This is a genomic window from Polyangiaceae bacterium, from assembly GCA_015075635.1.
In the GTDB taxonomy this organism is placed as follows: domain Bacteria; phylum Myxococcota_A; class Polyangia; order Polyangiales; family Polyangiaceae; genus JADJKB01.
Genome location: JABTUA010000002.1, coordinates 286161 through 514188, shown reverse-complemented (window position 1 = coordinate 514188; position 228028 = coordinate 286161). Strand labels below are relative to the sequence as shown.

At 69.8% G+C, this 228028-nt stretch carries 198 protein-coding genes and 5 pseudogenes (2 of these 203 only partly in view); 112 read left to right on the top strand and 91 right to left on the bottom strand.

The genetic code is table 11. The annotated features are described in order from the left end of the window. Nucleotides 1-458: the 3' portion of a hypothetical protein gene (locus HS104_18560; protein MBE7481967.1), read on the top strand. The gene continues 370 nt to the left of window position 1, outside the view; the window shows 458 of its 828 coding nt (coding positions 371-828); the start codon falls outside the window, past its left edge; its stop codon occupies nt 456-458. A gap of 4 nt (nt 459-462) precedes the next feature. Here the strand turns inward: HS104_18560 and HS104_18555 are convergent, their stop codons facing one another. Next, on the bottom strand, nt 463-1617 hold the full coding sequence (locus HS104_18555) for a hypothetical protein (protein MBE7481966.1): 1155 nt from the start codon (nt 1615-1617) through the stop codon (nt 463-465). Between the two features lie 184 nt (nt 1618-1801). On the opposite strand from HS104_18555, the gene HS104_18550 reads away from it, so the two are divergent. Continuing rightward, entirely contained in the window at nt 1802-2953 is a 1152-nt protein-coding gene (locus tag HS104_18550) for a hypothetical protein (GenBank protein ID MBE7481965.1), read from the top strand. 3 nt (nt 2954-2956) lie between these two features. Here HS104_18550 and HS104_18545 read toward each other — a convergent pair whose 3' ends face one another. Continuing rightward, complete coding sequence (locus HS104_18545; GenBank protein MBE7481964.1) at nt 2957-3655, bottom strand: hypothetical protein; 699 nt, start codon at nt 3653-3655, stop codon at nt 2957-2959. Nucleotides 3656-4236: 581 nt separating this feature from the next. On the opposite strand from HS104_18545, the gene HS104_18540 reads away from it, so the two are divergent. Both HS104_18540 and HS104_18535 read left to right on the top strand, forming a co-directional pair. Beyond that, nucleotides 4237-5490 (top strand): hypothetical protein, encoded by a 1254-nt coding sequence (locus HS104_18540; protein ID MBE7481963.1) that lies wholly within the window; start codon nt 4237-4239, stop codon nt 5488-5490. A 12-nt stretch (nt 5491-5502) separates the two neighbouring features. Next, entirely contained in the window at nt 5503-6963 is a 1461-nt protein-coding gene (locus HS104_18535) for a serine/threonine protein kinase (protein ID MBE7481962.1), read from the top strand. Between the two features lie 175 nt (nt 6964-7138). Here the strand turns inward: HS104_18535 and HS104_18530 are convergent, their stop codons facing one another. From HS104_18530 to HS104_18500, 7 genes are all read right to left on the bottom strand, one after another. Further along, nucleotides 7139-8521 (bottom strand): sigma 54-interacting transcriptional regulator, encoded by a 1383-nt coding sequence (locus HS104_18530; GenBank protein ID MBE7481961.1) that lies wholly within the window; start codon nt 8519-8521, stop codon nt 7139-7141. Nucleotides 8522-8738: 217 nt separating this feature from the next. Next, a complete protein-coding gene (locus HS104_18525) occupies nt 8739-9539 on the bottom strand; it encodes a hypothetical protein (protein ID MBE7481960.1) in 801 nt (266 codons plus the stop codon). A 5-nt stretch (nt 9540-9544) separates the two neighbouring features. After that, nucleotides 9545-10072 carry a hypothetical protein gene (locus HS104_18520; protein MBE7481959.1) on the bottom strand — a complete coding sequence of 176 codons (528 nt, stop codon included), beginning with the start codon at nt 10070-10072 and terminating at the stop codon, nt 9545-9547. A gap of 254 nt (nt 10073-10326) precedes the next feature. Continuing rightward, nucleotides 10327-11577: an ISAs1 family transposase gene (locus tag HS104_18515; protein MBE7481958.1), complete on the bottom strand. Its 1251-nt coding sequence runs from the start codon at nt 11575-11577 to the stop codon at nt 10327-10329. A gap of 151 nt (nt 11578-11728) precedes the next feature. Next, on the bottom strand, nt 11729-12880 hold the full coding sequence (locus tag HS104_18510; protein ID MBE7481957.1) for an HNH endonuclease: 1152 nt from the start codon (nt 12878-12880) through the stop codon (nt 11729-11731). Nucleotides 12881-13816: 936 nt separating this feature from the next. Further along, entirely contained in the window at nt 13817-16807 is a 2991-nt protein-coding gene (locus tag HS104_18505; GenBank protein ID MBE7481956.1) for a beta-propeller domain-containing protein, read from the bottom strand. A gap of 115 nt (nt 16808-16922) precedes the next feature. Continuing rightward, the gene (locus tag HS104_18500; GenBank protein MBE7481955.1) at nt 16923-17426 is read right to left on the bottom strand and encodes a TerB family tellurite resistance protein; all 504 of its coding nucleotides are present in this window, start codon (nt 17424-17426) and stop codon (nt 16923-16925) included. Nucleotides 17427-17481: 55 nt separating this feature from the next. Between HS104_18500 and HS104_18495 the strand changes: the two genes are divergently transcribed. Then, nucleotides 17482-19107 (top strand): hypothetical protein, encoded by a 1626-nt coding sequence (locus HS104_18495; protein ID MBE7481954.1) that lies wholly within the window; start codon nt 17482-17484, stop codon nt 19105-19107. Between the two features lie 112 nt (nt 19108-19219). Further along, the gene (locus HS104_18490; protein ID MBE7481953.1) at nt 19220-20653 is read left to right on the top strand and encodes a hypothetical protein; all 1434 of its coding nucleotides are present in this window, start codon (nt 19220-19222) and stop codon (nt 20651-20653) included. Here HS104_18490 and HS104_18485 read toward each other — a convergent pair whose 3' ends face one another. Further along, nucleotides 20654-21451 (bottom strand): hypothetical protein, encoded by a 798-nt coding sequence (locus HS104_18485; GenBank protein MBE7481952.1) that lies wholly within the window; start codon nt 21449-21451, stop codon nt 20654-20656. It abuts the gene before it with no gap. A 143-nt stretch (nt 21452-21594) separates the two neighbouring features. On the opposite strand from HS104_18485, the gene HS104_18480 reads away from it, so the two are divergent. Further along, nucleotides 21595-22212 (top strand): hypothetical protein, encoded by a 618-nt coding sequence (locus HS104_18480; GenBank protein MBE7481951.1) that lies wholly within the window; start codon nt 21595-21597, stop codon nt 22210-22212. Between the two features lie 7 nt (nt 22213-22219). On the opposite strand, the gene HS104_18475 is transcribed toward HS104_18480, so the two are convergent. After that, the gene (locus HS104_18475) at nt 22220-23608 is read right to left on the bottom strand and encodes a hypothetical protein (protein ID MBE7481950.1); all 1389 of its coding nucleotides are present in this window, start codon (nt 23606-23608) and stop codon (nt 22220-22222) included. Between the two features lie 92 nt (nt 23609-23700). Next, nucleotides 23701-24996 carry a hypothetical protein gene (locus HS104_18470; GenBank protein ID MBE7481949.1) on the bottom strand — a complete coding sequence of 432 codons (1296 nt, stop codon included), beginning with the start codon at nt 24994-24996 and terminating at the stop codon, nt 23701-23703. A gap of 66 nt (nt 24997-25062) precedes the next feature. Here HS104_18470 and HS104_18465 point away from each other — a divergent pair, with 66 nt between their 5' ends. After that, entirely contained in the window at nt 25063-25569 is a 507-nt protein-coding gene (locus HS104_18465; protein MBE7481948.1) for a hypothetical protein, read from the top strand. Here the strand turns inward: HS104_18465 and HS104_18460 are convergent. The 6 genes from HS104_18460 to HS104_18435 all read right to left on the bottom strand — a co-directional run bounded on the left by HS104_18460 (nt 25552) and on the right by HS104_18435 (nt 29875). Further along, nucleotides 25552-26100 carry a cation:proton antiporter gene (locus HS104_18460; protein ID MBE7481947.1) on the bottom strand — a complete coding sequence of 183 codons (549 nt, stop codon included), beginning with the start codon at nt 26098-26100 and terminating at the stop codon, nt 25552-25554. The two genes, HS104_18465 and HS104_18460, sit on opposite strands and share 18 nt — an antisense overlap. Before the next feature lie 123 nt (nt 26101-26223). Beyond that, nucleotides 26224-26655, bottom strand: coding sequence for a PIN domain-containing protein (locus HS104_18455; GenBank protein ID MBE7481946.1), 432 nt, complete (start codon nt 26653-26655; stop codon nt 26224-26226). After that, nucleotides 26652-26900 carry a type II toxin-antitoxin system VapB family antitoxin gene (locus HS104_18450; GenBank protein MBE7481945.1) on the bottom strand — a complete coding sequence of 83 codons (249 nt, stop codon included), beginning with the start codon at nt 26898-26900 and terminating at the stop codon, nt 26652-26654. The genes HS104_18455 and HS104_18450 overlap by 4 nt, the downstream gene beginning before the upstream one ends. Nucleotides 26901-26997: 97 nt before the next feature. Continuing rightward, the gene (locus HS104_18445; GenBank protein MBE7481944.1) at nt 26998-27762 is read right to left on the bottom strand and encodes a hypothetical protein; all 765 of its coding nucleotides are present in this window, start codon (nt 27760-27762) and stop codon (nt 26998-27000) included. 74 nt (nt 27763-27836) lie between these two features. Further along, nucleotides 27837-29357: an Hsp70 family protein gene (locus HS104_18440; GenBank protein ID MBE7481943.1), complete on the bottom strand. Its 1521-nt coding sequence runs from the start codon at nt 29355-29357 to the stop codon at nt 27837-27839. Between the two features lie 5 nt (nt 29358-29362). After that, nucleotides 29363-29875, bottom strand: a complete 513-nt coding sequence (locus tag HS104_18435) for a YbjN domain-containing protein (protein MBE7481942.1) — start codon at nt 29873-29875, stop codon at nt 29363-29365. Nucleotides 29876-29912: 37 nt separating this feature from the next. Between HS104_18435 and HS104_18430 the strand changes: the two genes are divergently transcribed. Continuing rightward, a complete protein-coding gene (locus HS104_18430; GenBank protein ID MBE7481941.1) occupies nt 29913-30656 on the top strand; it encodes an SDR family NAD(P)-dependent oxidoreductase in 744 nt (247 codons plus the stop codon). A 49-nt stretch (nt 30657-30705) separates the two neighbouring features. Beyond that, a complete protein-coding gene (locus tag HS104_18425; GenBank protein ID MBE7481940.1) occupies nt 30706-31869 on the top strand; it encodes an ATP-binding protein in 1164 nt (387 codons plus the stop codon). Between the two features lie 2 nt (nt 31870-31871). Here HS104_18425 and HS104_18420 read toward each other — a convergent pair whose 3' ends face one another. Both HS104_18420 and HS104_18415 read right to left on the bottom strand, forming a co-directional pair. Continuing rightward, the gene (locus tag HS104_18420) at nt 31872-34082 is read right to left on the bottom strand and encodes a molybdopterin-dependent oxidoreductase (protein MBE7481939.1); all 2211 of its coding nucleotides are present in this window, start codon (nt 34080-34082) and stop codon (nt 31872-31874) included. After that, a complete protein-coding gene (locus HS104_18415; GenBank protein MBE7481938.1) occupies nt 34079-34846 on the bottom strand; it encodes a GNAT family N-acetyltransferase in 768 nt (255 codons plus the stop codon). The genes HS104_18420 and HS104_18415 overlap by 4 nt, the downstream gene beginning before the upstream one ends. Before the next feature lie 82 nt (nt 34847-34928). Here HS104_18415 and HS104_18410 point away from each other — a divergent pair, with 82 nt between their 5' ends. The 7 genes from HS104_18410 to HS104_18380 all read left to right on the top strand — a co-directional run bounded on the left by HS104_18410 (nt 34929) and on the right by HS104_18380 (nt 41971). Next, nucleotides 34929-35591, top strand: a complete 663-nt coding sequence (locus HS104_18410) for a TetR/AcrR family transcriptional regulator (GenBank protein ID MBE7481937.1) — start codon at nt 34929-34931, stop codon at nt 35589-35591. Between the two features lie 28 nt (nt 35592-35619). Next, nucleotides 35620-36144, top strand: coding sequence for a hypothetical protein (locus HS104_18405; protein MBE7481936.1), 525 nt, complete (start codon nt 35620-35622; stop codon nt 36142-36144). Next, nucleotides 36141-36914, top strand: a complete 774-nt coding sequence (locus HS104_18400) for an SDR family NAD(P)-dependent oxidoreductase (protein MBE7481935.1) — start codon at nt 36141-36143, stop codon at nt 36912-36914. Before HS104_18405 ends, HS104_18400 begins: the two co-directional genes overlap by 4 nt. A 52-nt stretch (nt 36915-36966) precedes the next feature. Beyond that, nucleotides 36967-38847, top strand: a complete 1881-nt coding sequence (locus HS104_18395) for a hypothetical protein (GenBank protein ID MBE7481934.1) — start codon at nt 36967-36969, stop codon at nt 38845-38847. 184 nt (nt 38848-39031) lie between these two features. Continuing rightward, nucleotides 39032-39394, top strand: coding sequence for a hypothetical protein (locus HS104_18390; GenBank protein MBE7481933.1), 363 nt, complete (start codon nt 39032-39034; stop codon nt 39392-39394). A gap of 9 nt (nt 39395-39403) precedes the next feature. Further along, a complete protein-coding gene (locus HS104_18385) occupies nt 39404-41431 on the top strand; it encodes a DUF362 domain-containing protein (protein MBE7481932.1) in 2028 nt (675 codons plus the stop codon). Nucleotides 41432-41434: 3 nt separating this feature from the next. Further along, nucleotides 41435-41971 (top strand): hypothetical protein, encoded by a 537-nt coding sequence (locus HS104_18380; protein MBE7481931.1) that lies wholly within the window; start codon nt 41435-41437, stop codon nt 41969-41971. A gap of 3 nt (nt 41972-41974) precedes the next feature. On the opposite strand, the gene HS104_18375 is transcribed toward HS104_18380, so the two are convergent. Further along, the gene (locus HS104_18375) at nt 41975-43951 is read right to left on the bottom strand and encodes a serine/threonine protein kinase (protein ID MBE7481930.1); all 1977 of its coding nucleotides are present in this window, start codon (nt 43949-43951) and stop codon (nt 41975-41977) included. Nucleotides 43952-44075: 124 nt separating this feature from the next. On the opposite strand from HS104_18375, the gene HS104_18370 reads away from it, so the two are divergent. Next, a complete protein-coding gene (locus HS104_18370) occupies nt 44076-46169 on the top strand; it encodes an N-acetylmuramoyl-L-alanine amidase (GenBank protein MBE7481929.1) in 2094 nt (697 codons plus the stop codon). Between the two features lie 40 nt (nt 46170-46209). Beyond that, entirely contained in the window at nt 46210-47073 is an 864-nt protein-coding gene (locus tag HS104_18365) for a hypothetical protein (GenBank protein MBE7481928.1), read from the top strand. A 7-nt stretch (nt 47074-47080) separates the two neighbouring features. Here the strand turns inward: HS104_18365 and HS104_18360 are convergent, their stop codons facing one another. The 3 genes from HS104_18360 to HS104_18350 form a co-directional block, all read right to left on the bottom strand. Beyond that, the gene (locus HS104_18360) at nt 47081-48700 is read right to left on the bottom strand and encodes a serine/threonine protein kinase (GenBank protein MBE7481927.1); all 1620 of its coding nucleotides are present in this window, start codon (nt 48698-48700) and stop codon (nt 47081-47083) included. 74 nt (nt 48701-48774) lie between these two features. Further along, entirely contained in the window at nt 48775-50931 is a 2157-nt protein-coding gene (locus tag HS104_18355) for a hypothetical protein (GenBank protein ID MBE7481926.1), read from the bottom strand. Continuing rightward, nucleotides 50928-53105 carry a hypothetical protein gene (locus tag HS104_18350; protein ID MBE7481925.1) on the bottom strand — a complete coding sequence of 726 codons (2178 nt, stop codon included), beginning with the start codon at nt 53103-53105 and terminating at the stop codon, nt 50928-50930. The genes HS104_18355 and HS104_18350 overlap by 4 nt, the downstream gene beginning before the upstream one ends. Before the next feature lie 167 nt (nt 53106-53272). Here HS104_18350 and HS104_18345 point away from each other — a divergent pair, with 167 nt between their 5' ends. Next, nucleotides 53273-53989, top strand: a complete 717-nt coding sequence (locus tag HS104_18345) for an outer membrane beta-barrel protein (GenBank protein MBE7481924.1) — start codon at nt 53273-53275, stop codon at nt 53987-53989. 53 nt (nt 53990-54042) lie between these two features. Here the strand turns inward: HS104_18345 and HS104_18340 are convergent, their stop codons facing one another. The 4 genes and pseudogenes from HS104_18340 to HS104_18325 all read right to left on the bottom strand — a co-directional run bounded on the left by HS104_18340 (nt 54043) and on the right by HS104_18325 (nt 58869). Further along, nucleotides 54043-54582, bottom strand: coding sequence for a hypothetical protein (locus tag HS104_18340; GenBank protein ID MBE7481923.1), 540 nt, complete (start codon nt 54580-54582; stop codon nt 54043-54045). Between the two features lie 131 nt (nt 54583-54713). Further along, entirely contained in the window at nt 54714-56477 is a 1764-nt protein-coding gene (locus HS104_18335) for a serine/threonine protein kinase (protein ID MBE7481922.1), read from the bottom strand. A gap of 3 nt (nt 56478-56480) precedes the next feature. After that, nucleotides 56481-57770 carry a hypothetical protein gene (locus HS104_18330; GenBank protein ID MBE7481921.1) on the bottom strand — a complete coding sequence of 430 codons (1290 nt, stop codon included), beginning with the start codon at nt 57768-57770 and terminating at the stop codon, nt 56481-56483. A 739-nt stretch (nt 57771-58509) separates the two neighbouring features. Beyond that, nucleotides 58510-58869, bottom strand: a pseudogene (locus tag HS104_18325) (AAA family ATPase). Nucleotides 58870-58940: 71 nt separating this feature from the next. Here HS104_18325 and HS104_18320 point away from each other — a divergent pair. Further along, nucleotides 58941-59801: a hypothetical protein gene (locus tag HS104_18320; GenBank protein ID MBE7481920.1), complete on the top strand. Its 861-nt coding sequence runs from the start codon at nt 58941-58943 to the stop codon at nt 59799-59801. A 38-nt stretch (nt 59802-59839) separates the two neighbouring features. Further along, entirely contained in the window at nt 59840-62686 is a 2847-nt protein-coding gene (locus HS104_18315) for an insulinase family protein (protein ID MBE7481919.1), read from the top strand. On the opposite strand, the gene HS104_18310 is transcribed toward HS104_18315, so the two are convergent. Further along, nucleotides 62670-64031, bottom strand: a complete 1362-nt coding sequence (locus HS104_18310; protein ID MBE7481918.1) for a hypothetical protein — start codon at nt 64029-64031, stop codon at nt 62670-62672. The two genes, HS104_18315 and HS104_18310, sit on opposite strands and share 17 nt — an antisense overlap. A gap of 32 nt (nt 64032-64063) precedes the next feature. Here HS104_18310 and HS104_18305 point away from each other — a divergent pair, with 32 nt between their 5' ends. Beyond that, nucleotides 64064-65443: a ferritin-like domain-containing protein gene (locus HS104_18305; GenBank protein MBE7481917.1), complete on the top strand. Its 1380-nt coding sequence runs from the start codon at nt 64064-64066 to the stop codon at nt 65441-65443. Between the two features lie 4 nt (nt 65444-65447). Beyond that, nucleotides 65448-66260, top strand: a complete 813-nt coding sequence (gene pheA / locus HS104_18300; protein MBE7481916.1) for a prephenate dehydratase — start codon at nt 65448-65450, stop codon at nt 66258-66260. Here the strand turns inward: pheA and HS104_18295 are convergent. Then, the gene (locus HS104_18295) at nt 66245-67549 is read right to left on the bottom strand and encodes a 6-phosphofructokinase (protein MBE7481915.1); all 1305 of its coding nucleotides are present in this window, start codon (nt 67547-67549) and stop codon (nt 66245-66247) included. The genes pheA and HS104_18295 overlap by 16 nt on opposite strands. Nucleotides 67550-67735: 186 nt before the next feature. Between HS104_18295 and HS104_18290 the strand changes: the two genes are divergently transcribed. Next, the gene (locus HS104_18290) at nt 67736-68188 is read left to right on the top strand and encodes a CBS domain-containing protein (GenBank protein ID MBE7481914.1); all 453 of its coding nucleotides are present in this window, start codon (nt 67736-67738) and stop codon (nt 68186-68188) included. Nucleotides 68189-68414: 226 nt separating this feature from the next. Next, nucleotides 68415-68888, top strand: a complete 474-nt coding sequence (locus HS104_18285; protein ID MBE7481913.1) for a hypothetical protein — start codon at nt 68415-68417, stop codon at nt 68886-68888. A gap of 2 nt (nt 68889-68890) precedes the next feature. On the opposite strand, the gene HS104_18280 is transcribed toward HS104_18285, so the two are convergent. Next, nucleotides 68891-70537, bottom strand: coding sequence for a B12-binding domain-containing radical SAM protein (locus HS104_18280; protein ID MBE7481912.1), 1647 nt, complete (start codon nt 70535-70537; stop codon nt 68891-68893). Between the two features lie 120 nt (nt 70538-70657). Next, nucleotides 70658-70957, bottom strand: a complete 300-nt coding sequence (locus tag HS104_18275) for a MotA/TolQ/ExbB proton channel family protein (protein ID MBE7481911.1) — start codon at nt 70955-70957, stop codon at nt 70658-70660. Nucleotides 70958-71024: 67 nt separating this feature from the next. Between HS104_18275 and HS104_18270 the strand changes: the two genes are divergently transcribed. Then, complete coding sequence (locus HS104_18270) at nt 71025-72917, top strand: ABC-F family ATP-binding cassette domain-containing protein (protein ID MBE7481910.1); 1893 nt, start codon at nt 71025-71027, stop codon at nt 72915-72917. A 6-nt stretch (nt 72918-72923) separates the two neighbouring features. Here HS104_18270 and HS104_18265 read toward each other — a convergent pair whose 3' ends face one another. Both HS104_18265 and HS104_18260 read right to left on the bottom strand, forming a co-directional pair. Beyond that, entirely contained in the window at nt 72924-73688 is a 765-nt protein-coding gene (locus HS104_18265) for a hypothetical protein (GenBank protein ID MBE7481909.1), read from the bottom strand. A gap of 14 nt (nt 73689-73702) precedes the next feature. Next, nucleotides 73703-74179, bottom strand: a complete 477-nt coding sequence (locus HS104_18260) for a hypothetical protein (protein ID MBE7481908.1) — start codon at nt 74177-74179, stop codon at nt 73703-73705. Nucleotides 74180-74448: 269 nt separating this feature from the next. On the opposite strand from HS104_18260, the gene HS104_18255 reads away from it, so the two are divergent. Both HS104_18255 and HS104_18250 read left to right on the top strand, forming a co-directional pair. Beyond that, a complete protein-coding gene (locus tag HS104_18255) occupies nt 74449-74733 on the top strand; it encodes a hypothetical protein (GenBank protein ID MBE7481907.1) in 285 nt (94 codons plus the stop codon). Nucleotides 74734-74793: 60 nt separating this feature from the next. Continuing rightward, on the top strand, nt 74794-75843 hold the full coding sequence (locus HS104_18250) for a hypothetical protein (protein ID MBE7481906.1): 1050 nt from the start codon (nt 74794-74796) through the stop codon (nt 75841-75843). A gap of 2 nt (nt 75844-75845) precedes the next feature. Here the strand turns inward: HS104_18250 and HS104_18245 are convergent, their stop codons facing one another. Genes HS104_18245 through HS104_18235 form a run of 3 tightly spaced genes read right to left on the bottom strand, consistent with a single transcriptional unit; the run spans nt 75846 to nt 77465 of the window. Then, on the bottom strand, nt 75846-76715 hold the full coding sequence (locus tag HS104_18245; protein MBE7481905.1) for a hypothetical protein: 870 nt from the start codon (nt 76713-76715) through the stop codon (nt 75846-75848). A gap of 53 nt (nt 76716-76768) precedes the next feature. Continuing rightward, nucleotides 76769-77194, bottom strand: a complete 426-nt coding sequence (locus HS104_18240) for a PIN domain-containing protein (protein ID MBE7481904.1) — start codon at nt 77192-77194, stop codon at nt 76769-76771. Beyond that, nucleotides 77178-77465 (bottom strand): AbrB/MazE/SpoVT family DNA-binding domain-containing protein, encoded by a 288-nt coding sequence (locus tag HS104_18235; GenBank protein MBE7481903.1) that lies wholly within the window; start codon nt 77463-77465, stop codon nt 77178-77180. Before HS104_18235 ends, HS104_18240 begins: the two co-directional genes overlap by 17 nt. A gap of 107 nt (nt 77466-77572) precedes the next feature. Here HS104_18235 and HS104_18230 point away from each other — a divergent pair, with 107 nt between their 5' ends. Then, entirely contained in the window at nt 77573-78913 is a 1341-nt protein-coding gene (locus HS104_18230) for a radical SAM protein (GenBank protein MBE7481902.1), read from the top strand. 34 nt (nt 78914-78947) lie between these two features. Here the strand turns inward: HS104_18230 and HS104_18225 are convergent, their stop codons facing one another. After that, entirely contained in the window at nt 78948-79691 is a 744-nt protein-coding gene (locus HS104_18225; protein MBE7481901.1) for a hypothetical protein, read from the bottom strand. Nucleotides 79692-80312: 621 nt separating this feature from the next. On the opposite strand from HS104_18225, the gene HS104_18220 reads away from it, so the two are divergent. Next, complete coding sequence (locus HS104_18220; GenBank protein ID MBE7481900.1) at nt 80313-81473, top strand: adenylate/guanylate cyclase domain-containing protein; 1161 nt, start codon at nt 80313-80315, stop codon at nt 81471-81473. 210 nt (nt 81474-81683) lie between these two features. Here HS104_18220 and HS104_18215 read toward each other — a convergent pair whose 3' ends face one another. Next, on the bottom strand, nt 81684-82100 hold the full coding sequence (locus HS104_18215) for a DUF4189 domain-containing protein (protein ID MBE7481899.1): 417 nt from the start codon (nt 82098-82100) through the stop codon (nt 81684-81686). A gap of 456 nt (nt 82101-82556) precedes the next feature. On the opposite strand from HS104_18215, the gene HS104_18210 reads away from it, so the two are divergent. Further along, a complete protein-coding gene (locus HS104_18210; GenBank protein MBE7481898.1) occupies nt 82557-82799 on the top strand; it encodes a hypothetical protein in 243 nt (80 codons plus the stop codon). Between the two features lie 686 nt (nt 82800-83485). On the opposite strand, the pseudogene HS104_18205 reads toward HS104_18210, so the two are convergent. Then, a pseudogene (locus HS104_18205) lies at nt 83486-83887 on the bottom strand (GNAT family N-acetyltransferase). A gap of 269 nt (nt 83888-84156) precedes the next feature. Here HS104_18205 and HS104_18200 point away from each other — a divergent pair. From HS104_18200 to HS104_18190, 3 genes are all read left to right on the top strand, one after another. Then, nucleotides 84157-85764: a hypothetical protein gene (locus tag HS104_18200; GenBank protein ID MBE7481897.1), complete on the top strand. Its 1608-nt coding sequence runs from the start codon at nt 84157-84159 to the stop codon at nt 85762-85764. An 8-nt stretch (nt 85765-85772) separates the two neighbouring features. Continuing rightward, the gene (locus tag HS104_18195) at nt 85773-86705 is read left to right on the top strand and encodes a hypothetical protein (GenBank protein ID MBE7481896.1); all 933 of its coding nucleotides are present in this window, start codon (nt 85773-85775) and stop codon (nt 86703-86705) included. An 80-nt stretch (nt 86706-86785) separates the two neighbouring features. Continuing rightward, a complete protein-coding gene (locus HS104_18190) occupies nt 86786-87058 on the top strand; it encodes a hypothetical protein (protein MBE7481895.1) in 273 nt (90 codons plus the stop codon). Between the two features lie 12 nt (nt 87059-87070). On the opposite strand, the gene HS104_18185 is transcribed toward HS104_18190, so the two are convergent. The 11 genes from HS104_18185 to HS104_18135 all read right to left on the bottom strand — a co-directional run bounded on the left by HS104_18185 (nt 87071) and on the right by HS104_18135 (nt 100226). Continuing rightward, nucleotides 87071-87562, bottom strand: coding sequence for a GNAT family N-acetyltransferase (locus HS104_18185; protein ID MBE7481894.1), 492 nt, complete (start codon nt 87560-87562; stop codon nt 87071-87073). Between the two features lie 17 nt (nt 87563-87579). After that, nucleotides 87580-88482, bottom strand: coding sequence for a benzoyl-CoA reductase subunit D (locus HS104_18180; GenBank protein MBE7481893.1), 903 nt, complete (start codon nt 88480-88482; stop codon nt 87580-87582). Between the two features lie 12 nt (nt 88483-88494). Next, the gene (locus HS104_18175; GenBank protein MBE7481892.1) at nt 88495-89892 is read right to left on the bottom strand and encodes a benzoyl-CoA reductase subunit A; all 1398 of its coding nucleotides are present in this window, start codon (nt 89890-89892) and stop codon (nt 88495-88497) included. Next, nucleotides 89889-91208, bottom strand: coding sequence for a benzoyl-CoA reductase subunit B (gene bcrB, locus HS104_18170; protein MBE7481891.1), 1320 nt, complete (start codon nt 91206-91208; stop codon nt 89889-89891). Before bcrB ends, HS104_18175 begins: the two co-directional genes overlap by 4 nt. After that, nucleotides 91205-92410: a benzoyl-CoA reductase subunit C gene (gene bcrC, locus HS104_18165; protein MBE7481890.1), complete on the bottom strand. Its 1206-nt coding sequence runs from the start codon at nt 92408-92410 to the stop codon at nt 91205-91207. Before bcrC ends, bcrB begins: the two co-directional genes overlap by 4 nt. Beyond that, complete coding sequence (locus HS104_18160) at nt 92407-93063, bottom strand: TetR/AcrR family transcriptional regulator (GenBank protein MBE7481889.1); 657 nt, start codon at nt 93061-93063, stop codon at nt 92407-92409. Before HS104_18160 ends, bcrC begins: the two co-directional genes overlap by 4 nt. Next, entirely contained in the window at nt 93060-93842 is a 783-nt protein-coding gene (locus HS104_18155; GenBank protein ID MBE7481888.1) for an enoyl-CoA hydratase/isomerase family protein, read from the bottom strand. Before HS104_18155 ends, HS104_18160 begins: the two co-directional genes overlap by 4 nt. Continuing rightward, nucleotides 93839-94957 carry a 6-oxocyclohex-1-ene-1-carbonyl-CoA hydratase gene (oah, locus tag HS104_18150; protein ID MBE7481887.1) on the bottom strand — a complete coding sequence of 373 codons (1119 nt, stop codon included), beginning with the start codon at nt 94955-94957 and terminating at the stop codon, nt 93839-93841. Before oah ends, HS104_18155 begins: the two co-directional genes overlap by 4 nt. A gap of 88 nt (nt 94958-95045) precedes the next feature. Continuing rightward, a complete protein-coding gene (gene had / locus HS104_18145; protein MBE7481886.1) occupies nt 95046-96110 on the bottom strand; it encodes a 6-hydroxycyclohex-1-ene-1-carbonyl-CoA dehydrogenase in 1065 nt (354 codons plus the stop codon). 258 nt (nt 96111-96368) lie between these two features. After that, a complete protein-coding gene (locus tag HS104_18140) occupies nt 96369-97607 on the bottom strand; it encodes a hypothetical protein (protein ID MBE7481885.1) in 1239 nt (412 codons plus the stop codon). A gap of 105 nt (nt 97608-97712) precedes the next feature. Beyond that, complete coding sequence (locus tag HS104_18135) at nt 97713-100226, bottom strand: DUF3516 domain-containing protein (protein MBE7481884.1); 2514 nt, start codon at nt 100224-100226, stop codon at nt 97713-97715. Between the two features lie 17 nt (nt 100227-100243). On the opposite strand from HS104_18135, the gene manA reads away from it, so the two are divergent. Together manA and HS104_18125 are read left to right on the top strand one after the other, a co-directional pair. Then, the gene (manA, locus tag HS104_18130) at nt 100244-101395 is read left to right on the top strand and encodes a mannose-6-phosphate isomerase, class I (protein ID MBE7481883.1); all 1152 of its coding nucleotides are present in this window, start codon (nt 100244-100246) and stop codon (nt 101393-101395) included. Nucleotides 101396-101397: 2 nt separating this feature from the next. Next, nucleotides 101398-102375 carry a diguanylate cyclase gene (locus HS104_18125; GenBank protein ID MBE7481882.1) on the top strand — a complete coding sequence of 326 codons (978 nt, stop codon included), beginning with the start codon at nt 101398-101400 and terminating at the stop codon, nt 102373-102375. Between the two features lie 196 nt (nt 102376-102571). On the opposite strand, the gene HS104_18120 is transcribed toward HS104_18125, so the two are convergent. Both HS104_18120 and HS104_18115 read right to left on the bottom strand, forming a co-directional pair. Beyond that, nucleotides 102572-102910 (bottom strand): MYXO-CTERM sorting domain-containing protein, encoded by a 339-nt coding sequence (locus tag HS104_18120; protein ID MBE7481881.1) that lies wholly within the window; start codon nt 102908-102910, stop codon nt 102572-102574. Further along, nucleotides 102861-104540: pseudogene (locus HS104_18115) on the bottom strand (right-handed parallel beta-helix repeat-containing protein). The gene HS104_18120 and the pseudogene HS104_18115 overlap by 50 nt, the downstream one beginning before the upstream one ends. A gap of 70 nt (nt 104541-104610) precedes the next feature. Between HS104_18115 and HS104_18110 the strand changes: the two are divergent. The 5 genes from HS104_18110 to HS104_18090 all read left to right on the top strand — a co-directional run bounded on the left by HS104_18110 (nt 104611) and on the right by HS104_18090 (nt 110901). After that, nucleotides 104611-105213 (top strand): hypothetical protein, encoded by a 603-nt coding sequence (locus HS104_18110; GenBank protein ID MBE7481880.1) that lies wholly within the window; start codon nt 104611-104613, stop codon nt 105211-105213. 74 nt (nt 105214-105287) lie between these two features. Next, nucleotides 105288-106496, top strand: coding sequence for a hypothetical protein (locus HS104_18105; GenBank protein MBE7481879.1), 1209 nt, complete (start codon nt 105288-105290; stop codon nt 106494-106496). Nucleotides 106497-106518: 22 nt separating this feature from the next. Beyond that, on the top strand, nt 106519-107682 hold the full coding sequence (locus tag HS104_18100; GenBank protein MBE7481878.1) for an imelysin family protein: 1164 nt from the start codon (nt 106519-106521) through the stop codon (nt 107680-107682). Next, nucleotides 107675-109948 (top strand): TonB-dependent receptor, encoded by a 2274-nt coding sequence (locus HS104_18095; protein ID MBE7481877.1) that lies wholly within the window; start codon nt 107675-107677, stop codon nt 109946-109948. Before HS104_18100 ends, HS104_18095 begins: the two co-directional genes overlap by 8 nt. Further along, complete coding sequence (locus HS104_18090) at nt 109948-110901, top strand: sterol desaturase family protein (protein MBE7481876.1); 954 nt, start codon at nt 109948-109950, stop codon at nt 110899-110901. The genes HS104_18095 and HS104_18090 overlap by 1 nt, the downstream gene beginning before the upstream one ends. 16 nt (nt 110902-110917) lie before the next feature. On the opposite strand, the gene HS104_18085 is transcribed toward HS104_18090, so the two are convergent. Both HS104_18085 and HS104_18080 read right to left on the bottom strand, forming a co-directional pair. Beyond that, nucleotides 110918-111643: a hypothetical protein gene (locus HS104_18085; protein ID MBE7481875.1), complete on the bottom strand. Its 726-nt coding sequence runs from the start codon at nt 111641-111643 to the stop codon at nt 110918-110920. Between the two features lie 202 nt (nt 111644-111845). After that, entirely contained in the window at nt 111846-112484 is a 639-nt protein-coding gene (locus tag HS104_18080; protein ID MBE7481874.1) for a hypothetical protein, read from the bottom strand. 106 nt (nt 112485-112590) lie between these two features. Here HS104_18080 and HS104_18075 point away from each other — a divergent pair, with 106 nt between their 5' ends. The 3 genes from HS104_18075 (at nt 112591) to sctR (ending at nt 115287) form a co-directional block, all read left to right on the top strand. Continuing rightward, a complete protein-coding gene (locus tag HS104_18075) occupies nt 112591-114153 on the top strand; it encodes a hypothetical protein (GenBank protein ID MBE7481873.1) in 1563 nt (520 codons plus the stop codon). Between the two features lie 109 nt (nt 114154-114262). Continuing rightward, nucleotides 114263-114613 carry a flagellar biosynthetic protein FliO gene (locus HS104_18070; protein MBE7481872.1) on the top strand — a complete coding sequence of 117 codons (351 nt, stop codon included), beginning with the start codon at nt 114263-114265 and terminating at the stop codon, nt 114611-114613. Then, the gene (gene sctR / locus HS104_18065; protein MBE7481871.1) at nt 114610-115287 is read left to right on the top strand and encodes a type III secretion system export apparatus subunit SctR; all 678 of its coding nucleotides are present in this window, start codon (nt 114610-114612) and stop codon (nt 115285-115287) included. The genes HS104_18070 and sctR overlap by 4 nt, the downstream gene beginning before the upstream one ends. A 10-nt stretch (nt 115288-115297) precedes the next feature. On the opposite strand, the gene HS104_18060 is transcribed toward sctR, so the two are convergent. Beyond that, nucleotides 115298-115870, bottom strand: coding sequence for a Uma2 family endonuclease (locus HS104_18060; GenBank protein ID MBE7481870.1), 573 nt, complete (start codon nt 115868-115870; stop codon nt 115298-115300). A gap of 249 nt (nt 115871-116119) precedes the next feature. Between HS104_18060 and HS104_18055 the strand changes: the two genes are divergently transcribed. From HS104_18055 to HS104_18020, 8 genes are all read left to right on the top strand, one after another. Continuing rightward, nucleotides 116120-117313 (top strand): ATP-binding cassette domain-containing protein, encoded by a 1194-nt coding sequence (locus tag HS104_18055; GenBank protein MBE7481869.1) that lies wholly within the window; start codon nt 116120-116122, stop codon nt 117311-117313. 2 nt (nt 117314-117315) lie between these two features. Then, on the top strand, nt 117316-118050 hold the full coding sequence (locus tag HS104_18050; protein ID MBE7481868.1) for an ABC transporter permease: 735 nt from the start codon (nt 117316-117318) through the stop codon (nt 118048-118050). Nucleotide 118051: 1 nt separating this feature from the next. Further along, nucleotides 118052-119890, top strand: a complete 1839-nt coding sequence (locus HS104_18045) for a GldG family protein (GenBank protein ID MBE7481867.1) — start codon at nt 118052-118054, stop codon at nt 119888-119890. Between the two features lie 12 nt (nt 119891-119902). Continuing rightward, entirely contained in the window at nt 119903-121069 is a 1167-nt protein-coding gene (locus HS104_18040; protein ID MBE7481866.1) for a DUF4340 domain-containing protein, read from the top strand. Nucleotides 121070-121196: 127 nt separating this feature from the next. Beyond that, nucleotides 121197-121964 carry a hypothetical protein gene (locus HS104_18035; protein ID MBE7481865.1) on the top strand — a complete coding sequence of 256 codons (768 nt, stop codon included), beginning with the start codon at nt 121197-121199 and terminating at the stop codon, nt 121962-121964. Between the two features lie 166 nt (nt 121965-122130). Then, on the top strand, nt 122131-122532 hold the full coding sequence (locus HS104_18030; protein ID MBE7481864.1) for a cupin: 402 nt from the start codon (nt 122131-122133) through the stop codon (nt 122530-122532). 31 nt (nt 122533-122563) lie between these two features. After that, nucleotides 122564-123772, top strand: a complete 1209-nt coding sequence (locus HS104_18025) for an SGNH/GDSL hydrolase family protein (GenBank protein ID MBE7481863.1) — start codon at nt 122564-122566, stop codon at nt 123770-123772. After that, nucleotides 123772-125103 (top strand): serine hydrolase, encoded by a 1332-nt coding sequence (locus HS104_18020; protein ID MBE7481862.1) that lies wholly within the window; start codon nt 123772-123774, stop codon nt 125101-125103. Before HS104_18025 ends, HS104_18020 begins: the two co-directional genes overlap by 1 nt. On the opposite strand, the gene HS104_18015 is transcribed toward HS104_18020, so the two are convergent. Both HS104_18015 and HS104_18010 read right to left on the bottom strand, forming a co-directional pair. Then, nucleotides 125090-125284, bottom strand: coding sequence for a hypothetical protein (locus HS104_18015; GenBank protein MBE7481861.1), 195 nt, complete (start codon nt 125282-125284; stop codon nt 125090-125092). The two genes, HS104_18020 and HS104_18015, sit on opposite strands and share 14 nt — an antisense overlap. Further along, nucleotides 125260-125910, bottom strand: coding sequence for a GNAT family N-acetyltransferase (locus HS104_18010; GenBank protein ID MBE7481860.1), 651 nt, complete (start codon nt 125908-125910; stop codon nt 125260-125262). The genes HS104_18015 and HS104_18010 overlap by 25 nt, the downstream gene beginning before the upstream one ends. A gap of 97 nt (nt 125911-126007) precedes the next feature. Between HS104_18010 and HS104_18005 the strand changes: the two genes are divergently transcribed. From HS104_18005 to HS104_17955, 11 genes are all read left to right on the top strand, one after another. Beyond that, nucleotides 126008-127381: an alpha/beta hydrolase gene (locus HS104_18005; protein ID MBE7481859.1), complete on the top strand. Its 1374-nt coding sequence runs from the start codon at nt 126008-126010 to the stop codon at nt 127379-127381. Between the two features lie 28 nt (nt 127382-127409). Further along, nucleotides 127410-128192, top strand: coding sequence for a class II glutamine amidotransferase (locus HS104_18000; protein ID MBE7481858.1), 783 nt, complete (start codon nt 127410-127412; stop codon nt 128190-128192). A 29-nt stretch (nt 128193-128221) separates the two neighbouring features. Beyond that, entirely contained in the window at nt 128222-130702 is a 2481-nt protein-coding gene (locus HS104_17995) for a phenylalanine--tRNA ligase subunit beta (GenBank protein ID MBE7481857.1), read from the top strand. A gap of 42 nt (nt 130703-130744) precedes the next feature. Further along, nucleotides 130745-131641: a hypothetical protein gene (locus tag HS104_17990; protein ID MBE7481856.1), complete on the top strand. Its 897-nt coding sequence runs from the start codon at nt 130745-130747 to the stop codon at nt 131639-131641. After that, complete coding sequence (locus tag HS104_17985; GenBank protein MBE7481855.1) at nt 131638-132084, top strand: hypothetical protein; 447 nt, start codon at nt 131638-131640, stop codon at nt 132082-132084. The genes HS104_17990 and HS104_17985 overlap by 4 nt, the downstream gene beginning before the upstream one ends. Nucleotides 132085-132349: 265 nt before the next feature. Then, nucleotides 132350-132988, top strand: coding sequence for a hypothetical protein (locus tag HS104_17980; GenBank protein ID MBE7481854.1), 639 nt, complete (start codon nt 132350-132352; stop codon nt 132986-132988). A gap of 118 nt (nt 132989-133106) precedes the next feature. Continuing rightward, nucleotides 133107-134474, top strand: coding sequence for an ester cyclase (locus HS104_17975; GenBank protein MBE7481853.1), 1368 nt, complete (start codon nt 133107-133109; stop codon nt 134472-134474). Between the two features lies 1 nt (nt 134475). Continuing rightward, nucleotides 134476-135243, top strand: coding sequence for a hypothetical protein (locus HS104_17970; protein MBE7481852.1), 768 nt, complete (start codon nt 134476-134478; stop codon nt 135241-135243). An 81-nt stretch (nt 135244-135324) separates the two neighbouring features. Next, on the top strand, nt 135325-136347 hold the full coding sequence (locus HS104_17965; protein ID MBE7481851.1) for a radical SAM protein: 1023 nt from the start codon (nt 135325-135327) through the stop codon (nt 136345-136347). A gap of 4 nt (nt 136348-136351) precedes the next feature. Next, a complete protein-coding gene (locus HS104_17960) occupies nt 136352-137269 on the top strand; it encodes a hypothetical protein (GenBank protein ID MBE7481850.1) in 918 nt (305 codons plus the stop codon). Then, nucleotides 137266-138126, top strand: coding sequence for a hypothetical protein (locus tag HS104_17955; GenBank protein MBE7481849.1), 861 nt, complete (start codon nt 137266-137268; stop codon nt 138124-138126). The genes HS104_17960 and HS104_17955 overlap by 4 nt, the downstream gene beginning before the upstream one ends. A 32-nt stretch (nt 138127-138158) precedes the next feature. Here HS104_17955 and ahpF read toward each other — a convergent pair whose 3' ends face one another. Beyond that, nucleotides 138159-139709: an alkyl hydroperoxide reductase subunit F gene (gene ahpF / locus HS104_17950; protein MBE7481848.1), complete on the bottom strand. Its 1551-nt coding sequence runs from the start codon at nt 139707-139709 to the stop codon at nt 138159-138161. Between the two features lie 8 nt (nt 139710-139717). Continuing rightward, the gene (gene ahpC, locus HS104_17945) at nt 139718-140278 is read right to left on the bottom strand and encodes a peroxiredoxin (protein MBE7481847.1); all 561 of its coding nucleotides are present in this window, start codon (nt 140276-140278) and stop codon (nt 139718-139720) included. Nucleotides 140279-140574: 296 nt separating this feature from the next. Between ahpC and HS104_17940 the strand changes: the two genes are divergently transcribed. After that, nucleotides 140575-141327 (top strand): RNA polymerase sigma factor, encoded by a 753-nt coding sequence (locus HS104_17940; GenBank protein ID MBE7481846.1) that lies wholly within the window; start codon nt 140575-140577, stop codon nt 141325-141327. A 120-nt stretch (nt 141328-141447) separates the two neighbouring features. Further along, nucleotides 141448-142326, top strand: coding sequence for a hypothetical protein (locus tag HS104_17935; protein ID MBE7481845.1), 879 nt, complete (start codon nt 141448-141450; stop codon nt 142324-142326). A 69-nt stretch (nt 142327-142395) separates the two neighbouring features. Here HS104_17935 and HS104_17930 read toward each other — a convergent pair whose 3' ends face one another. From HS104_17930 to HS104_17915, 4 genes are all read right to left on the bottom strand, one after another. Then, the gene (locus tag HS104_17930) at nt 142396-143340 is read right to left on the bottom strand and encodes a serine/threonine protein kinase (GenBank protein MBE7481844.1); all 945 of its coding nucleotides are present in this window, start codon (nt 143338-143340) and stop codon (nt 142396-142398) included. Between the two features lie 376 nt (nt 143341-143716). After that, nucleotides 143717-145261 (bottom strand): hypothetical protein, encoded by a 1545-nt coding sequence (locus HS104_17925; protein ID MBE7481843.1) that lies wholly within the window; start codon nt 145259-145261, stop codon nt 143717-143719. A 104-nt stretch (nt 145262-145365) separates the two neighbouring features. Then, the gene (locus HS104_17920; GenBank protein MBE7481842.1) at nt 145366-145638 is read right to left on the bottom strand and encodes a DUF504 domain-containing protein; all 273 of its coding nucleotides are present in this window, start codon (nt 145636-145638) and stop codon (nt 145366-145368) included. Then, nucleotides 145635-147746: a low temperature requirement protein A gene (locus HS104_17915; GenBank protein MBE7481841.1), complete on the bottom strand. Its 2112-nt coding sequence runs from the start codon at nt 147744-147746 to the stop codon at nt 145635-145637. Before HS104_17915 ends, HS104_17920 begins: the two co-directional genes overlap by 4 nt. 99 nt (nt 147747-147845) lie before the next feature. On the opposite strand from HS104_17915, the gene HS104_17910 reads away from it, so the two are divergent. Genes HS104_17910 through HS104_17900 form a run of 3 tightly spaced genes read left to right on the top strand, consistent with a single transcriptional unit; the run spans nt 147846 to nt 150137 of the window. Next, entirely contained in the window at nt 147846-148802 is a 957-nt protein-coding gene (locus HS104_17910; GenBank protein MBE7481840.1) for a phosphatase PAP2 family protein, read from the top strand. Continuing rightward, entirely contained in the window at nt 148799-149638 is an 840-nt protein-coding gene (locus HS104_17905; GenBank protein ID MBE7481839.1) for a hypothetical protein, read from the top strand. Before HS104_17910 ends, HS104_17905 begins: the two co-directional genes overlap by 4 nt. Before the next feature lie 43 nt (nt 149639-149681). Continuing rightward, complete coding sequence (locus tag HS104_17900; GenBank protein MBE7481838.1) at nt 149682-150137, top strand: hypothetical protein; 456 nt, start codon at nt 149682-149684, stop codon at nt 150135-150137. Here HS104_17900 and HS104_17895 read toward each other — a convergent pair. The 5 genes from HS104_17895 to HS104_17875 all read right to left on the bottom strand — a co-directional run bounded on the left by HS104_17895 (nt 150134) and on the right by HS104_17875 (nt 159475). Beyond that, the gene (locus HS104_17895) at nt 150134-150502 is read right to left on the bottom strand and encodes a DUF423 domain-containing protein (GenBank protein MBE7481837.1); all 369 of its coding nucleotides are present in this window, start codon (nt 150500-150502) and stop codon (nt 150134-150136) included. The genes HS104_17900 and HS104_17895 overlap by 4 nt on opposite strands. Next, on the bottom strand, nt 150503-153295 hold the full coding sequence (locus HS104_17890; protein ID MBE7481836.1) for a sel1 repeat family protein: 2793 nt from the start codon (nt 153293-153295) through the stop codon (nt 150503-150505). 256 nt (nt 153296-153551) lie between these two features. Continuing rightward, nucleotides 153552-154655: an ISAs1 family transposase gene (locus HS104_17885; GenBank protein ID MBE7481835.1), complete on the bottom strand. Its 1104-nt coding sequence runs from the start codon at nt 154653-154655 to the stop codon at nt 153552-153554. Nucleotides 154656-155661: 1006 nt separating this feature from the next. Continuing rightward, nucleotides 155662-157527, bottom strand: a complete 1866-nt coding sequence (locus HS104_17880; GenBank protein MBE7481834.1) for a hypothetical protein — start codon at nt 157525-157527, stop codon at nt 155662-155664. Between the two features lie 79 nt (nt 157528-157606). Then, nucleotides 157607-159475 (bottom strand): sel1 repeat family protein, encoded by a 1869-nt coding sequence (locus tag HS104_17875; protein MBE7481833.1) that lies wholly within the window; start codon nt 159473-159475, stop codon nt 157607-157609. Nucleotides 159476-159562: 87 nt separating this feature from the next. Here HS104_17875 and HS104_17870 point away from each other — a divergent pair, with 87 nt between their 5' ends. Continuing rightward, nucleotides 159563-160096 carry a (2Fe-2S)-binding protein gene (locus HS104_17870; GenBank protein ID MBE7481832.1) on the top strand — a complete coding sequence of 178 codons (534 nt, stop codon included), beginning with the start codon at nt 159563-159565 and terminating at the stop codon, nt 160094-160096. A 3-nt stretch (nt 160097-160099) separates the two neighbouring features. Here the strand turns inward: HS104_17870 and HS104_17865 are convergent, their stop codons facing one another. Genes HS104_17865 through HS104_17855 form a run of 3 tightly spaced genes read right to left on the bottom strand, consistent with a single transcriptional unit; the run spans nt 160100 to nt 162097 of the window. Continuing rightward, a complete protein-coding gene (locus HS104_17865; protein ID MBE7481831.1) occupies nt 160100-160738 on the bottom strand; it encodes a hypothetical protein in 639 nt (212 codons plus the stop codon). Nucleotides 160739-160751: 13 nt separating this feature from the next. Then, on the bottom strand, nt 160752-161948 hold the full coding sequence (locus HS104_17860) for a hypothetical protein (protein MBE7481830.1): 1197 nt from the start codon (nt 161946-161948) through the stop codon (nt 160752-160754). 8 nt (nt 161949-161956) lie between these two features. Further along, complete coding sequence (locus HS104_17855; protein MBE7481829.1) at nt 161957-162097, bottom strand: hypothetical protein; 141 nt, start codon at nt 162095-162097, stop codon at nt 161957-161959. A gap of 103 nt (nt 162098-162200) precedes the next feature. Here HS104_17855 and HS104_17850 point away from each other — a divergent pair, with 103 nt between their 5' ends. After that, nucleotides 162201-163211: a Spy/CpxP family protein refolding chaperone gene (locus HS104_17850; protein MBE7481828.1), complete on the top strand. Its 1011-nt coding sequence runs from the start codon at nt 162201-162203 to the stop codon at nt 163209-163211. Nucleotides 163212-163215: 4 nt separating this feature from the next. On the opposite strand, the gene HS104_17845 is transcribed toward HS104_17850, so the two are convergent. Further along, nucleotides 163216-163464: a hypothetical protein gene (locus HS104_17845; GenBank protein MBE7481827.1), complete on the bottom strand. Its 249-nt coding sequence runs from the start codon at nt 163462-163464 to the stop codon at nt 163216-163218. 196 nt (nt 163465-163660) lie between these two features. Between HS104_17845 and HS104_17840 the strand changes: the two are divergent. Continuing rightward, nucleotides 163661-163852 (top strand): annotated as a pseudogene (locus HS104_17840) (Resuscitation-promoting factor RpfA). Between the two features lie 84 nt (nt 163853-163936). Here the strand turns inward: HS104_17840 and HS104_17835 are convergent. Next, a complete protein-coding gene (locus tag HS104_17835; GenBank protein MBE7481826.1) occupies nt 163937-164596 on the bottom strand; it encodes a DUF4291 domain-containing protein in 660 nt (219 codons plus the stop codon). 35 nt (nt 164597-164631) lie between these two features. Here HS104_17835 and HS104_17830 point away from each other — a divergent pair, with 35 nt between their 5' ends. The 4 genes from HS104_17830 to HS104_17815 all read left to right on the top strand — a co-directional run bounded on the left by HS104_17830 (nt 164632) and on the right by HS104_17815 (nt 168826). Further along, the gene (locus HS104_17830) at nt 164632-165411 is read left to right on the top strand and encodes an NUDIX domain-containing protein (GenBank protein MBE7481825.1); all 780 of its coding nucleotides are present in this window, start codon (nt 164632-164634) and stop codon (nt 165409-165411) included. Nucleotides 165412-165428: 17 nt separating this feature from the next. Further along, nucleotides 165429-166448: a band 7 protein gene (locus HS104_17825; protein MBE7481824.1), complete on the top strand. Its 1020-nt coding sequence runs from the start codon at nt 165429-165431 to the stop codon at nt 166446-166448. Between the two features lie 8 nt (nt 166449-166456). Continuing rightward, nucleotides 166457-167353 carry an NAD(+)/NADH kinase gene (locus tag HS104_17820; GenBank protein ID MBE7481823.1) on the top strand — a complete coding sequence of 299 codons (897 nt, stop codon included), beginning with the start codon at nt 166457-166459 and terminating at the stop codon, nt 167351-167353. A 120-nt stretch (nt 167354-167473) separates the two neighbouring features. Next, nucleotides 167474-168826 (top strand): DNRLRE domain-containing protein, encoded by a 1353-nt coding sequence (locus HS104_17815; GenBank protein MBE7481822.1) that lies wholly within the window; start codon nt 167474-167476, stop codon nt 168824-168826. Nucleotides 168827-168868: 42 nt separating this feature from the next. Here HS104_17815 and HS104_17810 read toward each other — a convergent pair whose 3' ends face one another. Further along, nucleotides 168869-170080 (bottom strand): serine/threonine protein kinase, encoded by a 1212-nt coding sequence (locus tag HS104_17810; GenBank protein MBE7481821.1) that lies wholly within the window; start codon nt 170078-170080, stop codon nt 168869-168871. 117 nt (nt 170081-170197) lie between these two features. Here HS104_17810 and HS104_17805 point away from each other — a divergent pair, with 117 nt between their 5' ends. After that, on the top strand, nt 170198-170968 hold the full coding sequence (locus tag HS104_17805; protein ID MBE7481820.1) for a class II aldolase/adducin family protein: 771 nt from the start codon (nt 170198-170200) through the stop codon (nt 170966-170968). A 223-nt stretch (nt 170969-171191) separates the two neighbouring features. On the opposite strand, the gene HS104_17800 is transcribed toward HS104_17805, so the two are convergent. Further along, nucleotides 171192-172550 (bottom strand): hypothetical protein, encoded by a 1359-nt coding sequence (locus HS104_17800; protein MBE7481819.1) that lies wholly within the window; start codon nt 172548-172550, stop codon nt 171192-171194. A 93-nt stretch (nt 172551-172643) separates the two neighbouring features. Here HS104_17800 and HS104_17795 point away from each other — a divergent pair, with 93 nt between their 5' ends. Further along, nucleotides 172644-172862 (top strand): hypothetical protein, encoded by a 219-nt coding sequence (locus tag HS104_17795; protein MBE7481818.1) that lies wholly within the window; start codon nt 172644-172646, stop codon nt 172860-172862. Nucleotides 172863-172962: 100 nt separating this feature from the next. After that, nucleotides 172963-174951 (top strand): amidohydrolase family protein, encoded by a 1989-nt coding sequence (locus tag HS104_17790; GenBank protein ID MBE7481817.1) that lies wholly within the window; start codon nt 172963-172965, stop codon nt 174949-174951. Nucleotides 174952-174960: 9 nt separating this feature from the next. Here the strand turns inward: HS104_17790 and HS104_17785 are convergent, their stop codons facing one another. Next, the gene (locus tag HS104_17785) at nt 174961-176040 is read right to left on the bottom strand and encodes a hypothetical protein (GenBank protein MBE7481816.1); all 1080 of its coding nucleotides are present in this window, start codon (nt 176038-176040) and stop codon (nt 174961-174963) included. Nucleotides 176041-176364: 324 nt separating this feature from the next. Here HS104_17785 and HS104_17780 point away from each other — a divergent pair, with 324 nt between their 5' ends. The 6 genes from HS104_17780 (at nt 176365) to HS104_17755 (ending at nt 183516) form a co-directional block, all read left to right on the top strand. Next, nucleotides 176365-177447: a peptidoglycan DD-metalloendopeptidase family protein gene (locus HS104_17780; protein ID MBE7481815.1), complete on the top strand. Its 1083-nt coding sequence runs from the start codon at nt 176365-176367 to the stop codon at nt 177445-177447. A gap of 172 nt (nt 177448-177619) precedes the next feature. Next, nucleotides 177620-178186: a hypothetical protein gene (locus HS104_17775; protein MBE7481814.1), complete on the top strand. Its 567-nt coding sequence runs from the start codon at nt 177620-177622 to the stop codon at nt 178184-178186. Nucleotides 178187-178764: 578 nt separating this feature from the next. After that, a complete protein-coding gene (locus HS104_17770) occupies nt 178765-181125 on the top strand; it encodes a molybdopterin-dependent oxidoreductase (protein MBE7481813.1) in 2361 nt (786 codons plus the stop codon). Nucleotides 181126-181129: 4 nt separating this feature from the next. Next, nucleotides 181130-182146, top strand: coding sequence for an FAD binding domain-containing protein (locus HS104_17765; GenBank protein ID MBE7481812.1), 1017 nt, complete (start codon nt 181130-181132; stop codon nt 182144-182146). Continuing rightward, nucleotides 182146-182889, top strand: a complete 744-nt coding sequence (locus HS104_17760; GenBank protein ID MBE7481811.1) for a DUF922 domain-containing Zn-dependent protease — start codon at nt 182146-182148, stop codon at nt 182887-182889. Before HS104_17765 ends, HS104_17760 begins: the two co-directional genes overlap by 1 nt. A gap of 51 nt (nt 182890-182940) precedes the next feature. Then, nucleotides 182941-183516: a hypothetical protein gene (locus HS104_17755; GenBank protein MBE7481810.1), complete on the top strand. Its 576-nt coding sequence runs from the start codon at nt 182941-182943 to the stop codon at nt 183514-183516. Nucleotides 183517-183563: 47 nt separating this feature from the next. Here the strand turns inward: HS104_17755 and HS104_17750 are convergent, their stop codons facing one another. Then, a complete protein-coding gene (locus HS104_17750) occupies nt 183564-184880 on the bottom strand; it encodes an ATP-binding protein (protein ID MBE7481809.1) in 1317 nt (438 codons plus the stop codon). A gap of 128 nt (nt 184881-185008) precedes the next feature. Between HS104_17750 and HS104_17745 the strand changes: the two genes are divergently transcribed. The 6 genes from HS104_17745 to HS104_17720 are packed head-to-tail and all read left to right on the top strand — an operon-like array spanning nt 185009 to nt 190471. Further along, a complete protein-coding gene (locus HS104_17745) occupies nt 185009-185125 on the top strand; it encodes a DUF922 domain-containing protein (GenBank protein MBE7481808.1) in 117 nt (38 codons plus the stop codon). Then, nucleotides 185122-186291 carry an EAL domain-containing protein gene (locus HS104_17740; GenBank protein MBE7481807.1) on the top strand — a complete coding sequence of 390 codons (1170 nt, stop codon included), beginning with the start codon at nt 185122-185124 and terminating at the stop codon, nt 186289-186291. Before HS104_17745 ends, HS104_17740 begins: the two co-directional genes overlap by 4 nt. Further along, a complete protein-coding gene (locus tag HS104_17735; GenBank protein MBE7481806.1) occupies nt 186288-188114 on the top strand; it encodes a hypothetical protein in 1827 nt (608 codons plus the stop codon). Before HS104_17740 ends, HS104_17735 begins: the two co-directional genes overlap by 4 nt. 58 nt (nt 188115-188172) lie before the next feature. Beyond that, nucleotides 188173-188580: a PilZ domain-containing protein gene (locus tag HS104_17730; GenBank protein MBE7481805.1), complete on the top strand. Its 408-nt coding sequence runs from the start codon at nt 188173-188175 to the stop codon at nt 188578-188580. A gap of 33 nt (nt 188581-188613) precedes the next feature. After that, the gene (locus HS104_17725; GenBank protein ID MBE7481804.1) at nt 188614-189192 is read left to right on the top strand and encodes a nucleotidyltransferase family protein; all 579 of its coding nucleotides are present in this window, start codon (nt 188614-188616) and stop codon (nt 189190-189192) included. Between the two features lie 37 nt (nt 189193-189229). After that, nucleotides 189230-190471 (top strand): aspartate kinase, encoded by a 1242-nt coding sequence (locus HS104_17720; protein MBE7481803.1) that lies wholly within the window; start codon nt 189230-189232, stop codon nt 190469-190471. A 25-nt stretch (nt 190472-190496) separates the two neighbouring features. Here the strand turns inward: HS104_17720 and HS104_17715 are convergent, their stop codons facing one another. Further along, nucleotides 190497-190775 (bottom strand): hypothetical protein, encoded by a 279-nt coding sequence (locus tag HS104_17715; GenBank protein ID MBE7481802.1) that lies wholly within the window; start codon nt 190773-190775, stop codon nt 190497-190499. Nucleotides 190776-190921: 146 nt separating this feature from the next. Here HS104_17715 and HS104_17710 point away from each other — a divergent pair, with 146 nt between their 5' ends. The 5 genes from HS104_17710 (at nt 190922) to HS104_17690 (ending at nt 196881) form a co-directional block, all read left to right on the top strand. Further along, a complete protein-coding gene (locus HS104_17710; GenBank protein ID MBE7481801.1) occupies nt 190922-192544 on the top strand; it encodes an FAD-dependent oxidoreductase in 1623 nt (540 codons plus the stop codon). Nucleotides 192545-192663: 119 nt separating this feature from the next. Next, a complete protein-coding gene (locus HS104_17705) occupies nt 192664-193995 on the top strand; it encodes a radical SAM protein (GenBank protein ID MBE7481800.1) in 1332 nt (443 codons plus the stop codon). Beyond that, complete coding sequence (locus tag HS104_17700) at nt 193988-194758, top strand: radical SAM protein (protein MBE7481799.1); 771 nt, start codon at nt 193988-193990, stop codon at nt 194756-194758. The genes HS104_17705 and HS104_17700 overlap by 8 nt, the downstream gene beginning before the upstream one ends. Nucleotides 194759-194930: 172 nt before the next feature. Further along, nucleotides 194931-196160 (top strand): hypothetical protein, encoded by a 1230-nt coding sequence (locus tag HS104_17695; GenBank protein ID MBE7481798.1) that lies wholly within the window; start codon nt 194931-194933, stop codon nt 196158-196160. Between the two features lie 52 nt (nt 196161-196212). Next, entirely contained in the window at nt 196213-196881 is a 669-nt protein-coding gene (locus tag HS104_17690; protein MBE7481797.1) for a hypothetical protein, read from the top strand. A 51-nt stretch (nt 196882-196932) separates the two neighbouring features. On the opposite strand, the gene HS104_17685 is transcribed toward HS104_17690, so the two are convergent. Next, on the bottom strand, nt 196933-197676 hold the full coding sequence (locus HS104_17685; GenBank protein MBE7481796.1) for a VOC family protein: 744 nt from the start codon (nt 197674-197676) through the stop codon (nt 196933-196935). Nucleotides 197677-197777: 101 nt separating this feature from the next. Between HS104_17685 and HS104_17680 the strand changes: the two genes are divergently transcribed. The 6 genes from HS104_17680 (at nt 197778) to HS104_17655 (ending at nt 205660) form a co-directional block, all read left to right on the top strand. Next, nucleotides 197778-198362: a TetR/AcrR family transcriptional regulator gene (locus HS104_17680; protein ID MBE7481795.1), complete on the top strand. Its 585-nt coding sequence runs from the start codon at nt 197778-197780 to the stop codon at nt 198360-198362. A gap of 72 nt (nt 198363-198434) precedes the next feature. Further along, the gene (locus HS104_17675) at nt 198435-199700 is read left to right on the top strand and encodes a serine/threonine protein kinase (GenBank protein MBE7481794.1); all 1266 of its coding nucleotides are present in this window, start codon (nt 198435-198437) and stop codon (nt 199698-199700) included. A gap of 11 nt (nt 199701-199711) precedes the next feature. Continuing rightward, nucleotides 199712-201928, top strand: a complete 2217-nt coding sequence (gene priA / locus HS104_17670; protein ID MBE7481793.1) for a primosomal protein N' — start codon at nt 199712-199714, stop codon at nt 201926-201928. An 11-nt stretch (nt 201929-201939) separates the two neighbouring features. After that, nucleotides 201940-202488 (top strand): outer membrane beta-barrel protein, encoded by a 549-nt coding sequence (locus HS104_17665; protein ID MBE7481792.1) that lies wholly within the window; start codon nt 201940-201942, stop codon nt 202486-202488. Between the two features lie 57 nt (nt 202489-202545). Next, nucleotides 202546-204819, top strand: a complete 2274-nt coding sequence (locus HS104_17660; protein ID MBE7481791.1) for a transglycosylase SLT domain-containing protein — start codon at nt 202546-202548, stop codon at nt 204817-204819. A 133-nt stretch (nt 204820-204952) separates the two neighbouring features. Beyond that, nucleotides 204953-205660, top strand: a complete 708-nt coding sequence (locus HS104_17655; GenBank protein ID MBE7481790.1) for a hypothetical protein — start codon at nt 204953-204955, stop codon at nt 205658-205660. A gap of 6 nt (nt 205661-205666) precedes the next feature. Here HS104_17655 and HS104_17650 read toward each other — a convergent pair whose 3' ends face one another. Together HS104_17650 and HS104_17645 are read right to left on the bottom strand one after the other, a co-directional pair. Next, entirely contained in the window at nt 205667-206839 is a 1173-nt protein-coding gene (locus tag HS104_17650; GenBank protein ID MBE7481789.1) for a hypothetical protein, read from the bottom strand. Next, on the bottom strand, nt 206829-207512 hold the full coding sequence (locus HS104_17645) for an HAD family phosphatase (GenBank protein ID MBE7481788.1): 684 nt from the start codon (nt 207510-207512) through the stop codon (nt 206829-206831). The genes HS104_17650 and HS104_17645 overlap by 11 nt, the downstream gene beginning before the upstream one ends. Nucleotides 207513-207663: 151 nt before the next feature. Between HS104_17645 and infA the strand changes: the two genes are divergently transcribed. Beyond that, nucleotides 207664-207885, top strand: coding sequence for a translation initiation factor IF-1 (gene infA, locus HS104_17640; protein ID MBE7481787.1), 222 nt, complete (start codon nt 207664-207666; stop codon nt 207883-207885). Between the two features lie 124 nt (nt 207886-208009). Continuing rightward, nucleotides 208010-208873, top strand: coding sequence for an SUMF1/EgtB/PvdO family nonheme iron enzyme (locus HS104_17635; GenBank protein MBE7481786.1), 864 nt, complete (start codon nt 208010-208012; stop codon nt 208871-208873). Nucleotides 208874-208879: 6 nt separating this feature from the next. Here HS104_17635 and HS104_17630 read toward each other — a convergent pair whose 3' ends face one another. Further along, the gene (locus HS104_17630) at nt 208880-209536 is read right to left on the bottom strand and encodes a hypothetical protein (protein MBE7481785.1); all 657 of its coding nucleotides are present in this window, start codon (nt 209534-209536) and stop codon (nt 208880-208882) included. A 102-nt stretch (nt 209537-209638) separates the two neighbouring features. Here HS104_17630 and HS104_17625 point away from each other — a divergent pair, with 102 nt between their 5' ends. Continuing rightward, nucleotides 209639-210037, top strand: a complete 399-nt coding sequence (locus HS104_17625; protein ID MBE7481784.1) for a hypothetical protein — start codon at nt 209639-209641, stop codon at nt 210035-210037. Nucleotides 210038-210044: 7 nt separating this feature from the next. On the opposite strand, the gene HS104_17620 is transcribed toward HS104_17625, so the two are convergent. The 4 genes and pseudogenes from HS104_17620 to HS104_17605 form a co-directional block, all read right to left on the bottom strand. Beyond that, nucleotides 210045-211088 carry a hypothetical protein gene (locus HS104_17620; protein ID MBE7481783.1) on the bottom strand — a complete coding sequence of 348 codons (1044 nt, stop codon included), beginning with the start codon at nt 211086-211088 and terminating at the stop codon, nt 210045-210047. A 249-nt stretch (nt 211089-211337) separates the two neighbouring features. Next, nucleotides 211338-212390 carry a FecR domain-containing protein gene (locus HS104_17615; GenBank protein MBE7481782.1) on the bottom strand — a complete coding sequence of 351 codons (1053 nt, stop codon included), beginning with the start codon at nt 212388-212390 and terminating at the stop codon, nt 211338-211340. 6 nt (nt 212391-212396) lie between these two features. Next, nucleotides 212397-213109 (bottom strand): annotated as a pseudogene (locus tag HS104_17610) (sigma-70 family RNA polymerase sigma factor). Nucleotides 213110-213185: 76 nt separating this feature from the next. After that, on the bottom strand, nt 213186-213503 hold the full coding sequence (locus HS104_17605) for a hypothetical protein (protein ID MBE7481781.1): 318 nt from the start codon (nt 213501-213503) through the stop codon (nt 213186-213188). A 141-nt stretch (nt 213504-213644) separates the two neighbouring features. On the opposite strand from HS104_17605, the gene HS104_17600 reads away from it, so the two are divergent. The 4 genes from HS104_17600 to HS104_17585 are packed head-to-tail and all read left to right on the top strand — an operon-like array spanning nt 213645 to nt 216938. Continuing rightward, complete coding sequence (locus HS104_17600; protein MBE7481780.1) at nt 213645-214493, top strand: purine-nucleoside phosphorylase; 849 nt, start codon at nt 213645-213647, stop codon at nt 214491-214493. Beyond that, nucleotides 214490-214882 carry a cytidine deaminase gene (locus HS104_17595; GenBank protein MBE7481779.1) on the top strand — a complete coding sequence of 131 codons (393 nt, stop codon included), beginning with the start codon at nt 214490-214492 and terminating at the stop codon, nt 214880-214882. Before HS104_17600 ends, HS104_17595 begins: the two co-directional genes overlap by 4 nt. Beyond that, nucleotides 214879-216213, top strand: a complete 1335-nt coding sequence (locus tag HS104_17590; GenBank protein MBE7481778.1) for an amidohydrolase family protein — start codon at nt 214879-214881, stop codon at nt 216211-216213. The genes HS104_17595 and HS104_17590 overlap by 4 nt, the downstream gene beginning before the upstream one ends. Beyond that, entirely contained in the window at nt 216210-216938 is a 729-nt protein-coding gene (locus HS104_17585; protein MBE7481777.1) for an arginyltransferase, read from the top strand. The genes HS104_17590 and HS104_17585 overlap by 4 nt, the downstream gene beginning before the upstream one ends. Here HS104_17585 and HS104_17580 read toward each other — a convergent pair whose 3' ends face one another. From HS104_17580 to HS104_17570, 3 genes are all read right to left on the bottom strand, one after another. Then, entirely contained in the window at nt 216939-218144 is a 1206-nt protein-coding gene (locus HS104_17580; GenBank protein ID MBE7481776.1) for an MFS transporter, read from the bottom strand. A 60-nt stretch (nt 218145-218204) separates the two neighbouring features. Beyond that, nucleotides 218205-220319 carry a response regulator gene (locus tag HS104_17575; GenBank protein ID MBE7481775.1) on the bottom strand — a complete coding sequence of 705 codons (2115 nt, stop codon included), beginning with the start codon at nt 220317-220319 and terminating at the stop codon, nt 218205-218207. A gap of 88 nt (nt 220320-220407) precedes the next feature. Further along, the gene (locus tag HS104_17570; GenBank protein MBE7481774.1) at nt 220408-221055 is read right to left on the bottom strand and encodes a bifunctional phosphoribosyl-AMP cyclohydrolase/phosphoribosyl-ATP diphosphatase HisIE; all 648 of its coding nucleotides are present in this window, start codon (nt 221053-221055) and stop codon (nt 220408-220410) included. A 182-nt stretch (nt 221056-221237) separates the two neighbouring features. Between HS104_17570 and HS104_17565 the strand changes: the two genes are divergently transcribed. From HS104_17565 to HS104_17555, 3 genes are all read left to right on the top strand, one after another. Further along, a complete protein-coding gene (locus tag HS104_17565) occupies nt 221238-223595 on the top strand; it encodes a hypothetical protein (GenBank protein ID MBE7481773.1) in 2358 nt (785 codons plus the stop codon). 24 nt (nt 223596-223619) lie between these two features. After that, entirely contained in the window at nt 223620-224546 is a 927-nt protein-coding gene (locus tag HS104_17560; GenBank protein MBE7481772.1) for a HEAT repeat domain-containing protein, read from the top strand. A gap of 166 nt (nt 224547-224712) precedes the next feature. Beyond that, a complete protein-coding gene (locus HS104_17555; protein MBE7481771.1) occupies nt 224713-227784 on the top strand; it encodes a PD40 domain-containing protein in 3072 nt (1023 codons plus the stop codon). A 242-nt stretch (nt 227785-228026) separates the two neighbouring features. On the opposite strand, the gene HS104_17550 is transcribed toward HS104_17555, so the two are convergent. Beyond that, a protein-coding gene (locus HS104_17550) for an acetyl-CoA C-acetyltransferase (GenBank protein ID MBE7481770.1) crosses the window boundary here: on the bottom strand, nt 228027-228028 show a 2-nt sliver of it. The gene runs 1231 nt beyond the window's last position; just 2 of its 1233 coding nucleotides fall inside the window; its start codon lies beyond the right edge, outside the window; the stop codon is cut by the window's right edge — 2 of its three bases fall inside, at nt 228027-228028.

Here is a 228028-nt window from a genome sequence, read left to right as displayed (position 1 = left end):
TCAAGTACGTGCAGATCGGCATGGCGGAGTACGACAACTTCTTCCGCGCCTCTGCCGAGATGTACGCCACGGCCTACCAGCTGATGGAGACCGGCCGCCACGTGCACCTGGCGAAGTCCAAGGTGAAGGGTGAGGACGCGCCGGAGGACGTGGAGAAGGGCGATCGCAAGATCAAGAAGAGCGAGGTGAACGCCGCGCTCTCGGAGCTCGAGTCGGCCGCGGGCGAGGGCACCGAGAAGCTGAAGACGCTGTGGCTGACGACCGCCGAGCTCGGCGCGAAGCTGGCGGGGAAAGCCGCCGAGACGGCGTCAGCCGGCGCCGCCCTGGTCGCCAGCGCGCCGGCGCAGATCCTGAACCCGAAGCTCGTGCTTCACCTCAAGCTCATCATCAAGGGGCTCGATCAGAGCGTGAGCATGGTGAAGGACACGGGGAAGATCTTGGGGGAGATCGTCGGGTAGGTCTTCAGGGCAGACAGCACACCGTGGATTCGCCCGTCGTCGCCACCGCCCCGCTGAGCGCCGAGGTCGAGGGCGGGCAGGTGCCGCTGGGCGCAGGGGTGTAGGTGCCGTATTGGGTGGTGGCGATGTTGGTCGAGGGGACCCCGCAACCGGAGACGGTGGAGTAGGCGATGGGGAGCCCGCTGCAGGCCGACGCGAAGGTCACGCTGCCCTTGCAGGTCGAGCTGGCAGTCCCGCAGCTGCACGCCGAGCAGGTGCGGCCGTCCGTGAAACCTTCGTAGACCAAGAGCTTCTTCGTGTAGCCGGTGGTGGGGCAGGCGACGTCGCCAGGGCTGTAGATGCACGTCTCGTAGGGCGCGAAGGTCTTCGGCATGCAGGTCTCGCCGGCGCCGCAGGCGCCCGCGGCGGGCGTGGCGCCGGAGCAGGTACGCGTGTTCTCCGCCCAGGTCGGCGTTGGAAGGGTGTGGTTCGGCTTCGCGGCACAGGTGCCTGGGCTGGTGGCGTTCGGCACGACCAGCGTCACCTGGCCGCTGGAGTTGAGCGTCGCCTTCACGCACTGGTTCGCCGCCGCGGTCCAGACCTTGGGTTCCGACGAGATCACGGTGAAACAGGAGACCGTGGTCTCCCCGACGTCGTAGATCGACGCCGTGCCATTGCAGCCCTGGATCCCGGTTGCGGGATCGCAGGTGCACTTGCAGCTCGGGGTCCCCGGGTCGAGCCCGGCGTGACCGTCCGCGACCTTCGTCGGGTAGGCGCCCGGGCATGCGGGCGGCGCGCCTTGCCCGCGCCGAAACGCCATCGGCCCGGTCCAGCCCGCGGGAGCATTCGGCAAACAGGCGTTGTTGGCGCTCTCGCAGGTTGCGGCACCCCCGGTGCCCCCCGTCGCGCCGCCGGCTCCGCCCGTGGCGCCGCCAGCTCCACCGGTTGCGCCGCCCGCTCCCGCCGAGCCCCCGGTCGCCGCGCCGCCGCTGCCGGCCGCGCCCCCACCGCCGGTGGCACCGGTTCCGGACGAGCCTCCGGTCGCCCCACCACCCGCGCCCGCCGCGCCGCTACCCGCCGCGCCGCCGGTTCCGCTGCCGAATTTCCGATCTTCGCCGCCACCACAGGCGGTGACCAGTCCCAGGACGAAGGTGGAGGCGAAGAAAGCTCGGCTGCTCATGCGCGGAGACTAGCGGCAATCTTGATCGTGGTCATCGCCCTGGTGTCCCGAGGTCACCCTCCGGCCCTTGCGCGATTGAGCGGGTTCGTTCCCAGCGGATCCCAGCGACGTCAGGAAATCGCAGCGGTTTCTGGCTGGCAGGGGTCTTGCGTTGGGGGAGGGTATGTGGCGCTGGCTTTCCCTGATGTTGCTCCTGGTCGGCTGTGCCTCCGGATCCGGCGAGGCCGACGACCCGACCGGCCACGAGCCCGTGACCGGCGCCGGTGGGCTTGGTGATGACGACACCTGGGGCAGCGGTCCAGCGGGGGCCGGGGGCGAAGCCGGCGAGCCGAGCTTCGGCGGCTCGGCCGGAGCGCCCGGCGCGGGCGGCGCCGCGGGCGCGCCTGCGAGTGGTGGCGCCGCCGGTGAGCCGGGCAACGGCGGCGCGGCTGGTGCGGGTGGCGAAGCGGGTGCCCCGCCGGTCGGCGGGGGCAGTAACGACACGAGCTGCCCGTCCGGCAGCGCGCCGACCCCGGTCACGCTGCGCTTCGACGTTGCCACGCTGAACTGTGGCTCGACCGGCATGTGCAGCCCGACGAGCGGCAAGTGCTTCTGCCCGCCGGATTTCGACGCGCTGAACTCGCTGTCGCAGCACCTGATGACGGTGGCGACGGACCAGCACAAGGCCAAGATCTGGGCCGCCGGGAACCAGCAGGCCGTGTACGTGAACGACCTGAACGTGAACGTCGCCGCCGGCGGAGCGGCGCGTGCCAACGCGGTGCTCGCGAAGGCCGCGAACGACTTCCCGTGCGGCGTGCCGAGCTGGTTCGTGGTGAACGAGATCTCGGCGGGCCTCTGGCCCGGCGACGCGAGCTACCGGCAGTTCGTCGTCGATTTCGCGAAGACCCTGGCTGCGAAGGGCAAGAAGGTGATCGTGGCGGCGCCGTTCGCGAACCCGGGGGCGAACGCGGCGTCCTGGACCGAGCTCCAGAAGCACGCCTTCGTCGGCGTGGAGAACTACCTGTCCGGCGCGGAGGTGAACCAGAGCGGCAATTCGGTGGCCTGGTGCCGGGCGAAGTACCAGGCCAGCATCGACGCCTACGCCAAGCTCGGGGTGCCGAAGGCCCGTCTGGTGCTGTTCGAGCACTTCGGCAACACCGGCGCCGGAGTGGCGTGGGGGCGCGGCGGCGTGTCCGTGGCAGGCTGGCACAACGCCATCAAGGCCCGCGCGCAGGCCATCGCGAACCTGGGTTTCCCTGGCTTCGTCAGCTACGGCTGGGGCAACAACGACATGGGCGCGACCAACGCGGAGCGCGTGGCCTTCATGAAGACGTACACGTCGGCGACCGTGCCGTGAGACTCAGCGCAGCGCGCGGCGCACCGTCCGGTCGTTGAAGTTGGTCCAGTAGACGTGGGTTGCGTCGATGGCGACGCCCCGCGGGCGCAGCTGGTTCGTCACCAGGTTCTCGGCGGTGGTGAGCGCCGCGTAGCCCCTGCGGATGGCGCCGCCGGGTGAATACGGGATCGTCCAGTAAGCGCTCGAGCCGTCGGTCGCGAAGCCCTCGGGATGGACCTCGGTGATGCTCACCAGGTTCTGCCCAGCCGTCGTGACCGAGCGAACGCCACCGGAGTCCGGGTTGTTCAGCCAGTGAGTCCAGTACACGCGATTCCCGAACAGTCCGATGTAGACCGGATCGGCCGTGACGGTGCCGGTCACGGAGTCCAGGGTGGTGACCGGGGAGTTGGATTGCTTCAGCGCGCGTGCCAGCGCGCCGTTCCGGGTCGCGGCGTACACGTAGGTGGCGTCCACCGCGATGGCGAAACAGTTGTTCATCGGCGAGCCGGTGGCGATGATCTGGGTGCTGCCCGAGCCGTCCTTCGGCCTACGGGCGACCCCGGAGCCCACGCGGCACCAGTAGATGTCGGTCGCGTCCACGGCGACGGTCTGCATCGGCCCTTGCCCGCTGACCACGGTCTGGAAGGTGCCGCCGCCGATCGGGACCCGACGCGCCATTCCCGCGCTGGTGTCGGCGACGTAGGCGTAGCCTGCGTCGAGCACCAATCCCTCGAGCTGCGTGCCTCCCGTGGCCAGCTGCTCCAGGCACGTGCCTGCTTTGTCGATGCGCCACAGCGTGGTGTCCGTCGTCCAGTACGGTGCGTGGCGTCCACGACCGGGTACTCGGGTTGGGGGTCGTCGGTGACGGCGAGCACCTGCTCGCTGCCGGCGGGCGCGGGCTTCGCGGACGACGGCGTGTGGCAATTCGTCGAGCCACCGCTGCCGCCGCCGGCGCCACCACTGCCAGCGCTGCCGCCGGTGGAGCCGCCTCCTCCGCTCGCGCCGCCGCTGCCGCTCGCGCCGCCGCTGCCGCTCGCGCCGCCGCTGCCGCCGGTGGAGCCGCCGGCCCCGGCGCTGCCTCCGATGATGCCCGCGGAGCCGCCCGCTCCCGCGCCCCCGCCCAACGAGCCGCCGCTGCCGCTCGAGCCGCCGCTCCCCTTGGCGCTGAACTCGTCGCCGCCGCACGAGACGAGAGCGAGCCCTACTGAGAGGACGGTTCCGGAAAGAAGGCGCATGGATTCATGGTCGCCGAGGCCGCCCCTCCCCACAAGTCAATCGAAGCGTCCTGAGCTAGGCTGATGTAGGTGCGCGCTCTCTTCATGACGGCCCTCATGGTCCTCTGCGGGACCGCCGCGGCGTGCTCGCTGCTCATGCCGAGCGACGACGAGCTGCGCGGCGAGGGCGGCGCTCCCAGCAGCGGGGGCAGTGGAGGAACGAGCGGAGTGAGCGGGGGCGGCGGCTTCCCCACTGGGGGAAATTCCGGACAAGGCGGGACGGTCGCGAGCTGCACGACCGGCGCCGACTTCAGCAGTCTGGCGCTCGCCGGCGGCAGATCACCGTCGATCGCCTACCGGTCGGCGAGCAACGACCTCGCGCTCACGCACTTGGAGGTCGGAGACGTCTTCACGCGCACGCTGGGGCTCGACGGCGCGACGAGCGCCGCGACCAAGCTCTCCACCTCGGCGAGCGCGACGGAGCTCTCCGCGAGCTTTGGCACGACGACGAACGCAGTGGGTACGACCTGGTTCGACAGCACGCTCATGTTCGGAGCGCACCCACCGACCGTCGCGAAGCCGGTCTTCGGCACGGACGCCTCGCTGCCCGGCGGCAAGAGCCCGAAGTACGCCGCCATCGCCGGCAGACCCAGCGGCGCCGGCTTCGGCATCGTGTGGAACGGCTACGGTGACAGCGCCAAGCGCCTGTACGCCGTGCTCGTGGACGCGAGCGGAGGGAGCCTCACGGGCGGGGACGGTTACACCCGCATCACCGACGGTGCCGAGTGCGGTGATCGCAACCACCAGGCGCTCGTCGCGACCTCGAGCGGCTTCGCCGTCGCCTGGTCCTGGGCGCCGGCGACCTGCGGATCGGCGCCGACCGGTGACCCGGACATCTATTTCACGACGCTCGACGATCAGCTCTCCGCGCCGGTGTCGACGCTGATCGTGGAGGCGGCGGCGGGGGTCTCCGACTTCCCCGCGCTGGCCTTCAGCGGCACGGACTTCGGCATTGCGTGGCTGGATTCCCGCGACGGCACCAGCGCCGTCTGGTTCGCGCGCGTCGCGGGCTCGGGTGTCGTCCCGGGCTCGCTCGTGCGCGTCTCGAGCGACGTGCCGACCGCGAACCGGCCACCGGCCGTCGCTGCTGGCGCCGGAGGCTACGCCGTCGCCTGGCAGTCCGGCAGCACGCTGCACTTCGAGGCGATCGGCGGCGCCGACGTGGTGCTCGCCGGCGACGCGCTGACTGGCGAGACCCCGAGCCTGGCCTGGGCCGGGGATCGCTGGGCGGTGGCGTGGACGCGCGCGGGAGGCGAGCTCAGGCTGTCGGTCTGTGCGCCGTGATACGCTGAGCTCGTGAGCGAGATCCGCCGAGAGCGTCGCGTGCTCGGGCGCTATCTCCTGGCCGACGCCATCGCCGCGGGGGGAATGGCGACCATCCACCTGGGCCGGCTGCTCGGGCCGGTGGGCTTCGCGCGCACCGTGGCGATCAAGCGACTGCACCCGCAGTTCGCCAAGGACCCCGAGTTCGTCGCCGCGTTTCTGGACGAGGCGCGGCTCGCGGCGCGCATCCATCACCCCAACGTGGCGCAGACTCTGGACGTCGTCGCCACGGACGGCGAGCTCTTCCTGGTGATGGAGTACGTCAGCGGCGAGTCGCTCTCCCAGCTGCTCAAGCGCTTGCGCAAGCGCGACTCGACGATGCCGTCGAGCATCGCCAGCGCCGTCGTGACCAACGCGCTCTACGGCCTGCACGCCGCGCACGAGGCCAAGAGCGAGGACGGCGAGCCGCTCCGCATCGTGCACCGCGACGTCTCACCGCACAACATCCTGGTGGGCGTGGACGGCGCCGCGCGCGTCGTCGACTTCGGCATCGCCAAGGCCGCCAAGCGCAGCAAGGAGACCGAGGTCGGGCGCATCAAGGGCAAGATCGCCTACATGTCGCCGGAGCAGGTCAAGAGCCAGCCGCTCGATCGGCGCTCGGACGTGTTCTCGGCGGGTATCGTGCTGTGGGAGACGCTCACCGGCCGGCGCTTGTTCGAGGACACCGATCCGTTCCTGGTCATGTCCCAGGTGCTCGAAGCGCCGCTCTCACCGCCCAGCCGTCTGGTGCCGGGGATCTCGCCCGAGCTCGACGCGGTCGTGATGCGCGCGCTCGCGCGTGACCGCGAAGCACGCTTCCAGACCGCGCGGGAGATGGCCATCGCCATCGAGCACGCGCTGCCGCCGGCGCTCGGGCGTCAGGTCGGCGATTGGGTCGAGGCCACGGTCGGCGACGAGCTCGAGCGCAGGGGTCAGGCGCTCGAGCGCCTGCAGCGGGAGGAAGGCTCGGAGTCAGGCTCGGTGGCGCCTGCCGAGAGCGAAGCCACCGCCGACTATCAGCACTCGGTGGTGGCGGAGCTCGCGCCGCCCGTGCGGGAGCCGCCGACGGAGGTCACCACGCCGATGCGCGTCGAGCCGGTGCCTGCGCCGAAGCGCGCGACGTTCAACGCCCTGGTCGGCATCGCGGCCGGAGTGGTGCTGTTCACGCTGCTGGTGGTGGCGGCGATCACCACGCGCGGCGGCGACGAAGCGCCCGCGGTGGCCGCTCCGTCGCCGACGGCGCCGAGCGCGCCGCCACCGGTCGAGCCGAACGCGAGCGCGGAGCCCACGGCGGTAGCTCCGCCCCCGAGCATCGAACCCACGCCGCCGAAGCCTGCCCCGAGCTCGAAGCCCGTCGTGCGCCCGTCGAAGCCCCCGAAGATCGACTGCAACCCACCCTACTGGGTCGATGCAGAGGGCATCAAGCACTACAAGAAGGACTGCAAGCTGCGCTGACTCGAGAGCTGTCGAGAATTCGACAGCTCTCTCACTTTTTCATCGGGGAGGCACGCGCCTCCCCGCCCCAACGAAGTGAATTCGTTGGGGCCCCACCCCACGCGACGCGCTTCGCGATACCCGGAGGGGTGGGCCGGCTTCGCCGGCGTTCGACCGGCCAATTCTCGACAGACCTTCAGCGCGGCTTCTTGTGCGTGAGCCCGTACTCGCCGAGCTTCGTGACCAGCGCCCGCCGCGAGATACCGAGCAGCTCGGCGGCGCGGGTCTGATTGCCGCCGGAGGCGGAGAGGGCGCGCTCGATCTGCGCTTTCTCGAACTCGGCCATGGCCTTCTTCAGGTCGAGCTCGCCCGACGGGTGTACGACCGAAGGCTGGGTGATCGAGGCCGGCGCGCCGCTCTCCACCGGGGTCGTCCCGAGCTCCAGCGCGAGGTGCTCGGCGTCGATGGGACCCTGTTCCGAGAGCAGCAGCGCGCGCTCCATCACGTTGCGCAGCTCGCGCACGTTGCCGGGCCAGGAGTGGCCCTCGAGCGCGGCGATCGCACGGGGAGTGAGCTCCTTGCCGGCCCGGCCCAGGTGCGCCGCGGACTCCGCCGCGAAGCGCCTGGCCAGCGGTAGGATCTCCTCGCGTCGCTCCCTGAGCGCCGGGATGTGCACCGGCATGCCGCTCAGCCGGAACAAGAGGTCCTTGCGAAACCCGCCGCGGGCGACGTGATCGCCGAGATCGCGGTTGGTCGCGGCCACGAAGCGCACGTCGATCTTCTTGGGGGTGACCGAGCCCAGGCGGGTGACCTCGCGGCTCTCGAGCACGCGCAGGAGCTTGGCCTGGGTCGGCAGCGGCAGCTCACCGATCTCGTCCAGGAACACGGTGCCCTTGTCCGCGCCCTCGAGCAGCCCGGGCTTCTGCTTGTCCGCGCCGGTGAAGGCGCCGCGCTCGTAGCCGAAGAGCTCGCTCTCCAGGAGGTTCTCCGGCAACGCAGCGCAGTTCAGGCGCACGAACGGCTGCTCTGCGCGCCGAGACAGGCGATGCACCGTCTCGGCGGCGAGCTCCTTGCCCACGCCCGTCTCGCCCAGGAGCAGCACGGTGATGTCGCCCGGGGCGACCAGGGCGAGCACGCGCGCGATGCGCCCCATGGCGCCGGACTCCGGCCAGGGCGAAGCGGGAGCGCGCGAAACGCTCGGCACGAGCTCGTCTCGAGACTGCTCGGTGGACTGCAAGAACAGCGTCGTCGCGCCGATCACCAAGAGGTCGCCGGGTGTCCAGTCCACGGTCGAGCTCGGCGCGAGCCGGGTGCGCCCGACGATGGTGCCGTTGGCGCTGCCGAGATCCTCGATCCGGATGACGTCGCCGACGTGCAGGCGCGCGTGCCGGCGCGACACGCTCGGGTGATCGACGCGCACCTCGCACTCCGGGGCGCGCCCGACGGTGTAGACGCCGCCCGCGGAGAGCTTCTTCGTCACGACGTGGGCGTCCCACAGCGCAACCACGCGCACGCCGCCCTCGGCGGCGCTCACCCACACGTCGGTCTTGGAGACTCCGTCGTCGGTTTGAAAGGCCATCGTGATTCTAGCCAGGCTCGACCTGCGAGCTATCACGCCGCGAGAGGCATGCCGTCGAAGCGTTCCTCCGAGGCTCCTCCGGAGGGCGACCTGCGAGAGAGCCGCGACTCATCCCAGGGGACGAGGAGGCATCCGCCGGTCTCGCCGGCAGTCTCCGTGAGTTTCCGCCACTCATGATGATCGTGATCCGTTCATGGCAAGATTGCCCAGGTCGCGTCTAGAACATCAACCCCCCGCCGACGACGGCGCCCGAGCGGCTCGGCGCCACGCCCACCCACGGCCGCCTCCGGGCGCTCTCCGGCTCGCCCTTGTCGCCGAAGAACAACCAGCCCGCGATGCCGCCGCTGATCAGCGCCACGCCCAAGCTCACGTCCGCCAGCAGGTACTGCCGGTGCAGGGTGTCGATCTCGTCCTCACTGCAGCTGCCCTTGCAGCGCTCGGTGCTGCGCCCTGCGAGCCCGAAGCCCACGAAGCCGGCGGCGCCGACCAGCGCGACGCCACCCAGCACGTAGGCCAGCGCCGGCGGGCCGCTCGTGCTCGGGGCCGCGGGCGCGTCCGGTGCCTGCTCCGGCGCCGAGAACGCGGCGATCACCGGCACCGCCACGTCCCCGCTCCGCAGGGTCACCGTCTTCTCGACGCGCTTGCCGTCGCTCGAGAAGACCAGCAGGTGGCGCCCCGGATCGAGCTCGATGGGCTCGGCGGCCACCTCGACGCGCACGCCGTCGATCTCGAGGCTGAAGCCCCCGAGCTCGTTGCCCTTCTCGTCTTCGAGCTTCACGCGCACGCTGGGGATGGCCGTACCGAGCTCGGCCAGCGCGTCCGTACAGTCCTTCCGCAGCATGGACGGGCAGCTCGGGTCGGCGCAGGCCCGAAACTCGCCGCGAGCCTGGAGCAGCTTGCCGGATTTGCGCGTGCGCTGCGCGCGCTCGAAGTCCTCGATGCACTGAGTCTGCCGATCGGCGTGCGCCGACAGCGGGTACGAGAGCGCGAAGACAGCGAGGGCCAGGCGCGTGAACATCGCCGTCAAGCGTGCGCCACGCGCTTCATGCAGTGGACGCAGCGCGTCGCCTCCGGGTGGATGAGGCCGCCGCAGCTCGGGCAAGGGATCTTCACCGGCTCGGGCTTGGGCGCCGGCGGTGGCTTCAGGCGAATCGGCTCCGCGGGCACCTCGGCCGCGGGCGCCGGCGCGACCGCGGGCGCGCCGGCCGGGGTCTCCGCCGGGACGGGCGCCAAAGCTCGGACCGCGAGCAGGCGGCGTTGCACCTCTGCCTCTTCGAGCCGCTCGTCGATGCGCACCACGAGCGGTACGACGCGCGCCATCGCGCCGTGGAAGGTTCCGGTGGACCAGACCACCACCGCGATCAGCAGCACGCCCAGCGAGATCAGCGAGAAGCCGAGGCGATCGTCCGAGCTGCGTTGATTGAGCGCTGCCACCAGGCCGATCAGCGAGCCAATCACGCCCAGGATGCCGATGCCGCGGGTGAACAGGCTGATGCCGGAGAGGTAGCGCGCCATGCGCAGGCTGTCTTGGCCAGTCGGGTCGAGCGACATCGCCCAATTAATACGCCGACTGGCCGGCGGAGGAAACGGGCGCGGATCGGCCTCCAGTCTCGATCGGTTCTCCGCGAGTCGAACTGGGTCGCCACCACCGGCTGGGAAGTGGTGACCCGGGACGGGGCGGTAGAGAGGAGCCTGGGCCGCACAGGAGCAAGCGCAATCGAGCCGCTACGGGGGCAGGAGCCCGAGGGCAATGATCGACGCGGAGTCTGTCAAAGAGCAGGTCGGCGCGAAGGCCTCGGCACGGGTCACGCGGGCGCCGGCGGGAGCCGGCGGTCACTCGAGTTTCGAGGGGTCTCTGCGGTGGCCTTGACTGTGCAGAGCCAGATGTCGCGCATCAGGTCGCGCCAGGGCCGCCTACGCTGTTCGTCGCTGCGCAAAGTCACCCCGCGCCAGAGCGCGAGCAGCGTGTATGCGATGCGCCGCAGCACCATCACGACGACCGTGGCTCGCGGGTTCTGTTCGATCCACGGATGATGGTCCTCGGCGAAGGCGCCATCGAGAAGCTGATGGGCAGTCTCGACGCCCCAGTGGCGGCGCACGACGAGCAGCCATTGGACCTCGCTGAGTCGAGAGCGCGGCAAGCTGGAAACGAAGTAGCGGTTGTCGCTCGCGACCCGGACGCCCTTGGAATCGAGCGTCTCGACCTCGACGCGGAGCACGGTCCTGAGATGCTCCCAACCTTCCGGCGCGGCAAGGGCTTCACCGAGGTAGATGCGCCGCACGACGGAGCGACCGTGGTGGAGATCCGTGCTGGAGGCGGCGGCCTGGTCAGGCTCCAGGCCACACAGCCAGCGCACGGCCTCGGTGTGGAGGGAGGGTTGGGTGCTCTTGACGGCGAACAGGTAGTGAAGGCCGAGGTCGCGCACCGCCCGAGCGTTCTCTCTGGAGCACGCGCCGGCGTCGTAGGTGACGAGGCGAAACAGGTCGCTGCGCGCGTAGGTCCGCATCAAGGCGCAGAGACAGCGCTGAAACATGCCCATCTCGTTGGTGCTGGCCGGGATCGGGACGACATCGATGACGGGTCGCTCGGTGGAGCTGGTCAGCGTGGCCGTGACGGTCCTGACCAGGCCGAGCAGGCGCGCCTCGGCCGGCGCCGTCTGACGCTGGGCGAAGAAGTCGTCGGCGGCAGGCACACGGGTCGCCTTGCCGTCGAGCGAGACGACGCCGAAGGGTGAGCCGTTGGGCTCGAGCGCCTTGCGGCGCTGGGCGGCGCGAGTCGCAGCGTGCAGGGCCGGGCGGACGTCGTCGGGCTCGAGCGCCGCGAGCGCGTCGCGCAACGTAGTGTCCGGAACACGACGTGCGATTCCGAGCTTCGCGCGCACCGCGGGCGTGAGCTCCGCGGTCAGCTGCTCGACCTCGCGCAGGCTCCTGCTCCCGGCCACCATCCCGAGCAGCGCGCTGGCGAGCAAACTGCCGAGATCCCAGCGACGCCCGCGTGGGTTGCGCGGGTCGCGGACCTCGTCGAGGCGCGCGTCGCCGAAGCGTTTGACGAGCATGCCGATGACTCTGCGTTGAGTGCGACCTGTTCGAGGCACAGATGAGCTCCTTTCCTTCGTCCGCATGCGTGCCCACGGCGCTGCCGCTGACAATGACCACCAAGGGCAATCCGTGCACACCCCATTCGACGTGGGGTGTGCCCGAACCGTCTCACGGTGTGAGAATGGCGAGCGTCGCGCGAAGCATCGGCTCGAGCAGCGGCTCCACCTCGCAGAGGCGCGCTTGCTCGACGGCTCGCCGCGCGTCCGCTCGCTTGAACCCCATCCGAACCAGCGCTCCGAGCACCTTTTCGGACACGCCGCCCTCGGGCGCGGGCGTCGGCGCTGGTGGCGCCGGTGGCGTGCTCTGTCTTCGCCTCGCTCGCGCCTCCGAGATCTCGTTCTGGATGTGGTCCTCACCGAAGACCTGGCGCGCTCGGTGGGCGTTGTGAGGTCTGCAAAGCAAGCAGCAGTTGTCCACCGTCGTGGGCCCGCCCTTCGCGAACGGGTCGATGTGCTCGATGGTCAAGAAGCGCGTCGCCGAACACCGCCGCCCTTCGGCGTCGGTGAAGGTGCACTGGTCGCCGTCCCGCTCCCTGACCGCTCGCTGGACTTCCACCGGAACGTGCCGCGAGCCCGGCTTCGTCTCGCGGCGCTTGCGGGGCTTGCCCGCGCCGGCGCGGCGCTTCGTCTCCCGCTCGATGAGCAGGTCCAGCGCGCGCTCGAGGATCGTCGCGAGGTCGCCGCTGGGCACCGTGTGGCTGAGCAGCGCCCGGGCCTGCTCGAGCTTGTCGCGGAACGCAGCGTGGGCGCTGAATTCCACGCGAACGCTCTCCGGCGAGAGCGGCTCGACGCGAGGGCGAGGCGCCTGGGCCGGCGGGGCCGGGGTACCTGCCCCGGACCATGTGGACAACTGCCCTTGTACCGGCTCGGGCGTGACCGGGGTGATGGTCGGCGGCACGGCCGGCCGCGGGAACCAGCGGGCGAGCAGCTCCTCGAGCTGTCGCTTGGACTTCCCTCGCGCCTCGGCGAGGAGCTGCTCGGCGTTGTCGTCCGTCAGGTGGCCGGAGAGCAGGAACAGCCCCGTCAGGTGGAGCTCGCCGCTGGCGAGGTCATCGAGCACCTGGGGGAACTGCTGGGCCAGGCGGGCCACACGCACACGCTTGGTCGCGCTGTCCTCGGAATAGCCGAGGCGCTCGGTGCAGTAGGCGAAGAGGGAGGAACACGCATCGAAATAGACAGTCCGGCCGAGCCGGAGGAACTCGCTTCCGGTCTGCCGCAGTCGCGGAATCGCTGTCGGTGGTGTGGCGTGGAACGGGAACAACACAGCCTGCGGCGGTCGAGCTCTGCCAGGTGGAAGATGACGTTGGCGCACGCCGACCGCTCCGAGCTCACGGCGGCCGAAAGTCGCTCGCGGAGCTCGTGGTCGGAGACCGAAGAGAGAGCGTTCATGCTTTCTGGCATATCACGCGATTTTTCGAGCTCGCTGCTGACACGCTGAGCGCGTTTCGGGCATCTGAACGCGTCGCGCGTCGTCGCGCGCACGAACGCGCACGAGCGCGTCACCACGCGCGAGCGAGAGGCCCTCACCCGCGTGGTCGTCGAACGCGAACGCGCGTCGCTCGAGAATGCGTCAAGAGAAATCGACGTCTCGATGCTCTTTCCTTCAGGTCACCGTACGCTGAAACGCTGCTCGCACGCCCGCAAACAAACGGGCGTGCACGGGATGCCCTTGGTGGTCTTTGTCAGCGGCAGCGCCGTGGGTCCGGAAGCTGCGCGTCGAGCTCGAGTCCGATGGCGCTCCCTCCAGGCAGCTGCACGCAGTGCCGCACTCGCGGTCATCGAGCTCTGCGTCGTGCGCTCGACCACTGCGCCGACGCCGCCAGCGCTTCACCAACGCCCGGCGCCACCCGAGAGCCACGCCCCGACCTCCAGCGCCGGCCCGTCCTGACCTCGAGTGCGAATTTGCGCCTGCTCGCGCGCCGTACCCGTGACCGTCCTCAACTCTTCGAGAACGCGTCGCTTCTCAACCTCTGTCCGGCCCGACTACTAGGCGTGCTCCGGGGTCTTGCGACCCTTTGGCGACAATACGGGGTGCTCGCGGGGCTCCGGGTCCAACTACCGAACGGGCTCGAACGCACCATAGTCTCGCCGACCTCGGTGCCGACCGACCGCCAAAGCCTACCCGGCGCGGTCCGGTTTCATCCAACGGAGTCCGCGGCCCGCGGATGAAGAACTACCGAGCGGGACTGGATCGGCCTCAGGGCGTGAGGTCCACCAGCTCCACGCCGTACGGCCCCTGGGGCAGGACCAGCGTGTCGCCGATCACCTGGGCCTCGTAGCCGTAGTAGTAGTACTGCTCTTCGAGGGTCGCGACCGTGGCGAAGCTCGGCGCCGCGGCGTTCTTCGCGTCCACGACCCGAACCCTGCGCGGGTAGCCGCTGATGGCGACCGCGCGCGTGCCGTCGGCGATGAGCGTGTCCAGGAAGGAGTACGGCTCGTCTTCCGGCAGCGTCACGCCCGCGAGCTGGATCTTGCCCGCGCCGAAGCCGCTCAGCACCAGGACCTGGGAGGGCTCGGACCCATAGCAGCCGGAGCAGAACGGCTGCGCGCCCACGAAGACGCGGTCGGTGCCGAGCGCGAAGCGGTGGAGCTCGAGGTCGCCCGGCAGCGCCAGACCGTCCAGCACGCTGGCCGTGGCTCCGCCCAGCTGCACCAGCGACAGCGCTCGCTTGTAGCCGGTGCAGGTCCCGCTCTCCCAACTCTCCGGGTCGTACTCGTACTCCGCGAGGTTGCTCCACTTGTCGTAGCAGGCGCTGGGCGGCAGCTGCTCGACCACCTTGGCGTAGGTGACCGTCAGCGCGCGCTTGCCCGAGCTGTCGGTCGCGAGCAACGAGCCGGGCACGTTCGTGCTCGAGAGCTTCGGGGCGCTGGGGTTCGCCAGATCCACGCGATCGACGTAGAAGCGCACCTTGTTGGGGTCGGTCGGCGAAGGCGCCCAGTGACTGAACAGCGCGTCGCCGCCCGCGGCGACCAGGCTGGTCGCGCCGAGCACGCTCGGCACCGGCACGCTGGTGCGCTTCGGGCTCTTGGGATTCGAGAGATCGACCACGTCGAGCGCGATCGAGACCTTCGGGGTCTTGCTCGACGGCAGCCACTCCGACGCGAAGCGCAGGCTGACCAGCGCGCTACCGAGCTGGACCGTGGCCTCGCCGGCGTCCGGGATGATGCCCGAGCCGTAGTAGCCATAGTACGGGCCGTAGGGTGAGCTCGAGTCGAGGGCGGGGATGACCAGCTTGCTCTGTAGGACCGGCACCCCGCTCGACACGTCGAACACCGCGATGCGGCGCTCGTCGTAGCCCGCGACCACGTAGACGTGGCTGCCGTTCGCGTAGAGCTCGATCTTGCCCGGGCCCCAGTAGCCGTACCAACACTTCGACTCCTCCGCGGAGCCCAGCGCCGCCTCCAGATCGACGGCGCTTCCGCCCGGCTCGTCGATGGCCCCCAGCGGGACGACGTCCAGCACCGTGCGCGAGGTGTACCAGTCGGAGCCGACCCGGGCGACCTTGTCGCCGACCGCGATCACCTTCGAGACCACCGTGGCCAGGGCCAGGTTGGCCTTCGCCGCCGGTGCGTCCTGGTTCGAGATGTCGAAGGTCTCGACGGCGACGTCCGAGACCGCGAACAGTCGCGTGTCGTGCAAGAAGGCGCGCCGTGCCGTGCCGCGCGAGGGCGCGGCTCCGCGCTTCACCAGGTCGTCCTTGGTGAAGTTCACGATCTGGATGCCGCTCTGCCAGGTCCCGCAGCCGTAGTAGTCGTTCTTCGAGTACGTCCAGCCGCTGTACGGCACGAAGATCAGGCCCAGCGTGTCGAGGATGGTGAAGGCCTTGTGGATGCGGTCCTGGTCCTCGGCGAAGTCACCCCAGTCCCCGCCGAAGCTCACGCGGTCCATCAACTTGGGCGCCGTCATGTCCGCGACGTCGAACAGCGAGACGTTGAGCGAGCCTTCCTGGTTGCCCTGATCGAAGCCCAGCGCCAGGAGCCGGTCCCCGCGGGGTTCCATGTGGTAGACCCAGCCGGGGATCTCGAGCTCGCCGACCTGCTTGGGCGCGCTCGGCACGCTCAGATCGATGACGAAGAGCGGATCGGTCTGCCGGAACGTGATGGCATAGCCGCGCGTGCCGTCGAAGCGCACGCTGCGCAGGCGCTCCGGCTCCGGCAGCACCATCGGCAGGCTGGCGAGCGGCTTGATCTCCTGCGACGAGACGACCTCGAAGGTCTGCACGATGGGCGGATCGCCGGTGGCCCACCAGCCGGGCTGGCTGATCAGCCGCAAGACGCCGTCCTTCTCATCCATCTGCCAGCGGCTCTCGATGCTGCCGGCGGCGGGCACGCTGGCGCCTTTCACCAGCTTCCCGGTCGGATCCGTGATGTCCACGATCTGGATGGTCGAGCCCTGGGCGCCGGAAGGATCACGCCCGCCGATGAACATGCGGTCCTGGGTGACCATCACGCTGCGCTTGCCCCAGCCGTAGTATCCGGAGGGACCACCGAAGGCGAGCTCGTCCACCTTGGCGACCTTGCTCGGGACCTTCACGTTCAGCGAGACGACGTTGGTGCGCTCGTTCGAAGCACAGTTCCAGCACGAGCCGTTCTCGTATGCGACCACGTAGAGCACGTCGCCCACGATGCGCGAATCGCTGATCTCGCCCGGCAGCAGGAACTCGCCGAGCTTGACGATCTTCTTCGGGTCCTTCACGTCCAGCGCCACCACGGCGCTCGACTGCACCCACTGGGTGCTCGCGCCGGAGCCGACGTAGTGGCCCCACGAGGAATACATGGCGAAGGCGATGCCTTCCTTGACGTACATCTCGAAGGGCTCGCCGCTGAGCTCGTGGCGGCCGAGCAGCTTCAGCTGGTCCTTGACCGACACGTCGACGACGCTGAGGCCGCCGTACTTGGACAGGGCGTACAGCCGGTTGCCCTGGAGCTGGATGATGTCGGCCTCTTCGATGGCTTTCTCGGCGCCACCGGCGCCACCGGCGCCGCCGCCGCCACCGCTGCCGCCCGTGGCGGACGCGCCAGCCGCACCGCCCGCACCGTTCAACCCGCCCGCGCCGCTGCCCGGCGTGCCGAAGCCCGGCACGTCGGAGTCGAAGTAGCCCGCGGCGTCCACCTCTTCGCCGTCGCCGCAACCGAAGAACACCCCAGCGATCAGCGCGCCCAGAAGAAGAAGCCAGCGGGTCTGCATGACGAGCCTCCGGGTGCAGGTCAGCAAGCTCCGTGCCAGCGACTCCGTGCCAGCGTGTGCCAGCTCCGGCGCGAAGCTCGCGTGCGCGGCTCGTTCGCCGCACGCGTTGCGCGATTCAGCCCCGGAGGACGCTCAGCTTGTCGCGGTGCTTGGCCTGCGCGCGGTTGTAGTCGTCCTGGGTCAGGCCGAGGGAGGTCGTGAGCTGCCGGAGCAGCGTGGTCTCGGCGTGGGAGATGTCACCGTCCGCGGCGGCCACGTCCACCAGGACCTCCAGCACCTCCAGCCGGAGCTCCTCGTCGGCCAGCTCGACCATGGTGCGCGCGGAGCGGGGCAGCTCCACGGTGGTGAGGCCGACGATGTCGCGCCGGAGCGCGTCCGCGATGGCGTCCACGCCCATCTCGGTCATGCCGTGCACGCGATGCAGCTCCTCGCGCACGCGGCGCTCCTCGACGTCCGAGTAGTCGCGGTCCGCGTAGGCCACCGCCGCGAGGAGCCCGGCGATGGCGGTGACCACCCGCACGCTCTCTTCGTCCGCTCCGGGCATGTGCGCGCGGATGGCCTTGGCCAGCGGACTCTCGGCCGTCTCGGCGCGAGCTTTGGCGAGCCACTTACCGAACACCCGGGGAATGTACCTCGACGCGGTGCTTCGTGGTACGACGATCGTGCCTTCTGCCATGCACCGCCGAGCGTCACTCTCCCTGCTCGTCGTCGCGCTCTGCGCGGCCGTCTCGGCCGTGGCGTCGGCGGCGCCCGGGGACGCCGCCGCGAAGAAGAAGATCGATCGAGCCATCAACGAGCACTACGTCGTCACCAAGTTCGACAACGCCGAGGCGCTCCTGCTCGACGCCATCCGCGCCTGCGGCGGGCAGTGCAGCGCGTCCACCATAGCCAAGGCGTGGATGTACGTGGGCGTCGTGCGCGGCAGCGGCAAGAACAACCAGAAGGGGGCGAACGAGGCGTTCCTGAACGCGCTGGGCGCAGATCCGAAGATCGCGCTCGACGACGCCATCGCCACGCCGGAGACCAAGAAGACCTTCGCTGCGGCGCGCCGCGCCAAGGGCAGCAGCGGCGCGGACGTCCCGGTCGGCGGCGACGAGGGCGAGACCAGCGGCGGACCGCTCGCGTGTCTGCCGAAGGTCAGCGAGGTGCAGCTGCGGCACCCGATCCCGGTGTCGTGCAGCGCCGCTGGCGCGAAGCGGCTGGAGCTCCGGTACAAGGCCGGCAGCGGCGGCTGGAAGAGCCTGAAGATGAAGAAGCGCGGCGACGCCTTCCAGACCACCATCCCCTGCGAGGCGGTGCAGAAGAAGGGCACGCTCCGCTTCTACGTGCGCGCCTGGGACGAGAACGGCGATCCGGCCGGCAGCTATGGCAAGAAGGCCGACCCCAACAAGGTGAGCCTCGTACGCGACAGCGACGAGGAGCCGCCGGCCTTCCCCGGCAAAGACCCGCCGCGACGCTGCCCGCGCGCCTCGGCCGAGTCGGAGGAGGAGGAGGCGCCGAGCTGTGAATCCACCGACGACTGCGACATGGGCCTGTCGTGCGTGGAGGGCAGCTGCCGGAGCAAGAAGGCGCCGGCGCGCCCCGGCAAGAACAGCTGGATCGGCCTGCACTTCGCCTACGATCTGGCCCTGGCTGGCGGCACCGCCGTGTGCTCGCGGGACAGCCAGCTGAACAACGGCTACGCCTGCTTCTACAAGGACACCGAGGACCAGTACCGCTTCGAGCCGCAGCCCCGCTACGCCAACGACATCTCCACGGGCCTGGCGCCGGCGACCGCCCGCGTGCTGGTGTCGTTCGACCAGATGGTCGGCTCGGGCTTCAGCGTCGGGGTGCGCGCCGGCTACGCCTTCGGCGGCGGCCCGCCCTCGGGCAAGGACCGGGACGTGAAGTTCCTGCCGTTCCACGCCGAGGGACGCCTCTCGTATTGGATCGGTGGCGGCACCGGGACCATCCGCCCTTACGTCGGCGTCGGCGGCGGAGCCGCCCAGGTGGACGCCAAGCTGCCGGTGACGGTGGGCGACTGCGCGGGGGTCCCGGGCGGCGCGCCGAGCCAACCCGGCGCCAGCTTCGCTCAGGACGCCGCCTACTACGACTCCTGCAAGAAGCGGCAGGTCGCCGCGGCTCCGCTCGAGCTCGACGTGTACAAGAAGCTCGGCAAGGGCTTCGTCGGCGTACACGGCGGCGCGGTGTTCGCGGTGACGCCGGACAGCGGCGTCAAGGTCGAGCTCGGCGTGATGCAGACCATGCCGACCTCTGGCCAGGTCATCGAGCCGTCCCTCGGCTACGTCGTCGGCTTCTGAGCTCCCCGGCGCGCAGATCTGCGCAATCGCGCGGGCGACGGCTCGCGCCACCCTCGCGGATCGCGAAAGCGCGCAGGTTTCCGCTTGGCCCAGTGCTTGCTGAGGGTCCGGCATGTCGCGAGCGAAGTGGACGTCGTTCTTCTTGGTGACTGGTGCCGCCAGTCTGGTCGTTGCGTGTGCGGAGCCCGGCAGTGATCTCGGCACTGACGCGAGCGGAGGGGCTCCCGCGAGCGGCGGGGCCGCGGGTGGGCCGCCGGCGAGCGGCGGCTCCGGCGCGACGCCCGGCGCTTGCAACGCCGGCTGGGCCGACTGCGACGGGGACGCGGCGAACGGCTGCGAGACCAGCACCAGCGCCGACGCCTTCAACTGCGGCGCCTGCGGCAACGTCTGCAAGCTCTCGCACTCGTCGGCGCAGTGCGAAGCCGGCGCCTGCGTCATCGCCTGCCTGCCTGCCTGGGGCGACTGCGACGGCGACGCGAAGAACGGCTGCGAGGCCGCGCTGACAAGCGCCGACAGCTGCGGCGCCTGCGGCGTGAAGTGCAGCGGCGACGGTCCGAACACCAAGGGCAGTTGCAGTGCCGGGGCATGCAAGAGCGAGTGCGCCGAGGGCTTCGACGACTGCGATGCCGCTCCCGGATGCGAGACCGCCGTCGGCAGCGATGCGAAGAACTGCGGCGCCTGCGGCCACGACTGCGGCGGGCAAGCCTGCGTGAGCGGCGAGTGCGAGCCCAGCGTCGTGTACAGCGACCCGAACGCCAGCCCGACGGGCCTGGCCCTCGGCGAGAGCGCGGTGTTCTGGACCGACACCTACTTGGATCAGATCGGCACGGCGCCGAAGACCGGCGGCAGCCCGAAGATCCTGGCGAGCGACACCTCTTCGCCCTGGGGCATCGCGGTGGACGCGACTCAGGTCTACTGGGCGAGCGACTGGGACGAATCGGTCTGGAAGATCCCGCAGTCGGGCGGCGCCAAGACCAAGCTCGCGGACGTGCCGAGCTCCGGCACGACGGCCGGTCTCGCGGTCAGCGGAGCCACGCTCTACTGGCTGGGCGCGGACGCGCTTCGGGCCACGCCCGTCGCCGGCGGCACCACACAGGTCTTGGGCACTGCCTCGACCCCCAGCAGCCTCACGCTGGTGATCGACGCCGGCAACGCCTACTGGGGCAGCTGGTCGGACGGCAACGTGATGCGCATGCCGCTCGCAGGCGGCGCCCCGTCGGTGCTCGCCAGCGCGTCGTTCCCGAACGACGTGGACGCCGACGCAAGCTCGCTCTACTACGGCGACGACAACGGGCTCTGGAAGGTGGCCAAGTCGGGTGGTGCGCCGACGCAGCTCGCGAGCGTGATCGGCGGGGTCTACAACGTCGCGACGGACGGCGCGCACGTCTACTACTCGGAGGGCACGCTGCTCTACCGCGTGCCCGTCGCGGGCGGAAAGCCGCTCAAGCTCCGCAGCGTGAGCGGCATCGGGCAGATCCGCCTGGACGCCGGCTTCGTGTACTGGACCGACGGCGGCAGCGGCAGCGTGCTCCGGCTGCCGAAGTGATCAGGGCGGGCAGCAGGCCAAACACGCCGACGGGTAGCAGTACTGGTTCTTGCAGCAGGTGAAGCCGTTGCTGCAGGCCATGGCGCCGCAGGCGGTGCCGCCGTCGCCGGGCGGTCCACCGCCGAAGTTACCGAAGCCGCCGAAGCTGGCGTCGGTCCCGCCGCCGAAGCCGCCGAAGTTACCGAAGCCGCCGAAGCCGGAGTCGGTGCCGCCGCCGAAGCCGCCGAAGTTGCCGAAGCCGCCGAAGCCGGAGTCGGTGCCGCCACCGAAGCCGCCGAAGCCGCCGTCGAACCCGCCCTGACAACAGAAAGTGCAAGACGTCTGGTAGCAGTACTGGATGCTGCCCAGGCTGCAGCAGCTCTGGCTCGGACCGCAGGTCTGGAAGCCACACTGCTGCGGCCCGCCGTCGCTGCTGCCCCCGCCGATGCCGCCGCCACCGGTGCCGCCGCTGCCGCCGTCGATCACGCTGGGGCAACAGTTGTTGCAGGTCGCCGGATAGCAGTACTCGAGGCCGGGACAACAAGCCTGGTCCGAGGCGCAGGTCATGCTGCCGCACTGCGTGCCGCCGTCGCTGGTGCTTCCGCCACCTCCAGCCGCGCCGCCAGCGCCGGCGGTCCCGCCGCCCGTGTTGCCGCTGCCGCCGGTGGCGCTGGTGCCGCCCGAACCGCCGGAGCCGCCCTTGCCGGTACCGCCCTTGCCACCCGTGGACGTGCCGTCGCTCTCGGAATCGCCGCCGCAAGACGACGCCGTGAGCCCGCACGCCAGAAGCACACTCGCCAACGCAAACGACCTGCGCATGTCTCGACCTCCAGCCCGCTACGCAGGATACGGCATCGGGCCGCGCCTTGCTCGAAAGAAATCCGGAGCCCGGCCCCCCGCGGCCGTGCGACTCTAGCCCGCGGATGGGGAAGCGGCGCGTTCGGAAGGTCGTTTCGTTGGGGATGTTCGCCCTGCTGCTCGGCCTGGGGCGCAACGCCCGAGCGCAGTCGAGCGCGGCGGAGAGCGCCATGGACGACTGGTTCACCGGCGAGCGGAACGAAGCGTTCGTGTTCTTGGGGCTCGGCACGGTATCGGCCGGGACGGGCGCCTACCTCCTGACGCGAGACACGGCCTTCTCTCGCGGCGCCGGTTACACCGCCCTCGCGTTCGGCGCGGTCGAGATGATCTTCGCCTCCACTTACGTGCTCGGTCTCGCTCCCCTGCACGACGAGCTGAAGGCCGACCTGAGACGGGATCCCGTGAAGTTCCAGCGCGACGAGCGCGAACGCATGAACGCCATCGCGGACCGCTTCGTGCTGTATCGCTACACGGAGCTCGGCATCCTCGCCGCTGGCGCGGGGCTGGCCACGTACGGCTTCGTGTACGAAAAGCCCACGCTCGCCGGCATCGGCGTCACGGCCGGCGCGCACGCCGTCCTCGTCCTGACCCTCGACTACTTCGCCGAGAGCCGGGCTCAGCGCTACATTCGGGCCCTGGAGCGCTATCGCGCCGAGGCGACTACCCAGCCGCTACGCCGCGGCTGGGGGTTCCAAGCGCCCCTCATGAGCGGCGCGTTCTGAGCGCAGCCTACCTGATGAAATTGGCGATCCCCGTGCCGCTCGGCAGCGAGAACACGGCGCCGGAGTCGATGTCCTGCAAGCGCGCGGTCCAGGCGCCGGAGTCGTAGCTCGAGGCGAGCACGCAGTGTCCGCTCTCGTCGATCGACGGCTCGTTGAACGAGCTGGAGAACTCGCCGAGCCGAGGCTCCGCGGGGTTCCTCACGAACTGGAGGCTGTCGCCGACGATCGCTCCCTTGGGCGCGGGGCTCTGCCAGATCTCGCCGGGGGTGCCGCAGTAGGTGTCGCTGCCGTCGGAGCCGAGAATGGCCGTGGTGCCCGCGCGCTCGACCAGGCCGAGCACGGCGATGGAGGCGAGGGGCAGGCCGAGCGGGTGCTCGCCGTCCGCCGCGCGCTTCCAGACCCGAAGCTGTCCGCCTTCGATGCGCGAGGTGAGCACTGAGCCATCCGACGCCAGGTATCCCGGCCAGCCCGCGTTGCAGTAGAACGACAGCTCGTCGTCGATCCCCGGCTCCGCCGGCGGAACGAAGCGCACGCTCTGGTCGTCCACGTTCACCACCAGCACGTCGGCCTTCAGCCACTCGCTCCGACGGATCAGCACGAAACCCTCGTCGCGAGCCTGCGCCACGTGCGGCGGCTCCGCGTCCTCGGCGCCGAACGCGCCCAGCGGCACGTGCGCGGTGCCGCTCGGGGAGCCGAGCCACAGCTCTCGCGTCGGCCCGTCCACGCGTGCCAGGCGCGAGCCGGCGCGCCACACCTGGTCGCTGCCGGAGTGAAAGACCTTTGTGGAGCCGCTCTCGTGCACGAAGGCGGTGGTGGTGTTCGTCTCCCAGCTCTTGCGCGCGGGCACCCAGCCGTCCCGGACCGGTCCGATGGGGATCCAGCTGCCCAGGCTCTTCGGCTCGCCGCCGTCCCAGATGAAGCCCTCGTTGCTGGTGCCCGCTTGGACCGAGAAGACGACGCGCCCGTCGTCCGCCACGAAGAGCCCCGTGACGATGCCACCCATGAAGGCGCGCTCGGCGAGCTTCGAGCCGCGCCGATCGAAGAGCTCGATGGAGTTTGGCGCGCTGACCGCCGTGTACGCTGCCAGCGCGATGCGGTCGCCGCCGGCGGCGACCTCGGCGTTGAACCCGGGCGTCTCGGGAGAGTGCGCGTGCGCGAGCAGGGACGACCCGTCGTGCCGCACGAACATCACGCCCGCCTCGGCTTGGTGCCAGAACAGCACGTCGTCGGCGTGATCGATGGGCGCGCCGGGGCAGACCAGGCTCTTGGCCTGGGGCAGCGGCGAGGGCGCCGGGGGTCCGGGCACGGGTGCGGGCTCCGGCGGGCTCTCGATGGACACGCCGCCGCAGGCGGAGATGGCGAAGGACGCGAGGAAGGTGAAGGCGAAGCGCTGCATGCCTTCTGGATGCCACCCTGGCGCCGTTCGCACCAACAGAATGATTCGAATGCATCATCCTGATTTGATCAACGAATGCGTTCCTTCGGGGCTCACTGCGTGCTCTTCACGTACGCGGAGATCTCCGCCGCCGCGAGCGTGCGGCGGTAGAGCGCGACCTCGTCGATCACCCCCACGAACCAGGAGCCGGCGCCGGCGATGCTGCCGTCGGCGGCGACGCTGCGGCAGCCGATGCCGAGCCCGGTCGGCTGATCCTCCAAGCTGCCCGACAACGCGCGGGTGAAGACCTCGGCGCCGTCCACGTAGTGGCGCACCGTGGCGCCGTCGTAGGTCACTGCGATGTGGTGCCAGGCGCCGGGGCCGACGCTGCCGGTTCCGTACCACTCCCAGGGCGTACCGCTCACCGCGATGGCTTCCTGCAACAGATTGCCGGAGCACTGGATGCCGAATTCGTAGGCGTTCTCCTTGTTCAGGATGATGCCGCGATCGGCGGGGGAGCAGTCGCCTTTGGTCGTCACCCAGGCGCTCACCGAGAGCGCGCTCTGGCCGACCATGTCGAGCAGCACCGTGTCGGGCACGCTCAGGCACTTCCCCGCGCCGATCTCCAGGCCCTGGCCGAGCTTGCCCGGGACCAAGCTCGCCCCGTTGAGCGCGCCGTGATGCCCCTTGCCACTCGAGTCGTTGCCGTTGCCCTCGAAGCGCCAGTTGCCGATCAGATCGGGATCTTCGACGCCGCACAGGCCTGCCACGCAGGTGAGCCCCGACTTGCAGTCGCTCGGGACCTGACAGCCCTTGCCCGCCGAGCAGCCCAAGCAGCCGCCGCCGCAGTCGATGTCGGTCTCGGTCGCGTCTTTCACCGCGTTCTCGCAGTGGCACTTGCCGCCGATGCAGGCGCCGAGCACGCAGCTCGCGCCGCAGTGGCCGCAGTGCTTGGCGTTGGTCTGGACGTCCACGCAGCCGCCGGCGCAGCTGCTCTGTCCGCTCGGGCAAGACGCGGCGCACTGGCCCGCCGCGCAGAGCTCGGCAGCGGTGCAGACCTGGTCGCACGAGCCGCAGTGCTGCGGATCGCTCTTCAGATCCACGCACGCGGCAGCGCAGTCGGTCGTCCCGGGACCGCAGCCCGCCGCACACTTGCCCTGCGAGCAGACCTGTCCGGTGGCGCAGACCTTGCCGCAGGCGCCGCAGTGTTTCGGATCCGAGCCGAGGTCGGTGCAGCTGCCCTTGCACAGGGCGGCGCCGGCCCAGCACGGCCCCGCGTCGACGCCGACCGCTGCGTCACCGGCAGACCCTCCCGCGCCCTTCGGTGCCCCGTCGTCGCCCGAGCTGCAGGCGAGGGGCCCAGCGACCCCCAGGGCGAGGGCGAGGCCGGCAACGGCTCGCCGATCCATTCGAAGAGGGTGCGTTCCAGCCTGCGGCGCTGTCAAGGTGGCCCGAGACGCTCTAGCTTGGTCCGCATGCCGCCCGCGCAGCGTCGCTTTCGGCTCGCGCCGATGTCCGCGGTGTTCTGGGTGATCACGCTGGTGGTGCTCGGGCTCCTGCCGCTGTTCGTGATCCTGTCCCTCGGGGGCGCGCCGCTCTGGCTCGGCGTCGTTTTCCTCGCGCTGATCTGCGCCGGGACCTGGCTCACCATGCGACCGAGCGCGTTCGTCGTGGGCCCGGACGGTCTCGAGATCGTCTGGCCGGCCCGGCGCTGGCACGTCGCGCGGCGCGAGATCACGAGCGCGCGGGTGGTGAGCGCACGCGATCTGCGTCCGCTGCTCGGTTTCGCCGTGCGCGTGGGCGTCGGCGGCCTCTGGGGTACCTTCGGTCTGCTCTGGAGCAAGAAGGCGGGTTGGGTGTCGTGTTACGTGTCCCGCGTCGACGAGCTCCTGTGGATCGAGCGCCGCGGCGCGCGTCCTCTGCTCCTCTCCCCAGAGCGCCCGCACGAGGTGGCGCGGCTGCTCTCACCCGAGCCGAGCTAGGAGCTCCCGGACCAGACGCCGGGCATCCCGTTCGCCCGCGAGGGCGCGGGTGGTGTCCAGCCGCGCCAGCCGCGCCAGCCGCGCGATGAGCCGGGTGTGACCCCGCCCGCCCGGGTGCACGTGCGCGACGAGCAGCCGGACGGGCTCGGCGTCGGGCGTGTCGCACGGCACGGGACGCCGCAACGTCACGACCACCGCGCTAGGACGCGCGCCCTCCACGACCAGGTGTGGCACCGCGAGCCCGCCGCCGAGCATGGAGGCGTTGGCACGACCCCGCAGGAGCTTGGGATCCAGCTCGATCCCGATCAGGAACATGAACAGGAGCAGCCCCACCTGGCTCGCCAGCCCAAGGAGCGGCAGCGACTGCGTGGGGAAGACGGCGCTGGTGAATCCCGGCCAGAGCCAACCGACCAAGGAGGGGCCGAGCAAGATGCCCGCCGAGATCTCGGCGATCACCATCGGCTGCCCCAGCCAGCGTGTGAAGACGCCCAGCGCCCGCGATACCACGACGATCAGCGCTGCCTGCGCGATGAAGCGCGCGAGCGGGTCGACGAGCCAGGCCGCCACCAGCCGAGGGTAGGTGCTAAGTGAGCGCTTATCAAGCAGGGGCGACGCTGGGCGGCTCCTCCGGCGCAGCGAGTCGGCAAGTCAGCGTCAAGCGAACGGGCTGCGCGTCGTCAATCGCGGGAAGCGACTGAAGTCCCGGTCCCGTGACCAGAGCTCTGCGACGTCATGTGCCAAGCAGAGCGCCGCGATGCGCGCGTCGTGCACTCGGGGTCCTGCGATCTTGGCGCTGACGAGCAGCTCACGGAGCGTGCCCCAGTATTCGCCTGGCTCCGCGAGGAGCACGCAGGTCGGTGACTCGAGCCACGCTTCGACTTGCTCGACGGCCGCTGCGATCGGAGTCGGCGGGTCATAGATGCGTGGGTGTGTGACCACCCCGAAGAACTCGTGCACGCATGGCCAAGGCAGCGCCCACTGCTGCTTCCCTTCGGCCAAGCCACGCAGGCATTCCTTCGCCTGATCGTGCCAAGGCGAATCCGACCGATGGGCATACACGAGGATGTTCGTGTCGACGGCGATCACGCGCCGTGCCCGTCGTAGAGCTCGTCGCGGATCTTCTCCCACCCGGCTTCACGGAACTCCGGAGTGAGGCCCTTGCCGCCGAAGCTGGCATCCCGAAGCCTGAAACGCCCGCGCTTCGCCCTTCGCTCTCCGAGCACTCGCCGCAGGCCGTCCTCGATCAGCTGGCGCAACGTGGTGCCCTCCCGGGCCGCCAGCCGCTTCGCGTCGTCGAGCAGCGCGTCGGAGATCTCGACGGTCGTCTTCATGGCGGTATGGGTAAGAAGATATGGCTGTATGGGTACTGGGTCAAGCGAGCCACAGCCCGGGCAGCCGGAGCAAATCGCTCAGCCGCTCGGACGCGGATCAGTACGCCACGCCCGAATACGGGCACTTCGCCTTCCACTTGTCGCAGTCTGGTGCGGGCGGCATGCAGTCGATGCTCTGGGGGCAGATCGCGTCTTGCTCGCAGCCGCAGCCGCACGCGTTCGAGAACGGCGTGGTGTTGGGCGGGCAGGCGTACTTGATGGTCATGCACTCCTGCTGGCTCTTGCCGACGTAGTTGCGCCACCATTCCTTCGTCGCGTCGCAGGCGCAAGCCAGCTCGGTACACGACACACCCTGCGTGGTGCACGAGCACTTGTTGCAGCCGTCGAGCGCCGGAAACGACTCCCCGACCTGGTACTCCTTACCGGCGTAGACGCAGACGGGCGCGCAGTAGGCCGTCGTGCACATCACCATGCCGCCGGCGCCACAGCTGCAGCTGTTGCAGCCGTCCCCCGCCGGGAAAGACTCGCCCTCCTCGTAAGTCTGTCCGTTGTAGACGCAGGTGCTGGGGCACGCGAGCTTGGTGCACGAGACGGAGCCGCCGGACTCGCTGCACTGGCAGGTGTTGCACCCGTCCGAGGCCGTCCAGGTCGAGCCGGGCCAGTGCTGCTCGCCCTCGTAGGTGCAGAAGGTGGTGCCACCGCCCGAGCCCGAGAAGCCGCCTGAGCCCGAGAAGCCGCCGGAACCCGACGACCCTCCGGCGCCGCTGGCGCCGCCGGTCCCCGGCTCCTCCGAGACGGAGCCTCCGCAGGCGGCCAGGGCCAGGGCGAAGAACGCGCAGAAGCATGATCGGGCTGTCGACATGTGGCTCACCTTGTGCCGGAAATTCCCGGAAACCGGGCTCCGCTGGGCCGTCTTGAAAGATCCGTGCCGAGCCCTCAGAGCACGAAGCGCGCGCCCTGGCCCGCGTCGAGGTTCGTGATGGTCACGGCGATGACCCCGGCCGCGTCCACCTCGTAGCGCTCCTCGATCAGCGGTCCTCCGTCGGAGAGCCGGCACACCGGTGTCGCCGGCAGGGCCTCGGTGGCGAGCCCGCCGGCGAAGGGGAAGAACACGTCGGCGTGGGGGGTGATGTCGCCGGTCGGGTCGCCGTGCTCGTCGATGTGCCCCGACTCGACGAAGCGGAAGTGGCCGATGTTGTGCGCGGCGCGATAGCGGCGCACCGCGCTCAAGGGCTCGCCTCCGCTCGTGGGCATGGGCGTGCCCTTGGCGAACACGGGGTCGAACACCGAGAGCTGACCGCGCTCCGCCTCGCGGAACACGCCGAAGTGCCGCGACAACCGCTCGCTCAGCCCGAGCGGGCTCTGGCTCTCGTCGCTGGCAGCCAGGATGGCGCAGCCGATGGCGGTGGCGGCGGCGGGGTGCGGCGAGCGAAACACGCGGCGCCCGAAGCGCTCGCGCACCACGCGGTGCACGACCGGCAGCCCGCTGGCTCCACCCACCATGTAGATGCCCGCGATGTCGCCGCCGCTCTCCTCCTGGCGGAGGGCTCCCACGATGGGCTCGAGCGCGTCGAGCGTGGCCTCGACCAGCGGGCGCGCGCGCTCGTAGAAGTCCGCGAGCTGGATCACCACCGGCGCCTCCGGCGCGTCGTCCCCCAGCGCCTCGAGCTCGAGCACGACCTTCTTGGTGTTGGCGTGGATCGACTCCTTGACCGCGCGGCACTCGCGCAGGAGCTCGCCGTGCTGGTGCGCCGAGGCGGCGGGCGGCTTGCCCGCGCGCTCCAGGGCCAGGGCGAGCAGCACGCGATCGAAGTCGTCGCCGCCGAGCTCGGCGATACCGGCGGTCAGCGCGACGTCGTGGTGGCCCTCGGCGATGTGCACCAGCGCGGCGTCGAAGGTGCCGCCGCCCAGGTCGTAGACGATCACGTGCTCGCGGCGCGACGAGAGCGTGTTCTGGTGGCGGTGGGCGTATTCGATGCCGGCCGCGGACGGCTCGTTGATCACCGCCCGCACGACGAAGCCCGCGCGCCGGAAGGCGTCCAGCGTCACGAAGCGCTGGGTCGAGTGCGCGTTGGCGGGCACGCTGATCACGGCCTCCAGCGGCTCGCGGAGCAGGCTGGCGACGTTGGAGCGCGTGAACAAGTCGCGCCGGAGCGCCGACAAGAAGCTCTGCACGAGCTCCCCCGGAGAGACGCTGAGCGAGCCGACCTGGATGGTCTGATCCTGGCGCGTGCTCGCGAGCAGGCGCTTCCACGAATGGAGCGCGGGAGCTCCGTCGCGCTCGGCGGCCTCGGCGTCCAGCCCGTGCACCAGCCGTCCGTCGGCCTCGGCGCTGATCGTCGGCCAGTGCTCGACCAGATCCCCGTCCAGCCCGGTGAACGCCACGCTGGGGTAGTTGCCGCGGTCGTGGAAGGCGACCAGCGTGCGCGTGGTGCCGAGATCGATGCCGAGTCGCATGCTGCTCAGTGAGTGAAGGGTTGCTCGGTGTAGCCCGTCCAGGTCGCCTTGATGGCGGCGGCGGCGGTCTTGCCCTTGGCGACCAGGATCAGCGGCAGGTCGATCAGGTCCACCACGTCCAACATGTCGGCGAACAGGCTGGCGACGTAGCCCTGGTCCAGGTCCTTCACCTTGCGGTAGCTGCACGCGGCTCGGTACACGAGCCGCCCGTCCTTGCGCACCGTCAGCGTGCCCTGGTGAAACGCGGCGTTGAACAGGTTGGCGAAGGCCAGGAGCTCCGCGCGGCGCGTGCGGGGCGCCTTCACGCCGAACACGCCGTACAGCGCGACCAGCCCCGGCTCGTGGACCAGGTGCACCTCGGCGAGCACGTCGGGGCCGCGCAGGTCCACGGCGAAGTAGTTGGTCTCGGCCTCGGGGTCGTACTTCTCCTCGAACTTCAGACCGAGCCGTCCGAGCACGTTGCGGACGGTCTCGAGCTGGCGCCGCGTCGAGGCGGCCGCGGGTTGCTTGGCGGGCATGGCCGGAACATACCCCGAGACGGTAGGCTCGGGCGCGATGGAGCGCTTCAAGGGCAAGGTCGCGTTGGTCACCGGGGCGTCGGCGGGCATCGGCCGCGCGGTCGCGAAAATGCTGGCAGAAAACGCCATGCGCGTGGCGGTGTGCGCGCGGCGAGCCGAGCGGCTCGCGGAGCTCGCGGCGGAGCTCCCCGCGGCCGACTGGCTGACCCGGAGCGTGGACCTCCGGGACGAGGCCGAGATCGGGGCGCTGTTCGCCGAGATCCGCCAGCGCTGGGGCGGCGTGGACGTGCTGGTGAACAACGCGGGGCTCGGCCACGACGCGCCGCTGATGAGCGGGCGGACCGAGCAGTGGCGCGAGACGCTGGAGCTGAACGTGCTCGCGCTCTCGGTGTGCACCCGCGAGGCGCTCTCCGACATGCGCCGGCGCGGCGACGACGGGCACGTCGTGCACGTCTCGAGCATGGCGGCGCACCGCGTTCCCCCGGGGAGCGGCATGTACTCCGCGTCCAAGTTCGCGGTGCGCGCGCTGACCGAGGCGCTGCGCCAGGAGCTGCGCGAGGCCGGCAGCAAGATCCGCGTCAGCGCCGTGAGCCCGGGCTACGTCGAGACCGAGTTCGCCGCGCACTACTTCCAGAGCCAGGAAGCGGCGAAGAAGACCTACGGGCGCTTCAAGGTGCTCGAGCCCGCCGACGTCGCCGAGGCGGTCCGCTACCTGCTCTCGGCCCCGCCCCACGTGCAGGTCCACGACATCTTGATGCGGCCGACGCAGCAGCCGAGCTGAGGCGTCGAAGCCCATTGATAAATCTAAAGTTGCAGTTTAGATTCCTCAAATGCCGATCTACCGGCGCGAGATCACGCCCGTACTCCTGCGTGCAGCGAGGAGCTTTGGGGCCGTGGTGCTCACCGGCCCTCGACGTGCCGGCAAGACCTTCACGTTGCGGCGGACCTTCCCGGGCGCGAGCTACGTGCAGCTCGAAGACCCAGACGTGCTCGCGCAGGTGCGCAGCGACCCCCGGGGCTTCCTCGACGATCTGCGGACGCCGGCGATCCTCGACGAGATCCAGAACGCCCCCGAGCTCTTGCCCTACGTGCGGAGCCGGATCGACGCTGCTCCGTCGAAGAAGGGCCGGTGGCTGCTCACCGGCTCGCAGGACTTCTCGCTGATGGGGGGAGTCTCCGAGTCGATGGCCGGTCGCGCGGCGGTGCTGCAGCTCTTGCCGCTGTCGGCCCGCGAAGCGGGGCGCTGGGACCTGATCTTGGGCGGCTACCCCGAGGTTCGACTGCGTCCGAAGGGGGCGCCGCTGTGGTTTCGATCCTACGTGCAGACCTACCTGGAACGCGACGTGCGCGCGGTGACCGCCGTGCGCGACTTGGTCACGTTCCGGCGCTTCCTCGGCCTGCTCGCGACGCGCAACGGCACCCCTCTGAACAAGTCCGAGCTCGCGGCCCCGCTCGGGGTCAGCATCCCCACGATCACCCAGTGGGTCAGTGTGCTGGAGACCACCGGTCTGATCCAGCTCGTCCCGCCCTACTTCGAGAACCTCGGCAAGAGACTCTTGAAGACGCCGAAGCTCTACTTCATGGACACCGGTATCCTGTGTCACCTGCTCGGGTTGGAATCGCGAAGCGCGCTCCAACGCTCGCCGCTGTCCGGGCTGGTGCTCGAAGCGTTCGTCGCCAGCGAGATCGCCAAGCGCCGAGCGTTCGCCGGCCGGGCGCGCGAGCTGTACTACTTTCGCGACCAGCAGGGGCTCGAAGTCGACTTCTTGATGGCCGAGGAGGGCGGCGGAGTCGTGCTCGTCGAGGTCAAGGCGGGCAGGACGGTGCACCCGAGCGACGCGCGAGGGATCGCCGCGCTCCTGCCGCGGATGGCACGGGGCGCGCGCGGGCTCGTGCTGCACGGCGCGGCGCGCGGGACGCCCGCCGAAGGGGCGCTCGTCCCAGGAGTGCGCCGACAGAGCATCGACGCATTCGTCGGCGCCCTCGGCGGGTGAGCTCAGACCCGTTCCAGCCGCGCCCGCACGTGCTTGTGCCAGGGCGTGCCCACGAAGGGGTCGCGCTCGTCCAGGCTGGTGAGCTCGTTGGGCGCGACGCCGGGACGTTCGTCGCCGTAGCTCGTGCCCAGGCCGTTGGGCAGGCTGACGTGGCCCGGCTGCATCGTGTCCGAGACCTCCACCGTCACCAGCGCCGTGCCGCGCCTGGTGGTGAGGCGGAGCTCTGCGCCAGTCGCGACGCCCAGCGCGCTGGCGTCGCTGGGGCAGATGCGCAGCGCGCCGGCGGCGTCCTTGTTGCGCCAGGCCGGATCGCGGAGGAGCGTGTTGGCGGTGAAGGAGCGGCGCTCGCCGGCCGAGAGCACGAAGGGGAAGCTCAGGTCCGTGGCGTCCGGCGCCGAGCCCAGGCAGCGCTCGAGCTCCTCGAGCAGATCGGGCAGCTCGAGCTGGATCTGCCCGACGCGTTCGAGCACCTCGTTCCAGTCGTCCACGGCGAAGACCACACCCGAGTGCCGCTCGAGCATCGCCTGGAACAGCTGCTCGGCCATCTGGAGCGGCGTGCCGGAAAAGCCCGCTCGCGCGACCGACGGCGCCCGCTGCATCACCAGCCGGAGCGCCAGGCCGAAGAGCACCGCGCCCTCCTTCAGCTCGGCTGGCAAATCGAGCGTGCGGTACAGGAGCACCGCCACCTGGGACGACCGGCGTGGATCGCCCATCACCTGGCTCATCAGCGCCTCGGCGTAGGCGGCGCGCCCCTGGGCGGCGGCCGCGCGGAGCGGCTCGAGATCGGCCTCGGTCACGGCGCCGAGGGCGGTGGCGAGCCGTGCGTGGATCTCGGCCTCCGGCAGCGGCCCGGGAGGCGGCGCCAAGAGCCGCGGCCGGAGCTGGAAGCAGTTCTCCGGGAACTCGAAGTTGAAGAACGAAGCCTCGGCCTTCTCGTACTGCGTCGCCGCGGGCAAGACGTAGTGGGCCAGCTTCGCCGTCTCCGTCATCGCGACGTCGATGACCACCAGGGTGTCCAGCGCGGAGAGTGCCTCTCGCATGCGCGGCGAGTCGGCCAGCGAGTGCGCGGGGTTCGCCGACTCGACCAGCATGGCGCGGTAGCGCTTGTCGTGGTCGCTGAGGATCTCCTCGGCGATCACGTTGCAGGGGACCAGGCCGCTGATGATGGGCGCTCCGGCGACCGGGCTCTTCTTGCCGGTCGAGCCGCTGATGAAGGGCACGAGCGGGGTCGGCACGTAGTGGCTGCCGGGTTTGCCCAGGTTGCCGGTGAGCACGATCAGGAGCCGGTGCAGGTAGCTCACCAGCGTCGAACTCTTGTTCATCTGCACGCCCAGATCCTCGAAGCTCGCCAGCGAGCGAGCCTGGCCGATGGCGCGGGCCGCCCGCCGCACCAGGGCCTCGTCGAGCCCAGCCTTCGCCGAGCACTCCGCGACGGACACGGAGGCGAGGGCCTTCTCCACCGCATCGAGCCCCACGGCGTGCGCGCCCAAGAAGGCGCGGTCCAAGAGGTCCTCCTGCACCAAGACGCCCAGGAGCGCCGCGAGCAGCCAGGCGTCGGTGCCGGGGCGCACCTGAAGATGAATGTCGGCCAGCTCGGCGGTCTCGGTGCGGCGCGGATCGATCACGATCAGCGTGCGCGCGGGATCTCGTGAGATCTCCCGCAGCGTGATGCGCGCCCGCGGGATCGAGTGCGAGTGCCAGGGGTTCTTGCCGATGAAGAGCGCCACCTCGCAGTGCTCGAAGTCGGCGCGAGTCGCCGCGCCGAGCATGCGATGGCTGACCCAGATCTCCCCCGTCTTCTCCTGCGCCAGGGCGTTGGAGCGGTAGCGGGAGCCCAGCGCCGCGCGGGTCGCGGTGGCGTAGGCGCCGGGCAGGTGGTTCGCCTGGCCGCCGCCGCCGTAATAGAAGATGGTCTCGCCGCCGTGTGTGTCGCGCACCTTCCCGAGGCGCGCCGAGACCTCGCTGATGGCCGTGTCCCAGTCGATGGGCTCGAACGTACCGTCCGGCCGGCGCCGGAGCGGCGAGGTCACGCGGTCGCGCGCGTGCTGGTAGTAGTCCAGCCGGTGCGCCTTCTCGCAGGCGTAGCCGCGGGAAACGGGGTGCCGGCGGTCGCCGCGCAGGCGGACCAGGTGTCGCCCCGCGTCGCCGCCGAGCTCCACCTCGATGCCGCAGTTGCACTCGCAGAGAATGCAGGCCGTGGGCTTCCAGCTCATGACACGCGGTGCTCCCACATGCCCATCTCACCCAGATCGCGATAGCCCATCTTCGCATACACCGGGCGACCCAGCGGGCTCGCCTGGAGCGAAGTGCTGGTGGCGCCACGCGTCCGCGCTTCAGCCAGCGCGCGGCCGAGCAAGCGACCCGCGAGGTTCTTGCCCCGCGCGTCGGGCAGCGAAGCCACCCCGGTCACGCCGCAATCGCCGTCCGGGCTCTCGTAAACGATGGCGCAGGCGGCGGGCCGACCGTCGGCTCGTGCCACGTAGCCTCTCCAGCCGTCGTCGGCCGGCCAGCTGGTGAGCGCCGCCTCGAACGCCGGCGGAGGAAAGCCGTAGGCCTGGTCGTTGATGCGCGCGAGGAGCCCGAGGTCGCGCGTTGCTTCCCAGTCCAGGTCGCCTGCTTCGGGGATCGCGAGCTCGCTCATGGCCGCCGCCATCGCCGCTGGTCGGGAGTCGAGCTTGTGGCCGCGCGCCGCCAGGAAGTCGGCCATCGCGCGGTCGCCCGGCCCGACCCAGACGGTGAAGGCGCGCACGCCCGCGTCGGCGAAGCTCGCCGCCAGCTTCGGGTACGCAGCTTCGAGCGACGCCAGGCTGTCCGGCACGACGCAGTTGAAGAGCGAGCGGTCGGGAGCCGCCGGGGAAACCGCCGCGATCACGCCGGGCAGGCGCTCGAGGTACGCGCTCCCCGATCCGGAGCCCCAGAGCTCCGCTTCGGCGATCAAGCAGGTGTGCACGCGGCGCAAGAGCTCGGCGTCGTCCATGCCCGGGAATGTCGTGGTGCTGCTGCAGAGCCGCAAGCCGCCCCTTGACGGCCGCGCGGGCGTCGCTATCCTGCATTTTCGAATGAACGTTCGGGAAAAGGGGCAAAGGCCCCGCGGCCGCCCGCCGGAGGGCGACAAACAGCGCCAAATCCTGGACGCCGGCCTCGGGCTGTTCGCCGAGCGCGGCTACCACGGCACCGCCGTCCCCGCCGTCGCGGAGGCCGCGGGCGTGGGCACCGGCACCATCTACCACTACTTCGAGAACAAGGAGCAGCTGGTCAACGCGGTGTTCCGCGACGCCAAGTCGCGCATGCGCCAGGCGCTGTTCCACGGGCTCGTGATGAACGCGGAGCCGCGGGACATGTTCCTGGAGATCTGGCGCCGGCTGGCGCGCTTCGCGCGCACGGACCCGATCGCGTTCCAGTTCCTGGAGATGCAGGACCACGTGCCCTACCTCGACGAGGAGAGCGTCGCGCTCGAGCGCGAAGTGCTCGCGCCGCTCTGGTTCGCTGGTCGCGCCATCTCCGAGGGCGGGCAGAAGCGAGTGCTACCCGCGGAGACGCTGATGGCGCTGGTGTGGGGTGCGCTCGTCGGTCTGGTGAAGGCCGAGCGCCTCGGCTACCTGAGCGTCGGGGACGAGACGCTCGCTCGAGCCGGCGAGGCCGCCTGGGCCATGGTGGCCGAAGGCGCCGGAATGAACGTCGGAGCTTCGCGTCGCACGCCGCGACCGCGGGCTCGCAGTTAGGGAGGATACGAACATGTTGACCACCGAAATGAACACCCAAGCCCGCCGCCCCGAGCTCAGCCTGGACGACCTGGCTCGGAAGTCCTGCGCGGAGCTCGAGGCGCTGTACCGCGGCGGAAGCCTGCCGGCGTCGCTCCGCGCCGTGGACGGCAAGCTGACCGGACGCATGCTCGCGGTGCGCGGCCTCGGAAGCGGGCCGTTGGCCAAGGGGCTCAGGAAGCTCGCGGCGTCGCGCGCGTTCGTGTGGGGCGGGAAGTCCTTCGAAGCCGAGTCCGATCGCGCTGGTCGCGGCATCAACCGCGTGCAAGCGCCGGGCGTGCTCGGGCGCCAGAACCTGTTCCCGTTCACGACTCTGTTCGCGGCCTCCGCGATCGACGGCAAACCCGCCATCGTGCTCGACTACGCTCACCCGGAGAACCCGCCCTACATCCGTGCCATCCACGACGAGATCCGCGAGGTGGCGCCCGGCTTGTACCTGGGCCCGGCGATGTGGAAGACGGCCAAGGGACCCCGCACCGTGCTCTGGTTCGCCCTCGACACGGGGAAGCGATGAGCGCGCGGCTCACCCACGCGCCCCACGTCCTCGTCACCGGGACGTCCGGCGCCATCGGTGGAGCTCTGGCCCGAGAGCTCGCCGCACGCCGGCCGCGCGCGCGCCTCACGCTGGTGGACAAGGTCGAAGCGCCCTCGGCGGAGCTCGCGCGCGAGCTCGGCAACGCGCGGGCAGAGGTCGCGGATCTGTCCGACATCGACGCCATCCCGGCGTTGCTCGAGCGCGTCGGCCCGGTGGACGGCCTGATCAACGCCGCGGGCTTCATGGACGTGCGGCGCTTCGAGCGCTTCGAGTGGGAGGCGGCCTGGAAGCTGCTCGCCGTCGATCTGGTGGCGCCGCTCCGGCTGTTCCACGAGGTGAGCTCCGGGATGCTGGCGCGCGGCGGCGGCTTCGTGGTGAACGTCACCAGCATGGCCGGGCGCGTGCCCATCCGCGGCTGCGCCATGTACGGCGCGGCCAAGGCCGGGCTCTCCATGGCGTCCGAGATCGCCCACGCCGAGCTCCGCCCCCGAGGCGTCCACGTGGTCACGGTCTACCCGGGCCCGGTGGCTTCGGCCCTCGAGCGCGGCGCGCGCGCCCAGCTGCGCGAGTCGGCCATCGCCCGCGCCATCCCCATGGGCAAGGCCCGCGAGCTCGGGCGCCTGGTGCTCGACGCGGTGGAGTCCGGCGAGCCGCGAGTGGTGTATCCGAGCTTGTACCGGGTCGGCTTCAGCGCCGTCGGCTTCGCTTCGAGGGTGGCGCTGGCGTTCGGACCCGAGCCGATTGGCTGACAAAAATCAGCCGGCCTTGTGAGTTGGGCCCCCGAGCCGGTATCCTGGCGGGATGCGTGACGCCTTGGCTCGGGTTTTTGCAGCGGTGGTGGTCCTGGCTCTCGGCGGCGTCGCCGTCGCGTGCAGCACCGGCTCGGACAGCGGTGTGGGCAGCGGCGGCGGCGGCGGCCTGGGCGGCGTCGGCGGCGCGGGCGGAGCCGGTGGCTCCGGCGGTGCGTCCGGCTGTCCCAGCGGGCTCCTCGACTGCGCCGGGAAGTGCGTGGACCCGCAGTACAACCCGAACCACTGCGGCGCCTGCAACACCAAGTGCGGCGCCGGCGAGTTCTGCTCGAACGGCAGCTGCGGCTCGACCTGCAGCGGAGGCACCACGGAGTGCGGCGGCTCCTGCGTCAATGTGCAGACGGACATCTCCAATTGCGGCAGCTGCGGCAACGTGTGCAACGTCGGGGAGGTCTGCTCCGCCGGCCTGTGCGGAGTCACCTGCTCCGGCGGCACCACCCAGTGCACCGGCAAGTGCGTGGACACCAGCGTCGACCCTGGGAACTGCGGCGCCTGCGGTACCACCTGCGCCTCGGGAGAAGTCTGCTCCGCCGGCCAGTGCGGCACGCAATGCGTGGGTGGCACCACGCTGTGCGCCGGCAAGTGCGTGGACACCAGCGTCGATCCCGCGAACTGCGGCGCTTGCGACACCGCGTGCCCAAGCGGCCAGGTCTGCTCCGCTGGTCAGTGCGGCACGCAGTGCGTGGGCGGCACCACGTTGTGCGCCGGCAAGTGCGTGGACACCACCATCGACACTGGAAACTGCGGCGCGTGCGGCACGGCGTGCACGAGCGGCCAGGCCTGCGTGAACGGCACCTGCACGACGGTGTGCGTGGGCGGCACCACGCTGTGCGCGGGCGTGTGTGTGGACACCAAGCTCGACCCCGCGAACTGCGGCAGCTGCGGCACCAAGTGCACCACGGGTCAGGTCTGCTCGAGCGGCACTTGCGGCCTGGTGTGCGGCGGCGGCAGCACGCTGTGCAGCGGCGCCTGCGTGGACACCAAGGTCGATCCCACGAACTGCGGCACCTGCGCCAAAGCCTGCGCGGCCGGCGAGAGCTGCGTGAACGGCGCCTGCGGCATCGTGTGCACCGGCGGCACCACGAACTGCAGCGGCAAATGCGTGGACACGAAGATCGACGCTGCCAACTGCGGCACCTGCGGCACGGCCTGCCCGACGGGTCAGATTTGCAACAACGGTGGCTGCCAGCTCCTGTGCTCCGGCGGGACGACCAACTGCAACGGCCTGTGCGTGGACGTGAAGGTCGATCCGAACAACTGCGGTGCCTGCGGCACGGTCTGCACGACGGGGCAGACCTGCACCAACGGCGGCTGTGTCGCCTCCGGCTGCACCAATCCGGTGCCGAGCATCCTGTTCACGGAGGGCTTCGCCAACAACAGCCAGGGCTGGACGCTGGGTACGGAGTGGCAGATCGGGTCGGCGACTGCATCGACGGGCCACGTCTACGCCGGCCCCGACCCCTCGGTCGACCACACTCCGAGCGGCGACAACGGTGTTGCGGGCGTGGTGATCGGCGGCAACGCGTCGACTGTGCTGCACGGCTACTACTACCTGACGAGCCCCATCATCAACGCAGCCGGCTCGCCCAAGCTCTACCTGAGCTTCTGGCGTTGGCTCAACAGTGACTACACGCCGTTCATGCAGAACATCGTCGAGGTCTACAACGGCTCGGCCTGGGTACCGGTGTGGCAGTCCGGCTCGTCTCCCGGCGTGGCGGACTCGGCTTGGAGCCAGCAGACCTACGACATCTCGGCCTACGCCAACGCGGCGCTCCGGGTGCGCTTCGGGCACCAGGTGACGAGCGGCGGCGTGTTCACGGTGTCGTCCTGGAACGTGGACGACGTGACCGTCACCAAGGTGACCTGCAACTAGACGGGCGGTCGCGAGCCGCGACTGGTCGCCTTGGCGGCAAAGCCGGGGAAGCTCCGGGAATCACCTCCGGCGCGTGGGCGGCGGGCGGCCGCCCCGCGTGGGTCGTCTGCGAATCCTGCAGCTGGAGCAACCTGTAGCGCACGGCGCCCCGCTCGTGATACCTCGGAGCCTTGGAGGGCTCCCGATGAAGGTGTCGACTGTTCGTTCTGCTGCGCTTCCCGTGCTCGTGGTCGCTTTCGCGCTCCTGGCCTGCAAGAAGAGCGGTCCACAGGAAGTGAAGGGCAGCTGCGACATGCGCAGCGCCGCCAGCGGTGGCAGCTCCATCTGCATCGACTTCCACACCGAGCCGAACGAGAAGGTGAAGTCGATCTGCTCGCCGTCGAGCGGGTACGTGCTCTCCACGACTGCGTGCGACACCTCGTCCGCCCTGGGCGGTTGCCAGAAGGGCAAGCTCACGAACTGGTACTACAGCTCGAGCAAGCACTCGTCCGCGGACGACGTGAAGCGCGAGTGCTCCGACAGCTTCGTCACGCCCGGGGGGCGCTGAGCTTCGGGGGTGCGCCGGCTCGCGCTGATCGGTCTCTCACTCGCTGCCTGTCGCAAGGAAGCGCCGCCGATCCCTGCGCCGGCGGAGAGCGCCCCTCCGCCGGTCCCGGCGGCGGCGGCTCCGAGCGCCGCCCCCTCGGCGGACACCGTGTCGGCCGCGACCGAGACGGTGTGGGACGCGGGCCCCAGCGTGCTGGGCGCCGAGAAGGTCGATGGCGCTGCGCTGCGGAAGCGCCACGTCGAGCGCCTGAAGGCGGACAAGAGCCCCGTCACCGCGCTCCGCGGTCAGAGCCCGCTCGGGCTGGGCGAGGCCATCTGCGAGGCGGTGATGCCGCGACGTCCGGCCGCGACGCCCATCCTGCTCAAGCCCAACTTGTGCGGGTTCGACGGCATCGTGGACCCCGAGAAGCGCAAGGGGGACGACGGCATGGTCGGGCGTACCACCGACGTGGACTTCACGCGCGGCGTGGTTCGCTGCCTGAAGAAGCGTGGGCACGACAAGGTCACCATCGCCGAGGGTTGCGGCATCTCCCACGCGCACTGGAAGCGGGTCATCGAGCTCACCGGCTACGAGAGCATGGCCCGGGAAGAGGGCGTGGCGCTGGTGGCGATGGACGACGACGGCGTCTACGACGTGGAGGGTGACAAGCCCGGTCAGCCGCTCGCCGTCAGCGGCATCGCGAGCACGCGCGTTCCGACCCTGCTCATGCCGAAGATCCTGGCCGAGCACCTCGACCACGGGCTCTTCGTCTCGCTGCCCAAGGTCAAGGCGCACCGCTTCTCGGTCACCTCCATGGCCATCAAGGGCATGCAGGGCACGGTCATGCTCAGCGACGCGCGCCCCGCCTACAAGCAGAAGTACCGGACGCACCGCGAGCTGAACGAGCAAATCAAGGCCAAGAAGGCCGCGAAGGCCGCAGACGCGGCGGCGCTCGACCCACTGGAGGAGCGCAAGGCCCATGTCGGGGCGCTGATGGTGTTCGCGGAGCGCATGGCCGACGTGCTCGAGATCTCGACGCCGGACGCGGTCCTGGCCGAGGCAGCGCCGGGCATGGGCGGTGACGGCTTTTGGCAGCTCTACCCGACGGAGGAGCGCGTCGCCATCGGAGGCACCAACCCGGTCAGCGTCGATCGCGTGGGGGCGGAGCTCCTGGGGCTCTGGAACAACCCGCGGCTCGCGAGCGAGCTCGGCGGGCACAAGACCTCCCCGCTGATCAGCGTCGCGGCCAAGCGCTACGGGCTCGACCTGACCGCCACCAAGATCGAGGGCGACGCGGCGGATCTGTTCGGCAAGCCGCGTCCCTTCCACTTCCGCTCCATGGCCGGCTTCGAGCTGCACTCGACCCCGAGCGCGCCGTGGCAACCGGTGGCGCGGACGCTGCCGGCTCCACCCGCCCCCGCGCCGAGCGCCCAGCCGCGCGAAGCTCGGGCGGTCGCGCTGGGCGCCGACACGGTGAGCTTGGACGGCAAGGCCGACGACGCGGTCTGGGCGCGCGCACCCGCAGTGAGCTGGGACACGGACTGGGCGGGCAACCCCACGGGCGTCGTGACGCGGGCGCGCTTCGCCTGGTCGAAGTCGGGGCTCTTCGCGCTGTTCGAGCTGGAGGGCGCCGGCCTGTTCGTCGATCGGCAGAGGCCGGTGACCGAGGAGCGGGACAAGCTCTACCAGGAGGACTGCGTCGAGCTCTTTCTGGGCCACGACGCGAAGGACCCGCGTCACTACGCCGAGATCGAGATCGGCCCCTTCGGTCACTGGTTCGACCTCGATGTGCGCCTGGGCGGCGCGAGCGACACCGGTTGGTCGAGCGGGCTCAGCGTCGGCACCACCCGCGACCCCGGCGCGCGCCGCGCGGTCATCGAGGCGCGCCTGACGGCGAAGGAGATCTTGGCGGTGCTCGCGTCGGGCGCCCGCGTTCCACTGGGGCTCTACCGCATGGAGGGCGCGGCGCCGCGCAAGTACCTGGCCTGGAGCCCGACCCTGACCAAGAAGCCGAATTTCCATGTGCCCGACAGGTTCGGGACGCTGGTTCTGGAGTGAGGCGTGACCGAGCCCGTTGGATCCCCGTACCGCAGCGCGCCGCGCACCGAGCTGGAGGTGGCGGCGGGCTCCAACGTCGTGACCATGTTGGCGGCGCTGGGTTTGGCCGCAGTGTTCTACGCGTTACAGGGGTTCTTCGGCCTCCGTGAGGTATTCGTCTGGGTGCCCGTGCTCCTGGCCATCGCGTGCGCGCTCCCGATCGCCCTGTACACGTCGCGTCGCAATCGTTGGCGCTTCACGCTGGAGCGGCAGCGCCTCCGAGTCGCTCGCGTGCTGCCGACCGGTTCGAGGTCGCTCGGGACGCTCGATGTTTCGTCGGGAGTCAAGCTTCGCGTGGATGTCCCTGAGCACCTCGCCGGAGTCGAGGCCCGACTCACGCTCGACGCTTCGGGTGAGGAGATCTGCTTCTACCCGGGCGCGCGCACGAGGCTCGTGTACGAGGAGCTCTCGCGATTCCTGCGTGAGGCAGAGATCGACGTGGATGCTCCCAGAGATCTCCCGGAGCTGCCGGGCGAGAAGCTCGGGTTGCCGAAGCTGTAACTCTCACTCGAACGTCGTGCTCTGCGGCAAGGCGTCCTCGCGCTCCTGCTCCTCGACCATGCGATGTCGCCACAGCGCCAGCGCCACGCAGGGTGGTGTGAGCACGCCGACCAGCGAGAACACGACCGGCGAAAGGCTGGGCGAGGCGAAGCAGTAGGCGGCGCCGCCGGCCGTGAGCAACACCAGCGGCGCGAGCCAGGGCAAGATCAGCACCGCCGCGACGCCCGAGACCGCGGCGAAGACCAGCAGATCTTGGGCGAAGATCAGCGGCGCCGGCATCTGAAGCCAGACGCCGAAGGAGCGGCTGACGACCAGGAGCGCGCTGGTCATGAGCATCAAGCCCGTCATGCGCCGGCTGAACTGGTTCTCGAACAGTCGCTTGCGCCAGAGCACGCTGATGCCGAGCGTGACGGCGAAGATCACCACGCCAAACGCGAGCAACCCTTCCGGCTTGATCTTGGCAGGGTTCGGCTGAGACAGCGCGAAAGCCGAGAGCGCCATGGCGGCGCCGGTCATCGCGGCGAGGCCCTTGGTGCGCTCGCGGCCGGCCACGCTGCTGTCCTGCTCGCGGGCCATGGCGCGCAGGCGTTCGTCCTCCGCGTGGAGCTTCGCCAGCTCCTTGCGCGCCAGCCGCACCCGCTCCCTGAGCTCCGGTGGAGGCGTGCCGAGCTCGCCGAGGAGCGCCTCCGCCGTCTGCACGTGACCCTGACGCAGCTCGAGCTCGACGGCCAGCGTCACGGTCTGGGTCAGCCCGGCGCGCGCCTGGGTGTTCTCGCTCCACTCCTTCAGCGCTTGCGCGAAGCCGAAGCGAGACTCGGTGACCAGCTGGTAAGCCCGCTGCAGATCATCGGGTGCGTCGTCCTCCGCGCTCTCGTCGAGCAACGTCGAAAGGCGCGCCAGGCGCTCGGCGGCCTCGTCGGCCAGCAAGATGGAGCCCTTGTGCCGCAGGAAGTCGGCGATGGCCTGTCGGAACGCCAGCGCGCTCGCCGGTCGCGCCGCGGGGTCGCGGCTCGTCGCCTGGTTGCACAAAGCCGCGAGCTCGTCGGGGATCGAGGCGTCGTAGGCGTACGGCTCCGAGCAGAACGCGGACATCAGCGCGTCCTGGAGCTTCTTGCCGTCGTGGCGAAAACGTCCCGTGAGCACGTAGTGCAGCGTCGCGCCGAGCAGGTAGACGTCCGTCGCCGGACCGATGGGCCCGCCCGAGACTAGCTCCGGCGGCATGAACGCCGGCGTCCCGACCAGCCCGGCGCGCTCGGCCATGCTGGGGTCGTCGCTGCGCACGGCGATGCCCCAGTCCACCAGGTAGACCTCGCCGTAGCCGCCGAGCATCACGTTCTCGGGCTTGATGTCGCAGTGGATCACCCCGCGATCGTGGGCGAAGTGAACCGCCTGGCAGATCTGCATCAAGATCTCGAGGTGGGTGTCGAGCCGATCTCCGGGCCGGCTCGCCCAAGCCGGGTGCTGCGCGTCCGCGAGAAGGGCGCGCCACTCGACGCCCTCGACCCGCTTCATCACCAAAACGGGCGCGCCACGATCGTCGAGGCCGAGCGCGTGCACCGGCACGATGCCAGGGTGCTCGAGCCGTCCGGTGATGATGGCCTCGCGCAAGAGCGCGGCCGTTGGCCCGTCCCCGGCGCTCGGTGACTTGAGCGTCTTGACCGCGACGTCGCGATCGAGCGAGCGCTGGCGCGCGGCGTGCACGACTCCCATGCCGCCTTCGCCGATCACTCCCTGGACCTCCAGGTCGGCGCGAGCAGCGGCGTCGGGGTTCGACGGGGGCATCGAGGCGAGCGCGAACGACAGGGAGATGCGTGGCAGCTCGCTCGGCTCCGGTCGCGTCCAGGCGCGGGACGGCGCGCCCGGGCTGGAGGGCTCGGGTCGCTGCGTCACATCCAGCGGCAACGCCAAGGCGGTGTCGGCCAGCCCGAGCTGGCTCACCCGCTCGCCGAACGTTCGCAGAAGCTCTTCCCGCTCGGTCACCCGGAGCGCATCTTCGCATGCCAACTCGGGCGATACGCTGCCAACCGAGGGTTGGCGGATTGAGGCGCTAACTGCGCGAAAACACGAGGGGCGCGCCTGGTGCGCGATTTGCGAAGGGACGGGCGTGGACTTGCGACTCGTCTGGCTGAAGCTGCCCTTGCTCGTGCTCGCCCTGCTGCTCGGGGCCTGCGGTCCGTCGGAGAGGGAGGCCCCGGCGTCGGCCCGCGCCCAGCTGTCTGGCGATTCGCCTCTGGTGGGGCACTTCCGCGAGGCCGAGCGCCAGAGCGGAGTGCCGGCGGAGCTGCTAGCGACCATCGCGCAGGTCCAGACGCGCTTGAGCATGAACCTGGGCGCTCACGACGAGCACGACGCCGATCACGAGCACGCGCCGCGCGAGTGGGGCCTGATGGCCATCGGCAGCGGCGGGCTCACCTCGGCCGACGCGGCGGCGCTGCTCATCGGGGTGAGCGTGGAGCTCGTCGCAACCGACGCGCGAACCAACATCCGCGCCGCGGCCGCGCTGCTGAAGACCTCGGGTCACGCGCGGGGCGTGGGCGCCGGGGACGGCCTCGACGCTTGGGTTTCGGTCGTCGAGGCCTACGGCGGCGAGGCGCTGGTGTCAGAGGTCCGCGCCCTCTTGAGCAGCGGTTGGAAGGGTCACGACGACCAGGGCTTCGTGGTCGAGGTGAGCGGCGTCGGCCTCGATGGCGACGAGCTCGCGGCCGTGCAGCAAGGTCTGGGCTACCCAGGGGCCATCTGGAGCGCCGCGTACTCTGGCAACTACACCAACGCCTCCCGGGGCGCAGCGCAGATCAACTACGTGATCATCCACACCACGCAGGGCAGCTACGCGGGCGCCATTTCGTGGTTCAAGAACTCGTCGTCGAAGGTGTCCGCCCACTACGTGATCCGCTCGAGCGACGGGCAGATCACTCAGATGGTGGACGACGCGGACATCGCCTGGCACGACGCCTGCTTCAACAGCCAGACCATCGGCATCGAGCACGAGGGGTGGGTCGCCGATCCGGGCAAGTGGTACACGGAGGCCATGTACAAGTCGTCGGCCAAGCTGACGCGCTGGCTCTGCGATCAATACGGCATCCCCAAGGACAAGAAGCACATCATGGGCCACGGCGAGGCGCCGGACTGCTCCGATCACACCGATCCGGGCAGCGGCTGGAACTGGGCCCACTACATGGACCTGGTCGTGAACGGCGAGTGCACGCCGAAGACCGAGATCTGCAACGGCAAGGACGACGACTGCGACGGCAAGGTGGACGAAGGCGACGTGTGCAACGCGCCTCCCAAGGGCTACCTGGACGAGGTGAGCTGCGAGGGGATCAAGGGCTGGGCGCAGGATCCGGACGCGGCGACCAAGCCCATCGACGTACACCTGTACTTCGGGGGCCCCGCGGGCTCCGGCGCCACGGGCGTGCCGCTCACCGCCGACGTCGAGCGCGACGACCTGTGCACGGCCATCGGCTCCTGCAACCACGGCTTCGACGTCTACCCGCCGTTGTCGCTCTTCGACGGCCAGGCCCACCCCATCCACGCCTACGGCATCGACAGCGCCGGTGGCGCGAACGCCGAGCTCACCGGCAGCCCCAAGAGCCTGACCTGCACCGCGGCGGCGAGCGGCGTGCGGCGCCACGTCGTGGACCCGACCAGCTTCGAGGTCTGGAAGCTCGATCTGTTCTGGGACGCGCTGCCGCTCGGAGACACGGAGATCGGCAAGCTGCCCGAGGCGAGTGCCTGGCCCTCCGCGCCGGAGCTGGTTCAGGCTGACGACGGTTCGCCGGAGGTCTGGCTGGTGGACGGCAAGTGGCGCCGGCACGTTCCGAGCCCGGCCGTGATGGCGGCGTGGTCGCTGTCGTTCGACGCGGTGAAGCAGGTGCCCGCCGCGGAGGTCGCGGCGCTCTGGGAAGGGCCGAAGCTCCGAGGGCGCCCCGTGATCGTCAAGGACACGAGCGGCAAAATCGAGATGATCGACGACCCGATGCCGGCGCCGGGGACCGCGGTGAAAGCGCCCACTCCCGAAGAGGCAGGCTGGGGTGGTGGCGCCGGGGTGAGCGGCAAGCCGACGGGCTCCGCGAAACACGAGTCCGACGCCGGCGACGTGGGCGCCTCGTGCGCCGTCGGGCAGCGCCCGCCGTCGGGCAGCGCCGGTTGGCTGCTGTTGGCGGGAGCGCTGGTGCCGCTCTGGCGTCGGCGGCGGTGACTGATTCGACCCCGCACGCGGACTCGGCTACGCTGCTGCCGTGCGTCGTGGGCGAGTAGTCTTCGGGTCCCTGGCTGTCTTCGGAGCGCTCTGCCTGGCGCCGCCCGCGGCCCGGGCCGACACCACCAAGCAGGCCTGTGTCCAGGCCTATGTGGACGCTCAGCGCCTGCGCAAGGCCGACAAGCTGAGCGAGGCTCGCCAGAAGCTCGAGCTGTGCGCCGACGACGCTTGCCCTGCCACGGTCAAGAAGGACTGCAAGGCTTGGGTCGAGGAGAACGAGCGCGATCAGCCGACGCTGGCGCTGTCCGCTCTGGACCTCGACGGCAAGAAGACCATCACGGTGAAGGTCCTGGTGGACGGGGTCAGCGTGGGCGACCAGCTGCCGAGCTCGCCCATCAAGGTCGATCCCGGCGCGCACAAGGTCCGCTTCGAGGCGGGTGGCCTCGAGCCCATCGAGATCGAGGTGTCGTTGCAGAAGGGCGAGAAGGCCCGGGAGGTGCTGGCGGACTTCTCCAAGCAGAAGAAGGACGAAGCTCCCGCGCCCGCAGCGCCAAACGAGACCGGCGACCAGGCGCAGGCGACTCGCAAGACCCCGGTGCTGGTCTACGTGCTCGGCGGCGTCGGCGTGCTCGGCGTGGCGTCGTTCGCGTACTTCGGCAGCACCGGCAAGAGCGACGAGGACGAGCTGGCCGACACCTGCGCGCCGAACTGCTCCCAGTCGAAGGTGGACGCTGCGCACCAGAAGATGCTGATCGCGGACATCTCCCTGGGCGTCGGGGCGGTGGCGCTCGGCGCGGCGGCTTATCTCTACTTCACGCGCCCCAAGCAGACCGAGAGCGCGACCGTGGTCGGATTCGCGCCGCTCGGGCGCGGCGGCGCGGCCTTCGTGGGCGGTCGGTTCTGACCCAGGATCACAAGCACTCGGGCTTCGGGATCCGCGTGCCGTCCTTGTCCAGCGTGTAGGGCGGATTGCAGCCCTTGGGCGCGACGGGTTTGACGCCCGTCGGCGCTTTGGCCTCCACGGGCTTCTTCTCGGCGGGCTTCTTTTCGGTGAGCTTCGCCGGCTCGGGCTTCGCCGGTTCGGGCTTCGCCGGTTCGGGCTTCGGCGCTTCGGGCTTTGGCTCGCTCGGGGCGGGCTCGCTCGGTGGCGCGGCGCTCGCCACCTCCGGCGCGGGCGTCTCGAGCGTGGGCTCCACCGCGGGCGCCGCCCCGGGGATCGGCTCCACGCCGGACGCGCCGGCGTCGGCGGGTTGGGTCGCCCTTCGCAGCACCAGGAAGCCGATCAGGATCACCAGAAACCCGAGCACGCCGGCCACGCCGCCCAGGGCGATCATCAGGTTCTTCCGCGTGTTCAGCGGCGGAGGCAGCGTCCTGCCCCGCGTCATGGAGATGCTGGAGAGGTTCGAGTTGCCGCTCTGCTCTTCGCGCGGAACCGGCAAGACCGCGGGCACGGCCTCGGCTGGGGCGAGGACGGGCGCCGGCATCGGCGGTACTTCGATGCGGGGCGACGAGATGGAATGCGGGTCGGGCGCGCCCACCAGGTCGCTGACCGCGGAGTGACTCTCGAGCTCGCGGACCTGATCGGCGCGTCGGGCCAGCGACTCCGCCGCCAGCTCCCGTACCCAGCGCCCGAGCTCGCGCTGCGTCGGCCGGTCCCGCGCGGCGCGCTCCAGCTCCTCGGCCATGTCCAGGGCCGAGGCGAAGCGATCGTCCATGTTCTTCGCCAGGCCCTTGAGCAAGATGGCGTCGAGCTCCGCGGACACGGACGGCTCGATGCTGCTCGGCACCGGCACCTCGGCGTTGAGCACCTTGCCGAAGGTGGCGGCCTCGTTGTCCGACTGGAACAGGCGCTTTCCAGTGAGCAGCTCCCAGAGCACGATGCTGGCGGCGAACACGTCCGTGCGCCGGTCCACTGCCTCGCCCTTCAGCTGCTCGGGCGCCATGTAGGAGAGCTTGCCCTTGAGCTGACCGTCCCGCGTGGTCTGCAGGCGCCCGACCGCCTTGGCGACGCCGAAGTCCACGACCCGCGCCGTGCCGTCGGTGTCCACCAGGATGTTCTGCGGCGAGATGTCGCGGTGCACGATGCCCAACGGCTCACCGCGCTCGCCCTTCGCCTCGTGGGCCCCGTGCAGCCCGTACAGCACGTTCGTCACCAGCGAGATGGAGTTCTTGATCGGGATCCACCCACCCTTGCCGCGGGCGGCCCGGACCAGGCGGGCCAGCGACTCGCCCTCGACGTAGTCCATGACGATGAACAGCTCGCCGTCGAGCGCCACCACGTCCAGGGTCGAGACCACGTTCGGGTGCCGGATGCGGGCCGCGACGCGGGCCTCGTCCAGGAACATGCTGACGAACTCCGGGTCCTTGGCGAACTGCGGGTGGAGCTTCTTGATCGCGACCGTGCGCGAGAAGCCCGCCGGGCCCAGCAGGCGCCCGAGGTGCACCGTCGCCATGCCGCCCGCCGCGATCTCCTGGTGGAGCGCGTAGCGGCCAACGATGCGAATCGGCTCGACGCTGGGGGTGTCCGTCACCGCGACCTCGGATCCCGAAGGCTACCACGCGGCTCGAGGCCTCCTCGAATTGCCGGCAGATCCCGGCAAATTCCTCACCTGGGGACGCGCTTCAGGCCGCCGGAGTCGATCCAGTAGACGTGGGTCGCGTCCACCTCGATGCAGAGCACGTTGGTCAGCGAGTCCGCGAGCTTCACCGGCGTGCCGCTGCCGGTCTTGAGCCCGCGCCAGAGGCCGCCGTTCGCGCCCTTCGACGCCCAGAAGAGCTCGCTGCCGTCCTGGGCCAGCGCGTACGGGCTCTGCTGGCCGGACGCGACGGTGGTCACGTTGCTGGCCGGCTTCGTGGCGCGCCGGACGGCGCCGTCGCTGGTCGCGGTCCAGAACACGTACTGACTGTCCACCTTCACGAAGGATGGATCGCCCTGGCCGGTGGCGACCGTCTGAACGTTCGGAACGCTCACCCCCGCGTAGCGTACCTCGCCTGCGCTCGGCACGGTCCAGAAGACCCAGCCCGGCGAGTTGTCGAAGCGCAGCCCGAATACGCCCGGGCTCGGGTCCCACGTTTGGGTGGAGCCCCCGCCCGCGCTGACGCGCCGGAGCCCCGAGGTGCTCGTGAAGAACACGTAGTTCCCATCGGAGTCGACCTGGTTCGCTCCCGTGGTGCTCGAGAGCTGCGTCGGCGAGCCCCCGCCGGTGAGCACTCGGAACACCCCTGCCGTCGGGGCGGCGAAGAAGCTGTAGGTCGTGATCACGTCCACCGACGTCGAGCCGTGCTGGGTCGTGATGGGCGTGACGCTCTTGGTGGACTTCTGGACTCGGAACACCCCGCCCGGGTTGCGAGTGAAGGCCAGTGACGCGGTGCTCGTGTCTGCATCCACGGAGGTGAGATCCGAGCCGGGCACGACCACGTCCGGCGTGCAGAACCCGCCGACGCACGCCGTGCCGCCGCAGGAGTGCCCGCACTGGCCGCAGTTGGCGGCGCTGGTGTTCACGTTGGTCTCGCACGACCCGTTGCCGTCGCAGTCCGCGGTACCGATGGCGCAGTTGTAGGTGCAGGCACCGCTCGAGCAGCCGGCCTGGGTGCCGGGTGGGGCGGTCGTCGTGCAGTCCTTGGTGCAGGTGCCGCAGTGAGTCGGATCGTTCGTCAGCTGCGACTCGCAGCCGTCCAGGGCCGAGGCGTTGCAGTTGCCGAAGCCGGGCGCGCAGGTGAGGGAGCACCCGGAGGCGGCACAGCTGGCCGTGAGCACGTTCGGGCCGCCGGAGCACTTGTCGCCGCAGCTCTTGCAGTTGGTGGTGGTGTTGAGCTGGGTCTCGCAGCCGTTGGCGTCGTTGCCGTCGCAGTTGCCCCACCCAGTAGCGCAGGTGGCCACCGTGCACTTCCCCCCGCTGCACGCGGCGGTGGCGTGAGCCAGCGTGCAGGGGTTGTTGCAGAAGCCGCAGTGCGCGGCCGAGGTGTCGGTGTTGGTCTCGCAGTTGGCGGGGTTGCTGTCGCAGTCGGCCATGGGCGGCGTGCAGCTCGACACCACGCACTTGCCGCCCTGGCAAACCTGCGTGTTGGAGCACGCCGTGCCGCAAGCGCCGCAGTTGTTCGGATCGGTCTGGGTGTTCGACTCGCAGCCCGTCTCCGGCAGCTTGTCGCAGTCGCCGTAGCCGGTGGAGCAGGTCGTGATCGCGCACGTCCCGCTGCTGCAGCTCGAGGTCGCGTTCGGCAGCGAGCAGGCGGTGCCGCAGAAGCCGCAGTCGGTGTCGGTGTCGAGCGGGGTCTCGCAGCCGTTCGAGGGGATGCCGTCGCAGCTCTCGAAGCCCGAATCGCACTCCTCGATCTGGCAGCCGTTGGCGCAGACGCTCTTCGCGTTGGGTAGCGCGCACTTGTACTCGCAGAAGCCGCAGTGATCGACCGAGCTCGACGTGTCGGTCTCGCAGCTGCCGTCGCCGTCGCAGTCGGCCAAAGGCGCCGCGCAGTTGGAGAGGCCGCACTTGCCGTCGACGCAGGTGGGCGTCTTGCCGCCGTCACTCGGGCAAGCGTTGCCGCAGGCTCCGCAGTTCTTCGGGTCCTTGTCGATTGGGGTCTCGCAGCCGTTTGCAGCGACGCCGTCGCAGTCCTTGCTGGTGGCGGTGCAGGCGGCGGCGTCCGCGCCGGCGTCCGAGCCGCCCTTGCCGCCGCCGCCGCCGGACAGCTCGGAGTCGTCCCGCGCGCCGAGCGTGCAGGCGCCGACCAGGAGTCCCAGGGCGATGAACCCGCGAGTCTTCATTGGGGTACGCGCTTCAGTCCGGTCGAGTCGACCCAGTAGACGTGGGTCGGGTCGGCGACGATGCTGACCACGCCGGTCACGGGCTCCGCCAGCTTCACCGGCGGGCCACCCGATTTCGGAGCGCGCCACAGGCTGCCCGTGTTCTTGGTCGCCCAGTAGATGTTGGCGTCACGCTCGGCCAGCGCATAGGCGCTGGGCTGACCCGTGACGAAGTCCGTGGCCGGTCCCGCCGTCGTTGCCCGTCGGATCACCCCGTCCGTGGTCGCGGTCCAGTAGACGTGCTGTCCGTCTGCCGCCAAGTACGACGGCTCGCCTTGGCCGGACGCGAGCGTTTGCTTGTTCGGAATGTTGTCGCCCGAGCGGCGGACCTCTCCCAGCCCCGGCATGGTCCAGTACACGTTCCCGGCCTCATGGGTGGCCATGAAGGCGCCGAGCTGGGAGTCCCAGGTCTGGACCGCACCCATCGGTGCGGCGTCCACTCGGCGGAGCGGCCCAGAGGTCACGGTGAACCAGATGTCGCCCCCGTACTCGTCGAGCCGAACGACGTTGGGCGTCGTCGTGATCTGACTCGTCGAGCCTCCGCTGGTCGCGACCCGGAAGATGCCCTCGGCGGGGTCGGCGAAGTACGTGCTCGGGCCGGACACGTCGAGCCACACGGAGCTCTTCGTCGTGGTGAGGGAGGTCACGGCCTTGGTGCTCTTGTTCACCCGGAACACACCACCTGGGTTACGGCCGTAGACCAGGCTGGTCGATCCCGGGTAGTCGTAGTCCACCGAGGTGAGGGTGGTTCCGGAGACGACCACCTCCGGAGTGCAGGTGCCGTTGGCGCAGGCCGACGTCCCGCACGAGCGTCCGCACACGCCGCAGTTCGAGTTGCTCGTCGCCAGGTTCGTCTCGCACGAGCCGTTCGAGTCGCAGTCGGCGGTGCCGGCGCCGCAGTTGTAGGTGCACTTGCCTTGGGCGCAGCCCGGCTGGGTGCCGCTGGGGGCGCCAACGGTGCAGTCCTTCGTACAGCTCCCGCAGTGCAGCGGGTCCGTGGCGAGCTGCGCCTCGCAGCCGTCGGCGGCGACGCCGTTGCAGTTGCTGAAGCCCGCCGCGCAGTTGACGTTGCAGCCGGACGGCCCGCAGCTCGCCGAATTCACGTTGGGTCCGCCGGAGCATTGGTCGCCGCAGCTCTTGCAGTTGGTGGTGGTGTTGAGCTGGGTCTCGCAGCCGTTGGCGTCATTGCCGTCGCAGTTGCCCCAGCCGGCGAGGCAGGTGGCCACCGCGCACTTCCCGCCGCTGCAGGCGGCGGTGGCGTGGGCCAGCGTGCAGGGGTTGTTGCAGAAGCCGCAGTGGGCGACCGACGTGTCGGTGTTGGTCTCGCAGTTGGCCGGGTTGGCGTCGCAGTCCGCGGTTGGAGGCGCGCAGTTCGACACCACGCACTTGCCGTTCTGGCAGACCTGCGTCGTCGTGCACGCCGTGCCGCAAGCGCCGCAGTTGTTGGGATCGGTCTGGGTGTTCGACTCGCAGCCCGTCTCCGGCAGCTTGTCGCAGTCGCCGTAGCCGGTGGAGCAGGTCGTGATCGCGCACGTCCCGCTGCTGCAGCTCGAGGTCGCGTTCGGCAGCGAGCAGGCGGTGCCGCAGAACCCGCAGTCGGTGTCGGTGTCGAGCGGGGTCTCGCAGCCGTTCGATGGGATGCCGTCGCAGCTCTCGAAGCCGGCGTTGCACTCCTCGATCTGGCAGCCGTTGGAGCAGACGGCCTTGGCGTTGGTCAGCGCGCAGGCGTACTCGCAGAAGCCGCAGTGGTCGAGCGAGCTCGAAGTGTCGGTCTCGCAGCTGCCGTCGCCGTCGCAGTCGGCCAAAGGCGCCGCGCAGTTGGAGAGGCCGCACTTGCCGTCGACGCAAGTGGGAGTCTTGCCGCCGTCGCTCGGGCAGGCGTTGCCGCAGGAGCCGCAGTTCTTCGGGTCCTTGTCGATGGGGGTCTCGCAGCCGTTGGCCGCGACGCCGTCGCAGTCCTTGCTGGTGGCGGTGCAGGCGGCGGCGTCGCCGCCGGCGTCCGAGCCGCCTTTGCCACCGCTTCCACCGGACAGCTCGGCGTCGTCCCGGGCGCCGAGCGTGCAGGCGCCCACCAGGAGCCCCAGCGCAACCAGGCCTCTCAGCAGCGGGCGCGTCCTGAACCGACCCGAAGACACCAGCCCGAGAGTAGCAGTCTCGCGGCGAAGAGGTCAGGAGATCGGTGTGCGGCGCCGGCGTACACCGTTCACTCCGCGGGCGTGGCGTACCGTTCACTGCCCAGGCGTTCTTGGGCCGATTCCGAGCTTTTCTCGCTGGTACGATTGCTGCTGTGATGCGGGCACCAATGCGAGCTCTCGGACCCCCCTTCGGGCTGCTGCTCCTCGCCTCCGTCGCCGGAGCCCAGCCCGTCCCGAGCGAGCCGGCGCCTGGACCCCAGCCCGCACCGACACCCGCCCGCTCGCCCCGAGAGCCGGTGGAGCTGTTCCTCCTGCTCGGCCTGGGCAACGCCGTGTGCGACAACGACAAGCCCGACAGCGACTGCCCCGTGGACGGCGGCGTGGCGTTCGGTCTGGGCGGAGGCTGGCGCTTTCACGATCACTTCTCGGTGGGACTGGAGCTGGCGGCCTGGAGCTTCAAGGTGCGCGACTCGTGGAAGGGTCAGCTGCAAGACGAGGCCACGGACGTGAAGTTCAGCTCGGCCTACTTCGCGCCGTTCGCGCGCTGGTACTGGTTCGAGCCAGGCACCACCAACCCGTACCTGCAGGCGGGCATCGGCTTCGGCTCCGTCACCGCGGAGGCGTCGAACGCGAACGCCACGTACACTTACACCGCCCGCGGCATGGTCTACCCGCTGGCCATCGGCGTGGAGTGGCAGCTCTCGAAGCTCTTCCGCCTGGGCCCGCAGCTCGGGGGCTATCTCCACGTGTCGAACGAGATCTGCGAAGACGAGACCGGGACCGAGCGCTGCCACAGCCCCGGCAAGAACGAGGATGGCAGCCGCGAGGGCGTGGCCCTGCCGTGGCGGCTCGTCGCGGTCGGCACGTTCACCTTCGGGAGCTGAGCGGGGCGCGGTGGCGCGCGCCGGCTGCGCCCCACCGCTCGTCGCTCGTAGCGTCACTTCGCGCTCAGCGTCTTGCACGCAGCGAGGTGCTTCTCCGCCAGCTCGACCGACGCGACGCCGTCGAGGCCGGTGGTCTTGCACAGGTAGGGCTTGCCCCCGACCTCGACGAGAGTGAAGCCGATGTAGCCCTTCTTCCCGTCGCTCGCGAACTGGAGCACGGCGGTGTTGCCCTCTTCCTTCTCCCACTTCTTGAAGGGGAAGAGCACCGTGTCGCCGGCGTAGCTCTTCTTCACCTGCGCGAGCTTGCGCTCCTCCGGCGAGATGTTGAGCGACGCGCCGTCGCCGATGTCCACGGTGACGCTCTTCTTGTCGTCGAGCGACATGTCCATCGCGCCCATGCCGCCAGCCTTCACCTGGATCTCGAGCGGGAGCGGGTCGAGGGAGACCTTGGCGAGGTCGCTCGCTCCCGCGGCCGCGGCCGCCGGGGTGGCCGCTCCGCCGCTCGCGGCGGCCTTCTCCTGCTCGCTCTTCTTTCCTCCGATGCTGCAACCGATCGCCAGAGCCAGAACCGGAAACCAAACCACATGACGCATGACCTATTCTCCTGCTTCGGGTGAGCACCGCGCTCGCCCGTCTCGACCCCCACCTACGCGGGGTGGCCCCGCCGCCTGCCGTCAAATGCGGGTCAAAACCCGGTCAAAGCCCGGAGCTTTCGCGCTTTGACTCAGCCCGCGGCCGCGCTGGGCTGCGGCACGCTCGCGAGCTCGGCCAGGAGCTCGCGCACGCTGGCCGGGCGCTCCGCGGGAGCCGGCGACAGAGCCCGGGTCAGGATCGCGTCCAGCGCCGCCGGACAGCTCCCGGGGGCGACCTGGCCGAGCCGCGGCGCCGTCTCGCGGAGGAGCCGCGCGTAGACCTCGGCGACCGTCTTGTCGAAGAACGGCGGTACACCGGCGATCATCTCGTACGCGACGACGGCCAGCCCGTACACGTCCGAGCGCACGTCGAGGTGCTCGCCGCGCGCCTGCTCCGGCGACATGTAGAGCGGCGTGCCGGCGACCAGGCCGCTCGTGGTCATCCGCGACTTCGCCGACTCACCCAGCGGCTTGGCCAGACCGAAGTCCAGGAGCACGGCGCGCTCGCCCTCTCGCGTCCGCGACAGGAACACGTTGGCGGGCTTGATGTCGCGGTGCAGGAGGCCGGCCTCGTGGGCGCAGGCCAGCGCGTCGCCGACCTCGAGCACGATGCGTCGCGCTTCGACCCAGGGCAGCGTCCCGAGACGCTGGAGGCGCGCCTCCAGCGTCTCGCCCTCGAGCAGGTCCATGACCAGGTAGGCTGCGCCGTCCTCGCTTCGAGCGAAGTCGTGGACGCGAACGATGCCCGGATGGCCGAGGCGGCTCGCTGCGACGGCCTCGAGCTCGAAGCGGCGCAAGGCGTCCGGGCTCGCCACCATGTCGGGCAGGAGCACCTTCACGGCGTAGCTCTGCCCCGTGGTCAGGTTTCGCGCGCGGAATACCGCGCCCATCCCGCCGTGTGCGAGCAGCCCCTCCACGCGCAGGCCGCCATCGAGAGCTCGTCCCACCCAGGCGTCGAGCGGCAGCGGCGCCGGCGAGCGGGCGGGCGCGCCGCGGCTGGGTTCCAGGATCTTGGCCAGAGCCTCCCGGGGAACGAGGCCGAGCTCGAGCGCTTCGAGGGCCGTCGCGCGGGTGTCGCCCTCCGACACGCGCATGCGCTGGGCGAGGTCCTCGAGATGCGTCAGCGTGCCGGAGGCGAACGCCGCGGCCAAGCGCGCGGCCCGGGCGGCCCGCCGCCAGTTCGTGAGCGCGCGCCAACCGAGCGCGAGGGAACCCAGGAGCGGGAAGGCTCCGCCGGGGATCAGCAGCAGCAGCCCCACCACCCACTCCCCGGTGGCGATGCCGGCCACCCCGACCACGACCCACAGCGTGGCAAATCCGAGCACCCCCATGGCAGCGAGGGCGAGGAGCAGCGTGCGGCGCAGGCGCGCGCGCCGGAAGACCAGGAGCGCCGCGGTGTCCACGACGGAAGGCCGAGCCGGACGAAAGCCCGAGCTCTGCACGGGCGTGGCCGCGCCGCCCTGGCCTGCCAGGCGCATGAGCCCTGCCACCTCCCGGGCGTCGCGCCCCAGGAAATCGGCGGCCTCTTCCAGGCCGATGTCCGGGCGTCCTTCGGACAAGAGCGCGAGCTCGACGAGAGCCTCGGCGTCGCGGCGCCGGCGAGCGCCGGCCCAAGAGACGATGGCCGCACCGAGCGCGGGTCCGACACCTCCGAAGAAGAAGACGATGATGCCATTGCCGATGCCGACTCCGGTGAGCACGACGATGACGCCCCACAACATCCAGAAAGTGCCGAACAACAGCCCGAAGCCGCCGAGACCCAAGAGCCAAGTGCCGCGCCGCGCGCGGCGCCGGCTGAGCTCGAACGCGCGCGGGCCGTCGATCTGGAAGGCCAGGGACTCCGTGGGCGCGAACATGGCTCAGCTCGGGGCTCGGACCAGCGTGCAGCGTTCGTCGAGAACATAGCCGGAGCCACGCGTCTCCAGCACCTCTGCCAGGCCCAGCTTGCGCAGCGTCGAGACGGCGACTCGCACGCGGTGCGCGCCGGCCTCGGGGAGCACGCGCTCCCCGGGCCAGGCCGCCGCGAGCAGCTCGGACCACGACAGCGGGGCGCCGGGCCGCGCTTCGCGCTCCTCCGCCAGGCGCGCCAGGAGCTTCGCCAGCGGTCGCCGGCGCGCCAGGCTGACGGGCTCGCCGCGTGGCGCGCGAAACCAGGAACCTTCCAAGGCGACGACCAGCGCGTCCACCGGCCACGCCGGCGCCGTCACCGGCACGAGCAGCCGCGCCGCGGCGCGCGCCCACCACGAGCGCGGCCCGAGGTGGGCGAGCGCGACGCGAGCGGAGGCGACGTCGCCGCGCGCCGCCGTCGCGAGCGCGGCGATGACGGGATCGTGCTCGGCCGACGGCGCAGGCGTCGCCGACAGCACCCGCGAGTCCAGCCACAGCGACACCGCCTCGAAGAACCGCCGCGTGCGCGCGTCGAGCCCCGGACCGTCGAGGGCGGCGCTCAGGGCCGCGTGAGCCTCGCCGAGGCGGCCCTGCTCGGCTGCCCAGAGCGCGCCAAGACCGAGCGCCAGGCTCCCCCGCTGCTCGGCGTAGCCCGGGTCGCCGGCTCCGGCGTCGTGCCGCGCGCGCGCGAGCACGAGCTCGCCGGCGCCGCTGGACATCGCGTGCTCCGCTGCCCGCGCGTGCTCGCCAGCGTCGAGCAGGACGTCGGCGCGCCCGAGCTCGGCGCGCCTCAGCCCATCGGCGTCGCCTCGCGCGCGAAACAGCGCGGCAGCGCGCTCGAACAGCGGCTCCGCGCGAGGGTCGAGAGCGTGAGCCTCGACCGCGCCGAGCGTCACCAGGGCCCAGGCCTCGGCGGAGCGGTCGCCCGCGCGACGCGCGGCCTCGAGCCCGCGCGTCGCGTGATCCCGCGCCGCGTCGAGCTCGTGCTGATCGAGCAAGATCTCGGCCAGCCCCGTGAGCGCCGCCCCCTCGACGTCGGCGGCGCCGAGCGCGCGGGCCACGCGCTCGGCCGAGGTGAGATCGCGCAGCGCGCGCGCAGGGTCCCCGGACTCGCGGCGCGCCCGAGCCGACACGACCAGCGCGCGCGCCAGCAGCTTGGGATCCGCTCCCGAGTCGCGGGTGCGCTCGAGCACCGGATCGATCAGCGCCAGGTACCGCGCGGGAGGAGGCTCGGCGCCCGGGGGATGCAGCGCGCAGAGCACGCGGAGGGCCGGCTCGGCGCTTCGCGGTCATCGGTCCGGCGTCCAGCACCGACTCCAGCACGGCTTCCAGGTTCTCGCGTTCGTTGCCGAGGCTCTGCGAGCGGGTCGCCAGCTCCGCGAAGTGAGCGGCGTGCCGCGCGCGCGCGGCCGCCAGCGCTCCCGGATCGGCGCGCCGGAAGGCGAAGTCCCGCACGCAGTTCAAGAGCGAGAGCCTGAGCTCTCCCTGGTCAGACTGCTCGGTGGACACGAGGGACCGCGCGCGAAGCGCCGTCACCGCGTCGAGCACCGACGGCACGCCCAGGACCACGGCCTCCGCGGCTTCGATGCCGAACCCTCCGCAGAACACCGCCAGGCAGCCCAAGGTCGCTTGCTGTCCGGCGTCCAGCCCCTGCCACGCGCCCTCCAGCGCCCGCTCGAGCTTGTCGGAGACGGTGCGGCTCTGCCGCAGACGGTGTAGCAGCGCCGCTGGGCCCATCACCGCGAGGCGCGCCGCAGAAAGCTCGATGGCGAGCGGCAGCCCGTCGAGCTCGCGCAGGAGCTCGAGCAACACCGGGACCTCCTCCCGGGTGGGCTCGTAGCCCGGGCGGGCGCGACGCGCGTGGTGCAGGAACAGCTCCACGGCGGGGCCGGACAGCTCGGTGCTCGGCAGGGCCAAGGGCGGCAGCTCGACCACATGCTCGGCTTCGATGCCGAGGGCCTGTCGCGACGTCACGAGCAGGGTGAGCTCCGGCGCAGCCTCCAGCCAACGGGGGACCAGCTCGCGCAGCGCAGGCAGCAGCGCGTCGGCGCCGTCCAAGACCAACAGCACCATGCCGACGCCGGCCAAGGCTCGCTCGAGCGCGGCAGGCTCCGCACGCGATTCCGAGCCGAGTGTCCCCGCGACGCCGTCCAGGAGCGCTTCGACTGTCTTCGCATGAGACAGCTCCACCGAGCAGCTCCGCTCGAAGGCTCCGGACTCCTCCGCGCGGGCCGCCGCCGCGCGGGCGAGCACGGACTTCCCCACGCCGACGGGCCCGGTGAGCGTGACGAGGCGTCGCCCCGAGGTCAGGAGCTCGGAGAGCTGCCGGAGCTCGGCGTCGCGGCCCGAGAGCGCGGTCATCGGGCGCAGTCTACAGCCGCTGTGGACCTCGTGGTCCCACTGAGTCACCCTAGAGGGCGCGGGAGACGCCCATGACTCACAGAGGTCTACTCATCGCCGGTGTGTGTGTCTGGGTCGCGGGTTGCGGCAGCAAGAACGAAGCCGACCTGTACGGCAAGGGCGGCGCGACGGGGTCCGGAGGAACCAGCGCGGCGGGTGGCAGCACGAGTGGCGGCACGTCGGGAGACGGCGGAGCACCGAGCGGAGGCGGAGCACCGAGCGGGGGCGGAGCACCGAGCGGGGGCGGAGCACCGAGCGGAGGCGGAGCACCGAGCGGAGGCGGAGCACCGAGCGGCGGCGGAGCGCCGAGCGGCGGCGGAGCGCCGAGCGGCGGCGGAGCGCCGAGCGGTGGCGCGCCCGGAGGCGGCGGAGCGCCGACCGGAGGCACCTCGGGAACCGGCGCGGTCTCGGGCGGTGGCGGCAGCGGCGGCGCGACCGTGGTGAGCTACTGCAAGGGCAAGTGCGGGAGCAGTCAGCCCGTCCCGCCGCTCAACTGCTACTGCGACGAGCAGTGCGCCGGCTCGAACGACTGCTGTCCCGACTACGGGCCCGCGTGCAACCCGGCCTCGGGTCCGGGCGTGATCGAGTGCGGCGGCGCCACCTGTACGATGCCCGGGAGCTTCTGCTGCGTGCAGGCCAAGCAGTGCTACTCCGCCGGCACGCAGTGCAACGGGCCGGATGCGTACTGCGACGGGCCGGACGACTGCGGCGGGGGTCAGGTGTGCTGCAGCACGCCGGTCGGTACGAGCAGCCTGCTCATCCAGTGCCGCCAGCCGTCCCAGTGCGCGGCCGGCAATCAGCGCATCATCTGTGGCAACTACCCCAGCGTCTGTGACGGCGGGGAGTCCTGCGTGCCGCACCCGTGGGCGCCAGAGTACAACTATTGCCAGTAGGCTGGCCGCGCCGCAAAATCGGCGATAGGTGAGGGCGCATGAAGCGCCTGTGCTCTGCCACGCTGACTCTCTCGCTCGCCTTGGCCTGCGGCTCGCCGCCTCCGGCGAGCGCGCCTACGCCGGCGCCGAGCGCCGCCGCGAGCACCGCCCCGGCAGCGCTCGACGAGCTCGACCGGCCGTTGCCGCTCGACGCGCGGGTCACCAGGGGCAAGCTCGACAACGGGCTCACTTATTACATCTTGCCGCACCAGAAGCCGGAGAAGCGCGCCCAGATCTGGCTGGCGGTCAACGCCGGCTCGGTGCTCGAAGACGAGGACCAGCGCGGGCTCGCGCACTTCGTCGAGCACATGGGCTTCAACGGCACCAAGCGCTTCCCCAAGCAGCAGCTGGTGGACTTCCTGGAGAAGATCGGCGTGCGCTTCGGCGCCGACCTGAACGCCTACACTTCTTTCGACGAGACGGTGTACACGCTGCAAGTCCCGACCGACGACGGTGAGGTGCTGAACCGTTCGCTGAGCGTGCTGCGCGACTGGGCCGACGGCATCGCCTTCGAGCCCGCTGAGGTCGAGAAGGAGCGGGGCGTGGTGCTGGAAGAGTGGCGCTTGGGGCGCGGAGCCCGCATGCGCCTGTTCGACAAGCAGGCGCCGGTGCTGTTTCACGGCTCGAAGTACGCGGACCGGCTCGCCATCGGGAAGCGCGAGGTGATCGAGAAGGCCTCGCGCGACACGCTGGTGCGCTTCTACCGCGACTGGTACCGCCCGGATCTGATGGCCGTGATCGCCGTCGGCGACTTCGAGCCCGCCGCGGTGGAGGCGCGCATCAAGAGCGAGTTCGCCTCGCTGAAGGCGCCGGGCAAGCCGCGCCCGCGCCCCAAGGTCACGCTGCCCGCGCACGAGAAGACCCTGGTCAGCATCGAGACCGACCCCGAGATGCCGAACACCACGGTGGCGCTGGTCTCGAAGCTGCCGCACCGGCCCGAGGCGAGCGCGCGCGACTACCGCCGGACCGTGGCCGAGCAGCTGGTCGGATCCATGCTGAACGCGCGCCTGGACGAGATCCGGCGCAAGCCCGACGCGCCGTTCCTGAGCGCCGTTTCCTCGACCAGCGGTCTCACGCGGACCGCGGACAGCTTCCGGCAGTCCGCCAGCGTGAAGGAGGACGGCGTCCTCGCGGGAATGGGCGCGCTGATCGAGGAGACGCTGCGGGTCGAGCGCCACGGCTTCACCAAGACCGAGCTCGAGCGCGCCAAGAGCCAGCTCTTGCGCGGCTTCCAGCAAGCGGCGAAGGAGCGCGCCAAGCGCGACGGCAGCGAGCTCGCCGCGGAGATCGTCCGCCACTTCTTCGAAGACGAGGCCATGCCCGGGCGCGAGGCGGAGCTCGCGTTGGTCGAGCGGTTCTTGCCGGAGCTCGGCCTCGAGGAGCTGAACGCGCTGGTCAAGTCCCTGAGCGGAGGCAGTCGCGTGCTGGTGGTCACGGGGCCCGCGAAGATGAACAAGCCCAGCGCGGACCAGCTCCTGGCGCTGCATCGCGAGGTGGCCGGGCGCAAGATCGAGGCCTACGTGGACGCCGGCCCCGGCGTGCCGCTGATGAAGGGCAGGCCGACGCCCGGCAGCGTGGTCAAGACCAGCAGCATCCCCGAGATCGGTGTCACGGAGTGGCGGCTCTCGAACGGCGTGCGCGTGATCGTGAAGCCCACCGACTTCAGCAACGATCAGGTGCGCGTGTCCGCCTTTTCTCCCGGTGGTCACTCCCTGGTCAAGGACGCCGACTGGAACGCGGCGCGCTTCGCCGACATCGTGATCGGCCAGGGTGGCCTCGGTCCGTTCGACGCCGTGCAGCTCCGGAAGGCTCTGGCCGGCAAGCTGGTCTCGGTGAGCGCCAGCATCGGCGAGCTCGAGGAGGGGCTCTCCGGTCGAGCGGCTCCGGCCGACCTCGAGACGCTCTTCCAGATGATGCACCTGGCGTTCGTGGCGCCGCGTCGCGATCCGGAGGCCTTCGCGGCCTGGCGCGTGCGCGAGTCCGAGAGCGTGAAGAACCGCCGGCTCTCCCCCGAGGGGACGTTCTTCGAGGAGATGGCCGTCTTCGCCTCGCAGAACCACCCGCGCCGCCGGCCGACCACGCCCGAGGTCGTGGAGAAGATCGACCTGGACAAGGCCCTGGCCGTCTACAAGGACCGCTTCGCCGATGCGAGCGACTTCACCTTCGTGTTCGTCGGCAACGTCGAGCTCGAGAAGCTCCAGCCGCTGGTCGAGGCGTACCTGGGCAGCTTGCCCGACAAGAAGCGCAAGGAGACCTGGCGCGACCCGAAGGTCGCGATGCCGGCCGGGGTGAAGACGAAGTCGGTGAAGAAGGGCAGCGAGCCCAAGGCCATGGTCACGCTCACCTTCCACGGCACGGAGAAGTGGTCGCGCGACACCGAGAACGACATGCGCATGCTGGGCGAGGTGCTGCGCCTGCGCCTGCGCCAGGTGCTGCGCGAGGACATGGGTGGTGTGTACGGTGTGCAGGTCGGCGGCGGCATCACGCGCCGGCCGCGGCAGGAGTATCGGTTCGGCGTGACCTTCGGCTGTTCGCCCGAAAACGTCGAGAAGCTGAAGCAGGCGGTGTTCGACGAAATCGCCGCGATCCAGAAGGACGGCACCACCGACGACTACATCGCCAAGATCAAGGAGGCGCGCCGGCGTGCCCACGAGACCGAGCTGAAGGACAACGGCTACTGGCTCAGGGAGCTCGAGCGCGCCTACGCGTTCGGCGACGACCCGCGCCTGATCCCGGACATCACTCCGATGCTGGAGAAGGTGAGCTCGGATCGCGTGCGCGCTGCGGCGAAGAAGTACATCTCGACGAAGCAGTACGTGCTGGGCGTGCTCACACCGGAGGGCTAGCGACGTCCACCGGCGTCGCGCCGAGAGCGCGCAGGGCGTGACCGAGTCGCTCGACCGCGTCCGCGAGGCGCTGGCCGTCGCCGGAGGCCACCCAGCGCCGCGCGGCACCGTGCACGGCCAGGGCCACCGGTCCAGCGCGCTCCCAGGACAGGGAGAAGCCGAGCTGCTCGAAGTGAGCGCGCGCCGCCACGGCGGCTGGATGGTTCGCGGCCGAGTCGGGCATGGACAGCCAGGCGGCGAGGCGCACGCTGACGAAGCCAGGGTAGTCGTCACTGGCGCCCACGGGGTTCGCCACCACGAGCATCGGATAGCCCTGCGCCGCGCCGGCAACAGCGGAGAAGTACGGCCCGCGGAACATCTGCTGCACCGGTACCGAGCCCGCCCAGTGCCGATCCAGCCAACCGTTCATCGCCCAGGCGTCGGACAGCGGTAGAGCCAGGAAGCGCGAGAGCAACGGACGGAGCGCGCGGTCGAGCTGATCCTGGCGATGACTCCGGTACAGGTAGATCAGCCCGAGCAGGCCGACGTTCGCGCCGGCCAACGCCCAGAGCACGAACAGCCCGCCGATGGGACCGCGCTCCCTTCCCATCGCGAACGAGACGGTGAAGCCCACCGAGCCGAGCAGCGTCATCGGCAGGAACGAGCCGATCACGATGTAGGGCGTGCTGCGGGCGCCGCTCGACGCGGAGAGCGCGGTCATCCCGCGCCGCTCCGCCCGCGAGCGCTCGAGCTCCGCCGAGAACAGCGCGCGTTCGGCCTCGGCTCGGCCGTGTTCCATCACGCGTTGGTTCGGCAAGAGCGGCGCCGCGCAGAAGCGACAATGGTCGAGCACCTCGCCGGGTCGAAGCGCGTGCGGCGCGCCGCACTTCGGGCAGCTGACGGTCGCGCTCGCCAGCACGGCGGCCTTCGCTCGGCCACCGCGCCCGGAGTAGAACCAGAGCATGTAGCCGCCCATCACGCTGAACATCAGGACGAACATCAGGAGCGGGAGCAGCTTGCCGCCCGCCCCGCGCGCGAGCCCGAACGCGTCTGCGGCCATCGACACGCCCCCGAGCAGCACGATCAGGCCGACCCACAGCACGATCGGGACCAAGAAGTGGTGCTTCCTCTTGGCATCGGCACCTCCGTACCAGCGGTTCCAGCTCTCCGCGTGCTCGAGCTCGCGCGCCGCGCCTTGGAGGCGTCCCCTCACCTCGTGGCGGTAGTGCACCAGGCGCTCGACCTCGTCCGGCCGAAGCTCGACGTGCGCGCCGCAATACGGGCAGGTCACCGCGTTCAGCAGCGCTTCCAAGGCCACCGCGCCGCCGCAGCGCGTGCAAGTCACGGTCCCCGCGCTGCCGCTCACCGGCCGGAGGATACATCGGATAGAGTGGGGGGATGCGCCTCAGAACCCATCTGCCCGCGGTGAGCGCCGCGTTCCTGCTCGCCCTCGGACTCCCAGGCTGCGGCTCCACGGAGAGCGACGGCGGCGGCAAGAGCTACCCCTGCACCAACCCGACCCCGCTCATCACCGGCCAGGACACCGGCTACGAGCGCTGCGAGTCGGGCTTCACTCACCGCGCCAGCGTCGTGGAGTGCCCGAGCAGCGTGCCGCGGCCCGCGTACAGCTGCGCGCCGGCAGGTGGAGGCGGCTGTAGCACGGACGCCGACTGCGCCGCGGATCCGCTGGGTTACTGCGACGCGCCACCCATGGGTACTTGCCAGTGCCAGACGGGCTGTCGCACCGATCAGGACTGCGGCCAAGGGCAGATCTGCGTGTGTGGCGATCCCATCGGACGCTGCGTGACCGCGAGCTGCAAGTCCGACGCGGACTGCGGCGGCGGCAAGCTGTGCACCTCTTACGACTCGGAGCCGAGCTGCGGCCCCATCGTCTATGCCTGCCAGACCGGCGCGGATCAGTGCGGCGGCGACGCGGACTGCGAGCCGGGCAAGTCTTGCTCCATGTCCGGCGGGCGCCGCGTGTGCGTCTCGGCAGGCTGCGCCATCGGCCGCCCGTTCCTGGTGGCGGGCACCGAGCGCCTGGCGGACCCGGCGGCCCGCGCCGACTGGTGCGCGGCGCTCGAGCTGGACTGCTCGGGTCTCGACGCCGGCTCGCGCGCACGGCTCGCAGAGCGCTGGACGGAGATCGGCCTGATGGAGCACGCTTCGGTAGCGGCGTTCGCCCGCTTCACGCTTCAGCTGCTCGCCCTGGGGGCGCCGCCGGAGCTGGTGACGCTGGCGCAGCGCGCGCTGGGCGACGAGACCGAGCACGCGCGGATCTGCTTCGCGCTGGCCAGCGCTCACGCCGGACGCCCCGTCGGTCCCGGCCCGCTCGCCATCGACGGCGCGCTCGACCTGGACCACGGGCTCGAGCAGGTGCTGCGGCTGACGGTGCGAGAGGGCTGCATCGGCGAGACGGTCGCGGCCGTGGAGGCGGAAGAAGCGGCAGAATACGCGGTGGAACCGCGGCTCCGGAGCATCCTCCGCGGCATCGCGCGTGACGAGCGGCGCCACGCCGAGCTGGCCTGGCGCTTCGCGCAGTGGGCGCTCGCCAAGGCCGGTGGCGCGCTCGACCACGTGCTCGAAGAGGAGCTCGCGCTCGCGCTCGACGGGGCGCGCCAGGTGCGGCCGCCCGCAGAGCCCCGCGCAGCCCGACTGCGCGCGCACGGCGTGCTCGACGAGCCGCTCCGGGCGGAGCTCCGCCGGCGCGTGCTGGGCGAGGTGATCGAGCCCTGCGCCCTGGCGCTCACGCGCGTCGAGCAGCAGAAGGCCGCCTGAGCCGATGCGGCTCGCGCACCTCGGCCCGCCGGGAACGTTCGGCGAGAGCGCGGCCTCGGCCTGGGCGCCGGACGCCGAGTACGTGGCGGTCGCCAGCCACGCTGCCGTGGCCCTTGCAGTGACGAGCGGCGGGGCCGACGCCGGCGTGCTGGCCATCGAGAACAGCATCGAGGGTTCGGTCAGCGAGACGCTGGATCTCTTGATCCACGACACGGACCTCTGCATCGCGGGCGAGGTCGTCGTGCCGGTGGAGCACTGCTTGATCGCGCGGCCGGGCACGCGACGCGACGAGCTGACGGTGGTCTACTCGCACCCGCAAGCCTTGGCGCAGTGCCGCAAGTACTTGGCGCGGGTGCTCCCGGCTGCCCGGCTGGAGGCCACGCTGTCCACCGTGGCCGGCGTGGAGCGCGCCCTCGGCGAGACGGGGGCGGCCGGCATCGGCGCGGAGCGCGCCGCCTCGCGCCTGGGCGGTGAGATCCTGGAGCGCTCGATCCAGGACCGCGCCGGCAACGTCACGCGCTTCGTGGTCGTGGCGGAACGCGACGCCCCGCGGAGCGGCCGTGACAAGACCAGCCTCGCGTTCAAGACGGCGCACGACCGGCCCGGGACCTTGGTCGAGGTGCTGAGTGAGCTGGCGTCCCGGGGCGTGAACCTGACGAAGATCGAGTCGCGCCCCTCCCGCGACGCGCTGGGCATCTACGTCTTCCTGGTGGATCTCGAGGGCCACCGCGAAGATCCGCTGGTGGCGGAGGCCATCCAACGCGTGCGCGAGAAGGCCAGCTGGCTGAAGGTGTTCGGGTCCTACCCGCGGGCTTGAGCCTTCTCGATCCTCGTCTCGAGCTGGCGCGCCAGCTTGTGGAAGTCGCTGCCGGTGCGCAGATAGCGCACGCCGGTGTGCAGCGTCTCGGGATCCACGAGCTCGCCGAAGGGCACGAACTGCAGGTCGAGCTGTCCGGTCACGCTGACCATGTGTCCGTCCAGCTCGCGATCGACCAGCGCGCGATAGGCGCCGAGCCCGAGCTGGCTGCCGAGCATCACGTCGAAGGCGTGCGGCGCCGCGCAGCGCGACTCGTAGCCGAGCTGGACGCCGGTCAGCTTCTTGTCGCGGCCGGTGCGCTCGCGGAAGCGCTTGGCCGCGAGCTCGGCGATCAGCTTGCCGATGTCCACGCGGCCGAGCGAGATGTGACCGTGGTCGTCCCGCGGGATGCCGCTCAGGAACGACTGCGGCAACACCTCGGCCAGCCCTTCCGCCAGGACGATTGTCCCGTAGTGCTTGCCGCGGCGCTCGCGGGTCAGGATCAGATCCACGATGCGATCGCAGAGCGCGTCCAGGGACAGTCGCACCTCCTTCTTCACCGCGCCGGTGGCGTCGCGGACTTCTTCTTCGACCGCCAGCTCACCCTCGATGTCCTCCACGCCGACGACCATGTGCGCCTCGCCGGCGATGGCGACGCCGTAGGCGAGCCAACCGGTCTTGCGTCCCATCGTCTCGACGATGAAGTAACCCTTGGTCGCCATCGCGTCGGCGCGCAGGTTGAGCAGCTCCTTGCCCATCAAATCCACCGCGGTGAAGAACCCGAAAGTGAAGTCGATGCCCCGGTAGTCGTTGTCGATGGTCTTGGGCACGTGGACCACGCGGACCTTCTTCGCCTCCGCCGGCAGCTGGCGCTGGTACTCGTAGAGCAGGTTGGCGGTCTTTAGCGTGTCGTCGCCGCCGATGGAGACGAGGGCGTCCACGCCCAGATCCGTGAGCCCGCGGTAGACGCGGTCGAGAGGGGCCGTCTTCACCGGATCGGCCAGGTCGGCGCGCGAGCGCACGGCCTTGCCGGGGTTCGCCCGGGAGGTCCCGACCAGGATGCCGCGGGCGTTCCGGAGCCCGCGCAAGTGGTGGTCCTGGAACAGGAAGTAGTCCGTGCCGTCCGCGAGCGGGCGCTCGGCCGGGTCGTACTCCGACAGGCTGGCGTAGCCGTTCATGAACCCGAGCACTTCGCGACCGTTGCGGCGGAAGGCCATGGTCGCCGCCGCGATCACGGCGTTGGCGCCGGGCGCCGGGCCTCCGGCGAACACGATCCCGGCGCGACGAATGGCTGAGGGGGCGAGCGTCATGGGGCGGGAGACTACACGCCCGCCGGTGCGTTTCACCACACCGCGTCGCGTTGCGCACTGCGTGATGCGCAGTTCGCGCGTGCACCCCGCACGGGCACGAAGTGATTACCGCCTCCGCCGTTGCTTTGGCAGCGATTCGCGTTGGCGCGCTGCTTGCTTGGCGGAGCGCGCAAGGGAGGTAGAGCAATGAAGGCACGAGACCTGATGACCCACCACGTCCGCACTTGCCGCGTCGGCGACACCCTGGCGGAGGCCGCGCGAATCATGTGGGAGGGAGACCTGGGGGACCTGCCGGTGGTGGACGAGGAAGGGCGAGTCGTCGCGATGATCACCGATCGTGACATCTGCATGGCCGCGTACACCCAGGGGGTGCCCCTCGTAGCGTCCAGCGTCTCGAGCGCGATGAGCAAGCGCCTGGTCTCGTGCTCGCCGCACGCCTCGCTCCACGAGATCGAGCAGAAGATGCTGAGCGCCCAGGTGCGCCGCATCCCGGTCATCGACGAGCTCGGTCTGCTGGTCGGCATCGTCACCCTCGGCGACATCGCGCGCCACACCCAGTCGGGGAGCTTGCTCGAGCGCTTCGGCGCGGCCGGCGTCACCAAGACGCTCTCGGCGGTGAGCGAGCGCCGGCCGAACTAGCTGGTTCCTCCATTCTCGCTCCGCTGACGGCAGCGAACGTCACGCGACGCTTCCGCTCTGTCGAAACAGCTGGCGCCGGGTCCGGCCGGTTCTCGCGCTCCCCTCTCAATGGCGGATCGTGACACCCTTCGGGTGCTTCCTCCGGTCGTCTGACAATGGCAAGACTGGTCATGTGGCGCCGGAGCTTGCCCGCCTGGGCGCATCGGCGCATCCTGCTCGGGCTCTCATGGGTGATCTGAAGCGAGCCAGCGAGGAGCTGACGGCGAAGGCGGCGTTCTCTGCGGCGAAACAGGCCGCCGAGCGCGCGCTCGAAGACGCGCTGTCGAGCGACGAGGAGCGCGCGCAGCGCAAGGTCGAGCAAGCGGCGCTGGCCAAGCGCAAGCGCACCAAGCTGATCGTGCTGGGCGTGCTCGGGTTTCTACTGGTGCTCGGCGTGATCGGGATGGTGCTCAGCTACTGGCACTGGTTCCTGCTCTTGGGGCTCGTGGGCCTGCTCGCGCTGTACGGCCGGCACCGCTGGCGCGCGCGGCGCGAGGCGAAGCAGGAGACCGCCGCCAGCGCCCCCGCCAAGGCCGCCGCGCCGAGAGCGTTCGAGCCGCCGGTGCGGGTCGCGCGCAGAGCAGCGCCCGAGCCGCCCGAGGACGACGGTCAGGCCATCGAAGACGAGCTGGCCCAGCTGAAGTCGCGCCTCGACAAGTGAGGTCAGTTGGCGGCGACCGCTTCGGGCTGAACGACCCGCAGCTTCGCGCCCTTCGGCTCCCGCAAGTTCTTCTCCAACCAGCGCTCCTCGCCCTGCTCCGCCAGCGCGGCCTCCTGTTCGGCCAGCTTCTCGTAGCAGTAGGGGAGCATGGACTGGAAGTGAACGTAGAGCACCGCCAGCGTCGCCAGTGCCTCGACGCCGGCGTGGTTCTTGGCCACGACCTTGGTGAACGCGCGCCAGAACGGACCGCGGGTCTTGGGGTTCTTCGTCATCTCGACGCACAAGCGCGCGAACGTCCGGACGTTGCGCTTGAAGACGTGCACGCCGGGCATGATCATCGGGATGGTGTTCAGGCGCACCGCGACGTCGGCGCAGCGCTGGAAGTAGTTCTCCGGATCGAAGGAGTGGTGCATGACCCGGACCAGGTCGCGCAGCACGTCCTTGGCCGGCCGCTGCGTCTTGAACTGGATGCCGGCCGAGATCTGGTCGCGTGCGCCTTCGGCCAGCTCGAAGCGAGCCGCCGGGAAAAGCCGGCCCTCGCGATCGAGCCGCTTGGACAGCTGCGTCCCGGGCAGCGGATACACCACGCCGGCCATCACCCAGGGCACGCAGGCCTCGTCGATGCAACGGATGATCTGGTCGGCGATGTCCGGCGCCTCGCCGTCCATCCCGAGCAGGAAGCCCGAGTGGATGGTGCAGCCGGCCTTGGTGTAGATCTCGTTGGCCGCCTCGGCGATGGAAAAGCCGGTGTTCTGCGGCTTCTGCGCGCTCCGGAGCGCGGACTCGTCCGGCGTCTCGATGCCCACGAGCAGGTACTTGAAGCGTGCCTGGCGGAACAGCTCGAGGAGCTCCGGATCTTTGGCGATGTTCAGCGTCACCGAGGTCGAGAGCTGGAAGGGGAAGTCGTGCTGCTCGAGCCAATCGATGATGCCGCGCAGGAACGGCTTCACGTTCTTCATGTGGCCGACCAGGTTGTCGTCGAAGAAGTCGAGCTGCCCGCGGTAGCCCAGGGAGTAGAGCAGGTCGAACTCCTTCAGCACCTGCGGCAGGGTCTTGGTGCGGTACTCGTTCTTGAACAGGTCGATGACGTTGCAGAACTCGCAGTGGTAAGGGCAGCCTCGCGAGTACTGCACGCCGACGTACAGGTAGTCCCGGTGATCGATCAGGTCGAAGCGCGGTACGGGGGTCTCCTCGGCCAGGTCGGGGAGGCGGTCGGCGCGGTAGACCCCGCTCTCGGCGCCCCGCTCCAGATCCGCGAGCAGCTTCGGCACGGTGACCTCGCCCTCGTCCAGGCACAGGAAGTTGGCGCCGGCTTCCGAGTAGAAGTGGGACGAGAGCGTGGGGTCGGGGCCCCCGACCACGACCGGCAGGCCGCGAGCGCGGGCGGTGCGGACCACCTCGAGCGCCCGTTTGCGGTGCACGATCTTGCTGCCGACCATCACGATGTCGGCCCAGTCGTAGTCGGCGTCCTCGAGCATGCGGACGTTCTCGTCCACCACGCGTAGCTCCCAGTGGTCCGGCAAGAGCGCGGCGACGGTGAGCAGGCCCAGGGGCGGCGTCATGTACTTCACGCCGGCGAGCTCGCAGACCTTCTCGAAATTCCAGAACGTGAAGCTGTCGAACTTGGGCCACACCAACAGTGCTCGCATGTGTCTCTCCGTCCCTCGGCGCCTGCCGCGGGCACGGCCCGGCGCAGCTGAGGGGCGGCACCCTACGCGCAGCGCGCCGGTCCGAAGTTGACGGGCGTCATGTTCGCGTGCCCGCCGGGCTCACTCCGGCGACTTTGGTGCGCCCGGGCGCGAGCGCAACACGTGGTAGATGCCCACCGCGAGCACGGCCGCGCCGACCACGCCCACTCCAGTGCCGAAGAGCGCCCAGTTCATCGCGCCGCTGATCCCGTCGGCGACGACCTTGGCCTTGTGGGCGGGGTCCACTTGGTGGGCTCCCCCGAAGGCGCCGTGCACGCCGAGCACGGTGGCCGCGAAGCCTCCGGCGGGACCGAGGATCACCATCGCCAGACCGACCCAGACCAGGCCGCGGCCGCTGGGCTTTTTCTCGGCTTCCGCCATGCGGAGCGGAGGATAGACGTGCGGCGGACGCCGGTCGACAGCCCGGTCGTGCTAAGTGCCCGCGGCCGTGATCGCGATCTCCAACCTGAGCAAGAGCTTCGGCCCGCAGGCTCTGTTCGACGACGTGACGCTGCAGCTGAACGCCGGCTGCCGCTACGGCTTGGTGGGTGCCAACGGCTCCGGCAAGACCACCTTCCTGAAGATCCTGAGCGGCAGCGAGCCGGCGAGCGGCGGGGAGGTCACGTTCGCGAAGAACGCTCGGCTCGGGGTCCTGCGACAGGACCGCTTCGAGAGCGACGAGCAGCTCATCCTGGACGTGGCGATGATGGGCGACGAGCTCGTGCACCGCGCGCTGAAGGAGCAGGACGCCGAGCCCTCGCCGGAGCGGATCGCGGAGATCGACGAGCTCCTGCGCGCGCACGACGGCTACACCCTGGAGGCGCGGGCGGCTCAGGTGCTGATGGGGCTCGGCATTCCGGAGGCGTCGATCCGCCTGCCGCTCCGGACGCTGAGCGGAGGCTACAAGCTCCGCGTGCTCCTGGCGCAGGTGCTGGTCAGCCGCCCGGACATCGTGTTGCTCGACGAGCCCACCAACCACCTGGACATCCTGAGCATCCGCTGGCTCGAGCGCTTCCTGAACGGTTACCGCGGCTGTGCCGTGGTGATCAGCCACGACCAGCGCTTCATGGACAACATCGCCACCCACATCCTGGACGTGGACTACGGCACGATCATCGAATACCCGGGGAACTACTCGGCCTTCCACCAGATGAAGGTGGAGACGCGAGAGCGCAAGGAGAACGAGATCGCGCGGGTGGAGAAGATCCTCGCCCACAAGAAGGCCTTCGTGGAGCGCTTCCGCGCCAAGGCCTCCAAGGCGCGCCAGGCCCAGAGCCGCCTCAAGCAGATCGAGAAGATCGAGGTCGAGACGCTCCCTACCTCTTCTCGACGCTACCCCAAGCTCCGCTTCGAGATCGCGCGTCCGAGCGGGCGGGACGTGCTCGTGCTCGACGGCGTGAGCAAGTCCTACGGCGAAAAGTCCGTGCTCTCCGGCGTGTCGCTGACGATTCGCCGCGGCGAGCGCGTGGCGGTGATCGGCGCCAACGGCCTCGGTAAGTCCACTCTGCTCAAGATCATCACCGGTAACCTGGAGCGCGACGCGGGCCGCGTGGACTGGGGCCACGAGGCCCAGGTCGGCTACTTCGCGCAGGACCACAAGGAGCAGCTCACGAACCCCACGCAGACGGCGCTCGACTACCTCTGGGACATCTGTCCGGAGGAGGGGACGAGCTTCGTGCGCGGCATTCTGGGACGACTGCTGTTCTCCGGCCCCGACGTCGAAAAACCGGTCTCTGCGCTGAGCGGCGGCGAGGCCACGCGCCTGATCTTCAGCCGCCTGATGGTCCAGAAGCCGAACGTGCTGGTCCTGGACGAGCCCTCGAACCACCTGGATCTCGAGTCCATCGAGGCCCTGGTCGAGGCGCTCGAGTCGTACCAGGGCACGCTGATCTTCGTCTCCCACGATCGCTGGTTCGTGGACCGGCTCGCCACGCGCGTGATCGAGATCCGGGCGGAGGGCCTGAACGACTTCGCCGGCACCTATCAGGAGTACCTCGAGCGCCAGGGCGACGATCACCTGGACGCCGAGCAGGTGGCGCTGGCCGCCAAGACCAAGAAGAACAAGGAGCCCCCGGCACCGGCCGCGGCACCGAGCAACGCGCGGACGAACCGCCAGCGCTCGCTGCCGAAGCGGCGCGACGAGGTGCTGGACAAGATCGGCGTCGTCGAGGCGCGCCTGAGCGAGATCAACGAGGCCTACTGCGCGCCCGGCTTTTTCGAGCGCACGCCCCGGGAGCAGATCGAGCGCCACCAGGCCGAACGAACCCGCCTGGAAGCGGAGCTCGCGGCGCTGACCGCGGAGTGGGAGACGCTGGAGACGGAGCTCGCGGCGCTCGGGTGAAGAGGGCTATTTCAGCAAGGAGCCCATGTTGTTCGTGCTCTTGACCTTGGGCGGGAGCGCCGCCTCGAGCTGAGCCTCGAAGCGATCCTGGAAGTCTTTCACGATGGCCTTCTGCGGGTCCTTGTTGAAGGTCTGCCCGGAGGTCACCTTCTCGCTGCTCTCGACGGAGAGCTGCTTCTGGCAGACGACGTTGGCGTCCACCGAGTCGAGCATCAGGAGCCAACCCTTGAAGCTGCCGGACTCGAACGACTTGTCGGCGCCGAGCAGGGGCAAGCGGTTGGCCTTCTCGTCGTCGGGCCAGAGCACGATCAGGAAGCGGTTCTTCTGCCAATCGTTCTTGATGAACCGCGCGGTGCCGTCGAGCGCGTACGCGTCGCGCTCGCTGGCGTGTTTCTCGAAGTGACCGCGGAAGGTGCTCTCCGTCAGGAACGCCCAGGGGCCTTTGTCCTCCTGCCAGTCCGACTTGTTCGCCGAGGCGAAGCGCGACAGGAACGGGCCGTACACCGTGGGGATGCGCAGCTGGTGGTCCTCCTTGGCCAACGCCAATAGCGCGGGACCGTCGCAAGCCTTCTCGGCCATCCCGGTCTTGGCCATGCTCGAGATCTTCTCGTACCCGCTGCCGACCTTCTTGACCCAGTCGTCGTAGAGCGCGCGGAGCTGCACCTGCTCGTCGGCCCTGCGCTTCTCTTCCTCGGGCGAGGGCTTCGACGTGCCGAGGGCCAAGGCGGCGAAGACGCCAGTGGCCAGGAGGGAGAGGAGGTGGCGGGTCATCGGACGCATGGGATTCACCTGACTTTCACCGGAAGGAGCGGCGCGAGGGGTCTCTTCAGAGCCAGCAAGCTGGCGACGAACGTGAGCGCGAGGTCGAGCGGGTCGAAGGTTCCGGGCACTGTGCCGGCGAGTTGCCCGAGCTCCCAGCCGAGCCCCAGCACCGGCGCGATGAGCAGCCACGGCAAGCTCTGCCGCGTCGCGCGGTGGTCCCACAGCGCGGAGAGCAACCAGGCGAAGGAGTAGACCCAGAGCGCGTTCGGGAGGCTGAAGCGGACCAAGGCCGGGAGGGCGGCGACCACGGAGTGGCTGGCGTCGCGGGCGCGGTTCAGGCTCTCCGCGAGCCCCACGGCCTCGACCCAGCCGAAGACGCGAAGGCCCGCCGGGCGGGCCAAGAGGTAGACCAGCGTGCCGGCTGCGAGCGGGAAGAGCACGTGAAGCCACGCGGCACGAAGCGGCGGCTCGACATTGGGAGTGACGCGAACCGTTTGCATCCCCTGGCCGGCGAAGGTTACGGGCCCGCCGGCTTCGTTGGAAGCGCAGCGATCACCCGGCCGCGTACGCTCGCGAAAAGTCCGGCAACTCCAGCGAGCGGGGCCGATCTTCCACGACGTGCCGGGAAGGGCGAGGGCTCGAGGGCGATCGAGTCGGCAAGGGGAGAAGAGCCGTCTCGGTGATACTGCAGGCGCGCACAATCTGCGCACGCCTGCCGCGCTCACGCTCGCGCCCGAAGCTACACTGAAGCTCAGCAGAGGAGGTCCCGATGCAGAGCACACGTCACTGGTTGGCCGGGTCGTTGGTGATCGGCGCCTGGATGGTGTTTGGCGTCTCCTGCGGTGGCGCGCAGCAGGTTGCAGAGGCGCCCGCTGCACCCGCCGTGGAGGAGACGAAGCCGGCGGAGGAAGCACCGCGCCAAGCGCCGAGCGGTTGCGCCGACTCGTCCGGTGAGGCGAAGCAGTGCACCACCAACGAAGAGTGTTGCGCGGGCTACGTCTGCAGTCTGGATCCAGAGCGCAGCCACGTGACTCGCTACTGCCTCGAGGGCTGAAAATCAGCCGGGGAAGTCCTCGCCTCGATCGGGGTCGGCTGCTCGGGTACCCTTCCGGACATGTGGCGACGCGTCGTGGTGTCCCTCGCGCTTTCGGGGGCCGTGGCTTGTGGAGGGGACGACGAGGGTCCGGCCGAGAAGAAGGCGACCGGCGGCGCGGCGGGCGCAGCCGGCAGCGTCTCCAGCGGCGGCAGCGGCGGCAGCGGCGGCAGCGCTGGCTCCGGCGGGAGCGGAGGCACCGACGGCGGCGCGGGAGCGGGTGGCGGGGGAGCTGCGCCCGCGTGCTCGCTCGCGCCGGTGGCCCCGGGGACGACCGAACGGTCCATCACCAGCGGCGGAGCGACGCGCAAGGCCCGGGTGCACGTCCCCACCGGCTACGACGCCAAGCAGAAGGTGCCCCTCGTGCTCGTCTTCCACGGCTACCTGGAGAACGCGCAGCAGATCGAGAAGATCAGCGAGATGACGCCGGTGTCCGACGCGAAGGGGTTCGTCGTCGCCTACCCGGAGGGGATCAGCCAGAGCTGGAACGCCGGGAAGTGCTGCGGCTCTGCCGCGTCGCAGAAGGCGCCGGACGTGCAGTTCGTGAGCGACCTCATCGACGCGCTCTCGAGCGACCTCTGCATCGACGACAAGCGCGTGTACGCCGCCGGCTTCTCCAACGGTGGCATGCTCAGCAATCGCCTGGCGTGCGAGCTCAGCAATCGCATCGCGGCCTTCGCGCCGGTGTCCGGGCCTCTGGCCATGGATGGCTGCACGCCCACGCGCTTCATGCCCATGATCGAGTTCCACGGCACGTCGGATCTCGTCGTGCCCTACGGCGGCAACGGCCTGGGTGGTGCCCTCAGCGTCGCCGCGAACGTCGCGTTCTGGACCCAGAACGCCGGCTGCACGGACGGTCAACCGGCCCAGGTCTTCAAGAACGGCGACAGCACCTGCGTGGAGTACTCTCAGTGTCAGGCTGGCGCGGCGGTGCGGCTCTGCACCGTCGAAGGCGGCGGTCACCAGTGGCCCGGCGGCCAGAGCGCGGGCAGCCTGGCGGGCAAGCTCACGCAGGACATCGACGCCAGCGACGAGATGGTGAAGTTCTTCCTGGCGCACCCGATGCCGTGAGGCTAGGGCGCCGGGCGTTTCTGCACGGCCTTCTGCGCCTCCTTGAGCAGGTCACCCTCGCGCAGACACTTCCAGCAGTCGTCGGTCTTCTTCTCGCCGCAGCCGCGCTTGTTCTCGTAGCGCATCAGCGGGACGATCGCGCGGCGGTCGGCGTTTCGTGTCACGTCCGCCAGCGCCTTCTTCACGTCCTCGCACTGCTCGGCCCGGCGCAGATCGAGCAGCGCGGAGAGCTCCAGCGAGGCTTTCGGGCGCACGTCCTTGGAGTAGAGCAGCGCTTCGGCGAGCTCGGTCGTGTCGCTCTTCTTCGCTCCCGCAACGACGCCATACAAGAGGTCCGGCCCGATGGGGCTCGGAAGCGAGGCGAACATGCGCAGCGTGTCCGTCGCGATTTCGCGGTCGGAGCTGAGCTCCTTGAGCCGCGCGGCGACCTCTTTGTCGGCCTTGGCCACCTTGGGCACCAGGGTGATCTTGCGGGCGAGCTCGCCGAGCTCCTTCTTCTTCGCCTCGACCCGCGCCTTCGCCAGGGCCGTGACCTCGTCCGCCGTGCGCTCCCCGACCGGTCGCGCCTCGATCTCCTTCTTCGCCGCCTCCTCGCCGCTGGCAGCCCGCGCGGCCAGCCCACCCGTCGCGCCTCCCGGCGCGGCGCTGCCGGCGGGCGCCGCGCTCGCCGAGGCCGAAGGGGCGGCCGCTGCGCTCGAAGCGCTGGCGGCGGTGCGCTCGCCCCGCGCGCTCTTGCCGGATTTTCCAGCTTGGGCCCCGATCAGCCCGCCAGAGACGGCGCCCACCACCAGGCCGCCCACCACGCCGAGCACCACCGGCAAGCGCGAGGGAGGCTTGAACATCGAGGCGTCGGCGATCGAGTCCTTCTGCATGGGGTGAGTCTACCAACTGCCGACCGAGCGGCGCGCTTTTCTGGCCGGAGCCTTCACAGAAAGGGATTGACGACTCGAACGGTCCCGTAGTGTCGGTCGTGCTGGAAGTCCTCCGAGTAGAGCTCGTCCAGTCCGTAGTGCTCGGCGTACGCCCACATGTGGGCGTCGAACCACGAGAGCTGGTAGGCCGCCGCGCCTCGCAGCGCGGTCCGAAGCATGGCCTCGTTGGGATACAGGACGTCGAACTGCAGCAAGAGCTCCTCGGCTTCGCGGAGCGCTTCTTCTCGTGAGAGCAGCGTGCCTCCGCCGGGCAGCGGGCGTGTCGTCGCGGCCACGAGCTCCACGACTGCCTGGTGCGAGATACGTACCGAATCCGCCGCGATGCCGCGGCGCAGGAGCTCGTCGGCGCGCCGCTGCTTGTCCGGAAACCGCGGGTCGAAGCGGTAGACCAAGACGTTGGTGTCAACGAGCGCGGGCACGATCGTAGAGCTCCGCGCGAGACCAGCCGCGTTCCTCGGGCGCGACGGACGGGGCACGGCCCGCTTCCCTGGCGCGCTGCCTCTCCGTGGCCGCATCGAACAGCGCGAGCCTGGCCTTCGCGCCGCGCTGCTTCGGAGCCGCCCGCGCCGGAACCATGCGCACCGCGTCCCCAGACGCCACCCAGAGCACGTCATCCCCCGGGCGAATGCGGTACTGCTCCGCGATGGCCTTCGGCACCGTGACCTGGAGCTTGCTCGTGACCTTGGCCACGTCCTTACTCTAGTAAGGACGAGATCCTTGTCAACCGAGCCCGTTGATGGAGGTCAATCCACGAGCCCTCGCCCGACGCTAGCGTCGGCCGCAGCGGAGGTGACGTCATGAGGGAAGTCGTGGACGGGCTCGGCTACGTGCCGAAGAGCTGCACCTGGGAGCTGACCTTGGCCTGCAACCTGCGTTGCGGGCACTGCGGATCTCGGGCGGGGAGCCCGCGCGCGAACGAGCTCGAGCGCCCGCGGTTGCTCCAGATCGCTCAGGAGCTGGCCGACCTCGGCTGCCGGCGGATCACCTTGTCGGGCGGCGAGCCCACGCTCTCGAAGCACTGGGAGGCCGTCGGGGCAGCCGCTTCGGGCCGCGGGATCGCGGTGAACATGATCACCAACGCGGCCCGCGCCGACCGCGAGCTGGTGCGCCGCGCGAGGGATGCGGGCCTGGTCAGCATCGCCGCGAGCCTCGACGGTCTCGAGGCCACTCACGACCGACATCGGCGCTCGCCCGGGTCCTTCGGGCGAGTCATGCAGCTCATCGACGATTGCCACGCGGTCGGCTTGCCAGTCGGCGTCATCACCACGTTGCAGAAGCGCAACGTGCGTGAGCTCGAGCAGATGGAGGCGCTGCTGCGCGGCAGGATCTACGTCTGGCAGCTCCAGCTCGGGGCCGCCATGGGCAACCTGCTGGATCACAAGGACGAGCAGCTCGAGCCTCGCGACTTGCTCCACGTGATCCCCGCGCTCGCGGCCCTGGTCGAGAGCTCTCCGCTGAACGTCCGCATCGCCAACAACGTCGGCTACTACGGACCCTACGAAGCGACGCTGCGCCGTCATCGCTCGTCGCCCGTCGAGTGCTGGGTCGGGTGCTACGCCGGCTGCCGCCACGTGGGCATCCAGTCGGACGGCAGCGTCAAAGGGTGCCTGTCCCTGCAGGCGACGCAGAAGACCGAAGGCAGCCTGGCCGAAGAGGGCCTCGCGGACATCTGGCACCGAGACGGCGCGTTCGCCTACAACCGGAGCTTCTCGAAGCGCGACCTGTCCGGGTTCTGTCGCAGCTGCGAGTACGCCGGCGTGTGTCGTGGCGGCTGCTTCAGCATGCGCACCTGCGAGGGCGGGAGCGAGAACCCCTACTGCTATCATCGGGTAGCGACCCTCGACGCGCGCGCGCTCGTCCGGGACAAGCGCCGTTACGCGCCGCTCGCGCTGGCCCCGGCTGCGCTCCTCGCGGCGTTCAACCTGGGCTGTGCAGCGGACAGGCCGCAAGGCCCGCCTCCCGGCGCGCCCACCGCCGATCCATTCCCGGGCGAGCCACCCTCGGCCGAGGAGTACGCCGCCCCGGCGCCCGAGCCCACGGCGACGCCGGAGCCGGAGCCGCCGATCGTGGCCGAGTACGCCGTCGTGGAGCCCGAGCCGCCGATGACCGAGAAGTACGGCGTGCCGCCGCCGAAGTGAACGGCCTCCTGCGAGGCTGCGTCCGCCTCTGGGCTCAGTCCGCCAGGTGCTTCGGCGCTCCGGTCAGGACCTGGCCGATACCCACGGTGCCGCCGAAGTAGAGCGCCGTGGACTCGCTGAAGCGCCCGCTCGGCAGCCTCACGTCGCCGCGATGCCAGGCGCTGGTCCCGCACACCAAGAGCGCGGAGACCGGGTTGAGGCAGAGCTCTGCGCCCAGCTCGTCGATGGGCGTTCCCGGCTCCGTCTGGCGCGCTTCGATGCGCAGGAAGCGCGCGTTCACCCGGAATCCGTCGGTCTGAAGCGTGAAGCGACCGCCCCATTGCAGCTCCGTGTCGATACGGCGCTCCGCGTGGTCGCCGGTGAACCAGCGGCCCCCGAGCACCAGCCCGGCGCTGCCCGAGACCTCGAGCAGGAAGTCGTCGCTGTGGACCTGATAGCCGCCGACCAGCTCCGGGAGCTCGAAGAACGACCGATACAGTTTGTTGTTGCCCTTCACCCCGAGCCCCATCCCCGCCCGCACGAAGGGTCCGTGCGCGTCGCCGAAGTAGCCGCGCACTCCCAGCCCCCAGTTCCAGTCGAGCTGACCTTCGAGCCCGTCCGTCCCCCCGCCGATCGCGGCGTACAGCGTGCTGCGGTAGGTGAAGTAGTCCGCCGTGGCGACGATGTCCGGATCCAGCGAGAAGAGGAAGCCCCAGGTACGCGCGTCCGCGTCGCTGCCCTCGATGTCGTAGGTCCCGACTCGCAAGCTCACCAGGTCGAAGAAGAGCGACAGGTACACGTCCTCGTGCTCGCGCTCCGCGCGCGTCGCGCCCGGGGACTGCGGAGGCGCGTATCCGGGTTGCGGGGTGTATCCGGGTTGCGGGGTGTATCCGGGTTGCGGGGTGTATCCGGGTTGCGGGGTGTATCCGGGTTGCGGGGTGTATCCGGGTTGTGGGGTGTATCCGGGTTGTGGCGCGTATCCGGGTTGTGGCGCGTATCCGGGTTGTGGCGCGTATCCGGGTTGTGGCGCGTATCCGGGTTGGGGCGGGTAGTATGCGCAGGGTCGCGTGCTGTATTGGGGGCCACCCATCGGACAGGGCGGCAGGCCGTATTGTGCGAACGCCGCGCGCGTCGTCGCCAGCGTCGCGAGCGCCAGCAGGGAAGCAAGGAAGGGGTTTGCCACTCACCTCGATCTACGGAGGCAGCACTTCGCGCTTCCTCCGTGCCCGCGTTTTCCTGCGAGATTCGCCCACCTTTCGCTGCCAACGGCCCTTCACACCACAGCCGCTGACGGCCGTTCACACTGGCGCTTCGCCGGCGAGTGGGTCGTTCACGCGCTGGCCATCAGCGGGGACACCACGATGCTGGCGACGTTTCAGTGAGCGCGAGTCCGGCGCAGGTTGAACTACACTCGGGCCGCATGCCTCCCGACGTCCAAGAGCTGTTCGACTGGTTGGTGGACGGGGCTCCCGGCGCCACCAATCCGGTCGCCGTGCTGGAGCGCTTCTGCCCGGACCTGGTCACGGCCGGCATCCCGGTCGAGCGCATCGCGGCTTTCGTTCAGACGTTGCATCCCCACATCATGGGCCGGGCGTTTCGCTGGAAGCCGGGGGCGCCGATACAGGTGAACGAGGCCAGCCACGCGATCCTCCGCACGCCGGCGTTCGAGAACAGCCCCGTCGGGCGAGTGCTGGCGAACGCCCAGCCGTTTCGCTGCCGGATCGCGCTCGAGGGTCCCGGTGAGCTCTCGGTGATCCAGGAGCTCGCCGAGCAGGGCATGACGGACTACGTCGTGCTGCCGATGCGCTTCATGAACGGCTCGACCCACGCCATCACCTTCGCCACCGCGTCACCCGACGGGTTCTCCGACGATCACATCGACGCGCTGGTGCAGGTCTGCCGCCCGCTCTCGCGCGTGGCGGAGATCCTCGCCCTGAGCCGCACGGCCGTGAACCTGCTCGACACGTACGTGGGGCGAAACGCCGGCGACCGCATCCTCAAGGGTCACATCCTGCGTGGGGACACCGAGCTCATTCGTTGCGTGATCTGGTTCTCCGATCTGCGCGGTTTCACCAGCATGGCGGATCGCACCGAGCCCGGCGCGATGATCCGCACGCTGAACGAGCTGTTCGAGTGCCAGGTCCCCTTCATCCAGAAGCACGGCGGAGAGGTGCTGAAGTTCATCGGAGACGGCTTGCTCGCCATCTTCCCCATCTTCGGTGAGGACCCGAAGCCGGCGTGTCAGGCCGCGCTGACGGCGGCAGACGAGGCCTTCGCCGCGCTCGCGCAGCTGAACGAGGCGCGCGCCGCGCGGGGCGAGCCCGCGCTCCAGTTCGGCCTCGCCCAACACGTGGGCGACGTGACCTACGGCAACATCGGCGGCGCGAATCGGCTCGACTTCACCTGCATCGGCCCGGCAATCAACCTGGCAGCGCGCATCGAAGCCCTGGCGAGCAAGCTGGGCAAGCGGCAGCTGCTCAGCGCGGAGCTGGCAGCACACGCGGCGCGCCCAGTCGTCTCCTTGGGCGAGCACGAGCTGAAAGGCGTGAGCGCCAAGCAGACGGTGTACGAGCCGGGTTGACCCTGACGGCGGCCGGGTTCTTCGCCGAAACGCCGCGACGAGCGGCCTCCCGGCCGATGGCTGCGGCCCTTTGTCCGCAGTCGACGCACGCCGGGCCTCGAGCTCCGTGACGGGTCCCGTGTCCCCGGAGGAGAGCGAGTGCGCTCACCAGACGCCAAGCGGGCTCAGCGCCGGCGCTGCCTCCACGGGAGGGCCACGTCGGCCGGGGGCTCAGTTGGTGCTGTTGCAGGCGTAGACGAGCACCTTGCAGGTGCCGCCACCCTTGTCGACGCACTCCTTCTTGGCGGCGCTCTCGGCGGCGGGGCGGTTGCTCCCCAGCGCCGTGGTCATGATCTCCTTCTTGCTCTCCGACTGCGCGAGAGCGCCGCAGCCCTGGTTCCAGGTGAGGCGCACGGTGCACGTCGAGCACTTGGCGGTCGCGGCCTTTTTGGCGAGCTCCGCGGTCAGGTGATCGTGGCTGTAGCCCCACCCTCCCGTCTTCTCGTCGTAGGCGATGGCCGCGTGTTTCTGGCTCTTCTTGGCCGCCTTCAGGATCTTGTCGCAGCCGAGGCTGCCGAGGCAGACGCCGATCATCGCGACCGAGAGTCCTGCGATCTTCACCATGCGCATCTCGTCCTCCTGAGCCATTGGCTCCTCCCGTCCGCTGGGGCCGCGCCAGGCTACAGGTGCGCGCCAGCAAATCAAGTAGACGGACGAGGCAGGCGGTTCCAGGACCGGAACCGCGCCCACTTCGGCACGAGCTGCGAGCCAGCGAGCAAGCTGGGCGAGCGGCCGCTGCTCAGCGCGGAGCTGGCAGCACACGCGGCGCGCCGTCTCCTTGGGCGACCACGAGCTGAAAGGCGTGAGCGCCAAGCAGACGGTGTACGGCCCGGGTTGACCCTGACAGCGGCCGGGTTCTTCGCCGAAACGCCGCGACGAGCGGCGTCGCGGCCGATGGCTGCGGCCTCGAGTCCGCACCCGACCCACGCCGGGCCTCGAGCTCCGTGACGGATCCCGCGGGGTTCCGCGCCGGCTCCCTGCGGCTTCACGAGTGGCGCCTGTCTTGCACTGCCTGCGAAGCGGGCGACGACAGCGAGGGATCCCATGAAGAAACTCGGCCTCTGTCTCTGGATACTGACGCTGAGCGTGGCGTGCGCACGCTTGACCCGCGCGGCCGCCCCGGCGGCCGATCCGACGAGCAGCACCTCACTCCAAGACGTGATCGAGCAGTACCGCGGGCTGCTGCGGTGGGCTCCGGTCGAGTGGGAGCGCATCGACGGCGCCATCTCGGAGCTTCGAAGCGCCGAGAAGGACTTTCAGCGCGCCCTGGACCTGGAGCGCGAATGAGCTCCCTGCCGAGTGATCCTGCCTCCCTTCCAAGCCCGGTGCGCGCGAGCGGAAGCGCCTTGCCAAGACCACCGACGTCTTGCCGATGCTCGCGCGCACGCGGGCGGAGGGGACGCGTCGCTCCGAGCTTGCATCGTCCCGATGACGGTGATGAGGTGGGGGTCATTGCGCCCAGGGTTGGCTCGCCGTAAGCTTGGACGAATGGCGAACCCCGCCGAAGTCAGCCGACCAGAAGCAGGGCCCGAGGAAGATCCGAGAGCGCTTTCCGCTGCGGATAACCTTGCAGCCTGGCGCTTGTGGGTTGCCAAGGGACCGCAGGGCCCGATCGAGGATGACGCCGAGCCGGACTTCCCTGCCGATGCTCCGCGGTGACATCCGGTGGTTTCGATTTGCGTCGCCGGACAAGCGGCGTCCCGTGCTCATCCCAGGCAATGCGCGCGCGTTGCCCTCGCTCTCCCAGGTCCCGGTGGTGCCACTTTCGTCGCAGGGCCGAAGGACTGCAGTGGGAAGTAGCACTGAACGAAGAGGATGGGGTGCCCACCGCGTGCGTTCTCAAGCCGGAGTGGATTCGCAGCGTTGATCGCGCTCACATCGGGCCGCTGCTGGCTCACCTCCCCGAGGCACGCTGGCGCGAAGTGCGAGCGGCTGTGCTTCTCGCGCTGGGTTTCGAGAGCTGAGGTGGGGCGCTACCCCACCGGCCTCTTCACCGCCTTCTCCAAACACAACCTCGCCGCCGGCTTGAAGCCAGCCCTCTGGAAGAACTTGATCAGATCCACCTGGTCCCACTCGATCTGGGTCTGAAGCCTCTCGATGCCGAGCGCCGCCAGATTCATCTCGAGCTGACGCATCAGCGCGGCGCCCACGTGCTGGCCGCCGAAGGCGCTGCCGACGCCGAGGGAGTCGAGGATGGCGACGGGCTCGGGCTGGCCGAACTCGCCGTAGTAGAGGCGGCCCATCAGGAAACCGGCGGGCTCCCCTTTCACGAAGGCGGCCAGCGAGATCTTGATGCCGGTGTCCTTCGCCACCTCGGCGAGCTTCACCTTGTAGTACTCGCGGCGCTGCTTGCCGCTGTGCTGGCTGTCTCTTTGTGCCTCCCCTCGTCTCGCTTCGCTCGACGGTCCCCTCCAAAGCCGGTGAGCGCGAGCAGTGGCGTCCTATCAAGCCCACCGGCGTCTTGCCGCTGCTCGCGCTCACGCGGCTGGAGGGGACGCGTCGCTCCGAGTCCGCTGCGCGATGACGATGCTCGAGGTCGTCTCTCGCCCGAGTGCTCGCGCGTGGCTCTTGAGATCAGTCAAGTCGCGCTCGTCATGTGGCCTGCGGGCGTTGACTCGCCGTTGCGCACACCTACAATCGTGCCATGCGGGCGGGCATCGGGCATCGGGCATCGGGCATCGGGCATCGGGCATCGGGCATCGGGCATCGGGCATCGGGCATCGGGCTCGCCGGGGCTGCGACCCTCGTTGGGCTGCTGACCCAAGCCGAGGCGAACGCAGCTGGATTCACGCAACGCACTTGTTCGTCAGGCTGGTACGACACGCCCGTCTCCGTGGACATTGGTTCTCGCCAATTCCCGACGAACACGAATGACTCGAGTTCGTATCACCTCAACACGGACTACAGCTGGCGCCTGTACGCCAATTCGAACGTCAAGTACCTCATGAGATGGGTGGGCGAGCCCCACTGGGACTCCGAGACCTGGTATGACCGTTTCTATGTGACCGGCAAGTACGGGGAGCAGTGGCAGTACCACGGCTACCTCCCCGCTGGCCTCGGACCGCTGGGAACTCCGGCGTGGCAACTTGCGGGCGACGCCACCAAGCGATACCTGGACCTTCGCTGGTACTCGGACAGCTCGGTAACCAGGCAGAACTTCCCGTGGTTCAGCCAGGTCCTCCCGATGTGTGAGCCTTCGGCGAATCCGACGGTCAACCAGGCCGAGATCCCCGCCAATCGCCGAATCGACGGGGTGCTGTTGGGGGCCGGCGACGTGATCTATCTCCGGGTGGTGCAGCCTGCGTATCGAAAGATGGTCATCACGCTGGACGTTCTCGCTGCGTCAGTGGCCTCGGCAGACTTCGATCTATACGTGAGCTACGCAACGTCAACGCCCGACAACAGCAGCTGGGACCTACGCGGATACAACAGCAACCCGACCGGTACGCTGAGCGGGGCTGGGGAGTCACTCACCGTTCCCGGTGACCAGCCACTGGCCAGGATGCTCTACATCGGGGTCCGTGCCTACAACGCCGCAGGCCATTTCACGCTGCACGCCCACGCGGAAAACCCGAAAACCCGAAAGGTCTGTACGCCCGCAGACAACTTCGGTCCCGGCTTCGGGCACTTCTGGACGGACTACCAGACCATGCTGAAGCGCACGTCGCTCGCGTATGCGCAGGCGACCCAGGGTGGGCAATTCATCGAGTCGTGGAACTTCTACACGACGCCCGCCTGTGAGGACAAGGAGTGGTGCCAGACTTGCGATCCGAGCTGCGAAGTCTGCATGACGCAACTCTCGGATCCAGATGCGTGCACGATTGGTCAAAGTAGTGGCGAGTTTGTCGGTGCCACCGTACGACTGCCGCACTGGGTTTGCAGCGGAGTGGTCCAGAACACATTCGAACCGTTCGTGCTCGCGCATGAGTTCGGACACGCGCTGCTTGGACTCCCAAATGAGTACTCAGGCCCCTGGTTGAATACCGGGCCATTCTGCGGGCACAGCCTGATGAACGGGCCGGGGAACAGTCACATCCTCTGCACCGGACACAACCACTGCCGAGACCCCCGTCCGGGCTTCTATCCGCCGCTTGGGTTCAACTGCTCGTCCTCCGGAGCGATGTGGGAGTTGGCAGACATGCTGGTCCCTGCCGGCGTGCCGCCTTGGAGCGGAGAAACGGCAGACCCGTCCAAGGTCCTACCTGACAACTACTGGGCGCAAGCTCAGATCAACGTGAACAAGATCTACTGAGGTCTCGAATGTACACGAGAACGATACTCTGGGCTGGAATCGTCACTGCCACCGTCGCGGGTTGCTCGCCCATCGAGCCGGCTCCGCCTGCCAGCGGTTCGAGCGTTCCACCTGCGCAACCGGAGGGGGGAACAGCGGACAGCGCGCCTGCCTGGGAAACCCTGGAGCTCGAGCCCGAGTCGCACTACGTGAGGACCAACACCGGCAGCGAGCCCAAGTTCGTTTTCCGGATCGCCGTCAAATACGGCCCGAGCGAACCCTATCACCCTTTGCTAACCCAGCGTGCGCGGTTCATCGCGTCCGACGGAGCCGTAACGCCGGCGACCATCAGCGCGGTCGAGGTCAAGTACGGCGAGCCCGGCCTTGGGCATCGAGTCGCGGTTGTCCCGGCGACCCCGCTCGCGCCATCGCGCTGGTATCGGCTCGAGATCCACGAAGACACCAAGCTGGCGGTTCGGGCGCAACCGGGGACCGGTGCCGCCGCGAGTCCTTGGAGTTTAGCATTCTTCACCTCGAGTGCCCCACATCTCACTAGCACCGAATGGACCGCGAAGAGCCCATCGGTCTTGCGCCTCGAGTTCAGTGAGCCGCTGGAACTGGGCACTGTCTCCGCGAACAAGCTGGCGAGCCAAAACGGCGTCGCGATCTCGAAGTGCATCCTGATCGGTTCGATGTGCGTGTCTTCAACCGCGACTGTCGCGTCGGACGTCGTCGTTGTGCAACTGACCAAGGGGTTCGACATCAAGCAGCCGGCTGCCGTGTTGCTCGAGAAAGCGGCCATGGGCGCAGGACAGAACGTGGAAGATGGCTCCAAATCGGCAGCGTACGACTCGGAGTCGACCAGCGCCGGACTGGTGACGACCATCGGAGTCGCTGACTGGACAGAGTGCCAGGCGGGGAACGCGAAGTGCTGGGCGTGGCACGGTGCGGCGTCCAAGTGACCCCCCGTTGCGCATTCTCAGTGCTCGCATGCGTCCTGTGGGTTGGCTGCGCGTCAGAGCCCGGTCGGGATGACGACGCCGTGGATGCCGGACAGGTGCCGCCGTGCGACCTGTGCAATGTGTACACTTACACCTGCGTCAAGCCGGGGGTCGAGTCGACGACCCTGAGCATCGAGGAGATGGTCGATGGCGGCTGCCGAGGGACGCACCTGGGTTCCGTCGAGCTCCGGTGCGACCCGCCCCAGTACTGCGCGACCGGCCAGCCGTGCGTCGAGGTGGTCTACACGGCTGGCGGAACCATCAACTTCGGTGGTGGCGCCTACTGCTACCCCAACGCCAAACGCGTGGAGTAGCGACGGCGCTCGCTACCCCACCGGCCTCTTCACCGGCTTCTCCAGACACAACCTCGCCGCCGGCTTGAAGCCCGCTCTCTGGAAAAACTTGATCAGATCCACCTGGTCCCACTCGATCTGCGTCTGGAGCCTCTCGATTCCGAGCGCTGCCAGGTTCATCTCGAGCTGGCGCATCAGCGCGGCGCCCACGTGCTGGCCGCCGAAGGCGCTGCCGACGCCGAGGGAGTCGAGGATGGCGACCGGCTCGGGTTGACCGAACTCGCCGTAGTACAGGCGCCCCATCAGGAAGCCGGCGGGCTCGCCTTTGACGAAGGCGGCGAGGCTGATCTTGATGCCGGTGTCCTTGGCGACCTCGGCGAGCTTCACCTTGTAGTACTCGCGGCGCTGCTTGCCGCTGTGCTGGCTGTCGATGCGGACGACCCAGTCCAGGTCATCGGCCTTCAGGTTGCGCACCTCGACGTGATCGGTCTCGAGACTTCCGGGCTCGCGATTGAGCTCATGCATCGTTCATTTCCTCCAGTTCAAGCCGGCGCCTGCGCCTGCGCCAGCACGGCCGCGGCACGCCCTTTTCGTTCCAGCTGCTCGTAGCGGTACGCGCCGAGCAAGGCCGCGCCGATGGCGCCGGCCAGGATGCCCTCCTGGAAAGTCTTGATGACGATCTCGGAGTGCTGCTTGCGCGGACCTTTCTTGTTCTTTTCCTCGGCGAAGATGTGCTCGATGGCCGCGATCATGCCGACGTCCTTCGAGAGGCCGCCGGTGACGACGACGTTGCCCTCCGCGCCGACGGCGCGCACCAGCTGGACCAGGCGGCCGCCGATGGAGAGGTGGATGCCGCGCAGGATGTCCGAGGTGCTGATGCCGCGGGCGACCATGTTGATGACGTCCGTCTCCGCGAGCACGGCGCAGATGCTCGAGACCTTCTCCGGGCTCTGGCTCTGCTTGGACAGCTCGCCGACGTCGTCGAGGGGCACGCCCAGGTAGCGCGCGATGTTCTCCAGGAACTGCCCGCTGCCGCTGGCGCACTGGCTGGTCATGCGGTGCGAGAGCACGCGGCCGTCGTCGTTCATCTTCAGGCCGCGGGCGTGCAGGCCGCCGATGTCGAGGGCCGCGCGGGCCGTCGGGTCGAGGAAGAGCGCGCCGCGGGCGTGGGTCGTCATGCTGTAGAAGTGCCCGGTGCGGAAGGTCACGGCGTCGCCGTCGCCGGTGGAGGCGACGTAGTCGAAGTCCTTCGGCCCGACGCCGGCGGCGGCGCAGGCCTCCTCGAAGGCCGCGGCGACCACGTCCGCGACCTTGCGCCGGCGGATGCGCTGCACGCTCTGGGAGAGCAGCTTGCCGCCGCTGCCGGCGCGGCTCCGGAGGATCGCGACCTTCACTGCGCTGGAGCCGGGGTCGATGCCGACTGTCAGGTGCTCACGTTCAGCCATCTTCGGTGCTCCTCACTCCGCGGGCGCCGCAGGGGCAGCCGCGGCTCCGGCTCGAACCTTCTCGACGAACGTCGGCAGAATCGCCGGGCGTCCCGCTTCCAGATCGTCCACGCCGAACAGGGCCGCGCCCAGCGCGCCCATGTAGATGCTGTCGGCGTGGGCGTTCAGCACGGTGTTCTTGTCGTAGTTCTCGTCCACCAGCTCGCGCAGCACCTTGGTGGCCATCGGGTTCTTGCAGACGCCGCCGGTGAAGGTGAACTCGTTCATGATGCCGCCCGAGCGGGCGAGCAGGCTCATCGCGCGCAGCATGATGGAGCGGTGGAGGCCCGCCAAGATGTCCTCGCGGCGCTCGCCTAGGCCCAGGCGCTCGCGCAGCTCCGCGCCGGCGAACACGGTGCACGTGCTGTTCACCTTCACCGTGCGCTGCGCGCCGAGCGCGAGGGGGCCGAGCTCGTGCAGACCCAGGTTCAGCTCGTCGGCGATGTAGCCCAGGTAGCGCCCGCAGCCCGCCGCGCAGCGGTCGTTCATCTGGAAGCTGGTCACCACGCCGTGGTCGTCCACCTGGATGGCCTTGGTGTCCTGCCCGCCGATGTCGAGCACGGTGCGCGTGCCGGGGAACACCCGGTGCGCGCCGCGGCCGTGGCACAGGATCTCGCTCTTCACCGCCTGCTTGGGGAAGGGCAGGGTCTGGCGGCCGTAGCCGGTACCCACGAAGGACATCTCCTCGATGGCCGAGCTCGCCGCGCCTTCGACGGCCTCGAGCAGCGCCTTGCCGGCGGCGCTGCCGTCTTCGCGCGTGAGTCGATGGGCCGCCCGGCGCAACACGGTGCCGAAGTCGCGGGAGTGCAGCTTCGTCTCGACGTCGAGGATGGCGCGATCGAACACGCCGGTCAGCCGTTCGTAGCTGACCGTGCCCTTGCTCTCCGCGGCCACCCGCTCCGCCGTGCTCATGTAGCCGGCGGCGGCCAGATCGCGGAAGAAGTCGCTGCGGCGCCCGGCTTTTTCGCCGAAAAGGGCGGGAGCCTCGCCCTTCATCGCCTCGAGCACGTCGCGGATGGCCGGCGACAGCGTGCTGCGCGCGCTGATGAAGCTGAGGCTCTTCAGCACCTTCTCCATCTCTTCGTGCAGCTCGTCCAGCTGGTCCAGGTAGACCTCGAGCCGGAATGCTTCGCGCAGCGCGTACTCGCGCTCGGAGGGCTTTCCTCCGAGCACGGCGGCGCGGCGCTCGAGCTCGCGCTCCAGCATGGTGAAGCGGGCGGCCGTCAGCGCCTCCTCCCGCGCCACGGCACACGCCACCTCGTAGTTCGAGCGGCTGTTGGTGATGCCCCTGCCCACGATGCGCCGCTGCTCGTCGAGCAGCACCGCCTTCGTGGTGGTGGAACCCAGATCGACTCCGACGACGACTCTCATGCGCTGACCCTCGTCTTGCGAGCTTCCAGCATCTGCAGGTAGCTCTGAACGCGGTTTTCGATGTTGGCTTTGCCGAAGTAACGCGGATCGACCAGATCGCTCTCGATGAAGCCGCCGGGCACGCCGGTGGTTCGCTCGAGCTCGCGCAGCATCAGGAGCTGCCCCGCGCTGAAGCTGTTGCAGCTCTTCACGCTGTTGATCAGGAAGCCGTCGGCCTTGTACTTCTTGATGTAGCTCGCCAGGAGCTTGGTGCGCATCGGCAGGTTGAGGTTCGTGTAACAACCCAGGCAGTAGTCGGCGAGGGTGCCGATGGGGTCCTTCGGGTCGTGGCGGAAGCCGGTGTCGTAGAGGCCGCCGACGCGGGTGTACGTGCTGGACACGACGGTCGCGCCCTCGCGGCTGAACATGCGCCAGAAATCGAAGAAGTTGGTCCAGTTCGGCGGCCCTTCGACCACCAGGCGGTACTTCTCCTCCAGGGCGTCGCCGTCGGGGGTGACCGGGCCCTTGCCCTCCTTCACCCGCTGCTCCACCTCGCGGCGCAGCATGGCGTAGTAGTCGCAGGCGTCTTGGGTGCCGCGGAACGCGCTGAAGATCGGCCCGATGTAGTAGACGCCGCCGAAGTAGCCGTCGATGGGCGAGGGCGTGTTCTGCGCGCTCTCCCACACCGCCACCAGATCGTCCTCCGCCTTGCGGGAGCGCTCGAGCAGCTCTGCGAGCCGATCGAGATCGAGCTTCTTGCCGGCGGCCTTCTCCAGGGCCGGGATGACCTCGCGCTCCAGCTGCTCGACCACGTAGGTGCGCATCTCCTGCGTGATGTGCCCGTCACCCTGGTAGGGCACGTGCAGCATCGCGACCGGGCACTTGTACTCCTCCTTCAGGAGCTCGAACCACTTCATGAAGGTGAAGCAGCCGGTGTACGAGAGCAGCAGGATGTCGGGGCTCGGCAGCTTCGTGCCCGTGGGGCCGATGTTGCCGCTCTTCATCATGCCGATGTCGCACTTCACGTAGGTGCAGACGTCCTCGCTGTGCCCGAGCTTCTCGGCCTCCGTGATGTAGTTGCCGCTGAGCTTGCGCATGCCGCTCTGCAGCGCGTTGATCTCCGGCAACACCGGCAGCATGTCGAGGGCCAGCATCAGCTCGGTGAGGTTCCCGGGCACGAAGGTGTAGGCCACCTTGCGCCCGTCTTCTTTGGCGGTCGCCAGCTTGTCGAAGTGATTGGCGATCATCTGCTTCTGGCGAAGCTGGCTGTCGTCTTTCGCGGCCTCGGCGTCTACCTGGCGCGGTCGTGCGATGTGCGTCGGGGTCGGGGTGGTCATGCTGCGCTCCCCCAGAGCTTCACGGCGTCCGAGAAGGCTCCGGCTTGCTCACGGATCACTTGGAATTGTCCGGTGTTCTCTGCGAATTTCAGGCTGGTGTGTGGGATCTTGGCGCGGTCGAGGGCCGCCTCGAGCATCGGCTGGTCGAGCAGCGCCGGGTCGCAGAACGAAGCGGCGGCGAAGATCACGCCCTCGGCTTCGACGGCGTGCACGCTGTCGATCAGCGCCTTGCCCTTCTCTTCGTCGGCGATGTAGCGCGAGGCCGTGGCCTGCCCGCGCTTCAGGAACGCCATCGCGATGGCGCGCATCGGGTCGTCCTTCGGACCGCACTCGATGTCGCCTTCGATGTAGCGCAGGCCGAGCTGGAAGTCGTCGTCCACGATGTCGCAGCCCGCGGCCTCCAGCGTCTTGATCAGGCCCAGCGGCGGCTGCTCGCAGAACGACCCGCGCACCAGCACGCGCACGTTGTCGTAGACCCGCGTGGCGCGCTGCTTCGCCGCCGCCACGAACTCGCGCACGAGCTCCTCGTGCGCCGAGGCCTCGAGCAGGCCGCCGGCCCGCGCGATCAGGTACGCCTCGGAGGCGCGGACGCGGAACGGCTCCTTGACGCGCAGCGTGTCGAGCTCATGGAGGGCGGCGCGGCGGGAGTTCTCGCTGACGATGGCCGCGCGCATCTTGTCGGCGTCGTACGCCCAGGCTCCGCGCGCCGTGAGGTCCTTCAGGATGCGCGCCATGTCCATCATGTAGAACTTGCCGCCCAGCTCCGGGTCGAAGTTTTGCGGCAGATCCACGTAGCTCGCGTATTTGTCCGGGAACAGCATCTGCCACATGCCGGAGAGGTTCCGGATCACGTCGCAGATGCTGGGGAAGAGCACGCCGTCCAGGGGATCGAGCGCGCCGTTCAGCGCGAGCTCCAGCGTGCTGCGCGGGATGTGACAGATGTAGGACTGGTAGAAGCTGTCGCCCTTGATGATGTCCACCTGATCGCCGCCGCCGAACATGGCCACCGGCAGGCAGCCGATGCCCTCGAGCATCGGGCGCGGCACGTAGATGGGCATGTAGCCCACCGCGAGCTGGCCCGGGTGCGCCGCCTTCCAGCGCACGACCTCGGACAGGCGCAGGTCGTCCACCAGGACGCGTGCTCGTTCGAGCACGGCGGCAGCGGGATCGTTCGTCGTCATCTCTGCTTCGTGTTCAGTCACCGTGCACCTCCGTGGGCCTCGGCTCGGTCGGATCGTCGTTCTCGGTCTCGGCGCGGGCGTGAGACTCCCGCTGCGACGCCGGCGACGGCGACGCGTTCGATGGTGGCTGCCAGGTCCTCCGGCTTGCCGTGCCGCTCGGGCTCGTACCAGCCGTAGGTCCAGTTCAACATGCCGAACAGGCAGTAGGTGTTGCGCTCGACGTCGAGCGGGTTCGGCTCGCCGCCGTCCCGGCTGTTGGCGACCTGGGCGACGATGTCCTCGGCGATCTGGAAGTACTGCTCCTTGCGCTCGCGGATCTCGGCGCGGCGAGTCGGGGGCAGGGCCGCCGCCTCGTGGATCAAGACCCGCATCAGGTACTGGCGATCGGCGAAGAAGCGCACGTGGCAGAGCACGAACTCGTGCAGGCGCGCCTCCGCGTCCGTCACGCCTTCCAGGGCCGCCTTGGCCGCGACCAGCATCTCGTCGAAGGCGTCGCGCTGGATCAGGTAGAGCAGGTCTTCCTTGCAGTCGACGTAGTTGTAGAGCGTGGCCGGCGAGCGCTTGGTCAGCTTGGCCAGGTCGCGCATGCTCATGCCGTGGTAGCCGTGCTCGGCAAAGGCCCGAGCCGCCGCCACCAGGATCTCCGTCTTGCCCGAGCTGGGCCGTTCGGTCATGCGTCCCTCCAGACGGGTTTCTGCTTGTTCATGAAGGCGGTGATGCCGGCGTTACCGTCGTGGCTGGGCAGGAGGCGCTCCAGGTAGAGCTTCTCGATGCTGGCCAGGCTGTCGCCGGCCGCGTCCACCAACCGCGAGCCCCGCCGCAGCGCCTCCGTCGCCTGGCGCAGCGAGTAGGCGCTGAGCTCCTTCAGGTTGCGGCCGTACCACTCGCGAGCGTGATCGAACGGATCGGTACCGTCCGGCGCGAGCGCCGTGACGAAGCCCGTGCTCTCGGCGGTCTTGGCGTCGAGGTCGGCGCCGGTCAGGAGCAGGCGCTCCGCCCAGGTCTGTCCCAGGCGCGCCGGGCCCAGCGCCGCGAGCACCGGCGGAAAGACCCCGAGCTTGATCTCCGGGCAGGCGAAGACCGCGCCCGGGTTGGCGAACACGAAGCGGCAAGCGAGCGCCACCTCGAAGGCCCCGCCCAGACAGCGGCCGCGCACCACGGCTGCGGTCGGAACGGGGTACTTCACCAGGCGCCGGATCAGCGCGTGGAAGGTGGCGAGCATCTCGGCGGCGTGCTCCTTCTGGTGCTCCTCGACGCTGGCTCCGAAGCTGAAGTGCTTGCCGCTGCCTTCCAGCGTCACGAGCTTCAGGTGCTGATCGTTCAGGTGTTCGGTCAGCACCGCGTCGAGCTGACGCATCAACGCGCCGGAGAGCACGTTGCCGGCGTCCCGCTCGAAGACGACGCGCAGGAGCCCGCCGTCCTCGAGGAGCTCGGAGCGGACCGCAGACTTCACGGGTTCTTCTCCCAACCCGCGCGCGCGGAGGGCTTGAGCACGTCGCTGAGCAGCTGGCGGTCGAAGCGCGCGCCCTCGGCCATGCGCTGGCGGAGCAGCACGAAGTCGATCTCGCGCTCGTTGCGATCGCCGAAGTGGAACGCCGGGAAGCCTGCGGCAGCCTCGGTGTTCATGTTCAGCGCCAGCCAGGAGCGGTTGCTCTCGCTGTTCTGCTGCCAGTGCATCAGCTTCTTCTTGCGCGCGCTCTCCAGCGTCTTCCTCGTGCAGTCCGGGAAGGTGTAGAGCAGCTTGGTCGCCAGCCGGTCCACGGCCTGGTCGAGCAGCGACAGGTCCACGCTGCACTTGGCTGCGAGCGCCTTGGCCGCGTCCTTCTCCGGGCCCTCCTTCCACTCGCCGTAGACCACGCGCCCCATGTCGTCGAGGTAGCGCTCGGTCACGGCGAACGGGTTCGGGATGAACTTGCCGTCGGCGGTCTTGTGCACCGGCGCGATCTCGTTCACCAGACCGATGCGCATGGCTTTGTGCGCGCTCCAGGGCTCGCACAGGACCAGGCTCTCGACGGCGCGGGAGAAGCCCACGTAGATGTCGAGGAAGTCGGTGGAGCCGCCGTCCGGCGCCGAGCCGTGCTTGGGGCCGGCCTGGCCGAAGCGCGCGTGATCGCCCGCGACCGAGAAGTCGCAGGCCATGCCGATCTCCTGCCCGCCGCCGATGCGCATGCCGTTCACGCGGCAGATCACCGGCTTGTCGCAGATCAGGATGTTCGTGACCATGTCGTTGAAGAGGCGCATGTACTGCAGGTACTCGAGCGGCCGGTTCGAGTAGTAGGTCGCGTACTCCTCGGTGTTGCCGCCGGTGCAGAAGGCCTTGTCGCCGACCGCGGTGAAGACCACGTTCGAAGCCTTGCGGTCGCAGCTCGCGCGGCGGAAGGCCAGGATGACCTCCTTGACCGCGCTGGTGGTGTAACTGTTCAGCTGCTTCTCGTTGTTCAGCGAGATCCACACCTGGTGCAGGCCGTCCACGGCCTTGCCTTTGTCGTCGAGAACGGGCTTCGTCTCGTACTTGATGTGGCGGAACTCGTAACCCGGAAGAATGTCGTGACTCAGTAGCTCGGTCATTGCTCTGTTCCTTCTTCTCGCTCGTACTCGTACTCGTGCTCGTACTCGTACTCGTGCTCGTACTCGTGCTCGTACTCGTTCTTCGTCTTCAGACGCGCGGATCCATCACCAGGCGCTTGGCCAGCTTGTGCTCCGCCAGCGCCTTCATGTGTTCGTTGATCTTCGACATGGGGGCGCGCTCGATGAACGGCTCGAGCACCACCTTGCCGTCGTAGATGAGCTTCAAGACGGCCGGATAGGCCTCCACGGGGCAACCCCAGGAGCCGTGCACCGTGGCGTCGAAGGCCATCAGGTTCGACAGCCGCACGTTCACGCTGTCGCGGGTGAAGCCCACGATCATCAGCGTCGCGCCGTGCGCGAGCAGGGTGTACGCCAGGGTCTGACCGGGCGCCGTGCCGCTGCACTCGAAGATCTTGAAGCCGAGGCTCGGGATGCCCCACTCCTTGGCCTTGCCGTGGAGCTCCTTGCGCACGTCCTTCACGTCGCGCCCTTTCACGTTGCAGGTGTGGTCGAAACCCAGGGAGGCGAGACCCGCGAGCCGCTCCTCGTGCACGTCGCACACGATGGTCTTGGCGCCCAAGGCCTTGGCGATTTGCGCGGTGAACCCGCCCACGCCGCCGCCGCCGATCACGAAGGCGACGTCACCCGCTTGCAGGCCCGAGCGCTTCACCGCCTGGTACGCCGTGCTCACCGCGTCGGCGACCACCGAGAGCGAGTCCGTCTTCACGCTCGCCGGCGCGTCCGCCAGGGAGACCATGCTGGCGCCGGGCGCCACGATGTGCGTGCCGAAGCCGCCGTTGATGTCGTTGCCCGGCATCTTCTGCTTCAGGCAGGCGTTGCCGCGTCCCGCACGACAGAACGCGCAGTCGCCGCAGGGCATGACCGCGGGCACGAGAACCTTCTGTCCGACCAGCGCCTTGTACTTGTCGCCAGCGGCGCGCACCGTGCCGACCACCTCGTGCCCGAGCACGATGGGCAGCGCCATGCGCGGGGCCACGGAGCCCTCGGCGAAGCCCAGGTCGGTGTGGCAGAGGCCGCAGGCCTCGACCTCGACCACCACGTCCGTCGCGCTCGGCTCCCCGAGCTCGAGGCTCTCCTTCACCAGCGGCTTTCCCGTCTCTTTCAGCACCCAGGCTTCGCTGCGGATCCCCATCGGTGGCTCCTCCTACGAACGTTCGTACGGGAGCCGGGCCCAGCTGCAAATGACGGGGATCAAGTCAGCGCTTCTACAGCGAAAAATACGCTCGTTCGGGCGCTACGCCCCGGGCGGGGCGGGCTCCGACAGGCTGGCCACGACCGACTCGAAGAGCTCCTTCTCGGCCCGGCAGAAGCGCTGATGGTCGCCGCCCCAGATCATCTCGATCAGCGGGATGGTCCCGGGGCTGCGCTACGAGAGCTGGCTCGGCCGAGCTCACGGCCCGCAGTTGCCGCCGCCGTCGCACACTTTCCCGGCGCCGCACGCCGTGCCCGCCGGCGCGTTCTCGAAGCTGGCGTTGCCGTTGGTGCACGAGTCGAAGGTGCAGGGGTTGCCGTCGTCGGGCGAATCGGAGTCGTCGGCTTGCCAGATTGCGCTGCCCTTACCGTTGCAGACGTGGACCCGGCAGTCGTGAGCCACGTTCGCGGACGTCAGGTTCCCGGCAGGCACGAAGGCGTAGCCGCACTTCCCGCTCGAGCACTTGGCGGCCTTGCAGTCATCACCGAGGGGACAGGTCGAGGCGTCCTGGCAGCCGACGCACTGGCTCGTGCTCCAAGAGGACGGAGAGTCCCTCTTGCAGCTGAGCCCGCTGCCGCACGGCGTTCCATCTTCCTTCGCCCAGCCCTGAATGGAGCCGTCGAAACAGTGTGGCTCGTAGCAGGGCCCGATCTTGAACGGAGCGTCGCCGTCGTTGAGCGACTCGTACAGTGCCCCGTCGGGTCCGCAGACAGGAGTACGACAGTCGCCGGGAGTCGGATCGGCGAGGAAGAGCGGCGTGCCCAGCGCCGGCTTGGTCCCGCACACCCCGCCCTGACAGGTCCGCTCCAGGCAGACGTTCGTCGGGATCGCGCAGTCCGCCGGCTGGATGCAGCCGCAGGCGCTCGAGGCGCAGTCCGGGTCGGCGCAATCCGTTTTGCCGTCGCAGTCGTCGTCCTTGCCGTTGGCGCAAGCCTCCGGCGCAGTGCTCGCGTCCCCGCAGCAGGCGTCGGCTGCGCAGTCCGGATCCGCGCAGTCGATCTTGCCGTCGCAGTCGTCGTCTTTGCCTCCGGCGCAGCTCTCGGCCTTGGGCACGGCGCCGGAGCAGCATGGGTCCGCGCCGCAGCCGAGGTCCTTGCAGTCGGCGAGCCCATCGCAGTCGTCGTCCTTGCCGTTCGTGCAGTCCTCGTTCAGCGCGCAGCCGCAGCCGGCGAAGCAGTCCGGGTCCTGGCAGTCGGTCTTGCCGTTCTTGTCGTCGTCGACGCCGTTGGCGCACGCCTCGACCGGGGTCGGCCCCGTGCCGCCGCTCGCGCCACCGGTCGCCGCGTCGCCGGCCGACCCACCCGTGGGAGCGGTCCCGCTGCTCCCGCCGCTCCCGCCCGCAGCGGCGTCCTCTTTCGGAGGGTCCTGCTGAGTCTGCCCGCAGGCTGCCGAGATCAGCCAGGAGCCCAGCGTGAGCGTGAGGGCAACCCGACGCATCGTGCTCGAGCTGAGCGTACGCCGCTCTTCGGCGGGTGCAAGGCGCGCCGAGATCCCGCAGGTTCGTCACGACCTCGGCAGGTCCGCGAAACCCCGCGCAAGCACTCACGCGCCGATGCGCTCGACCTTCAGCACCGGGCGGCCCGCGTCCCGCGACGCCGGAATGTCCACGTGGCCGACGATCACCCAGTCGTTCTCGTCCTCGGGGTCGAGCAGGACTTGCGCAAAGTCCCAGCGCACCTCGCCGGTCTCCAGGGTCAGGAGCGCAGGCCCGCGCGCCTCCGGATCGGTGCGCAGCGCGGCGTGGCTCTCGAAGAACGGCGTCATCGCGCGCTCGACGGCGCCCGGTTCCAGCGCCGAGAGCTCGGCGGCTTCCTTCCAGTCCCGGCGGGAGAGCGCGCGGATCAGCTGGAACAGCTCGTTACGCAGGAGCACCGTGAAGCTCCTGGCGTCGCGGGTGACGTCCTTCGAGCCCTCGGGCTCGAGCTCCTCTCGGGCCTTCGGCAGCGGCAGCGCGCCCTCGCCCTCGCGCATACGCTCCCACTCGTCGAGCAGGCTGCTGTCCACCTGCCGCACCATGGCGCCGAAGAAGGTGATGAGCTCCTCGACCTCTTCACTGCGCTCGGAGAGCGGCACGGTCTGGACCAGCACCTTGTACACGTCGGACAGGTAGCGAAGCAGCAGGCCCTCCACGCGCTCCAGGCCGTACTCCTTCACATACTCCGAGAAGGACATGAACTGCTCGACCATGTCCCGGGCGATGGACTTCGGCCGGATGTTCTCGGCGCCGACCCAGGGGTGCTGCTTCGCGAAGGCGTTGAATGTGTCGTAGATGAAGTCCCGGTTCGGCTTCGGGTAGTCCATCTCGTCGAGCCGAGCCATGCGCTCGTCGTACTCGACGCCCTGAGCCTTCATCTCGGCCACGGCCTTGCCCTTGATGTGGTCGAGCTGGCGCTGGAGCACCACCTCCGGGTTCTCCAGGATGGACTCGACCAGGGTGAGCAGATCCAGCGCGTGGGTCTCGGTCTCCGGGTCGAGCAGGGGCAGGGTGTCGAGCAGGTAGAGCGAGAGCGTCTGATTGAGCGAGAAGTCCTGCTGCAGATCGGCGTTCACCGTGGCGCGTCCGTCGTGCCGCTCGACGATGCCGGCGTCCACGAGCGAGCGGAACATCGCCAGGGCGGTGCGGCCGTGGACGCGTTTGTCGTGGGGGCGGTCGTGGCAGCTCGCGATCAGGCGGGCGAGCGGCATGCAACCGCCGTCGGGGCGCCCGAGCACGTTGACGATCATGCCGTGGCTGACCCGGAAGCGTGACGCCAGCGGCTCCGGCGGCGAGGTCATCAGCCGCTCGAAGGTCGCCCGGTCCCAGTGGGCGTAGCCGCGCTCGGGGGGCTTCCTCCGCACGATCTTCCTCTTCTTGGAGGGATCCGCGCCGGCCTTGGCGTCGAGCTTCAGGTTCTCGATCACGTGCTCCGGCGCTTGCACCACCACGCTGCCGCGGTCGTCGAAGCCCTTGCGCCCGGCGCGCCCGCTGATCTGCTGGAAATCGCGCACGCTCAGGATGGTGGTGCCCTTGCCGTCGAACTTGCAGAGCTTGGTGAAGAGCACGCTGCGGATCGGGATGTTCACGCCGACGCCGAGCGTGTCGGTGCCGGAGATGACCTTGAGCTGGCCCGCCTGCGCGAGCTTCTCCACGGCGAGCCGGTACTTGGGCAAGAGGCCGGCGTGGTGCACGCCGACGCCGTGGCGCAAAAAGCGCGAGATCTCCTTGCCGTAAGGGCTGTCGAAGCGGGCGCCGCGCAGCGCCTCGGCGATGGCGCGCTTCTCGTCCTTGCTGCAGAAGTCTACGCTCATCAGGTTCTGGGCCTCTTCCGCCGCGCCGCGCTGCGTGAAGTTGACGATGTAGATGGGCGCGCGCCCGCTCTTGATCAGCTCGGCGACGGCCTCGTGCAGCGGCTTCTCGCTGTAGGCGAAGTCCAGGGGCACCGGCCGGTCCGTCGAGCGCACCAGCGCCGTGGGCAGCCCCGTCAGGTCGGTGAGGCACTGCTCGAAGAAGCTGGTGTCGCCCAGGGTGGCGCTCATCAGGAGAAAGCGGCTGTTTCGCAGCGTGAGCAGCGGGATCTGCCAGGCCACCCCGCGCTCGGCGTCGGCGTAGTAGTGGAACTCGTCCATCACCACGTCGTCCACGTCGGCGGCGGAGCCTTCGCGGAGCGCCATGTTGGAGAGGATCTCGGCGGTGCAGCACACGATGGGCGCGTCGCGATTCACCGCGGCATCTCCCGTCATCATGCCGACGTCCTCGGCGCCGAACTCTTCCACCAGCGTGAAGAACTTCTCGCTGGCCAGGGCCTTGATCGGGCTCGTGTAGAAGCAGCGGCGTCCCTGGGCGACCGCGAAGAAGCACACGGCGTAGGCGATCAGCGACTTGCCGGAGCCGGTGGGCGTGTTGAGGATGACGTTCTTGCCCGCGGCGATCTCGAGCAGCGCCTGCTCCTGCGCCGGGTACAGCTCGAGCCCGCTCGCGCTCACCCAGTCCAGGAACGCCGAGAGGATGGCGTCGGGGTCGGCGTCACGCGGGACGACGTCGCCGAGTCGGGGGCGGACAGGCATTGGGGTTGGCATGATAGGCTCACCGCTCGGTGGACCTGCTCCGAAACCGTATCCAGCACTACGCCTGGGGCTCGCGTTCGGCGATCGCCGAGCTGGCGGGTCGGCCGAGCCCCACGCCGGAGCCGGAGGCGGAGCTGTGGATGGGCGCGCACCCGCAGGCGCCGTCGGAGATCCTGCGCGACGGCGCTTGGCGCCGTCTCGACCAGGTCATCGACGCGGAGCCCGAGCGCGAGCTGGGCGCGCGCGCCCTCGCGAGCTTCGGCCCGAGGCTGCCGTTCCTGCTCAAGGTGCTGGCGGCGGCGGAGCCGCTCTCGCTCCAGGCGCACCCGAGCCTGGCTCAGGCGGAGGCAGGCTTCGCCCGGGAAGAAGCCCGCGGCATCCCGCGGGACGCGCCGAATCGCTGCTACCGCGATCGCAGCCACAAGCCAGAGCTGATCTGCGCGCTCAGCCGCTTCCACGCGCTGTGCGGGTTTCGTCGGGTCGAACGCAGCCGGGAGCTGTTCGCACGGCTCGCGACGCCCGAGCTCGAGCTCGTGCGAGAAGCGCTGAACGGCGGGGACCTGGAGCGCGCGTTCCGGCAGATCATGACGCTCGGGCCGGGGCACCGAGAGCGCGTGGTGAGCGCGACCCTGGCGGCCTGTCGCGACGTGAGCGGCGACTTCGCGGCGGAGTGCCGGTGGGCGCTTCGCTTCGGGGAGCTCTACCCGGGGGATGCGGGCGTAGTCAGCTCGCTGCTCCTGAACCTGGTCGTGCTCGAGCCGGGTGAGGCCCTCTACCTGCCGGCCGGCAACCTGCATGCCTATCTCGAAGGCGTCGGCGTCGAGATCATGGCCAGCTCGGACAACGTGCTCCGGGGCGGGCTCACGCCCAAACACGTGGACGTGGCGGAGCTGTGCAGCGTGCTCGTCTTCGAGAGCGGCGACGTCGAGGTGCGGCGCCCCGTGGACGGTCGCTACCCGACGCCGGCCAGGGAGTTCGAGCTGTCGAAGGTGGCGGCTCCGGCACAGCTCGGCGTGACTGGTCCGGAGATCGTGCTCTGCGTCGAAGGTGAGGTGGCGCTCGAGCGCGGGGCCTCGCGTCTCGCACTCGCTCGCGGGCAGTCGGCGTTCGTGAGCGCCGCGGACGGGACCTACGCGCTGTCCGGCACGGGCAGCCTGTTTCGCGCTACGCTCGGGGGCTGAGCATGCCGGAGTTCCACCGCGGCGAGGCCACGTTCCTGCGTAACTGTCTCGGGTCCTTCTCGGAGCACTTCGAGAACAGCGTGGTGGAGGTGCTGTCGCGGGAGCTCCGCGGCATTCAGCCCGCCAACGTGCAGGAGCTTCGCGAGCAGATCCAGCTCCTGATGCGCCAGCTCGAGTCTCGGGCGGTCCACGAGGCGATGGAGGGTCTGCTCAAGCGGGTGCTGCTCAGCGAGCGGCGGCGCGTGGCGGAGTCGCTGGAGGTGCCGCTGGCGAAGGCCGTGGATCCCCACGTGGTCGGCGCGCTGCACCGCGAGGTGCGCCGCTACGAGGACCTGCTCGCTGCGCCCTGGTGCGTGGCTGCCAGGGCGCAGCGCATCCCGCGCCTGACCGACTTCCTGTCCATCCGCTTCGCCGCCGAGGCCATGCCGGACGCTCCGGCGCTCGCCCCGCGGGCCTACGACGAGAAGTTCCACATCCTGGAGGCGCCCCGGCTGTTTTTCCCGGATCTGGCCCACTTCCGCCACGAGTGCGAGCTCCGGAGCGCGGAGCTGGTCGTGGCCTACGTGGACATCGACGACTTCAAGGCGGTGAACGCCAAGCTGACCGAGACCGTCGTCGATCTGAAGGTGCTGACGCCCTTCCTCGAGATCATCGAGGCCTGGGCCTTCGCGCGGGCGCACGCCTATCGCTTCGGTGGTGACGAATACGTGCTGCTCGTTCCGAACGCAGGCCGCTCGCTCGCGGCAACCCTGCTCGGCGAGCTGCGCGAGCGCATCGGCGCCGCCGTGTTCTCGGGGACCGACGTGCGGCTCTCGGTGAGCATGGGCGCCTGCCTGGTGGACCCCGACTGCCCGCTCACCGACCGCGAGGTCCTGGGGCGCGCGAACGCGGCCAAGGCCCGGGCCAAGGCCGAGAGGAAAGGCAGCATCGTGATCGCCGAGCCGCCCGAGTACCGAGCGGAGTGCGCGGAGCTCGGCTAGTGTGCCGAGTCCGCAAATCGGGCCCAATGTGACCTCGGCACACTAGCGAATTCGCGGAGCGAATTCCGCGGGGTGAATCGCGCGAAGCGCGAGAGGGGCGCGCGGCGCCCCTCCGAGGAAAATAGTGTCGGCGCTGCGATAGCAGCGCCGCGCGGAGCGCGGTCCGCAATTCGGTTGCAATTGCGGACTCACGACACTAGCGCCGCCGCCTCCGCCCGAGCAGCCCGAGCGCTGCGAGCGCGAGCCACGCGCTCGTCGGCGGCGCGGGCGCAGCACGGCAGCCGCAGCCGCCGTCGTCGGACGAGTCAGCGCTCTTCTTGCCGCCGCTCGCCGAGCCGCCGGTGCCGCTGCCCCGCCGCCCGCCGTCGCGCCGCCGCCCGCCGCGCCCGCGCTGCCCGCGCTGGCTGCGCTGCCGCCGGCGCCGCTCGAGCCGCCGCGCTGCCGCCGCCGCCACCGCTGCCCGCCGTGCCGCCGCTGCCACCCGTGCGTGGTCCGTAGCCCGGCGGCGCGGTGCCGAGCTCGTAGGCGCCGAGATCGGGCGCCGTTCCCGCGAAGCCGTCGTTCACGTTCGCGAGCTTCTCGCCCTTGTCCACCGCGGCGCCACCGCTCTTGAGCGAGAGATCCGGGGAGGTCACGGCCGGGAACGGATTGCCCGGGAAGGTGACGCTGGCCGCGAACGTCGAGAGGTCGACCTGCACCGCGTTCTTCTCCGTGGTCTTGCTCTTGAGCTCGGCCAGGCTGGCGAAGTTCTGCCCACTCACCGTGCCGGTGAACTTGCTCGTGCCGATGGACCCGAGGCCGTCGTAGTCGAAGCTGCAGCTCGCCGCCGCCGCCGACAGGCTCAGCACGTCGCCGTCGCCGTTGCCGTAACCGCCGTAGGTTCCGCCGCCGGTGCCGCCGATGAACAGGTTGTTGCGGAACCAGGCCCGCGCCCAGGCGTCGCTGGCGTACACGGCGAAGGCGTCGCCACATTTGACCACCGTGTTGTGGAAGGCGACGTCGCCGATGCTGCCGCGGTGCAGCTTGAACGGCGAGTAGACGACGTTGAACATCACGTTGCGGATGAAATACGCCGGGCCACCCAGGCTGGGCTGGGAGCTCATGCCGACGAAGCTGTTCACGACGCGGTTTCCGTACACCCGCGTGTTGCCCATGGTGAAGTCGGCTTCGATGGCGTCGTCGGCGCACACGTCCAGGTCGTTGCCGTAGATGTCCCAGGAGATCTGGTTGATGGCGCCGCTGTCTTCCAGCGTGCTGATGCAGTCACGGAAGCCCTTCACTTTGTTGTGGCAGATGACGTTTCCCGGTCCCGTCATCGCGATGCCTTCGCCCAGGTTGTTGCCGTTTGCGCCCAGAGCTGGATCGTTCCAGCTGGTCGTGCCGGTCACCACGTTGTCGCAGAAGTAGCCGTTCACCGAGCCCGGCCCGTAGGCGATGATCCCGTCGTCCGGCGTGTTCACCGTGCAGCCCTTGATGGCGACTCCTTCAGCGTCGTTGAACTTGATCTTGCCGTTGACGGTCAGGCCCTCGACGTAGACGAAGGAGCGCCCGTCCAGGCGTACGTCGCCGTTCACCACGGCCTTCCCGGTGTTCTCGGCGCGGATCACGATGGGTGCAGCCTCGGTGCCGTCCGCCTGGAAGGTGAAGGTCGCGTAGTCGCCGTCCGCGAGCAGCAGGATGTCGCCGGGCTGGGCGCCGCTCGCCTGGCTCGCGAAGGTCGAGGGCGTCACGTTCTTGGTGGTGGCGTTCGCCGCCGCCACCGGCAGCTTGCGTGTCGTGACGTTCAAGGTCTTGGTCGCATTGCCGCCATCGGGGTCGGTCAGCGTGAGCTCGACCTCGTAGCTCGTGCCCGGTGACAGGCCGAAGATGCTGCCGGCGTGGCGGTTCTGCCACGAGAAGCCCTGGTTCGAGCCGGCGGGCACGCGGAAGAGCGGCAGGCCGTCCAGCCAGGTTGCGTCGCCGCTCTTGCGATAGCGCACCTTCGCGACACCGTTGGCGTTGGCATCTCCGCTCACCAACCACTCGAGCGAGACGTTCTCCAGCGTCGGGTAGGGCGCCGTGGCGTTGCCCGCGGTCGTCGCGTTCTGCGCGAACGTCGAGCGCGCCGAAACCAGAGCCAGGAGCGCGAGCGCGCTCGCACACGAAAACCGCTGCGCCTTCGCCATCCGAGACCTCCGCCGGCAGTCTACGCGCGGCTTGGACCCGACGCGAGCAATGCTGCTAGGCTGAGCCTCGATGTCGAGGTTGCTGCCGCGCTTGCTGCGTGCCGCGGAGTGGGGCGCCGTGCTCGCGCTGGGCTCGAGCTGCGGTGGTCAAACGGAGGGAGGAAGCGCTGCGACTTCCGGCGGCTCCGCTGGCGCGACCAGTGGCGGCGGCAGTGGTGGCGCAGGTGGAAGCGTCATCGACGCGGGCACCGGCGGTGCACCGGTGGACTCGGGCTCCGACGCGGACGACGGGGGAGTCGATGGGAGCTTGCCGACCACGCCGTACCCGACTCCGGCGGGTTGCTTCGGCCCCTTCCACGATGGCGGCTACTACGGGCAGTGCTGCGAGAAGGTGACGTGCACGAGCACGACGGACGGCTCCTGCCCGCCCTACCCCGTGCCGGGACCCGGGGACTGGCCAGTCGGATCGGGGTATTGCGGTTGCGGCACGACCGTTTCGCCTGGACCCTTCGCGCCGCAGGATCCGAGCACGGAGGGTCCCTGCTGCTACGTCTACAGCACGATCGCGTGCGACGGCCGCCCGCTCATCGTGCGCGGCACGCCCCGGCTCGCTCCGCTCCGGCGGCGCTCGGACTGGGGCTGTCCCGGAAGCCCCGCTCTCGCGGTGGGGTGAGGCATGGCTTTGGGGAGGAAGCGCCCGAGCACTTCCTTATTGAAAATGATTTTCATTTCCGTTATCACTCCGGCATGCGGCTCGCTACTGTCGTTTTTGCCCCAATCCTGACTTTGGCCGTCGCTTGCGGCGGCGACGACCCGGCCCAGAGCACCTCTGGGGGCGGCGGCTCGGGCGCCCTCGGTGGTGGGGGTAGCGGCGGCAGCACCGGTGGCACCGCGGGCGGGGGCGCGGCCGGCAGCGGCGGCTCTCCGAGCTGCGGCGTCCAGATCCCGGACAACTACCCCGCGACGGACTTCGACACCAACACCGCCGTCGAGGCCGACGTCATCACGCGCTTCAAGGCGTTCCTCCAGCCGATGAAGGACGCGGAGCTCGCCGCGACCACGAAGCCGACCGCGGCGCAGCTCACGGCGCTGTTCGACGCCGGCACGCCCAGCCTGCGCAGCCTGACCACCAGCTACTACGCCGGCGAGATCGACGGGCTGATCAGCGAGTTCGAGAAGGCGGCGGGCAACACCTGGAAGCCGGCGGAGCCGCCACCGGCGACCGGCGGCATCTACTCGAAGTGGATCTTCGACGCGCGCGGGAGGGATCTGCGCCAGGCCATTGAAAAGGGCATGTTCGGCGCCACCCACTATCTGCACGCGGTCACGCTCACCGAGTCAGGCCCGGACGCGAAGGCCATCGATCGAGTGCTCGCGATCTACGGCGCGCACCCGTCCTTCCCGCACGACGACAAGGACCCGACGCACCCCGATCAGTTCACGGCCCAGTACGCCAAGCGCCGCGACGACAAGACGGACACGAACCCGGGGTTTTATCGCAAGCTGAAGGCCTCGTTCATTGCCGCGCGCACTACCGCGGCGGCGGGAGCCGACTGCGCCGCCGACAGGGACGCGGCGGTGGCAGCGATCAAGCTCGACTGGGAGCGCGTGCTGTTCGCAACGGTCGTGTTCTACGCCAGCGACGCCACCAAGAAGCTCACGGTGGACCCCCCTACGGACGCGGACGTTGGCGCGGGGCTGCATAGCCTGGGGGAAATGGCCGGTTTCGTCCACGGCTTCCGCCAGCTGGGCGCGACTCAGCGCAAGATCACCGACGCCGAGCTCGACGAGCTGCTCGGCCTGCTCGGCGCGCCGGCGGCCGGAGACGCGACCAGCTACAAGTTCGCGACCGACACGGCGATCGAAATTGGAAAGCTCGCCCAGGTCAGCGCGAAGATCAAAGCTGTGTACGGCTTTTCCGACGCCGAGATGGAGACGTTCAAGGTTGCGTATTGAACGTCGCGTAGCGCTCGCCTGCGTGGCTGCGGGCTTGATCGGCTCAGGCGCGTGCCAGAAGCGCCAGGACGACCCCAGGAAGAAGGGGTCGCCGAGCGCGGCACGCGCCGAGCTGCTCGCCTCCGTTGGTCAGTGCATCTTCGCTACCTACCAGGAGGGGCATGCCGCCGTCGTCGCGCTCGACGCCAGCGTCAAGGCCGCGGCGACGGACCCGTCGCCTGACAAGCGCGCCGCCGCGAAGGGCGCCTGGTCGACGGCGATGGAGATCTGGCAGCAGGCAGAGGTGATGCAGGTGGGGCCCGCTGCGAGCGCCTCGCTGCCGGGGGGCAAGGGCCTGCGCGACGAAATCTACTCCTGGCCGCTCACCGGACGCTGCCTGGTGGAGCAGCAGATCGCGAGCAAATCGTACGAATCGAGCGGCTTCGCGACCGCGCTGGTCAACGTGCGTGGGCTCGACGCCGCGGAGTACCTGCTCTTCCACGAGGCCGCAGACAACGGCTGCCCCGCGAACGCGACCATCAACTCCAGCGGGACCTGGGCGGCGCTCGGCTCGGACGAGATCGCATCCCGCAAGGCCGCCTACTCCGCCGTGGTCACTGGCGACGTGGTCGTTAACGCCACCAAATTGCTGGACGCTTGGGATCCGGCCAAGGGCAACTTCCTGGCCCAGCTCGAGACGGCCGGTCGCGGCGGCACGATCTGGACCACGGATCTCGGCGCGGTGAACGCAGTGAGCGACGCGCTCTTCTACATCGAGAAGCAGGTCAAGGACATGAAGCTCGCGCGGCCTCTCGGCCTCCTCGAGTGCACGACCGCGACGTGCCCCGAAGCGCTGGAGTCGCGCTTCGCCAAGCGCTCGAAGCAGCACGTCCGAAACAACCTGCGCGGCTTCGGCAAGCTCTTTGCGGGCTGCGGGCTCGACGGGGAGGGCAAGGGCTTCGAAGATCTGCTGGTGGCGAGCGGCGCCTCCGACCTGGCCAAGCGCATCGCCGACGCGCTCTCCGGCGCCATCGCCGCCGCGGAAGCCATCGAGGAGGGTGATCTGGATCAGGCACTCGTGGACGACTTCGCGTCGGTCAAGGCGCTCCACGACGCGATCAAGGTCCTGACGGACCTGCTCAAGAACGAGCTCGTCATCGTGCTCGGCATCGAGCTGCCGAAGACCGTGGAGGGCGACAATGACTGAGCGAGCCGCGAGCTGCCTGCTCGGTGCCGCTCTGCTCCTGTGCGTCGAGCGTGCAGCCGCGCAGCCGGCCGAGCCTCCGGCGGACCAAGAGGCTACGCAGCCGGAGGCCGCGCCGGCCGCCGAACCTCCGCCCCCTGATGCGGCCCCGCCGCCGCCTCCGCCCGGGGGCGACAACGGCGGCGTGATGGTGGTCGGCTCGCGGCTCTCGCGCCTCCCGGGCTCGGTCCACGTGATCAGCAGCAAGCAGCTCGAGCGGCGCGAGCTCGACGATCCGCACGCCGTGCTGTTGAGCGTTCCCGGCGTCTCGGTGCGCGGCGAGGACGGCGTCGGGCTGCGCCCGAACATCGGTCTGCGCGGCGTCGCCACCGACCGCAGCAAGAAGATCACGCTGATGGAGGATGGCATTTTGCTCGCCCCGGCTCCCTACAGCGCGCCGGCCGCCTACTACGTGCCGCTGGTGACGCGCATGAGCGGAATGCGCGTGATCAAGGGCCCCGCCGCCATCGCCTACGGACCGCAGACGGTGGGCGGTGCCATCGACTTCATCACTCGGGAGCCTCCGGGGTCGGCCTCCGGCCGCGTGGACGTTGCGGGCGGCGAGCACCGCTACCGCAAACTGCACGCCTTCTACGGAACGAGCGACGAGAAGAGCGCATTTCTGGTCGAAGGCGTGCACCTGGGCTCGAACGGCTTCAAGGAGCTGGACGGCAACCCGAGCGCGAACACCGGCTTCTATCGGAACGAGTGGATGGCGAAGGCGTCGTTCGTGCCCGACCCGACCTCGAGCGAGCGCCACGAGCTCCGGCTCAAGCTGGGATTCTCCGACGAGCAGTCGAACGAGACCTACCTCGGGCTCACCGACGCAGACTTCGAGACGAGCCCGTTCAGGCGCTACCGCGCCTCCGCGCTCGATCGAATGCAGTGGCACCGGACTCAGCTGGTGCTCTCCCACGAGTGGGGGCCCGCGCCGGAGGTGACGATCACCTCCTCCGTGTATCGTCACGACCTGGAGCGCAGCTGGCGCAAGCTGAATGGCTTCCGCGGCGCGGATCTGTCCGACGTGCTCGCGAGCCCTACCACGCCGCAGAACGCGGTCTTTTACTCTGTGCTCACCGGAGCCTCGGACACCGCGAGCGACGCCGAGCTGCTCTTGATCGGCCCCAATCGGCGCAGCTTCGTCTCGCAAGGCGTGCAGACGCTGATCCGATGGAAGCCGCCCGGTCGGTCACTGCGTCACTCCGTCGAGTACGGGCTGCGCTACCACCACGACAGTGTGGACCGGCACCACTCCCAGGATCCGTTCCGCATGCTCGCAGGCCAGCTCGAGAACGCCGGGTTGCCTACGGAGGTCACCGCCGACAACGAGGCGAGCACCCACGCCGTCGCCCTGCACGTCGCCGACACGATGAGCCTCGGTCCCTTCACGCTGACGCCGGGGTTGCGCGCGGAGCTAATCCGCACCGAGAGCGAGGACCGGCTGAGCGGCGCGCGCGCCGGCAGCTCCTATCCGGTCGTCTTGCCCGGCATCGGCGCGAGCTGGGAGTTTCTGCCGAACACGCTGCTGCTCGGCGGCGTTCACCGCGGTTTCAGCCCCGCCCCTCCGGGGCAACCGGACTCGACCGAGCCCGAGCTCAGCGTCAACTACGAGGCCGGCGTGCGTCACGCGGGGCGCCGGCTGCGCGCCGACCTGATCGGCTTCTACAACGACTACTCGAACCTCACGGACATCTGCACGTTCTCGAGCGGCTGCCTGAACCAGAACCTGGACCGTCAGTTCGACGCGGGGACGGCCCGTGTGTTCGGCGTCGAGGCCTCGTTCGACCACGAGCTCCGCGTCCGCGGGGAGCTCTACGTTCCGCTCCTCGCGGCCTACACCTACACTTACGGCGAGTTCCTCAGCTACTTCGACTCCGAAGATCCACAGTTTGGTCAGGTGAGCGCTGGCGATCCGATCCCCTACTTGCCGGAGCACCAGGCCTCGGCCACCACGGGCCTCGGCGAGAAGAGCTGGGAGGCCACCGCCACCGGCACTTACGTCGGCTCCATGCACGAGCAAGGAGGAGCCGGCGGTCCGCTCGCAGGAAAGAAGACGGACGCGTACTTCACGCTCGATCTCGCCGCGCGCTACGCGGTGACGAGCTGGCTCGACGTCTACGGCGTCGCGAAGAACGTCCTGGACCAGCACTACCTGGCGTCGCGTCGCCCGTTCGGCGCCCGGCCGGGCGCGCCGCGCAGCGTTCAGGCCGGGGCAAAGGCGTCGTTCTGATGGGCGAAGAGCTGCTCTCCGAGGTCGCGCAAGGCGTGCTGGAGCCGCTGCTCTCGCTCGTCACCGCCACCAAGCGCGTGTATCTGCCCTTCTTGCTCGGCGCGGGGCTGGTCGCCAGCCTGGTCTGGGCGCTGAAGCTGCGTGGCCGCGTTTCGCTGCTCTCGTTCCTCTTCCCCAAGCGGATCTGGCTCCACGCCTCTGCGCTGCTCGATTACCGGCTGATGTTCGTGCGCGCGCTGCTCTCGGCGCTCATCTTGTGGCCGTTCGTCGTCTCCTCGATGGAGGTTGCCCTTGCCTTGTCGCGCCGGCTCGGCGCCGCGCTCGGTCCCGGACCGTTTCGAGGCGCCGAGGAGTGGGTGTCACTGGCCGTCTTCACCATCGCCGGCTTCCTGGCCGAGGACTTCGCGCGTTACCTGGTGCATCGCCTCGCGCACCGCGTACCGGTGCTCTGGGAGCTGCACAAGGTGCACCACTCGGCAGAGGTGCTCACGCCCTTCACCGTGTACCGAACCCACCCCTTCGAGAGCGTGCTGATGCGCGCCGGCGCCGCGCTCGGGGTGGGCGTGGCCGCGGGCCTGGTCAGCTGGGGCTTTGGTGGTCGGGTCGCCGCCTGGCAGATCCTGGGTGTTCACGCCATCGGCTTCATCTGGAACCTGGCAGGCTCGAACCTGCGGCACTCCCACGTCTGGGTCTCCTACGGCCGCGCGCTCGAGCACTTGCTCATCAGCCCCGCGCAGCACCAGATCCACCACAGCGACGACCCGCGCCATCACGACCGGAACTTCGGCTCGACGCTGGCCATCTGGGACTGGCTCGGCGGCTCCCTCTACGTGCCGCGTGGCCGCGAGGCGATCCGATTCGGGCTGCCCCCGGAGCTTCAGAACCACCGCCCGACCGTAGCGTCCGTGCTGCTGTCACCGCTCAGGGCGGCGCTGGGTCGGCTCCGGGCCTGACGTCGCGCGCCATCACTCAGGGATACATCGGGCACTCGCCGTTGCCCATCGGCACGGTGCACTGGTTCGTGCAACCGGCCTGTCCGCAGGGGTAGCAGCACTTCAGCCCGGCGACGCACTCGGTGTCGCTGGAGCACGACGTGCCCACGCCGCCGTCGCCGGACATGCAGCTCTTGTCGTCGCTCACGTCGGCACCGGCGGCGTTCGCGCCGCAAGCGTTGCAGTAGAACTTGCCGTCGCAACCGCACACACCGGGACAATCTGCGGTGCAACCCTGCGGGCGCGGCTTGCACACCCCTTGGGCGTCCGGGTAGCCGCAACCGTCGGGCAGGTCGCACCACTCGTCGTCCGCGCAGAGCACGCCCGCGAGCCCACCGCACACCTTGCTGCCGGAGTCGCCGCAGTTTGGATCCGGGAACGACTCCTGCTGTTCCCACTTGCCGCCGCTGCAGTAGAGGACGTTGCAGAACTCGCAGGGGTTGCAGCCCTCGCCGCCGCAGTACTTGCCCTCCTCGCTGCACGCGGTGCCCACCGCGGCCCAGAGGTCGATCGGACAGGTGCCGCTGCCGCCGCCGCTGCCAGCCGTGCCGGCTCCGCCGCCGCTGCCCGCCCCGCCGCCGCTGCCCGCCCCGCCCCCGGTGCCTCCGGCGCCGCTCCCGGAGGTGCTCCCGCCGCAGGCCCCGAAAGCCAGCGTCGAAACCAGGGTTGCGATGACGAGTCCTGCGGCGCGAGCGTGGGCCATGGTCGTCCACTCAGCAAGCTGCGTGCCTGGGGCTCCGGCTGCCGGCACGGCGAAAGCCAGCAGAAAGCGTCGCCTCGCTCGCCGCGGCTTGGCACGGATCCGGACATTCGGATCGTGGTCCTCGGCTCGAGACAGCTCAGACACCCCGTGAACGTGGGGCTGGGAGTCGCTCGAAACGGAGGGGCGGTTCGAGGCGCCTGCGTCAGCGGGCTCGTGGCGCGCCCTCGTCGAGGTCCCAGTGCTGGACCAACACACCGACGCAGATCATCAGCGGACGGAACTTGGTGCGCTCGGCTTCCAGGTGCGCGTAGCTGACCTTCACGGACACGCCGAAGAGCCCGGCGGCCCAGCCGGCGCCGAGGCCCACGATGGGTCCGGTCACGGTCTCGACCTCGAAGATGTTCTCGGCGCTGCCGATGTCGTTCGTCGAAGAAGCGAGCGGGCGGGAGCGGGCCAGTCCCACGCTCGGGCGCAGGAACAGGCCGTCGCCGAGCGGACGTATTGCCGCTTCGAGCGACAACGCCGCGACGGAGGTCAGCGAGAAGCTCGACTCTCCGAGCTCCGCGTTCGTCCCGGCGACGAGCACGCTCGGGCCCGCGCCGACGGCGAAGTACTTCGAGTCGGCGTAGCCCAGGACACCGCCGAGCTCGAGCCCCATCGCGTCGATGGGCGCTTCGAGCTCCAGCGTTCCCGTCTGCCCGTAGCCGGGGTTCACCTCGTCGGTGAAGGAGTACGTCCCGGCCACGTAGCTCGCCCGGACCGAGCCCTCGGCCCAGAGGCTCTGGGCGCTCGCGACGCTCGGAGCGAGCAGGGACAGCGCGACCGCACACCAGCGCCCCATGACACCTGCGCGGAAGCTACCACGCGGCGAGCGCTGCTCGCTCTCGAGAGCCCGGGCGGGCTCTGGAGCAGCTGTGGGCCCGCAACCTTCGAGTAGGATACAGGGGATGGGTCCGCTGGATGCGCACCACGCGAAGTTGGTCGCGCGCGCGCTCGAGCTCGTGCAACCCGACGTCGCGGAGTGCGGCGGCGGCGGCATGGCGACCATCGTGCGCGGGCCGTCGGCCGAGGTGATCGCGTCGGTCCCTGCACCGAGCGGCCTCGTCGTCACGCTGCTCGCGCACTTCCGCTCTTCGCACTTGGCTCAGTCGGGGTCGGACTGGGGCGAGCACGCGATCCGCATCTACGAGCTCACGCTGGCCGACGACGGGAGCATCGTCGCCGAGCGCCTGGTCCACGACCGCTGCTTGCTCATCCGGGAGAGCGCCGAGGAGCATTACGACGACGCGGGGGCCGCGCAGTCCGTGGCCGAAGAGGTCCTCGCAAATAGCCCGCGCGTCGAGGCGAAGCCGTCTTCCGAGCAGCACGCGGTGCGCGCACGGCCCACGAAGACGAACGACCCCGACCCCCCTCCGGGCGCGGAGCTCTGGGCTGCGCTCCGGCGTGCGCTCGCGGACGACGCATCGCTCGAGGCGCTCGCGAGCGCCTCGACGCCGGTCGCCGTGTTGCTCCAGCGTGCGGGCGCTTTCGTCGATGCCGTCTACGAGGAAGTCCAGTACACCGACTGGAACGGAGCGAACGTCGGCACGGGTGCCGGGGAGCTGATCCGGGCTGCGATTCCCATCGATCCCACGCTCACCTGGAACGAGCTCGCACCCCTCCTCGACATGGGCCCGTTCGCGCGTCGCCTCGTCGCGCGTCATCCCGCGACGCCCACCGAGGCGCTCCTCGTGCTCGCCGAGGACGCGGAGTGGTGGGTGCAGAGTGCCATCCTCGACCGACCCACGCTCGATCCGGCGGTTCTGGATCGTCTCCGCCAAAGTCGCCACTCGGTCATCCGTGCGCTGACCGCGCCGCAGATCTCCCTCGAAGAGCACCTGATCGCTTGCGCGACCAGCGCGCACGTCTTCGAGCGCAGTCGGGCTGCGGAGCAGGGCCGGCTGTCACCCGAGCTCATGGAGCAGCTCGCGGGCGATCCGAGCGAGGAGGTTCGACACAAGATCGCCATGCGGAGAAACCTCACGCCTCGCGCTCTCGCGCGCCTCCTGGAACACGACGTGACGCCGAGGATCAGGCTCGCGTTGACGCACAGCCCGGCGCTGACGCCGATCGCCCGCGCCCAGCTCGGGATCCCCGAAGAAGGCCCGCCGGACTCGGAGGCGCGCGCGCGGAGCGCCCGCAGCGCCGCACTGAGCCCCGAGCGAGCGCTCGCGTTCGCCCACGACGAGAGCTTCCTCGTGCGCTCCGCGCTGGCGGCGAACCCGGCGGCGGACGCGACGGCCCTCGAGCACCTCATGGACGATGCACACGCATCGGTGCGACAGGCGTTGGCGTCCAATTCGTCCTTCACGGAGCTCGCTCTGCTCGCGACCGACACGAGCTCGGCGGTGCGACGCGCCGTCGCGGCGCGCGGCGACACGCCGCGGGACGTGCTCGAGATGCTGGCGCGCGACGGTCAAACGGTCGTCCGCAATCAGGCCAGCGATACGCTCCGCCGCATCGGCGCGTGACTGCGCGGGCGCCCGCCCCCTCGCCCCCCGGCGCTGACGCCGCCCGCTGCGCCTGTCCGCTTCGGTTTCCGCGGGGGCTGCTTTCGATGTAGGCTCCGCGCCCCTGGGGATGAGCCCGCTCACGAAATACGTGATCGAGACGCTGGTCACGCTGCTCTGCGTGATCGCGCTGGCGGTGCTCGTCCTGTACGGCGCGCGGCGCCTGGGCGTGGGGCGCCCGGCGGGGCCGGTGACGCTGGTGGGGCGGTTGCCGCTCGACGGCCGCCGCGCCATCTACCTGGTTCGCGTCGGCAAGACCGTCTACGTCGTCGGCGCGAGCGAAGCGGGGCTGGCGAAGCTCGGCGAGGTACCGGACGTGGGGCTCGAGCTCGAGAGCGAGGTGCCGGCCCCCGCCGCGTTCAAGGAAGTGCTCGCCCGGGTGGTGAAGAAGCCGGCGGCCGGCGACGAGGAGACCTCGTGAACGCTCCCGACGATCTCCTGGGGCGTCCGCTCGCGCTGGTCGTCGCGCTGGCGCTGGTCTCGCTCCTGCCGTTCGCCTTCATGACGCTGACGGCGTTCGTGAAGATCTCCACGGTGCTCCAGATCGTCCGCGGCGCCATCGGTGCGCAGAACGTGCCGTCGAACACCGTGATCATGGCGCTGGCCGGCGCGCTCACGCTGCTCGCCATGGCACCGGTGGGCTCGCGCATCCACGACCGCGCCAAGCCCTTGCTCGAAGGCGACAAGGTCGCGGACACCAGCGCCTTCGTGAAGGGGGCTCTGGACGCGACTCGCGAGCCCATGCGGGACTTCCTGAAGGCGAATGCCTCGGAGCGAGAGCTCACCCGCTTCTACGAGATCGCCAAGGCGGCCCGGCCGGAGGCCGAGCGCAAGGACGTGGGGCGGACCGACCTGGTCATCATCATCCCGGCCTTCGTCGTGACCGAGCTGATCGAGGCGTTCGCGCTCGGGTTCGCCATCTACCTGCCCTTCCTGATCATCGACCTGGTGGTGTCGAACGTGCTCCTGGCCCTGGGCATGCAGATGATGAACCCGAGCCAGGTCAGCCTGCCGTTCAAGCTGCTCTTGTTCGTGGCCATCGACGGCTGGGGCCTCCTGGCCCAGGCCCTGGTGACCGGCTACCGGGTGAGCTGAGCCGCGCTGCTCACTCGAGCTGTACGTCCGCCCAGAGGACTGCCAGGTCGAGCTCGAACGCGTCGAAGGGCTCGGCTCGAACGCGGGCGTCGTCGCGCCAGACCCCGACGATGCTGTACCGACTGGCCTCGAGCCGCAGGCACTCCAGCGTGTGCTCGAGTGGGTTGACGAGCCAGACGTGGCCCACCGCCTCTCGCGCGTAGATGGGCAGCTTGTCTGCGCGGTCCATCTTCTCACTCGAGGGAGACAGAACTTCACAGGCCCAGTCTGGTGCGAGGTTGAAGTACGGTCGGTTCGGCACCGCCGGCAGCCGCGCACGTCTCCAGCCTCCGAGGTCCGGGACCAAGATGTCGCCCGAAAGGTGGAGCTCCGGTTCGTCGAGGATGATCCAGCCGCCGGGGCCTCCGCGCCCGCGTTTGAAAGGAGGGCCGAGCTCCTCGCCGAGCGCGCTCGCCGCTGCGGTGTGCGGGCCAGCGGGACGCGGGCTCAAGCGCAGAGTTCCCGCCACGATCTCGGCCACCTTGTCGGGCGGTGCACTGAGCACATCCTCGTAGGTGGCGCGACGCGGTGCGGGATCGCCCATGGGGGCGAGTATAGCCCGAGGTCCGGCCCCACCGCCCCAGCCTCCCCCGGCGAGCAATCCGGGAATACCCAGCGTTCCCAGCGGTTTTTGCCCTGCTCGGATGGGCTCTTCCGGCTTGTTGACTTGGATCGCGCCGTCGCTAGGATGCCGCGGCCCGAGCCGGCCGGAAAGCCAGCCGAGTCTCGGCGTCTCTTTCCCTAGAGGGGGTGACCCCCCTCGCTTTTTGGAGCTCGGATGACAACCGACGTGATGATCTCTGCGAACGCGCTCTCGAAGCGCTTCGGGAGCACCCGCGCCCTCGACAAGGTGAGCTTCGAGGTCCGGCGTGGCGAGGTAGTGGGCTTTCTGGGTCCGAACGGGGCCGGCAAGTCCACGACGATGCGCATTCTGACCTGCTACATCTCGCCGACCACGGGCACCGCCAAGGTCCACGGGCACGACGTGTTCGACGACCCGCTGGCGGTGCGGCAGACCCTCGGCTACCTGCCGCAGCGCGCGCCGCTCTACACGGACATGAACGTGTACGAGTACCTGCAGTTCGCGGCGCAGATCCGCGGGCTCGACGAGGGCACGTTCAAGAACCGCCTGAAGAAGGTGGTGGAGGTGTGCGGCCTGGGGCAGTCGCTTGGCAAGACCATCTCCACGCTGTCCCACGGCTACCGGCAGCGCGTCGGGTTGGGTCAGGCGCTGATCCACGACCCGCCGATCCTGATCCTGGACGAGCCCACCAGCGACTTGGATCCGAACGAGAAGGCGGAGGTGCTGAAGTACATCAAGGAGATCGGCAAGGACCGCACGATTCTCCTCAGCACCCACAACTTGGGCGAGGTCGAGGAGGCCTGCGCCCGCGCCATCATCGTGAGCAAGGGGCGCGTCGTGGCGGACGGCCCGCTCGACGACATCCGCGCCAAGACCGGCCGTGTCCGCTACATCCTGACCGTGGACGAGACCCGGGCGGAGGCCGGCAACAAGCCGCCGAAGGCCATCGAGATCGAGGAGGCGCTCGGACGTCTGGACGGCGCCAGCGCCATCCGCGAGCTTCCGACCGACGAGACGGCCCACAAGTTCGAGCTCTCCGGCGCTCAGGACTCGGACTTGCGCGCCGAGATCTTTCGGCTGGTGGTGGCCAAGAACTGGACCCTGCTGGAGCTCCGGCGCGACGCGCAGAGCCTGGACGCGGTCTTCCGCGACCTCACCCGTGGGGACGAGAGGCTCGACCGCGGCGGCGACTGGGAGGACGAGGACGAGGACGAGTCCGACGAGGACGACTCCGAGGAAGAAGAGTCCGAGGAAGAAGAGTCCGAGGAAGAAGAGTCCGACGAGGACGACTCCGAGGAAGAAGAGTCCGACGAGGACGACTCCGAGGAAGAAGAGTCCGACGAGGACGACGAAGACGAAGACGAAGACGACGAGGAAGAGCCCTCGGAGAGGAAGAAGAAGTAGCCATGGGAGCCATGGTGACGATTGCCCGGCGGGAGTTCCGCTCCAACTTCGATTCGCCGCTCGCGTACGTGGTCATCTGCCTGAGCTTTCTCGCGCTCGGCCTGATGTTCTTCATGTACCGCGGCGGCTTCTGGCAGGTCGATCGCGCGAGCCTTCAGACCATGTTCGACTACGTGCCGTTCGGCCTGTCGTGCCTGGTGGTGCCCGTGGTGACGATGCGGCTGATCGCCGAGGAGAAGCGCAGCGGCACGCTGGAGATGCTGATCACCCTGCCCGTGAAGGACAGCGACGTGGTCCTGGGCAAGTACTTCGGCGCCTTGGGCCTGGTGCTGGTGCTGGTGCTGGCGACCCTCGCCTACCCGTTGGCCATGTTCAAGTTCCCGTGGGTGCTCGGCTCCCTCGACTACGGGCCGATCTTCACGGGGTACCTGGGCTTGATCCTGTTCAGCGCCGCGGCCACGGCCATCGGCCTCTTGATCAGCGCTCTGACCGAGAGCCAATCGGTCGCTTTCTTCATCACCTTCTTCGTGCTGGTGGTGCTCTGGTTCCTGGGCACCGTAGCCGAGACGCAGCCGGGGACCTTGGGCTCGGTGCTCGCTTACGTGAGCTTCCAGTCGCGGCTCCAGGGCTTCAACCGCGGTCTCATCGACACCCGCGACGTGGTTTTCTTCCTGTCGGTCACCATCATCGCGCTGGTGGTCGCTTTCCGGGCGCTCGAGCGCCGCAAGTGGGCGTGACATGGCGACGCAAGACCAGAAGCGCAAAGCTGCTGCCCAGACCGGGCTCTACCTCGTAGTGCTGCTCGCCATCGCGATCGCGGCCAACGTGCTCAGCGTGGGCATGAACAAGCGCTGGGATCGCACGCACACCAAGCGCTACACCCTGAGCGAGGGCAGCGGCCGGCTGGTCTCGAACTTGAACAGCCCGATCCAGGTTGAGGCCTACGTCACCAAGGGGCTGGCCCAAGTGGACGCCTTCGTGCGGGACCTCACCGACCTGCTCAAGGAGTACGAGCGCGCCGGCAAGGGCAAGTTCAAGTTCACGCTGGTCGAGGCCAAGACCGACGAGCAACGCGAGGCAGCCAAGGAAGCCGGCCTGCAAGAGATGGCGTTCGGCGAGACCAGCGCCACGGGTGACGATCAGGCCAGCATTGCCCAGGGCTACATGGGCCTGGTCTTCAAGTACGGCAGCGAGAAGGGCGTCATCCCGCAGCTGGCGCCGAACCGCGCCGAGGGCCTGGAGTTCTGGATCACCAACAAGATCCGCGAGGTCCGCGACAAGGCGGAGAACATCAAGCACAAGGTCGGCGTCATCACGGGCAAGGACGAGCTCAAGATGACGGATCCGAACCTGGTGCCGCGGCAGGGCAAGGGCGCTGCGCCCAGCATCCAGAGCATCCTGGAGCAGGCCTTCCCGTTCTACGACCTGGAGACGGTCGATCTGAAGGACGGCGAGACCGAGATCGACGCGGGGTTCGACGGCATCATCATCACGCAGCCGCGCAAGGAGTACACCGAGAAGGAGCTGCGCCGCGTCGACCAGTTCCTGATGCGCGGCAACAAGGCCTTGGTGGTCTACGCCTCGGCGGTCACGCTGAAGCCGCAGGACCCCAAGATGGAGGCCACCCTGTCGTGGCACGGCCTCGACAAGCTGCTCGTGGGCTACGGCTTCAACGTGCAGAAGAACGCCGTGCTCGACTTCGGCGCGCAGTTTCGCCTGGGCGTGATGACGGCGACCGGCTCGGTCAGCTCGATCCGCCACCCCGGCATCGCGCACGTGATCAACGACCCGCGCTTCGAGGGCGACGAGAAGCTGCTCGACACCGGCTTCGCGGGCTTCTTCCGCATGGATCAGGTGGCGCTGCCGTTTCCGTCCAGCATCGAGCTGAAGCGCGACGCGCAGCCCGAGGACGTCAAGCTCTACGCCGTGGCGCGCACCACGCCGGCGGCCAGCGTGGTCACCGGCGAGAACGTGGACATGAAGCTGCGCGCGGAGTGGGCGCCCAAGCCCCCCTACAGCCAGCACATCGTCGCCGCCGTGGCCGAGGGCAAGTTGAAGAGCGCCTTCGGACCGGGCGAGCTCCAGGTCCCGGATCGCTCCCCGGAGCCGTCGCGCGTGTTGCTCGTGGCGTCGGGCCTGTTCTTGACCAACCCCTTCGCCTACGCCGGCAACGGTCCTGACCTGGGCGGTCAGTTCGCGATGATGGGCGCCATCGGCGGCGACCAGCAGCTGCAGATGATCGCGCAGCCCTACGCCCGCGACTACCTGACCGGCACCATCCTGAGCGTGAAGAACACGCTCGACTGGATCAGCGGTGACGCGGATCTCCTGGCGGCGAGCGCGAAGCTCCTGTCCGAGCCGAACCTCACCTACTCGAGCATCGCCAAGCCGAAGATCGCGGCCGAGGACGACGAGGCGGCGATCAAGAAGAAGGACGAGGAGTACCGCACCGGGCGAAAGGCGGTACAGCAGAAGGTGCAGTGGTCGCTCACCCTGGGCGTGCCCGTGCTGTTCGCCCTGTTCGGAATCGGCAGGTGGCGCTACCGCGAAGGCAAGCGCGCGCAGAGGAAACTCTAGAAGGTCCGACCCATGGCTCTCAGTACCGAAAACAAGCTGATGATCGCCGTAGGTGTGCTCGCCGTGCTCGGCGGGGCAGTCTACATGCAGAACAAGAAGCAGAAGGAAGAGGCTCAGAGCTACACGGCCGAAGGCCGCAAGGCCGAGCTGCCGAAGCTCGAGATCAGCGAGGAGCAGACCAAGGGCATCGACAAGATCGTGCTCTCGAAGCCGCCCGGGGACGCCGGCAAGGGCGTGGAGGTGACGCTGGTCAAGAAGGGCGAAAACTGGGAGGTCTCCGCTCCGGTCACCGCGGCGGCGAACCAGACCAACGTGACCAGCCTGCTCGGCAACCTGAAGACGCTGAAGATCAGCGAAGAGATCGACCCTTCGGCCGCCGCCTACGACAAGTTCGGCGTGGCCGACGGCAAGGCCTTGCACGCGACCTTCTTCAAGGGCGCCGACAAGGTCACCGAGCTCTGGTTCGGCGACAGCGGCTCGCGCGGGCAGATGACCCGCGTCGCCGGCCGCGACGGCGTCTACTCGATCAAGGGCTACTCGAGCTTCCTCTACGATCGCGAGCTCAAGGACTGGCGCGACCGCACGGTGTTCAAGTTCGACGAAGAGAAGGTCAAGGCCGTCGACATCACGAACGAGAACGGCACCTTCAGCTTCGCGGTGGCGGGCGGCAGCAAGGCCGAGGGCGACGCCGGTGCGAAGGATGCGAAGTGGACCGGGAAGTTCAAGGGCGCGAAGGATCCGGCTGCCAAGGCCATCGAGCGCTTCGACGACGCCAAGGTCAAGGACGCCATCCGCGCCTACAAGGGCCTGAACGCCGACAACTTCGCCGAGGGCAAGACGGACGCGGACACCGGCCTCGACAAGCCGAGCGCGACCATCACCTTCACGCTGGAGGACGGCGCGAAGCGGACGCTCCACATCGGCAAGAGCGCCGAGGGCTCGAGCAAGTGGGCCAAGGTGGAGGGCTCGAGCGAGACCATCAGCGTGGGCTCCTGGGCGGCGGACTGGGCCACCGGCAAGCTCGACAAGTTCCAGAAGCCCGATCCGAAGAAGGGCGATGCCGGCGCGGAGCCGCCGGACATGCCGGGCATGGGAATGCCGCCGGGCATGGGAATGCCGCCGGGCATGGGCATGCCGCCGGGCATGGGCCACGGTCCGGACGACGGCCACGGGCACTGAGGACAAACGCAGACTCCGTGATCGCGAGCTCCCTCTCGGCCGCGGAGACAGAGCTCAGGGAGCCCTCCAGCGGTGGTGAAAAACCTGCTCATGGTGCACGTGGCCCGCCTCTGTCATTGAAGCAGAGGTGAGCCACGGACTGACGAGCGCGTTGGCGCTGCTGGTGAGCGGGTCACTGGTGACCGGATGCTGGACGGAGACTCAGACCGTCCACAAGACGACCGTGTCGAGCGGCTCCCGAGAGGTGCCCCGCGGTTCGCCGTCGGTGAGCGTCGTGCTGGCGACCGACGACAACGGCACCCGGGCGGAGGTGTCCATCGTCCGCACCTGCCAGCGGGTGACGACGGTGCGTGAGCGCACGGTGCTCAAGCGCGAAAAGAGCGGGACGGCCGTGGGCTACATTGCGTCGGGGGCCCTCATCGGGCTGGGCGTGCTCGCGCTCCGTTCGCGGGGCGGCGACGCTTCGCAGGTGCAGGGCGTTGCCGGCCTCGCGATTCTCAGCGGCGCGGGAGTCTTGGCCGTGGTCGCGGGTCGTGCCGGCACCACGGAGACCCCGGTGGGCGCCGAGGAGAGGGAGGTCGACGAGGGCACGGTCGCGTGTGGCCGGAAGCCGGCAGCCGGCGTTCGCGTCGCCGTCCGCAGCGAGCGCGGAGAGCTGACTGGGGACACCAGCGCAGACGGCGTCGCGCACCTCGAAGGCAACCTCGATGAGCTGGGCGAGGTGAAGGTGCTCGTCGACGAGCAGCCCGTGCAGCGCGTCGAGCGGCGGAAGGGGGCGGCGCCTCCTTCCCCACCGACGCGCGCGCCGACTCAGCCACCGCCGCGACCGCCGCCCGAGCAGCCTGCCGTACCCTTGCCGCCGCCTCCTCCTCGACCCGAAGGGGCCTCGGGGTGAACGCAAGCGATCGCCTGGCGATCGGCCACGTTGGCGTCGCCAGTTGATGGCTTGCCGCCGAGCTCCCGGTCTCCGAGCGAGCGCAGCGCTCGCTTCGTCTGGCGGTCGACGCGGGTCTCTGCCTGGCGCTCGCGCTGGGTCGAGCACTCGTGCCAAGCTCGGGACCATGGCGAGCGACGCGGCCTTCGATCTCTCCAGGTTTCCCGTTCACCTCGGGCTCGGCGCCACGGTGCTGCGCCAGCCCGAGCTCGTCGGAGCGAGCTGGTACGACCTGTACGGCGCGCGAACCTCGGGCGACGGCGCGGAGGGGCGGCTCGTGACCATCCACAGCTTCAGCGAGCCGTGGGACACCTGGGAGATGCACCCCTCGGGCGACGAGCTGGTGGTGTGCCTGGCGGGCCGCATCGTGCTCCATCAAGAGGTCGAAGGAGCGGTGCGAACGGTCGCCTTGGAGCCGCACCACGCGGTGGTGAACCCGGCCGGGGTCTGGCACACCGCCGACGTGAGCGCCGAGGCGACGGCGCTCTTCATCACCACGGGCCTGGGCAGCGAGAATCGTCCGCGTTGACCTCCGCGCGGGCTCTGCGACCATGCCGCCCATGCGCTTCGGGGTCCTCGGGTCGATGTTGCTCGGTCTCTTCCTCTTTGCCTGCGGGTCGTCGGACGATGGCGGCGGTGGCGGTAGCGGCGGGACGGGAGGTTCTGGCGCCGCGAGCGGCGGCGGCGGTGGTGGCGTGAGCGGCAGCAGCGGTGCGGGCGGCAACGGTGGCGCGGGCGGCAACGGCGGCTCGAGCGGCGGCGGCGGCAGCGCCGGCGCGGGCGGCACCCCGGGAGTGCCCGCGCTGCGCTTCATCGGCCGCACGGACGAGAGTCAGGCGGGCCAGACGCACTTCGCGTGGTCCGGCAGCGGCGTGGCGTTCCGGTTCTCCGGTACGGAGGCGTCCGTCGAGATGGACGACCCCGCGCAGTTCTTCACCGTGCTGGTGGACGGACAGGTGCAGCCGACGCTCGCCACGTCCAGTGGGCTGAAGAAGTACCCGGTGGCTCAGGGGCTGGCGGCCGGCGAGCACGAGGTCTGGCTGTTCCGGCGCACCGAGGCATCGTTCGGTCCGACGCGCTTCTACGGCGTCGATCTCGGCGCCGGCGCGCTGCTCGCGCCGCCCGCGGAGGCCAAGCGCAAGATCGAGGTCATCGGCGACTCGATCAGCTGCGGCTACGGCAACGAAGGCGCGGACCAGAACTGCAACTTCAGCGCCGACACCGAGAACCACTACCTGACCTACGGCGCCATCGCGGCCCGGGATCTCGGCGCCGATTTGGTGACCGTGGCCTGGTCCGGCAAGGGCGTGATCTACAACTACGGCGACGACAAGAAAGACCCGCTGCCGGCCGTCTATGATCGCGCCATCCCCACGAATGCGAGCAGCACCTGGGACTTTTCTTGGCAGCCGGACGTGGTGGTGATCAACCTGGGCACCAACGACTTCTCCACCGACGGCGACCCGAGTGACGCCGAGTTCACCGGCGCGTACCAGGCTTTCTTGACGCACTTGCGCACGAAGTACCCGAACGCCCAGCTCGTGGCGCTGATCCCCACGCTGCTCTCCGGCAGCGATCTGACCACCGCCAAGACCTACATCGAGAAGGCCGTGGCCGCGCGCAAGACGGCGGGTGACGCCAAGGTCGGCGCCGTCACGCTCAGCTTCACCCAGGACGGCTGGGGGTGTGACTGGCACCCCAGTCTGAAGACGCACGCCTCGATGGGCGCCGCGCTCGGCGCGGAGCTCCAGAAGCTCATGGGCTGGTGATGGCACGCTGGGCGTGGCTCTTCGCGAGCGTCGCGATCGCTTGCACGCGTCCGGTCCCGCAGTGCCCGCCGGTGCCGGCCTGCCCCTCCGCGGCAGCGCCCGTGGCGGCGGCTGCCTCGAGCGGCGCGCCGGTCGCGCAGCCGCTGCCCGCGCCCACGCCGAAACCTCCGCGCCAGAAGCCCAGCGCGATGCTCTTCGACGACGGCCTGGCGGAGGCCGGCTTCTTCTCGCGCGGCGACGCCTTCGCGCTCGGGCTCGACGGCAGAGCGCTCGACGAGCTCCTGGCGGAGGCGGAGCGCACCAAGAGCGACGCGCTGATCGTGCTGAAGGACGGGCAGGTGGTCGCGGAGCGCTACTTCGGCCAGAGGCGCGGTCCCATCGAGACGATGAGCATCACCAAGAGCATCACGGCGCTCGCGGTGACGATGCTGCTCGAGAGTGGCAAGCTGCGCTCCCTCGACGAGCCGGTCGCGAGCTTCATCCCAGAATTCGCCAAGGACAAACGCAGCGCGGTCACCGTGCGCCACCTGCTCACGCAGACCTCGGGGCTCGCGCACGGCAAGGACGCCAAGGCTCTGAACGCGCAGAAGGACCGCACGGCTTTCGCGCGCCGCGCTCGGGCGGTGGACGAGCCCGGCGCGGTGTTCTCGTACAACAACGAGGCCACGCAGCTGCTCAGCGTGGTGGTCGAGAAGGCCGCGGGCAAGTCCATCGACGCCTACCTGGACGAGGCGCTGTTCCGGCCGCTCGGGATCCGCGGCTGGCAGTGGGACAAAGACGGCGGCGACAACGTGCAGACGTACTACGGGCTCGCGCTCCAGGCGCGGGACCTCGCTCGGATCGGCCAGCTCTTGCTCGATCAGGGCAGCCTTCAGGGTCGCCAGGTGATCAGCAAGGAAGGCATCGCGAAGCTCCACGCCCCGAGCGACAAGAGCCCGTACTACGGCCTGCTCTGGTGGATCCGCTACGCGCGCGTGGTGTACGAGCTCGACCCCGCGGTCAGGGTCGAGGGCGTCGAGCTCGGTCCGCTCGCGGGCAAGCAGCACGGCTCCGCAGAGGCGTTCTGGCTGGAGGCCGGCGCGCGCCTCTCGGCGCCCGAGCGCGAGGAGCTGTCGAGCTTCGTGGCCGGTGGAGGCAAGCTCACGCGCGAGCGCCCCGACCAGCCCATCGGTTTCTACGCCGACGGCTCGCTCGGACAGCGCTTGGCGATCTTCCCGGAGGCGAAGCTCGTGGTCGTGCGGCAACGCCGGCGACGCCCGCCCGCCGAGGAGAGCGAGGCGCTGTCGTTTCCCACGATGTTGAAGCTCTCCGCCGCGCTCACCGCAGGCTGAGACCGTAGGCGCCCGCGGCGATGAGCGCCACGGACAGCAGCAGCTGAACGTGGAGGCGCAGGCGGAAGCCCGGAGCACACCCTTCGAAGCCCGAGCCGCGCCCGGTGAACACCCAGGTTCGGATCCCAAGGGCCAGGGAGAGCGCTCCGCCCACGATCAGGACGAAGAAGGCGCTGCGCATGGTTTCCCTCCCAGGTCGATCAGCGCCCCGATCACGTCGAAGACCCGCAGCGGGGCGTGTGCAGCTGCGCTCCGCTCGAAGTCGTCGCGAAGCATGCTGAACGCGAGATCGTCCGACGCGACTTCGTCGGGGTGGTTCTTCCGGTGTCGCAGCGTGCCCTCGAGCACGAAGCCCGTCTTCTGCGCGACTCCTGCGGAGGCGGCGTTGTCCACGCCGCAGCGAATGTCCAGGCGCTCGACCCCGAGGACGTCGAAGGCGACGCGGACCACGGCGCGCACGGCCTCGGTCATGAGGCCTTTCCGGGTGTCTTCGGCGCGGATCCAGTATCCGAGCTCCCGGGCGCCCGGACCGGCTCGGGTGAGCAGCCCGACCTCGCCGAGCAGGCGCCGCTCCTTCGTGTCGAAGAGCGCGAAGATCTGGTCCTGGTCCAGGTCGAACTGGCCCCGGCATCTGCGCGCGTGCTCGAGGTGGGCATCGAGCGGCTCCGCGACGCGCGGTCGCCGGCTCGACGCCGCGAGGTGGGCGAGGCTCGAGTCGAGCGCTTCCTTTCGGAGCGCCGCATCCGAAGGGCTGTAGGCGCGGAGCACGAGGCGTGTCGTCTCGATGCGATAGGCGACTCTGGCCATGAGATCCCAGAGTCGGCGCGGCTCGGTCGCGCGTCAACGTGGGAGAGCTCTTCATTGGGTGATGACTCGAGGCGGCCATCTGACCTACTTTCGGGGCATGGGTGGACGCGTTCAGGGGTCGTTGGTCGGGTTCTGCTCGCTGCTGGCGCTCGGGTCCTTCGGCTGTTCCAGCGACGACGGAGGCGACGCCGCGCCGGCCAAGCCGTTCGAGACCAGCTTGGCTTGCACCGACACGCCGGACTCGGTGTGGGGCACGCCAGTGACCGCCGGTGATCGTGGCGATCTCCTCGGGTGCGCGGAGCTCGCTGCGCTCGACGCGGCCGAGGTGGCGACCCGGCTTCAGGCGATGCCGGAGATCGACGTGGTGACTGGCGTGCGCCGCTTCCTGATCACGTACCGAACGGAGCGCGACAAGGGCGAACCAGGGGTCGGCTCCGCGTTGGTGTACCTACCGGAAAAGCCCCGTGGCGGCCTGCTGCCGGCGGTCGTCGGCGCGCATGGAACGACGGGCCTCGCCGATGCCTGCGCTCCGTCGCACGCCGTGGATCACCCCTACCTCGACTCGCTCGTCGTCTCCTGGGCAGCCGCCGGGCTTCCGGTCATCGCGCCGGACTACGCCGGGCTCGGAACGGCCGGAGTCCAGGGGTACGGCAACTTCCCGGACACCGGGCGCTCCGTGCTGGACTCGGCGCGCGCGCTCCGGCGACTGGTTGGCTCGGACCGTGTCTCCGAGCAAGCCATCTTCTTCGGACACAGTCAGGGAGGCGGGGCGGCGCTCGCTGCGGCGGCCTACTCGAACGAGACCCCCGACGTGAAGGTGGGCGCCATCGTCAGCTTCGCGGGGGTGTGGGCCTACCTGAGCTTCGTCGAAGCCTTTCGGTTGACCTCGGTCAGCATGACGGGCTTGCGCGGCGCGGTGGCCACCATGCTGTACGCCGACCTCGCGAACATCACCGAAGACGAGAGCCAATCCGGCGCGGCGTTTCACCCGAGCATCCGCACGTACATGACGGAGAAGACGGGGACGCTGTGCTTTCAGGAGCTCGTCCCCGCCCTCGACAACGCGGCCGCCGGGTACGTCCCAGCGGCAACCGCGGGCGAGTTCCTCGACCCGGATTTCCGGACCAGCGTGCTCGACTGCGCCGACAACGGCAAGTGTGCGGGTCTGCCGGGCAAGTGGGCCCAGCGCGCCAAGGAGAACGATCCCCACGTCGATCCGAGCGTCCCGATCCTGTACCTGGCGGGCGACGCGGACACCGAGCTGAAGCCCGCCCAGGCCTCGTGCTTCTTCGGCCGGCTGGTCAAGGACGGCGCGGCGCCGGTGGAGTGCGTGTACCCGGGCGAAGACCACCAGAGCCTGGTGCTCAACTCCACCGGCTTCGCCGTCGACTGGGCCACCGCGGCCGCTCGCGGCGCGGCGCTGCCCGCATGTCCCGCCGACGGTGCGTTGCCGAACTGCTCGCTGTTCTGACGCGGGTCTTGCTATCCTCTGCTCGCGCATGTGCGAGCTCCTGGGCATGGAGTGCAACGTCCCGACGGACATCGTGTTCTCGTTCTCGGGCCTCAGGCAGCGCGGCGGTCGCACGGCGCATCACGCGGACGGCTGGGGCCTGGCGCTGTACGAAGGCAAGGCGGCGCGGGTGTTCCTGGAGCCGACGGCGGCGGCCTCGAGCCCGCTGGCGCGCTTCGTCAGCGACAACCCCATCAAGACGCTGCTCGCCATCGGGCACATCCGCAAGAAGACGCGCGGGCCGGTCACGCTGGCCAACACCCATCCGTTCGTGCGCGAGCTGTGGGGCCGGCACTGGGTGTTCGCGCACAACGGCACGGTGCGCGGCGCACGCAAGCTGAAGCTCGGGCGCTTTCGCCCCATCGGCTCGACGGACAGCGAGCACGCATACTGCTTCCTGCTCGAGGCGTTGCGCGCGAGCTTCCGCGACTACCCGAAGCGGACCAGCGAGCTGGAAGAGGCCATCGCGCAGGTGGCCGGGCGCTTGGGACGGAAGGGCAGCTTCAACTTCCTGCTCGGCGACGGCGAGCAGCTGTACGCGCGCTGCGCGACCAAGCTCTGCTACATCATCCGCAAGGCGCCCTTCGGCTTCGCCCGCCTCTCGGACGACGACGTCACCATCGACTTCTCCGAGGTGACCACGCCGAAGGACCGCGTGGCCGTCGTCAGCACCGTGCCGCTGACGAACAACGAGGCCTGGACGTTTGGCGAGCCCGGAACACTCTGGGTGTTCGACAAGGGCCGGCTCCGGGCCACGCTGCCGTCGCGTTGAGCCGGGACGCGTGCTAGATCCGCGCCCCCATGCTGGTCTCGTATCGCTGGCTCGAGGAGCTCCTCCCGACCTTGAACGCCTCCGCCTCGGAGGTCGCCAAGCGGCTCACCCACGCGGGTCTCGAGGTCGAGGCCGTGCAGGAGTTTGGGCAGGGGCTCGACCCCATCGTCGTCGCCGAGGTGAAGAAGGTCGAGGCGCACCCCTCGAAATCGGGGCTCCGGCTCGTGACCGTCGATCGCGGCGGTGGGCAGGAGCAGCGCGTGGTGTGCGGTGCTTCGAACGTCCCGGATCCCGGCGGACGCGTGCTGCTCGCGCCGCTCGGCACGGTGATCCCCGGGCTCGGCCCGCTCACGCCGCGCGAGATCGGCGGCGTGAAGAGCGAGGGCATGCTGGTGAGCGAAGAAGAGCTCGGGCTGGCGGCCGAGAGCGAGGGCATCATCGTGCTCGACGCGAGCGTGGGCGCCACCGGCGCGAAGCTCTTCGACGTGCTGCCGGAGGCGCGGGACAGCGTCTTCCACATCGGCGTCACGCCGAACCGCCCCGACGCCCTCGGCCACCTCGGTGTGGCGCGGGACGTGGCCGCGTTGTTCGACCTCTCGTTCACGCCGCCCGAGGCCCCCAAGACGCCGAGGCGGAGCGCGAGTGACGCTCTGGAGAAGCTGGTCCTCGTCGAGAACCTCGATCTCGAGCGCTGCCCGCACTACGGCGCCGGGGTGGTGCTCGACGTGAGCATCGCGCCGAGCCCGGAGTGGCTGCGCTGGCGCCTGCACAAGCTCGGGGTGCGCCCCATCAACAACGTGGTGGACATCACCAACTTGATCCTGCTCGGCTGGGGTCAGCCCATGCACGCCTTCGATCTCGATCGCGTGCGCGGGAGCCGCATCGTGGTGCGGCGAGCGAAGCAGGGTGAGCCGTTCACGACGCTGGACGGCACGGCGCGTTCCCTCGACGCGGACGACCTGGTCATCTGCGACGGCGAGGGCCCGAGCGCGCTGGCCGGCGTGATGGGTGGTCAGGACAGCGAGATCCGGCAGAGCACGAAGCGCGTGCTGCTCGAGTGCGCCTACTTCACCCCCCGAGGCGTCCGGCGCACCTCGCGGCGTCACGGGCTGCACACCGAGTCGAGCTTCCGCTTCGAGCGCGGCGTGGACTGGGGCGGCGTCCCGCGCGTGCTCGAGATCGCCAAGGGTCTGCTCAGCGACCTGGCGGGCGGCGCCGTGGTGTCCGGCGCCATCCACGCCAAGGGCCCGGATCCCGAGCTGCCGGTGGTGCGCCTGCGGAGCGCGCGCTTGAACGCGCTGCTCGGTGTCGAGGTGCCGTTCGCCGAAGCGACGAACATCCTCCGGCGCCTGGGGCTGGAGGTGATCCGCGACGGCAGCAGCGAGGCCGAGGTGCGCGGCGCGAGCTGGCGCCCGGACATCTCCCGAGAGGCCGATCTGATCGAAGAAGTGGCGCGCGTCCGCGGCCTCGACCTCGTCCCCACCAAGATCCCCGCGATCGCCCCGCAGCCGCCCCGCATCAGCGGCAAGCTGGAGCGTACCGCCGCTGCCCACGCCACGAGCCTCGGTCTGTCCGAGGCGCTCACCTACGCCTTCGTGTCGCCGTCGGAGCTCGACGCGGTGAAGGCGCCGGCGCCGGTGGTGCGCATCAGGAACCCGCTCAGCGAGGAGCGCACGGTGATGCGCACGAGCCTCTTGCCCGGGCTGCTCGACGCGCTCCGGCGCGCGCGCCGCCACGGCGAAGAAGCGGTGCGTCTGTTCGCCATCGGCGCGCGATTCCTGCCGCCCGGGCAGGAGACGCGCAGCGTGGCCCGACCGCGGCGGCCCGAAGACGCCCGGGACCTGCCGGCGGAGCGCCCGAGCTTCGCGGCGGTGCTGGCCGGCCCGCGTCCCACCTACCTGGCGGTGCCTGGCGAGGTGGACGTGTTCGACGCCAAGGGCATCGCGCTGGAAATGGCGGAGCGGCTGACGGGTCGAACCGCGAAGGCGCGGCTCGCCACCGGAACACCGGGCACCGCACACCTGCACCCGCGCGGCACCGGCGAGGTGCTGGTCGAAGGGGAGCGCGTCGGCATCTTCGGCCCGCTTCACCCCGACGTGGCGGACGCCTTCGATCTCGGCGGCGAGGCCTTCGTGGTCGAGCTCGATTTGGCGGCCCTCGAGGCGCAGGGCGAGCGAACGCCGCGCTACCGCCCGATCCCGCGCTTGCCGCCGGTGACCCGGGACGTGGCCCTGGTGGTCAGCGACGACGTGAGCGCCGAGCAGGTGGAAGGCGTGATCCGCGAGGCGGCGGGCGAGCTGTGCGAGTCGGTGCAGCTCTTCGACATGTTCCGCGGCGGGTCGGTCCCCGAGGGTCACCGCTCGCTGGCGTTCCACCTGGTGTACCGCGATCCGAAGGCCGCCGCGGAGCCCGAGAAGGCGCGCACGCTCACCGATCGCGAGGTCGACCAGCGTCACGCCGAGGTGGTCAAGGCGGCGACGGAGCGGCTCGGGGGACAGCTCCGCGCCTGAGGCGTCGTGCGCGGACTTCCGACTTCGGGTACGGTGGCGGTGATGCGTCGCTCGCTCCTCGGCTTGGCGCTCCTCGCTCTCGCCCCAGGCGCGATGGCACAGGCCGCACCACCCCGCGCCCCCGACGCGGCGCCGGCGGCGAAGCCGAAGGCTGCCGCCGAGCCCGACTCCCTCGACGACGACGACGACGCGCCGCCCGCCAAGAAGACCGTCGAGCCTCCCGCGAAGGACGAACCGCGGCGCGACGACCCGGCGCCGCCGCCGCCGCCTGGCGATCCGCGCATGGATGAGCAGGAGCCGAGGCCCTTCTTCGGGGTCGCGCGAGGCGACCAGGCCGAGCGCCACGTCGAGATCGGTCCGGACGTCGGCCTGTGGTCGCGCCCCGCGGAAGGGAGCGGGGTGAGCTACGCTCCGGGGCTCGCCTACGGCGCACACGCGCGGGTCGAGCTCTGGCGCTTCCTGGGCTTCCGCGTGTACGCCAATCAGTCGAGCCACGCGGTGGACGTGCCGCGGAGCGCCCTCGGCCTCGAAGACACCCAGATCGAGCAGCCGGATCTGGAGGTGTTCCAGCTCGGCGCGCGGGCGGAGCCGACCTTCATGCCGGTGCCCACCCTGCGCCTGTGGGCGGGGCTCGGCGTGGCCTGGGCGCGGGCCACGGCGCCGGAGCCCTCGAGCAGCGGTGCGACGGCGATCCGCTACGCGGATCGCTCTGGGGTGCTGCTCGAGTACAGCGCCGCGCTGGGCGCGACCTGGGACTTCGTGCCGCGCTGGCTGGCGGCCACGGCGTCGGTGTCGGGAGGTCTAGTCCGCGCTCAGACGGGGGACCTCTTCAACGCGCACACGGTCAACGACGGCGCCGGCGGGACCAGACGCATGGGAGGTCTTCCCGAGTTCGAGTCGAGCTTTTCGGCGCTGCTCGGCGTCGGGATGATCTTGTGACCGCCGCCCGCTGGTCGCCTCTGCTCTCTCTCTTGCTCTGGGCGTGCGGCGGTGCGTCGTCTCACGCCGAGGCGCCCAGCCAGGGGCCCGACGTCGTCATCCCAGACGTCAGTGAGGCGCAGGCCAAGACCACCGAGGAGGAGCCCGCGCCGCCGAGCGGCGTCCGGGAAAACCCCGTCGTCCCCGAGGAGGCCGTGGCTCCGGAGCCCGGGACCCCGGACGACATGTGGGGGAGCTACGGCAGCGGTCCGGGGCAGGCCCGCGGCGGGCCCGACTGCGATCTCGCGGCCGACTGCTGCCTGAAGTTCTACCAGAAGAGCGGCGGCGACCCGTCGGTGCACCGTATCTGCGGCTCGATGCGCATCGCGCCGTCCACGCTCTGCGCCCAGCTCCTCTCGAGCTTCCAGTCCACGGCACCCAGCATCGGCGTTCAGTGTCCGTAGCGCGACGTCACCGCTGTTACGCCGCGGGTGACGCCCCGCGCACCAGCACGGCGCGCTGAACGGGCCCATTCGCGGGCGAGCGCGGCGACGGCCTGCTACCGGACCTCGAAGCGAGATCTTCCCTCCAGCATGGCGAAGAGTGCGTGACTCACCCCCGATGTGGCTTGGCATCCCACCTGCAATGTCCCCGAGCGAGAGCAAGGAGCCGGGGCTCGGCGCTCTCGAGTGAAGGTGGTTCGTGCGACGAGCACGGGGAGTAAGTCAAATGGCCAGCAAGAAACACTTCGTCTTCGGTATGGGCGTCTGCACCAGCGTGATCCTCAGCCTCGCGTCCACGGCGCTCGCCGGGACCCGCGGAGAAGGGGACCTCGGGGCACCTTCGAGCTCGTTGCCGCCGCCCAGCGCAGATCGCGGGGGCGACGCGCCGCAGAAGAAGGCGGAGAGCACGGACCGCAAGGCCAAGAACCTGGTGTACCTGGAGCTGCTCGGGAACGGCGGGCTCTATTCCATCAACTACGAGCGCATGCTCTCGAACGACCTCAGCGCGCGCCTGGGCTTCAGCTACTTCTCCATCAGCGCGAGCGCGAGCTCGAGCGACGGCTCCCAGAGCTCGGCCAAGGCGAGCGTGGTGACCGCACCCGCATTGTTCAACTACATGGTCGGGGGCAAGAACCACAAGTTCGAGATGGGCGCGGGTGCGACGCTGATCTACGTCTCGGCGAGCGCATCCGGGGGCGCAGCCAGCGCTTCGGGCGAGGGCGTCGGCGTCGCGGGCACCGGCGTCGCGGGCTACCGCTACTCGCCGGCAGACGGCGGCTTCGTGTTCCGCGTCGGCTACACGCCGCTGGTCGGCAAGGGCGGCTACCAGTCCTGGGGTGGGATGAGCTTCGGTGGCACGTTCTGAGGGCCGTGCGGTGGGCGGGGCGTGACGGTCGGAAGTCCATGCCCCGCCCACCGATTGACTCCTCCGCACCGCCGGGTGAGTGAACGGCCCGGCTGCTTCGGCAGCAGAGGAGGCCTCGATGAGAAGTGCGTTGCTCGGCGTGTTGATGGTGACGTGGATCCCGCTGGGGTGTGCCGGAAGCACCGAGGCAGCCCCGCCCCCGACGCCGCCGCCTGCGCCCGCGCCCGTCCCAGCGCCCATGCCCGCGCCCGTCGCGGAGCCCGCGCCCGCACCCGAGCCGGCGAAGCCGAGCATGCTCGACCAGCAGAAGGCGCACATGGCAGCCAACGTCGCCGCCTGGCAGGCCCACGACGCCAAGAAGCTGGCGTCGCTCTACACCGACGACGTCGCCTTCGGCTACCCGTCGATGGAAGGCTGGCGCGAGACCCGGGGCCGCGGCGATCTCGAGAAGAACATGGCGGAGTTCTTCGCCGCCTTCTCCGACGCCAAGGTCACCACCATGCGCGGCCTGCACGTCGGCGACGTGCTGGTGCTCGAGTGGGTGCTGAACGGCACGCACAGCGGGGACTTCATGGGCATGAAGCCCACCGGCAAGCGCTTGGGGTACCGCGGCGTGAGCGTGCTCTGGTTCGGCGACAAGGGCGTCAAACGCGAGCACATGTACTTCGACCACGTCACCTTCATGGCGCAGCTCGGCAGCGCGCCGAAGGGCATGATGGGTCGCCCGGTGATGGAGGTGCCCGCGGGCCACTCGCCCGAGTGGGTCGTGGCGGCGAACAACGACGCCGAGAAGAAGAACACCGAGCTGGTGACGGCGTTCTACGCCGCCTGGGAGAAGAAGGACGCCAAGGCGTTCGTGGACGCGCTGGCGGACGACGCGCAGCACATCGACTACTCGCGTCCCGCCGATTCACCCAAGGGGAAGGCCGCGGCCAAGAAGGAGTTCGACACCTTCAGCAAGGCGTTCCCCGACATGAAGATGACCAAGAAGAACGTCTGGGCCGCCGGCGACTACGTGGTCGTCGAAGCGGACATGACCGGCACCTTCAAGGGCGCGCTCGGCCCGATGAGGCCCACGAACAAAACGGGCACCATCCACGGGCTGGACGTGATGAAGGTGAGCAACGACAAGCTGGCGCAGGGCTTCAGCTACGGCTCCGGCGCCGAGTTCGCTGGTGCGTTCGGCCTGATGCCGAAGGACGCCGGCAAGCCGCCGGCCCCCGCGGCCGGGAAGAGGCCTGCGCTGCCGCCCGGCGCCCACACCCCGCTGCCGCCGCCGGGCCTGCAGCCCGGTGCAACGAAGCCTCCGGCCCCTGCCGGCGGTGCAAAGGCGCCGGCGCCTCCGGCTGGTGGCGCCAAAGCACCGGCGCCCGGCGGCGCGGCGAAGCCGCCGGCACCTCCGGCTGGTGGCGCCAAAGCGCCGGCGCCCGGCGGCGCGGCGAAGCCGCCGGCACCTCCGGCCGCGCCCCCGGCTCCCAAGCCGTGACGTGAAGCGCGCGCTCCTCGCCCTCTGGCTCGCAGGCTGTGGCGGAACCCCCGCCCAGCCTGCCGCGCCCGCTCCTCATGTCGCCACGCCTGAGCCCAGCCCGAGCTCGGCGCCTGCCCCGGCGCCGATCGCCAGCGCGACAGCGAGCGCAGCGCCCACCGTGGAGCGGCCGCCCGAGCCCAAGGGGCAGGCCTCGTTCTCGCTGCACGTCGAGCGTGGCAAGCGACAGCCGCTGTCGCTCGTGGGCAACGTGGAGGCCGTCCGCCCGCCCACCGGCACCATCGGGCTCGAGGCGTGGCACGAGCTCACGCTGACGGCCGCGGGCAAGCAGGAGAAGCTCTACTACCTCTACGGTCCGCCCGCGTTGCCCCTGCCGTTCGCGGTCGGCGATCGCATCAGCGTCGAGATCGACTGCCGCAAGGGCGGCTGGCACCGCGTGTGCGACGGCGTGTTCCGCGACATGGCGCGGCGCACGCTGCTCATCGTCTCCGGCAGCGGGGACGAGGACTCCGCTCCGGGGTGGAAGGTCGAGCGGGGCGCGGTGGCGACGAGCGAGGTGCGGTCGACGCAGAAGCGGTCGGTCTTGCACACGCACTCGCTGAAGTTCCAGGCAGAGGGCGCCCAAGCGAGCGCGATGCCCCACGAGTGGAAGCGCATCGTCGTGCACGGGAGGAGTTACCTGGTCACCGGCTACGAGGCGGTCTGGGAAGGCGAGCGGCCGCCGGACGCACGAGACCACCGCACGTTCGCCATCGTGCTGGAGAAGTAGCGCCCCCAGGGCGCGGGAAATCACCGCGCTCGGCCAGCACGGCTTGACCGGAGCGCCGGCTCACGGGACCATTTCGGCGCGGTGGACAGCGAGCCCAGCATCGTCGAGCGCATCCGCGGCAGCCAGGAGCGCGTGCACATCGCCATCGGCGCGGTGTGCAACAACAACTGCATCTTCTGCATGGAGGAAGATCGCGAGGGCCGCTACGTGAACAACTCGGCGATGACCGCCGAGCGCGTGCGCTGGGTGCTGGAGTCCCATCGCGGCGCGGAAGAGGTGTGCTTCACCTCCGGCGAGCCGACCACCCGTCCCGACCTGCCGGACTTCGTGGCCTGGGCGAAGGAGCTTCGCTACGCGCGCATCAGCATGATGACCAACGGCCGGCGCCTGGGGCACCTGCCCTACGCGGGCGCGCTGGTGAAGCGCGGGCTGAATCGGGTCTACATCTCGATCCACGGCCACGACAAGACCTTGCACGAAGGGCTGACCCGCACTCCGGACAGCTTCGAGCAGACGGTGGCCGGGCTCCGCGCCGCGGCGAGGCTCGCGCCGCTCGGCGTCGAGCTCCACACCTCTACCGTCGTCACGCGCCGCAACCTGCCGCACCTGGCGGACATCTACCGCTTCCTGCGCTCGCTCGGCGTACACCAGGTCGTGTTCAACGTGATGCAGGCCAACGGCCGCGCGCACACCTTCTTCGACCAGCTCTTCCCTCGCTACACGGAGATCGCGTCGGAGTTCCGCGGCGCCCTGGCTGCCGTCGGGGAGCCGCGCCCGATGGCCTTCCTGGTGGACATTCCGCTGTGCACCACCGAAGGCGTTCCGGACTTCAACCGCGGCTACGTCGAGAAGTACCGCCACTTCGACCTCGACAGCCGCGTCGAGATGCCGGCCGAAGAGCGCGCCGGTCGTCGCGCCGGCGGCAAGGGCAGGGGCCTCACGCTGGTCACGCGCGCCGACCTGGACGGAGCCGAGCGCGAGAAGCGCGCCGAGTGCGCGCGCTGCCGCTACGACGCGGTGTGTGAAGGGGTGTGGAAGAACTACCTGAGCCGCTACGGCTGGGACGAGCTCGCTCCGGTGGCGCCGCCGGCTGCCGCCGAGTGAGCTGGTGACGCTGGCCCGCCTCGCTCGGCGGGTCTACCCTTCGACGATGGGCGCGCGTCGGGCGACCTGGTGGTTTCTGGCCATCATCGGCGTGTTGGCCGTCGCCGAGCCGGCTCGAGCCGAGGCAGCGCTCTCCTGTGCTTCTCTGGAGATCGTCGAGGTCTTCGTGGGGGCCGAGGGTTGTCCTTCCGCCGATTACGTCGTGCTCGACGTGGCCTCGTCGACCGGCGCTTGGGTCTTTCCCGTCGAGGTGCGCGACAAGTGCCTCGAGCCCAAGGGTAGCTTCGGGAACTTGGCGTTCCTGCCGCCTGCGGCGAAGCGCGTGCTGATCGCGACGCCGGCTGCGCAGGCGTTGTTCGGCGTGAAGGCGGACGTCGAGGCGTCACTGGATTTGGTGGGTGGCGACCAGCTGACGTCCGAGTGCTACTCGTGGTCGCAGACCGTCCCTCTCGGTGCCATCCCGTTCGGGAAGGCGCTGAAGCACACGACGAGCGGGTGGGTGCTGTCCGATCCGTCGCCGATCAACGGCGCGGGCGAGACGGGAGTGTTGGGGGTCTGTCCGGCCGACGCGAGCGTTCCCGATGCGGATGCCGCTGACGCGGACGAGGACGCGGCGGCGCCCTGCAGCGGCGGGGCCACCGGGAGCGGCGGGGGCACCGGCACTGGTGGAGTCACCGGCAGTGGTGGTTGGGGCGGAACCACCGCCGGCGGTACCACCGGCGACGCGAGCGCGAGCGGAGGCTCGGACGCCTCCGCGGCGGGCGGCTCAGCGGTCACCGACGCCGGTCCCAGCGCGACCGGTGGCTCCGAGGCGGGCGGTGACTGCGCTTGTCGCACTCCGGTAGAGCGAGCCCCTGGGTCCGCCGCGTGGCTCGTCGTGGGATCGCTCTTGTCGCTCGCGTACAGAAGGAGAACGCCATGAAGCGCTGGGTAATCGCCTGGTCTTGCCTGCTCTCGCTCTCCGCCTGTGGCGGCGAGGACGACGACGCGATCGCGGGGGGGAGTGGTGGCGTGGTGGGGAGCGGTGGCACGGCCAGCGGCGGCAGCGGTGGTAGTGCCGGGACGACGTCGAGCGGCGGGGCCGGCGGCACGGCTGGGGCCGACGCGGGCAGCGCCGGCGCTGGCGGCGCGCTGACCGACGCCGCGAGCGACGTCGGCGCCGACGCGGCTCAGGTGACGGTGACGCTGCTCGATCAACCTGGCGGCGTGTTCACGCCGACCGCGGGCGAGACGCTGAAGAAGATCGCCTTCGGTCAGAAGGGAACCAGCTACGGTTGGGTGCGCGTGCAACTCGACGTGAAGGTCGGCGACTGGCAGCCGGAGCTCCCGGACGAAGGCGCCGTCGATCGCACCGAGCACATCCTGTTCGGCTTGTTCCGCGCCAACCAGACGCAGTCGGATCAGCGCTACTTGATGGGGTCGGCGGCGGTGACCTTCGCCAACAAGGGCCCGCACTTTCGCATGTTCGGTCGCAAGACCCTCGGACCCGGGTACACCACGTACACTTCCTGGTCCGTGAGCTACGCTTGGCAGAAGGACGCCGTCTACCACCTCGACTGCCTGCTCGACGGCCTCGCCGACGTGCAGCGCTGCGAGCTCTTCCTGGGCGGCGCGCTGGTGAAGAAGCTCGAGGGCACGGTGCCCTACCTGGACCCGGCGGCGCACCTGTCGTCGGGCTTCTACGTCGAGCTCGGGACCGGGAAGCCCGGTGACATCGAGGCGTCGCCGCTGGGCTGGGTCTTCTCCAACTTGGTGGTGACGGCGGCGCTCTTGCCCTGATTCCACTCGACCCGCACGCAGCGGCGCGTGACTCACGCTCGGAGCGATCTGTCCTCGAACGCGGAGAGCGCCACCTTCGCGCCCTCTCCCAGGGCGATGACGATCTGCTTGAAGGGGACGGTGGTCACGTCGCCCGCGGCGTAGATCCCCGGAGCGCTCGTGCGGCCCTTCTCGTCCACGACGATTTCGCCGTAGCGGTTGAGCTCGACCACGTCCTTCACGAAGGCGCTGTTGGGCACGAGGCCGATCTGCACGAAGACTCCGTCGAGGACGAGGCGCTTCGTCTCGCCCGTCGCGCGGTCCTCGTAGTCGAGCGCTGTGACCTTGGTCCCGTCCCCGAGGATGGCGGTGGTCCGGGCGCCGGTGACCACGTCGACGTTCGCCCGCGCGCGGAGCTTGTCCACGAGCACCGCGTCGGCCTTGAGCGCGCTCGCGTACTCCAGGAGCGTGACGTGCGCGGCGATCCCCGAGAGGTCGAGGGCAGCCTCCACTCCGGAGTTGCCGCCGCCCACCACGGCGACGCGTTTGCCCGCGTAGAAGGGGCCGTCGCAGTGCGGACAGAACGCCACGCCCCGGCCGATGTACTCCCGCTCGCCCGGCACGCCGAGCTCGCGCCACTTCGCGCCCGTCGCCACGATGAGCGCGTCGGCGCGCACGCGCTCGCCGCCTTCGAGCCGGAGCTCTTTGCGCGGGCCGCTCTCGACCTCGAGCACGCGCCGGTGCTCGAGGACGTCGATGGGATAGGCGCGCATGTGGCCCTCGAGGTCCGCCGCGAGCTTCGCGCCCTCGGTGTACTGGCGCCCGACCATGTTCTCGATCCCCAGGGTCTCCTTGAGCTGCCCGCCGATGCGGTCGGCGACGATGGCGGTGCGCAGACCCTTGCGCGCGCTGTAGATGGCGGCCGACGCACCGGCGGGTCCCCCGCCGACGACCACCACGTCGTAGTCGAGCGCGGCAGCGGGCTCCGCCGCGGCGCTCGGGGCGACCCCGAGCTCGCGCTCGAGCAGCTCGACCAGATCGACGAAGGCGGCCTTCCCGGAGTGGAGCAGGCGCTCGCCGACGAAGACCGCCGGCACGCCCTGGACACCGAGCCGCTCGATCTCGTCCTGGAAGAGCGCGCCGTCGACCATCTGGTGGGAGAAGTCCGGGTGCAGGATGGCGATCAGGTTCAGCGCCTGGACTACGTCGGGGCAGTTGGTGCAGCTCAGCGACACATAGGTGCGCAGCTCGGCCGGCCCCCGGAGGGCCCGGACGCGCGAGATGGTTCGCGCGTCCGGGAGCTTGCCCCGGCCTGCCGCGTTCAAGAGCGCGAGGACGAGCGAGCTGAGCTCGTGACCTCCAGGGACGCCGCGGAACGTGACGCCGGTGGGCGCGCCGCCCGCGTGCACCGCGAGCTCGAGGCCGGCGGTGCGCTCTCCGCCCACCCTCACCGCGATGCTCGGTGAGGTCGAGGCCACGGCGCGTGCCAGCTCGAGGAGCTCGGCCTGTCGCTCGTGGTCGCTCGGCCGGAGCACGAGCTCGACCGGAACGTCGAGCGTCGCAAAGACCGTCCTGAGCTGCGCGAGGAGGGAGTCGTCCAACATGGCGTGCCTCAGATCTTCCCGACCAGGTCGAGGCTCGGCTTGAGGGTCTCGGCGCCCGGCTTCCACTTGGCCGGGCACACCTCACCCGGATGGGTGGCAACGAACTGCGCCGCCTGGATCTTCCGCACCAGCTCGGAGGCGTTGCGCCCGATGCCGCCGTCGTGCACCTCGACGATCTTGACCAAGCCTTCGGGATTCACGACGAAGGTGCCGCGCTGGGCGAGCCCCTCTTCTTCGATGTAGACGCCGAACGCGCGGGTCAGCTGCCCCGTCGGGTCCGCGAGCATGGGGTAGTCGATCTTGCGGATGGTCTCCGAGGTGTCGTGCCACGCCTTGTGGGTGAAATGCGTGTCGGTGCTGACGGAGTAGACCTCGACACCCAGGGCCTGGAGCTCGGCGTACCTCTCCGCCAGGTCGGCCAGCTCGGTGGGGCACACGAAGGTGAAGTCGGCGGGGTAGAAGAAGAGCACCGACCACTTCCCGAGGAGGTTCTCGTGGGTCACGGTCTCGAAGCGCTCGCGGTGGTAGGCCTGGACCTTGAACGATGGGATCTTCTGGTTGATCTGCATGAGGCGTTTCTCCGGTTGTGGGGCGGCCGCGCCGGTGCGCGACCGTGAGCGCAATCTGGGCCCCACCCGCTGATGCCGCCAATGCATTGATTTTATCAATTCGATACGTGGGAGCTATCAAGCGGCCCAGCGGTCGCTGGCTCGAGCCGAAGGCGCCTTCAGCAGTGGACCCGTCGGGCCCGAGCGACTCAGGCATGCGAAAGCGCCTCCGATACGCGCCGGGGCCAGCGCGGAGGGGGCAAGAACACTTTCTCGTGAACCAAACCCCGCGGGTCGTCACTTGACCTGAGAGAGGGGTGGATGGCTGCCTCGCGGCCCTGGTCAGCATGATGAACGAACTCGACGAGAAGCACTGGGAAGAGCGGGAGATTTCTCCGTTCTCCCTGCGTCGCCGCCAGGCCGAGGGCGCTCGAGCCGACGTGTTAGCCTCGGGCGACGTGCGGCCGGACGACGAGCTTCTGGCAGCCTGGGCCGGCGGCGACGCCTCGGCTGGCAAGCTGCTGATCGAGCGCCACTACGACTCTGTGGCGCGGTTCTTCCGCACCAAGGCTCGAACGGCCTGGGAGGATCTAGTCCAGCGCACCTTCCTGGTGCTCGCCGAGCAGCGGGGGAAGTTCGAAGGGCAGGCGAGCGTCCGCGCGTTCCTGTTCGGGATCGCGAGGAACGTGCTGTTCGAGCACATTCGGCAGTCTAGCCGCGCCGGGCGGGCGGATCCGGATTTCCGCGAGAGCGCCATCGTGGATCTCTCGCCCGGCATCGGCTCCATGGCAGTCCAGCGGGCGGACCAGCGCTTGCTCGTGACGGCGCTGCAGCACATCCCGCTCGAGCTTCAGGTTCTGCTCGAGCTCTATTACTGGGAGGAGCTCGACGTCGCGGAGCTGGCCCAGGTCCTTCAGATCCCGGCTGGCACGGTGAAGAGCCGGCTGTCCCGCGGGCGTGCGCTGCTCCGTGAGCAGATGGAGCGCCTGCCCGCGACGGCCCAAGAACGGGAGAGCGTCCGCGTGCTCTTCGGTGCTTGGATCGAGCGCATCAACGAGGTCGAGCGCTGAGCTTCTAGCTCGGGGGAGAGCTTCGCGGGCCCGGTCGGCTCGCGGGAAGAGTCTTCGGTGCGCCCTTGGCTCACCGACGGATGGACACCGCTTTGTCCGCAGGAAGGAAAGAGAATGAAATTGAACGAGCGTCGCAGTGGGATTCGGGTCGGGCTGTTCTTGTGTCTGTGCGGCATGCTGGGTGCGGTCGGATGCGGAGGCGGCGACGGGGAAGCTGATCCGGGCGGCGGCGGCGCGACTCAGGACAGCGGTGCCGGCGGTGACACGGGAGGCTCGCCGTCGAGCGGTGGAAGTGGCGGAACGGCCAGCGGCGGGAGCGGTGGCGTCTCGTCCGGTGGCGCGGCAGGCGCCGCGGGCGAAGCGGGCAGCGCCGGGGCGGCGGGCGCGGCCACGGGTGGCAGCGCCGGGACGGGCGGAAGCATCGGCAGCGGCGGCGCCGCGGGCGGCGGCGGGAGCGGTGGAAGCATCGCGGCCTGCACGGAGCAAGGGGGAACCTGCGCGGACGGTACGGAGTGCTGCTCCAAGAAGTGCGCGAGCGGCATCTGCGTGAAAGACAACGGGTCGTGCACGCTCACGACCAAGACGTGCAGCGAAGCCTCCGAGTGCTGCTCCGGCAACTGCGCTGCCAGCACCTGCGTGTTCCCCGTGGGCGCCTGCAAGGCCGTGACGGCCGTGTGTGCAGTCGATGCGGAGTGTTGCACCGGCAAGTGCATGAACGGCAAATGCGGGCTCAACCTGAGCGCTTGTACGACGACCGGCGCGACGTGCTCGAGCGACTCGACCTGCTGCAGCAAAAACTGCGGGAGCGGCATCTGCACGGTCGCCCTCGCGGAGTGCTCGGCCGTGAACGAGAAGTGCTCGAAGGCTTCCGACTGCTGCGGCGGTGTCTGCGCGGGCGGCTCGTGCGCGGCGACCTTGGCGTGCGCGACGGCGGGGAAGGCTTGCAGCAAGAGCTACGAGTGCTGCAGCGACAAGTGCGAGAGCGGCAAGTGCGCGTGAGCTGACGCGCCTCGCGCGAGCCCGACGAGCGAGCGCCTACACCCACTCGGGTGGGGCGCTCGCTCGCTTTCAGGGGAGGATGTCCAGCCCCGAGAGCTCCGCGATCACCTGGTTCATGTCGCCGGGGCGTTCCGCGGGGTCTTTGCCCAGCATGCGGACGACCAACGCCTCGAGCTGGGCCGGGATCTCCGGGCGCCGAGCGGCGAGGCTCGGCACCGGCTCGCGTTTGACGGCGAGCAGCACGGCGCCAGGATTGGAGCCGCGAAACGGCGGGCCGCCCGTGAGGCACTCGAAGAGCGTGGCGCCGAGCCCGTACACGTCGGTGCGCGCGTCGGCGTGGCCGTGCAGTTGCTCCGGCGCGATGTAGCCGGGGGTTCCCAGCACTGCTCCGACCGCGCTCAGCGGGGTTCCAGAGGTCTCGCCGCGCGCGAGGCCGAAGTCGATCACCTTCAAGTTCTCGAGACGGCGATCCACCAGGAACAGGTTCTTGGGCTTCACGTCTCGGTGAACGACGCCCGCCGCGTGCGCGACCGCGAGGGCTCGCGCCGCCTCGACGCCGACCCGAACGGCATCGAGCACCGAGAGCGGCCCGTCGCGCAAGTGGCAGCCGAGATCGTGACCTTCCAGCCACTCCATCACCAGGTAGTCGATCCCGTCCGCGCTGATCCCGTGACCCAGGTAACGCACGATCCTCTCGTGCTCGAGGGTCTTGAGCAGGTCGGCCTCTCGCTCGAAGCGCCGGCGCGTCGTGGACTCGCTGCGCGCCAGCAGCTTGACCGCGACGCGTGCGCCGCTCTCGCGGTCGCGGCCCGCGTACACCACGCCCATGCCGCCTCGCCCGATCCCACGCTCGAGCACGAAGCGCCCGACGAGCACTTCCTCGCGGGGAGTACCGAGCACGGTGTGAAGGACGCCGTCGAGGCCGATGCGACGCTCGAGTCCCGTCGCCCTCTCGGGCTCGGCTCTCCGCAGCATCGCGTCGATGCGCTCGTCGTCAGGCGGGTCGTGTTTCATCTGCAGCCGGAGCCCCACCTCACTGGGTGCGAGTGGCGCGCTCTCACGAGTCCGAGCGATTGCCGGGGTCGGAGCGCAACCCGAGCTCGACGCTATCACCTCGCACCTGCAGCGTCGACATCGGGACGAGGCGGTCGCTTCACTCTCGCCAATCGCAGGGGCCATCGACCGGAATTGGCATCCAGCCCGACGTTGCTACACTCCATCGGAGAGGGAGTGATCTCAGGCCGATGAGCGCGGGCTTTGACCGGAGTTCGATTGCCTTCGCCTGCCTGATCGCGGTCGCACAGCCAGCGTTTTCGTGATGTCGAATGGGGATGGCGCCGGGGCGCCCGGCACGCTGTATCGCGTGGATGCGAATTGACTCGACGGTCGGCTACTCGCACGCCTTCTCGGCGTCGAAGATCGTCGCGCCGTCCACGGCCCATTTCATGTTCCCGTAGGGGATCGACTGGGTGATGGTGCCTGCGCCGAACGCATCGTCCCAGCCGTAGTTCGCTCCGCCCCGGCTCTGCCACAGGCGCACGACCTTGCCCGACGGGCGCTTCACGTCGACGAAGAAAGCGACCTCTTGCACCGAGTGCGTGTAGGTCGGCAGGCTCTGGACGCCGGTGCTGCGGTACGTGAAGCCAGTCTTGTAGGTGCCGGCGCCGGCGACCGCGCCCAGCGAGTAGCGCTCGTGCGTCTCGGCGTCACCCGCGTCGGTGTAGCGGGTGTACATGCCGGCGTTCAGGAGCTCGCCGTCCTGCGTGCCGGTGACGACGTAAGCCTCGAGCCACTCGAACGGGATGCCGTAGTGCCCTTCGAAGCCGTGACCGAAGCCGTTCACGTGCAGCTCGCAGTGCGTCGCCTCGTGCTGCTCGTCCACCGCGTAGGGGGTGCAGGTGGGCTTGCCGCCGTAGATCTGGGTCCAGCTCTCGACGTGTTTGCAGCGGGCGTCGTCCACGGGCGGCAGCACGTCGAAGGAGTAGTTCTCGCCGTAGCTCGAGTCCCAGGCGTCGCAGGAGCTGCCCGCACCGGACCAGTTGTGGAACCAGAGCTTCACGCGCGTGGCGTCTCCGGGGATCTTCAGCTGGATCTGGCGCTCGACGGCGGTGTTGGTCGGCGTGCCGTTCAGGGTGACGAGGTCACGCACGCTGGCCTCGGTCAGCTGGCCGCCGGGCTCGAACTGTACCGTGGCCGAAGTGTCCCAGGCAGGGTAGCCGTTGTGGGTGCCACGGCACAGGGGCAGCCGATCGAGATCGTAGAACACGCCCAGCCAACCGCCCGCGTGCAGCGCGCCGCTGACGTTCTCCTGCCAGTCGTCTTGGAAGAAGATCGTGCCGGCGACGGCCTGGCACACAGGCTCATCGCCGAGGGCGAACCACTCGGCCTGGCCGAACGAGTAGACGTCGAAGTCACCTTTGCGCCGGTTGTGATCGAACAGTCGGCGGCCGTCGGGCAAGCGCAGAAAAGGGATCAGCTCGACGCGCGCGACGGCGAGCTCGGCCTCGCCCGTCGTCGGACCGACCAGGTGCTCACTCACCTGGAACAGGTACGAGCTCTGGCCGGGGCGCGAGCTCGGCACGGCGCTCGCGGGGACCTCCCACCACTGCGTGTCTCCGCTCAGGCGGTAGAGCACGCGTACGTCGGCGCCCTGCGGAAAAGCGTCCATCGAGACGTCCACGTGGCCGCTCCAGACCCAGGTGCAGACTCCGCCCGCGCACTGCTTGGCGTAGCCGTCGCCTGCGGGCGTGCGGCCCACCTCGCGCAGTACCAACTGGCACCCGCGGTCCGCCGAGTCGGTGCTGTCGGCCTTGCCCAAGGCCGGTGCCTGCGCGGCTACGGCGTGTGTCTCCGCGGGCTCGCCGGTCGGCGCAGCGGCGCACGCGCTCAGCAGCGCGGCGCTGCAGACACCCAGGAAACGCAGGAAAGTCGGCATCAGGGACCTGCCTTGTCGGGTAGTGACTCGGGATCGAGTCACGGCGCACCTACACCCGCCCACATGGGGTGGGAAGCGAAATCTCCGCGCACCCCGGCGCTCGGCTAGCGCACGTGCCGCCGCGCCTCGGCGAGCCGGTCGATGCGCGCGTCCCGATCCCAGACGATCTCGCCCCTCCGCCGCAGCGCGCGGACCCGGTGCCAGGGGATCTCGCCCTGGGGCTCGAAGGCCTCGAACGCGACCTCCGCCAGCGCGTCGTCGTGGTCGTCGTACAGCACCACGAACTCAGCCGGGTCGAAGGCCGGGTCCCAGCGAACCCAGTCGTAGGCCTCGCGCGAGGTCCGGAAGCGCGGGCCTTTGGTGGAGCCGTGCGTCACGGCTCCTCCCCGACCGGGCGCGTGCTGCTGAACTTGTCGTAGTCCACCGCCAGGCGTCCGTCCGGCAGATCGCTGATCACGTCCACGAAGCGCTGATTCCAGCGGATGTCCTCGGGGTAGTAGAGCTTGCGGGCGTAGGTCGTCGTGCCGTAGGTGCCGTCGTGCCCCATCAGCGTGACCACGAAGGCGCGCACCAGATCGTGGGCGTTGTCCGCCGTCAGATCGGCGATCGGGCTCTTCTCGTCCACCACGTGCATCACCAGCCACGACAGCGTGAACAGCGGCTGTGACGAGCGCTCGAGCTCCAGCTCGTGCAGTCGCCGCAGGCGATGGCCCTCGGGGGTCAGCTCGTCGCGGAGCACCGTCACCTTGATGCTGGCCTCCACCACGTCGTTGCCCCGGGCGTTCGCCACCCGGAACATCAGCGTGGGCTTGCCCTTGCGCTTCTCCAGGGTGAGCACGTCGCTGAACAGGATCCCCGAGTGCGGGCGGGCCAGCTTGGCGAAGACGATGCCCGTGACGACCGCGACGCTGACCAGCGACAGCGCGGCCTCGACCGTGACCAGCGTGTTCGCGTAGGTGCTGGCCGGGCTGAGCGCGCCGTAGCCGATGGTGGCCATGGTCTGCACGCTGAAGAAGTACGCGTCCAGGAACGAGCCGGACCTGGCGTTGGCGATGCCGCCGGGATCGAGCAGGTAGAGCGAGGCGAAGACCAGGTTGCCGAACAGGTACGCGAACGCGCACGCTCCGAAGAGGCGCCACCAGGAGCCTTCCATGAAATACACGTAGAGGTCGCGGCGCAGCGCGCTGGGTGCTCCGCGGCGCACGGCTTCGCCTGGATCCCAGCGACGGGTCGGTGCTGTACCGGGGGCCGGGGAGCTCGGGGCGGGCTCCGCCTCGGCCTCCTCCCCGTGGTGCTCGGCCGCGTGGGCGTGGTGATCGGCCTGTCGGGGCGAGGTCGAGATGTCGAAGACGACCTGCGCGACGCACACCACCACGACCAGCACGACCCACGCCCAGGTCGGGACGAAGCCGCCGACGACGCCGAGCGCGAGCACGAGGATGGCGGAGACGATTCGGGCACCCACGCGGGCGTCGTCGGGCAGGTCGGACTCGCGACGCTCCGTCAGGTAGTCGATGTAGCCGACGGCGGCGAGCGCGAGCGCCAAGCTACCGCAGAAGAGCCAGCGGTACTTGGCGGCGCCGATGTCGGCGAAGCTCATGCCGGCCGCCTTCTTCAGCGAGACGCCGACGGCCGTCACCGCGATGGCCAGCGGCAGGTGCGCGTACACCCAGAGCACGCTGCCCAGTCGCCGCGGTTTCACACGGGCTCCGGCGACGTCGTCGAAGTAGATCCACCACAGCATGCAGGTGACCAAGAGGCCGAGCGCCGCGAGGGTCCCGCTCTCCAGCGTCAGGCCGCGGTCGGCGAGCTCGGACAGGACCTTCACGAAGCCCTCGCCGAGCACGATCAACACCAGGATGCCGTAGCGCTCGGCCAGGTGGTGGAAGTCGGGCGGGTAGCGCTCGATGATGCCCAGCGCTCTTCGGCCGAGCGGCGTCGAGAAGTCCACGGACTGCGCCACCGCCCAGAGGAAGAAGGCCCAGGGTGCCGGAACGAACGCGCTGCCGAGCCAGAGCGCCGCGCCCAGCGCGAACCCGAGCGAATAGCGGCGAGTCATGCCGCGGGCTTCGGGCACCTGGACGTGCGCGCGCGCGTACAAGAGCGCGATCACCACCCGCGCGATGCCGTAGGCGATGGCGAAGGTGCGGTGCTGCCCTTCGAGCACGTTCGGCACGCTGGCGGCCACCGCGCCGATCGCGAGCATCTGCGCGAACACCAGGAGCCGGTGCACCGCGTCGTCTACCAAGAAGCGGTTGTTGTAGAAGGTGAATCCGGTCCAGGTGAACCAGAGGGGGACCATCAGGCCGGCGAAGGCCAGAGCTCCGTACAGGCTCACATGGCTCGCCAGCGCGGTGCCGAGCTGCACCAACGCGGCGACGTACACCAGGTCGTAGAACAGCTCGAGCCAGCCAAGCTTCCTCTCGTGTCCGGGCCTGGGGGTCCAGAGCAGCGCCCGATGGAACCAGCGACTTCTCGCCTGCACCGCCTACCGTGTCGTCTCCGCGCGGCCGAGAGTCAAGGGGGGCAGGCGGCTTCCGGCACCTGCTGCCGCCATCCTCGCCGCTGTACTAGTCTTCGCTCCGTGCGCCTGCTTCGCCTCGCCCTCGCCGTCGCGACGTCGATCGCGGCCCTGGGCCTTGGGTCGGCGCGGGCGCAGCCGCGGTACCCGGAGTGGTCGCCCGAGGGCCATGTGCCTGCTACGGAGCCGCCCGCGGCGCACCTGCTCTTCCCGCCGCGTCCGGACCTGCCCACGCGGCTCGATTGGCGCCATCGACGCGTGCACCTGGCGGAGCTCTACGCCACCGGGGGGCTGGCTGTCCTCGCCATCTCGTCGGTGGCCATCGGGTCCCGCAGCGATGGCTGGAAGGGCGGCGTCTTGTTCGACGACGACGTGCGGAGCTCGGCCCGACTCGGCAGCTACCAGAGCCGGCGCGGCGCACGCGACGCGAGCGACGTCCTGCTCGCGCTGAGCATCGCGAATCCGATCTTGGGAGACGGCGTGCTCACCGCCTACTGGCACCACCAGAGCCCGGACGTGGCCGAGCAGATCCTGCTGATCAACACCGAGACGCTGGCGCTCACTTTCGCCGTTCAGGCCACCGTCACGTCCCTGGCGAGCCGCGAGCGCCCCTACGGTCAGGACTGCGGCAGTGAGCTCGACCCGGAGCTGCGCGACTGCGAGCGCAACGACCGCTATCGGAGCTTCTTCAGCGGCCACGCCTCCGGAGCCTTCGCGGCGGCCAGCCTCTCCTGCATGCACCACCTGAACGTGCCGCTCTACGGCGGCGGAGCGCCGGAGGTCGCGTCCTGCACGGCTGGCTACGCGGTCGCCGCGGCCACCGCCGCGCTGCGCGTGGTCGGCGACATGCACTACGCCTCGGACGTCACCGTGGGCGCGGCCTGGGGGACCTTGGCCGGCCTCGGGGTGCCCTGGCTGCTCCACTACCGGCTGCCGGTGAGTGCCCAGCGCAAGGCGGTGGCTCCGAGCGTGCACCTCGTGCCTCACCCCACGGGGCTGGCGATCGGAGGGGCGTTTTGAAGCGCTGGCCTCTTGCCCTGGTGCTCGCGAGCTCGGCGCACGCCGCCGCGCAAGTCCCGCCACCGCACGCGGCCGGGGTCGAGCACCCGCCGCAGGCTTCCTACTGGGAGCGCGGACTGTCGCGACCGTTCGCCAGCGCCTCGCTCGAGCTCGGCTTCGCGTACGCGCGGCCCGAGGTCTCGGTCGGTTTCGGGCGCCCCTTCTACCGCGCGATGAGCCTGGACGCGAAGCCCCTGGTCACGTCGGAGGGCGCGGGATTCTACGGCGGCGTGCGCGGCACCGTGCCGTTTCTCGAGCTTCGGGCGGGGGTGCGCAAGTTCGAGGCCTTCGACCACAAACTGCTCGGTGAACGGGACCACCACGAGCGCGCCGAGCTCGAGCTCCCCAGAGGGCCGGAGGCGGAGCCGCTCTCGCTGGAGAGCGAGCTCTCCGGAGCGGTCTCGATTCCGGGTGGCGGACCGTTCTGGCTGCTCGGCGTCTACCACGTCACCCACGTCGATCCCGGCTTCCACCTCTACGAGGAGTCGCTCAAGGTGATCGTCGATCCGCCGTGGCTCTGGCGGCTGCGCGTCGGTTACGCGTGGCGCTTCGGTCGGAACGAGGCCATCCGCATCGGTGTCGCCGAAGAGATCCTCCAGAGCCCGGGGCGACCGAGCTACGTCATCCGCGCCGGCGTGGTCGGCAGCGTCGCCATCGAGGAGAACGTGGACGTCCAGCTCACGTTGCTGCCGGTGCTCCACAGCCCCGACAGCCTGGGGCTCGCCGGCGCCGACTTCGGGCACCTGGGCGTCCGCTGGCGCTGGGCGACGGCGTCGTCCAAGCGGCGCAACCCGTGATTTCGCCGCGCTCGTGCCCGGCCCCGTGGCAGAATCGGCTCGCATGATTGTCGCCGGGACGCGACTCGCGGGGAAGGTGGACCAGAGCAGCGCGGGTTACGTCGTCACCCGCTTCGTCCACGTCTGGTTCGTGCCGCTGGTCCCGCTCTCCAGCTGGTTCGTGACCGACGCGGGGGCGCGCTCCATTCCCTTCAGCCTGAAGTCCGCCTTCGTCGGCTACGCTCGGGGCTTCGGCGTCGTGGCGGCGCTCGGCGGCGGCGGCGGCTTCCTCTATTACCTGATCTTCGAGTTCTACAATCGCTTCGAGATCTACCAGCGCGGGGGCGCTGCGGTCACGGAGGACGAGCTCGTCGGCCATGTGGTCTTCCTCGCGGTGCTGGGCGTCCTCGCCGTGGCGGGCCTCGTCGTGTTCCTGCTCACGCGCCTGCTCACCAAGGCGAGCGCGGTTCGCTGCGCGGAGCTCTCACGAGCGACCGGGTTGAACGTCACGCCGCTCTAGGTCTTGGAGCGTTCGGAGCCGAGAGTGACGAACAGCGCGGCCCAGCCGGCTAGGAACGACAGGCCGCCGAAGGGCGTGATGATGCCGAGCCGGGTCACGCCGGTGAGCGCCATCGCGTAGAGGCTGCCGGCGAACAGCACGATGCCCGCGACGAACAGCGCCGCCGGCAGCGTGATCTTCTGCCCGGTGGCGCGGCCGTAGAGCGCGAGCGCGAGCAGCGCGACGGCGTGTAGCGCGTGGTAGAGCACTCCGGTCTGCCAGGCGTTCAGGTAGGTGTCGGAGACCTTGCCGCGCAGCGCGTGGGCGCCGAAGGCACCGAGCGCCACGGCCAGGAATCCGAGCGAGGCCGCGACCCGGACCCACATCTATTGCTTCTTCTTCGGTGGGGGCGGCATGGTCTGCTTGCCGCCGAACGGATCCTTGTGCTTGGCGGAGGGCTTCGTGCTCTTCTCGCCGAACTCCGGGCTGGGGGCCGAGGGCGCCGTGTTCTTGTCCTCGTCGTAGTCGGGACCCGGGCCCCCGTACCCGCCGCTCCCGCCACCAACCGTACCACCGCCGGAGCGGCACTCGATGGCGCACACCAGCTGAGTCGAGTCGCCGCCGCAGCCGCAGCCCGAGAGACGCCGCACGGCGGGGGGCAGCACCAGCTCGCTCGGATCCGGTTGGATCGAGAGCGCGACGTAGGCGTCCTTCTTGTCTTGCAGGCGCAGCATCGCGTAGCCGCGGATGGTGTGCTCGCCGGCCGCGATCTTGATGCTGCTCACGGCCTTGTCCAAGCAGGCGTCGAACTTCGGGTACGGGCTACGGGCCCCGTGCGTCACCTGAGTCTTCCCGTCGGGCCCGACGGCGAAGCCGACGCGGTGCATGCGGCCCGGGACCGTCGCGTCCTTCGGGCAGGCCTTGAAGGTGCCGAGCTTGGCCTTGAACTTGTCGCGCAGGCTGGAGCGCCGTTTCTCGAGCTCGGGCGAAGTGCCGAGGCTTCCAAGCAGGAGAGCGTCCGCACCCGGAGCCAGCGCGCTCTCCGTGCGGGCGGATGTGGACTTGTCGCCGAACGGATCGGCCGGCTTCTTGCCGCCGCCGGCCGTGCTCTTCTGCCCGAACACGCTGCTCGGGGACGCGGCGCCTGCGGCGGTGTTCTTGCCGCCGAACGGGTCCTCCTTGGGCGTGACGTCGTAGATGCGGGGCGCCGTGTAGGAGAGCCCGCAGGCTGGGCCATACCCGCTCGAGCAGGCGCGCCCGAGCGCGGCCCGCGCGGCGTCGAAGTCCTTGGGAACGCCCGAGCCGTCGTAGCGCGCCGCGGCCAGCAAGGCGCAGCCATAGCCGTATCTGGCCTGGCACGCCTTGTCGAAGAGCCCCGTGGCGAAGCTCGGGTTCGCGCTGGTGCCGAAGCCATGCCGGTAGAGCAAGCCTGCACCGGCGCAGCTCTCGCCGTCGCCGTCGGCGCAGCTCTTCTCGAGCAGCTTCAGCGCGGCGGCGTCGTCGCGCCCCGCGCCGAGCCCCTGGAGCTGACCCAGCGCGACCAAGCGGCAGCCGGCGATCTGCCCGCCGTCGCAGCCCTTCTTGGCGAGCTTCGCCGCCTTCTCCACGTTCCGAGCGACTCCGTCTCGACCGGCGAGGAACAACGTCGCCGCGTCCACGCAGCTCTTCAGCTCCTTGCCCTCGCACGCACGCTCGAAGTCCTGGGCGGCCTTGGCGGGATCCCTGGGCAGCTTGGTCCCCGAGAGCCGCAGCGAGCCCAGGAAGCGGCAGGCGTTGGGCGAGCCCTTCGCGCAGCTCTCTTCGAGACCTTTCACGCCCTTGGCCCGCTCTTCTTCGTTGCCTGCCAAGAGCTGGGAGGACAGCAGGCCGCAGGCGTCCTCCCACTTGCCGTTGCACGCGCGGGCGAAGAGCGCCTTGGCGCGGGTCGGATCCGGCGCGGTGCCTTTGCCCTTGTCCAGGTTCAGCGCCAAGAAGTGACACGCGCGCGCCTCACCGCCGCTGCACGCGCGGTCGAAGAGCACGTTGGCCGCCGTCGCGTCCCCGTCGTTCTCGGTCAGGACGCCCAGGTTGCTGCAACCCCGCGGCCAGCCCGCCTCGCAGCTCTTCGTGTAGAGCTCGCGCGCCTTGTTCATGTCCTTCGGCAACGCCTCGCCCCGATCGTAGGCGTGGCCCAGGTTGCCGCAGCCGCGCGCGCTACCGCCGGCGCAGGCCTTCTCCGCCAGGCTCGCGGCTCTCTCCGGATCTGCCGTGACGCCGTGGTTGCCGAAGTACATGAACGACGCCGCTGCGCAGCTGCCGGCGTGACCCTTCTCGCACTGCGCGAGGCACTCCGGTAGCTGGCCCTCGCGGCACTGGAACGTGCCACCCGACGTCGGCGGTGCGCACTTGCCGTTCACCAGCACCAGATCCTTCGGGCACACGTCCACGCTGCCGGCGTCGTCCTTCGACGCCACCTCCAGCGCGGTCAGCTCCAGGCGCAAGAGCGCTGCGCAGTTCGGGTCCGGGCTCTGGGCGGTCGGGTTGAAGCTCTTGCAGGCCTTCGCGTCGCCGTCGCGGTTCTCGGTGCGTTTGCTGCTCTTGCTCGTGCCGCTCGCCCCCGCCCCCATGATCTCCACGGCGGCGCGGGTCGAACCGGACGAGCCCTGCTTGAGCGCGAAAGCGCCCACGAACGCGCCGCGCACGAAGTGGGTCGCCTTCTCGCAGTCGCTGCCCTTCAGCCGCTGCTTGTCCGCGGCGTTGACCGTGGTGCGCCGCATGCCGATCAAGATCAAGCCCAGATCGAGCGAGGCGTCGCGCTGCACCTCGGCGGCGATCTTGGCGCCGAAGGTCGGCAGGTTGAGCTGGATCTCGTCGGCGCCTTCGAGGCGCACCACCTCTTCCTTGGGGCTGACCCCGACGAAGCCGTAGTCGCCGTCGATCTTGCAATCTTTGATGATCCGCAGCTGGTTGCAGTCGTAGCTGACGACGGCCACGCCGTCTTTCATCACGGCCTCGTAGACCGCCCGCTCGTGCGCCTTCAGATCCACGATCAGGGGCTGGCCGAAGTCGGCCACCGAGTCGCACAACGAGTGCTGGACCTTCGGGGCCTCGGGGCGAACGGCTTCGCCCACTTTGCCCGGCCCACAGCCCGCAGAAACTCCGATGGCCAGCGTGATCAGGCCCGCGATCGTTCGACTCATTGCGAGCTTTCCATGTCACGTTTCCCGCCGCGCGGAAAGCGGGCGCGGCGGCGGCGCAGTCTCGATCGGTTCTCCCCGAGTCGAGCTGGGTCGCCACCACCGGCGGGGCGAGGGTGACCCGGGACGGGGCGGTAGAGAGGAGCATGGGCCGCACAGGAGCAAGCGCCATCGAGCCCCTACGGGGGCAGGAGCCCGAGGGCCGTGATCGACGCGGAGTCTGTCAAAGAGCAGGTCGGCGCGAAGGCCTCGGCACCGCTCACGCAGGCGCCGGCGGGAGCCGGCGGTCTCTGGAGCTCGAGCCGCATGGGAACTGTGCCGTGGCCTGGACGGCGCCGAGCCAAATGTCATGCATCAGCTCGCGCCAGGGGCGCGTCCGCTGCTGCTCGCTGCGTAGAGTCACTCCGCGCCAGAGCGCGAGCAACGTGTACGCGATGCGCCGCAGGACCATCACGACGACCGTGGCCCGCGGGTTCTGTTCGATCCAAGGATGAGCGTCCTCGGCGAGGGCGCCGTCGAGGAGCTGATGGGCAGTCTCGACGCCCCAGTGGCGCCGTACGACGAGCAGCCACTCGGCATCGGTGAGTCGAGAGCGTGGCAAGCTGGAGACGAAGTAGCGGTTGTCGTTCGCGACCCGGACGCCCTTGGAGTCGAGGGTCTCGACCTCGACGCGGAGCACGGTCCTGAGATGCTCCCAACCTTCCGGTGCTGCAAGGGCTTCACCGAGGTAGATGCGCCGCACGACGGAGCGACCGTGGTCGAGATCCGTGCTGGTGGCGGCGGCCTGGTCAGGCTCCAGGCTACCCAGCCAGCGCGCGGCCTCGGTGTGGAGGGAGGGTTGGGTGCTCTTGACGGCAAACAGGTAGTGAAGTCCGAGGTCGCGCACCGCCCGAGCGTTCTCTCTGGAGCACGCGCCAGCGTCGTAGGTGACGAGGCGAAACAGGTCGCTGCGTCCGTAGGTTCCCATCAAGGCGCTGAGACAGCGCTGAAACATGCCCATCTCGTTGGTGCTGGCTGGGATCGGGACGACATCGATGACGGGTCGTGCGGTGGAGCTGGTCAGCGTGGCGGTGACGGTCCTGACCAGGCCGAGCAGGCGCGCCTCGGCTGTCGCCGTCTGACGCTGGGCGAAGAAGTCGTCGGCGGCAGGCACACTGGTCGCCTTGCCGTCGAGCGAGACGACGCCGAAGGGCAAGCCGTCGGGCTCGAGCGACGAGAGCGCGTCCCGCAACGTGGTGTCCGGCACACGACGTGGGATGCCGAGCTTCGTGCGCAACGCGGGCGTGAGCTCCGCGGTCAGCTGCTCGACTTCGCGCAGGCTCCTGCTTCCGGCCACCATCCCGAGCAGCGCGCTGGCGAGCAACCTGCCACGCGCGGGTCGCGGACCTCGTCGAGGTGCGCGTCGCCGAAGCGTTTGACGAGCATACCGATGACTCTGCGTTGAGTGCGACCTGTTCGAGGCACAGATGAGCTCCTTTCCCTCGTCCGCATGCGTGCCCACGGCGCTGCCGCTGACAAAGACCACCAAGGGCAATCCGTGCACACCCCATTCGACGAGCCGGATTACCTGCCCCGGACCATGTGGACAATTGCCCCTGCACCGGCTCGGGCGTGACCGGGGTGATGGTCGGCGGCACGGCCGGTCGCGGGAACCACCGGGCGAGCAGCTCTTCGAGCTGTCGTTTCGACTTTCCTCGCGCCTCCGCGAGGAGCTGCGCGGCGTTGTCTTCCGTCAGGTGGCCGGAGAGGAGGAACAGCCCCGTCAGGTGGAGATCACCGCTGGCGAGCTCGTCGAGCACCTGGGGGAACCGCTGGACCAGGCGGGCCACGCGGACACGCTTGGTCGCGCCGTCCCCGGAGTACCCGAGACGCTCGGTGCAATAGGCGAAGAGGGAGGAACACGCATCGTACAGGTAGAGCTTTCGGCGGTCGAGCTCTGCCAGGTGGAAGATGACGTTGGCGCACGCCGACCGCTCCGAGCTCACGGCGGCAGAGAGCCGCTCGCGGAGCTCGTGATCGGAGACCGAAGAGAGCGCGTTCATGCTTTCTCGCATATCACGCGATTTTTCGAGCTCGCTGCTGACACGCTGAGCGCGTTTCGAGCACCAGAACGCGTCGCGCGTCGTCGCGCACGCGAACGCGCGCGAGCAGGCCACGACGCGCGAGCGAGAGGCCATCACCCGCGTGGTCGTCGAACGCGAGCGCGAGTCGCTCGAAATTGCGCCAAGAGAAATCGACGTCTCGATGCTCTTTCCTTCAAGTCACCGTACGCTGAAACGCTGCTCGCACGCCCGCAAACAAACGGGCGTGCACGGGATGCCCTTGGTGGTCTTTGACCGAGCGGGGCTGAGGTCGAGAGCTCGCCCACCTCACTCGGCGGCTACGGCTTCCTCCGCCAGTTGCCTGCCGCACGCGTGCATCGGTCGCGGGCTGGGCACCAGCGGCAGCGAGCGCTGCATCGGCTGCGGCTGGGTCGTGACCGCGGCCAGCTCCTGCCGTCCCAGCTGAGGCCGGCGCCGCTCCACCAGGCGCCGGACGTTCTCCGCGACGTCCTCGAGCAGCACGCGGCCGAGCCCGGCGTGTTTGCCTCCCTGCAGCCGGAACACCTCGTGCGCCTTGGCGCCGTCGCGACCGTTGTGGCGGTGCTCGGTGCGGAGCAACCCCGGCTGCTGCCCCAGGCCGAGCGCGCGCGCGGCCCGCGCGGCCAGGTACAGGACCGGCGCTCCCGCGCTCTTCACGTGGTCTTCCGCCGAGAGCTCGCCGGTCAGGCGGATGATGTCGGCTCGGAGCTGCTTCGCGCGCTCGCGCACCGCGTCGCTGGGTGCGAAGGCGATGGCGGCGCTGGTCACGGGCAGCGCGCTGCGCACGTCCTCGCGCAGGCGTTCGGCGCGCTTTCTGAGCAGCGGGTTCTCGTCGTTCCGGAGGTTCTCGTAACCGGTCAGCCAGACCCGCGCCAGGCGCAGCGGGCTCGGCCCCAGGCGCCGGAAGTCCTCCGCGTAGATGGCGCGCTGGATGGCCTCGACGGCCTCGGGCGTCTCGAAGTTGGGGTGGTCGAAGTGCATCGCGAAGCCGTCCCAGCGGCGCAGATCCGGCGCACTCTTGAAGCGCGAGTGGTAACGCCCTTCGGCGATCACCTGCTCGTGGAAGGGCGTGCCCGGAAAGGCGAAGTAGATCAGGCACTGCGTGAGGCCCGGCTCGAGCGCCATCAGCTCCTCGAGCTCGCTCCAGATGGTGGCCTCGGTCTGGTACGGGAAGCCGATGATCATGCTGGTGAGCTGACCGCAGCCCACACTCTTCAGATCGGCGTAGAGCTCGGGGAAGCTCTTGCCTTGCTGCTTGCGGTAGCCGGCGCTCGCGCCCTCGAAGGCGTTCCACACCAGATCGAAGCCCATCTCGCCGATCTCGCGGGCGCTGAACTGCGACAGGCCGCGCACGCTGCCGAAGCCCATCAGGCTCAAGGACTCGCCTCCCTCGCGCACGCAGTCGAGGAACTCCCGGGCCCGGCGCCGGTGCAGGAAGAAGTCCTCGTCGATGACGATGAAGCCGTTCATCGTCGTGCCCTCCGCCTCGGCGCGCCGGCGCGTCTCGAGCAGCGACTCGTAGATGTCGCGGCCGCTCTGGCTGAACGGCACGTATTTCTGCTTGAAGAAGTGCGACGTGCAGCAGAAGTCGCAGCCGTTCGAGCAGCCGAGCCCGGCGGTGACGTGACCGACCACGGCGCGGAGCTGGAAGCCCAGCACCGACACGCTGGGGATGGGCGCGTGCGGATGGCGCACGGCTCTCGATTCATCTTCGCCGAGCGTGCGGCGCAGAAAGCCGACGCCCTCCTCGCGGCAGATCGCGTCGCCAAAGGGCGCGAGCACCTCGTCGGGCAGCACCGTGCCGTATCCGCCCAGGATGATCTTCGCGTCCGGAGCATAGCGGCGGATGAGCGGCACCATCTCGCGGACCTTGTGGAAGGTGGCGACCACGAAGTTGATGCCCACGTGGGTGTAGCCGCCGCTCCGGAGCTCACGGATGAGCTCGCGCCGCGAGGGGTAGTGCAGGGTCACCGTCGGCGCCTCGACGTTCTCGGCCAGATAGTCGATGGCCCAGACGCGGATCACCTGCCGTAGGCTGAAGGGCCCCTGGGCGCGGGTGACCTGCGCGTGAAACAGCTCGGCGCCGACGCTGTCGCCCTCGCCCGGCCCGCCAAAAGGACGGATCACACTGGTCAGGAGCAGCTTGTTCGCCATGCGCGGCACGCTATCGACCGCGCTGCCAGCATCGGGTCACGCTCTGTCAGGAAACGGTCTCGGCTTGACCGATCTCAAGTCACGGCGCCTTGGGCGGCCGGGCCTTCTCGAAGGCCTCGGCGAGGACGCAGCCGAGCGGGTCCTTGTACTTGCAGGCATCTCGGAGGTGGTCGATGGCGGGCTTGCGTTTGCCCATGCCGAACTCTGCGATGCCGAGGAAGGTGCAAGCGCGGCCCTCCTTGGTCTCGCACTGCGGCTTCATGGTCGAGATGGTGTGGATCAGACCCGCGGGCTCGGGCTCCTTCACGCTGCTGAACAGCACCTCCGACGCGACGCAGGCGATGACCTCCGTGCCGGTCCCGCTCTGGCACGCGCGGGCGAGCAGGGCCTTGGCCTTGTCCGGATCGCGCTTCAGATCCTTCGCGCCGGTCGTGTAGAGGAGCCCGCTGCGGAAACACTGCCCGGGGTCCAGCCGGCAGCCCCGCTCGTAGAGCGCGAGCGCGAGCTTCGGGTCGGGGGACACGGACTGCCCGAGCTCGATCTTGTAGCCTGCGTTGCCGCAGGCGGGGGCGTCCCCGCCGAAGCAGGCGCGACGCCCGTACTCGAGCGCCTTCTTGTCGTCGCGGGGCACCGCCGCGCCGCCGCCCCCGGCGTAGAGGAAGCCAGCGTTCGTGCAAGCCTGGAAGCTGCCTCCCTCGCAGCCCCGGACGAAGAGCTTCAACGCTCGGGCCGCGTCCTTCGGCCCCGCCTGTCCCTTCAGCGCCGCGTAGCCCGCCGCGTCGCAGGCGCGTGCGCTGCCCGCCGTGCAGGCCTTCTCCATCAGCGTCATCGCCTTCGCCGGATCGCGATCCTTGCCGTACAGGTAGCGGATGCCGAGGTTCGCGCAGCCGTTGGCGTAGCCCGCGTTGCAGGACTTCTCGAAGGCGGCGTGGGCCTTCTCGGGGTTGGGTGGGCCCAGCTTGCCCGCGAGGATCAGCGAGCCCAGGCGATCGCAGCTCGTCGCGTCGCCCCTGCCGCACTGCGCTTCGCAGTCCTTGCCGTCCGTCGGCTGGCAGGCGTGCGGGCGATCGGCGCCACCCTTCTTGCACGCCCCGCCGGAGAAGACGAAACCGGGCGGGCATCCCTCGACCGCCTCGGCCTTCACCTCCGGCTCTTCCTTCGCGGCGGGCGTGGCGGCCTCCTTCTTGCCGCTCCCTTGCTTGGCGATGGGCTCGAGCTCCAGCCGCAGGATCGCCGCGCACTGGCTCGGCGGCTTGGACTCCTCACCCGTGGCGCCGTCGCAGGCCGAGAGCTTGCCGTCGGTGGTGGCGACGTCCTTGGCGCTCGAGCTCTCGCCGCTCGTCCCGGCACCGAAAATCTCGACCGCGGCGGCCGCCTTGGCCCGGGTGCCCGTCTTCATCGCGAAGGCGCCGACCAGGATGGCGCGCACGTAGTGCGACGCTCCGTCACAGTTGCCCTCGAGCTCGTCCTTCGTGACGTCGTTCCAGGTCGTGCGCCGCTTGCCGACCATGGCCAGGGCGATGTCGAGGGTCGTGCCCTTGGAGAACTCGCCGCCGATCTTGCCGACGATGCCCAGACCTCCGAGCGGGAGCGAAGCTTGCACGTCGTCCGCCGTCTCCAGCCGGACCACGTCCGTCTTCACCTGCACCGGCAGGTAGCCGTAGTTGCCGGTCACCTTGCAGCGCTTCAGCAGGCGGAGCCCCTTGTCGTCCCAGGCCACGACCGCGATCCCGTCGTGGATGGCTTCCTCCAGATCAGCGCGCTGCTCCGCCTTCCAGTCTACGACCAGTGGGCTCGCCGGACCATCGACCGCAGGGATGCTGGTGCGACCCGTGGCCTCGGCGGCGGTGGGCTGCTCCGGCCGCATCGCCTCGTGGTGGGCGCCGCCGCCGCAGCCGATCGGAGCGAGCAGGCCCAGTACCGGGAGTCCTCCCCGAAGGTTCCTCATGGGCTGCGTCGTAACAGGCTCCTCGGCCCACGCCAAGCGCGCACGAGTTGACGCCCCGGCCGCGCCGCATCACGAAACCTCCGGAGCATGCCCCGCCTGCGCAGCCTGAAGCTCGACGTGAACGGCGACACCGTGGAGGTGGCCGCGCCGGAGCACTGGACCTTGCTCGAGGTCCTGCGCTACTCGCTCGGGCTCACCGGCAGCAAGCAGGGCTGTGACAAGGGCGACTGCGGCGCGTGCACGGTGCTGATGAACGGCGAGCCGGTGCTCGCCTGCCTCACGCTCGCGGCTACGGCCGAGGGCAAGAAGATCGTCACAATCGAGGGACTGACGCCGCTGCACAAGAAGGCCGGCGGTAGCGGCGTCGACCCCGTACAAGACGCCTTCGATCGCTCGGGCGCGCTCCAGTGCGGGTTCTGCCAGCCGGGCATGATCCTGTCGGCCAAGGCCTTGCTCGGCAAGAACGCTCGACCGACGCGCGACGAGATCAAGCAGGCGCTGTCCGGGAATCTCTGCCGCTGCACCGGCTACACGCAGATCCTGGAGGCGGTGGAGCTCGCAGCGGCGGAGGCGTGCGGCGAGAGCCACCCGGGTCCGACCTGGCGTCGCTTCGGCGGCTGACGCTCACCAGTCCATGCAGGCGATGCTCAGGCAGGGGCGCGGGTTGGCGAAGCGCTCCTGCTCGAGCAGCTCCTGCAAGCGCGCCCAGCCCTGCTCGCCGAGCAGGCCCGTGAGCCACGTCTCCACGTCCTTGCGCCGGGCCTGGTAGAAGTCCATGTGCTCCTTCTGCCGCACGGCGAAGGCCTTGGCCTGCTCGCTCGAGCCTTCGCAGCCGTAGAAGAAGCCGAAGGAGTCCTCGAGCTCGAAGAGCTTCTTGGCGACGAGCGCCCACTTGTCCTCGCAGGCGGTCATGCTGCACTTCGGCGCCATGCTCTCGATCTCGTCGAGCACGCCGTGAGCGCGGGTCATGCGCGCCACGAGGTTCTCGTAGTTGCTCCGGGCCGTCTCGCTGATCCCCGCCGGGATCTCCAGGGAAGGCAGGTTGCCTCGCGGGCGCGGGCCCGCTTCCCGAGTTGGGAGCGTCGCCGCGTCGGGGTCCACCCCGGCGTCCTCGGCCTCGCCCTCCGGCACCGCGACGACCGGACCCTGCGCCGTCTCCGCGGGCGCTCCGCCCTTCTGGCAGCTCCCGAGCGCGGCCAGCGTCGAGCCCAGGAACAAGGCGCGGCGGCGCAGCACCGCGGCGCGGTCGTCGGTCGGGCTCATGGCGCTCAGGATATCAGAACAGAAAGTCCAGCATGGCGTTGAAGCGATTCTCCGGCATGCCCGGGAAGCGTTCGTCGCGCACCACGGCGAAGCGATAGCGAAGACCCAGGTCGAGCCCGAGCAGACGCACTCCGAGCTCGGGCGTGAGCGCGTGGAGCTTCGCCAGGTCTTCGAGCGCCACGCCCTGATAGGCGAGCCCCCAGCGCACGATGCCCCAGCGCTGCCGGTAGTAGAGCCGGACCTCGTGAACCCGCGCGAACTCGGCCGTGCGTTGATCGAGCACGAAGTGGGCCTCGTACATCGGCCCGAGCTCGAGCTCGCCGGACTCGAGGGGGAAGCGCGTCTCGGCGCCGAGCTGCGCCAAGAAGCCGCGCTTCTCGTTCCGGCCTTCGTTCCAAGCGTAGCCCGCGAGCAGCCAGATCTGCAGCCAGTCCACGTCCGGCGAGAGCCGCTGGTAGCCGGAGGAGACGCTCCATGCCGTCGCGTCGCCACCCACGACCTCCCAGGCCGTGCGCTTCACGCGCAATGCATCGAGCTGGTAATGGTGGCGGACCCGTTTCGGGAAGCCGCGGAACGCTAGGGCGCCGGAGAAGCTCCCGCGGCGCTCCAGCACCTCGCCGCTCTCGGCCCAGCGCAGGCGCGTCGCGGCGCCGAGCGGCAGCGCGATGAACGCGTCCTTGTCGATCTTCGGCCCCACCGGCGCCAGCTCGAGCTCGAGGTCGACGCTCCGGTACGGCACGAGCTGGAGCTCCGCCAGATCCGACGGCTCCAGCTCCGAGCGCTTCGCGAGCAGGCTGTCGAACGAGAGGTGCACGCCGGTGTCGTCGGGCTCCACGGAGGACCAGAACCAGGTGTTCTTCCACGCCAGGTCGGTGACCGTCTCGTTCACGTCGGGCACGCGCAAGACGTCCGCCCAGAGCTTGCTGCGCGCGACGTCGTAGCGGCCGAAGAACACGCCCAGATCGACGCCGAACCGGCCGCCGTAGGCCACACGTCGCTGCACGGCGTCCGTGGTCGGGTCGGCGAGCTGCGCGCCTACCAAAAACGCGGCCAGCGTCTCACCGTCGCAGTAGCCGAGGCAGTCCGAGAAACCCTCGGCCCGGCTGCGCGTGCGATCGTAGAAGTCGTCGAGCGTGGGGCGGGGTTCGGCGCGCGCGAGGACGGTGCCGAAGAGCGCGGCGAGCAGGAGAGTGAGCGGGCGGGGGTGCATGAAGCCCGTCATCCGAGCGGCGGCCCGTGGAGCCAGCCGACCAGCGCGGTGCGCGCTCGTTCCCCGCGTTCCATCCGCACCAGCTCCTCGCACTGCTCCCGGGACAGGAACGGTTGGCTGACGACGACGATGGATGGATTCGACTGCATCAGCCGGCCGATGATAGCGGCTCGGAGCGGCCGACTCGACCCCGTTGCGACGGCGCGGCGTGTGTGCTCTCGTCCCGGCGTGGGGCCGCGCACACACCGGTCGATGACACTTGCGCTCCTGTTGGGGCTCCCGCTCGCCTGCGACAAGGGCACGAAGCCGGAGGCCGGCGCAGCGAGTGCCAGCGCCGCGGTCGGCGCCTCGGCGCCGCTGGTGGATTTCGAGGCGCCGCTGCCGTCGGCCAGCGCGGCGGCTTCCGCGGCGCCGGCGCCTTCGGGCTCCGCCGCCGCTGCAGCCGAGAAACCCCGGCCGGTCCAGCGCCGCGGCCTGGTCGGCGAGCTCTTCACCCGCGCGCAGCGCCTGGACCTGTCCGACGAGCAGAAGAGCAAGCTCGACGCCATCGAGGAGAAGCTCTGGACGCCTCCGCCGGAAGAAGAGGACACGAAGGCCGCGCTGAAGGAGCTCTTCGCGGCGGTGCTCGACGGAGTGAAGACGGGGCGCATCGTCGAGACCAAGCTGAGCCCGCACTACGCGACGCTGGAGCGCATCGCCAAGGCCCGGCACGAGGCCGAGGCGGCTGCGCTGAACGAGCTTCACGCCCTGCTCGAACCCGAGCAGAGAAAGGACCTGGCCGACGCGCTCCGCCAGAAGTACCCGAGCGCCGCGGAGAAGGCCGCCAAGGAGGCCAAGGCGCCGAAGAAGCCACCGAAGCCGCCAACGGCCGCCGACAAGGCCAAGCAGAGCGACCGCGCCAAACGCCGGCAGGCCCGCGTGACCTCGCTGCTCGGGCTCGACGAGGCGCAGCAGAAGCGCGTCGCGCCGGTCTTGGCGCGCTTCGAGACGGAGTCACGCAACAAGGCGGTGCGCGAGGCGCAGGCCAAGCGCATGCGCGCGCTGGCCGCCGCCTTCGAGAAAGACACCTTCGACGCCACCAAGCTCGACCTGGGCCGGGGCCCGCGGGCGCGCATGGCGGACCGCGTGGCCTACATCTCGTCGCTCCTGGCCATCCTGAAGGTCGAGCAGCGCGACAAGCTGGCCCGCACCCTCGAGCGGCCCACCGCCAAGCGCTGGGGCGCAGCCATCGTCGGCGACGCCGCTCCGATCGAAGACGATTAGTCGCCTACGTGCACTGCCCGTTCGAGCACGTCCCGCTCTTGCAGTCCGAGGCGAAGAAGCAGGGCGTTCCCGGGCCGCCCGGATCCGAGCACAGGTCGGTCTTGGAGTTGCAGAGCCCGCTCTGACACTCCGGGTTGAAGTTGCAGGGCGTGCCGTTCGGCGCAGGCACGGCGCACAGGTCGGTCTTGGAGTTGCAGAGCCCGCTCTGACACTCGCTGCCGAAGTTGCACGGGCTCCCGAGCGGGGCCGGCACGGCGCATTGGTCGGTCTTTGAGTTGCAGAGCCCGCTCTGGCACTCGCTGCCGAAGTTACACGGTCCGCCCAGGGGCAGCGGAGGCTGGCAGGTGTCGAGCTTGGAGTTGCAGACCAGCGGCTTGCACTCGCTGTTCGAGGAACACTTGGTGCCTTGCAGCCCGCCGCCGCCACCGCTGCCGCCGCTGGGCACTCCGCCCGCGCCGCCGGAGCTCGCGCCGCCGGAGCTCGCGCCGCCGGAGCTCGCGCCGCCGGAGCTCGCGCCGCCGGAGCTCGCGCCGCCGGAGCTCGCGCCACCCGAGCTCGCGCCGCCGCTCGCCGCCCCGGCGCTGCCTCCCGGCGCGCCCGCCGCGCCGCCGCTTCCCGCCGCGCCCCCGGAGCTCGCGCCGTAGAGCCCGTCGTTCTTGTCGCCGCCACACGCGACGGCCGCCAACCCGAGGAACCAGAGAGAGCGCGCTCGCATGTACGCGAGCCTAGCAGCCCCCGGATCCCGCCGCATCCACGCCCAGCCGGCGCGCCACCCCAGGGTCGGCGATTGGATAGACACGCTCCTCCGGGACCAGAAGGCCATCGAGGTCGTGGGCCCGTACGCGCGCGTGCTGCTCGCGCACGAACGGCGTCAGATCCTCGATGCCACGGATCCACTCGCGACCGTAGAGCGCGAGCACGCTGCCGCGGAGCCCGAGCTGGACCGCGCGGCGCTCCAGCGGTTTGGCGTACGGATCGTGATCCGGATCCCACTGCAGGCGCACCTCGCCCCGGGAGAGCTCGTGCTGCCAGTCTTCGCGGCTCGCGTGCGATCCGGGGCGGAAGCTCGACTCCACTGCTTCGGCCAGGATGCGGTCGAAGCCCGCCCGCTCGAGGTGGACGGCGAGCACGCGCTCCTGTCCCTCCTTCGTGGCCCAGCCTGCGCGGTACATCATCCAGAGGAACCCGGGCTTGATCCAGCTCATGCGCGAGTAGCTGAACTCACCGCCGAAGCGCTGATGCTCGAGCGCGAAGTCCGCGATCGCCGGGCGGTACGCTTGGTACACCGTGACCGTGTCCTGGTCGTAGGCGGCCAACACCTGACGGCCGGCGACCGGCCAGCGCCGGGCCTGGTCCGAGTAGGGGAGGAGAGGGCGCCTTGACATAACTACACTCTGCATATATGCTTGTCGCATATAACATGGCATCGCGCAAGCCCCGAGGAACTGCCCCTGAAAGGCCCGAGCCCGAGAGCGAGGCCGAGTTCCTCAGCCGCTACGATCCGAGCGAGTTCGAGCACCCTTCGGTGACCGTGGACGTGGCCTTGCTCACGGTGCGGGGCGAGCGCCTGCACACGCTCCTGGTGCGTCGCGCCGAGCACCCGCACCGCGGTCGACACGCGCTTCCAGGCGGCTTCGTCGGCATGCGCGAATCCCTGGAGGCGGCCGCGCGCCGCGTGCTCCTCGCCAAGGCGGGGCTCTCGCGAGTCTTCACCGAGCAGCTCTACACCTTCGGCGATCCGAACCGCGACCCGCGCACGCGGGTCATCAGCGTGACGTACATCGCGCTGGTCGAGCCCGAGCGCTTCGCGGAGTCGCCGTCGCTACGCGAAGGCGTGAGGATCGCGGCGCTCGACGTGCCGTGGGAGGGAGAGACCGGTGGACCGGTGAACGCGGTCGGGGACGACGGCAAGGAGCTGTCGCTCGCGTTCGATCACGACGACATCCTGGGTATGGCGGTGAAGCGCGTGCGTGGGAAGCTGGGCTACACCCCCATCGGGTTCCAGCTGTTGCCGGAGACCTTCACGCTGCTCGAGCTTCAGACGGTGCACGAAGCCGTGCTCGGACGCAGCCTGAACAAGGACTCGTTCCGGCGGAAGATCTTGGCCTCGGGGCAGCTCGAGGCCACGGGCGAGCGGCAAGCCGACGTCGGACATCGCCCGGCGGAGCTGTATCGGTTCGTGAAGAGGTCGGCGCTCTGAGCCAGAGGAGCAGGTAGATGGCAGAGGTCAGGAACTTCGTCGTGGTCAGGCACCTCCGGAGCGAGCTCAGCCAGTGGGTGCTCGCCCACCGCGGGGGGCGCCTGCGCCGGAGCGGGCGCGGCCTCTCGTTCTGGTACCTCCCGCTCTCCACCAGCATCGCCGAGGTGCCCATGGACGATCGCGAGCTGCCCTTCCTGTTCCACGGCAAGAGCTCCGACTTCCAGGACGTCACCGCGCAGGGTGTGATCACGTTCCGCGTCGTGGACGCTGTGCGCCTAGCCGAGCGCGTGGACTTCAGCATCGACCTCGGCACGGGCGCCTGGACGGCGCGCCCGCTGGACGTGCTGTCGACGCTGCTCACGGGGCTCGCGGAGCAGCTCGCGCTCTCGGTGCTGGCAAGGGCGCCCATCCGCGACCTGGTGGCTGCGGGTGCGGAGCGCGTGCGCGAGGTCGTGGGCGAGGGCCTCGACGCCGACGAAGGACTGTCCGCGATGGGGCTCGAGGTGGTCACGATCCGGGTCAGCGTGGTGCAGCCGACGGCGGAGCTGCAACGCGCCATGGAGGCGCCCGCGCGCGAGCGCATCCAGCAGGAGGCGGACGACGCCGGCTTCGAGCGCCGCGCCCGCGCGGTGGAGAAGGAGCGGGCCATCCAGGAGAACGAGCTCCAGAACCGCATCGAGCTGGCGCGCCGCGAGGAGGAGCTGATCCGCCAGAGCGGCCTGAACGAGCGACGCCGCAGGGAGGAGGACGTCGCCGCCAAACGCCTCGACGCCGAGGGCGCCGCGGAGCGCGCGCGCATCCGCTCGAGCGCGGACGCCGAGTCCATCCGCCTGATCGAGACGGCCAAGGTCGAGACCGAGCGCGAGCGCCTGGAGACCTACCGCACGCTGCCGCCCGCGGTGATCGCGGCCCTCGCCGCGCAGGCGCTGGCGCAGAAGATCGAGCGCATCGACCACGTCAACGTCACGCCCGAGCTGCTCGGCCCCATGCTCAGCGACCTGGTGCGCGCGGGCACGGCGCGGCTCGGCGGAAAGTGAGCGGGCGCATGTCCGTGGTGAAGCCCCGCGTCGTGCTGATCTCTCGTCCCACCGAGTACGAGCTCCTGCTCGCGCGCCACGGGACGCGAGGTCAGGCGGGCTTCTTCTTGCAGACGCGAGGCCAGCACATCGACGAGGTCGAGGCCCGCCACCAGGCCTTCACGCGGGCGCTCGAGCTGGTCTCGGGCGCCATCCCTGCCGACCTTCGCCGCACGCGCGTCACGCGCCGCGACCTCGATCGCTTCGTGTTCGAGCCCGACGACGTGGTGATGGTGCTGGGGCAGGACGGTCTGGTGGCCAACACGGCGAAGTACCTGAGCGGCCAGCCGGTGATCGGCCTGAACCCGGACCGCACGCACCACGACGGAGTGCTGGTGCCGCACGCGCCGGACCGAGCCGGCCGCCTGCTCGGGGCGGTGCTCGCCGGTCGGGCGGAGCTCGAGCTCCGCACCATGGTGCAGGCCGAGCTCGACGACGGCCAGCGGCTGCTCGCGCTGAACGAGATCTACGTCGGGCACCGCAGCCACCAGTCGTCGCGCTATCGCGTGACCTTCGCCGACGCGAGCGAGCACCAGTCCTCGTCCGGCGTCATCTTCGCGACGGGCACCGGCGCCACGGGCTGGGCCCGATCCATCTCGCGCGAGCGGCGGGAGAGCTTCGAGCTTCCGCGCCCCAGCGAGCGGCGCCTGTGCTTCTTCGTGCGCGAGGCCTTCCCCAGCGTGGCCACCGGCACCGAGCTCACCCAGGGCCTGATCGAGTCGGGCGCTCGCGTCGAGATCGTCTCGGAGATGAGCGAAGGCGGCGTGCTCTTCGGCGACGGGATCGAGAGCGACGCGGCCGAGCTGTCGTGGGGCATGCGCGCTCGGATCGGCGTGGCGGAGGTCGTGCTCCGGCTGGTCCGGTAGCACGTGCGCTCGCGGCAGTTCGTCCGCTGCGACAATTTTCCGCGCGCGGTGCGCCTGGTTCGCGCTGCGCCCAGCGCGCCGGCTCCGCCACGGCGCAGCGTGGAGTGCTACGCTGCACGAATGGTGCGAATCGGGGCAAGAGGCATCGTGTCGGTCTCGCTGGGGTTGTGCGCGCTCGCGCCGGGGCGCGCGCAGGCGGCTCCGGTGTGCGGCAGCGTCGCGGACTTCAACAACGCGATGGCGAACGCCGCGGCGACCTCCGACGACGTCACCCTGACCTTCGACGTGGTCGGCGTGAACCCCGCCGATTTCCACAACGGCAAGGGCTCGCTGGCGCAGATGCGCAACACCAGCTGCAACGGAGGCGCGCAGGACGCGACCATCAAGGTCTACGGCACCTCCGACCCGCTGAACACGGCGCACCCGCCGGGCACGCTGAAGATGGAGTACGGCAACCAGTGCTGCGGCGCCGGCAGCTGCGGCGAGAAGTGGGCGGATCCGAACGCGTCGGCCGTGATCTTCACGGACGGCAGCGAGCAGTGCAAGGTCACGATGTGGGTCAAGCCGGCCTCCGTCGGCTACAAGCTGGAGTGCGGCGCGGGCACGTTCGACGCCGTCGGCGACAACGACGAGAAGAACGTGGTCGACCAGATCGCGGTGCTCGAGTATCTGCTCGTGGGGGGTGGCAAAACCTGGGAGCTGTCGAACGCGCAGGCCAGCAACGTGTCGGTGTGCTGGGTGGCTGCGGGCACGCCGGTGTCGTCGATGGACGTGCCGGTCGCCGAGGACGTGACCGTGGGGCCCAGCTTCGCGAGCACGGTGTTCCCGGACGTGGGTGATCTGGCCGTGGAGGCCGGCGACAACCAAGCGTACCTGAAGTTCGTGGTGCCGCCGAGCGCCGGCAAGGTCACGAGCGCACGCCTGTTCATGCACACGCGTACCGAGTCCTTCGCGAACGGCGCGGGCGGCGAGGTCTACGCGGTCCCGAGCAACCAGTGGTCCGAGACGACCCTCACCTGGAACGCGCGGCCGCCCACCGCGGGCGCGTCGCTCGGGCGCATCGGGCCGGCGGGGGTGGACGAGACGGTGTCCTTGGATCTGGGGAGCGCGATCACCGGACCTGGGACCTACAGCTTCGCGGTAGTGTCGCCCGTCACGGACACGAACGGCACCCACTTCTTCTCCAAGGAAGGCTCGGCGACCGCTGCGCCGTACCTGAAGCTGAGCTACGAGGGCGCGGATGGCGGCGTGACCGGCGGCGCGGGAGGCGCCGACGCGGGCGCCATCGGAGGCAGCGGCGGGGCGATCGGCAGCGGCGGCTCGCCCGGCGTCACCCCGGACGTCGAGAACGACGAAGAACCCGCCTCGGGCTGCGCGTGCAGCGCACGTCCTCAGGGCCAGGGTTGGCAGCTCGCGGCGCTCGGGCTCCTGCTCTTCGGCCTGCGCCGGCGCCGGGGCGGCGCGAGCCGCTGAGCAGCAGTACGTGCAGGTGATGCTCTCGGCATCTCCGCATCCTCAGCGCGTCGCCGTGGCGCTCGGCGCCGGTGCGGATCCCTTGGTTCTCAACGTCACGCCGACGATCACCGCGGCGAGCACCACCACGCCGAGCACGAGCGCCAGCAGCGCTGCGACACCCGCGAGCACCGCGAGGGTGGGCGGCGGCAGCCCGGGCTGCGGCGGCCGGGTCGGACGCTCGGCGGCGGCCGCCGGCTGACGGCGCGTGGCGGGCTCCTCGGACACCGGCACGGCCCGACGGGCGTCGAGCTCCGGGCTCGAGTCCTCGGAGAGGCGGATGACCCGCGTCGGTGGCTCCGGCTCGGAGGGCACGATGGGGCTCGACAGCGCACCGGAGAGCTCGAGGTCGAGCTTGGGGCTCGCCGCGTTCCCGCCCAGGACTCGCGCGGCGACTCGGCGCAGCTCGTGCTGCATGCTCCTCGCGTCCGCGAAGCGCTCGCGCTTGTCCCACGCCAGCGCCTTGTCCACCAGCACCACCACGTCGGGATCCAGATCCGGCAAGACGCTCCCGAGCGAGCGCGCGGGTGTCGTCGCCGCCAGCACCATCGACTCGTCAGCTGTCTTGGCCTGCTGCACGTGCTGGCCGCAGAGCAAAGTGAACAGCGTGGCTCCGACGCCCCAAAGGTCGGTCTGGTGATCGATGGCCTGCGTCATCCCGCGCGCCTGCTCTGGAGCGAGGAAGCCGGGCGTGCCCAGCATCGCACCCACCATGGTCAGGCTGGTGTTCTGCTGCGCCGACTGGAGGCGGGCGATGCCGAAGTCCAGGACCTTGACCACGCCTTCGGAGGTGAGGAACAAGTTCTCCGGCTTCACGTCGCGGTGGATGATGCCTTGCTCGTGCGCAGCGGCCAGAACGTCGAGCACCTGATCGGCGATCCCCAAGACCTCCGGCAGCGGGACGAACCCGCCCAGCCGCTCGCGGCGCGCCTCGACGTTCTCTCCGTGCAGGAGCTCCATGACCAGGAAGGGGCAGCCGCTCTCGGTCGTGTCGTCGTCGAAGACGGTGACCGCGCCGCGGTGTTTGACCCGGTTGGCGACGTAACCCTCGCGCTGGAAGCGCTTCTTGATGCCCTGGTCGTTGGAGACCTCGGCGTGCAGCACCTTGACGGCGACCTCGTTGCCGTTGCGGTGGGTGGCCTTGTAGACGGCGGCCATCGCCCCGACCCCGATCAAGGCGTCGATGGTCCAGCGCTCCCGGAGCACCGTCCCCACGCGCCTCTCCGCTTGTCGAACCAGGTGGTCCATCTCGAACGAGCGGACCACTCTAACATCCCGGTTCCAACGCGGTCTCGCCGGCCCGGTCGATTGCCTGGTAGCATCCGCCGCCCGATGTTCCGCCAGCCCGAAACCGCGCTGCGCCGCGCGCTCCTCAGCTTCGCGCGGCTCACCTACGAGCGGCACCTGCTCGTGGGGCTCGACGGCAACCTGAGCGTGAAGCTCGGGGACGCTGCCGTGCTCTGCACCCGAGCCGGCTGTCACAAGGGCATGCTGGCGGACGACGACCTGGTGGTCATCGACCGCACCGGGCGCAAGCTGCGAGGGCGCGGCGAGCCGACCAGCGAGATGGCGATGCACCTGGCGTGCTACGACGCGCGGCCGGACGTGGAGGCGGTGGTCCACGCCCATCCGCCCACTTGCGTCGCGTTCACCGTGGCAGGCGTCTCCATGGCGCAGTGCGTGTTGCCCGAGGTGGTGCTGACCATCGGCAGCATCCCCACTCTGGAGTACCAGCGCACCGGCACCGAGGCGCTGGCGCGGCTCGTCGGCGACGCGGTTCACTCCCACGACGCGGTGATGATGGACCGCCACGGCGCGGTGTGCGTCGGGCGCGATCTGCTCGAGGCCTTCTGCCGGCTCGAGACCATGGAGCACACCGCCAAGGTGCTGCTCGCGGCGCGCCAGCTCGGGCAGGTGCGCGAGCTGCCGGCGCACGAAGCCGCGAGCCTGCGCGCGCTGGGCCTCGCGCGCTACGGCGGTCCGCCCAGCGCCTTGCCGGGCCACTGCCAGAGCTGCTCCGGTTGTGGCCGGCCTTCGGCGGAGGGGCTGGCGAAGGCCGCGGGCTTCAGCGTGGCGCGCATCACCGGCGGCGGTAGCGCCTAGGGGGTGTCCCTAGTTCGGTGTGCGACCGAGCGGCTCGATTCGCGCCGCTCGGCGGTCAGCCGAGCCCCGGAATCACTTGAACAGTCTGGTCATGATCAGATCTCGATCCGAAAGTGAGGCGTGAGTGCGAAGACCGGCCGGGGCCGGCGCCCGCCGTTTCGACCGAACGGAAGCGTCGCGTGGCGCTTACTGCCGCCAGCGGAGCGCGAATTAGGGACACCCACTAGTCCAGCACCAGGTTGCGCACGCCCGCGAGCTGCCCGCCTTGGTACCCCCGGAGCGTCACCAGCTTGCCCTGCCACTCGGTGGGCTCCGCGCTGGCGAAGAACGTGTCACCGTCGCTCGGCGCGACGCTCACCGCCTGGCCGTCGAAGGAGAGCTCGAAGCCGTCGATGTCGTCGCCCTGGAGTCGAAGCCCGCCGGCGTCTCTCTTCACCCTGAGCTCGGCCCCCGCGGTCGGCTGCAGGAAGAACGGAGCAACGGCGGCGCTGCCGATCACCCCCAGGATCTTCTCGGCCAAAGTGGCGAGCACCGCTTGCGACGACGAGTCTCCGGGATCGGGCACGGCAGCGGCGAGCAGAAAACGACGACCGTCGGCGGCCTCGATCACGCCGTGGTCGAGCGAATCGGAGCCCGGCACCCAGCCGGGCTTGTGGCAAATGCTCGCGCCTGGCCCGAGCGCGGCGCTCACCCCTTTGGCGAAGAACGAGGGCGTCGCCTTGCACAAAGCGTCGTCGAGCACGATCAGGTCAGCCGGGGCCAAGTCGAAGCGTTCGCCGGCCGGGATCAGCTCGCGGAGCACGACACGCCGCACGGCCTCGGTCAGCTCGAACAGGTTCGCGCAGTTGTTCTTGCCGCTAGCGCACGGATAGCTTCCGGTCGCCGCTCGCGGCGGGATCACCTTCACGTTCCCGCCCTCTGTCAGCGTGTATCCGGGCGGGTTCTTCACCTCGAAGCCGGCGTAGGCGGCCTTGATCGTCGTCTCGGGAAAGCCTCGCTCGGGCGACAGCCACACGGCGTTCAGCTGATCGAAGCCCGCGATGCGGATGGTGCGGTCGTAGTCCTCGTTGGAGCTGATGCGGATGGCGCGATCCACGATGGCGTTGACCGTGTCCGAGAAGCCGCTGTCCCACTTGACGGTCGCGGCGCCGCTGAAGCCCTGGCTCCCGACCCAGTCGAGAGCCGCCAGCGACGACAAGAGCTTGACGGTGGACGCCGGCCAGAACGACTGCGCGAAGGCGCCGCCGCCGTAGTCGAAGTAGGCGTAGGCGAGCCCCAGCGCGTTCTCCTGGACGAGTGCCGCGTAGGCTTCGGTGCCCGCAGGCGGGGTGTAGCCCATGCTCGGCGCGAGCGTGCTCGAATCCAGGACTCGCGCGACCTGCTCGTCCCAGCGCCAGGGTGGCGGCTTGCCGTCGTCGCCGAGCACCACGCGCGGAGCGTCCACACCTGCGTCGGGCACGCTCGGTGCGTCCGAGCCAGCGTCGATCGAAGGGCCCGCGTCGCCAGGTTCGGACACCGCGTCGCTCGAGTCACCGCAGCCGAGCGCGAGCGGCAGCAGCAGGACGGCGGCGAGCGAGCGCATCGGTCGTTTCGAGCAGGATACACGCATCAAGCAAAACTTGCGCAGGCGGTCGTACACCAGGTCGCTATGCTGACCGGAGCGTGAGGTGCGGCCATGTCGGATGACGCCAAGGTGAAGCTCGAGACCCTGCGCTGCCGGCGCACCGGTCAGATGTTCTCGACGGCGGAGCACGCGACCTGCCCCTACTGCACGGCGGACGCTGCGACGATCGCGAAGACCGGCAAGTACGAGCAGTTCTGCGACTACCAGGCCGGCGTCGATCCGGTCCACTTTGGCTTCCCCGACGAAGCGACGCGCAACAAGAGCGGCTGAGCGGGCGAAGCGCTCGAGGTTGGCGGCCAGTATCGCGGACTTCAGGGCTGCGCGGGAACGCTGGCTTGCCTCGGCTCCGAAGTCGAGCTTTCCTCAGGCTATGCGGCGCGCCATTTTCCTCCCGATCGCCTTGCTCGGTTTCGTGGTCTTGCCGAGCTGTGGCAGCGACGGCTCGTCCGGTGGCGGAGGCGGCACCGGCGGCGGCGGCAACTTCGGCAACGTCGGCAACACCGGCGGGGGTGGCACAGGAGGCAACGGCGGTACGGGCGGTCTCGCCGGCAGCGCCGGGCTGGCAGGTAGCGGCGGCGTCGCGGGCGGCACGGGTGGAGTTGCTGGCGCGGCGGGCGGTGGCGGGGCGCCGAGCGGCGGTGGGACCGGCGGCGGTGGAACGGGCGGTAGCGGCAACGTCGGGGGCGACGCCACGATCATCCCCGGCGCCACGAACCGCTTCCTCTTGATCGGGACGGTGGTCACCCCCGACACGACCTACGACGGCCAGGTGCTGGTCGAGAGCGACACCATCACCTGCGCGGCGCCGGGCACGACGTGCGCGGGCCAGAGCGGCGCGACGGGCGCGACGGTCATCGACACCAACGGCATCATCGCCCCAGGTCTGATCGACACGCACAACCACATCCTCTTCGACATCTTCGACAACGACGATTGGGTGCCGCAGATCCCCGCGAACTGCTCCAGCGCGGCCAACTGCGCCACGGGTTACTGCTCCGGGGGGAAGTGCGACTGCGTCGACAACGTGTGTCGCTACAAGAACCACAACCAGTGGCCCGCCGAAGCCGAGTACGGCCTGATGCTCGACTACAAGCAGTGCCTGGAGGACGCCTCGCAGGGCAAACCCATCTGGTGCCCTCAGACCTACGATGGCACCGGAGCCCTCGACTGCGAGATGGACAAGTGGGGAGAGCTGAAGGGGATGATCGCCGGGACCACGTCGATCGTGGGCCTGCCTGGCACCTCGAGCGCCTGCTTCGCGTCGCTGTCCCGGTCAATCGACGTCACTCAGAACGACCTCCCGGGCGACAAGATCCAGACCAGCGCGATCTTCCCGCCGTCCGCGTCCAGCGCCAACGGCGTCTGCGCCAACTTCACCAGCGGCGCCACGGACGCGTACCTGATCCACGTCGGAGAGGGCGTGGACAGCGTCGCGTTGAACGAGTTTTCGACGCTGAACACGGTCACCGATCCGGACGGCTGCCTGCTGGCGCCGAAGACCACCATCACCCACGGCACGGCGTTCACCGCCACCCAGTTCCAGACCATGGCCTCGGCTGGGATGAAGCTCACCTGGTCGCCCGCCTCCAACGTCGCGCTCTACGGTAAGACGACGGACATCCCGGCCGCGATGGCCGCCGGCGTCACCGTCGCGCTGGGGCCCGATTGGTCGATGGGAGGCAGCCAGAACATGCTCGACGAGCTGCGCTTCGCCGACAACTGGGACAACACGCGCTGGGGCGACAAGATCACCACCAAGCAGATCGTGCAGATGGCCACCAAGAACGGCGCGTCTGCGCTGGGCCTCAGCGCCGTGCTCGGCAGCATCGCGCCGAACCTGAAGGCGGACCTGTTCGTCGTGGGCGGAGACGTCACCAAGCCCTACGACGCGATCGTGGCCGCGCGGCCCAAGGACGTGCGGCTGGTGATGGTGGGCGGCGTGCCGCTCTTCGGTGACGACCAGCTCAAGGCGGCCGGCCCTGCCAATCCCGGCTGCGAGACCCAGGACATCTGTGGTCGCTCGAAGTTCCTGTGTGTGGCGGAGCCCAGCAGCGCGAGCAAGCTGAACCAGACCTACGCCCAGATCAAGACGGCGCTCGACAACGCGCTCGTGGATCTCGACAATATCGCCGAGCTTCCTGCGAGCAGCTGCTCGCAGGCGTGCAGCGCGAGCCAGGGCTGCTTCAAGCGCACGTCCGTGGCCCAGGTGGCGGCCAGCGCGTGCACCCCGGCGTGCGGCGCGGGCCAGGCTTGTTTCCAGACCAGCACCTCGGCCGTCGGCTGTCTGAGCGTGAACGCTTGCGCGCCGAAGAAGACGAAGACCTTCACGCCGGTCGCCCCGGTCGTGAAGTGTAACTAGAGCATGCGTCTAACGCGCGAGCGCCATCGGCGCTCGGAGCTCGACGCCGGCGAAGCTCCGGACTCTCTCGACGGAAGCCTCCAGCGCGAACGACTCCACGCCCGCTTCGGTGGCCACCCACGCTCGCCGTCCGCCGCGCTCCACGAGCAGGTTTCGAGGCACCCATTCCTCGGCTCGGGCGAGCGTCGCTCCGAGCTCCGCGCAGCGCGTGGTCGCGCCCGGTGAAGTCGGGACCACGGCCAGCCGGTCGAGCGCCGCGCCGGTGACGGTGACCAGCGCGCCACCCGAAGCGTCCACGCCGACTGAGCGCGGCACGCCGAGCCCGCAGCTGCCAGGGACCGGCCGGAAGCTCCCGGACCCGAGGCTGCCGGCGGTCTCCAGACTCGCGACCGCGAACCCCTCCGGTTCGTCCCCTCGCCTCAGGAGCCACGCGCGCTCGCCGGCCCTGGCCAAGAGAGCGGCGCGCTCGGGCGCCGAGCGAGGCAGGGCGAGCTCGGCGCTGGCCCAGCCCGCGGCGAAGCCGCTGACCCGGTAGACGAGATCCGCGTGCGCTGCACGCCTGAGCGCGAGCACGGAGTCCGCGTCGGGCTCCGCGACGAGCAACGGCTGTGGCAGCGCCCCGCTCGTGCCGACCACGCCAAGGTCGTCGTCGAGCTCGTGCCAGTCGCTGCCGACCTCCCCTCCGATCACCAGCACGCGCGCGGGTGACGCGATTACGCGAACCTCCCCGGGGAAGACATCGGAGCTCGCCTCGTGGGTGAAGTCGGTGCCGTCGAACGCGAGCGCGTGAACGCGACTGCCCTCGACGTCGAATCCCTCGGCGCCCGTCACCAGCACGCGCCGGGTTCGCTCGTCCCACTCGAGATCGACGATCTCGAAGCCGAGGGGCCGGCGCGCCAGCTCGCGCCCCGTGGCGGGGTCGAAGGCGACGAGCTCGCCGGATGCGTGGCGGGCAAATCCGGTGGGCGGGAGCGGCTCCGAGCGCGCGCCGACCTCGACTTGGACGCCGGCGTCGGGCACGCCGTTCTGCGAGGGGCCGCTGGAGCACGCGATGACGGTGAGCGAGAGGAGGAAGAGCTTCGTGGACACGAGCCGGGGCAATTGCATCCGGCGTGCCCGCGGCGTCCGCCCCGATTTTAGGCTTGATCATCCAGATTCGGAGGTGGCGACGGCGTTTTCGCCGCTGGCGATCGCCACTGACGCACCGGGCAGCCGATGAGGCCTCAGTTGGGCTTCGACCCGCGCCCGCCGAGAGCGCACGTCGGGTTGGCCCTGGCGTTCGATGTCGCCCCCGCGGCCACTGAAGCAAGTTGCTCGAAGCCCGGAGGCTAGCCCGAGCAAGGCGGTCGTGCGACGCTGGGCGAGCTGATGGCGGCCGAGAAGCTCACAGATCGCGTGTCATGCGATCTTCGCGTGCCACTCAGCCTGAGATTCGGGACTCTGTCTCCGCTGTCGATCCTGCTCGCCGCCGCGACCTTCGCCTGCGCGCCCGACAGACCCGCCGAACCGCCGGCGGCGGCGCGGGTCTGCCCGGCCCCGCCCGCTTGCCCGGAGCCGAAGGCCCCGGCGATCGCCGCGCTCGCCGGGGTCGATGCCGTCAGCGCCAAGGTGGTGGAGCACTTCAACGCGGGCGACGCCAAGGCGCTGTTCGCGTCGTTCGACCCACGGATGCGCGAGGCCATCCCCGAGGACAAGGCCAAGTCGGTCCGCGAGCAGCTCTTCGCGGCCAAGGGCAAGATCCTCGGTGTCGAGAAGCTCCAACAGGGCAGCTCGGAGCGCACCGGGTTGTATCGCGCTCGCGCCGAGCGCGGAGAGTGGCACCTCAGCGTCACGATCGACAGCGAAGGACGCATCGCAGGCCTGTTCTTCAAGGAGCCGCCAGCTCCGGCCCCGCCCGTGGCGAAGAGCGCCGCGGCGCTCGGCCTGCCGTTCGCGGGGCAGTGGCTGGTGGCCTGGGGCGGCGACCGCGTGGAGCTCAACCAGCACGTCGATCACCCGAGCCAGCGCCGCGCGGCCGACCTGCTCGTCGCCGACAACGCCGGCAAGACCCACCGCGGCGACGGCAAGAAGAACGAAGACTACTTCGCCTACGGCAAGGAGATCCTCGCCGTCGCCGACGGCGTGGTGCACACCGTCATCGACGGCGTGCCCGAGAACGCACCCGGCGAGATGAACCGCTACGTCGCCCCCGGCAACGAGGTGATCCTGAAGCACGCAGAAGGGTCGTTCTCGCTCTACGCGCACCTGATCCCCGGCAAGATCCGGGTCAAGGTCGGCCAGAAGGTGAAGCGCGGCGCGGTGCTGGGCTCGTGCGGGAACTCCGGCAACTCCAGCGAGCCGCACCTGCACTTCCAGCTCCAGGACGGCCCGCTGTTCGAGAAGAGCTGGGGCATCGAGCCGATCTTCCAGGACGTACCGGTCACTCGCGACGGCAAGAGCGAGGTGATGAAGGAGTACACATGGCTCAAGGGCGATCGGGTCGGCAAGGCGAAGTAGCCCGCTCCGTCCGCTAGTTGCAGGCGACCATCGCTCGGTCACCCCAGATCGAGCAGTGCCAGCCGCCCGAGCACGCGGCCTTCACACCATCGCGATTGCGTGTCCCGGCCAGGCAGCGCTCGTGCGAAGCTCGGCGGGCCGATGGGGCTCGGGGCAGATTGAGGCGGTGCTGGTGAGGACGTTGCTCGAAGTCTTTGGAGTCACCGCCCTGCTGGTCTCCTCGCTCGCGGGTTTCGTCGCGGTCTTGCGCTGGCACGACAAGAGGAGGCAGCGGATCTGGAGCGCCGCTGCCGCGCGCATGGGTGGCGAGCTTCGAGTCGAGCCGAACTGGCCCGGCGTGTCGTGCGCGATCTTGGTCGAAATCGACGGCCAACGCGTGGAGGTCCGTGCCGGGCGCAAGCACGAGGTCTTCGCCACGGCCGCCGTGCAGCATCCGGAGGGCTTCATGATGAGCATCCATCCGAAGCCGCCGAGCTGGCTCGCGAGCAAGTCGCCGGTCATGACCGGGGATCCAGTCTTCGACCTCGTCTTCGTGGTCGAGTCCTCCGACCCCGCCCTGTGTCGGGTTTGGCTCGACGACGCGCTGCGGGAGACCGTGAGCCGAGCCGGCGAAGTCTGGGTCGAGGTGCGTGGCGGGCGGGTCCTGGCGCGGAGGACGGTGTTCGATTTTCAGGAGGACGCGCTCGATCACCTGGCACGCGCGACCGCTTCGATTGCCGGCAAGGTCGCCGGAGGCTAGTCCGAGCAAGGCGATCGTTCGACGCTCGGCGAGCGCACGAGCACCATGGCTCCCAGCACACTCGATTAGTCGCCCCAGCCGTCTCGGCGACCGGTCATGCGGTCGCGGGCAGGTGGCTGGCAGGATCGGTCTACTGAGCTTGAATCGTCGGAGTCACGGGCGTGTTGTCGCAGAGTCCCGACCCGGACGGACCGACCCAGAGCTCGATGGTGGCGCCCGCAGTGAGCGCTGTCGGTGACACGGTGTGTTGCGGGTTGGTCGACGTTACGCCGGTGAAGGCGCTGGCGCGGTTGACGTAGACCTTGGAATCCGGCCCCCGGCAGATCCGACCAGCGGAAGGCGTGGTCGAGGTTGTCATGGCGCTCCGCTCAACCCGAAATTCGGGACTCTGTGGAGCTCCCACCATCACGCGGCGCGTCTGGTCTGTCTTCCAGGGAGACGAGCTGACGTCGGAGATGGCGGCGGGCGAGGCGCGGCGCACTCGCGCACGAGAGCGAAGGCCGTGCCAGGCGCGATTTCGCGGGCGCCGGTTGCCCGCTCCTTGTCACGCTCCGATCTCCGCGTTAGGGAGAGGAGCCATGTCCGCGCGCGACATCCACGGCCCGAATCCGCCCTGGGAGCAGGGTTTTTCCGTGGTCGGCAAGCCGCAGCGCAAGGCCGACGGCCTGTCCAAGGCCACCGGCGAGGCCGTCTACACCGACGACATCCAGCTGCCTGGCATGCTCCACGCCAAGACGCTCCGGAGCCCGCTCGCTCACGCGCGCATCAAGCGCATCGACGTGGCGAAGGCGCTGGCGCTGCCCGGCGTACATGGAGTGATCACCGGGCGCGACCTGCCGGAGCGCTACGGGGTCATCCCCTGGACGCAGGACGAGACGGCGCTGGCCGTGGACAAGGTGCGCTTCGTCGGCGATCCGGTGGCGGCAGTGGCGGCGGTGGACGAGGACACCGCAGTGCGCGCGCTCGACCTGATCGAGGTCGAATACGAGGAGCTGCACGCTTTCATCGAGCCGGAGGACGCCGTCGCGAACGCCGAGCCGAAGATCCACGAGGACAAGAAGAACAACGTCAGCAAGCACGTGTTGCTCGACTTCGGCGACGTGGACGGAGCCATCGCCGGCGCCGACGTGGTGGTCGAGGGCGAGTTCGGCTTTCACAGCACCACGCACGCGCCCATCGAGCCGCACTGCGCGGTGGCGCGGCTGTCGCCGGACGGCGTGCTCACGGTCTGGAGCGCCACGCAGATCACCCACTACGTGCACCGCGCCCTGGCCAAGGTGCTGGGCCTGCCGGAGCAGCAGATCCGCGTGATCCAGCCCTGCCTGGGCGGCGCCTTCGGCGGCAAGAGCGATCCCTTCAGCCTCGAGTTCTGCGTGGCCAAGCTGGCGATGCTCACCGGCCGTCCGGTCAAGATGCTCTACACCCGCGAAGAGGTCTTCTACACGCACCGCGGCCGCCACGCGATGAAGCTCCGCTACAAGACCGGCGCCAAGAAGGACGGCCGTCTGACCGGAGTGGACGCCAAGATCCTGATCGACGGCGGCGCGTACAGCTCCTTCGGCCTGGTCACCACTTACTACTCGGGCCAGCTCTTGACGGGCCCGTACGACTTTCCGACCTACCGCTTCGACTCGACGCGCGTCTTCACCAACAAGCCGCCCTGCGGGCCCAAGCGCGGTCACGGCTCGGTGCAGCCGCGCTTCGCCTTCGAGGTGCAGCTCGACGAGGTGGCGGAAGCCCTGGGCATGGACCCCATCGAGATCCGCCGCAAGAACTTCCAGGGCGCGTACACCCAGACGGTGAACGGCCAGCGCATCACCTCGAACGGTTTCCTGGAGTGCCTGGCCGCCGTCGAGGCGGCCAGCGGCTGGAAGAGCCGGCAGGGCAAGCTGCCCTACGGTCGCGGCCTGGGCGTGGCCGGCAGCATGTACATCTCGGGCACGAACTACGCCGTCTACCCGAACGAGATGCCGCAGGCCGGCATCCAGCTCAAGGTCGATCGCTCCGGCATCGTCACCGTGTTCACCGGCGGCAACGACATCGGCCAGGGCTCGAACTCCGTGGTGCGCTACATCGTGGCGGAGGAGCTGGGGATGCTGCCCGAGCACGTGCGCGTGGTGGCCGCGGACACGGACCTGTGCCCGGTGGATCTCGGCGCGTATTCGAGCCGAGTCACCTTCATGGTCGGCAACGCCACCATCGACGCTTGCCGCAAGCTGCGCTCCAGGATCGTGGAGGTCGTCGCCGGGAAGTGGGGCGTCGAGCCGGAGCGCATCTACATGGCAAGCGGCGAGGTCGTGGACCTCCGGGACCCGGAGCACAAGCTGAGCGTGCGCGAGGCCTTCCACCTGGCCGAGGCGAAGCTCGACACGCTGGGCTCCACGGGCTCGTACAACACGCCGGAGCTCGGGGGGAAGTACCGCGGCGGCACCATCGGCGCCTCGCCCGCGTACTCGTTCACCGCGCACATCGCCGAGGTCAGCGTGGACGTCGAGACTGGACGCATCCACCTGGACAAGATCTGGGTGGCCCACGACTGCGGGCGCGCGCTCAATCCCACGCTCGTGGCGGGGCAGATGGACGGCTCCGTCTACATGGGCGCGGCGGAGGCGGTGATGGAGAACCACGCGGTGGACGCTCGCGGTCTGCACACCGGACCGTCGCTGCTCGACTACCCGATCCCGACCACGCTCGACACGCCGGAGATCCAGTCGCTGATCGTGGAGAGCATCGATCCGGAGGGCCCCTACGGCGCGAAGGAAGCGGGGGAGGGCCCGCTGCACTCGGCCATCCCCGCCATCGGCAACGCCGTCTTCGACGCCATCGGCGTGCGGCTGCGAGAGCTGCCGTTCACCCCGATGAAGGTCCTCAGGGCCCTGCGCGAGCAGGCGGAGCGGGTCGAGCGGCGCCGCGAGCGCCAGGTCGCGGCGGCGGAGTGAGGCCATGCTGAGATTGCCGCAGTTCTCCGTCGAGAGCCCGACCACGCTGGACGCCGCGCTGGCCCTGCTCGCGGAGCACGCCGGACGCGCGCTGCCCATCGCCGGCGGTACGGATCTGCTCCCGAACCTCAAGCATCGCATCGCCGAGCCGGAGCTGCTGGTCTCGCTGGCGAACGTGAAGGAGCTCTACGGGATCCGCCTGGAAGACGACGGCTCGCTGGTGATCGGCGCCATGACGCCGCTCGATCAGCTAGCGAGCCACCCGGAGGTCGTGGCGCGCGCGCCGGCGCTGGCGCAGGCGGCGGGAATCGTGGCAAGCCCGCAGATCCGCCGCATGGGCACCCTGGGCGGCAACGTGATGCTCGACACGCGCTGCCGCTACATCAACCAGACGCACTTCTGGCGCCAGGCGCTGGGCTTCTGCCTGAAGAAGGACGGCAGCGTCTGCCACGTCGTGGCGGGCGGGAAGAAGTGCGTGGCCGCCGCCAGCAACGACACGGCGCCGGCGTTGATGAGCCTGGGCGGCGAGCTCCGGTTCCAGAGCGCGGCCGGCGAGCGCCGCACCAAGATCGACGAGCTCTGGAAGACCGACGGGATCTTCAACAAGCGGAGCGGGCTCGACGAGCTGCTCGTCAGCGTGCGCGTGCCCAAGCAGCACGCGGGGCACCGCGGGGCGTACGGCAAGCTGCGCGAGCGCGGCTCCTTCGACTTTCCGCAGCTCGGCATCGCCGTGCGCGTCGATCTCGACGGCGGCAGCGTCGCCGACGCGGACGTCTGCGTGGTCGCGCTCCAGGCGCGGCCGCTCCACATCAAGGACGTGGCCGCGACCCTGTCCGGCACGAAACCAGGAGAAAAGAGCTTCGCCGACGCCGTGGCCAAGGTCGCCGAGCGCGCCTACCAGCAGTGCCACCCGATGCCGAACGTCCCCGGCGATCCCGAGTACCGGCGCGAGATGGTCCCGGTGTACGTGCGGCGCACGCTGCTTGCGGCGGTGGGGCTCGGCGAGCGCCCGCTGACCTGATGTCGGAGTCGAAGAGCAACACCGGCTGCATCGTCGCCGCGATCCTGGGCGGGGTGGGCTGCCTGGGCGCGGTCTTCGTGGTCGGGGTCGCTGCCGCGCTGATGTTCGTGACCCGAGCGGCCCCGGTGCCGGTGGCCACCGCGGCGCCTCCTCCGGTCGGAACCGAAGCGCCGCCGGCCATCGAGAGCGAGCCCGAGCCGCCCGTCGATGAGCCCGACGCGGGGGACCTGCCCTCCGGCGTCAGCGTCGAGACGAAGCACGAGGACTACACCATTCGCGGCGCGAGCGCCGAGGCGCTCCGGAGCGATCTGGCTCGCCTCGGCCCGAAGGACCAGGAAGGCAGTCACCACGCGTACACGCGCTGGCACGTGCGCTGGTCGTATCCCTACGAGCGCAACGCCGGCTCGTGCGCCACGGGCAAGGTCAGCGTCTCGGTCGCGGTCACGTTCATCATGCCAAAGTGGGAGCCCCCGGCCGACGCGCCGGCCGAGCTGGTACAGCGCTGGCAGAAGTACGAGAAGGCGCTCGAGCGTCACGAGAACGGGCACAAGGAGCACGGGCTCGGCGCGGCGAGCGACGTGCTCCGAAAGCTCGAGAAGCTGGACGCCGAGCCGGATTGCGACTCCATGAACCGCGAGGCGAACGCCGCCGCGAACCGCATCGTCGAAGAGTACAAGGCCAAAGACAAAGCCTACGACAAGGAGACGCGGCACGGCGCGACCCAGGGCGCGCGGTTTCCGTGACGGTCGCGTGAGACCTGGTGGGCTGGCCTAATCGCTCGTCCACTCGCTAAGGTGGTCGTCGAGGACTTGGCCCAGGTCGGCTTCGAACCTCTGGAATGCGCTCAGACGCCGCAGGGGCGAGTAGTCTTCGATGAGCTCAGCGACGCGCAGGATGCGCAAGGGGAGATCCCGTTGCAGGCGGGCGCGTCGGCGGCCTCGGGCCTCGGACGCCACAAGGATCGCCTCTCTCAGGACTCGCTTGGGGTCGGCGGTGCTTTCCAGCCCGGACACCGGCGGCAACCCGAGGGGGACTCTGCCCGAAGGGTGGCCTGCGGCTATACGAATGGACGGCTCGTCAATCAGAAGCCAAGCCTCGGACATTCGCACTGGAATGACCGAAACTCTGGCGATGCCGCTGGCGGCACTCACGGCGGCTCTGTCAATCTCGCGATGTCGGACTTCCGGGTCCTCATTCTCAGCGTCGCGGTGAATGAGGAGGAGGTGACATGGGTACAAATCCAGCGCGTACCTCAGGCGCTGGTCCAGCGGAGTCGGATGCACCTCCGCGAATGCGAGCTCGACGAGGGTCTCCTTTCCGCGCGCGCGCAGGGCGTTTGCGATGGCCCACCGCAACGGATGGATCAGTGAACGGTCAGACCGGCCGTCAGCCGCAAAGGTAATGCGAATCGCCACCATCACTGGGCAGCTGCGTTGTCGAAGTGGAACTCCATCTGGTCCCATCGACGGAGCTTCGCCGGTGGCACGTGGGGTGTGGATTGCGCGCGCCACGTGTGCTCGGGGACCTCCACTCGCGCGACGCGCCCGCGCCCTTGGGCACGCTCCACGCCCTCTAGGAAGACGACGTCGTTGGGGTCGACCTCCCTGAAAACCAACGGCGAGTGCGTGTTGACGATCACTTGGCGCAACGGGTTCTCGTCGTCGACTGGTAGGCTGGGATCGACCGCGAAGTCCTTCAGGAGCCTGACCATCGGAGCGACTCTGTCCGGGTGAATGCCGTTCTCGGGCTCTTCGAGGCACAGGGTCCCTTTCGCCTCCGGATCTTCGAGCAGTGTGGCCAGGACCAGGAACCGAAGCGTTCCGTCGCTGAGCGCTCTGGCGGAGTGGAATACCCCATCTGCGCCTTGCACTTGGACGGTGTACGTCTGAAATCGCTTGTCATCCTCCACGCGAACCTGCCGGACTTCCGGCAGAAGCTCCGCGAGCCGGTTCGCGATCTCACTGAGGGCGTCTTTGCCCTTCAGTCTCCGCAGTCGTTCGAGCGTGCCGGCCAAATGCCCCCCACGATGATCGATTCGCTGAGGGCCCGTGTATTCCGACGGGGCGCGCATGGCTGATGGCTCGAGCATGAGCGAGCGCCACGACTGCATCTCCCGGCGTGCGGCGAGGAGGGTTGGAAACTCTGCGGTGGCGCCTTGGATGATCGCGCGGGAGGTTCGAGAAAGTGGCACCTGCCTGACTCGGCCCTGGTGTCCTTCTTGGTGGATGTGCGCGGCATTGTCCGTCGTCGAAAGGAACGGTCCGCTCCTCCTCCCGGTGACGACGCTGGACTTGAACTCCGTCGCAGCCCTGAACCCCATGTGCTTGGCGTCCCCGACCCTGATCGGCGAAAGGCTCTCGTGGGTCAGGATAATCCCGCCGGGTTGGCTTTCGTCGCGCGAGAACGCGATCTCGTAGCGAGCGCTCGAGATGCTCGCTTCGGCCGTCGTCCCGAAGTCATCCTCGACGGAACGTTCCAGGATCATCTCGGCGGTGATCCTCAGCTCGCCGGCATGGTAGTCATCGAAGCTGGTGAACACTGAGGTCACGTCGGCGATGCGTCCTTCCGCTTCACGCATGCGCGTGATGGCTTCCGGAATGGGTACGTCCATGAGCAGTCGCAGGAAGTTGATGACGTCGAACAAATTAGACTTGCCGACGCCGTTCTCGCCGATGAAGCACGTGAACGGACCAAAGCGGACATCGACATCCAGCAGGTTCTTGAAGCCTTGCACGTGAAGCCGCGTAAGCATGGCGCCTTGGTCCAGAGCTTGCCTGGCGTCGGCACTGGACGCAATCTGACCAGCTTTGGCACCAGCCCGCGGCGCGCGAGAAGCTGGACGCCGAGCCGGACTGCGACTCCATGAACCGCGAGGCGAACGCCGCCGCGAACCGCATCGTCGAAGAGTACAAGGCCAAAGACAAAGCCTACGACAAGGAGACGCGGCACGGCGCGACCCAGGGCGCGCGGTTTCCGTGACGGATCTCATTGCCGCCGGGCACTGGCGGGAGCAACATCGGCGCTTCGTGTCGAAGCCGAAGCTGCACTGGACCGTGAACCCTACCCGGGCTGACGCCGGCGCCGATGTCAGCGTCCGCGACCTGACCCGGGGTGAGATGAAGGTCGCGTTCCAGCCCATCGTGGACCTGGACACGGGGATGACCTTCGCGCTCGAAGCGCTGGCGCGCTGCCAGCGGCCGGGGCTCGAGTCGCCCATGGTGCTGTTCACCAAGGCGAGCGAGCAGCGGGCGTCCGGGCGACTCGGTCGGCTGATCCGCGAGGTCGCGTTCACGGAAGTCTCGAGCTTGCCGCTGTTCGTCAACATCCACCCGGAGGAGCTGAGCGAGCGCTGGCTGATCCAGCCCGACGACCCCCTCGGCTTTCACTCTCCGCCGGTGTTCCTGGAGATCACCGAAGCGGCCGCGTTCACCCACTTCGATCTGTGCTCGAAGGTGTTGATGGAGCTCTGCGCGCGCACCGGCGCGCACCTGGTGGTGGATGATTTCGGCGCTGGCTACTCCAACATCCAGCGCATCTTGGACCTCGAGCCCGGGGTCGTGAAGCTCGACCTTGCCCTGATCCGCAACATCCACCAGAAGCCGCGCCAGCAGGCGGTGGTGCGCCACATGGTGGCTTTGTGTACGGATCTGGGCTGCAAGGTCGTGGCCGAGGGCATCGAGATCCTGGACGAGCTCTTGGCCGTGCGCGACCTCGGCGTTCACTACGGGCAGGGCTACCTCTTGGCCAAGCCGGCGTTCTCGCCGCCGGAGGTCAACTGGCCGAGTCAGATGGGCCGGGTCATGGTGCTGTCGCACGGGAACAAGCGCTCGCTCGAGCCGCCGGCGTCCTCCCGGCGCCGCTCGCCGACGATGCCGGCGGCCGCGCCCAAGCCGTCCTCGCTCACCGCCGGCCGGGTGGTCGTCGAGCAAGTGGTGTTCGTCTCTCGGAGCGAGGAGCTGCGTCCGAAGCTACGGCCCAGCCTGGACCAGCTGCCGCGCAAGACGAGCGCGAGCAAGCCCCCGGCGCGTCGTTCGGTCAAGCCGTCCAAGCCGCCTTCCATGGGTCCGAAGAGCCGCGGCAGCCGCGCGCCGGCGCCCATCTCTTCGCGCCGGCCGCCGCGCAAGAGCAAGGCTCCGCCACGGTGAGCCCCCGAGCGCTCGGGTTGTGGGCGGCGCTCGCTCTCGCGTCGTGCGGCAAGGACGAGCGGCTCCTGGTCGAGCCAGGCAGCGGCGGCAGCGGCGGCTTCGCGGGGACACCGGCGGGCGGCGGCAACGCGGGTTCGTCCGGTAGCGGCGGCGCGCCCAAGCTCGCGTCGGTCAGCGCGGAGCGACTGTTCCCGACGCAGGAGAACCCCGGCATCAGCTTCGACGACTGCCTGTTCGGCTCGCCGCTCGCCTTCGAGCACGACGGCACGACGGAGATCGTGGTGGCCCTCGGCGAGCACGTCGTCGGAGTCGAGCCGCTGACGGGCCAGGAGCTCTACCGGGTGAAGCTGCCGGCGAGCGGCGCCGAGCGCGCGTTCGTGATCAGCACGCCGGTCTTGGTCGGGCAGCGGCTCATCGTCGCCTACCACACGACGGAGGCGCCGAACGAGAGCAAGAAGCCCGGTCGCGACGTGATGGACTTCCGCAAGTCGCAGCGGGTCGCCGTGGTGGATCTGGCGCAGCGTGCCCTCGATCCGGCGTTCCCGCCGCTCACTCTGGCCGCAGAGGAGCCGGCGGCCACGGCGGGCAAAACGGTGCTCTTCCGTGCCGACAAGGCGCTGCAACGCGGCGCGCTCGTCCACGTGCCCCAGGCCGACGAGCTCGGGGTGGTCGCGGTGGCCTTCGGCAACGGGCGCGACCTCCAGCCCTGGCACGGCTGGATGTTCGAGGTGTCGCTGGACGCCTGGTCGAGCCTCGGCGCGGCGCAGGCGGTGAGCCGCGTGCGCCTGATCACGCCGGAGCACGACTGCGGGCCGGAAGGCTCGTCCGGCTCGCGCACGCGCATCTGCGGCGGCGGGCTCTGGTCCCCTTCGGGCGTGCTGCTGGTGAACGGCAAGAGCGGTCCGGATCTGATCCTGCCCGCGGGCAACGGGCAGCTCGACCTGCCGCGCGGCGACTTCGCCAACACGCTGCTCCGGGTGCGCCCCGGGGTCGCCTTCGAGCCGGGCTGCGACGCCGCGGCCTGCGCCGGCTTCGATCCGGACCAGCCCGCGCTCGCCTGCGTCGAGTCGTGCAAGAACCTGTTCGTGCCGCGGGTGCCCGCTGGCGATCCGGCGCTCGCGCCGGAGAGCGGCGTGTGCGACGGGCTCGGGATGTTCGAGTGCTGGGAGAAGCTCGACTACGTCGGCGGCAGCACGCCCGCGTCGGGGCAGACTCCGGGCGGCAAGCAGGTGCTGCTCTACCCGACCAAGGACGGTCACGTGTACGTGGTGGACGCCGAACATCTGGGGACGCTCCACCAGCGCAAGAGGCTCGTGGACGTGTGCGGCGCGAAGGGCCACAACTGCCAGGCCGACTGGGCCGGGATGATCGTGACCCAGCCCACGCCGGCGAAGGTCGGGGGCGCCGCGCTGTTCGTGGTCCCGACCTTCATGCCGGACTCTGTGCACACCGCCGGCGTGTTCGGGCTCGAGCTCGTCGACGGAGTGAAGGGACCGGAGCTGCTCACGCGCTGGGTGTTCCCGGAGCCGGAGACGCTGGCGGCGAAGCAGCGCTTCCGCTGGCACCCGTCCCGGGCCACGGTGGCGACCCTGCTCGGCGAGGACACGGTCTGGCTCGTCGAGCCCGGCACCGTCGATCAGATCCCGGGTCGCCTGATCGGGCTGCGCGCCTCCGACGGCGCGTTGCTCGTGGACCAGAAGCTCGCCGGGCGCGGCTTCCGCTTCACCAAGCCGCTGTTCCACGGCGGCGTGCTCTACACCCCGAGCTGCAACGCAGACTTCGGACCGGGCACCCTCGAGGCCCATCGGCTCGTGCCGAAGTGAGCCCGGCGCGCCAGGGACTTGGCCCCGCTCACGCCGCGGCGGCTACGATCCCACGCGCATGCAAAGCCTCAGCTTCGCCCCCCGGACGGTGCGCCGCACCACCCGCATCCCGTGTCAGGTCGTGCGCTTGCGCGACTTCAACCTGGTCGCCGACGTGATCGAGAACGTCTCCCCGGACGGGCTCCTGGTCGGGCCGGCCGACGTCGTCCTGACGGGCGAGCCCGTCATCGTCTCGTTCCAGCTCCCCGGGATCCGCGACTACATCGACGCCGAGGCCGTCGTCGCGCGGGTGGTTCACGGGCGCCGCCCCGGTGAGACCCGGCGCGGGCTCGGCCTGGAGCTGACGGCCATCTCGCCGTTCTCCAAGCTCTTGCTCTCGGCCTATCTGAAGCGGCTCCCGCCCATCCCGCCGGCGTATCGCCACGGGTTCGGGCGGCTGGGCGAGCTGGCCCGCCTGGCCGGCTGAGCGCGCCGCTCGGGTCCGTGGCAATCTCGCGCCGTGCTCGTCGGCATCGTGCTCGCTGCTGGGCGCTCCTCGCGCCTGGGCTCTCCCAAAGCGCTCGCGGTCCTCGACGGTGAGACCTTCGTCGCGCGCGCCATCACGGCGCTCCGCGACGGCGGCTGTGACCAGATCTGCGTCGTGGTGGCGCCGCCCCACGCCGCGCTGATCGAAGCCGAGCTGTCTGGCGTCGCCGTGCTGCACAACCCGAACCCCGAGCGCGGCATGCTGAGCTCGTTGCAGGTCGGGTTGGCGTTCGCCGCGCGTGAGCCTGAGCTCGAAGCGGTGCTCTTCTCACTGCTCGACCACCCGCGCGTGCGTGCCCAGACGGTACAAGAGCTCGTCGCGAGCCATCGCGCCGCCCCGCGCCGCGCGCTGCGCCCAGTGTTCGGCGGACGGGGCGGGCACCCGGTGCTCCTGTCGCTGGATGCGATTCGCGATCTGCTGGCGGCTCCGGACACGGCGTCCCCCCGCGACGTGCTCGGCGCGCTCGGGGATCTGCCGGTGGACGACCCCGGCGTGGTGGACGACGTGGACGTCCCGGCCGATCTCGCGGCGCTCGAGTCAGAGCGGCGTTGACGCACTCGGGCGCCTTCGCTAAACGCGAGGCCGCAACGTGGCTCTCGTCGTCCAGAAGTACGGAGGCACCTCGGTCGGCAGCCTCGACCGCATGAAGGTCGTGGCGGAGCGCGCCCTCGCGTGCCAACGCCAGGGCAACGACGTGGTCCTGATCGTCAGCGCCATGAGCGGCGAGACCAACCGCCTGCTCGGCCTGGCCCACCAGGTGAGCCCCACCCCGGAGATGCGCGAGCTGGACGCGCTGGCGGCGACCGGCGAGCAGGTCAGCGCAGCGCTGGTCGCCATGACCATCCACGCCCAGGGCGGCAAGGCGCGCAGCCTGCTCGGCCACCAGGTCAACATCCAGACGGACGCCGCGTTCACCAAGGCGCGCATCAACACCATCGAGGGCAGCAAGGTCCGGAGCACGCTCGACAAGGGGCAGATCGCCGTGGTCGCGGGCTTCCAGGGCGTGGACCCCGAGGGCAACATCACCACGCTCGGGCGCGGCGGCTCGGACACGTCGGCGGTGGCGGTGGCCGCGGCCATCAAGGCGGACGTCTGCGAGATCTACACGGACGTGGACGGGGTCTACACCACCGATCCGAACATCTGCCCGTCGGCCCGCAAGATCGACCGCATCAGCTACGAGGAGATGCTCGAGCTGGCCTCCCTCGGCGCCAAGGTGCTCCAGATCCGCTCGGTCGAGCTCGCCATGAAATACGGAGTGCCGATCCACGTGCGCTCCTCCTTCAACGACAACCCGGGAACCATGGTCACCAACGAAGAAGGCCTCGAGGCAGTGGTCGTCGCCGGCGTCGCCTACGACAAGGGCGAAGCCAAGGTGCAGCTCATCAACGTGCCGGATCGCCCCGGCATCGTCGCGGCCGTGTTCGGCTCCCTCGCGGAGCGCAACGTGTCCGTGGACATGATCATCCAGAGCCCGTCCCGGGAAGGCGGCACGACCACGGACGTGACCTTCACCGTGGCCAAGACGGATCTCGCCCGCTGCAAGGATCTGATCGAGGAGAAGGCCCGCCAGCTCGGCGGCGCCGCGGTCGAGTACGACCCCGACATCGTCAAGGTCAGCATCGTGGGGCTCGGCATGCGCTCGCACGCCGGCGTGGCTTCGCAGATGTTCAGCCTGCTCGCGGCCGAGGGCATCAACATCCAGGCCATCAGCACCAGCGAGATCAAGGTCAGCTGCCTGATCCACTCGAAGTACACGGAGCTCGCCGTGCGGACACTGCACGACGGCTTCGGCCTGGACAAGGGGCCCGGGACGGGCGGGCAGCACTGACCGCTGCCGAGATCCTGCCGCCGCGTCACGTCGGCTCGGGGTCGATCACGTGCAGGGCGACCTCGGGGTACTGCGTGACGATGATGCCGCGACCGCCCCAGAAGAACGCCGTCACCGGCGTGTCCAGGTAGAGCTGCTCGCCCCAGTCGTCGAGCTTCCACTTCTTCTCCCCGATGCCGTCCACCACTCGCTCGAAGGGCCCGCCGATGCGCTGCGCGAGGTACCCCGAATCCAGGAGCACGCGCCCGGCGGCGTCGACGGCCGAGGTGTCTTCGAAGTGGGCGGGTTCGGGAAACTGGGTCAACGGCCGCGCCGTGCACCGCGAGCGGCACAGGCGGTGGATCTGCGAGCTTTCCCCACAGGAGCCGGCCCTGCTTGCTCGCCCAGCCGAGCGGTGACTATCACGACGGGGATCGCCGCCGGCAGGCGCGAGGGAGGAGAGCTCTGGTCATGAAGAAGCAGCGCACCATCGTGGTTCTCGGCGGCGCGCAGTCGGGTCCGACCGCAGCGGCACGCGCGCGAGAGACCGACGAGAACGCGAGGATCGTCCTGATCGAGCGCGCCGACGCGGTGAGCTACGCGGCCGCCGGTCTCGCCTACCACCTGTCGGGGGAGGTACCGTCCCTCGGGGATCTGAACCGGGAGACGGCAGCTCTGTTCCGCGACGTCTACGGCATCGAGGTCCGGACCGGCGTGGAGGTGACGCGGCTCGACGCCAAGCGTCGCGTCGTCGAGCTCGGAGCGGAGACCCTGGAGTACGACTCGCTGGTCTACGCCCTCGGCGCGGACTCCATCGTGCCAGAGCCGGTCGCGGGTGCGGCGAACGTGTTCCGCTTCCGCACCCTGGTGGATCTCGCGGCGATCGCCGAGCGCGTCGCGGCGGGCAAGCGCCGGGTGGCGATCCTGGGTGGCGGGTTCTTCGGCGTCGAGGCGGCGGACGGCCTGCTCCGGCACCACGCGGACGTCGTGCTCGTCGAGTCGGGGGCGCGCATCCTGGGCGGCTTCGCGCCGGCGGTCTCGGTCCTGGCCGCCGAGGCGTTGTCAGCGCTCGGCGCTCGCGTCGTCACCGGCGCGAAGGTCGTGCAGGCCCAGCGGAACGGCGACGAAGTCAGCGCGCTGGTGCTCGACAACGGGGAGCGCGTCCCGGTGGACTTCGTGATCGCGGCTGCGGGTATCGCACCCCGCACGGAGCTGCTCCGGCGCGCCGGCGCGAAGCTCCTGCCGGACGGGAGCGTGACGGTGGACGCCCGCATGCGCACGAGCCTGCCGGGGGTGTACGCCTGCGGGGTCTGCGCCAGCGTCGAGCACGCCGTGACGGGCAAGCGCGCGCTCATCGCGCAAGCGTCCATCGCCGACAAGACCGCGCAGGTGGCGGGGGCAAACGCCGCGGGCGGCAGGCTGAAGATGTTGCCAGTGCTCGGCACCGCCATCGTGCGCGCAGGCGACGTGGTGTGCGCGCGCACGGGGCTGCCCCACGGCGCCGCCAAGAAGGGCGTCGTCGTCAGCCGCGTACACGCTCCGAGCCACGACAGCTGGTTCCCGGGCTCGTCCCCGATCAGCATCGAGCTCCGGCACGACGCCAAGACGGGGCGGCTCCTGGGCGCCGATCTGTGCGGGAAGCACGGTGTGGACAAGCGCGTGGACGTGCTGGCCACGGCGCTCTCCGGCGGGCTCACCGTGACCGATCTCGCCGAGCTCGATCTCGCCTACGCGCCGCCGTTCTCGGCCGCCCGCGACGCAGTGAACGTGGCGGCGACGGTGGCCTCAGCGAGCCAGCACGGCGACGCACGCGCGGTGGCGCCGGCGGAGCTCCGGCAAGAAGGGAGCGGCGTCGTGCTGGTGGACGTTCGACCCGCCGGTGGCAAGCCGCTGGCGGGTGCCCTTGCCATCCCGCTCATGTCGCTGCGCCAGCGCTTCGCCGAGCTGCCGGACGAGGGGAAGCTCTTGTTCGTGGACGAGGCGGGCCGCGGCGGCTATCTCGCGGCGCGCATCGCCGAGCAGCGGGGTCGAGCGGGCGCCGGCTACGTCTCCGGCGGGCTTCGCTCCCTCGAGCTCGAGCGGGGCGCGGAGTGAGCTGGGCCGAGGCTGCTCCCGCCGATCTCCGGCGGGGGGACCCCGAGCGCGTGTTGGAAGCTGGCTTGCGGAATCACCACGTCTCCAACACCGCCTACCCAATAGCGCACGAGCGGACCTTGTCACCCTATCGGGTGCGCGAGGCCGAGCAGCACCAGGTCGCCGTGTCCGCCTTCGCCGGCATCGAGGACCTGTGCCTGTACGTCCACGTTCCCTTCTGCGAGACGCGCTGCGCGTTCTGCGAGTACACCGTGGTCAAGCGCGAGGAGGCCGCGCGCGCGAGCGCCTACGTGGACGCGCTGCTCGCCGAGCTCGCGCTCTGGGACGCGGCTCTCGGGTTGGGCGAGCGGCGCTTCCACGGGCTCGACCTCGGCGGCGGGACGCCGACCTGGCTGCCGCTCGAAGAGATCGCGCGCATCGTGGAGGCGGTCCGAGCTCGCATTCGGCTCTCGACCGGCGTCCTGCCGAGCATCGAGACGACGCCGCGCATCGCGGCGCGGGAGCCGGACAAGATCGCCGGCCTGCCGAAGCTCGGCCTCGGGCGCATCAGCATGGGCGTGCAGGTCGCCGAGCAGAGCTTGCTCAGCGCGCTCGGGCGCGACGGCAACGGCGTGACGGAGCAGCGCCGCGCCGCCGACAACATCCACAGCGCGGGCTTCGAGCGCTTCAACGTGGACCTGATGTACGGCTTCGCGAGTCAGACCCCGGAGGGCTGGCGCGCGACCCTCGAGCACGCCGTCTCGCTCGGGCCCGACGCCATCACGCTCTACCGCATGCGCTACAAGCTGACGCGCATCTCCCACCAGGCCGCGGAGGTCACGCTGGAAAAGGTGCGCGTGCTCGGGGAGCTGGCGAAGCGCGTGCTCGCCGACGCCGGCTATCACGCCAACCCGGGCAAGACCACGCTCTCTCGCATCCCGGGCGACGTCGGTACCTCCAGCTACCTCACCCGCCGCGTGCGCGACGGTTTGCCCTACCTGGGAGTCGGCCTCGGCGCGCAGAGCTACTCGCACCGGACGCTCTCGTATGCCGACGGCGCCGTCGGCAAGAACCTCACTCCCTACCTGCGCAGCGTCGCGCGAGGCCGACTGCCGCTCCAGGATCTCTACGACCTGCCGCGCTGCCAAGCGATGGCCAAGATGTGCGCCGTCAGCTTCTACTTCGGCGAGATCGACCGGCGCGCGTTCGCGGACAAGTTCGGGCTGGAGCTCTGCGACGCCTTCCCGGACGAGATCGCCTTCCTGCTCGGGCGCGGCCTGATGGAGTGGACGGAGCGCTCGCTCCGGCTCACGCCGGAGGGCGCGGCGAACGTGAACGGTGTGATCTCGCTGTTCTTCGCCCCCAGCGTGCAGGCCTACCTGGTCGAGCGCGACCCGGAGCGGGCCGAGGATTTCGCGCGGCAGCGGCGCATTTCGCTGCGCGTGGCCGGCGCGGAGGCGAGCGGTGTTTGACTTCGCGAACGTGCTGTTCGCGGGGCCCTGCAACCGCGCCTGCCCGTTCTGCATCGGCAAGCAGGTGCCCGAGCGAGCGAACCGCTCGAACCTGAAGGTCTTTCCGCCGCGAGGCCTCGACGCGCTGATCCGCTGCGTGAACGAGCACGCCATCCCGGAGATCGTCTTCACCGGAACCACCAGCGATCCGCAGCTCTACCGCTACGAAGGCGAGCTCCTCGCGCTCCTGCGCGAGCGGCTTCACCCGAACGCCCGCTTCTCGGTGCACACCAACGGCGCGCGAGCGCTCGAGCGGCTCGAGGTGTTCAACCGCTACGACCGAGCTTGCCTGTCCCTGCCCAGCCTGGACCCGGACGTGTACGAGAAGATGATGGGCTCGCGCCGGGTGCCGGACCTCGGCGCCATCCTCCGCGAGGCGCGGATCCCGGTGAAGGTGTCCGCGGTGGTGAACGAGCACAACGCCCACGACATCTCTTCCTTCCTCGACCAGTGCGCCGAGCTGGGCGTGCGTCGCTTCGTGGTGCGGCGGCTGTTCGGTCACACGCGGCGCTGGCTAGTCCTGCCGGGGCATCGTCCGGTGCGCTTCCACCGTGGTAACCCGGTGTACGACTACCGGGGCATGGAGGTCACCTGCTGGGACTTCGACGACGCCACCTCGCGCAGCGTCAACCTGTTCGCCGACGGGACTCTTGGCACCGAGTACCTGCTGACCGAGACGAAGGCGCTCCGGCGCCGACCGGTCGAGGCCCGCGCCGTGGACTGACTGCGCGCACCACGTGCGCCCGCGGGCGAACCTCCCGAAAACCCTCGGCGGCCGCCGGAATGCCTGGCCAACGCCAGCAAATCGTCGCAGGATTGCCGGACGTGGCGTGCTACGCCCGTCGTCTGCGGTCGGTGCTTTGCCGGTCGCAACTTGCTTTCCCGAGGAGCGACACATGAAGCCGTTGTCGGTGGCACTGATGGGTATCGGTCTGATCGCGCTCAGCGCGATGGGTGCATGTCGCGCGGAGAGCGGCAGCTCCGGAGGCGGCTCCGGAGGCGGCGGCAACGCGGGCGGCTTCGGCGGCGCCGTGGGTGGCCAAGCCGGCAGCAACACCGGCGGCGGAAACACCGGCGGCAGCGGTGGCGGCAACACCGGCGGCTCCTCCGGCGACGGCGGCAGCTGCGCGCCGGGCGCCAAGGAAGACACCGACGCGATGTGCTCCGACGGCTGCGACAACGACAACGACGGCTTCACTGACTGCGAGGACTTCGACTGCGAAGGCAAGCCCACGGTGTGCCCCGCGGGCCCCGTCGAGAACTCGAACGCGCTCTGCTCGAACGGCACCGACGACGACGGCGACAACAAGATCGACTGCGACGACTTCGACTGCAAGGACCGCCTGGTCTGCAAGGGCGAGAAGACGAACGCCGCGTGCAGCGACGGCAAGGACAACGACGCTGACGGCAAGATCGACTGCGCCGACACCGACTGCCAGAAGGAAGCCATCGTGGTGTGCAACGGCTCGACCCCGGTGAGCCCGCTGCCGCCCAAGGCCAACTGGCCCGCGCTGGTCAAGACGAAGTGCAGCGACGGCACGGACAACGACAGCAACGGCTTCACCGACTGTGGCGACTTCGGCTGCCTCGACGCCATCGAGGCGGTGGACTGCAAGGACATGCCGGTCGAGGGCGACAACAAGACCTGCTCCGACGGCATCGACAACGACAAGGACGGCAAGATCGACTGCGCCGAGAAGTCGTGTCAGTCCGAGGGCATCGTGGTGTGCAGCAAGACCTCGCCGGGCCAGCCCGCGAGCCCGATGCCGCCCGAGTCGCAGTGGCCGGCCCTCGCCGACGCCGAGTGCAGCGACACGAAGGACAACGACACCAACACCTTCGTCGACTGCAAGGACTTCGGCTGCTCGAAGAACCCGGTGGTGACCGTGTGCAACGCCGAGGCCAACGACGTCACCTGCAAGGACGGCAAGGACAACGACAACAACGGCTTCACGGACTGCGACGACTTCTCGTGCTCGCAGAACGCCTTCGTGACGGTCTGCGTGACCGAGAGCAGCTACGCCGAGTGCAGCGACGGCAAGGACAACGACAACAACGGCTTCGCCGACTGCGACGACTTCTCGTGCAACCCGAACACCGGCACGAAGAACCTCGCCTGTCAGTGACGGGGGCTGGGGGCAGCCGCGGGAGCTGCCCCCCTTCGCCCGGCACGGGCCCATGATCCCCAAGAACCTGCTCGTCGTCGGCGCCACCGGCATGGTCGGTGGCCTCGTCCTACGAGGCGCGCTCGATGACCTTCGCGTCGGTCGGGTCACTGCCCTCGGCCGGCGCGCGACCGGCGTGAGCCACCCGAAGCTCGAGGAGGTCCTGCAGGAGGACTTCCTGGACTACTCCGGCGTGACCGCCGCGCTCGAGCGCAAGGATGTCGCGCTGTATTGCCTGGGCGCGTACACCGGGCAGCTCCCGGACGACGAGCTCCGGAGGGTCACGCTCGACTACACCGTCGCCTTCGCGCGGGCGCTGTTCGCCCGGAGTCCCGGCGCGACGTTCTGCTTCCTGAGCGGGCAGGGCGCCGATCAGACCGGGAAGAGCCGCATGGCGTTCGCGCGCTACAAGGGCGCTGCCGAAGCAGCGCTCCTCGGCAAGGGCTTCCCGCGCGTGTTCATCTTCCGTCCCGGCTACATCTACCCGGTCACACCTCGTATCGAGCCGAACTTCAGCTATCGCTTGATGCGCGGGCTTTATCCGGTGCTGCGCGTCGTCTACCCGAACGTCGGTGTCGCTTCCGACGTGTTGGCAGCCGCGATGTTGAAGGCAGCTCTCCAGGGAGCTGCCGTCGCGCCCGTGCTGGAGAATCGCGACATCGTCGCGCTCGGGACTGCCTAGCCACGAGCGCGGCGCCGAGGCTCTCCCCAGCGCCGACTCGCTCGACGCCGATCACATGCTCGGCTGGAACAGGCCGAGCACCGCGCCCGTCGGATCCTGCACGGCGGAGATGCGCCCGACGTTCGGCACCTCGATCAGCGGCATGAGCACCTTGCCGCCGAGCTTCGCCACGCGCTCGTTCGCCGGCTCGAGCTTCTCGACCACCACGTAAGTCAGCCAGCTCGGCGGCATGTTCTCTGCCTTTTGCACGTCGGCGACCATCGACGCCTCGGTGCCGAGGACGGTCATCCCGGCGCTGGGCCCCGGCTTCTTCTGCCAGCCGAACACCTTGGCGTAGAACGCCGCGGCGCGATCGATGTCGGTGGTCGAGAGCGTCTCCCAGCAGAACTCGTGGACGCCGGGGCGCTCCGGCATGGGCGGGCCTTCGCTCTCGCCCTTGAGCGCGGCGATGGCCGCGCCCGCGAAGTCCACGAACACGGTGAAGCGGCCGACGTTGGGGATGTCCGTCGGCGGGACCACCACGGTGCCGCCCTCGGCCGCCGCCGTCTTGGCCACCAGGTCGGCGTCCGTCACCGAGACGTAGGAGAGCCAGGCCGCCGGCGCGTCCGGCATCGGCTTCTTCATCAGGCCGCCCAGGCCCTGCTCGCCCTTCTTGATGATGGTGTAGGTCATGTCCCCCATGGGCATGTCCTCGAACTTCCAGCCGAACAGCTCGCCGTAGAAGCCCTTCGCCCGGTCGGTGTCGTCCGTCATGATCTCGCGCCACACGACGCGACCGATGTTGTGATGAGACATGCTTCCTCCTCCTTGGCCGCCGCGCTCAGCGCCAGCGGGATATGTCGCCTAACATATTCTCGGGCGGAAGGAACGCCCTCGGGTTATCCTCTCGCCTCGGCATGCCGTATTCTCCGGAGCACAAGCCGAAGACGCACGCGCGCATCGTGGCCGTCGCCTCCCGGCTGTTCCGCCAGGAGGGCTTTCAGGCGACCGGGGTGGACCGCCTCATGTCGGCCGCCGGGCTGACTCGCGGCGGGTTCTACGCCCACTTTCGCGACAAGGCTCAGCTCCTGATCGAGTCGCTGGAGCGCGCCTTCGACGAGTCGCACGCGAACCTGCTCGAGCGCGGTCACGAGGAGCTCGAGGGCGAGGAGTGGGCGCGCGCCGCCAGCAGGCGCTACCTGTCGGACGAGCATCGCGCCGGTCTCGCCGACGGCTGCGCCGTGCCGGCGCTGGGCGCCGAGGTCGCCCGCGCGCCGAGGTCCGTCCAGAAGGTCTTCGCTCGACGCATCGACGGGTTGCTGGACGCCATGGCCGAGCGGCTGGGCGGTGGGGTACGCGCGCGCCGCCGCGCCATCGCGCTGCTCTCGTCCTGGGTCGGCGCGCTGGTCCTCGCGCGAGCCGTCGGCGACAAGGATCTCGGCGCGGAGATCTTGGGGGCCGTCCGCGCCGAGCAGGCGGGCGCTCGGCGGCGAGCGCGCTGAGCCGGCGGCTTTGTTGCGCCCGCCGACATTTGTTGGCGTCGCCCGAGCGCGCGCGTCTACGATCCGCCCGTGGTGTCCGATCCGCCAGAGTCCAGCGAGTCGCTCCCGAGACGGTTCGGGCGCTTCGTGCTGTTCGACAAGATCGGCGAGGGCGGGATGGCCCGCATCTACCTCGGACGTCAGAGCACGGAGCTCGGCGGTGAACGTCTGGTGGTGGTCAAGCAGATCCTGCCCATCCTGGCCTCGAGCCAGGAGTTCTCGAAGCTCCTGATCGAGGAGGCGAAGCTCGCCGCGGGGCTCTCCCACGGCAACGTCGTGCAGGTCATCGACCTGGGTCGTGAGGACGACGTGCTCTACATCGCCATGGAGTACGTCGAGGGCTTCGATCTCTCCGACCTGCTCAAGCGCTGCTCGCGGACCAAGACGCCGCTGCCGGTGGAGTTCTCGCTCCTGATCGTGATCGAGACGCTGCGCGCCCTGGAGTACGCGCACCGCAAGAAGGACGAGCACGGGCGGCCGCTCGGCATCGTGCACCGCGACGTGTCGCCGTCCAACGTGCTGGTGAGCTTCGACGGCGAGGTGAAGCTCTGCGACTTCGGCATCGCGCGCGCGATGGGCGTGGGCGCCGAGCTGCCGACCGAGGCCATCCAGGGCAAGGCCGGCTACATGAGCCCGGAGGCCGCGGCGGGGGGCAGCGCCGACGCGCGCTCGGACGTGTTCGCGGCCGGCGTCATCTTGTGGGAGCTGTTGGCCGGCCGTCGGCTCTACCGAGGCGAAGCGGGCAGACCGCCATCGCTCGAGCAGGCTCGACAAGCCGAGATCCCTCCGCTCCCGACGCGTGGGCTCGCAAACGAAACGCGCTTGCACCGGATCGTGATGCGCGCACTGGCGCGTGACCCCGCCGACCGCTACCCGAGCGCGCGCGACTTCCTCCGCGAGCTCGAGGACTACGCCGGCGAAGCCGGCATGCTGGCGAGCCCGCTGCGTGTCGGTGAGTGGCTGATGGCGAGCTTCGGCGCCGAGATCGTCGAGCGCCGCCGCAGCCGCGAGCGCGCGGCCAAGCGCCACGCCGAAGGCGCGGGCAACGCCGAGCTGGACTCGCTGGCCGGGATGGCGGCGCCGGCCGTGCCTCCGCCCGCCCCGCCGCGGGAGCCGAGCGCCGAGGAGCTGCCGCTGCCGCCGCGGCTCGAGCCGTCCCCGCCCTCGCTGGTCGGAGTGGCCCACTCGCGCCGCTCAGAGCCCGAGCCCGCGGGCGAAAGCCGCGGCCCGAGCTTCGTTTTGTGGATGCTGATCGGCGTCGTGCTCGCGGTGATCGTTATCGCCGTGGTGATGCGGTAGATCCCCGAGCCGTGCTCCTCGCTCGCGTCTCGGTGCCGGTGCCGCTCGGGCAAGCGTTCACGTATTCGGTGCCGGCCGGGCTCGAGCTCCGTCGCGGCGCGCGCGTGCTCTGCGATTTCGGCAGGCGGCGGGTGCTGGGCGTGGTGCTCGACGTCGCCGAGCGTGAGCCGGACATCGCCGTGGACAAGATCCGCCCCGTGCGCGCGCTGGTGGATCCCGAGCCGGTGCTCCCGGAGGAGCTGCTCGACTTCTTGCTGGAGCTCGCGCGTTACTACCTGGCGCCCATCGGCGAGGTGATGCGGCTCGCGCTCCCGGCGGTCGAGCGCAGCGCGGCCCGCGCGCTCGGCAGAGAGGCCAAGCTCGACGCCGTCGGACGCCTGGTGCGGGTGGCGCGCGCGCTGCCGCTGCCCTTGCCCGCCGAGGTCCGCGGTCAGGCGCGTGCCGTCCACGAGCACCTCCTGTCGAGCGGCCCCAGCGCCGTGTCCGCGCTGTCTGCGCGCTGGGGCAACGCCCGCGCGGCCGTGAAACGCCTCGAAGGGCTGGGCCTGGTCGTGGTCGAGGAGCAGCCGGACGCTCGCGATCCCTTCTTCTCGCTCTCCGTCGAGCGGGACACCCCGCCGGTGCTCACGCCGCCGCAGGAGCGCGCCGTGCGGGCGATCACCGAGCGACTCGGGCAGCGCGGAGCCTTCCTGCTCGACGGCGTCACGGGCTCGGGCAAGACGGAGGTCTACCTGCGCGCCGTGAAGCAGACGCTGGAGCAAGGCGGCGGGGCCATCGTGCTGGTCCCGGAGATCGCGCTCACGCCGCAGCTGGTGGGGCGTTTTCGCGCGCGCATCGGCGAGCGCATCGCGGTGATGCACAGCGGGCTCGGCGACGCGGATCGGCACGCGATGTGGAAGTCGCTGCGCTCCGGCGCCGTCAAGGTCGTGGTCGGCGCGCGCTCGGCGTTGTTCGCGCCCGTCGAGAGGCTGGCTCTGATCTGCGTCGACGAAGAGCACGACGGGTCCTTCAAGCAGGAAGAAGGCGTGCGCTACAACGCTCGCGACATGGCGCTGCTCCGGGCCCACCGCGCCGGGGCGGTGGCGGTGCTCGGCTCGGCGACGCCGTCGCTCGCGAGCGAGCTCGGCGTGCGTGACGGCAAGCTCGAGCGCCTGGTCTTGCCCGAGCGCGCGCGCGCGAGCGCGAGCCTGCCTCGCGTCGAGCTGGTGGACCTCAAGCGCATCGGCCCCGGTCCTTCGGGGCACCGGCTCCTGAGCCTGCCGCTGCACCGCGCGCTGGAGCAGACGTTGGCTTCGGGCGGGCAGGCCATCCTGTTCCTCAACCGGCGCGGCTTTGCGCCGAGCATCCTGTGCGAGGCCTGCGGAAAGGTCGCCGAGTGCCCGAGCTGCGCCGTGGCGCTCACGCTCCACCGGAGCGGTCGTCCGCGGCTGCGCTGCCACTACTGCGATTACGAAGCGGCGCTGCCGGACAAGTGCCCGAGCTGCGGCAGCGGGCGTCTCAGCGAGGAGGGGGCCGGAACCGAGCGCATCGAGGCGGCGCTCGCGGAGACCTTTCCGAGCGCGCGCGTCGCGCGGCTCGATCGCGACGTGGCGGCTGGAGCGAAGAGCGAGAAGGTGCTCGACCGCATGCGCAATCGCGAGATCGACGTGCTGGTGGGCACGCAGATGGTCACCAAGGGGCACGACCTGCCGGACGTGACCCTGGTGGGCGTGCTCAACGCCGACGCCGCGCTGGCGATGCCCGACTTCCGGGCGGCGGAGCGGGCGTTCCATCTCTTGGTGCAGGTGGCCGGCCGGGCCGGGCGCGGGGACGTCCCGGGGAAGGTGCTGATCCAGACCTGGCAGCCCGACCACCCGGCGGTGGCGCTGGCCGCCAAGCACGACGTCGCGGGCTTCGTGGAGCGCGAGCTCGCGGACCGACGCGAGCTCGGCTACCCGCCGTATCGGCGCATCGCGCTCGTGCGCGTGGACGCAGTGGACGAAGCGCGGGCGCGCGAGGCGGCGCACAGGCTCGCAGAGGTGGCCCGCCGTGCCGCCGGCCCGAAGGTCGAGATCCTGGGCCCCGCGACCGCCCCGCTGCCCCGCCTGCGCAACCGCTATCGCTTCCGCTTCATGGCGCGATGCGAGGAGCGCGCGCTCCTGCGTCCGGTGCTGCTCGCCGTGGCGCGCGCGCCGAGCGACCGCGCCGTCCGCGTGGTCATCGACGTGGACCCCGTCAACATGCTGTGATCGGACCCGTGATGTCCCGCCCCGGGCCCCGCCTCGCCAGAATCTGCCTCGCGCTCGCCGTGCTGGGCGCGCCGCGCCTGGCGCGGGCCTACGAAGAGCAGTGGCACTTGGGCGGCGGCATCGGCGCGGCCAAGTTCATCGAGTCGGACATCGGCACCGCGCCGATGCTGGGCGTCCACGTCGCGTACGACATCTCGGACATGTTCGATCTCCGCCTCGAGCTCGGCGCCGCCGAGCACCAGCTGGTCGAGAGCCAGCCCACCCGGCTCTACTCCGCAGCGGCCGGCGTCGTGTACAAGCTCGACGTGCTCGAGTGGGTGCCCTACTTCGGAATCCTGGGCGGGTATTACGCGTTCACCGGAGGGCCATGGCCCGCCCACTTGAAGCAACGCGAGCTCGGCGTCTCGGTCCCCCTCGGGCTCGACTACACGCTGTCGCGGACCTTCGGCCTCGGCGTGCAGGTCGCCTACGTCGGCTTCCAGAGCGACCCGCTCGGCGGGGTCGGGGACGCGCCGTACTTCACCGCGCTGCTCCGGGCCGAGTACCGCCTCGGCTGGTGAGCCGGCGGGCCGGGATTTTCGGCCGAGCCCGCGGGGCGTGCTAGGAAACCCGGGGTCATGCGGCGCCTGGGATCCTTCGCCTCGATCGCGCTGGTCTTCGCGGCCTGCGCCCGCGGCTCCGGCCCGCCGCCGTCCCCCAGCGCGTCGGCGCCCCCCGCCCCCTCCGCCGCTCCGCCGGACGCCGAGGCCAGCGCGGCCGTCCCCGACATCTCGCCCAGCGAGTGGGCCGAGGCCATTCGCCTCGGGCGCTTCGCCGACGCGGCCAAGCTCATCGACGCCCTCGGCGCCGGGCGCGACCGACCCGAGGTGCGCTTCGCGCGGGCGCGAGTGGCTCGCGCGCTCGGCGACGACAAGGAGGCCGCCCGGCTCTTGGACGGTCTGGAGCGCCAGCTCGGAGTCTTGGCCGACGAGATCGCCGACGACCGCGCCGAAGCGCAGGCCAAGGTCGGGCCCTTCGAGCCGGCCGCGCGACACTTCGAAGCCAAGAAGACGGCGAGCGCGCTCACCCGCGCGGCGCTCGCTTGGGAGCGCGCCGGCAAGCTCGACGAGGCGCGTCGCGCCGCGGATCGCGCGGTGGGCCTGGCCACCGCTGGCAACAAGGCGAAGCAGAAGAAGAACGGTCCGAGCCGCGTGGAGATCGAGGCGCGCCACGCCCGCGCGCTGATCGCGGAGAAGCAGGGCGCCGCGGACATCGCCAGCGCCGAGCTGCGCTGGCTCGCGACGTTCGCTCCCGCGGCGGAATTCGCCAGCGACGTGGACGCGCGCTTGGAGAAGCTCGCGCCGAAGCGCGCGCTCAGCAAGCGCGAGCGCTACGAGCGCGCGCTGGCGATGGCGCGAGCAGGCAAGGTCGAGCTGGTGGAGCGAGAGCTCTCGGCCATCGACAAGGCAGACGGCCCCGGCGTGACCAAGGCCGAGGCGCTGCACGCCAAGGGCTGGGCGCTCTACCAGGCCCGGGACTTCCTGCGGGCCGCCGAGGTCCTGACCGAAGCGTCTCGCCTGGGCGGCGAGCACGCGGCCCACGACTTGTTCCACGCTGCGCGCGCTCTCTCCCGCGCGCACAAGGACGACAAGGCCATCGCCGTCTACGGAGAGGTTGCGCGGCGCTTCAAGACCAGCCCTTACGCGGAGCAGGGGCGTTTCCTCTCTGCGCGTCTGCTCTACGTCGGCGGGCGCTGGAAGGAAGCCGCCAACGCCTACGCGGCCTACACCAAGCGCCACGCCAAAGAAGGGCGATTCTCGGGGCAGGTCCACTACGAGCAGGCGGTCGCCTGGCTGGCCTCGGGCCAGCACGACAAGGCCGCCAAGACGCTGGCCAAGCTGGCCGAGATCGAGACCAACGATCACGAACGAGCGAGCATTCAGGAGCTGACCGGGGTCGCGCTGGAGGGCGCGGGAAAGAAGCCCGCCGCGGCGCGTGTGTACCAGAAGGTCGTCGAGGAACGCCCGCTCTCCTTCGCCGCCCTCGCGGCGTCCACGCGCCTCGCCAAGCTGGGTCATCCCGCGCCGCCGCCCATCGAGCCGCCGAAGCTCGGTCCGGTGCGGGGCGAGCTCGCGGTCGAGCTCCCGGCCAAGGCGCGCCTGCTCCACTCGCTGGGCTTCGACACCGACGCCGAGCAGGTGCTCGAGAGACAAGAGGAAGACATCCGGCGCAAGTACGCTCCGCGGGGAGACGAGGCCCTCTGCCGCATGTACGGTGAGCTCGGTCCGGCCGCGCGGCGCTACCGCGTCGGCCAACGCGCCGCGCGCCCCACCGACCTCGCCCGCGCGCCCGCGCCGGACACGCGTTGGATCTGGGACTGCGTCTATCCGAGGCCCTACGAGGAGCTGGTGCGCAGCGCCGAGAAGCAGTGGGGGTTGCCCAACGATCTGCTCTACGCGGTGATGCGTCAGGAGAGCGCGTTTTCCCCGACGGTAGTCTCGCCCGCGAACGCGGTCGGGCTCTTGCAGCTCATCCCACCCACGGCGCGGAACGCCGCCAAGGAGCTCGAGCTCACCTTCGAGCCGCTCTTGCTCTCGAACCCCGCGTACAACATTCGCCTGGGCAGCTTCTATCTCTCGAAGGTGCTCGGGACCTTCGGCGGCAACGTGGCCCTCGGCGCCGCTGCGTACAACGCGGGTCCGAGCGCCGTCAGTCGCTGGCTGGAGACCGGCGAGAAGCTCCCCCTCGACGTGTTCGTCGCGCGCATCCCGTACGACGAGACCCGGGTGTACGTGGGCCGGGTGGTCGGAAACCTGGCGCGGTACGCCTACCTCGCCGGTGGGGACGAAGCCGTGCCGCGCCTCGCGCTCGAGATCCCGACGGGGCTACGGGCGGGCGAAGCGGCGTACTGAGCCCGGTGTGGCCTCGGGGTCACACCCCCGCGATCGCTCTGCCCCGGCAGCCTGAAGCCTGCCCCGGGCATTCCCCGGCAAAAGACCTGCGGCCCAGATGTTGCTGTGAGGGTCCGCCATCGGGAGGCATGCAATGAAGATCGGGCTCATTTCCCTCGCAATTCTTGCGGCAGCCACGGGCTGCTCGCAGAAGGAAACCACCTCGTCGTCGAACATCCGCACCAAGGGCATCGCGGCGACCATCACGGTGACTGCAAACGCTTCTTCGTCCGAGGTCCAGGCCATCCTCCGCGTCGGCGGCGACGAGAGCAACACCTACGTGATCCTCGAGAACGGCGACAAGCTGGTCTGCGACGCCGGCGGCGAGAAGAAGGACATGCAGGCCGAGTCGGAGGGTGTCTACCTCACCAGCTTCCCGACCAACGCAGCCGAGACCGAGTTCAAGGTCATGCTGGAGCGCGAGGAAGACGACGACGCGCTGGGGAACGTGGCGACGTTGCCGGCGCCGTTCACCATCGGCGCGCTTCCGACCAACAGCCCATCCCGCGCCAACGACGACCTGGTGCTGACCTGGGATCCGTCCGGCAGCAACGACGACATGTCGATGAAGATCACTGGGTCGTGCATCTTCGACAAGGAGATCGACATCCCCGGAGACTCGGGGACTCACACCATCGCCAAGGGCACGCTCGATTCCACCGGCGGCAGCTCTCCAGAGGCGTGCGACCTGGACATCGTCATGTGGCGCACGCGCAAGGGCACCACGGACGCGAACCTCGACTCGGAGAGCCGGATCCAGGCGTTGCAGCGGCGCACCGCGAAGTTCGCCTCGGCGCCCTGAGCTGGTTCAGTACTTCCCGATCTCGAACGCGCCGAAGCGCACCGTGGACGTGGCGAGCGCCCGCGGGCCGTCGGCGCCCCAGTGTGCGGAGAACGCGTCGCGGAGCACCAGCTCCGCGACCTTCCCGCGCGGGGAGAAGCCCCACTCGGCCTCCTGCGACATGTCGTCGGGATCGGCATACAGGCGCCAGACGAAGAAGCCGGCGAAGCTCGGCTCGTCGAGGAAGGCGGACAACAGGGCGTAATACGCCTCGGCCTGCGCGAGCTCGTCGACCACGACGTTGCTCATGCCGTCGGGCCACTCCCAGGGCTTGATGGCCGGGTTGGGCCGCGTGGTGTAGCCGAACTCGGTGAACATGACCGGCTTGTCCCAGCTCCGGGCCAGCGCTCCGAGCTTGCTCGCCACACTGCGACCCCCTGCCATCAGCTCGGCGCGCGTCGCGCCCTCCTTCTCGGCCAACGGAAAGAAGGCGTTGATGCCGATCACGTCGAGCTCGCCGAGGATGACCGTGCGGTCCACGTCGTCCCAGTTCGCGGCGTAGGTCAGGAGCCCGGGGTACACGCTGCGGACGTCTCGAACGAGGGCCGAGAAGCTCGGCGCCCGCGCCGTGGTCAGCCAGCTTCGGAGCTCGACGCCCACCGAGAGCATTTCCACTCCGGTCTCGGCGGCGAGCTTGGCCCAGCCGAGCAAGAACTCGCGGTAGCTCGCCGCCCAGGCCTCCCAGCGCTCGTCGCTGCCCGGATCGATCAGCGCGCGCCAGCCCCCGGTCTCGACCCACAAGTGCGGCACCAGGAGCACGCGCAGGCCGGCCTCGTGAGCTTGCTCGATGGCACGCTTGGTCGCGACGCGGTTCTCGGCGTGGTCGAGCTCGAAGGTCGTGGACACGCCGGTCGGCGCCAGATCCCAGACGCGCCCGAACGGCGTCAGGCTCACCCAGGTCGCGCCCATGCGCCGCGCCTCGGACAGAGTCCGCTGGTAGGCCTCGCTGCCGTAGCCCTTGTTCGGGTGGAGCGCGCTCTCGATGGGACCGATGGTCACGCCGCGCACCGCGCCGAAGCCGCTCTCCTGCCAGCCGGTCGCGCGGGGCGGCAGCGCGGCGCGCTCCACCCGAGGCGAGGCTTGGAGCGACGAGGGCGCGACCCCGATCGCCGCCGCGAGCAGCCATGCCCTAAGTGCCATGTTGTCCGCGCGCGAGGGTCTCCAAGGCAGCTTCGCCGAGCAAGCGCAGCTCGGCCGTCGCGAGATCGGCGCCGGCCTCGAGCAGCGCCGCCTCGGGGAAGCTGTGCGCGACGCCGACGCAGGTGAGGCCGGCGGCCTTCGCCGCCCGCACACCGGCCAGCGAGTCCTCGATCACCAACACCTGGTGGCGCCGTACCGCGGGCAGCTGCGCGAGGGCCTTCTCGTAGCCCTCGGGATCGGGCTTGCAGCGCGCGACGTCCTCCGCGGAGATCACGAAGCTCACCAGCTCGCGCACGCCCAGGAGGCCGAGACCGAGCTCGATTTCGTCGCGGAGCGCGCCGCTGACGACGCCGACGGGTCCGTGAGCAGCGCGCGCCCGCACGGCCTCTGCGGCGCCGTCGAAGAGCGCGAGACGCGCGCGTGCCCGCGCCATGTAGACCGAGCCCTTCTCGGCGACGAGCTCGTCGATCAGCTCCTGCGGCGCAGCTTGCCCGGCGTCGGCGAGCATGGCCGTGAACGCCCCGACGTCGTCGTAGCCGACGTAACGCTCCCAGTAGGTGTCCTCGGCGAGCTCGATGCCGCGGGGCCCGAGCACGTCGCGGAATGCGCCGAAGTGCTCCGCCTCGTCGTCGACGAGCACGCCGTTGTAGTCGAACAGGGTGGCGGCGAACACCGGGAGAAAACTACCGCGGATCGCCGCAAATGACCTCCACGCCGCGCGAGCGCGCAGCGCTTTTCGCCGCGCGCGGGAACGGTGCTTGCATCGCCAGAGCCCTTGTGTCAGGTTCCCCGCGCTTTCTCACCTTTTTCGCGTTCGGGAGTACATGAGCAAAGGCGATCTTTTGGAGATGGAGGGCGTCATTCAGGACGCTCTCGGCGGTGGCCAGTACACCATCAAGGTGGATCAAGGTGGCGCCATCGTGCGAGCCCAGCTCTCCGGCCGCATGCGCCGGCACCACATCCGCGTGCTGCCCGGAGATCGAGTGCGGGTCGCGGTGTCTCCCTACGACCTCAGCCACGGGCTCATCGTCTATCGCGGCAAGTGAGAGGGGCGGCATGGCCGCGCGGACGTCTCGAGCTCGGTGGGCGCTACTCGGGATCGCGCTCCCTCTAGTCTCTTGTCGCGGCTCGAGCGCTGAACCGCGAGCGGACGCGGGCGCGACGGTCGTGGTGTCGGCGCCGCCGGCCGAGCCTCCCCCGGAGCTGCTCTACCTACCCGACGGCGGCGACGTCGGGCCGCCCCGCGCGCCGGGGCAGGCGGTGCTGCCCGGTCCCTGGGGGTTCTCGTCGAAGCGCTGCCCGGAGGAGATGGTCGACGTGCAGGGGCGGTTCTGCGTGGACCGCTACGAGTCCGCGCTGGTGGACGCGGAGCAAGGCCGCGAGCTCTCGCCCTTCTACCACCCCGGTCGCATGCAATCGCAGCGCGAGTACGGAAAATGGCAGAAGGCGCGCCTCGAGTCCGAGAGCGTCGCGTCCCGGGAGATGGCGGTACCCGCGCCGCCGAGCTGGCAGCTCAAGGAGGACTTCGCGCCCAAGGCGGTGGTCAAGCCGGGCGCTCTCCCCAACGGTTACGTGAGCGGCGATGCCGCGGCGAAGGCCTGCGAGAACGCCGGCAAGCGCTTGTGTACGCAGGAAGAGTGGGTCACCGCCTGCCGCGGCGAGAAGAACCGCAAGTTCCCGTACGGCGATCGCTACGAGCAGGGTCGCTGCAACGTGTTCCGCGAGTCCCACCCGGCCCTGGTGCTGCACGGCAACCCCAGCATCAATCACCTCGATCCACGCCTGCTCAAGGTGACGGCGAACGGCAAGCCGTTGCTCCGGAAGACCGGCGAGACGCCGGACTGCAAGAGCGAGTGGGGCAGCGACGCCATCTTCGACATGGTCGGCAACCTGGACGAGTGGGTGGACGACGCGAAAGGGCGCTTCTCCGGCGGGTTCTTCTCCAGGAGCACGCGGGAAGGCTGCGACTCGAGCGTCACCGCCCACCCGCGCTCGTATTACGACTACAGCCTGGGCGTGCGCTGCTGCAAGTGAGGGAGGTCAGACCGCGCCGCGCGGCTTGGCGCGGAAGTGCCGGGTGGCCCACCAGAGCGTCTCGCTGGGCCGGTGCCAGGACGCCCACGAAGCGACCTCCCGCAGGTCCACGGCGGAGCGGCGCCGAGCGTCGTTGCTGTAGACGACGAACAGGAAGCCTTCGCAGGCGTTCTGGGAGAGCGCCTCCAGGTGCTGGACGTGCTCCTCGAGCAGCCAACCCTGGAGCCGCAGGCTGGTCGGGCTGAACGCGAGCCGCCGCGGGCGCCCGTCGTCGTCCAGCTCGAGGTTCTCCGGCGCCGAGCGCAGCACCTGGACGACCACCGCGAGGTCCGGGGCGCGCTCGTCGCGCGGGGCGGGGTTCGGGATGCCGAAGAGCTGGCGCGTATCGACGTAGATGGGGGCGCGGCGCTCGTCCAAGGGCATCGGCACGCGTTCGAACGTGAGCGTGGTCGCGTCGAAGTACATGCGGTCCCAGTTGTGGTTCTGGACCAGATGCCGGATCGCCCGCCGCAGTCGGTCGGCGAGCTCGAACGCGATCTGCTGCTCGGGGTGGGGGAGGGTGAAGATGCCAGGCTTGGCGGACATCCACCGGGTCACTTCCTCCCAAGTCCCTTCGACGATGCTGCGAACCTGGCCCAGGGAGGGCGCCGCCGGGGGCGTCATGGGCGGGGATTATTCGGCAGATTCGGCCCCCTCCGCGCAAGGAAGCGCCTCCCTGCGCCGAAATGTAGGCAGATGTAGGCAGAGGCCCCTACCATTACGAGCATGCCGCTCGTGCCGGGTCGCAGCCTCCTCGTGGGCTTGGGTTGGGTGGGGATTTCGCTGGTCCTTCCGGGCTGTGGGCATCCCGTCCAGAACAAGCTCGAGGGTCGCTGGGTCGGGGACAGCGTCGAGAACTTCGACGACCAGCACGTGGCCGTCGCCACCGGCTGGGCCAAGGGGGCGAGCTTCGAGTTTTCCGGCTCGACCATCACCGTGGCCATCCCCGCCGAAGACCCCCGCAGCGCGCCCTACAAGGTGGCGACGGTTCGCGAGAACAACGTCGAGCTCGCCATCAAGCGCAAGGACGGCGCCACGGACAAGCTGCGCCTGAAGCTCGACTCGGAGCACAGCATGCGCTGGGTGCTCGGGGACGAACGCTCGGTCGTGCTGCGCCGCGAGTGACGTTCGGTCAGCCGGTGAGCTCCTCCCAGGCGCGCACGTAGCGGCTCTCGAGGTGCGGGCGGGCCACCTCGACGCCACGCTCGACGTAGCGGCGAGCGCGCTTCGGCACCGCGGCGACCGCGGCGCCGACCGCCCCGGGATGTGACTCCGAGAGCGCCGCGCAGAGCACGCAGGCCTGCAGCACGTCACTCTCCGATTTGACGCTTCGTCCGCTTCGCATTCTCGAGACGAGGAGCTTGTGCACGGCGTAGCGTTCGGGGAGCGGCACGCGCACGCGACAGCAGCCCTCGCGCGCGAGGAGCATGGCGTCTTGCCCGTCGGCCAGGAGGTAGCGCAGGTAGGGGAGCCCGGTAGCGTGGGCCCTGAGCTCGGGCACGGGGACGACCGGGTATGACTCGTCGCGCGAGGGCACCAGAAGGTCGACGTGGAAAGGCGATCGTCCCCTCTGCTTGAAGGAGGTCGACGGCCGCTTGCGATCGAGCGACGGGACCTCCTGGAAATCGACGCCTGACTCGCGCAGCATCTCGACGAACCCGAGCTGAGGGGGCTCGGCGAACCTGAGCCGCTCGCTGCGGGCGATGTCGATGTCCAGGGTTCCATAGGCGGCCGCGCGCACGCCGAGGCGATTGAGCAGCACGCCGTACGCGTGTGAGCCGATGAGCATCCCACCGGCGGCAAAGACCCCGTGGTTGTGCAGACTGGCCAGAGTCGCGTAGGTCCGGGCGTCGGCGATGACGTAACCCTCGCGGCCGAGCAGCCGGAACGACGGCACCAGGGCCTTGAGCTCACGGATCCGCTCCCGCAGCCGCTCAGCTCGAGCATCGGCGGTGGCATCACCCACCGGCCCGGCGACGTATCGCTCGCGCCTCCGGCCGGAGCCATCGTACGTCTGGTGCGCGTAGAAGGTGAATCCGGAAGCGTTGCTGCGTTCGATGAGCGATCCCGCCGTTCCCACGAAGACCTCGACTTGCGAGAGCGCGTACGTCTCGAGGTCGGCGTACAAGGTCGCGAGCGCGCGGCTGTGGGGCTGAAAGAGCGGGCGCGTATCCACCACACGCCGATCCTAGCGGATATCGCTAGTATCCGCCACCGGTGGATTGTGACGGATACCAGCGTCGGCCGCCGCCCTGCGCCTGAAGCTCGACTCGGCACAGCATGCGCTGGGTGCTCGGGGACGAGGAAACGCGAAGGAGCCCGATCATCGAAGGGTGGATCTGCGAGGTTTCCACGCAGGCCGTACCGAACAGTTCTGCAGCGGTGTGTCACCGCGCGGCCGCGCTTCGCGCCGGCACTTCGAAGCTCAGGAGCCCAGCAGCAGCGCGCGTCCACCGCTGCCACCTTGGCGGCTCTCCGGGACGCGCAGCTTGACGCTCTCGCGCTGCACGCACTCGCTGACCGTTGGCGAGAGCGGCGGCTCGAACGTGAGCGCGCGCAGCTTGCCGTCGGGACCGAAGCTCGCCTCGAGCTGAGTGCGCACCTGGACGCGGACCTCGCCCTGCGCGCCGACCGCAGTGAAGCACTGGCTGGCCGCGCCGGAGATTTGGTCCAGCGCCTTCTCGACGTGCGCCGCCGAGGGGGAGGTGGCGAGCGCGGGCTTCGCGGTGCCAGCCGGCTTCGGCTCGACGAGCGCCGGCTCCGGGCTGGCCACGGCGGAGCGCTTCACTTCGCCGCTGCGTCCATCCTGGGAGAATTTCCCGAAGTCGCCCGCGTGCAAGAAGTAGCCGGGCTTGTCGCCCTGCGCACCGACGGCGACCACGCCCTCGCTGACCGAGACGTTCACGCCCTCCGGGCTCTTGACGACGCGGAAGGCCGTGCCGTGGACGGCGACGCGTGCGCCCTCGACCTCGACCACGAAGGTCTCGGGTTGGGTGCTCGGGACGACCTCCGCCGAGAGCGCCCCGTGCGTGAGCTTCAAGCTGAGCACCGCGCCGACGGCAGTGATGGTCGCTTGGCTCTCCGGATCGAGGGTCCAGCGAGCGCGTCCGGGGTGATCGACGAGCAAGGGCAGCTTGTCCGCCACGACCTGATCGCCGGGGGTCAGGGCCGTTCCGTCCACGCGCGTCGCGCCCGGACCGAACACCCGGGCGCTCGGCGGGGCGACGGTCGGCGTGCTCGCGAGCTCGGTCTTCTCCGAGCGCCAGACGCCGCTCACCACCAAGAGGACGGCCGCTGCCGCGGCCAGCACGGCGACGATGCGGAAGCTCTGACCGCGCCGCGTCGAGCGCTCGTCGGCGTCGATGCGCGCGAAGAGCCGCTGCTCCAGGCGATCCCAGTCCGGCTCCGGCGCGGCAGCCTCGCGCATCTCCGCGGTGACGCGTTCGAGGGCCTTCGGTTCACCACCGTGCTCGCTCATTGGGCGCCCTCCTTGTTGGTACAGAGCTCGTCGGCCAGCGCAGCCAGTGAAGGCTCCGAGCGGAGCAGCTCGGTCAGCTCTTTTCTGGCGTAGAAGAGGCGGGTGCGCACGGTCAGGACCGGAGCGTCCACGATCTCCGAGATCTCTGCGGCCGACAAGCCCTCGAGCTCGTGCAGTACGAACACCGTGCGCTTCTTCTCCGAGATCTGCTCCAGCACGCGGCCGAAGGCCTGCACGCGCGCGCGCCGCGCCGCGTCCTCGTCGGGCGACAGCCCCGCGTCCACCGGCGACAGCCCCTCGGGCGTCTCGACCAGCACCGGCCGGCTCTTCGCGGAGCGGCGCTGCATCAGCACGACGTTCACCGTGACGCGGTAGAGCCAGGTGGAGAAGCGCGCTTGGCCCCGGAAGTCCTTCACGCTGCGGTGCACCTGGAAGAAGACTTCCTGGACGACGTCGTCCACGTCGGCGACGGGTCCCATCATGCGCTGGACCAGCCGCGCGACGTCGCTGCGGTGGCGCACGAACAGCTCGCGGAAGGCGCTCCGGTCACCCGCCTGACAGCGAGCGACCAGCTGTTCGGATTCATCCACGTCCATGGCTCGGACGGTCACGGGTTGGGTGTGAGCGACCGGGCGCTCGGCCGCCAGGGGCAGGAGCAGGGCCGGGGGCACGACGACGCCGGGCCAGGACTGGGCGACCGGCAGAGCTGCTGCGGGCATCGAGAGGATTGGATGCGCCGCGGGCGCGAGAGCTTCATGGCCCCAGATCGTCGCTCGACCGGGCCCGTCCCAGGCATCAGAACAGCTTGCGCAGATCCGCGGGATCCTTCTTCTTTTGCTCCAGCAGGCGATTGACGGCGCGGAGCAGGCGGGTCTTCGCCGGTCCCGTCACGGGCTTGCCGGCCAGGGCTTGAGCGAGCAGGCGCGGAGTCACCGGGCGCCCGGAGCGCCGCTTGGCAGGCTTCTCCTCGCCCTCCGGCTTCACACCCTGGCGCTTCGCGAGGCGAGCCGCCCGGTCTTCGGGCTGAAGGCTCTCCACGTGCTGGGAAGCGATCAGGAGGCGACGGGTGTCGAGCTGGTTGTCCGTGAGAAATTGCTGGAATTTGCTGGCCATGGCAGGTGTTGCGGCGAAAAGCCGCCGGAAGAGAGCGCCGCCAGCCCGGCGGCGAGGGGCGCGGACCATAGCATGCGCGCCGAGGGCGGTAGCGCCAGAATCCGCTTTGTCCCACTGCCCGGTTCGGGGAGTCTTCGCAGCATGTCCACCGCGCTCTCGAGCGAGCTCGCCGAAGCCGCGGCGCGGGTCCGGGGCCTCGGCGCTCCAAACCCCGAAGTCGGCGTCGTGCTCGGGTCCGGCCTCGGCGCGTTCGGAGACTCCCTCGCCGACCTCGTCAAGCTGCCCTACGCGGAAATCCCGCACATGCCCCGCTCCTCGGTGGTGGGGCACGCGGGCAATCTTTGCCTGGGCCGGGTGGGGGCGGCTCGGGTCGCCTGCCTGCAAGGACGCGTGCACGCCTACGAGGGGCACGACCTCGACCGAGTCACCTTCGGGGTCCGCTTGCTCGCGGAGCTCGGCTGTCGGGCGGTCTTGCTGACGAACGCGGCGGGCGGGGTCAAGGCCGGCTTCTCGCCGGGCGATCTGATGCTGATCGTGGACCACCTGAACCTGATGGGGCGAAACCCGCTGGTCGGACCCAACGACGATGGCGCCGGGCCGCGCTTCCCCGACATGACCCGCGCCTACGACGCCGAGCTGTGCGCGGCGGCGCGCGGGATCGCCGGGGAGCTCGGGGTGAAGCTTCAGGAAGGCGTGTACGCGGGGCTGCTCGGGCCGAGCTACGAGACGCCGGCGGAGATCCGCATGCTGAAGACTCTGGGGGCGGACGCCGTCGGCATGAGCACGGTCCCCGAGGTGCTGGTGTTGCGCCATCGTGGCGTGCGGGTCGGCGCCATGAGCTGCATCACGAACCTGGGGGCCGGACTCTCCGACTCGTTGCTCGATCACTCGGAGGTCGAGGAGACGGCGAAGAAGACCCGCGAACGCTTCACCGCGCTCTTGGGCAAGTGGGTGGAGCGGGCGGCCAGCATCGTGGGCGGCGGCGCATGACGGAGCTCGACCTCGGGGCGCTCGAGAGCCTGGCGCGGAGCGTCCGCGAGCACGCGCACGCGCCCTATTCGGATTTTCGCGTCGGTGCCGCGGTGCGGGCCCGGAGCGGCAAGACCTACGTCGGGTGCAACGTCGAGAACGCGAGCTTCGGCGCCACGGTGTGCGCCGAGCGCAACGCCGTCGCCGCGGCGGTGGCCGCCGGCGAGCGCGAGATCGTCGCAGTCGCCGTGTACACAGAGGCAGACGCGCCGGCCTTGCCCTGCGGCATCTGCCGGCAGGTGATCCAGGAGTTCGGGCCCGACGCCGTGGTCGTCTCCACGACGCCGACGGCTCGCAAGCAGACCACGCTGCGGGAGCTCCTGCCCGAGGCGTTCGTGTTCCGCCGATGACCCAGGTCGCGACGACGCTCGTCCGCGGCGCGACCCTGGTCACCTGCGACGCGAACCACCGGGTCCTCACCGGCGACCTCCTGATCCGCGACGGCCGCATCGCCGCGCTGGGCCGCGTCCGAGCGCCCGCGGGCGTCCGCGTGCTGGATGCCCAGGGCCGCGTCGTCCTGCCGGGGCTGGTGATGGCCCACGTCCACCTGTGCCAGGTGCTCGGGCGCGGCATGGCGGACGACCTACCGCTGCTCACCTGGCTGAAGGAGCGCATCTGGCCGCTGGAGGCCGCGCACGACGAGGCCAGCATCGCGGCGAGCGCCGAGCTCGGGTTGACCGAGATGCTGCTCGCAGGCACGACCGCCCTGCTCGATCTCGGGACCGTGCACCATCACGACGTCGTGTTCGACGCTTGCGTGCGCTCCGGCATCCGCGTCGTGGGCGGCAAGACGTTGATGGACTCGGGCGCCGGGGTGCCGAAGCGCCTCCTGGAGAGCAGCGCGCGCGCGCTCGCGGACGCCGAGCGCCTGGAGCGCCGCTGGGCGGATCACCCCTCGGGACGCGTGCACTACGCTTGGATCCCGCGCTTCATCTTGTCCTGCTCCGAGCGGCTGATCCGCGGAGCTGCCGAGCGCGCGCGGGCCTCGAACGCCGTGATGCACACCCACGCCGCGGAGCACCCTGGGGAGCGCGCGGCGGTGCGGAGCGCCCTGGGCGCCGACGACGTGGTACTGCTCCGGCGCTGGGGCTTCTCTGGATCGCGGGCGTCGATCGCCCATGGCGTGCAGCTCACCGCGTCCCAGATGCGCGCCCTCGCGAAGGACGGCACCAGCGTCGTTCACTGCCCGAGCGCCAACCTCAAGCTCGGCAGCGGCATCGCCCCCGTGGCGCGTTTGCGAGCGGCTGGGCTGACCGTCGGGCTCGGCGCCGACGGCGCGCCCTGCAACAACAACCTCGACCCGTGGCTCGAGATGCGTCACGCGGCGTTGGTGTCGAGCGCCAAGGCGGGGCCGGGCGTGCTGCCCGCGCGCGACGTGCTGCGCCTGGCGACCATCGAGGGGGCGAAGGTGCTCGGCCTCGAGCACGAGATCGGCTCGCTCGAAGTGGGCAAGAGCGCGGATCTGGTGGTGGTGAACCTGGCCCGACCCCACGTCGCGCCGGCCCCGGACCCGGTGAGCACTCTGGTCTACGCGACGCAGGCGCGGGACGTGGAGCACGTCTTCGTGGCGGGACGTCCGCTGGTGCAGAACGGAGAGCTCGCTACGCTCGACGCCGAGCGCGTCGTCCGCGTGGCGCGCGAACAGGCGCCGCGCTGGGCGCGGCGTGCCAAGCTCGCATGAGCATTCCGCTCCTGCCGGGTGAGCCGCCGGAGCTCTTGGTGCTCGACAAGCCGAGCCGCTGCCCCTACCTGCCGGAGCGCACGGCGCGCTTGCCGCTCCGGTTGCCGATCCGCGAGCTGAGCCGCCGGGAGCTCGACGTCCGCCTCGCCTCCGGGGATCGCCGCCAGGGATTCGTGCTCTACCGGCCCGAGTGTCCGGAGTGCCAGGCGTGCGAGCCGATCCGCATCCCGGTGCGCGAGCTCCACCGGAGTCGTTCGCTCGAGCGCAGCGTGCGGCGCGGGTCGCGCGCGCTCACGGTGGAGATCGGACCGCCGGTGATGGATGCCCGCCGGGTCGAGCTCTACAACGCGCACAAGCTCGGGCGCGGGCTGTCGGACGAGCCCAGGCAGATCGAGGCCGCCGACTACACGGATTTTCTGGTGGCGTCCTCTTGCGAGTCCTTCGAGCTGCGCTACCTGCTCGCGGGCTCGCTGGTGGGTGTGGCGGTGACGGATCGGGCCGAGACCGCCCTCTCGGCCGTCTACTGCTATTACGATCCGGCTCACGAGAACCTCGGCATCGGCACGTTCTCGATCATGAAGCAGGTCGAGCTGTGCCTGGACTGGGGCCTCGACTATTTGTACCTCGGCCTGTACATCGGTGAGTGCGAGCGCATGCGCTACAAGGCGCGCTTTCTGCCCCACGAGCGCCTGATCGGCGGCGAGTGGCGGCGCTTCGAGCGCTGATCACGCGGCGCGCGGCGAAGGCCCGCGGCGCAAGGTCGGGACCAGGCACAGCGCCCCGAGCAGCGCGAGGGCGACGAAAAGCTGGAACACCGCGTCCCAGCCGTAGCGTTTGCTGACGACCGGCAGGACCAGGCCCACCAGCACCGCGCCGATGGAGCCCACGCCGTTCACGAAGCCGGTCGCGGTCGCGGCCGCGTGGGGGCCGCCCGCGTCCTGCGACGCGGCTCCCGAGAGCAGCGCGTCGGGGCCGAACAAGGCCGCGCCGATGAGCGCGAGGCCCACCACGTTCGCCAGCGTCGAGCTCGCGCCGATCCGGGTGTACAGGAGGAGCGCGAGCATCAAGGCCACGAGCCCAACCGCCGACAAGAGCGAGCGCGAGTATTTCACCAGGCGATCCGAGGCGATGCCCAAGGCGATGACACCGACCACGCCGCCGACCTCGAAGGCGATCGAGACGTAGCCGGCCTGCTCCTCGCCGTAGCCGCGCTTGGTCGCCAGGAAATAGGGCAGCCAGAACAGAAGCGCGTAGCGGATGAACTTGATGCAGAAGTAGCTCGCGCCGTAGCACCAGAGCACGGGGTTTCTGAGCACGTCGCGCTGCGCGTCCCGGCGCGCTCGGCTGACGCTCTCGGCACTGCCGGCGCTCTCGGGTCCCGGGGCGAGCCAGATGAACACGACCACGCCGACGATCGCGAGCCAGAGCGCCGGGCCGAAGAACGCGGCGCGCCAGCCGTAGCGCCCGAGCAAGAATGCGGCGAGCCCGGTCGCGACGATGCCACCCACTTGGTAGCAGGTGGCCCAGAAGGCCATGACGGTGCCGCGGTTCTCCTTCGTGGTCCATTCGGCCATGGACCGAGTCGTGCCCGGCCAACCCGTGGATTGGGCGAGCCCGTTCAAGCAGAAGAACACGCCGAACAAGAGCGCAGAGCTCGAGGCCCCGAACGCCGCGCACGCCGCGGCCGAGGCGAGCATTCCGGCGCCGACGAGGCGCCGCGCGCCGACGCGGTCACCGAGGTAACCGCTGAGGAACTGCCCGAGCGAGTAGGACGCGAGGTAGGCGGTGTCGATGGCGCCGAGCGCCCCCTCGGAGATCCCCAGCCTGTCGTGCAGGGACTTCTTCGCGACGCTCAGACCCTTGCGCCCCGTGTAATACGAGGCGTACGCGAGCCAGGTGAGGCCCCAGACGACCCAGCGATAGCGCGGCACGCGGTCCGGGACGCTAGCGCTTGCCGATCCCGCGTAGCAAGCCGCGCGGTGGCGAAGTCGTCAGTCGAAGGGTCGGTTCTCGGCGTCTTCGATTTGTGACAGAGCCGCCGCCAGAGCGTCTTTCGCGCGCTCGAGCGCGGCCTTGTCGTCGCCCCATTTGGCGCGGGCCTTCTCCAGGCGCCGCGACTCGGCCGCCAGGTTGCCGGCGGTCTGATCCAGGTCGCCCTTGGTAGCGGCGAGCTCGGCCTCGAGCTGCGAGATGCGCCCGTCACGCTGGCTGATGGTCTCGCGCGCTGCCGCGTGCTCGCTCCGCTCGCGTGCCAGGTCGCTCTCCAGGCTGCCGATCTTGTCGTCGCGCTCGCGGATGGTCGCGTTCGCGGCGTCGAGCTGCTCGGTGCGCTGCTGAAGGTCGCCCTTGAGCGAGGCGATCTGCGCGTCGCGGCTGGCCTCGCTCTCCTCCTTCGCGCGCTCGGTGTCCGCGAGCTTCTGGCGAGTGGCCGCCAGGTCTGCCTTGGTGGCGTCGTGCGCCTCGGTCAGCTCGGCCTCGGACGCCGCTCGCGCTGCGGCGAGCTCCGCTTCGCGCTCGCTGAGCCGCTTGTCGGCCGCGGCGGCCGCGTCGTCCATGGACTGCGCGTGCTCGGCCTTGAGCTTGTTCATCGCGTCTTCGTTGGCGCGATGCAGAGCAGCCATCTTGGAGTCGTATTCTCGCTTCAGCTCGGCCTCGCGCTGCGCGATGGCGTCGGCCTGCGCGCGCGCCGCTTCCTCGGCCGCGGCCTCCAGAGCCCGCGCCTGCGCCTCCGCTGCCTCGCGCTTGGTCTCCTCGACGGCCTGCGCCAGGTTCTGGCGCCCTCGTTCCTCGGCCTCGGCGACGTCGGCCTTGCGCTTCGCTTCCGCTGCCTCGAGCTGCTCTTGGTGCTCGGCGCGGGCCGCGGCGTCCTTGGCGTCCCGCGTCGCGCTGTCGCGAGCGTGGGCCTCCTTCGCATCGTCGAGCTCGTGACCCTTGGCTTCGAGGTCGCCTTGCAGCTTCTCGCTCTTGCGCTTGAAGTCGTCGGCGCGCTTGCTGGCCTGTTCCTTGTCGGCGCGGGTCGCATCCAGCGACCTCTGCGTGTCCGAGAGCTGGCCCTCGAGCTCGGCGATGCGGTCGTTCAGGTCCGCCTTGTCGCGCTCCAGCTTCAAAGAGCCGTCGCGCAGCGCGATCAGCTCCTTGTCCTTGCCGGTAGCCTGCTCTCTGAGCTCGAGCAGGTCCTTGTCCTTCTTGTTGAGCTGCTCGCGCAGGTCGAGGAACTCGCGGGCGGAGCTGCCGCCGCTCTTCGTCGCCGAGGAAGCCTTCGCCTTCGCCTCGTCGAGCTCGCGCTTCAGACGCTGGACCTCGGCGTCCTTGCCGGCCTCGCGGCTCGCGACGTCCTCCAGCTCGTTGGTCTTCTCTCTCGCCGACTTCAGCTCGGCCTCGAGCTCGGCGGCGCGGGCGCGCAGCCGCTCGACCTCCGCTTGCAGGCCGGGGTCTGCGGCGGGACGTGGCGGAATCGACGGCGTGCGGGGCGGAGGCGCCGACGGCACCGGCCCGGGCTCGGGCTCGACGGGCTCCGGCTCCGCGGCTGCCGGCGGAGGCTCCGGGGCAGGCGCCGGTTCGCTCGGCTTCTGCAAGGAGTCGAAGGCCTGGTCGGCGAAGCTCGAGATGTCACCTTCGACTTCTTTCGAGACAGTGCTCTCGTCCCCAGCGAGCGGCTGCGCGTCGTCGAGCACGATCTCGTCGTCGATCACGATGTCGTCGCTGGGGGGAGGCTCGGTGTGGCTCGCGCCTGCCTCCGGCAGCGACACGAACGCTCGCGCCCGGCCCATCAGATCGCTGAACGCGATGGGCTTGTGCACGTAGTCTTCGGCCCGCGTTCGCAGGCGCCGGTGCTGCTCGAACGTCTCCTCCGTCGAGTCGCTGCTCATGATGATGAGCGGCACGTCCTTGAGCGCCGGGTCGCGCTTGAGCTTGTTGCAGACCGAGAACCCATTCATCCTCGGCAGCTCGATCGAGAGCAGAATCAAGTCGGGCTTGTTGGAGGCCGCAGCCTGCAGGCCCACGTTCGCCTCGTCGACGATCGTCGTCTCGCAACCCATGGATGCGAGCCCGTCCTTCACCTGATTCGCGAATTCGGCGTCCGCTTCGAAGACCAGTACCTTCATCTCGTACTTTCCGCGGGGAGTAATCCGGCCCCTCACGACCGGTGGCGCAAACGCGAGGAGCCCACAATATCGGCCACTTGCAGCAGGGTCAAACCCGCTGTGGGCCGGCGCCCCCGCCGCCGCGTGAGGCCTTCTCGTCGTGACCGCTGGTTCCGGCGCGCCGCTGGAGCTCGCTAACCACTTCGCGAAGCGAAACCTCCCTGGCGCGCAGCGCCACGAGCAGGTGGAACAGCAGATCTGCGGCTTCCGACGCGACTCGCTCGCGGGTCTCGTCCGCGAGCGCCCGGCCGAGCTCGTTGGCCTCTTCGTCGAGCTTGTCGCCGATTTTGGCGACTCCGGCGTCGAGCAGAGACCGCGTGTAGCTCCGCTCCCCGGTACTGCTCGCCCGTTCGGCGATCACGGCCTCGAGCTCCAGCAGGTAAGGCGCTGGATCGCGAGGCTGGAAGAAGCAGCTCTGGTGCCCCGTGTGGCAGGAAGGGCCCTGGGGATCGACCGAGAGCAGCAGCGTGTCACCGTCGCAGTCGGCCGTGATGGCGTGGACCCGCAGGCGATTACCGCTGGTCGAGCCTTTCTGCCAGAGCTCGCTCCTCGAGCGGCTGAAGAAGGTCGCGAAGCCGGTCTCTCGAGTGGCTGCGAGGGCGGCCTCGTTCATCCACGCCACCATGCGGACCTCGCCGGTCAGGCGGTCCTGGGCCACTGCGACCACCAGCCCACGTTCGTCCCACTTGATGTCCACCTCCGCACTGTAGGGGTGAGGGGCCGCGCGCAGCTAGGGGGGAACCGCCCCCATCTCGGCGGGCGCGAGTGGGGGCCCGCCCCCGCGGTGCGAGGGTCTCTCACAGCGGATCTCGCGCAATTCTCGGGTGGCCTGGAACCTGCTTTGGGAAGCCTTGGGGCAAGGCCCCTCGGAGGAAACCCATGGCTCACACCTCTCCCCGTCGTCGCGTGCTTCGCGCTTTGACCCTCCCGTTCTTGGTCGCGCTCGGCCTCACCGGCGCGAGCTGCGCCAGTGACAAGAGCGAGGAATCGGAAGGGCCCGCGATCAAGGACGTGAAGCAGCTCGTCTACGCGGTGCGGCAGACGACCTTCCAGAACGAAGACGGCTCCTGGAGCGTGAACGTGGCCGGCGGCATGGGGCAGGTGCTCGACTACCTGCGCTTCGTGCCCGGCGGCCGCCTCGAGCTCCTGAGCCTCGCGTCCGGCGACGTCGCCAACATCATCGAGGACTTCAAGACCGCGGACATCTCGGGCCTCGACCTGAACTTCGAGGGCAACAAGGTCGTGTTCTCGATGAAGCAGAACGGCGACGACAACTATCACATCTACTGGGCGAGCCTCACGCGCAACGCCGACGGCAAGTTCGAGATCCACCAGCTCACCTTCGGCGACTACGACGACGTGCAGCCGGCTTGGCTCCCCGGCGACAAGATCGCGTTCGTGACCAACCAGGGCTACACGGACATGGGCACCCGCGCCGACGAGTACAACCACGGCCGCGTGGTGTCGCAGCTCGCGTTCGTCACCGTGACCGGCGGCGACGCGGATCGCAAGCTCTGCTCGCAGAACCTGTCGCACACCGTGAACCCCTTCGCCATGAAGGACGGGCGCGTCGGCTTCTCGCGGTGGGAGCACCTCGAGAACGTCAACGACGCCAAGATGTTCGCCGCGAACCCCGATTGCACGCAGATGGTGGCAATCGGCGGCCAGCACGGCAAGCCGTCCAACTCGCTGGTGCAGGCGGTCGAGACCAACGAGCCCAACGTGTTCGTCGCCATCGGCACCTCGCGCAACCGCACCATCCAGTCCGGCGCGCTGATCAAGATCGATGCCCGCAACCCGGACAACCCCAGCGCCTTCTACGAGGAGGAGCCGGAGTACGAGGTGCTCACCGAGGCGGTGCCGCGCGGCAACTCCCCGTCGCCGGTCGGCCGCTACCGCGCCCCGACGGTGCTGCCCGACGGCCGCGTCCTGACCGGCTGGGCCAAGGGCTTCGTCAACGACATGAACGAGCTGTCGCAGACGCCGCCCGACTTCGGCGTCTACATCTACGACCCCGCGACTCGCACCAACCAGCTGGTGAAGAACTACGAAGGCACCTGGGAGATCTACGCCAAGGCCGTCGTCAAGCGGAATACCCCGCCGATCATCGGCTCCATCCAGGACACGCCCGACTCCACCATCCCGGCAGTGCTCGGCTCCATCGACATCAAGCAGACCTCGCTAGGCAGCTTGCACGGCGACAGCGTCTCCGGCGCTCAATTCGACGGCACGGACATGGGCGAGGCGCTCAAGCACGCCAAGAAGGTCCGCATCATCGAGGGCTTCTCCAGCGAAGCCGCGACCGGCGTCACCATGTTCGGTCTGACCATGGCCGAAGGCGCCGCGGTGCTCGGCGAGGCCGAGGTCTACGACGACGGCTCCTGGCTTGCGGCCATCCCGCCCTACGTCCCGGTTCACCTCCAGGCCATCGACGAGTTCGAGCTCGCGATCCGCAACCAGACGCTGTGGATCCAGGGCATGCCCGGCGAGGACCGCGTGTGCGGCGGCTGCCACGAGAGCCGCAAGAGCCCCGTGCTCCCGAGCCAGCAGGCGCTGACCACGGCCGCCGGCAAGGGCGACCCGAGCGCGGCTGGTCACCCGATGAACTTCAACAAACCGGTGAACGAGCGCGTCGAGTACCCCTGGTACAAGGCCGACGCGGGCTTCGAGGGCAACGAGATCCAGAAGATCCTCGATGCCAAGTGCGTGTCCTGCCACAACGCCGGCACCACCGAGTACTACACCGTCACGATGACCAACGAGCTGACCGGCGAGAGCACGCCTTACCAGATCCCGCGGCTCGACCTGGGCACCACGCCCATCACGGTCATGTACGACAACATGGTCGGGACCTACCCCGCCAGCTACGTCTCGCTGTTCTACCCGGCGGCGATGGAGATGGGCATGGACGACATGCAGGTCGCCGGCACCGTGCCGCCGAAGTGGGCGCTCCCGAGCGACGCGCGCAACAGCGCCTTGATCGAGAAGCTCAACATGACCTCGGCGTCGGATCCGAACAAGACCGCCTGGAAGCTGGGTGAAGCCTTCAGCGACCCGGGCATCAAGGGCGGCACGCGCAAGCTGCACCCCGAAGACGTGGGCGGCACGCTCACCCGCGAGGAACGCGCGATGCTGATCCGAGCCATCGACATGGGCGGCCAGTACTACGCCCGCCAGAACACCGGGTTCAAACCCTTCGGCACCGACCCGCTCGCGGGTGGCGGCGGATACAAGTGAGCTAGAGGAGCAACGGAGGAAGTCATGAAGACCATTCGCACGACCCTGGGCGCTCTCCTCGCCGGAGCCACTCTGCTCGTCACCGGCGCTGTCATCGCGGACTCTGCACCGAAGAACGTGCTCAACGGCCGTTCCAAGGTGTACGAGAACCTGGACCCGATCTCGCTCGAAGACCCGACCTCCGCGGAAGGTATCCGCGAGGTGGGCAACGGGAACCTGGCGCCCACCGAGATCTGGGCGCGGCTCGAGCACGGCGAGAAGGTCGAGTGCCTCGACTGCATCCCGGTGGTGTCGAAGTTGATCTACAACTCGGACCAGCGGACTCGCGAGATCAGCACCTGGTGGCTGCGCCGCCGCATCCTCGGCGTGTTCGGGCCGGGTCAGATCTACCAGCAGACGCTCCAGACCGTGACTGACGGCGCTGCCAGCGAGACCAAGCGCGCCTACGCGGTCGAGGCATTGGGCGAATTCCTGGCGGCTCCGGGCATTCCGGTCATCGCGACCGCGCTCACGTCGGATCCGTCGCCGAAGGTGCGCAAGTCCGCGGCCTACGCGCTCTGGCGCATCAACAGCCAGGGCCCGAACGGCGAGCTCGCCGCGGCCATCGCCGACAAGGACGAGGACGTGCGCATGGAGGCGCTCTTCGCCTCGACTCGCGTCAACGTCTTCACGGGAGTGGACGCGGTCGTGAAGCGCATCTCCGACGAGTCGCCGCGCGTTCGCAAGCGCTCGGCGGAGGCGCTCGGCACGCTGCGCGCGAAGGACGCGGTAGCTGGCCTGATCGCGCTGACCTCGCCCGCCACCGAGCCGGATGCCGGCGTGCGCGCGGCGGCGGTCTCGTCCCTCGGCAAGATCGCCGACGCCGCGGCCAAGGACGCGGTGAAGGCCGCGCAGAGTGATCCGAACCAGTTCGTCCGCGATGCTGCCGCCATCGCGCTGCGTCGGCTCTGAGACACTGCGCCGCCCGCTCGGCCCGACCCCGTCTCACGGCGAAATCGGGCCGAGACGCGTCGTCGGCTCCGCGTGTTGCGTTCTCGGGACGCCGCCGAAGTCCCTCGCTCTTTTCTGCGATCCGACATGATTTCCGTCATGTCGTGATGGTAAAATCCGCGCTGTAATGTCAGCCCCGCGTTTTCTGCTCGGTGTCGGTTTGCTCGCGGCTCTCGGCGGTGCCACCAGCTGTGGCAAGGAGGAACGTCCCGCGTCGAGCACGTTCTACGAGCGCAAGATCGGACCGATCTTGCAGAGCTCGTGCGCGACCAGCCCGGCGAAGTCGAGCTGTCACGTCAATGCAGACGATCGCGGCAACGCGCTCGGCAACTTGAGCGTCGAGAGCTACGACGCGCTGGCTCTGCGGCGCGATCTCCTCGTCGACTACGGGCCGTACGGGATCCCCGGTCTGCTCTTGAAGGTGGCTCCGCCGTTCTCGCTGCGCCTGACCTCCTGGGACAACGAAGCGCTCATCATCACCACCGACGTCGCGCACGCCGGAGGCTCACTGCTCGACGTGACGAGCCCTTCGTACGCCCAGCTCGAGCGCTGGATCGACAACGGCGCCACCGAGAACAACGCCAAGCCCAAGCAGAAGGAGTACGCCAAGACGCCGTGCGGCGAGACGCTGGGGATCGATCCGCTGTTCGACGCCACGAAGGATCCAGCCGACCAGGACTTCGCCCAGTTCTCGTCGAGCGTGAACGGCCTGCTCGGGGAGAACTGCGCGGCGGGCAACTGCCACGGAAATCCCGCGAACTCGCTCTACCTGACCTGTGGCAGCACCGCGGAGCAGGCGCGCTGGAACTACTTTGCCGCCAGCAACTACGTCTCGGTGGAGGCGACGCAGAGCGAGATCCTGCGCCGTGTGCTCTCGACCTCGCAGGGCGGCACTTATCACGAGGGTGGCGCCATCTTCTCGTCGCCGGACGACGACGGCTACAAGGCCATCCTGAGCTGGGCGCAGGCCAAGGGAGGTCCGAGCAACGTGCCGACGGAGCCGGGCTTCCTGTTCTTCGCCAAGCGCGTGCAGCCGATGTTGGTCAAGCGCGGCTGCATGATGCTCGGCTGCCACTCCGCGTCCCTGTTCCACGACTACCGGCTGCGCGGCGGGAGCGGCGGTCACTTCGGGCTGCCTGCCACGCGCCGGAACTACGAGCTCAGTCTGGAGCAGGTCGCCCTCGAGTCGGACAATCCCAACGTCGGGCGCATCATGCGCAAGAACCTGTCACCCTCCGCCACGGGCGGCGGCATCCTGCACCGCGGAGGCTCGCTCTTCGCCGGCGCCGGTGACCCGGCAGCGTGCGACCTCACCGCCGCGGAGACCGGGCCGCTGGACGCGCAATCGCCTTACTGCGTGATCGTCGCCTGGATCGAGAAGGAGCGCTCGGTGCGCATGCAAGGCGCCATGCCGCTGTCGTCGATCGTATACGTGAAGCGCCCGCCGGCGCCCAAGCCGGACACGCCGCAGGACTGGGAGAAGTTCGCGCCCGGCGCGGATCTGATGCAGGCGACGGCGTCGCTCGACGCTGCTGGAAACGTCACCGCCGGCTCCCCCGTGAGCCTGCTCGGCGGCTGCGGGCTGAACGTCGCGAACGCCGACGTGCGTCGGCCCGCCGTCAGCTGGGATGGGAAGAAGATCGCGTTCTCGGCCCGAAGCTCCGACAGCGAGGCGTTCCGCGTCTACGTCATCGATGGCTCCACTTGCGCGCCGGACCCGACCATCAACGCACCACCGGTGGACGACGAGGGCAACCCGGTCCCCGACAACGGCGAGCGAGTCCACAACTTCGATCCCGCCTTCGCCCCCGACGGGCGCATCGTCTTCACCTCGACCCGCGGCAACACCAAGAACGTGGGTGTCTTCGGCTACAAGGGCCCGACGCGGACGCCGGCGGATCCGTCGCGCTTGAACACGAACCTGTACGTGTCCGAGAGCGGCAAGATCCGGCAGCTGACCTTCCTCTTGAACCAGGAGCTCTCGCCCAGCTTCATGGGAGACGGCCGCCTGATCCTGATCACCGAGAAGCGCGCTCCCGGGTTTTACCAGCTGGCGGGCCGGCGGCTGAACCTGGACGGCGGCGACTACCACCCGCTGTTCGGCCAGCGCGGCACCATCGACTACAACCAGTTCACCGACGTCGTGGAGCTCGCGGACAAGAACCTGGCGGCGATCTTCAGTGAGAAGGGCGCGGTACACGGCGCCGGGACCCTGGCGGTCATCAACCGCAGCATCGGCGTGGACCAGCCGAGCAAGAACCCGGACGAGTACGCCCAAGATCCCGCGGCGATGGACTGGCCGAACCCGCAGTTCTTCCAGCGTTCGATCAAGATCATCGACCCGGCGGCCACGGGGAGGGGTGCCACACAAGGCGCCTACCGGAGCCCCGCTCCGCTGCCGAACGGCAAGATCTTGGTCAGCTACGCCCCGAACGTCGTGGACGTCACCGCATTCGACGGGAAGTTCGAGCTGGTGGTCGTCGATCCCATCACCGGGCAGCGTACGCCTCTGCTCTCCGACGGCAGCGCAGACCTGATCTGGCCGGTCGCCGTCTACGCCCGGGCGGACCGCGGCGTGTTCAAGTCCCGCATCGACGAGGCCAACGGAGCGACGACGGTCTACACCGATGACTCCCACAAGAGCCTCTCGGAGATCACCTTCGTGGACCTGCCGATGATCGCCACGCTGCTCTTCCAGAACACGCGCGCGGGTCGTCCCATCGCCGGCAACTACCCGGTGGAGATCTGGGAGAACCTGCCGCCGGAGCCCGGGGTCACGAGCTACGCGCAGGGCGGAGCCTTCGTGACCTCGGACAAGTACGGCGAGCTCTACATTCGGCGCCGCATGTTGGGAGCCTCCGACCTCGAAGAGGACGGCTCGCTGAAGGTGCAGATCCCCGGCGGTGTGCCCGTCACGCTGGCGACCCACGCGAAGCTCGCGGGCCAGAGCGAGGCCTCGAAGCACTTCCAGCGCGAGGAGATGCAGTTCTACCCGGGCGAGTGGGTGCGCCAGTCCTTCCGCCGCGATCTGTTCAACGGCATGTGCGGTGGGTGTCACGGCTCGGTCAGCGGCTACGAGAACGAGATCGCCGTGAACCCCGACATCTTGACGCAGGCCTCGCAGGTCAAAGCCCGCGAGAAGAGCGCGAAAGACCTGACCGGCGGGGGCGGGGACGTGAAGGGTCCGCCGTTCGACTGACGGGTCGGTCCCTGCGCGAAATTTGCCGGGCGCGCCTGGATCTCGCCTGCGCCCAGCCGAGGGGGGTGGCGCATCGCGGAGCTTGGACTTAGGTTCCCTGAGTCGGCGCCCGCTGGGGTCGCAGAGTGTCGCACCCATCCCCGCCCCAACCCCCGCTCGTCGGGTAGTCGAGCGCGACGAGAGTCGCGTTTTCGCCCGACGCCCTCAGCGCGGCGCCGACGATTTTTTCAGAGGGAGTCAGCTC

Excerpts from the sequence above, each read along its gene's own strand:
- HS104_17875 (MBE7481833.1), bottom strand. The coding sequence starts at position 159,475 with ATGAGGAACCTTCGGGGAGGACTCCCGGTACTGGGCCTGCTCGCTCCG.
- HS104_18520 (MBE7481959.1), bottom strand. The coding sequence starts at position 10,072 with ATGTCGCTCGACCCGACTGGCCAAGACAGCCTGCGCATGGCGCGCTAC.
- HS104_17890 (MBE7481836.1), bottom strand. The coding sequence starts at position 153,295 with ATGAGTCGAACGATCGCGGGCCTGATCACGCTGGCCATCGGAGTTTCT.
- HS104_18095 (MBE7481877.1), top strand. The coding sequence starts at position 107,675 with ATGACTGAGCGAGCCGCGAGCTGCCTGCTCGGTGCCGCTCTGCTCCTG.
- HS104_17585 (MBE7481777.1), top strand. The coding sequence starts at position 216,210 with ATGAGCATTCCGCTCCTGCCGGGTGAGCCGCCGGAGCTCTTGGTGCTC.
- HS104_18435 (MBE7481942.1), bottom strand. The coding sequence starts at position 29,875 with ATGCCCGCCAAGCAACCCGCGGCCGCCTCGACGCGGCGCCAGCTCGAG.
- HS104_17955 (MBE7481849.1), top strand. The coding sequence starts at position 137,266 with ATGAAGCGCTGGGTAATCGCCTGGTCTTGCCTGCTCTCGCTCTCCGCC.
- HS104_18555 (MBE7481966.1), bottom strand. The coding sequence starts at position 1,617 with ATGAGCAGCCGAGCTTTCTTCGCCTCCACCTTCGTCCTGGGACTGGTC.
- HS104_18060 (MBE7481870.1), bottom strand. The coding sequence starts at position 115,870 with ATGGGCGATCCCGCACCGCGTCGCGCCACCTACGAGGATGTGCTCAGT.
- HS104_18080 (MBE7481874.1), bottom strand. The coding sequence starts at position 112,484 with ATGGGGCGCTGGTGTGCGGTCGCGCTGTCCCTGCTCGCTCCGAGCGTC.
- HS104_18480 (MBE7481951.1), top strand. The coding sequence starts at position 21,595 with ATGTTCGCCCTGCTGCTCGGCCTGGGGCGCAACGCCCGAGCGCAGTCG.
- HS104_17975 (MBE7481853.1), top strand. The coding sequence starts at position 133,107 with ATGAGAAGTGCGTTGCTCGGCGTGTTGATGGTGACGTGGATCCCGCTG.
- HS104_18265 (MBE7481909.1), bottom strand. The coding sequence starts at position 73,688 with ATGACCCGCCACCTCCTCTCCCTCCTGGCCACTGGCGTCTTCGCCGCC.
- HS104_17560 (MBE7481772.1), top strand. The coding sequence starts at position 223,620 with ATGAAGACCATTCGCACGACCCTGGGCGCTCTCCTCGCCGGAGCCACT.
- HS104_18215 (MBE7481899.1), bottom strand. The coding sequence starts at position 82,100 with ATGGCTCAGGAGGACGAGATGCGCATGGTGAAGATCGCAGGACTCTCG.
- HS104_18425 (MBE7481940.1), top strand. The coding sequence starts at position 30,706 with ATGCCGATCTACCGGCGCGAGATCACGCCCGTACTCCTGCGTGCAGCG.
- HS104_18445 (MBE7481944.1), bottom strand. The coding sequence starts at position 27,762 with ATGTCGACAGCCCGATCATGCTTCTGCGCGTTCTTCGCCCTGGCCCTG.
- HS104_18465 (MBE7481948.1), top strand. The coding sequence starts at position 25,063 with ATGCCGCCCGCGCAGCGTCGCTTTCGGCTCGCGCCGATGTCCGCGGTG.
- HS104_18070 (MBE7481872.1), top strand. The coding sequence starts at position 114,263 with ATGAGCCCGCTCACGAAATACGTGATCGAGACGCTGGTCACGCTGCTC.
- HS104_18160 (MBE7481889.1), bottom strand. The coding sequence starts at position 93,063 with ATGACCGAACGGCCCAGCTCGGGCAAGACGGAGATCCTGGTGGCGGCG.
- HS104_18045 (MBE7481867.1), top strand. The coding sequence starts at position 118,052 with ATGGCGACGCAAGACCAGAAGCGCAAAGCTGCTGCCCAGACCGGGCTC.
- HS104_18175 (MBE7481892.1), bottom strand. The coding sequence starts at position 89,892 with ATGAGAGTCGTCGTCGGAGTCGATCTGGGTTCCACCACCACGAAGGCG.
- HS104_17595 (MBE7481779.1), top strand. The coding sequence starts at position 214,490 with ATGACGGAGCTCGACCTCGGGGCGCTCGAGAGCCTGGCGCGGAGCGTC.
- HS104_17795 (MBE7481818.1), top strand. The coding sequence starts at position 172,644 with ATGTCGGATGACGCCAAGGTGAAGCTCGAGACCCTGCGCTGCCGGCGC.
- HS104_17835 (MBE7481826.1), bottom strand. The coding sequence starts at position 164,596 with ATGTCAAGGCGCCCTCTCCTCCCCTACTCGGACCAGGCCCGGCGCTGG.
- HS104_18475 (MBE7481950.1), bottom strand. The coding sequence starts at position 23,608 with ATGCAGCGCTTCGCCTTCACCTTCCTCGCGTCCTTCGCCATCTCCGCC.
- HS104_17770 (MBE7481813.1), top strand. The coding sequence starts at position 178,765 with ATGTCCGCGCGCGACATCCACGGCCCGAATCCGCCCTGGGAGCAGGGT.
- HS104_17590 (MBE7481778.1), top strand. The coding sequence starts at position 214,879 with ATGACCCAGGTCGCGACGACGCTCGTCCGCGGCGCGACCCTGGTCACC.
- HS104_18285 (MBE7481913.1), top strand. The coding sequence starts at position 68,415 with ATGGGTGATCTGAAGCGAGCCAGCGAGGAGCTGACGGCGAAGGCGGCG.
- HS104_18180 (MBE7481893.1), bottom strand. The coding sequence starts at position 88,482 with ATGGCTGAACGTGAGCACCTGACAGTCGGCATCGACCCCGGCTCCAGC.
- oah (MBE7481887.1), bottom strand. The coding sequence starts at position 94,957 with ATGACCGAGCTACTGAGTCACGACATTCTTCCGGGTTACGAGTTCCGC.
- HS104_17625 (MBE7481784.1), top strand. The coding sequence starts at position 209,639 with ATGCCGCTCGTGCCGGGTCGCAGCCTCCTCGTGGGCTTGGGTTGGGTG.
- HS104_17730 (MBE7481805.1), top strand. The coding sequence starts at position 188,173 with ATGCAAAGCCTCAGCTTCGCCCCCCGGACGGTGCGCCGCACCACCCGC.
- HS104_18315 (MBE7481919.1), top strand. The coding sequence starts at position 59,840 with ATGAAGCGCCTGTGCTCTGCCACGCTGACTCTCTCGCTCGCCTTGGCC.
- HS104_18075 (MBE7481873.1), top strand. The coding sequence starts at position 112,591 with ATGGGTCCGCTGGATGCGCACCACGCGAAGTTGGTCGCGCGCGCGCTC.
- HS104_18220 (MBE7481900.1), top strand. The coding sequence starts at position 80,313 with ATGCCTCCCGACGTCCAAGAGCTGTTCGACTGGTTGGTGGACGGGGCT.
- HS104_18485 (MBE7481952.1), bottom strand. The coding sequence starts at position 21,451 with ATGCGCAGGTCGTTTGCGTTGGCGAGTGTGCTTCTGGCGTGCGGGCTC.
- infA (MBE7481787.1), top strand. The coding sequence starts at position 207,664 with ATGAGCAAAGGCGATCTTTTGGAGATGGAGGGCGTCATTCAGGACGCT.
- HS104_18515 (MBE7481958.1), bottom strand. The coding sequence starts at position 11,577 with ATGCTCGTCAAACGCTTCGGCGACGCGCGCCTCGACGAGGTCCGCGAC.
- HS104_18245 (MBE7481905.1), bottom strand. The coding sequence starts at position 76,715 with ATGCAGAAGGACTCGATCGCCGACGCCTCGATGTTCAAGCCTCCCTCG.
- HS104_18090 (MBE7481876.1), top strand. The coding sequence starts at position 109,948 with ATGGGCGAAGAGCTGCTCTCCGAGGTCGCGCAAGGCGTGCTGGAGCCG.
- HS104_18430 (MBE7481941.1), top strand. The coding sequence starts at position 29,913 with ATGGAGCGCTTCAAGGGCAAGGTCGCGTTGGTCACCGGGGCGTCGGCG.
- HS104_18410 (MBE7481937.1), top strand. The coding sequence starts at position 34,929 with ATGAACGTTCGGGAAAAGGGGCAAAGGCCCCGCGGCCGCCCGCCGGAG.
- had (MBE7481886.1), bottom strand. The coding sequence starts at position 96,110 with ATGGGGATCCGCAGCGAAGCCTGGGTGCTGAAAGAGACGGGAAAGCCG.
- HS104_17760 (MBE7481811.1), top strand. The coding sequence starts at position 182,146 with ATGTCGGAGTCGAAGAGCAACACCGGCTGCATCGTCGCCGCGATCCTG.
- HS104_17800 (MBE7481819.1), bottom strand. The coding sequence starts at position 172,550 with ATGCGCTCGCTCGCCGCCGTCCTGCTGCTGCCGCTCGCGCTCGGCTGC.
- HS104_17680 (MBE7481795.1), top strand. The coding sequence starts at position 197,778 with ATGCCGTATTCTCCGGAGCACAAGCCGAAGACGCACGCGCGCATCGTG.
- HS104_18440 (MBE7481943.1), bottom strand. The coding sequence starts at position 29,357 with ATGCGACTCGGCATCGATCTCGGCACCACGCGCACGCTGGTCGCCTTC.
- HS104_18320 (MBE7481920.1), top strand. The coding sequence starts at position 58,941 with ATGACTCACAGAGGTCTACTCATCGCCGGTGTGTGTGTCTGGGTCGCG.
- HS104_18030 (MBE7481864.1), top strand. The coding sequence starts at position 122,131 with ATGGCGAGCGACGCGGCCTTCGATCTCTCCAGGTTTCCCGTTCACCTC.
- HS104_18040 (MBE7481866.1), top strand. The coding sequence starts at position 119,903 with ATGGCTCTCAGTACCGAAAACAAGCTGATGATCGCCGTAGGTGTGCTC.
- HS104_18250 (MBE7481906.1), top strand. The coding sequence starts at position 74,794 with ATGTGGCGACGCGTCGTGGTGTCCCTCGCGCTTTCGGGGGCCGTGGCT.
- HS104_18005 (MBE7481859.1), top strand. The coding sequence starts at position 126,008 with ATGGGTGGACGCGTTCAGGGGTCGTTGGTCGGGTTCTGCTCGCTGCTG.
- HS104_17925 (MBE7481843.1), bottom strand. The coding sequence starts at position 145,261 with ATGCCGACTTTCCTGCGTTTCCTGGGTGTCTGCAGCGCCGCGCTGCTG.
- HS104_18025 (MBE7481863.1), top strand. The coding sequence starts at position 122,564 with ATGCGCTTCGGGGTCCTCGGGTCGATGTTGCTCGGTCTCTTCCTCTTT.
- HS104_18400 (MBE7481935.1), top strand. The coding sequence starts at position 36,141 with ATGAGCGCGCGGCTCACCCACGCGCCCCACGTCCTCGTCACCGGGACG.
- HS104_18105 (MBE7481879.1), top strand. The coding sequence starts at position 105,288 with ATGCGGCTCGCTACTGTCGTTTTTGCCCCAATCCTGACTTTGGCCGTC.
- HS104_17790 (MBE7481817.1), top strand. The coding sequence starts at position 172,963 with ATGCGGCGCGCCATTTTCCTCCCGATCGCCTTGCTCGGTTTCGTGGTC.
- HS104_17855 (MBE7481829.1), bottom strand. The coding sequence starts at position 162,097 with ATGCAGTCGAATCCATCCATCGTCGTCGTCAGCCAACCGTTCCTGTCC.
- HS104_18125 (MBE7481882.1), top strand. The coding sequence starts at position 101,398 with ATGCCGGAGTTCCACCGCGGCGAGGCCACGTTCCTGCGTAACTGTCTC.
- HS104_17990 (MBE7481856.1), top strand. The coding sequence starts at position 130,745 with ATGCGTCGCTCGCTCCTCGGCTTGGCGCTCCTCGCTCTCGCCCCAGGC.
- HS104_17980 (MBE7481854.1), top strand. The coding sequence starts at position 132,350 with ATGGCCAGCAAGAAACACTTCGTCTTCGGTATGGGCGTCTGCACCAGC.
- HS104_17900 (MBE7481838.1), top strand. The coding sequence starts at position 149,682 with ATGATTGTCGCCGGGACGCGACTCGCGGGGAAGGTGGACCAGAGCAGC.
- HS104_17575 (MBE7481775.1), bottom strand. The coding sequence starts at position 220,319 with ATGAAGGTACTGGTCTTCGAAGCGGACGCCGAATTCGCGAATCAGGTG.
- HS104_18110 (MBE7481880.1), top strand. The coding sequence starts at position 104,611 with ATGTCGAGGTTGCTGCCGCGCTTGCTGCGTGCCGCGGAGTGGGGCGCC.
- HS104_17615 (MBE7481782.1), bottom strand. The coding sequence starts at position 212,390 with ATGAGCGAGCACGGTGGTGAACCGAAGGCCCTCGAACGCGTCACCGCG.
- HS104_17830 (MBE7481825.1), top strand. The coding sequence starts at position 164,632 with ATGGCATCGCGCAAGCCCCGAGGAACTGCCCCTGAAAGGCCCGAGCCC.
- HS104_18255 (MBE7481907.1), top strand. The coding sequence starts at position 74,449 with ATGCAGAGCACACGTCACTGGTTGGCCGGGTCGTTGGTGATCGGCGCC.
- HS104_18055 (MBE7481869.1), top strand. The coding sequence starts at position 116,120 with ATGATCTCTGCGAACGCGCTCTCGAAGCGCTTCGGGAGCACCCGCGCC.
- HS104_17820 (MBE7481823.1), top strand. The coding sequence starts at position 166,457 with ATGTCCGTGGTGAAGCCCCGCGTCGTGCTGATCTCTCGTCCCACCGAG.
- HS104_18015 (MBE7481861.1), bottom strand. The coding sequence starts at position 125,284 with ATGCGCAGCGCCTTCTTCGTCCTGATCGTGGGCGGAGCGCTCTCCCTG.
- HS104_18280 (MBE7481912.1), bottom strand. The coding sequence starts at position 70,537 with ATGCGAGCACTGTTGGTGTGGCCCAAGTTCGACAGCTTCACGTTCTGG.
- HS104_17565 (MBE7481773.1), top strand. The coding sequence starts at position 221,238 with ATGGCTCACACCTCTCCCCGTCGTCGCGTGCTTCGCGCTTTGACCCTC.
- HS104_17650 (MBE7481789.1), bottom strand. The coding sequence starts at position 206,839 with ATGGCACTTAGGGCATGGCTGCTCGCGGCGGCGATCGGGGTCGCGCCC.
- HS104_18420 (MBE7481939.1), bottom strand. The coding sequence starts at position 34,082 with ATGAGCTGGAAGCCCACGGCCTGCATTCTCTGCGAGTGCAACTGCGGC.
- HS104_18010 (MBE7481860.1), bottom strand. The coding sequence starts at position 125,910 with ATGGCCAGAGTCGCCTATCGCATCGAGACGACACGCCTCGTGCTCCGC.
- HS104_18450 (MBE7481945.1), bottom strand. The coding sequence starts at position 26,900 with ATGAAGACGACCGTCGAGATCTCCGACGCGCTGCTCGACGACGCGAAG.
- HS104_17995 (MBE7481857.1), top strand. The coding sequence starts at position 128,222 with ATGCTGGTCTCGTATCGCTGGCTCGAGGAGCTCCTCCCGACCTTGAAC.
- HS104_17605 (MBE7481781.1), bottom strand. The coding sequence starts at position 213,503 with ATGGCCAGCAAATTCCAGCAATTTCTCACGGACAACCAGCTCGACACC.
- HS104_17765 (MBE7481812.1), top strand. The coding sequence starts at position 181,130 with ATGCTGAGATTGCCGCAGTTCTCCGTCGAGAGCCCGACCACGCTGGAC.
- HS104_17880 (MBE7481834.1), bottom strand. The coding sequence starts at position 157,527 with ATGGCGAACAAGCTGCTCCTGACCAGTGTGATCCGTCCTTTTGGCGGG.
- HS104_17805 (MBE7481820.1), top strand. The coding sequence starts at position 170,198 with ATGTTCCGCCAGCCCGAAACCGCGCTGCGCCGCGCGCTCCTCAGCTTC.
- HS104_18290 (MBE7481914.1), top strand. The coding sequence starts at position 67,736 with ATGAAGGCACGAGACCTGATGACCCACCACGTCCGCACTTGCCGCGTC.
- HS104_17660 (MBE7481791.1), top strand. The coding sequence starts at position 202,546 with ATGCGGCGCCTGGGATCCTTCGCCTCGATCGCGCTGGTCTTCGCGGCC.
- HS104_18305 (MBE7481917.1), top strand. The coding sequence starts at position 64,064 with ATGCGCCTCAGAACCCATCTGCCCGCGGTGAGCGCCGCGTTCCTGCTC.
- HS104_18195 (MBE7481896.1), top strand. The coding sequence starts at position 85,773 with ATGTACACGAGAACGATACTCTGGGCTGGAATCGTCACTGCCACCGTC.
- HS104_17690 (MBE7481797.1), top strand. The coding sequence starts at position 196,213 with ATGATCCCCAAGAACCTGCTCGTCGTCGGCGCCACCGGCATGGTCGGT.
- HS104_18395 (MBE7481934.1), top strand. The coding sequence starts at position 36,967 with ATGCGTGACGCCTTGGCTCGGGTTTTTGCAGCGGTGGTGGTCCTGGCT.
- HS104_18405 (MBE7481936.1), top strand. The coding sequence starts at position 35,620 with ATGAACACCCAAGCCCGCCGCCCCGAGCTCAGCCTGGACGACCTGGCT.
- HS104_18085 (MBE7481875.1), bottom strand. The coding sequence starts at position 111,643 with ATGGCCCACGCTCGCGCCGCAGGACTCGTCATCGCAACCCTGGTTTCG.
- HS104_18470 (MBE7481949.1), bottom strand. The coding sequence starts at position 24,996 with ATGGATCGGCGAGCCGTTGCCGGCCTCGCCCTCGCCCTGGGGGTCGCT.
- HS104_18000 (MBE7481858.1), top strand. The coding sequence starts at position 127,410 with ATGTGCGAGCTCCTGGGCATGGAGTGCAACGTCCCGACGGACATCGTG.
- HS104_17600 (MBE7481780.1), top strand. The coding sequence starts at position 213,645 with ATGTCCACCGCGCTCTCGAGCGAGCTCGCCGAAGCCGCGGCGCGGGTC.
- HS104_18140 (MBE7481885.1), bottom strand. The coding sequence starts at position 97,607 with ATGCGTCGGGTTGCCCTCACGCTCACGCTGGGCTCCTGGCTGATCTCG.
- HS104_18525 (MBE7481960.1), bottom strand. The coding sequence starts at position 9,539 with ATGTTCACGCGCCTGGCCCTCGCTGTCTTCGCGCTCTCGTACCCGCTG.
- HS104_18505 (MBE7481956.1), bottom strand. The coding sequence starts at position 16,807 with ATGCAGACCCGCTGGCTTCTTCTTCTGGGCGCGCTGATCGCTGGGGTG.
- HS104_18200 (MBE7481897.1), top strand. The coding sequence starts at position 84,157 with ATGCGGGCGGGCATCGGGCATCGGGCATCGGGCATCGGGCATCGGGCA.
- HS104_17930 (MBE7481844.1), bottom strand. The coding sequence starts at position 143,340 with ATGAAACACGACCCGCCTGACGACGAGCGCATCGACGCGATGCTGCGG.
- HS104_17710 (MBE7481801.1), top strand. The coding sequence starts at position 190,922 with ATGAAGAAGCAGCGCACCATCGTGGTTCTCGGCGGCGCGCAGTCGGGT.
- HS104_18260 (MBE7481908.1), bottom strand. The coding sequence starts at position 74,179 with ATGCAAACGGTTCGCGTCACTCCCAATGTCGAGCCGCCGCTTCGTGCC.
- bcrB (MBE7481891.1), bottom strand. The coding sequence starts at position 91,208 with ATGACCACCCCGACCCCGACGCACATCGCACGACCGCGCCAGGTAGAC.
- HS104_17860 (MBE7481830.1), bottom strand. The coding sequence starts at position 161,948 with ATGCACCCCCGCCCGCTCACTCTCCTGCTCGCCGCGCTCTTCGGCACC.
- HS104_18550 (MBE7481965.1), top strand. The coding sequence starts at position 1,802 with ATGTTGCTCCTGGTCGGCTGTGCCTCCGGATCCGGCGAGGCCGACGAC.
- ahpC (MBE7481847.1), bottom strand. The coding sequence starts at position 140,278 with ATGCAGATCAACCAGAAGATCCCATCGTTCAAGGTCCAGGCCTACCAC.
- HS104_18495 (MBE7481954.1), top strand. The coding sequence starts at position 17,482 with ATGCACCGCCGAGCGTCACTCTCCCTGCTCGTCGTCGCGCTCTGCGCG.
- HS104_18185 (MBE7481894.1), bottom strand. The coding sequence starts at position 87,562 with ATGCATGAGCTCAATCGCGAGCCCGGAAGTCTCGAGACCGATCACGTC.
- HS104_17865 (MBE7481831.1), bottom strand. The coding sequence starts at position 160,738 with ATGAGCCCGACCGACGACCGCGCCGCGGTGCTGCGCCGCCGCGCCTTG.
- HS104_18415 (MBE7481938.1), bottom strand. The coding sequence starts at position 34,846 with ATGGACGACGCCGAGCTCTTGCGCCGCGTGCACACCTGCTTGATCGCC.
- HS104_17695 (MBE7481798.1), top strand. The coding sequence starts at position 194,931 with ATGAAGCCGTTGTCGGTGGCACTGATGGGTATCGGTCTGATCGCGCTC.
- HS104_18210 (MBE7481898.1), top strand. The coding sequence starts at position 82,557 with ATGAAGAAACTCGGCCTCTGTCTCTGGATACTGACGCTGAGCGTGGCG.
- HS104_18275 (MBE7481911.1), bottom strand. The coding sequence starts at position 70,957 with ATGGCGGAAGCCGAGAAAAAGCCCAGCGGCCGCGGCCTGGTCTGGGTC.
- HS104_17850 (MBE7481828.1), top strand. The coding sequence starts at position 162,201 with ATGACACTTGCGCTCCTGTTGGGGCTCCCGCTCGCCTGCGACAAGGGC.
- HS104_18345 (MBE7481924.1), top strand. The coding sequence starts at position 53,273 with ATGCGAGCTCTCGGACCCCCCTTCGGGCTGCTGCTCCTCGCCTCCGTC.
- HS104_17555 (MBE7481771.1), top strand. The coding sequence starts at position 224,713 with ATGTCAGCCCCGCGTTTTCTGCTCGGTGTCGGTTTGCTCGCGGCTCTC.
- HS104_17825 (MBE7481824.1), top strand. The coding sequence starts at position 165,429 with ATGGCAGAGGTCAGGAACTTCGTCGTGGTCAGGCACCTCCGGAGCGAG.
- HS104_17630 (MBE7481785.1), bottom strand. The coding sequence starts at position 209,536 with ATGACGCCCCCGGCGGCGCCCTCCCTGGGCCAGGTTCGCAGCATCGTC.
- HS104_18530 (MBE7481961.1), bottom strand. The coding sequence starts at position 8,521 with ATGGCCTTTCAAACCGACGACGGAGTCTCCAAGACCGACGTGTGGGTG.
- HS104_18340 (MBE7481923.1), bottom strand. The coding sequence starts at position 54,582 with ATGCGTCATGTGGTTTGGTTTCCGGTTCTGGCTCTGGCGATCGGTTGC.
- HS104_18135 (MBE7481884.1), bottom strand. The coding sequence starts at position 100,226 with ATGCCAACCCCAATGCCTGTCCGCCCCCGACTCGGCGACGTCGTCCCG.
- HS104_18490 (MBE7481953.1), top strand. The coding sequence starts at position 19,220 with ATGTCGCGAGCGAAGTGGACGTCGTTCTTCTTGGTGACTGGTGCCGCC.
- HS104_18020 (MBE7481862.1), top strand. The coding sequence starts at position 123,772 with ATGGCACGCTGGGCGTGGCTCTTCGCGAGCGTCGCGATCGCTTGCACG.
- HS104_18295 (MBE7481915.1), bottom strand. The coding sequence starts at position 67,549 with ATGACGCTCGCCCCCTCAGCCATTCGTCGCGCCGGGATCGTGTTCGCC.
- HS104_17895 (MBE7481837.1), bottom strand. The coding sequence starts at position 150,502 with ATGTGGGTCCGGGTCGCGGCCTCGCTCGGATTCCTGGCCGTGGCGCTC.
- HS104_17815 (MBE7481822.1), top strand. The coding sequence starts at position 167,474 with ATGGTGCGAATCGGGGCAAGAGGCATCGTGTCGGTCTCGCTGGGGTTG.
- HS104_18230 (MBE7481902.1), top strand. The coding sequence starts at position 77,573 with ATGAGGGAAGTCGTGGACGGGCTCGGCTACGTGCCGAAGAGCTGCACC.
- HS104_18050 (MBE7481868.1), top strand. The coding sequence starts at position 117,316 with ATGGGAGCCATGGTGACGATTGCCCGGCGGGAGTTCCGCTCCAACTTC.
- HS104_17745 (MBE7481808.1), top strand. The coding sequence starts at position 185,009 with ATGAACCGCGAGGCGAACGCCGCCGCGAACCGCATCGTCGAAGAGTAC.
- HS104_17665 (MBE7481792.1), top strand. The coding sequence starts at position 201,940 with ATGTCCCGCCCCGGGCCCCGCCTCGCCAGAATCTGCCTCGCGCTCGCC.
- HS104_18390 (MBE7481933.1), top strand. The coding sequence starts at position 39,032 with ATGAAGGTGTCGACTGTTCGTTCTGCTGCGCTTCCCGTGCTCGTGGTC.
- HS104_17685 (MBE7481796.1), bottom strand. The coding sequence starts at position 197,676 with ATGTCTCATCACAACATCGGTCGCGTCGTGTGGCGCGAGATCATGACG.
- HS104_17655 (MBE7481790.1), top strand. The coding sequence starts at position 204,953 with ATGAAGATCGGGCTCATTTCCCTCGCAATTCTTGCGGCAGCCACGGGC.
- pheA (MBE7481916.1), top strand. The coding sequence starts at position 65,448 with ATGCGGCTCGCGCACCTCGGCCCGCCGGGAACGTTCGGCGAGAGCGCG.
- HS104_17870 (MBE7481832.1), top strand. The coding sequence starts at position 159,563 with ATGCCCCGCCTGCGCAGCCTGAAGCTCGACGTGAACGGCGACACCGTG.
- HS104_18355 (MBE7481926.1), bottom strand. The coding sequence starts at position 50,931 with ATGAAGACTCGCGGGTTCATCGCCCTGGGACTCCTGGTCGGCGCCTGC.
- ahpF (MBE7481848.1), bottom strand. The coding sequence starts at position 139,709 with ATGTTGGACGACTCCCTCCTCGCGCAGCTCAGGACGGTCTTTGCGACG.
- HS104_18335 (MBE7481922.1), bottom strand. The coding sequence starts at position 56,477 with ATGTTCGCGCCCACGGAGTCCCTGGCCTTCCAGATCGACGGCCCGCGC.